The organism is Streptomyces sp. NPDC058864, assembly GCF_042742985.1.
Classification (GTDB): domain Bacteria; phylum Actinomycetota; class Actinomycetes; order Streptomycetales; family Streptomycetaceae; genus Actinacidiphila.
This window is the reverse complement of sequence record NZ_JBHYMQ010000001.1, coordinates 111,465-336,927: the sequence shown is the minus strand read 5'-3', so window position 1 is coordinate 336,927 and position 225,463 is coordinate 111,465. Positions and strand designations below refer to the sequence as shown.

Below are 225,463 nucleotides of genomic sequence, written 5' to 3'. Positions count from 1 at the left end.
CAGGTTCGGGGGCAGGCCCTTGATCGCGTAGAGCTCCTGGCCCTTCTGGTCCAGGCGCGGGATCGACTCCAGCAGGCCCTTGGTGTACGGGTGCGCCGGGCGCTTGTAGATCTCGTGCACGGGCGCGGTCTCGACGATCCGGCCCGCGTACATCACGGCGATCTTGTCCGCGACGTCGGCGACCACGCCGAGGTCGTGGGTGATCAGGATGAGGCCCATGTTGTACTCGCGCTGCAGGTCCGCGAGCAGGTCCATGACCTGCGCCTGCACCGTCACGTCGAGCGCGGTGGTCGGCTCGTCGGCGATGATCAGCTCCGGCTCCAGGGCGAGCGCCATCGCGATCATGATGCGCTGGCGCATACCGCCGGAGAACTGGTGCGGGTAGTCGTTGACCCGCTCCTTCGCCGCCGGGATGCGGACCCGGTCCATCATCTCGATGGCCTTGGCCTTGGCTTCCTTCTTGGACAGGCCCTGGTGGACCCGGAACATCTCGCCCAGCTGGTAGCCGACGGTGAGCACCGGGTTCAGCGAGGACAGCGCGTCCTGGAAGATCATCGCGATCTTGCGGCCGCGGATCTTCCGGCGCTCCTCGTTGGACATCTTGAGCATGTCCCGGCCCTGGAAGAGGATCTCGCCCTGCGGGATCTTTCCGGGCGGCATGTCGAGGATGCCCATGATCGCCTGCGCGGTGACGGACTTGCCGGAGCCGGACTCACCCAGCACCGCCAGGGTCTCACCGGCCGACACCGTGTAGTTCACGCCGTTGACGGCCTTGGCGACGCCGTCCCGGGTGTGGAACTCCACGTGCAGGTCGCGCACTTCCAGCAGCGGAGCGGCGGCGTCCCCGGTACGGGGCGCGGGCACGTCCGCGTTCTTGTCGATGATGGTCACGTACGCCTCCCTCAGCGCAGCTTGGGGTCGAGGGCGTTGCGGACCGCATCGCCGAGCATGATGAACGCCAGGACCGTGATGCTCAGCATGATCGACGGGTACAGCATGATGTGCTGAGCCGTACGGATCTGCGCGGCACCACCGGAGATGTCCTGGCCCCAGGAGACCACGGACGTGGGCAGGCCGAGGCCGAGGTAGGACAGGGTCGCCTCGGCCGAGATGTAGCCGCCGAGCGCGATGGTGGCGACCACGATCACCGGGGCGACGGCGTTCGGAAGGATGTGCTTCATCAGGATCCGGGTCGTGCTCGCGCCCAGCGCCTGGGCCGCGTGCACGTAGTCGGCCTGCTTGATCGTGATCACCGAACCGCGCATGACGCGGGCGATCTGCGTCCAGCCGAGGAAGGCCAGCGCACCCGACACCACCCAGACGGTGCGGTCCGTGAAGGAGTTCAGGACGACCAGCGTGCCGAGCAGGAAGGGGACCGCGAAGAAGATGTCGGTGAGCCGGGACAGGACCGTGTCGACCCAGCCGCCGAAGTAGCCGGCGATCATGCCGACAAGGCCGCCCAGCGCGGTGACCAGGACGGTCACGCTGATCCCGACCGTGATCGAGGCCCGGGTCCCGTAGATCACACGGGCGAAGACGCTGCGGCCCTGCCCGTCGTAACCGAGCCACCCCGCGGAGAAGACCTTCCCGTACTCGGGCTTGCCCAGGTAGTGGTTCCGCAGGTCGGCGTAGGTCGGCGAGGCGCTGGTGAACAGGCCCGGGAAGACCGCGATCACCAGGAGGAGCAGGATCAGGATGCCGGAGACCACGAAGTAGGGGTTGCGGCGCAGGTCCCGCCAGGCGTCGCCCCACAGGCTGCGCGCCTTCTCCGCCTGGGGCGCGGGCCCGGTGGCGGCAGCGGCGTCCGCGGCCGTGGCGGCCATCGGGTCCGCGTTCTCGACGGCGGTCTTGGTGACGTCAGGCATAACGGATCCTCGGGTCCAGGACCGCGTAGAGCAGGTCGACGAGCAGGCTGGTGAAGAGGAACACCAGCACGAGGACGGTGACGAGGCCGACCAGCGTCGTCCCCTCACGGCGCAGGATGGACTCGTAGATCGTGCCGCCGACACCGTGGATGTTGAACAGGCCCTCGGTGACGACCGCCCCGCCCATCAGGGCGCCGATGTCGGTGCCGAGGAAGGTGACGACGGGGATCATCGAGTTGCGCATCAGGTGCACACCGATCACGCGGCGCCGGGGCAGGCCCTTGGCGACGGCGGTCCGCATGTAGTCGGCGCGCAGGTTCTCGGCTATGGAGGTACGGGTCAGGCGCGCCACGTACGCCAGCGAGAGGGCGGCCAGCACGATGGCGGGCATCAGCAACTGGCTGTAATTGGTGTCGTCCTGGACGTTCGGCGTCATAAATGTGAAAGGCGCGCCGAAGGCGAAGACCAGCTTGAAGATGAAGCCGAGGACGAAGACCGGGACCGAGATCAGCAGCAGGGTGAAGATCAGCACCATCGAGTCGGCGAGCTTGCCCGCCCGCATGCCGGCCCAGACACCGAGGGCGATGCCCACGACCAGTTCGATCGCGAAGGCGAGCGAGGCGAGCCGGATCGTCACCGGGAAGGCCTCGCCGAGTACATCACGCACCGGCCGACCGCTGGCAATCTGGTTGCCGAAGTCGAAGTGCAGGATGATGCCCGTCATGTAATCCCAGTACTGCTTCAGGATCGGCTGGTCGAGCCCAAGGTCGTGACGGATCCGCGCCACGGTCGCCGGATCCGCGCCCTTGTCACCGAAGAGCGCCCTTACGGGGTCGCCGGGAAGGGCGTAGACCATGAGAAAGATGAGCAGAGTCGTCCCGATGAAAACCGGGATCATCTGGAGCAGTCGCCGCGCGACGTAACGCCCCATCGTGCCTCCATGTCAGTCGCTGTGGCAGCAGAGATGGGCCCTTCCCCCGTCCTCCTCTTCGGGAAGACGGGAGAAGGGCCCCCCAGCCGTTGCCTGCACCCTGCGCGTCCGACGTCTCCGTCAGTCCCGCGCCGGCGTGCTCACTACGCGATGGTTACTTCTTGACCTCGACGCCGGTGAGGATCGGGTCACCGTTCTGGGCGTACTGGACGTTCGAGACGTTCTCCGAGTAGCCGGCGTTGACCTTGTAGTACCAGAGCGGGATGGCGGGCATGAGCTCGACCATCTTCTTCTCGGCTTCCTGGTAGTCCTTCACCGAGTCGTCGAGCGTGGCCGCGGTGTCGGCCTTCTTGATCAGCGCGTCCAGCTCCTTGTTGGAGAAGCCGGACTGGTTGCCCGCCGAGGTGGTGCCGTACAGGTCACGGATGAAGTTGGCGTTCACGGGGTAGTCGAGCACCCAGCCACTGCGGTAGATCGACTTGACCTCGTGGGCCTCGCGGGCGTCCAGGTCGCTCTGGAAGTCGGCCTTGGAGTCGCCGGAGCACTTGATGCCGGTCGCGTTGGTGATGCTGTTGCAGACGGCCTCCACCCACTCCTTGTGGCCACCGTCGGCGTTGTACTGGATGGAGATCTTGTTGCCGGGGACGCCGCCGCCGGCCTTGATGAGCTCCTTGGCCTTCGCGGGGTCGTACTTGAAGACGTCGCCGCCCACGTTGTCCTGGTAGCCGAGCACGCCCTTGGCGACGAAGCCGGTGGCGGGCTCACGGGTGCCCTGGAGAACGGTCTTGGTGATGGTGTCGCGGTCGATCGCCATCGACAGACCCTGGATGACCTTGGGGTCGACGTTCTTCCACTGCTTGGAGTAGAAGGCCGGGACGATGGACTGGATGGCGGAGTACGCCTGGTCCACGGCGCGGTCGCCGAGGTCGTCGCGGTAGACCGGGAGGTCCTTCGGCGCGATCTGACGCAGGACGTCGACGTTGCCGGACTTCAGGTCCTCGTACGCAGCCTCGAGGCCGGTGTAGTTCTTGAAGATCACACCGCCGTTCTTCGCCTTGTCCGGGCCCTTGTAGCCGTCGAAGCGCTTGACCTCGATCTGCTTCTTGTGGTCCCACTTGACGAACTGGTACGGGCCGTTGCCGACCGGGTTCTCGCCCGCGGCCTTCGGGTCCTTGTAGAAGGACTCCGGCAGCGGCGAGAACACCTCGTAACCGAGCTTGTACACGAAGTACGGGATCGGGGTGGTGAGCTCGATGGTGAAGGTCTTGTCGTCGACGACCTTCAGGCCGGACATGGCGTCGGCCTTCGGCTTCGCACCCTCCTTCTCGGGGTGGACGTCCGCGAAGCCCTTGATGTCGGAGAACCACGACGCGTTGGTCTGGGCGTTGTTGATGTTGGCGGCCCAGTTCCACGCCTTGACGTAGGACTCGGCGGTCACCGGGGTGCCGTCGTGGAAGGTCCAGCCGTCCTTCAGGGTGACCGTGTAGGTCTTGTTGTCCTTGGTGTCCACCGACTTGGCGTTCACCATGACGATGTTGCCCTTGGGGTCGTAGTCCACGAGCTGCGCGAACAGCGAGCGGACGACGATGCTGCCGTTGGACTCCATGGTGTTGGCAGGCTGCAGGGGGTTCTGCGGCTCGCCGACCTCGACGGAGAACTTGCCGTTGGGGTTGACGCCGCCAGCGTCGTTCTTGCTGCCCTTGTCACCACCGCCGCCACCGCAAGCGGTAGCAGCCATAGCGACGATGATCGCACCTGCGACCCAAGTGGCGCTCTTGGCACCGCGCATGGGTTTGCCTCCTCAGGAGTCACTGTTCTTACGTGAAAGGGCCGGCCTCACTGACACCCCTGACAGCGATTCCGGTCACCTGTGCTCGTGAGTCGGCGCTCCCCATAAGCGCTTGGACCCATTGACCCGAGCTCAACGGCTCCAACTATCGGTCACGTTGGGCCTACGAACCACACACTTACGATCTCGTTTTGGTCACAACCGGTCCAAAACAATCCCGCAATTCGGACATTTAGATTGTAGACAGACACCGACGAAACGGACTTGTAACACAAGTACCGGTGAACGCCGTCCGGTATCCGGACGTCGCCGGACTGAAATCCGGTTGCCCGCAAAGCGCGTAGATTCCACGCGAATGTACGTGCCTGACGGCCCGCCAGGGAACGAGCTGTCGCGCCCGCGCCACTGGCGCAACCGCGACACATCGGCACCCTCGGAGCCCGGTCGCACGCAACGGGCACCACCGCGGTGAGTTCGGTCACAGCGCACCCCCGGAAGGGTCCTCGATGTGACCGGCCTCACGGAAAACAGCACCCGCGCACGCCGGGATCGACCCGGATGTCCCGCGATGTCGTGCCTGCGCCACGGCCGGCCGGAAGGCGGCCGCGAAACAGCGCGGCCGTCCCCGTGGGGCCGGGGACGGCCGGGCCGGTGTCTCCATCGCCGAGGACCCGGTCCGCGCCGTCGGCGCGGACCGGGCGGGCCTCAGCGCTTGGCGCGGGACGCGGTGCGGCCGCGCTCCTTCTGGTCCAGGACGACCTTGCGGATGCGGACGGTCTCCGGGGTCACCTCGACGCACTCGTCGTCGCGGCAGAACTCCAGCGACTGCTCCAGGGAGAGCTTGCGCGGCGGGACGATCGCCTCGAACGAGTCGGCCGACGAGGACCGCATGTTCGTGAGCTTCTTCTCCTTGGTGATGTTGACGTCCATGTCGTCGGAGCGGGAGTTCTCGCCGACGATCATGCCCTCGTACACCTCGGTGCCCGGGTCGGTGAACAGCACACCGCGCTCCTGGAGGTTCGTCATCGCGAAGGCGGTGACGGCACCGGCGCGGTCGGCGACCAGGGAGCCGTTGTTGCGGGTCACCAGCTGGCCGAACCACGGCTCGTGGCCCTCGTGGATCGAGTGGGCGATGCCCGTGCCGCGCGTTCCGGTCAGGAACTCGGTACGGAAGCCGATCAGACCGCGGGAGGGGACGACGAACTCCATGCGGACCCAGCCGGAGCCGTGGTTGGACATGTTGTCCATCCGGCCCTTGCGGGTGCCCATGAGCTGCGTCACGGCGCCCATGTGCTCCTCGGGCACGTCGATGGTGATGCGCTCGACCGGCTCGTGGACCTTGCCGTCGACCTCGCGGGTGACCACCTGCGGCTTGCCGACGGTCAGCTCGAAGCCCTCACGGCGCATCTGCTCGACCAGGATGGCGAGCGCGAGCTCACCGCGGCCCTGGACCTCCCAGGCGTCCGGACGCTCGGTGTCCAGCACCCGGAGGGAGACGTTGCCGATCAGCTCGCGGTCGAGACGGTCCTTGACCTGGCGTGCGGTGACCTTGCGGTCCTTGACCGCGGACTTGACGGCGCCCTTGCCGCCGGGGCCGCGACCGACCAGCGGGGAGGTGTTGGTGCCGATGGTCATGGAGATCGCGGGCTCGTCCACCGTGATCAGCGGCAGCGCGACCGGGTTCTCCGGGTCGGCCAAGGTCTCGCCGATGGTGATGTCCGGGATGCCCGCGACGGCGCAGATGTCACCGGGGCCGGCCTTCTCGGCGGGCTTGCGGGTGAGCGCCTCGGTCATCAGCAGCTCGGTGATGCGGACGTTCGCGATCGAGCCGTCGCGCTTGATCCACGCGACCGTCTGGCCCTTCTTGAGCTCGCCCTGCTCGACGCGGAGCAGCGCGATACGGCCCAGGAAGTTGTCGGCGTCCAGGTTGGTGACGTGCGCCTGCAGCGGGGCGGTCTCGTCGTACACCGGGGCCGGGACGTGCTCCAGCAGCGTGGAGAAGAAGGGCTCCAGGCTGTCGCTGTCCGCGGGGACGGTGCCGTTCTCCGGCTTGGTCAGCGAGGCCACGCCGTCACGCGCGCAGGCGTAGACGATCGGGAACTCGATCTGGTCCTCGTCGGCGTCCAGGTCCAGGAACAGGTCGTACGTCTCGTTGACGACCTCGTCGATCCGGGAGTCCGGGCGGTCGGTCTTGTTGATGCAGAGGATGACCGGCAGCTTCGCGGACAGCGCCTTGCGCAGCACGAAGCGGGTCTGCGGCAGCGGGCCCTCGGAGGCGTCCACCAGCAGCACGACCGCGTCGACCATCGACAGACCGCGCTCGACCTCACCGCCGAAGTCGGCGTGGCCGGGGGTGTCGATGATGTTGATCGTGATGGGGTCGCCGCCACCCTTGGGGTGGTACTTCACGGCCGTGTTCTTCGCGAGAATGGTGATGCCCTTCTCGCGCTCCAGGTCGTTGGAGTCCATCATCCGGTCGTCCAGATGCTGGTGCGCGGCGAAGGCTCCCGCCTGCTTGAGCATGGCGTCGACCAGCGTCGTCTTCCCGTGGTCGACGTGGGCGACGATGGCGACATTACGGATGTCGTTGCGGGTGGGCATACTGCGGCGCTTCTCCCGGGTTGGTGGGTGTGGCGGCATACCCTCGTCGGCACACCTGCCGCCGGGCGAGTCGAGCCACGGCCTCACCCCATGGTACGGGGCCCGGGCGGCAAGGACCGCCCGGGCATGATCGTCCGCTCATCGGTCAGGGCCGGACGGCCCGCGCCGCGGGCCCGCACGCCAGCCGGGCCGCCTCGCGCGCCAGGGACTGTGAAGCCCCCGCCCCGGCGCCGCTGTCCGGGCCGTCGACGGGCTCGTCGCAGTCCAGCAGGCCCTCCCCCTCCATCGTCCAGCCCCGCGCGTGGCCCGCCGTGGTCCGCCCGTCGTGACAGATGTGGCGGAAGTCGGCCTCGACGGCCCGCACCTCCGTCCACCGCACAAAACGTCCGGCGCCGAGCACGTCCGTCAGGTTCGCGTCCGCGTACCCGTCGCGGCGGCCGGTGTCCGCGAAGGCCAGGTCAGCGGGCTCGTCGCCGGGCTGCGCCTCCCCGATCCGCAGGGCGAGGGAGAACAGCACGTCCCGCGAGGAGAGCGCGGGCCCGTCGGCCGTGACGGAGGTCACAGGCGTGGCCAGCCGCCGTATCGGATTGCGCAGGGCGCCCCCGCCTCTTCGCTCCGCCTCCGGCGCGGCCAGCCCGGTCAGCCGCCGCGGCCGCTCGATGTTGAACCACTCGTAGGTGCCGTCCGCGCAGGCCCGCTCCACGGTGACGGCGTCCCTCGGCGCCCGCTCCTTCACGTCCTCCGTGTGCGCGGCGGTGCACGCGGCCGAGGCCGCGACGACCAGCGTCGCGACCCCGGCCTTGATCCAGCGCTCCATGGCGCTCCCCCGTTCCCCGTTGTCCCCTTGTGCGGTGCGGTCGGGGCAAGCGTTCCCGCGGTGCGAGGGGCGCGCACGGCGCTTGAGCGACTTCTGAGGCTGCCGCTCCCCTACTTCCTGAAGCCGATGTCCTGGAAGCGCGGCGTCGCGAAACCAAAGGCGCCCGCGTTGAGGACGTCCTTGCGCAGGGCGACCAGCTCGGGGCGCTGGTAGAGGGGGATGGAGCCGGCGGCCGCCCAGATGCGGGCGTCGGCGCGGGCGGCGAAGTCGCGGGCCTTGTCGGGGTCGAGCTCGCCGGCGGCCTGGTCGAAGAGCTGGTCGATGAGGTCGGTGCCGACCCGCGGGTAGTTCTGCGCGACGACCAGGGAGCCGTCCGGCGCGGGCTCGGGCTTGGCGAAGATCGGCCGGGTGTCGGTCGCCGGGAAGGGGGTGCCGGGCCAGCCGTAGAGGGCGAGGTCGAAGTCGCCGGCGGCGACGTGGTCGCGGAAGAAGCTGTCGTCGGCGACCCGCTGCAGCTCGGTGCGGACGCCGATGCCCGAGAGCATGGTGGCGATGCGGTCGCCGACCGCGTTCAGGGTCGTCGAGGACTTGGGGAGGACGAAGCGCAGTGTCAGCGCCTTGCCGTTCTTGCGGAGCACCGTCTTGGCCGGTTCGACGACGCTGACCTCGACCTTGCGCGCGGGCGCCGCCTGGTTGCGCTCCGCGGCCCCGGCACCGCTGCCGGCGGCCGCCCCGGGCCCGGGGTCGAGGGCGGTGCGCTGCCAGCCCGCGGCGGCGAGCAGGGCGCGGGCGGCCTTCGTGTCGGAGGTGCCCAGGGCGGAACTGTGGTCGGCGTACCCGGCCTGGGTGAGCAGCAGCAGGTGGTTGCCGAGCGGTTCGTCGGGCAGGCCGAGCGGCCCCAGCACCGCCTTGGCGATGGCCCGGCGGTCCACGGCGCGGGCCACTGCGTGCCGCACCTCGTCGTCGGCGAGCGGCCCGGTGGACCCGTTGAGCGCGAGCTGCGTGTAGGAGGCGGCGCGCGTCCGGTAGACGGCCACCTGCTTGCCGGTCACGTCGCGGTCGACCTCCGCCACGTCCAGCGCGCCGGAGGCCAGGTCGGCCGCCCGCTGGTGCGCGGGCGTGGCGGTGAGGACCAGCTGGGACAGCTTGGCGCGGTCGCCCCACCACTTGGTGTTGCGGACCAGCGTCACGGACTTGCCGCTCACGCTGCCGACCGCGAAGGGCCCGCCGGCCACCGGCAGCGCGCGGCGCGCCCCCTCGTTGAAGGCCTTGGCGGTGCCGGTGACGGCCTTGGGGTAGAGCGGGGTGAACAGCGACTGCCAGTCCGCGTACCGCTTCTTGAAGGTGACCTTCACCTCGTGCGCGTCCTTGCCGGCCGTGACGGAGGAGATCCGCTCGTACCCGGCGTTGCGCGCGGTCCAGTACGCGTCGTCGGTGCCGCGCAGCGCCTTCCACTGGGCGGCGAAGTCGGCGGCGCCGATCGGGCGGCCGTCGCTCCACACCGCCTTGGGGTCGAGCTTGTACGACACGACCTGCTGGGGCTCGCTGCGCACCACCTTCGCCGACCGCAGCAGATCGGTGTCCATCTGCGGGCGGCCCTTGCCGTCCAGCCGGAAGGCGGCCGGCAGCGTGGCCCCGGCGACCAGGGAGGTGGTCTCGTTCGCCCCGGCCTGGAACGCGTTGAGGGTGCCAGGGGCCGCGTCCACGGCCCAGCGCAGGGTGCCTCCGTCACGTACCCCGGCCCGGGGCGCGGAGGCGAGGTCGGTCCCGGCGAGGGGGTCGTCCTTGCCGGCGGAGCACCCGGCGGAGGCGGCGACAGCGGCGGCGAGTGCCACGGCGGTCGCGGAGCGGATCAAGGTGGCGCTGCGGGCCATGCGTGCGTACCTCCGCGAGGGAGCCGTGATCACGGGGCGGTCTATTTGCCGCTTATCGCACCTACTGAAAGCCATTCCGCGACCCGGACGCCCTCGACACGTCGCGCGCCCCCGACCTCCCACCCACCCGGCGCAACGCCTCCGCGCGCTCCTGCCGCCGTGGACCGGACACCGCCCCGCACGGGTGCGCGGCCTTCGGGGGAATCACGCGCCACGGCGCGTTCGCACCGGGCGCGCGCCACCCGTAGGTGGGAGAATCCCTGCAGATCCCTTCCCAAGCGCGACTGTGACGCGCGACACTCGCTTGGCGCCAGCGTCGTGCACCCACAACGTGGCGGAGGTGAGGACAGCCATGTCCCTGCAGGACGAACTTGCATCGGTACAACGCCGGCTGGATGAACTGGGCCGGGCCGTGTCCAAGCTGGAGCAGCACGTCGGCGACAGCCTGGACATGAGGCGCGTGCGTGCCGACACCAAGCACCTCAGCGACGACCTCGCGCTGCTGCGCGACAGCGTCGGCACCACCCCGGCCGGGCAGAAGCCGCGGCAGGAGATGGTGACGATCCCGGATACGCCGTACGACACCAGTCTCTGGTCCGGCGCGGAAGACGAAGGGCTGGGGGCGCCGGACCGCCGAGCGCCCTAGGGAGTAGTCCTTGGCCACCGACACACAACCCCCCGCTCCACCGACTCCACCCGCTCCACCCGCGCGCCACGGCGTACTTTCCGCCGGGCGCGCGGCCATTCCGGCACGACATCTGCGCACCGACCGCTGGTGGCTGCAGCCCCTGCTGACCGCGCTCGGCCTGGGCGCCTTCGTCGTCTACTCGACCTGGCGGGCCTTCGCGAACGCGCACTACTACGCCGAGCCGTACGTCTCGCCGTTCTACTCGCCCTGCCTGGGCTCGAACTGCGCGGACATGCCGCTCGGTGCCCGCTGGCCGCTGTTCGGCGACTGGTGGGGGCTGTCGCCCGCCCTGCTCGTGCTGATCTTCCCGCTGGGCTTCCGCCTGACCTGCTACTACTACCGCAAGGCGTACTACCGCGGCTTCTGGGCCTCGCCGCCCGCCTGCGCGGTGGCCGAGCCGCACGAGAAGTACACCGGTGAGACGCGGTTCCCGCTGATCCTGCAGAACATCCACCGCTACTTCTTCTACTTCGCCATCCCGGTCGCCGGGATCCTGACCTACGACGTCGTGCTCGCCTTCCGGGACGAGCACGGGGCGTGGGGCCACATGGGCCTGGGCACCCTGGTGCTGCTGGTGAACATCGCCCTGATCTGGGCGTACACCGCCTCGTGCCACTCCTGCCGGCACATCGTCGGCGGCCGTCTGCGGCACTTCTCCAAGCACCCGGTGCGGTACCGCATGTGGACCTGGGTGGGGAAGCTCAACTCCCGCCACATGCTGCTGGCCTGGCTTTCGCTGGTGAGCGTGGCGCTCGCCGATCTCTATGTCTACCTGGTCGCCAGTGGGGCGTTCGACGATCCGAGGTTCTTCTGATGGCACAAGTCGAACGGCACGCGTACGACGTCGTCGTGGTCGGCGCGGGCGGGGCGGGGCTGCGCGCCGCCATCGAGGCGCGCGAGCAGGGCATGCGTACCGCCGTGATCTGCAAGTCGCTCTTCGGCAAGGCGCACACCGTGATGGCCGAGGGCGGCATCGCCGCGAGCATGGCCAACGTCAACCCGCACGACAACTGGCAGGTCCACTTCCGCGACACCATGCGCGGCGGGAAGTTCCTCAACCAGTGGCGGATGGCGGAGCTGCACGCCAGGGAGGCGCCGGACCGGGTGTGGGAGCTGGAGACCTGGGGCGCGCTCTTCGACCGCACGAAGGACGGGAGGATCTCCCAGCGCAACTTCGGCGGCCACGAGTACCCGCGCCTGGCCCACGTCGGCGACCGTACGGGCCTGGAGCTGATCCGCACCCTGCAGCAGAAGATCGTCTCGCTGCAGCAGGAGGACCACCGCGAGCACGGGGACTACGAAGCCCGGCTGAAGGTCTTCCAGGAGTGCACGGTCACCCGGGTGCTCAAGGACGGCGACCGCGTCTCGGGCGTCTTCGGCTACGTCCGCGAGTCGGGGCGCTTCTTCGTCATCGAGGCGCCGGCCGTGGTGCTGGCGACCGGCGGCATCGGCAAGTCCTTCAAGGTGACGTCCAACTCCTGGGAGTACACCGGCGACGGGCACGCGCTGGCGCTGCTGGCCGGGGCGCCGCTGATCAACATGGAGTTCGTGCAGTTCCACCCGACGGGGATGGTCTGGCCGCCGTCGGTGAAGGGCATCCTCGTCACCGAGTCGGTCCGCGGCGACGGCGGGGTGCTGCGCAACTCCGAGGGCAAGCGGTTCATGTTCGACTACGTCCCGGACGTCTTCAAGGAGAAGTACGCGCAGAGCGAGGACGAGGGCGACCGCTGGTACGAGGACCCGGACAACAACCGCCGGCCGCCGGAGCTGCTCCCCCGCGACGAGGTGGCCCGGGCGATCAACTCCGAGGTCAAGGCGGGCCGCGGCTCCCCACACGGCGGGGTGTTCCTGGACGTGTCGACCCGGCTGCCCGCCGAGGTCATCCGGCGGAAACTGCCCTCGATGCACCACCAGTTCAAGGAGCTGGCGGACGTCGACATCACCGCCGAGGCCATGGAGGTCGGCCCCACCTGCCACTACGTGATGGGCGGCGTGGACGTCGACCCGGACACGGCGGCGGCGACCGGGGTGCCCGGGCTGTTCGCGGCGGGCGAGGTGGCCGGCGGCATGCACGGCTCCAACCGGCTGGGCGGCAACTCGCTCTCCGACCTGCTGGTCTTCGGCCGCCGGGCGGGCCTGCACGCGGCCGAGTACGCCTCCGGGCTCGGCGGTACGCCTCCGGCCGTCGCGGAGTGGCAGGTGGACGCCGCCGCCGCGGAGGCGCTGCGGCCGTTCAGCGCGGAGGCCGGGGAGGTACCGGACGGGACCCCGGAGAACCCGTACACGCTCCACCAGGAGCTGCAGCAGACGATGAACGACCTGGTCGGCATCATCCGCCGGCAGGGCGAGATGGAGGAGGCGCTGACCCGGCTGGAGGCCCTGCGGGTACGGGCCCGGCGGGCCGGCGTCGAGGGGCACCGGCAGTTCAACCCGGGCTGGCACCTCGCCATCGACCTGCGGAACATGCTGCTGGTGAGCGAGTGCGTGGCCCGGGCGGCGCTGGAGCGTACGGAGTCGCGGGGCGGTCACACCCGGGACGACCACCCGGAGATGGACCGCCGCTGGCGCAAGCTCAACCTGGTCTGCGCACTCTCCGATCCGGCGGACGCGTTCGGCGAGGTGTCGGTCGGCCGGCGCGAGATGGACCCGATCCGGCCCGACCTGCTCGCGCTGTTCGAAAAGGACGAGTTGCTGAAGTACCTGACGGACGAGGAGCTGGACCGGTGAGCACGTACACGGCGCACTTCAGGGTCTGGCGCGGCGACGCGGACGGCGGCGGGCTCCAGGACTACCAGGTGGAGGTCCACGACGGCGAGGTGGTCCTCGACATCGTGCACCGGCTGCAGGCCACCCAGGCGGGCGACCTGGCGGTGCGGTGGAACTGCAAGGCCGGCAAGTGCGGCTCGTGCAGCGCGGAGGTCAACGGCAGGCCGCGGCTGATGTGCATGACCCGCATGTCGGTGTTCGGCCGGGACGAGACCATCACGATCACGCCGATGCGGACCTTCCCCGTGGTGCGGGACCTCGTGACGGACGTGTCCTTCAACTACGAGAAGGCGCGGGAGGTGCCGTCCTTCGTCCCGCCCGAGGGCGTGGCGCCGGGCGAGTACCGGATGCTCCAGGAGGACGTGGAGCGCTCGCAGGAGTTCCGCAAGTGCATCGAGTGCTTCCTGTGCCAGGACACCTGCCATGTGGTCCGTGACCACGAGGAGAACAAGAAGGCGTTCGCCGGTCCGCGCTTCCTGATGCGGGTGGCGGAGCTGGACATGCATCCGCTGGACGCGGCGGAGGAGCAGGGCCTGGACCGCAAGCGGTCGGCCCAGGACGAGCACGGGCTCGGCTACTGCAACATCACCAAGTGCTGCACCGAGGTCTGCCCCGAGCACATCAAGATCACCGACAATGCGCTCATCCCGCTCAAGGAGCGCGCGGTGGACCGCAAGTACGACCCGCTGGTCTGGCTGGGCGACAAGATCCGGCGCAGGAGCTGATCCGGCCCGTCCCGCCCTGCGGTGGAGGCGCTGCTCAGAAGAGGCTGAGCAGCGCCTCTATCGTGTCCTCGCCCGTGCTGCCCCCGCCGTCCGAGGGCAGGTCCAGCTCGAACCAGACGGTCTTGCCGCGGTGGGTGCGGCGGGACCCCCAGCGGGTGCTGAGCAGGGAGACCAGCTGCAGTCCGCGGCCGCCCTCGTCGGTGGCGCGGGCACGCCGGCGGCGCGGCTGGACGAGGGCGTCGTCCCAGACCTCGCAGACCAGGGTGCGGTCGCGCAGCAGGCGCAGCCGGATGTCGCCCTGGCCGTGCCGCAGGGCGTTGGTGACCAGTTCGCTGACGAGCAGTTCGGTGGTGTCGACCAGCGCGGCCAGGTCCCAGGAGAGCAGGCAGTCGCGGGCGAGCTCGCGGGCACGCGCCACGGAGCGGGGGTTGGGCTCCAGCGTCCAGTCCCCGACGGAGTCGGCGGGCAGGCTGTGGACACGGGCCATCAGCAGGGCGATGTCGTCCTCGCCGTGGGCGGTGTCCAGCCGGGCGAGTATGTGGTCGCAGACGTCCTCCAGCGGCCGCTGGGGTTCGTCGAGCGCGGCACGGAAGGCGCGCAGGCCCTCGTCGAGCGGATGGTTGCGGGACTCCACGAGGCCGTCGGTGTAGAGGGCGAGCAGGGCGCCGTCCGGCAGGTCGACCTCGACCTCCTCGAAGGGCTCCCCGCCGACGCCCAGCGGCATGCCGGTGGGCACCTCCAGCATCATGGCCTGCTCACCGGGCTCGACGAGGACCGGCGGCAGGTGGCCGGCGTTGGCGATGGTCACCCGGCGGGTGATGGCGTCGTAGACGGCGTACACGCACGTGGCCAGGTACACCTCCGACAGGTCCGAGCCGTCGGCTTCCTTGCCGCGCCGGCTGCTGCGGCCGTCGCCGCTGCCGCCGAGGCCGCGGGCGACCTCGTCGAGGGCGGTGAGCACGTCGGCCGGTTCGATGTCCAGCAGCGCCAGGGTACGTACGGCGGTGCGCAGTTCCCCCATGGCGACGGCGGCGCGCAGACCGCGGCCCATGACGTCGCCGACGACGAGCGCGGTGCGGTGACCGGGGAGTTCGATGACGTCGAACCAGTCCCCGCCGACCTCGGTCTCCATGTTGCCGGGCAGGTAGCGGCAGGCGATGTCGAGTCCGGCGGCCTCGGGGTTGCCGGGCGGGAGCAGGCTGCGCTGCAGGATGAGGGCGCGTTCGTGCTCGCGCCGGTAGAGCCGGGCGTTGTCGATGAAGACGGCGGCGCGGGCGGCGAGTTCCTCGGCGAGCATCCGGTCGCGCTCGGAGAACGGCTCGCTCCCCTTGGCACGGGCGAACTGGACCAGGCCCAGCACGGTGTCGCGGGCGACGACGGGCACGGCGAGGGTGGACTGCACCAGGCCCCCGCCGAGTTCGCCGAGTTCCACCTCCGGATCGCCGCCGTCGGCGCCTATGACCTGGGTCTGGGCGGTGCGCAGGGCGCCCGCCCAGGGCGAGTTGAAGGGGTAGCGGTGGACGGCGCCCACCGAGACCGGGCCGCCCGCGTGACCGCCGTCCAGGGGGGCCACGGGCGCGTCGGAGACGGCGCTGGCGAAGGCGACCCGGCGGACCTCCCCGCTGCCGTCGGCGGTGCCGACCGGGCCCTCCTCGCCGACCAGGAGCGCCTGGTAGAGGTCGACCGAGGCCAGGTCGCAGAAGTGCGGGACGGCGACGTCGAGCAGTTCGCGGGCGGTGGTCTCCAGGTCCAGGGAGCTGCCGATGCGCCGGCTGGCCTCGTTGAGCAGGGCGAGGTTGCGGCGGGTGTGCGCGGCCTCCCGCTCGGCCCGCTGGCGTCCGGTGACGTCCTGGGCGACGCCGGCGACACCGATGGGCCGTCCGCTGCCGCTGTGCAGCCGGTACAGGGAGATCGCCCAGCGCCTGCGGTTGTTGGCGCCCGACCCGGAGGGCACGGTGCCGACGATCGTCATGTCCAGGACCGGGTCGCCGCTGTCCAGCACCTGCTTGAGCGCGGCGGTGAGCCGGTCGGCCTCGACGCGGGAGAGGAAGTCGTGCGGGGTGCGGCCGCGGTGGTCTCCGGGGGCGCGGCCGAAGACGGTGGCGAAGCGCTGGTTGACGCGGAGCAGCTTGAGGTTGGTGTCGAAGAGGATGAAGCCCATCGGCGACTGGCCGAAGACCGCCTGCGAGGAGGCGAGGTCGGTCTCGATCTGGCGCAGCACGCGGACGTCCACGGCGATGCAGAGCGCCCCGCGCCGGCCCGTCTCGCTGCGCGAGGGCATCACGTAGACCTCGGCCAGCCCCTCCTGGCCCGCCTTGTCGCGGTACGGCACGGTGCCGATCCACTCGCGGCCGTCGAGGATCTCCGCGACCCGCTCGTGCGCCCGGGTGCGCCGGTCCTCGGGGACGAAGGCGGTGATCGGGTCCTGGCCGAGCGCCTCGGACGCGGGAACACCGAAGAACTCCTCGGCGCGCTCGCTCCACTGCTCGATCCGCCCGTCGGGGCCGAGGGAGAACGAGGCCACCCGGATGTAGTCGTAGAGGGAACCGGGCGGACTGGACTGCCAGGCGCTCTGTGTCACGGCCTCAGGGTTCCGGGGCCCAACGACCCCCGACGGCTCATCGCTCACGCCCGACCCCTCCAGCTCACACATACGGACCGGCTGTGCCGAGTATCCAGCATTACCCCCGTTCCGCACATGCACTTGTCGATCACAGCATCATCTCGAGGCGTACGGATTCCGCCGACGCCCCACTTCAACTACCCTGCTCCGGCCCGCCGAACCGTGCGCGACCGGTCATCGGCGGGGGCCGCCCGCGGCGGTCGCCGGACCGGGGAGGGCGAGCTCGAACCAGACCGTCTTCCCCAGCGGTCCGTGCCGGGTTCCCCAGCGCCGGGAGGTGTGGGCGACCAGGTGCAGCCCGCGGCCGCCCTCGTCCTCCTCGGCCGGTGCGCGCCGGCGCGGCGGGTCGGGCAGCGGGTCGGAGACCTCCACCAGCAGCGAGGTGCCGCGCACCATGCGCACGCCGATCGGCCCGCGGGCGTACCGCAGGGAGTTGGTGACGAGTTCGCTGACGAGCAGCACGGTGACGTCGGTGAGCTCGCGCAGCCCCCACTCCGCCAGGGTCTCCCGTACGTTCCGCCGGGCCCGGCGGACGGCGCTCGGCTCGGCGGTGAACGTCCAGTGGGCGGTGCTGCCCTCCGGGAGGCCGCCGAGGCGCGCCATGAGCAGCGCCACGTCGTCGGGTTCGCGGCCCTGCTCGAGGGTGGCCAGCAGGTCGTCGCAGGCCTCCTCCAGGGACCGCAGCGGACGGCGGGCGAGCACCGACCGCAACCGGTCCATGCCGACACCGATGTCCTCGCCGCGCGACTCGACGAGGCCGTCGGTGTAGAGCACGAGGACGCAGGAGTCGGGCACCTCCAGCTCGACCGGCTCGAAGTCCACGCCGCCGACGCCCAGCGGCACCCCGGACGGGGAGTCGAGCAGCCGGGCCCGGCCGCCCCCGTAGGCCGCGGGCTCCACCAGGACGGGCGGCGGGTGCCCGGCGCGGGCCAGGGCGAGCCGCCGTGTGGAGGGGTCGTAGACGGCGTAGACGCAGGTCGCCGTCCAGCCTTCGGCGGTGTCCGCGGCGAGGTCGTCGCCGAGGTCGTCGACGCGGCGCAGCAACTCCTCCGGCGCCATCTCCATCGCCGCCAGGGTCCGCACGGCGGTGCGCAGCCGGCCCATCGTGGCGGCGGCGCGCAGTCCGTGGCCGATGACGTCCCCGACGACGAGGGCGACCCGGCCGCCGGCGAGCGGGATGACGTCGAACCAGTCGCCGCCCGCCGCCGCCCCGGTGCTGCCGGGGACGTAGCGGAAGGCGAGTTCCACGCCGGGCGGCTCGGGCACGCTCCGCGGCAGCAGGCTGCGCTGCAGCATCAGGGCGCCCTCGCGCTCGCGGATGTAGAGGCGGGCGTTGTCCAGGGCGGCGGCGGAGCGGTCGCACAGTTCCATGGCGAGTTCGACGTCGTCCCGGTCGAAGGGTTCGCGCCCGCCGGCGCGGCTGACGACCAGCAGCCCGAGGACGATGCCGCGGGCCCGCAGCGGGGCGACCAACAGCGAGTGGACGCCGAGGTCCAGCGCGGCCTGCACCTTGGGGTCGCCGGGGAAGGTGGCGACGGTGTCGCGCAGTTCGTCGGCGCTGCTCACCAGGGCGGGCCGCGCACTGTGCAGCACCGAGCCGAAGACGGACGCCCGGTCGACCCGGACGACCTTGCCGATGCCGATCATCCGGTCGACCAGCGGGCCCTCCTTGACCGCCCCGATGCCGAGCTGGCGCATCTCGGTGAGCTCCCCGTAGGGGGCGCCGGGCAGTTCGCCGCCGTCCGGGACGGCCGCGTGCAGGATCACCCCGCTGTAGTCGCTGAACCGCGGCACGACGGTCCTGGCCAGCTGCTCGGCGATCCGCCGTACGTCCAGCAGGTCCGCCAGGCGCGAGCCGACGTCGTTGAGCAGCGCCAGCCGGCGCCGGGTGCGCTCGATCTTCTCGGCGCTCTGCTGGCGCTCCGTCACGTCCATCACGCTGCAGCTGATGCCCAGCACCCGGCCCGCGCGGTCCTCCAGGCGGTGGTACGACACCGAGCGCCAGCCGCCGGACGGACCGGGCACCACGACGTCGATGACCGGGCGCCCGGTGGCCAGCACGTGCCGCTGGAGGGTGGTGAGTTCCTCGGCGGCCCCGGCGGTCACGATCTCCTCGACGCGGTGGCCGAGGGTCTGCTCGGCGGGGACCCCGTTCATGCGCGTCAGGGCCTCGTTGACACGGACGTAGCGCAGTTCGGTGTCGAAGATGGCAACGCCGAGGGGCGAGGAGTCGAAGAGCGAGTCCAGTGCCGCCAGGTCGTGCTCCATGCCGCGGATCCGGCTGGTCTCGGCGATCGACACCAGGACGAAGGGCCGGCCGTCGCCGTCCACGAGGAGCGAGGCCCGCGCCTCGACCTGCACCCGGTGGCCGTCGCGGTGCCGGACGGCGAGGATGCCCTCCCAGCGGCCGGTGCGCAGCAGCTCGGCCAGGATCCGCTCGGCGGGGCCGGGACGGGGCACGGCGGCCGCCCGGCGGACGGCGGGCGCGGTTTCCCGTTCCCGCTCCGCCCGGCGCGGGTCCTCGGCGGGGTCGATCAGGGCGGAGACCCGGCGGCCCACCACGTGCTCTCCCGCCCAGCCGAGCATCTCCTCCGCGAGCGGGCTCCAGAGCAGGACGCGGCCGGAGGTGTCGAGCATGACGACGGCAAGACGCAGCGTGTCCAGGGGCGTCCCGGAGGCGGTGGGCCCGGCCGGCGCCGGTCCCGCGGGTCCGGGCCGGAGCCCGGCGTGGGCGCGCTCGTGCGCGGCCGGGAACCCGGGGTGTCCCGGGTCCTCGCCCCTGGCAGTGCCGTCCTCGCTCCCGCTCACGTGTGGGGACCCCAGACCATTGCAGGGCCACCGGCTCGGGGCCGGCCGGCCTTCGGTGGATCAATCCCCCCATACCCGATATTCCGCGCCGCATATCCCGCCCGGGGGTGCCGCGGAGGTGCCGCGGGGTGGTCCGCCCTTCGGGCGCGAGACGAACCCGCACCCGACCACCCACCCCGCCCATCGACCCGATGCGCACCGCGTGGTCCGCGGTGCGGTGGTCAGCCCGGGCCCTGACCCTCGGCCGCCCGGGCCGCCGCCCAGGCCGCCGCGGGGCGGTCCTGGTCGAGCCAGTCGACCTCGTCGAGGCGGTCGGGGGTGAGCCAGCGCAGCTCGTCGTGGTCCTCCAGCGGCAGGGGCTCCCCGGAGAGGATGCGGGCGGTCCACACCTGCAGGACGTAACCGGGCTTCAGCGGCCATTCCCCGGGGACCCGCTCCAGCGCCTCGGCCTCCACGCCCAGTTCCTCGCGGAGCTCACGGGTCAGCGCCTGCGGCGCCGTCTCCCCCGGTTCGAGTTTGCCGCCGGGCAGTTCCCAGCGCCCCGCCAGCTCAGGCGGCGCGCTGCGCCGCGCCGCGAGCAGTCTGCCCCGGTCGAGCACGGCCGCACCGACCACCACCGTCACGTCGCGCGTCGTCATGGGCCGCACCCTATCCGTGGCGGCCGCCCGCGGCGGACGGCCGGGCCGCGCCGCCGCAGCAGCAGCTCCCCGGCCACCGCCGGGAGGTGCCCCCGGTGCGTTGCGTCGCGAAGCCCGTGGCGGGAGTGCCCCTAGGACGCGCGCCGGTCGATGCGCTCGATGAGGTAGAGCTGCTTGTGGCCGCGCGCGTCGAGGGCGTCGGCGACGCGTTCGGCCTCCTGGCGGGTGGCGTAGCGGCCGACCCGGTAGCGGTTGCCGTTGTCGTCCTGGCGTATGACGACCCAGACCAGCTCGCTCATCGGATCTCCTCCAAGTGCGCCACGTTGGCCCGGTCGTCTTCCTCGCCGCTCGGGGCGCCGGAGAACCATGCGTCGAGGATCTCCCTGAGCAGGGGTTCGCTGGTCAGACGCAGGCTCAGGGCGAGGGCGTTGGCGTCGTTCCACGTGCGGGCGCCGTCCGCGGAGTACGCGTCGACGCAGAGGGCGGCGCGGACGCCGGGCACCTTGTTGGCGGCGATGGAGGCCCCCGTGCCCGTCCAGCAGCACACGACGGCCTGGTCGGCGCGGCCCTCCGCGAGGTCCCGGGCGGCGCTCTCCGCGCTCCAGGCCCAGTCCTTGCGGTCGCCCGCGCGCAGGGCACCGTAGGCGATCACGGTGTGGCCGCGGCGGCGCAGTTCGTCGACGACCAGCCGCGCAACCGGCTCGTCCATGTCCGAGGAAACGGCGATGCGCATATGCCGGAGCCTACGCCCGAACGTGACGCGCCGGACACGTTCGGGCAGTATTCGACTCGATCGGGCCATGTTCGATTGGGAGTTGACTCAGAAGGGGCTCTTGTCCGCGCCCCTCGCACATCGGCGCGCGCCCCGGCGGCGCCCTCCGCGGGCCGCGCACCACACGCGCCGGGCGGACACCGCGCCCACCAGCGCACTTGCCCGCTCCGGCGGACACGCGGCGCGCCCCGCGGTACGGGCCCGGACTCAGCCGGCCCGTACCGCCGGCGCCGCCGGGCGCCCGGACGGGGTCACTTCACCGGCATCCGGTACGACACCCGGTAGCGGTCGGCCGGGATGACGATGTCCGCGGTCTCGACGGGCAGCCCCGACGCGTAGTACGTACGGCGGATCTCGATGACCACGTGCCCGGGGACGCCGCCCAGCACCGCGGTCTCCTCCGCGAGCCCGGGCCGGGCGCCGACGTCCTCGGCCACGTTGTCGACCACGACGTCGAGCGCAGCCATGCGCTCCACCACCCCCTGGCCGGCCAACGGGCCCTCCTCGGGCAGCAGGACGGGGGAACGGCCGGTCACCGACAGCGGCTCCCAGGAGGTGGCGAGCATCATCGGCTCGCCTTCCGTCCGGTAGAGGTAGCGCGTGCGCATCACGCGGTCGCCGGGCTTGATCCCCAGCCGCTCCGCGATGCGCGCGTTCGCCGTGTCCTGGAAGCTGTTCGCCTCCCAGGTGCCCTTGAAGCCCTCGTCGGCCTGCTCCTGGCGGAACGGCGTCGCCTGGCCGCTGCCCGGCCGGTAGCCCGTGCGCACGACCAGCCGAGGGTCGGGGCGCTCGCGCACGTATGTGCCGGAGCCGGACCGGCCCTCGACGAAGCCCTCGGCCATCAGCACCTTGCGGGCTTCGAGGGCGACGGTGTCCGACACCCCGTACTCGGCACGGATGCGCGCCTGCGAGGGCAGGCGGGTGTGCGGAGGGAGGCTGCCGTCGAGGATCTTCCGGCGGAGATCCTCGGCGACGCGCAGGTACGCGGGCTGCTCACCGAAAGGCACGTGCCCCTCCCTCGGGTTGACTGTGTGCAACAGCTTGACAACTCAGGGTTGCCACCCGCAAGCCTTCCGCAAGGCTTTACCCGTGTCGCGTCACCCGGGCAGCAGATCGAAAGCCGCCAGGACCACCCTGGCGTGCTGCTCCGCCTGGTGACGCACCGGGATCCAGCGGGCCCGGTGCGCCGACTCGTACGCCTCGCACCACTCCGCCACCAGACGCTCCAGCAGTTCCCGCACGGCCACCAGCGGGACGGGCGGGAGCTCCGCGCCACGGACCACCCGCAGCAGCATCGCGGCGGCGCGCAACGGCAGTCGCTGCGCGTAGATCTCGACGCTGCTGACCCGGGCCCGGGTCATCGCGGGCAGCGGCGGCGCGGCCGCCGTGCGCAGCGCCGGGTCCCAGTCCGCGGCGAGCGCCGGGCCGACCGCGACGATCTCCTGCGCGGCGCGCAGCAACGGCCCGCCGTCGTCGGGCAGGTGCGGCCGCACCTCACCGATGAGCCCGCCGACCAGCAGGCTGGCGCGGCGCAGCGCCTCCCCCGCCGTGCGCAGCGCGCCGTCGGCACCCGGGTGCGGCGAGGTGTCCGCGGCGCGGTCGCACGCCCACATGGGCACCTCGGCGATCGCGGTCACCCCGCCGTACCGGTGGGCGTACGTCCAGGTCGAGTTGGAGGCGTCCTCACGCGGGCCGCCGGGCGGCGGCAGCACGTACACCCCGGGGCCGGGGCTCGGCCAGTGGAAGGCGTCGGAGGAGCCGGCCTCCAGGGGGATGTCGAACTCGGCGGCGGACTTGGCGATCCGCTCCGCGAGCCGCGGGATGTCCCGGGTCACCTGGATGAAGGTGCCGCCCACGTCGATGCCGTGCAGCGAGCACTGCAGCACCGGCCGCAGCTCGTCGATGACCCCGATCAGCGCGCGGGTCTCGGGCAGGGCCCCGTCCAGCGTGCCGTCGTCCGGCAGCCACTCGGGCTGTTCCGCGGCGCGCGGGCGGAAGAAGTGCCGGTAGTGGCCGAGCATCGTGAACCGGGCGTCGGGGACGGCCTCGTTGAGCCGGGCGCCGTCCGGGTCCGCGCACAGCAGGAAGTGCCAGGCGGCGCCGGTGCCTTCGCGCAGCACGGGGTCGGCGGCGACCCGCCGGGCCAGCAGCAGCGCGGTGGCGCCGCCGACCATCTCGTTGGCGTGCGGGCCGGCCACCACCAGGACGTTGCGCGATCCGTGCCCCACCGAGAGCAGCAGCAGCGGCTCACCGGCCCGGGACAGGCCCACCGTCCGCAGCCGGCAGACGTCGGGCCGGCGGAGCGCCAGGGCCCTGGCCGCGGCGGCGACCTCGTCCACGGTCGGGTAGCGCTCGCCGACGGCGGTGTCCCCCGGAGATGTCATGCAGCCCCCCGCATCGGTCCCTACGGTCAGGTTCGGATTGTTCCAATCCGTACGGAGCGGGGGCTAGGCCCTGTCGTCAAAGTGGCTCCGGCCGACCGGCGGGCGGGCCCCGCGTTTCCCTTGCGCCGGGAGGTGCGCCCGGCGCGGTGCGTCGCAAGGCGGAGAACCGGCCTCAGGCGCGCCGGGCGGCTGCCGGACCCGGCACGACGGAGGGGTACGACCGCTGACGCAGTCGTACCCCTCCTCCGCTCGGCGGGTGTCAGTGCCGGCGGGCGGCCTGACGGCGACGGGTCGCGAGGACCACACCGCCACCGGCGGCCAGCAGCACGGCCGCGGCGGCCGAGAGCATGCCCACGTTGCCGCTGCCGGTCTCGGCGAGGTCGCCCGAGCCGCCGTTGGGGGACTCGGAGGCCTCGGCCTCGACGGACTCGGACGCCGAGGCGGAAGCCGACGCCGACGCCGACTCCGAGGCGGGGGCGGTGGCCGAGGGGGTCTCGGTCGCGGCGGGGGTGGTCTCCTCGCCGCCGGCCGGGGTGGTCTCGCCGCCGGCGGGGGTGGTCTCGTCGCCCGAGGGGGTGGTCGGGGTGGAGGTGGCGGGGGTGGACGGGACGGTCTGCGTGGTGCAGTCCTTCGTGCCGCCGTTCCACCAGGCGATCTTCTTGTCGCCGATGACCGCGTGGTTCGGGCCCTCGGGCAGGTCGCCGTGCTCGTAGCCGTCGTTGGCGTCCAGGACGCCGTCGTACTTCTTGTTGCCGTAGTACAGGTCGACCTGCGCGAAGCAGGTGACGTCCGGCACGGCCACGTCGAGGGTGTCGGTGCCGGTGGTGATCTTCACGGTGTCCCAGTCGTGGAACACCTGCTTGCCGGAGGTCTGGAAGGTGGCGCCGTGCGTGCGGTAGGAGGCGAGGGACACGGTGCAGGACGAGGAGCCGTCCGCGACCCGGACCTGGACGTGGACCTTGCCGTCCTCGCCGGGCTTGAGGTTGACGTCGTCGACCTTGACCGACGGGTACCAGGCCGTGCCGTCGAGCGAGAACTCGCAGCGGTCGGTGGTGGTCTTGGTGCCGCCGCCCTGGCCGGGCTTGTAGCCGTGGTGGCCACCGCGGTCCCAGCCCTTGCCGCCCGGGCAGTCGCCGGCCCAGGCGGAGGTGGCACCCACGGCGGTGAGGGCGACGGCCGCGGCGCTCACGCCCAGCAGCCGTCCGACGGTGACACGTCGCGATATGGACATGCAGAACCCAATCTTGGCGTTGCGTGGCCCGGCGGGCGCGGGTGACGGCAGCTCTCCCCGTACGTGAGCAGGCCGAGGCGTCACCGGGCGAGTGGTCGAAGTGCACACGGAGCTCATCGGTCCCAGTGGCACCACGCATCGTCGTGGCTCTGTCAATGGGCTGTCAACCTGGGGCGACGCAAAGGCTGGTGGAGCGAGGTCTCGATCCGGCTCACCGCGGTCATGGCGCCGAAGGCCAGCACCCGCACCAGATCCGCGTCGTAGGGGTCGGGATCGGCGATCCGCCAGGCCTCCGCGTCCGCCTCGGTGATCCGGTACGGGGCGAGGGCGGCGAGCAGCGCGAGCCGGGCGCCGGGGCGTTCGGCGGCGGGCACCCCGGCGAGCGCCGCGGCCGCCGGGTCGCCGGTCAGGGGTACCGGCGTGCCGTCCCAGGCGTCGACGGCGGCCACGACCGCCTCCCGGGCCGCGTCGCCGAGCCGTGGCCCGCCCGCTGCAGCCGCCCGCCGCAGTGCGGCGAAGGCGGTGCCCACCGGGGCGTCGGCGGCCCACTGCGGCGCGGGCCCGGCCGGACCGCGCAGCAGGGGCAGGCTGGCCCCGGGCGGCAGCGGCCTGCGGACGGTACGGGCCAGGGCCCGGCCGCCGAGGCTGCGCACCAGCCGCAGCCGCTGCAGCCCGGCGGGGAGCAGGTCGTCGGTCAGCAGCGCGGACACCATCCGGTTGACGAAGTGGAAGGCGAGGGCCGTGCCGATGAACTCGGGTGCGTCCGCCGGGCCGAAGGGGTGCGCCGCGGCGGCCGGCGCACCGGGGGTCGCGGTCGCCCTGCCCCAGGCGACCAGCGCTGCCCGGCGGGGGTCGTCGGGCGTGCCGCCGCGGGCGACGGTCTCGGCGAGGCGGTGGTCGCCGGCGGCGTGCAGCAGGACGGTGTGCGCGGCCACGCAGAAGGGGCAGCGGTTCGCCGCCGACACCCCCAGGGCCACGAGCTCCTTGTCGGTGCGCGGCACGCGGCCGGCGAGCAGCGACTCGCGCAGCACGGCCCAGGCCGCCGCGAGCAGGTCGGGAGCGGCCGACAGTGCCACGAAGGTGGGCGCGTGGCCGACGCCGAAGTCGGCGGCGAGCTGGGCGTACACCTCGGCGGTCCGGCCGGTGGCGTCGCCGGGCGGCGCGGGGGTGGTGAGACGGAAGGACGTGGCCATGCCGGGCCTCCTCGCAGACGGCTCGTGGACGGTGCTGTTCGCGACGGGTCGATCGTGGCCGCCCGGGGGCCGTCCGGTCGTCGTCCGGGGGAAGGGGGCTGCCACTGCTCCGGGCGCCGGGGCGGCGGGCGGGACTACTCCGCCGGGAGTAGCCGCGGAGCCGTCTGCGGGGAGGACGTGCGGCCCGGCGCGGCGGCGTAGGGTGCGGGCATGGGTGGCACGCTGATCGGGCGTCAGGGACGGGCCGGACTGCGGGGGTGGCGGGGCCTCGCCTTCGACGCGGTGATCGGCGTCGTCCTCGCCGTCGGCGTCCTGCTGCTGCCCGGCGGGCCGCACCCGTCGAACGCCCTCGACCTGGCACTGGGTCTGGTGGGCACGCTGGCGGTGTCGGGGAGCCGCCGCCGTCCGGCGGGCGCGCTGCTGCTGTGCACCGGCTGCATGCTGGCGTACGCGCTCCGGGTGCACCCGGGCCCCTCGGCGGCGTTCCCCGTGCTGGTCGCGGTCCACATGGCGGTCAGGGCGGGCGGGAAGCGGCTGCCGGTGCAGCTGTCGGCCATGGCGTTCCTCGCCGGCTACCTCGCCTCCGGGCAGCCCGCGCCCACGTCGGCGCAGTCGACGGCGCTGCTGCTCGGCTGGTTCCTGGCCTCGGTCGCCATGGCCGTGGTGGGCCGGCACCGCCGGGCCTACCTGGAGCAGCTGGAGCGGCGCGCCCTGGACGCCGAACGCACCCGTGAGGAGGCGGCGTTGCGCCGGGCCGGCGAGGAACGGCTGCGGATCGCCCGGGAGCTGCACGACTCGCTCACCCACAGCATCTCGATCATCAAGCTGCAGGCCGGGGTCGCCGTCCACCTGGCCCGCAAACGCGGCGAGGAGGTGCCCGACGCGCTGCTGGCGATCCAGGAGGCGAGCGGGGAGGCGATGCGGGAGCTGCGCGCGACCCTGGAGGTGCTGCGCGGCACCGGCGGCGGTCACGGCCTGGACCGGATCGAGGACCTGGTGGAGCGCTCGCGCACGGCCGGGCTGCCGACCAGTGTCACGGTCGGCGGACGCGAACGGCCGCTGGGCGAAGCGGTCGACCGGGCCGCCTACCGCATCGTGCAGGAGGCGCTCACCAACGTCACCCGGCACGCCGGGCCGGAGCCCCGGGCCACCGTCCGCATCGAGTACGGCGACCGGGAGCTGGTCGTGCAGGTCGACGACGACGGCACGGCGGCCCCCGGGGACGGCACGGTGCCCGGGGTCGGGCTGACCGGGATGCGGGAGCGGGTGACCGCGCTCGGCGGGCGGCTGCGGGCCGGGCCGCGGCCCGAGGGCGGTTTCTCCGTACGGGCCGAACTTCCCCTGGACGTCCTGCCGTCGGCCGACGGGAGGACGACGGCCACGGGGGCGGCCGGGGCCCCGCTGGAGGAGGTGTCGTGATCCGCGTGCTGATCGTCGACGACCAGGCGCTGATGCGGGCCGGTTTCCGCGCCCTCCTCGACGCCGAGGACGGCATCGAGGTAGTGGCCGAGGCGGGCGACGGGCAGCAGGCGGTGGAACTCGCCCGGCGGCACGTGCCCGACGTGGTGCTCCTCGACGTCCAGATGCCGGTGCTCGACGGCATCGGCGCCACCCGGCTGATCGCCGCCGATCCGCGGCTGGCCGGGGTGCACGTGGTCATCCTCACCAACTACGGCCTGGACGAGTACGTCTTCGACGCGCTGCGGGCCGGCGCCAGCGGCTTCCTGCTGAAGGACACCGAACCCGCCGACCTCGTCCAGGCCATCCACGTCGCCCGGCGCGGCGACGCCCTGCTCTCCCCCGCCATCACCCGCAGGCTGATCAGCGAGTTCGTCTCGCGGCCGCCCGACGCCACGCACGCGGCGGGCCTGGAGGCGCTGACCAACCGGGAGCGCGAGGTGCTCGCACTCGTCGCGCGCGGGCTCAGCAACGACGAGGTCGCCGGGCGGATGGTCATCAGCCCGCTCACCGCCAAGACCCACGTCAGCCGGGCGATGACCAAGCTGGGCGCCCGCGACCGCGCCCAACTGGTCGTCTACGCCTACGAGTCGGGACTGATCACACCGAAGGGTTCGCCGCCGCGACCGTCGTGGCCAGCCCCAGCGCCTCCCGTGCCCTGACCGCCTGCTCGCGGCCGCTGTGCGAGTCCGCGTCCTCGTAGTGCTCGTAGTAGGCGTCCGCGTCCTTCGCCGTGGCGGCCCTGGCCCAGTACGCGCGGGCCTTCCCGGCCTCCGCCACGAGCGCGGCGACCGGTTCCCCGGCGCCGGCCGGCCAGTCGTGGGCCTCGAGCGCCCGGGCCTCCGCGGCGAGGGCCACGGTGACCTCGCCGGCCCACTTCCGGTAGCCCTCGAGGTCGTCCTCGACCTGCTCCTCCTCCGGCCCCCCGGCCATGGCCTCGTTGAGGACGTTGGCGGCCTCCAGGTAGGCGACCTGGTGCGCGTCGAGCGTGCTCGCGTCCTGCCGCAACGAGCCCTCGAGCGTGCCCTTCGCCTTGCCGAACACGCAGGTCACCTCGCGGTCGCCGAGCCTCCAGGTCTCCCGGTCGGGTGCGTAGTAGTACACCTCGACGTCCGCCGGCACCGCCCAGCTGTCCATGGCGTAGCCGTCGGCCAGCCGCCGGCAGCGCTCCTCCACGCGGTCCCTGAGCGCCGCGTCGCCCGGGTAGCCCTGGGGCCCGGGCAGCCGGAACGACCCGACCACCTCGGCGGCGTGCCGCTGCGTGCAGGGCACGGTGTCCATGTCGGCGGCCGGGGCCTCCAGGCCGCCGCCGCCGGAAGTGTCGAAGCACTCGCCCCGGCGCAGCGAGTGGGCGCCGCCGTCCCGCGCCCCGTCCCTGACGCCCTCCTTGAAGCCCCTGACGAAGTCGCCGGCGCCACCGGCGAGCACCAGCGCGCACAGCAGCGTGCCGACGGCCGACAGCACCAGCCCGGTCACGGCCATGCCCCTGCCGCGCGCGCCCGTCCGTTTGATCTGCACCAGCGCGACCGTCCCCAGCACGACGCCGACCACCGGCATCATGCACAGCAGCCCGGTCACCAGCGCGGCCACGGCGGGCCCGTTCAGCGGCGCCCGCTGCGGCGCGGGCGGCAACGCGGGCGGCAGCGCGGGCTGGTGGGGGTACGAGGGATACGGCGGAGGCTGCACGGAGCGGCTCCTCACGGACGGGCGAACGCGGCGAACGGCCGCGCGAATATATCCCGGCCCCGGACCCCCGCCGTCGGCGGCCACCGCCAGGTGCTCCCGGCCGGGCGCCGGCACCCGAGGGGGGACCACGATGTCCGCAGAGGCGGCCGAACTGGCCCGGCCCCGCATCGACTCCTGGCTGGGCGCCCACGCTCCCGCGACGTTCGCCATGCTCCACCCGCCGGCGGCCGTCCCGTCCAGCTCACCGGCACCGGTCCGCTCGGGCTCCGGCTGCGCCAGGTGCGCCGCCAGTCGTCCGCCCTCCATGACGGCCTCCGCGGCCAGGCCGCGATGTGCCTCGTGCTGCTGCTCACCGACCTCCCGCACCGGGCGCTGGTGAGGACGGCCGACGTCCGCGCGCGGATCTCGCCCGGCTGGCGCGCCGAACTGCACGCCGACCTCGGTTCCCCCGCGCTGCCGCCGGAGCCGGACGACGCGTTCTGGGCGACGCTCGACAACCCCGCGATCGACGCGGGCCGTCAGGAGGCGGGCGCATGACGGCGCGCCGGCCCCAACCCGATGGCCGCTGCCCCATCCCGTGGGCGGGGCGGCTCAGGACGGGCAGAGCGTCCGCTCCAGCACCGCGTTGATCGCCTTGGCCTGTTCCTCGGTGACCTGGTGGCCGGCACTGCCGAAGCGCGACTGCGCGGCCGCCACCGTGTTGCCGCCGCCGGTGATGGTGGCGCACTGCTGGCGCGCGTTGGCCACGGCCTTGTCCGCGTCGGCGGCCAGCGCCGGGTCGACGGCCTTGAGCGCCGCCAGGAGCGCCGCGCGTTCGGCCCCGGTCGGCTCCCCGGGGATGCCCTCGCTGATGTCCGGCACCTTCGACCCGGGCGCACCGGCGGTCGGCGGGGCGCCGCCGCCCTCGGGCTTGCCTCCGGCGTCGTCGGTGCCGGAGCTGCAGGCGGTGACCGCGAGGAGCACGGCGGCGAGGAGCACTCCGGTGCTGAGGCGTGTACGCATGCCGCCATGGTGGCCCGCCGGGCCCGCGCCGTTCGCCGGTGCACCGGTTCCGTCACCGTGCTGTGACCGGACGGAGCCGGCACCGTGCGCGGCATCGGGTCCGGACGGCCGGACGTTGAATGCTCACGCCTCCCCACAGCTATTCCACTGTTCGCGCGGTCGGCCGCCGCGGGACTGCCGCCCCGTGAAATTGCCGAAATCGGAAAATCAGCACAGGCCCGGCAGGAAATTTCCGGGGACGCGGCCGGCGGCCCACCCGGCAGCGGACGTCGAACGTCATTCCCCGATGCACAGGTCCCGCATTTCCTCCGGCAATGAGGCCTTGCGGAGCGATTCGCGCACCATTGCACCGGGCCGCTCGGCGCCCGGTCGGCACACGGCTTTCACCCGAGGATCCCGAGTGAAGCACGACCTATGCCCCCACGCCCGACTCAGGTATGCTGATCAGTCCGCCGCAGCATCGAGCGCAATGTGGCCCGCAGGGGTTCGCGGCCCTCATCAGCCGCCCACAGCTCCCGACCCCCCATTGACGATGCCTCGTTCGTTGCACGGAGTCATCGGAAACCTGAAGCACGACACACAGGTCGAATGGAGGTATGAGGGGTTGGTCCGGCCCTGATCGGGTCGCGACACGCCCCTTGAACAGGATGCTGCTGCAACTCCACAAACTCGAGCGGTACAAGGACGAGCACGGAAACGAGATCGTCTACGACGGTGAGCCCCTCGAGAACAAGATCGACATTCGGTTCAAGGGTTCGAACAACACACTCGTCATCAGCCCGAATGCGGACATCAGGGACCTGCTCGTCACCTTCACCGGGGACAACGGCCGGATAGAAATCGGTCAGACCACGAAGAAGCGTGCCGGTCTCCGCTTCGAACTGCGCTGCGGGCACGAGTCCCGGATCTGGATCGGCGAGAACGTGGGTTGCGCCGGCCGCGCCTTCATCTCCGCCGTCGAAGGCGTGTCGGTGTCGATCGGTGCCGACGTGATGTTCGCGAAGAACATCGAGGTGCGTGGCGACGACACCCACCCGATCTTCGACGTGCGCACCGAGAAGCGCGTGAACCCGTCCCAGTCGATCGTCGTGGGCGAGCACGTCTGGATCGCGAAGCACGCGGTCGTGATGGGCGGCGTCACCATCGGCAACGGCTCGGTCATCGGATTCCGCAGCATCGTCACCTCGTCCGTTCCGAACAACTGCATAGCCGTCGGAGCACCGGCGCGCGTGGTGCGGCGGGACATCGCCTGGGAGCGCCCCGAGGTCGTGCCGCGCCGCCCGAATGAGCAGTATCCGCGCAAGGGCGAGAAGTCCCCGCAGTACTGGAACCTCACCGACGAGTCGGAGGTCCCGAAGAGTCCGGTGGTGCGGCCGTTGCCGACCAGGACGCCGCGGCGGCTCGCCCGGCGGATTCTGCGCCGCCTGAAGGGCTGACGACCGGCGCTGCTCACGCGGGCCACTTCGGCGCGGACCTCCGTCCGCGCCGAAGTGGCCCGCGGTCGTATCTGCGGCCGCGCCCGCGCCCGCACCCGTGAACGATCGAGACCGGAGCCGTTCGGCTCCGGTCTCGGATCACCGGTGAAGCGCGGCAGCGCGGGGTTCGCTACTGCGCCGGGGGGCTCGACTCCAGGTGGGTCACCATGCGGTCGAGCCCGTCCGGCAGGCCGACGACCGGGCGCCAGCCGAGGGCCGCGAGCCGCGCGCTGTCCAGGCCCTGCTTCTTGGTCAGGCTGTAGGAGCGCTCGTCCGACTCGTTGCTGAACCGCAGCCGCAGCCCACGCTCCGGGCGCACCTCGGTGAACAGCTCCGCAAGGCCCCGGATCGAGATCAGACCGGCCGGGTCCGCGACGTTGTAGGCCGTCTCGTCACCGCGGAGCAGCGCGTAGAACAGTCCGGCGATGGCGTCGGCCACGTAGGTGTACGTCCGCACGCCGGAACCGTCGCTGTTGAGCACGATGTCCTTGCCGCGCACCACGTTCGCCGCGAAGTCGGCCTGCACGCGCCCGTCGTCGAGCGCCATCCCGGGCCCGTAGACGTGACCGAACCGGACGACGCGGCCGGCGATGCCGTACTGCGCCTGGTAGGTCGCGCAGATGGTCTCCGCGGCGCGCTTGCCCTCGGCGTAACAGGCCCTCGGGTTGAGGATGTCGAAACCGCCGTAGCTCTGCTCGCCGATGAGCTCGGTCTCCGGGGGCTGGGCCCCGTAGACCTCCGCCGAGGACATCAGCAGGAACCCGCGGCTGGCCTTCGCCACGCACAGGTCGAGCAGGTGGAAGGTGCCCAGCAGGTTCGCCTTGATCGTCATGACCGGCTGGCTGCCGTGCAGGGCGGGCCGCGCGGCGCTCGCCCCGTGGATCACGTAGTCCACGGGGCCCGGCAGTTCGAGCGGCTCCGACACGTCCTGGACGACGAGGTTGAAGTCCGGGCGGTCGAGCAGGTCCGCGAGCAGCCGGGTGGCCTTCTCCCGGTTCCGCACCAGGCCGTGCACGGTGATGCCCAGCCCGTGCCGGTCGTTCAGCGCGAGCAGGGTGTGGACGACGTACGACGGCAACATGCCGCTGGCCCCGGTGACCAGCACGGTGCAGCCGGAGAGCTCGTTCCACGGCAGGTCACGGTCGAGGATCTCATCGAGGTCGTGCGCCACGACCGAACTGAAGATGGTGCTCACTGGATCACGTACCCACGATCTGCTGGTTCTCGATGATCTCGAAGAACGTCCGGCACAAGTAGAAGTCCTCCGACGTGGTGATCTTGATGTTCGAGCGGGGGCCGACCACGCGGTGGATCTTGTGACCGTACCGGTGCATGAGGGAGCACGAGTCGATGCTGTTGTGCTCACCCTCGGCGACCGCCCGGTCGTACAGCGACAGGATCTCGCCGATCCGGAAGCTCTGCGGGGCCTGCGCGGCGTATATGTGGTCGCGCGGGATCACATCGTCGATGTGGTCGTGCTCACTCGACACCACGGTCTCGTTGAACTTGGTGCACGTGATGGCGGAGCCGCGCTCCAGGACCATCTCGATGTTCGCGCTGATCAGCTTCGCGTCGATCAGCGGACGCACGCCGTCGTGGATCAGCACGACCGTGTCCTCGGGGCAGTCCGCGGCGACCGCCTTCAGGGCGTTGTGCCGCGATTCCTGCCCGGTGCCGCCACCGTCGACGATCCACCGGACCTTCTCGATCTCGTACCGCTTCAGCAGCTTCGTCATGAGCTCGCGGTACTCGGGGAGGATCGCGATGGCGATGGCGTCGATGTCCGGGTGCGCCTCGAAGTGCTCGAGGGTGTGGATGATCACCGGCTTGCCGTGGATCTCCAGGAACTGCTTCGGGAGGGCCCGGGTGTTCATCCTCGACCCGATGCCGCCGGCGAAAAGCAACGCCACGTTCATAAAGCTCATACCTCCGACTGGTCGCTGAGCGGCTGGTCGCCCACCGCTGTGTCATCTGTGACGGGCTCGAGCCACGCCTGCCTTTCGGTCCTGCCCGTGTCGCTGGGGTCGCCCAGAACCAGCCAGTCGATCACGCGGTCCGCCGAATTGGTGTCGACGTAGTCGACGTTCTCCTGCCGGAACTCCTCGAGCTTCGAGATGTCGTAGTCCTCGTTCTGCAGGGCAGAGAGCAGTTCGTCGAAGGTCACGCAGATCTTGCCGGGAGCGACGGTGTCGTAGTCGCGGTGGAATCCGCGGACGACCGAGTAGCGGTCCTTGTCGTACGCGTAGAACAGGATCGGCCGGTCGAGCAGCGAGTACTCGTATATCACCGACGAATAGTCGGTGATGAGCACGTCGGTAACCTGCAGCAGGTCGTTGGTGTCCGGGAACGACGCGAAGTCCAGCAGCCGGTCGGAGTATTCCGCGGGGATCGGCACGGGATCCGAGATGAAGTGGTGCATGCGGAAGAGTACGACGGACTTGTCCCCGCAGGCCTCGTAGAGCTTCGCGAAGTCGATGCGGTCGTAGTCGTAATGCGCGTCGCCGATGCTCTTCCCGCGGAAGGTCGGCGCGAAAAGGATGATCCTCTTGCCCTCGAGCTTCGGGTGGGCGGTGAAGAAGTCCTCGACGACCTTTTCGGTGCGCTCCTTGTCGAGGAACGTGTCTATTCGGGGCAGGCCGGTCGGTATGACGGCCGACTCCTCGATTCCGAACGCCTCGGCGTACGTCGGCACGAGGTGCTTGGAGCCGGTGATCACGTACGTGTACTTGCGGTGGGCGTTGGTCAGCTTCGGCGAACCGTAGCGCCCGAACCGGCTGTAGCCGACCGCCTTGAAACCGCTTCCGGCGTGCCAGAGCTGGATGATCTTGGTCTTCGGGGAGATGCCCAGTTGCCCGAGGAGCCCGAAGTAGTCGTCCATCAGCACGACGTCCGACGTCGCGAGCAGGTAGATGACGCGAAGCGTGTTCCACTTGTTCGCCGTGTCGGGGATCCGGAACGAGTAGCGGAGGGAGTACTTCTCGTCGAGACCCCGCTCGATCATCCGCTCATTGACGCGAGCCAGGTTGCCACCGATCTTGGGGCGCATCTCGGAGGCGAACAGGATCCTGTTGCCGCGCGGCGGGTTCAGGCGGCGCGCGAGCCGGTAGAACTGGTTGGCGAGCTTGCGGCGCCGCGGCCGCGGCAGCACCCGCAGCCCGATTCGCCTCCCCAGCGGCTTCTTCGGCCCCTGCCCGGGCACGACCGGCGCCTTGCGGAAGAGCTGGTAGGTCCGCATCAGGAACTCGGGATTCTCGTCGTTGTCCGAGATCCCGAACGCGATGACATATGCGACGCGGTTGCGGTCGTAAAGGAAGGTACGGGAGTCCGCGTCCAGCCGGTCCGTGTCGCTGAGGTCGAAGTCGGCGGCGGGCAATTGCTCGCCACGCACCACAGGAACGATTCGCCAGGTTCCGTTCGGCACCTGTCCCCGGCCGTGGAAGTTGGTGACGTTGATCTCCAGCGCGTACCGGCCCGAAGCTATTCGCCGAGACTTCACCGGGAGTTCACGGTCACCGTCTGCGATCAGGAACTGCGACGGACTAACATCCCCAGTGATGTCCACGGTGAGGGTAAGGTGCACCCGCTCCCAGGAGATCTCCGCTATCGAACAATGTGCCATCGCTATCCTTCCGTCCGCGAAATCGCCGTGCGGCTATCCGTAAAACGTCGTACAACTTTGAGTGCTCTTCGAACTTGATGGGGTGCTGCCGCCGCACGGTCACCTTTGTGCTGCCACCCGCGCCGGCCTCGTTGCCGTGCGCAGGGGGGAGACTTCGACCTGGACGGTCACGGCCGGTCGAACGGGCGTCGCGGGCCTGTGGGAAGCCCGTGGGCTGACGCCACCGTCGGGGCCGGTGTGACGACTACGGAGCCTACCGGGGCGGTTGCCCTTTCACGGATTCCGGCCGGGTCGGCGAGCGACGTGAGGTGCGGCGAATCAAGCGGAGGATTGCCCTCGTACTGGATGCGCTTGGGCAAGTCCGGCAGTGCGGCGATCCGCGGTGTCCGGCGGCGCGAGCCCGGTGGGGAACTCGGAGCTGGCCCTGGGCGGATGACTGCGGGAGCGTCGCGTCCCGAGGGTGACCGGCTCCCGCCGGTCGCGCCGGGGTGCCCACGCGAGGCGATCGCCCGGCCTGTCGGCCCTCGTGCCCGGAGGCGGGGACGCCGCGGACGCGGAGATGTCGACGGCCTGAGGCACTTCGATATGCGATGGTGCGCGCATGACGCTGTTTCCCCGTTTCCGATGAGGATATGGCGCATCCGCTCCAGCGGTCTCAGCGCACACACTCCACCGTTCCCAACATCCATTCAGGGTCCTGCGCCAGCGAGCGCCCACCCGACCGGCCGCGCAACCGGTCCGCATGAGGTATGCATACTAATCGTCTTGAGCGTCAGGTCCAGCCACCGATCCCTCGCTGCGGGCCCCGCGAGGGCGTCGGACGGGCGTCTGGTTCGACGGCTCCGGCCGGGTGGCGCTGCGGAACGCTCCTGGTCAGCAGGGTCGGCCGTGGCGAGGCCGACGATGCGGCGGCGTACGTGACGGCGCGCCGGGCCGTGGCGGAGAACACGATGGGAGCGCTCGGCGCCGAAGTACCGCACGGGGGCGGAAGGGCTCGGCTCCGGCGCGGGCCGACCCCTTCCGACCTGCGCGTCCAACCGCCGCGCAGCCCTCCGTTGCCGCACGGCTACACGTTGAAGCGGAACTCCACGACATCGCCGTCCTGCATGACGTACTCCTTGCCCTCCATGCGGGCCTTGCCCTTGGCCCGGGCCTCGGGGATGGAGCCCGCCTCCACCAGGTCGTCGAAGGAGACGATCTCCGCCTTGATGAAGCCCTTCTGGAAGTCGGTGTGGATCACACCGGCGGCCTCGGGGGCGGTGGCGCCCTTCTTGATCGTCCAGGCGCGGGCCTCCTTGGGGCCCGCGGTGAGGTACGTCTGCAGGCCCAGGGTGTCGAAGCCGACCCGCGCGAGGGTGGCCAGGCCCGGCTCCTCCTGGCCCATGGACTGCAGGAGTTCCAGCGCCTCGTCGTCCTCGAGCTCGATGAGCTCGGACTCGATCTTGGCGTTGAGGAAGATCGCCTCGGCCGGGGCGACCAGAGCGCGCTGCTCGGCCTTGAAGGCCTCGTCGCTCAGCTCGTCCTCGTCGACGTTGAAGACGTACAGGAAGGGCTTGGTGGTCAGCAGGTGCAGCTCGTGCAGCAGGCCGCCCTTCTCCGTCCCGGCGGTGATGCCGGCGGAGAACAGGGTGCGGCCGTCCTCGAGGATCTGCTGGGCCTCCTGGACGGCGGCGAGCACCGGGACCTTGTCCTTCTGGAGGCGGGCCTCCTTGGTCAGCCGCGGCACGACCTTCTCGATGGTCTGCAGGTCGGCGAGGATCAGCTCGGTGTTGATCGTCTCGATGTCGTCCTTGGGGGACACCTTGCCGTCGACGTGGACCACGTCCGGGTCGACGAAGGCCCGGATGACCTGGCAGATGGCGTCGGACTCGCGGATGTTCGCGAGGAACTTGTTGCCCAGGCCCGCGCCCTCGCTGGCGCCGCGCACGATACCGGCGATGTCGACGAAGTCCACGGTCGCCGGGAGCTTGCGCTGCGAGTCGAAGATCCCGGCGAGCTTGTCGAGGCGGGGGTCGGGGACGCCGACCACGCCGACGTTGGGCTCGATCGTGGCGAACGGGTAGTTGGCCGCCAGCACGTCGTTCTTGGTCAGGGCGTTGAACAGGGTCGACTTGCCGACGTTCGGCAGGCCGACGATTCCGATCGTGAGCGACACGTGACGACTTCCCGTAGCGAGGTGGGTGGAATCGGCCGCCACGCCCGGGCAGGACGACCGGCGGACCGATCCACCAGTCTACGGAACGCACCGGCCCCCGGGTGGCCCGCGCCCTCAGCAGCCCCCTGAGGCGGTGAAAAGTCGTGTCCTGCCCCCGTTTCCCCCCTCCCCGACGCCTACTTTGGGTGCGTGGAGCAACACAGTGCGCGCACACCCCACAAGAACAGCGGTGCCCCCACCGCCGCCTCCCCGCTGCCGCGGCCGGTTCGCCCGCAGCGCCGCCCGCAGGGCGCGACAGCCGTCCGGGGCGGTCTGCCCCGGGGGCCGCTGCTGCTGCGGGTGGCCCGGCTGCGCCGGACGGAGCCCCGGCTGACCGGACTGGGCACCGGCGTCTTCATCACGCTGGCCGCGCTGGCCGGAGGCGCCGCGGACTCGCTGATCACGGGCGAGCCCGGCACCCTCTTCGGGGTCGTCTTCCTGCTGGCCTGCCTCGCCGCCGGCCTCTTCGTACGGCCGTACGACCTGTCGGCGGCGCCGGTCAGCGCGCCCATCGCCTTCACCCTCGCGCTGGCCGTGACGGCCGACGGCGAGGGCGGGGGCTTCACGGGCCATGTGATGGGCCTGCTGACCGGGCTCGCCACCCTGACGGGCTGGCTGTACGGGGGCACGGTCGGTGCCGCGGTGATCGCGGCCGCGCGGAAGGTGGCCTATGTGATGCGCGAACGACGCCGCTGAGCGCATCCCCCGGCCCCGGACCGGGGGATGCGGTGCCCACCCGGTGCCCCCACGGGCACCGGGTCCCCGGCCACCTCCCGCCGGCCGCCCGTGGTCAGGAGCGGACCGCGGCCGCCGCCATGCCCGCGCCGACGATGCCCGCGTTGTTCTGCAGCGCGGCCGGCACGATCTCGGCCCTGATGCCGGTCAGCAGCGGCAGGAACTTGTCGGCCTTGCGGCTGACCCCGCCGCCGAGGATGAACAGCTCGGGCGAGAAGAGCATCTCGACGTGGGCGAGGTACTTGTGCAGGCGCTTGGCCCAGTGCTCCCAGGTGAGGCCTTCGTCGTCCTTGGCCTTGGTGGAGGCCTTCGTCTCGGCGTCGTGGCCGTGCAGTTCCAGGTGGCCCAGCTCCGTGTTGGGCAGCAGGTTGCCGTCGAGGAAGACGGCGCTGCCGATGCCCGTGCCGAGGGTGAGCACGATGACCGTGCCCTTGCGGCCACGGCCCGCCCCGTACTCCATCTCGGCCATGCCCGCGGCGTCCGCGTCGTTGAGCAGGGTCACCGCGCAGCCGACCTTCTGGGACAGGAGACCGGCGGCGTCCATGTCGATCCAGCCCTTGTCGACGTTCGCCGCCGTGCGCGTCATGCCGTGCGTGACCACTCCGGGGAACGTGGCCCCGACGGGACCCGTCCACCCGAAGTGGTCGACGACCTGCTTCACGCACTCCGCGACGGCGTCGGGGGTCGCGGGATGGGGAGTGAGCACTTTGAAGCGCTCCTCCGCCAGGTCACCACGCCCGAGGTCGACCGGGGCGCCCTTGATGCCCGATCCGCCGATGTCCACACCGAAAACGCTCATGCCCCAACGCTACGACGTGGCACGGTCGGTCACCCCTCGGAGGTGCCGCCCCGCATCAGTTCGGCGGCCTCGGCGCGCAGGTCCCGGCGGAGCTCCTTGGGCAGCGAGAAGGTGATCGACTCCTCGGCGGCCTTGACGATCTCCACGTCCTCGAAGCCGCGGGCGGCCAGCCACTCCAGCACCTGCTCGACGAGCACCTCGGGCACGGAGGCGCCGGAGGTGACACCGACCGTGGAGACGCCGTCCAGCCACGCCTCCTCGATCTCGTCGGCGAAGTCCACCAGGTACGAGGCGCGGGCCCCGGCCAGCTTGGCGACCTCGACCAGGCGCACGGAGTTGGAGGAGTTGCGCGAGCCGACGACGATGACCAGGTCGGCCTCGGCGCCCATCTGCTTCACGGCGAGCTGACGGTTCTGCGTGGCGTAGCAGATGTCGTCGCTCGGCGGCGAGATGAGCTGCGGGAACTTCTCCTTGAGGGCGTCGACGGTCTCCATGGTCTCGTCCACGGAGAGCGTGGTCTGGGAGAGCCAGACGACCTTGGACGGGTCGCGGACCTCGACCTTCTCCACGTCGCCGGGGCCGTCGACCAGGGTGATGTGGTCGGGGGCCTCGCCGGAGGTGCCGATGACCTCCTCGTGGCCCTCGTGGCCGATGAGGAGGATGTCGTAGTCCTCGTTGGCGAACCGCACGGCCTCCTTGTGGACCTTGGTGACCAGCGGGCAGGTCGCGTCGATCGTGGCGAGCCGGCCCTTGGCGGCCTCCTCGTGGACGACCGGGGCGACGCCGTGGGCGGAGAACATGACGATCGACCCCGGCGGCACCTCCTCCGTCTGCTCGACGAAGATCGCGCCCTTCCGCTCCAGGGTCTGCACGACGTACTTGTTGTGGACGATCTCGTGGCGGACGTACACGGGGGCCCCGTACTGCTCCAGGGCCTTCTCGACGGCGATCACGGCACGGTCCACACCCGCGCAGTAGCCTCGCGGGGCGGCGAGCAGGACGCGGCGGGAAGTCGTAGCGGTCATGTGCCCATCGTACGGGGCCCGGACGGGGCCCCACCGCTGCCCCGGGTGCTCCGGGCGGGGGTGCGGGGGCGGTGCCGGAGCGTCCCGGGGCGCACGCGACGGGCACGCCCGGGCCCGGCCCCGGCCCGGCGCACCGGGTTCAGCGGCAGCGCCGCGTACCCCGCGCGGCGCGGCGGGCGGCGAGCACCCACACGGCCGCGAGTGCCGCCCCCGCCAGGGGCAGGCAGCTGAAGCAGCCGCAGCCGGGACCGTAGCGGCCGACGCGGAGCCCGGCGTGGACGCGTGGCGGCCGTTCGGACGGGGTCCAGCCGTACCGGCCGGGTCGGCGCATGGGACCTCCCAGGACCTGTCGCTGGGTGCCGGCGTCACCGCCGGCAGCGGTTTACCGGGTCGCCCCCAGCCTGCGCGGCGGCGCGGCGGCGGGACAGCGGGGCGTGCCATTCGGGTCGGGCGGGAGGAGCGTCACTGTCCGTGGCGGGGGCTAGTCTCGGCGTATGGCTGTGAACACGTCCGCGGAGACGCCGATCCCGGTCGGCGAGGTGTCCCGGCTGATCGGCGGCTGGATCGACAAGCTCGGCCCGGTGTGGGTCGAGGGGCAGATCACCCAGTTGTCACGGCGCCCGGGGGCGGGCGTGGTGTTCCTGACGCTGCGCGACCCGTCGCACGACATCTCGCTCAGCTTGACGTGCCGCCGGGCGGTCTTCGACGCCTTCGACGGGGCGGTCGGCGAGGGCGCCCGGGTCGTGGTGCACGCCAAACCGGAGTGGTACGCGCCGCGCGGCCAGCTGTCGCTGCGCGCTGCGGAGATCCGCCCGATAGGCGTCGGCGACCTGCTGCTGCGGCTGGAGCAGCTGAAGAAGCGGCTGGCGGCCGAGGGCCTGTTCGCACTGGAGCGCAAGCGGCCGCTGCCGTTCCTGCCCCAGTTGATCGGGCTGGTCTGCGGCCGGGCCTCGGCCGCCGAGCGTGACGTGCTGGAGAACGCGCGGCTGCGCTGGCCCGCGGTCCGCTTCGAGGTGCGCAACGTGCCCGTCCAGGGGGCGTACGCGGTGCCGCAGGTGATCGAGGCGGTGCGCGGTCTGGACGCGCACCCCGAGGTCGACGTGATCATCGTGGCGCGGGGCGGCGGCAGCGTGGAGGACCTGCTGCCGTTCTCGGACGAGCGGCTGGTGCGTACGGTCGCCGAGTGCCGTACGCCCGTGGTGTCGGCGATCGGGCACGAGCCGGACACCCCGCTGCTGGACCTGGTGGCCGATCTGCGCGCCTCCACGCCGACCGACGCGGCCAAGCGCGTCGTGCCGGACGTGGGCGAGGAGCTGGCCCGGGTCGAGCAGTTGCGGCAGCGCTCGCTGCGCGTGATGCGCGGGCTGCTGGACCGGGAGGAGCGGGGGCTGGCCGCCGCGGTGAGCCGGCCGTGCATGGCGCGGCCACAGCTGATGGTGGACGAGCGCGAGGAGCAGGTCGCGGCGCTGCTGGAGCGGTCCCGCCGGCATCTGCGGCACCGGCTGGAGCGGGCGGACGACGAGCTGGCGCACACCCGGGCCCGGGTCCTGGCGCTCTCCCCCGCCGCGACGCTGCAGCGCGGGTACGCGGTGCTGCAGCGCGAGGACGGGCAGGTCGTGCGCGCCGCGGACGAGGTGGCCGAGGAGGAGAAGCTGCGCGCCCGGGTGGCCGAGGGCGAGTTCACCGTCCGCGTCACGCGCTGACCGCCGGGGCGCCGTTCCCGGGACGGGGCGCCGCGTGCCCGGCCGCCGTGTCGGAGGGCGGCCCTAGGCTGGTGCCATGGCAGATCAGGACACGCTGGGGTACGAGCAGGCCCGCGACGAGCTCGTCGACGTCGTTCGCCGTCTGGAGGCCGGCGGCTCCACGCTCGAGGAGTCCCTCGCCCTGTGGGAGCGGGGGGAGCAGCTGGCCAAGGTGTGCCGCGACTGGCTGGAGGGCGCCCGCGCCCGGCTGGACGCGGCCCTGGCGGAGGAGTCCGGCGGCACCGGGGAGGGTCCGGAGGCCGCGGAGGAGCAATGACCGGGTGAGCGGGGCGCGGGCGGCGTGACCCGCTTCACGGAGTAATGGTTGAAAGTTCAGTTGAATTTTCATCTATGGTGGACAGAGAGTTCCGACGCGCCTTCCCCAGGGCGCTGCTCCACATCCCCCACCGAGGTACCCCATGACGCTCCAGCTCGACCCCACGGCCCAGGACCTGCTCTTCCGCGAGGCGCGCACCGCCAACGCCTTCAGCGGGGAGCCGGTGACCGACGAGCAGGTCCAGGACGTGTACGACCTGGTCAAGTACGCCCCCACCGCCTACAACCAGCAGCCGCTGCGCATCGTGCTGGTGCGCTCCCCCGAGGCCCGCGAGCGCCTGGTGGGCCACATGAACGAGGGCAACCGGGCGAAGACCGCCGCGGCGCCGCTGGTCGCGGTCCTGGCCGCCGACAACGAGTTCCACGAGGAGCTGCCGGCCCAGTTCCCGGCCTTCCCGCAGGCCAAGGAGGTGCTCTTCGCCGAGCGCCCGGCACGCGAGGCGTCCGCGGCCTTCAACGCCGCGCTGCAGGTGGGCTACTTCATCCTCGGCGTGCGGGCCGCAGGCCTGGCCGCCGGCCCGATGACCGGCTTCGACGCCGACGCCATCGACAAGGCGTTCTTCCCCGACGGCGAGCACTCCGTGCTCGCCGTGGTCAACATCGGCAGGCCGGGCGAGAACGCCTGGCGCGAGCGCGGACCGCGCCTGGCCTACGACGAGGTCGTCACCACCGTCTGACGACACCCCTCGCCATCGACGGCAATTCACCGTCACCGCCGCGCGCCCTCGGCCCGCGGCGGTGACGTGCTTCAGCCCTGCGGGCCGCCGCCCCGCTCCTCGAGCGCGCCGGCCAGTTCCGCGAGCCGCGCCATCGGGGCCGTGCCGGTGACCATCGTGGTCACCCCGCCCTCCTCGCGCACCAGCGCGTCGTACTTGTGGCCCTCGTAGCGCTGCCAGGTCTCGCCGCCGACCGTGCGGGTGCCGACCCGCTTCGCCTGGTGGCTCTTGATCGCGACGAACTTCTCCGCGACCTCGTTGCTCTGCTCGACGGCCGCGTACTCGTTCTTCGGGTCGACGAAGCCCAGGTGCCACCGCACGGCCTTCGGGTCGGTGGACTCGTACGTCACCGAGGTCGCCCGCCAGCCCTCGCCGAGCCCCACGGGCGCCGCGACCTGGTACGGGGCGTCGCGCCGTGCCTGGTCGAGCTCGACCCGGTAGCCGACCGCCTTGACGGGGTCGTGGTTCTCGTCGTGCGGGATGAAGAGCCAGATGACCCCGGCGACGACGCCGATCGCCGCCATCGAGAGCACCATGTCCCGCAGTGTTTCCGTGCCGCGCTTCTTTGCCACGCCCCCTATGGTCCCCCATGCCCCGGACCGTCCGGCCGCCCGGGGTCGCCCCCGAGGGGAAATCCGCTCATGTGACGGGCGGCCTGCTCATCCTGGCGGGGTCCGGATAAGGTCGTAACACCCTCTTATCCCGGCCGTCCTCGTACAGAAAGGTGCGCTGTGATGACCGAGCAGCACGAAAACCACAACCTGCCGCCGCAACTCGAGGTCAATCCCGAGGCCCCCGACCGCAACCTCGCCCTGGAACTCGTCCGGGTCACCGAGGCCGCCGCCATGGCCGCCGGCCGCTGGGTCGGGCGCGGCGACAAGAACGGCGCGGACGGCGCGGCCGTCAAGGCCATGCGCACCCTCGTCTCCACCGTGTCGATGAACGGCGTCGTCGTCATCGGCGAGGGGGAGAAGGACGAGGCCCCGATGCTCTTCAACGGCGAGCGCATCGGCGACGGGAACGGCGCTGAGTGCGACATCGCCGTGGACCCGATCGACGGCACCACGCTGACCGCCAAGGGCATGCCCAACGCCATCGCGGTGCTCGCCGCCGCGGACCGCGGCGCGATGTACGACCCCTCGGCCGTCTTCTACATGGACAAGCTGGTCACCGGCCCCGAGGCCGCCGACTACGTCGACATCACCGCCCCGCCCTCGGTCAACATCCGCCGGGTCGCCAAGGCGAAGGGCAGCGCCCCCGAGGACGTCACGGTCGTCATCCTCGACCGTCCCCGCCACGAGGGCATCGTCAAGGAGGTCCGGGAGACCGGGGCGCGCATCAAGTTCATCTCCGACGGCGACGTGGCCGGCGCGATCATGGCCGTGCGCGAGGGCACCGGCGTCGACATGCTGATGGGCGTCGGCGGCACGCCCGAGGGCATCATCGCGGCCTGTGCGATCAAGTGCCTCGGCGGCACCATCCAGGGCAGGCTGTGGCCGAAGGACGAGGCGGAGAAGCAGCGCGCCCTGGACGCGGGCCACGACCTAGAGCGGATCCTGCACACGGACGACCTGGTCCGGGGCGACAACGTCTTCTTCGTCGCCACCGGCATCACCGACGGCGAACTGCTGCGCGGAGTGCGGTACCGCGCCGAGACGGCGATCACCCAGTCGCTGGTCATGCGCTCGAAGTCCGGCACGATCCGCCAGATCGACTCCACGCACCGCCTGTCGAAGCTGCGCGCCTACAGCACCATCGACTTCGACCGCGCGCGCTGAGCCGCAGCGGCCCGCGCAGCGCACCCGAGTACGAGGACCGGGACCCCGCCGTGGCGGCGGGGTCCCGGTCCTTCGCTCGTTTCAGCCCGCCGCGGCGATCCGCGTCCCGGGCCGCTGCAGCTCCGCCTCCCGGCGGCGGCGCCGGGCCAGGACGACCCTGCGCTCCGCGGCGGTCATCCCGCCCCACACGCCGTAGGGCTCCGGCTGGAGCAGCGCGTGCTCGCGGCACTCCAGCATCACCGGGCAGCGCGCGCACACCCGCTTGGCGGCCTCCTCACGGGACAGCCGCGCCGCGGTCGGCTCCTTGGAGGGCGCGAAGAACAGACCCGCCTCGTCACTGCGGCACGCCGCCTCCGAGTGCCATGGGCCGCCCAGGTCCCGGGGGTGACTCAGGGAGGACCTGGAGGCTGCCGGGGGCTCGATCGGTTGAAGCACGGGATACTCCTGACGACGGCTCGGCTTGGTGTCACCCTTGCCCGTCGCTGCGGTGCCGGTGCGTCTCCACGGGTCTGTCGGCGTGAGGAGGGCTGCGGCGAGCGACGTGTCTCCTTGCCCTACCCGTTGTACGCGCGTTCATGCGCACCGTGCCCGGTGCGCCGCCCGCCGGCCCGGTGGTGTGTGCGGCCGATCCCCTTGCGCGGCACGGGAGTTGACCCGGGCCGTGGTCGGCCGTGGTCAGCCGTCGAGCTCGGCGGGGCCGAGCCCCTTCTTCTTCACGCGCTTGCCACGGCGCGGCTTGGCCTCGACGCCGCCCCAGAAGGCGAAGCCCTGCACCTTGATGACCGGGGCGTGCGGGTCGGGCGACTCGTACGCCTTCACGTCGGAGCCCCCCATGATGCCCACGACGCCGCCGCCGTGCAGGGTGACGTTCTCGGGGACCTTGATCTCCACGCCGCCCATGATGGCGGTGCAGTTGATGACGAGCTCGGGGCTGGTGAAGGTGGCCTCGGTGAGGTCGATGACGACGCCGCCCATGATGGCGACGGCGTTGATCTTCGAGCCGACCCGCCAGCGGCCCTTGCGCTCGGCGCCGCCGAGGATGCCGATCAGGTTGGGGTTCTCCCCGGAGCCGTCGGGCACCCAGTGGTGCGCCGCGGGCGACGGCGCGGGCGCGCCCGCGGGGCGTCCCGCGGGGAGATCGCGGACGTACGGCTCCAGTTCGCCCACGGTCTTGGCCGCGTAGACCCCGTCGAGCCGCTCGGAGTGCTCCTCGGTGGTCAGACGGCCCTCCGCGAGGGCATCGCGAAGGATGTCGGCCACCCGGTCGCGGTCCGCGTCGGACGCACGGATGTCGGCTTCGGCCACGGGGCGCACGGGGTGCTGTTCACGCTTCTGGAGCGACGACTCATCCACCCGACTACCGTACACAAACGCGATAGATCGCGACTAGGGCCGGTGAGGGTCACCTCACACCTCCGGTACCCCGCGCACGTTCTACGCTTGTTGGGCTTCTATGACGCAGCGCCAGTGAGGATGTCCCTTATGCCCGAGTTCGCCTATACGGATCTGCTCCCTCTCGGTGAGGACACCACTCCGTACCGTCTGATCACCTCCGAGGGCGTCAGCACCTTCGAGGCAGACGACCGCACCTTCCTCAAGGTGGAGCCCGAGGCGCTGCGCAAGCTCGCCGCCGAGGCGATGCACGACATCTCGCACTACCTGCGTCCCGCGCACCTCGCCCAGCTGCGCCGGATCCTCGACGACCCCGAGGCGTCCGCCAACGACCGCTTCGTCGCCCTGGACCTGCTGAAGAACGCCAACATCGCCGCGGCCGGCGTCCTGCCGATGTGCCAGGACACGGGCACCGCGATCGTGATGGGCAAGCGCGGCCAGAACGTGCTGACGGCGGGCGGCGACGAGGAGGCCCTGTCGCACGGCATCTTCGACGCCTACACCAAGCTCAACCTGCGCTACTCCCAGATGGCCCCGCTGACGATGTGGGAGGAGAAGAACACCGGCTCCAACCTGCCGGCGCAGATCGAGCTGTACGCGACCGACGGCGGCGCCTACAAGTTCCTCTTCATGGCCAAGGGCGGCGGCTCGGCCAACAAGTCCTTCCTCTACCAGGAGACCAAGGCGGTCCTCAACGAGGCCTCCATGATGAAGTTCCTGGAGGAGAAGATCCGTTCGCTCGGCACGGCCGCCTGCCCGCCGTACCACCTGGCGATCGTGGTCGGCGGCACCTCCGCCGAGTACGCGCTCAAGACCGCCAAGTACGCCTCCGCGCACTACCTGGACGAGCTGCCGGGCGAGGGTTCGCCGACCGGGCACGGCTTCCGGGACAAGGAGCTGGAGGAGAAGGTCTTCGAGCTGACGCAGAAGATCGGCATCGGCGCGCAGTTCGGCGGCAAGTACTTCTGCCACGACGTGCGCGTGGTGCGGCTGCCCCGGCACGGCGCGTCCCTGCCGGTCGCCATCGCCGTGTCCTGCTCCGCCGACCGCCAGGCCGTCGCGAAGATCACCGCCGAGGGCGTCTTCCTGGAGCAGCTGGAGACCGACCCGGCCGGGTACCTGCCGGAGACCACCGACGAGCACCTGTCGGACGAGGACGTCGTGCGCGTCGACCTCGACCGGCCGATGGACGAGGTGCTGGCGGAGCTGTCGAAGTACCCGGTCAAGACCCGGCTGTCGCTGACCGGCTCGCTGGTCGTCGCCCGCGACATCGCGCACGCCAAGATCAAGGAGCGGCTGGACGCGGGCGAGGAGATGCCGCAGTACCTGCGCGACCACCCGGTCTACTACGCGGGTCCGGCCAAGACCCCCGAGGGTTACGCCTCCGGCTCCTTCGGCCCGACCACGGCCGGCCGCATGGACTCCTACGTCGAGCAGTTCCAGGCCGCGGGCGGCTCCAAGGTCATGCTCGCCAAGGGCAACCGCTCGAAGCAGGTCACCGACGCGTGCGCCGCGCACGGCGGCTTCTACCTCGGCTCGATCGGCGGACCGGCGGCGCGCCTGGCCCAGGACTGCATCAAGAAGGTCGAGGTCCTCGAGTACGCCGAGCTCGGCATGGAGGCGGTCTGGAAGATCGAGGTCGAGGACTTCCCGGCCTTCATCGTCGTCGACGACAAGGGCAACGACTTCTTCACCGATCCGGCGCCCGCGCCGACGTTCACCAGCATCCCGGTGCGCCCCGGGGCGTGACCCGTCCCGGAACGGCCCGGCACCGCGTGCGCGGTGCCGGGCCGCGGCGTTCCCCGGTGCGCTCCGGGGGAATGAAACGTGCGGTGCCGCTGTCGTGGTGAGGGGGTCTACTGGGAGGTACCAGGACGCCCGACGATGTCCGCGATGGAAGGAATTCCGGCCATGCCCGAGCAGGACGCAGGGGACGAGCGCGAGTACCGCACCGAGCACGACTCGATGGGCGAGGTGCGCGTCCCGGCCCACGCCAAGTGGCGTGCGCAGACCCAGCGGGCGGTGGAGAACTTCCCCATCAGCGGACGCGGGCTGGAGCGCGCCCACATCGAGGCGCTCGCCCGGATCAAGGCGGCCGCGGCCAAGGTGAACGCGGAGCTGGGCGTCCTGGACAAGGACGTCTCGGAGGCGATCCAGGAGGCCGCCGCCGAGGTGGCCGAGGGTCGCTGGGACGCGCACTTCCCGATCGACGTCTTCCAGACCGGGTCGGGCACCTCGTCCAACATGAACACCAACGAGGTCATCGCGACCCTGGCGAGCGAGCGGCTCGGCCGCCCCGTGCACCCCAACGACCACGTCAACGCCAGCCAGTCCTCCAACGACGTCTTCCCGTCCTCCCTGCACATCGCCGCGACCGCCGCGGTGACCGGCGACCTGATCCCTGCCCTGGAGCACCTGGCGGTGTCGCTGGAGCGCAAGGCCGCGGAGTTCGCGGACGTGGTGAAGTCCGGCCGTACGCATCTGATGGACGCCACGCCGGTGACGCTGGGCCAGGAGTTCGGCGGCTACGCGGCCCAGGTGCGGTACGGGGTGGAGCGGCTGCGGGCCTCGCTGCCCCGGCTGGCGGAGCTGCCGCTGGGCGGCACCGCGGTCGGCACGGGGATCAACACCCCGCCCGGATTCTCGGCGGCGGTCATCGCCGAGGTGGCGCGGACGACCGGGCTGCCGCTGACCGAGGCGCGGGACCACTTCGAGGCGCAGGGCGCCCGCGACGGGGTGGTGGAGACCTCGGGGCAGCTGCGGACGATCGCCGTGGGCCTGACCAAGATCGCCAACGACCTGCGCTGGATGGGCTCCGGCCCGCGCACCGGCCTCGCCGAGATCGCCCTGCCGGACCTCCAGCCCGGTTCGTCGATCATGCCGGGGAAGGTGAACCCGGTGATCCCCGAGGCGGTGCTGATGGTGGCCGCGCAGGTCATCGGCAACGACGTGACGATCACGACGGCCGGCGCCGCGGGCAACTTCGAGCTCAACGTGATGCTCCCGGTGATCGGCCGGAACGTGCTGGAGTCGGTCCGGCTGCTCGCCAACGTCTCCCGGCTGCTGGCGGACCGCACGGTCGACGGGATCACGGCGAACGTGGAGCGGGCCCGTGAGTACGCGGAGTCCTCGCCGTCGGTCGTGACCCCGCTCAACAAGTACATCGGCTACGAGGAGGCGGCCAAGGTCGCCAAGCGGTCGCTGGCCGAGCGCAGGACGATCCGCGAGGTGGTGCTGGAGTCCGGCTACGTCGAGCGCGGGCTGCTCACCCTGGAGCAGCTGGACGAGGCGCTGGACGTGCTGCGGATGACCCGGCCCTGACGGCGCGCCGCGCCGCCGTACCGGCCCGTCGCCGTGCCCGGCGTGACGAACGCTCGGCTCAAGGGTGACGCCTCCGTAACACGGGGTCCGTAAGATCCGTTCATGACAGCGGACATCCTTCTTTCCCAGGGAGCGGGCCGGGACGGCGGCACGGGCCACTGGGCCCCCGGCGAGCAGGTGCTGTGGCGCTACCGCGGCAACGGCAGCGACGCGGTGCACATCTGCCGTCCGGTGACCGTGGTCCGCGACGACCCGGAACTGCTGGCCGTGTGGATGGCGCCGGGCACCGAGTGCGTCAAGCCGGTCCTGACGGACGGCTCGCCGATCCACCACGAGCCGCTGGAGACCCGCTACCTCAGGCCGCGCACGACGTGCGTGGACCGCTGGTGGGGGGCGGGCGTGCTCAAGCTGGCCCGCCCGGACGAGCCCTGGTCGGTGTGGCTGTTCTGGGAGCAGGGCTGGCGCTTCAAGAACTGGTACGTGAACCTGGAGGAGCCGCGGCACCGCTGGTCGGGCGGGGTCGACTCGGAGGACCACTTCCTGGACATCCACGTCACCCCGGACCGCGGCTGGCAGTGGCGGGACGAGGACGAGTTCGCCCAGGCCCAGAGCGCGGGCCTGATGACGGCGGCCACGGCGGAGCGGGTGCGGGAGGCGGGCCGCCGGGCGGTCGGGGTGATCGGCGCCTGGGGGCGTCCCTTCAGGGACGGCTGGGAGCACTGGCGTCCGGATCCGGCGTGGCCGGTACCGGCCCTTCCGGTTGACTGGGATCGTCCGGCAAGGTGACCGCGTGAGCGGCTTGCCGGGGACCCCTGACCCAATCGTAAGATCGTGGCCCATAGTGCTGCACAAAACACAGGCTCACACTAGAGTTTGACGCTATGTCACCAAGGTCATACGGGAGGCCCGGGCTGTGGGAGTCGGCGGCTACGAGGACATACAGCTGGACCGCACCGGCCAGGCCGAGGGGTTCGACGCCATAGGTGACCGCTACGACGAGGCCTTCCCGTACAAGGAGGGCCAGGTCACCGCGGGCGAACGGCTCCTGGCCCGGCTCCCGGCGGGCGCCCGCGTCCTGGACCTCGGCTGCGGCACGGGGCTGCCGACCTGCCGTCAGCTGGTCGAGGCCGGGCACAAGGTGACGGGGGTGGACCTCTCCGCGGGGATGCTCGCGCTCGCCCGCCGCCACGTGCCCCTGGCGGCCTTCCACCAGGCCGACATCGCGGACCTGCGGACCGGCGGCCGCCACGGCCCGGGCGGCGCCCGGGACCTGGGCCGTTTCGACGCCGTCGTGGCCTTCTTCTCGCTGCTGATGCTGCCCCGGGCGGAGATCCCGCTGGCCCTGCGCAGCGTCCACGACCTCCTCCTGCCGGGCGGAATGTTCACCCTTTCGATGGTGGAAGCCGACGTGGACGACTTCGCGATTCCGTTCCTTGGTAACACCATCCGGGTATCGGGTTATCTACGGGATGAATTGCGCCAGGTGGTCGCCGAAGCGGGATTCATGGTCCTTGAGGAGGATTCGTACGCGTACGCGCCGCACACCACCGAAGTGCCGCCGGAGGAGCAGCTCTTCCTGCACTGCCGACGACCCGCCTGACGCGGCCGCCCCGCCACGTGCCCGGCACGTGACGCACCCGACCGGATGGAACGACCAGCGTGAGCACGGAGCGCATTTCTGAGCAGGCCGCTGTCCAGGGGACGGCGGCCGGCCCGGCACGTCCGGGCGACACCGAACCGGTACCGGATCCACGGGCCGGCTTCCGGCTGCCCGCCGACCCGCAGCCGGGCGACGAGACGGTCGCGTCCCCTCCCGGCGCACAGGCCCCCGGCCGGTCCCCGGCCCCGTCCGCGGCGGGCGACCGCCCGCGCCGGGGCCGCCGGGGCGGCGGCACCAAGCGCGGCACGACCGCCGGCGGGGCCGGCGATCCCGGCGGCGCCGCCACGCCGCCGGCACAGCGTCAGACCCCTTCCGACGCCCCTGCGTCGGCCCCCGTTCCCGCCAAGCCCGGCCGCGGCGGCCGGCGTGCCCGCCGCGGACGTTCCGCGCGGCAGGCATCCGAGGTACGGGACCGTCAGGCCGCCCGGGTGGTCGCCGGCGAGGGGAGCGCCGGGGTCCAGCACATGACCGTCGCGGCCACGGACGGCGGCCGCGGACGGCAGTCCGTACGGCTGCGCACCTCCGAGGCCCCTGGCGACGCCCCGGCGAACGACGGGTCCTGGAACCGCTCCGCGGGCCGGGACCGGCAGGCGGCCACCGCCATGGCCGCCCCCGTGGAGCCCGGCCGCCGGGCCACCGCGGGCGGCGGGAACCCGGGCGTCCCGGGCCTTCCCGGCCCCACCCAGCCCGAGGGCGGCGAGCCGCGCACCCGGCAGCGGACCCCCGACACGACGCTGCCCACCTCCCGGGCGGCGGGCCGGCAGGGCGGCCGCGGAGACCACGCCGGCGGGCACCCCGTCGACGAGGACTCCACCGGCGGCCAGCCGCTGAAGAAGATCGGCCCGCAGAACCGCGGCCGGGCGGGACAGGCCGAGACCGAGCGGCTGCGCTACGTCGGCGCGGCCACCCGCCGCATCGCCCGCGGCCTGGACCTGGACGAGATCGTGCTGGGCCTGTGCCGCTCCGCGGTGCCCGCCTTCGCCGACGCGATCCTGGTCTACCTGCGCGACCCGCTGCCGGTGGGCGACGAGCGTCCCTCCGGCCCGCTGGTGCTGCGGCTGCGGCGTACCGACCGGGTCCCGGACGAGGACGCCCCGGAGCCGGTCGAGGGCCTGCTCATGCCGGTCGTCCCCTCCACGGAGGGCGCCTACGGCTCGGCCGCCGAGGTCGTGAACGTCCCCACGGACGGCCCGCTGGCCGAGGTGCTGCGCGGGGTGCGGCCGGTGTTCTCCGACAGCGCGCAGTCCACGGCGGCCCTCCACGAGCTGGTCGGGGGCTGCCGGGAGGCGGAGTTCGGCGAGACGTTAGACCTTCCGAACGGACGCCGGGCGATCCTGGCACCGTTGCGCGGCCGCCGCCGGGTGATCGGCGCGACCGTGCTGCTGCGCCGTCCCGAGCGCGCCCCGTTCGACCCGGACGACCTGCTGATCGCGGCCCAGCTGGCCACCCACACCGCGCTCGGCGTGGACAAGGCCGTGCTCTACGACCGCGAGGCGTCCATCGCCGACTCCCTGCAGCGCGAGATGCTGCCGGACTCGCTGCCGGAGCCCACCGGGGTGCGGCTGGCCAGCCGCTACCTGCCGGCCGCCGAGTCGGCCCGGGTCGGCGGCGACTGGTACGACGCGATCCCGCTGCCGGGCAGCCGCGTGGCGCTGGTGGTCGGCGACGTCATGGGCCACTCCATGACCTCGGCGGCGATCATGGGCCAGCTGCGGACGACCGTGCAGACCCTGGCGGGCCTGGACCTGTCGCCGCAGGAGGTGCTCTACCACCTGGACGAGCAGGCCCAGCGGCTCGGCCAGGACCGCATGGCCACCTGCATCTACGCGGTCTACGACCCGATAGCGCACCGGGTGACCATCGCCAACGCGGGCCACCCGCCGCCGGTGCTGCTGCACGCCAGCGGCCTGGCGGAGGTGCTGCGCGTGCCGCCGGGCGCGCCGATCGGCGTGGGCGGCGTGCCCTTCGAGGCGGTGGAGCTGCCCGCCCCGGCCGGGGCGACGCTGCTGCTGTACACCGACGGCCTGGTGGAGTCCCGGGCCCGTGACGTGTGGGGCGGCATCGAGATGCTGCGCGAGCGGCTGCACACGGCGTCGGCGGTGGTGTGCCCGCCGCCGCTGGAGCCGCTGTGCGACGAGGTGCTGGAGATCGTCGGCCCGGGCGACCGGGACGACGACATCGCGCTGCTGGCCGCCCGCTTCGACGGCATCGCCCCGCGCGACGTCGCCTACTGGTTCCTGGAGCCGCGGGCGCAGACGGCCGGCCGGGCCCGGCGGCTGGTGCGCCAGGCGCTCAGCCGCTGGAACCTTGAGCCGTTGGCCGAGGCGACGGAGTTGCTGGTCAGCGAGGTGGTGACCAATGCGGTGCGGTACGCCGAGCGTCCCATCACGCTGCGGCTGCTCCGCACCGACGTGCTGCGCTGCGAGGTGGGCGACGACGCCCCGACGCTGCCGCGGATGCGCCACGCGCAGCCGCAGGACGAGGGCGGGCGCGGGCTCTACCTCGTCAACCGGATGGCCCAGCGCTGGGGAGCGACCCGGCTGAGCGCGGGGAAGGTGGTCTGGTTCGAGATGGGCATCCCGGAAGGTGGCGACCGGTAGACACTCCGTGTCCGTACAGGTTTTATTTCTGGACATCGTCCAGATCCATGGCGTGAAGTCGTTGTTCGGCGTGCCGAGCCGGTGATTCAGTGTTTGTGTGGTCGTTAGCGACCAGGAGCCCCCGACGGACTCTTCCGAAGATCGACGGGAGGACACATTCACATGAGCACCCCCTACACCACCAGCAACGCCGGGATCCCGGTGGAGAGCGACGCGCATTCGCTCACGGTGGGCTCGGACGGCCCGGTCCTCCTCCAGGACCACTACCTGATCGAGAAGATGGCGCAGTTCAACCGTGAACGGGTCCCGGAGCGTGTGGTGCACGCCAAGGGTTCGGGCGCGTACGGCGTCTTCGAGGTGACGAACGACGTCAGCCAGTTCACCAAGGCCGACGTCTTCCAGCCGGGACGGCGGACGGAGATGCTGGCCCGCTTCTCGACGGTCGCAGGCGAGATGGGCAGCCCCGACACCTGGCGCGATCCGCGCGGATTCGCCCTGAAGTTCTACACCGAGTACGGCAACTACGACCTGGTCGGCAACAACACGCCGATCTTCTTCGTGCGCGACGCGATGAAGTTCCAGGACTTCATCCGCAGCCAGAAGCGCCGTCCCGACTCCGGCCTGCGCGACAACAACATGCAGTGGGACTTCTGGACGCTCTCCCCCGAGTCCGCGCACATGGTCACCTGGCTGATGGGCGACCGCGGCGTGCCCAGGACCTACCGCCACATGAACGGCTACGGCTCCCACACCTACATGTGGGTCAACGGCGGCGGCGAACGGCACTGGATCAAGTACCACTTCAAGACCGACCAGGGCATCGACTTCCTCACCCAGGAGGAGGCCGACCACTACGCGGGCGCCGACGGCGATCTGCACCGCCGGGACCTGCACCAGGCGATCGAACGCGGCGACCACCCGTCGTGGACGCTGTACGTGCAGGTCATGCCGTTCGAGGACGCCGCGGACTACCGGTTCAACCCCTTCGACCTCACCAAGGTGTGGCCGCACGGCGACTACCCGCTGATCGAGGTCGGCCGGATGACCCTGAACAAGAACCCCGAGGACTACTTCATCCACATCGAGCAGGCCGCCTTCGAGCCCAACAACATGGTGCCCGGCATCGGCCCCTCACCGGACAAGATGCTCCTCGGCCGGCTCTTCTCGTACGCCGACACCCACCGCTACCGGATCGGCCCCAACTACGCGCAGCTGCCGCCGAACCGGCCGCACTCCCCGGTGCACTCGTACGCCAAGGACGGCCCGATGCGCTACGAGCCGGCGCGCACCGCCGCCCCGTACGCGCCGAACTCCGTCGGCGGGCCCGAGGCCGACATCCGGCGCTTCGGCGACCCGGCCGGCTGGGAGGTGGCGGGCAACATGGTGCACGAGCCGTACAAGCTGCACCGCGAGGACGACGACTTCGGCCAGGCCGGGACGATGGTCCGCAAGGTCCTGGACGACGCCGCCCGCGACCGGCTGGTCTCCAACGTGTCGGGCCACCTGAAGAACGGGGTCAGCGCCCCCGTCCTGGCCCGCGCGGTCGAGTACTGGCGCAACATCGACAAGGAGGTCGGCGACCGCATCGCCGCCAACGTCAACGGCCTGTAGGCCGCACCTCCCCACGGCCGCAGCCCCGGTGCACGTGATGTCCGTCCGTGCCCCGGGGCTGCATCGCGCCGGCAGGGCCGGAACCGGACGGAGCCCGGGCGCATCCCATCGGTATGCGGACGAGGCCGTGGGCAGGGGTGGGGGCCGTCATGGCCCTGGCGATGGCGGTGGGCTGCGGAGCCCTGGGGGCGGACGGCCCCGACTGCACGGACATAGGAGCGCACTCCGGGGTGCGGCTGCTGTTCGACACGGAGCCCGGCACGACGTACCGGCTGTGCGCCGGCGCGGTATGCACGCGGACCGGAACGGGCGACGGGCAGGAGATGCTGCTCGTCCTGGACCTGCCGGAGCCGGCCGGCCCGGAGCGGGTCGCGGTGCGCTTCACCGGCACCCCGCGGGACGCCGGGGGAACCGCCGGGAGGGCCGCGGTGGACGAGCGCACCGAGGTCACGCTCGAGAAGTGGCAGCCGAACGGTCCGGGCTGTGAACCCACCGCGTATCAGGCCCATCTCGGGTACGAACCGGGAAAGGGCCTGTTCAGGAAGGGTTAGGTCACCGGCACGTCACTATGCACAAGATCTATACAACGTAGGTATACGCATCGTGTAGAGTCCTCGGTCATGAGCATCGGCCACACCCTGCTCGGACTCCTGGAGTCCGGCCCGCGCCACGGATACGACCTGAAGCGGGCATTCGACGACAAGTTCGGCCACGACCGCCCGCTGCACTACGGCCAGGTCTACTCGACGATGGCGCGGCTGCTGAAGCACGGGCTGGTCGAGGTCGACGGCATCGAGCCCGGTGGCGGCCCGGAGCGCAAGCGGTACGCGATCACCGAGGCCGGGATCACCGATGTCGAGAAGTGGCTCGGGCAGCCGGAGAAGCCCGAGCCCTACCTGCAGAACACCCTCTACACCAAGGTCGTCCTCGCCCTGCTCACCGGGCGCAGCGCCGCCGGCCTGCTCGACACCCAGCGGTCCGAGCACCTGCGGCTGATGCGGGAACTGACCGAACGCAAACGGCACGGCGACCTCGCGGACCAGCTCATCTGCGACCACGCCCTGTTCCACCTGGAGGCGGATCTGCGGTGGCTGGAACTCACCGCCGCCCGCCTGGACCTACTCGCGGCGGAGGTAGCCGAGTGAGCACCACGGAGAACCTGATGGAGGCCGTCGACCTGCACAAGGCGTACGGCCCGACCCCCGCCCTGGACGGCGCGGAGTTCGCGATACGCGCCGGTGAGGTGGTCGCCGTCATGGGGCCGTCCGGCTCGGGCAAGTCGACGCTGCTGCACTGCCTGGCCGGCATCGTCCGGCCGGACTCCGGCAGCATCCTGTACCGGGGACGCGACCTGACCGCGATGAGCGACGCCGAGCGCAGCGCGCTGCGCCGCGGCGAGTTCGGCTTCGTCTTCCAGTTCGGCCAGCTAGTCCCTGAGCTGACCTGCGTGGAGAACGTGGCGCTGCCGCTGCGGCTGAACGGCACCAAGCGCAAGGAGGCCGAGGCGCGCGCCGGCGAGTGGCTGGCCCGGCTGGAGGTCGACGAACTGGCCGGCAAGCGTCCCGGCGAGATCTCCGGCGGCCAGGGCCAGCGGGTCGCCGTGGCCCGGGCCCTGGTCACCGGCCCGCGGGTGGTCTTCGCCGACGAGCCGACCGGCGCCCTGGACTCCCTCAACGGCGAGCGGGTGATGCGCATGCTCACCGACGCCGCCCGCGACACCAACGCCGCCGTCGTCCTCGTCACGCACGAGGCGCGGGTCGCCGCCTACTCCGACCGCGAGGTCGTCGTCCGGGACGGCAAGTCCCGCGACATGGAAAGGGTGGCATGAGCGCCGACCACCCGTCCCCGCACGGCGGCCTCGCCTGCTGGGTCCGCGACCTCGGCCTGGGCGTCCGCTTCGCGGCGACCGGCGGCCGCGAGGGCTGGACCCGCACGCTGCTCACCGCGGTCGGCGTCGGCCTCGGCGTCGCGCTGCTGCTGGTGGCGGCCGCCGTGCCGGCCATGCTCAGCGCCCGCAGCGACCGGGGGTACGACCGGGACTACTCCTGGTTCAACGACCAGCCCAAGCAGTCCGCCAGCACGGTGCTGCGCGAGCAGGCCGACACCACTTTCCGCGACGACACCATCCGGGGTCTGCTGCTCAAGGCCGACGGCGACCGGCCGGTGCTGCCGCCGGGCCTCGACGCGATGCCCGCGCCCGGTGAGATGGTGGTCTCCCCCGCGCTGAAGAAGCTGCTCGACCGGCCCGGCAGCAAGCTGCTGCGGGAACGGCTGGACTACCGCATCTCCGGTGTCATCGGCGACGAGGGCCTGCTCGGCCCGGCCGAACTGGCCTACTACGCGGGCGACGACGGCCTCGTCGCCCGCAACGAGGACGGTTCCGTCGGAAACGCCACCCGCATCCCGTACTTCGGGGGCGGCACCGTCAAGCCCGAGCCGCTGGGCGGGGTGCTGAGCCTGCTGGTCGTCATCATCGTCGTCGTCCTGCTGATGCCGGTGGCCGTCTTCATCGGCACCGCCGTCCGCTTCGGCGGCGAACGGCGGGACCGCCGGCTGGCCGCGCTGCGGCTGGTCGGCGCGGACAGCAGGATGACCCGGCGGATCGCGGCCGGCGAGGCGCTGTTCGGCTCCCTGCTCGGACTCGTCGTGGGCACCGGGATCTTCCTGTGGGTCCGGCAGTTCTCGACCGATGTGACGCTGTACGACATCAGCCTCTTCCCGTCCGACATCACGCCAGGTCCCGCTCTGGCCGCACTGGTGGCGGTGGCGGTTCCGGGGGCGGCGGTCGCGGTCACCTTGCTGGCGATGCGCGGCATCGCCATCGAGCCGCTCGGAGTGGTGCGCGACGCCACCCCGCGCAAGCGGCGGCTGTGGTGGCGGCTGCTGATCCCGCTGGCGGGCATCGCACTGCTGGCCCCGCTGTTCGGGAGCATCTCGCAGGACAGCGAGATCAACCCCTACCAGGTGACGGCCGGCGTGGTCCTGCTGCTGGTCGGTCTCACCGCCGTGCTGCCCTGGCTGGTCGAGTCGGTCGTCGGCCGCTTCCGCGGCGGCCCGCTGCCCTGGCAGCTGGCCACGCGCCGCATCCAGCTCAACAGCAGCGCCGCCGCCCGCATGGTCAGCGGCGTCACCGTCGCCGTGGCGGGGGCGATCGCCCTCCAGTCGCTCTTCACCGGGGTGCAGGGCGACTTCGTCAAGGAGACCGGCGAGGACCCGGAGCGCGCCCAGCTCAGCATCTCCATGAACGTCGGCAGCGGGACGGAGGCACAGCGCGTGGAGAAGGCCTTCGCCGACACCCCGGGCGTCCGCGCGGTGCTCGGCGTCGTCCAGGGCGACGCCGTCCAGGGGAACGCCTCGACGCTGAAGTCCGACGACATCCGGTACGCGACGCTGGTCGTCGGCGACTGCGCCACGCTGCGCGAACTCGCCGAGGTCGGGGCCGGCTGCGCCGACGGCGACGTGTTCCTGGTGTCCGACCCCGGTGGATACGGCGACATGAGCTTCGCCAAGCCCGGCAGCACGCTCGATCTGAACACGCCGGCCACGGACAAGTACACCGGCAAACCCCAGCCGTGGCGGATCCCCGCCGGCGCCCGCCCGGCGAAGTCCCGGGTGGCGCCGGACGGGAACCAGGAGTGGGGCGTGCTGGCCACCCCCGGTGCCCTGGACGTGGCCGCCCTGCGTACGCCCGCCGTTCGGCTCATGCTGAGGACCGACCCGGGCTCACCGGACGCCGTCGAGCACGCCCGCAACACCGCCGCGCGCCTCGATCCCGCGCTCTCCGTCTACGAGTTGCAGACGACCCGGGAGGCCCGCAAGTTCACGACCATCCGGCGCGGGCTGTTCATCGGCGCCACGGCCACCCTGGCCCTGATCGGCGCGAGCCTGCTGGTCTCCATGCTGGAGCAACTGCGCGAGCGCAGAAGGCTGCTGGCCGTCCTGGTCGCCTTCGGTACCCGGCGGTCCGTGCTCGGACTGTCGGTGCTCTGGCAGACCGCGCTGCCGGTCGCCCTGGGGCTCGCCCTCGCCGTCGTCGGCGGTGCGGGACTCGCCGCGGCCCTGCGGACGATGGTCGGCGAGCGCCCCCACGTCGACTGGGCGAGCGTAGGCGTCATGACGGGTGCCGGCGCGGGAGTGGTCGTCCTGGTCACCCTGCTGAGCCTGCCGCCGCTGTGGCGGATGATGCGTCCGAACGGGCTGCGGACGGAATGACCCCGGGCGGTTCGCCCGTCAGCGGGCGAACCGTACCGGCAGCGGTTCCAGGGCACCGCGCAGCGCGGAGGCGAAGGCCTCGAACTCCTCCGCGCGCGCGGTGCCCGCGCGCATCGCCAGCGCGATCCGCCGCGAGGGCGCCGGATCGGCGAAGAACCCCGTCGCGAGGTCCGCGCTGCGTCCGGTCTCCACCGGGAGCGCCGTCCGCGGCAGCAGCGTCACCCCCAGCCCGCCCGCCACCAGTTGCACCAGCGTGGACAGTCCCGCCGCCGTCGTGGTGGCGGTGGCCCCCTCGGTGCGGCCCGCCTCCCGGCAGACGTCCAGCGCCTGGTCGCGGAGGCAGTGGCCCTCCTCCAGCAGCAGCAGGTCCAGCTGCCGCAGGGCCTCGCGGGGGATGTCCATCCGCCCGGCCAGCCAGTGGTCGCGCGGGGTGACCAGGACGAAGTCCTCGTCGAAGAGCGGGAGTTCGGTGACGGAGGGGACCCCGAGCGGGACGGCGAGCAGCAGCAGGTCCAGCCGGCCCGCCGTGAGGCCGTCGAGCAGCGAGGACGTCTGCTCCTCGTGCACCTGGAGCTCGAGCTCGGGATACGTGCCGTGGACCAGCCGCAGCACGGTCGGCAGCAGATAGGGCGCGACCGTGGGGATCACCCCGAGCCGCAGCACCCCGGTGAAGGGGGCGCGCGCCGCCTCCGCCTCGTCCAGCAGGTCGCCGACCGCAGCCAGCACCGCCCGCGCCCGGACCGCGACGCGCTCCCCCGCCGAGGTCAGCAGCACCTTGCGGGTCGTGCGCTCCACGAGCACCACCCCGAGCGCGTCCTCCAGCGCGGCGACCGCCCCGGACAGCGCCGGCTGGCTCGTGCCGATCGCCGAGGCCGCGTCCCTGAAGTGCAGGTGTTCGGCGACGGCCGCGAAGGCCCGCAATTGGGACAGACTCGGCTGGCGCTGGCCCGCGCGCTGACTACTGATAACCGCCTCCGATCAACGGCGTCCAGTCTAGTCGCGCAGGCGATCAACGGCCGCCGGGCCCGCCAGTCGCCCCGGCCGCTGTGGCGTCGGTCACTCTGCGCAGCGAGTCGCCGTAACCTCACTCGTCGATAAGGTCCTCCGATCAATGCACCTCGCCGGGACGATTTCACTGATCAAAGGGCTCATGACAGGGTGACCGGGACCCATCGAGGGACCGCTGCGGCCACCCCGCGCCCGGGTCCCGACCCTCACTAGGAGTGTGCGTGCTCACCGTCGGTGACAAGTTCCCCACGTTCGAACTGACCGCCTGCGTGGACCTCGACCCCGAGAAGGCCTTCGCCCAGATCGACCACAAGTCGTACGAGGGCAAGTGGAAGGTCTACTTCGCGTGGCCGAAGGACTTCACCTTCGTCTGCCCGACGGAGATCGCGGCGTTCGGCAAGCTGAACGACGAGTTCGCCGACCGTGACGCGCAGGTCCTCGGTTTCTCCGTGGACTCCGAGTTCGTGCACCACGCCTGGCGCAAGGACCACGAGGACCTGCGCGACCTGCCCTTCCCGATGCTGTCGGACATCAAGCGCGAGCTCTGCACCGACCTCGGCATCCTCGGCGAGGACGGCGTCGCCCAGCGCGCCACCTTCATCGTGGACCCGAACAACGAGATCCAGTTCGTCATGGTGACCGCCGGCTCCGTCGGCCGTAACCCCAAGGAGGTCCTGCGGGTCCTCGACGCGCTGCAGACGGACGAGCTGTGCCCGTGCAACTGGAAGAAGGGCGACGAGACCCTCGACGTCGTCAAGCTGCTGGCCGGTGAGTGACCGTGGCGCTCGATGAGCTGAAGTCCGCGCTGCCGGACTACGCCAAGGACCTCAAGCTCAACCTGGGCTCCGTGATCGGCAACTCCGAGCTCCCGCAGCAGCAGCTGTGGGGCACGGTGCTGGCGACCGCGATCGCCTCGCGCTCGGCCGTCGTGCTGCGCGCGCTGGAGCCCGAGGCCCGCGAGAACCTCTCGCCGGAGGCGTACCAGGCCGCCAAGGCGGCCGCCGCCATCATGGCGATGAACAACGTCTACTACCGGACCCGGCACCTGCTGTCGGACCCGGAGTACGGCAACCTGCGGGCCGGTCTGCGGATGAACGTCATCGGCAACCCGGGCGTCGACAAGACCGACTTCGAGCTGTGGTCGCTGGCGGTGTCGGCGGTCAACGGCTGCGGGACGTGCCTCGACTCGCACGAGCAGGTGCTCCGCAAGGCGGGCGTCGAGCGCGAGACGATCCAGGAGGCCTTCAAGATCGCCGCCGTCGTGCAGGCGGTCGCGGCGACCCTGGACGCCGAGGCGGTCCTCGCCGGCGCGTGACACGTGCTCCTCTGGGCCCGGCCACCCTTCGGGGGCCGGGCCCTTCGGCCGTCCCGGGTCAGGCCAGCCGTGTGAACTCGACCGTGACCCGGGGCGGTCCGCTGGCGGCGCCCCGGTAGACGCCCTTGTGCGGCGTGACGTCCCCGTAGTCGCGGCCGCGGCCCACCACGACGTGGGACTCGTCGGCGCGGCAGCGGTTGGTGGGGTCGTAGCCGTACCACTCCCCCGCCCAGTACTCGACCCAGGCGTGGCTCTGCCCGGCGACGGCCCGGTGGAGACCGGCCTCGCGTTCCGGATGCAGGTACCCCGACACGTACCGCGTGGGCAGCCCGATGCCGCGCAGCAGACCGGCCGTCAGGTGGGCGATGTCCTGGCACACGCCGGCGCCCTGCTCCCATGCCTCCCGCGCGGAGGTGTGGACCCCGGTGGCGCCCGGCACGTACGCCACCCGGTCGGCGACGATCTCCGCCACCGCGACCGCCGCCTCGTGGGGGTCCAGTCCCGCCACCGCGTCCCGGACGGTGCCGGCGGACTCCGCGGCGACGCAGGTCCGCGGCGTGGGCGCGAGGTGCTCCAGCAGCCGCGTCGTGGCGGCCCGTCCGGCGATCTCCGCCCACCCGGCCGGGGTGCGGAGCGGTGCCGGCGGCGCCGTCTCGACCAGCGAGACCGCCGTGATGACCAGGTCCGCGTGCGGTTCCATCAGGTCGAAGCCGGTGACCTGGGTGCCCCAGTAGTCCCAGTACGACCAGGTGGCCGTCGCCGGGCTGACGGTGACCCGGGCGTCGAGGGTCGTCTGGTGGGGCAGGGTGAGCGGGGTCATGCGGACCTCGTTGTGGGAGGAGACCGCCGCCTCGGCGTAGCCGACCCGGGTCTCGTGCCGGATGCGCAGTCTGCGGGTCATCGCGCTCACGCTCCTTCCTGCGCCCACGCCATGGCGCCCTGGTAGGGGAAGAACCGTTCCGCCACGGCCTCGGCCGAGGCCATGCACGCCTGCTGGAGGTCGCGCAGCAGCAGCGGCAGCGACTCCTCCAGGCTGCCTGAGTCCAGGTACTCCAGCCGGGTGCGCAGACGCCCGATGGGCCGGCGGGCGGCGTCGTGCCGGGGTCTGCCCAGGTCCGCGAGGCAGTCCTCGGCGGTGGTGAGCGCGTGCAGCGCGCTGCGCGGGAAGTCCCGGTCCAGCAGCAGGAACTCCGCGACCCGCGCGGTGTCCCCGAACCCGCCGTAGACCCGGGCGAAGGCCTCGTCCGCGCCGCTGGCGCTGAGCAGCGTCGGCCAGTCCGGGGCGTGCGCGGCGTCCAGCACCCGCACCGCGAGCAGCCGTACGGTCATGTCGACGCGTTCGAGGCTCCGGCCGAGCACCACGAAGCGCCAGCTGTCGTCCCGGCTCATCGTGGAGTCGGTGAGCCCGGCGAAGAGCGCCGCCCTGCGGCGCACGAGGTCCAGGTAGGCGTACGGGCCGGTGCGGCGCGCGGCGCGGCGCTGCTCGCCGAGGGCGTGCCAGGTGGAGTTGAGGCACTCCCACATGTCGGAGGAGATCGCCTCGCGGGCGCTGCGCGCGTTGGCACGGGCGGCGCCGAGCGCCCCCTCGATGGAGCCGGGGCTGCGCGCGTCGAAGGCGAGGGCGTCCATCACCTGGTCCATGTCGCAGGGCTGGTCGCCCGGGGCGGACAGGCCGAGGATCGCGTACAGGGAGCGGCAGGCCGCGTCCTCGTCCCGCCAGGGATCCTCCAGCAGCCGGTGCAGGTAGGCGTCGAGGATGCGGGCCGTGGCGTCGGCGCGCTCGACGTAGCGGCCGGTCCAGGTCAGCGCCTCCGCGATGCGGGAGAGGATGATGTCGTTCATCGCCGTGGCTCCTGCCGGTCCGGTCGGTGCCGTCGGTACCGTCACTGCTGCTGCGCCCCTTCCTGCTCGGACGGACCGCGGCCGCCGCCGGGTCCGAGGTGGCGCGGGGCCACCGACGGCGGCACGGCCGCCGCGCCCTCCGCCTCCGCGGCGTCCTGCTCGGCCGGCCCGCCGAAGGCCTCGGCGGACCGGCGGGCCGGCGCCAGCACCCAGGTGTCCTTCGAGCCGCCGCCCTGGCTGGAGTTGACGATGAGGTTGCCCTCCCGCAGGGCGACCCGGGTGAGACCGCCCGGCAGCACCCAGATCTCGTCCCCGTCGTTGACGGCGAAGGGCCGCAGGTCGATGTGGCGCGGGGCGACCCGGCCGTCGGCGAAGGTCGGCGAGGTCGACAGGGCGACCGGGCGCTGGGCGATCCAGCCCCGGGGGTCGGCGGCCACCGCCTTGCGGGTGCGCTCCAGGGTGGCGGCGTCGGCGGCGGGCCCGATGACGATGCCGGAGCCCCCCGCCCCGTCCACCGGCTTGACGACGAGCTGGTCGATCTGGTCGAGGACGGCCTCCAGCCGGCCGGGCTCGTCGGGCCGGAAGGACTCCACGTTGGGCAGGACGGGTTCCTCGCCGAGGTAGTAGCGGATCAGGTCGGGGACGTAGGTGTAGAGCAGCTTGTCGTCGGCGATCCCGTTGCCCACGGCGTTGGCGAGCGTGACGTTCCCTGCCGTCGCGGCGCTCAGGATGCCCGGGCAGCCGATCACGGAGTCGGGCCGGAAGTGCAGCGGGTCGAGGAAGTCGTCGTCCAGCCGCCGGTATACGACGTGGACCGGCATCTCGCCCCGGGTCGTGCGCATCCACACCCGGTTGCCGGAGCACACCAGGTCGTCCCCCTGGACCAGCTGCACCCCCATCAGCCGGGCGAGCAGCGCGTGCTCGAAGTACGCGGCATTGCTCGGTCCCGGGGTCAGGACGACGACCTGCGGGTCGGTCACGCCCGCGGGCGCGGCGGCACGCAACGCCGCCAGCAGCCGCTGGCCGTAGGCGTCCACCGGACGCACCGGCTGCTCCGCGAAGAGCGAGGGGAACATCCGGGTCATCGCCCGCCGGTTCTCGATGACGTAGCTGACGCCGGAGGGGACGCGCACGTTGTCCTCCAGGACCCGGAACACGCCCCGCTCGTCCCGGACGAGGTCGATCCCGCTCACGTGCACGCGCACCCCGTTCGGGGGCTCGACGCCGTGCGCCGCCCGGTGGAAGTGCGGGGACTGCAGCAGCAGCCGCCAGGGGACCACGCCGTCCTCGAAGGCGCGGGCCGGGCCGTAGGCGTCGGCGAGGTAGGCCTCCAGCGCCCTGACCCGCTGGATCACCCCGCGCTGGACCAGGTCCCACTCCAGAGCGTCGAGGACGCGCGGGACGAGGTCGAGCGGCCAGGGCCGCTCCTCCCCCGCGAAGGCGTAGGTGACCCCGCGGTCCGTGAACGAGCGGGCCATCTGGTCCGCCCGGAACCTCAGCTCGGCCGCGTCCATGGGCTGCAGAGCGGCCAGTACCGGCTCGTAGGCGGTCCTGACCACACCCGGCCGCTCGAACATCTCGTCCCATGCGTCGGCCAGCGCATAAGCGTCAAATATGTCCGCCATGACGCGACGTTAGGCGGAACGTGTGACGGACCGGTCACGGTGCGATTTCCGGGAGCGCACACGCGCGCGGCCGCCCCGTGGGGCGGCCGCGGCACGACGTGCCGGGCTGTCAGACGGTCTCCCCCGACGTGGCGCCGGGGAGCCCCGGCGCGCCGACCGGCGCCACCTCGGCGGCCGTCGCTCCGTGCGGCGCGGGCTCGTCGGCGATCGCCGCCTCCCGGGAGTGGGCCCGCAGGTAGCCGACGACGGTGTTGGTCACCGCGACCAGCGGTACGGCGACGACCGCACCGCCGATGCCGGCGATGAGCGAACCGGCCGCCACCGACAGGATCACGCCGAGCGGATGCACCCGCACCGCGCGGCCCAGGATGAACGGCTGCAGGATGTGGCCCTCGATCTGCTGCACCAGCAGGACCACGACCAGCACCATCAGCGCCGTGAACGGACCCTCCGTCACCAGCGCGACCACCATCGCGATGGCACCCGAGGCGACCGCGCCGACCAGCGGCACGAACGCCGCCAGGAAGATGATGACGGCCAGCGGCACCGCCATCGGCACCCCGAGGAAGAAGATCCCGATGCCGATGAAGATGGCGTCGATCAGGGCCACTATCACCGTGCCCCGCACGTAGAGGGTGAGGGTGCGCCAGGCGCGCGGCCCCGCGCCGCCGAGCCCGTCACGGGCGGCCACGGGGAAGAGCTTGAGGCACCAGTTCCAGATGTTCCGGCCGTCGTAGAGCAGGAACAGCGTGCTGAACATCGCCAGCAGGATGCCGGTGAGCATCTCCACGACCACGGTGACGCCCTGCAGCCCGGCGTCGGTCAGCGCCTTGGAGTTGGTGCCGATCGCCTCCTGGAGGTTCTTGGCGATCTGGTTGATCTGGTCCTCTGTCACGTGGAACGGGCTGTTGAGCAGCCAGCGTTTCAGCTCGGTGATGCCGTCCTGGAGGCTGCTGGAGAGGTTGTCGACGTTCTCCAGGACCTGCCAGACGACGAACCAGCCGACCAGGCCCATCATCACGAAGCCGCCGATGAAGACGATGGCCGTGGCGAACCCGCGCGGCACCCCCATCCGCTTCAGCCGGCCCACGAAGGGCTGCAGCAGCGCCGTGATCAGGAGCGCGGCGACAAAGGCGAGGACGACCAGCTGTATGGTGCCGATCACCCGCATCAGCACCCAGACGGTGCCGGCCAGCACCAGCAGCCGCCAGCCGAGTTCGGCCGCGACCCGCATGCTCCACGGCACCTGGGCGACCGGGTCGCCGGGGCCGGAGGCGCGCGGCGCGGGCCGGCGCGCGGTCCGCTCCTCCTGGCGGCGGGCCTCCTCACGGGCGCCCTGGGCCGCGGCCCGGCGCTGTTCCTCCAGCCTCCCGGCGAGCTTGGCCAGCTCGGCCGCCAGCCCGGAGCCCCATTGGCGCTTCTCCGACATCGCTTCCCCTGTCCCCCGCCCCCCGGCCTGTCCGTCCGCTCCACCGTACGCGCAACGAGCCCCCGATCCCTCAAGGGGTCGGGGGCTCGTCGGCAAATTGTGGATGGGCGGCCTAGTACCAGTGGTTGGCCTGCCAGAACGACCAGGCACCGCAGGGGCTGCCGTACCGGCTGTTCATGTAGTTGAGGCCCCACTTGATCTGGGTGCCGGGGTTGGTGCGCCAGTCGGCGCCCGCGGAGGCCATCTTGGAGCCGGGCAGGGCCTGGACGAGGCCGTAGGCGCCGGAGGAGGCGTTCGTCGCGGTGTAGTTCCAGCCGCTCTCACGGGTCACGATGTTGGAGAAGCACTGGTACTGAGAGGCGTCGCCGACGATCCCCTGCGCCATGGCCTGGACCTCGGCGACCGTGTACGAGGCCTTGACGACCAGCGCGGCACGCTGCGCGGCGCGGGAGGCCTCCTTGGCCTTGCGCTCGGCCTCGGCCTTCTCCTCCGCCTTCTTGCGGGCAGAGGCGTCCTTGGCGGCCTGCTTGCGCGCCGACTCCTCCGCGGCCTTCTTGGCGCTGGCGTCGGCGGCGTCGGACTGCGCCTGCACCTGCTGCGTCAGGGAAGCCTGCTGAACCTGCTGTCCAGCGGGTATGTCCGCGAGGACGGTGGTCGCATCGGCGGCGGCGACGGGCTGTACGGCACCCTCGCTGCCGGAGGCGACACCGACGACGGCGCCCACAGTGGTGACCGCAGTGGCCGAAGCCACCGCGAATCCCCGGACCGAGATCCGGCTCACACGGTTTCCTTCCAGCGTCGCCCGCTTGGTGACCTCACGGACGCGATCGTGCCCCTTCGCACTGGCTCCTACCGCACCGGTCACGGAAGCACTGGCCCGGTGGGGCTCCCCCCGGTGGGGCGGGAGTCCGCAGATTCAGCTCGGGCGGCCCACGGCGAACGCTGTTCAGTTCTGAGGTTCCGTACGTTTGCGGGTACGGGTGTGCCGAGGGCGGGGGCCTGACAGAACCGACAGCCTGCCGCAGGCGGACGCGTCCACGCAATTCCCCGTTGCGTGTCAAAGCTCACACGCCACGCGGGCCACGGAAATTTCCGTTACGCATCCGTAGCCTCCGCGGACAGCGCTAGGCTGCTGCGCCCTTGCGGCGCAGCAGCCTGGCGGGGGGTCGAACTCGCCTGTTACGCCCGGCCGTCCTCCAGCATCTCCGTCACGAGCGCGGCGATCGGCGAGCGCTCGGAGCGGGTCAGGGTGATGTGGGCGAACAGCGGGTGGCCCTTGAGCTTCTCGACGACGGCGACCACTCCGTCGTACCGACCCACCCTCAGGTTGTCGCGCTGGGCGACGTCATGGGTCAGGACGACCCGGGAATTCTGCCCGATACGGGACAACACGGTCAGCAGGACGTTGCGCTCCAGGGACTGCGCCTCGTCGACGATCACGAAGGCGTCGTGCAGGGAGCGGCCCCGGATGTGCGTGAGGGGCAGGACCTCCAGCATGCCGCGCGCCACGACCTCCTCGATGACCTCCTTCGACGTCACCGCGCCCAGGGTGTCGAAGACCGCCTGGGCCCAGGGGCTCATCTTCTCGGCCTCCGAGCCCGGCAGGTAGCCGAGCTCCTGGCCGCCCACGGCGTACAGCGGCCGGAAGACCATGACCTTCTGGTGCTGCTGACGCTCCAGCACCGCCTCCAGCCCCGCGCACAGCGCCAGCGCCGACTTGCCGGTGCCGGCCCGGCCGCCCATCGACACGATGCCGACGTCCGGGTCGAGCAGCAGGTCCAGCGCGATCCGCTGCTCGGCACTGCGGCCGTGGATGCCGAAGGCCTCCCGGTCGCCGCGCACCAGCCGGACCCGGCCGTCGGCCGTCACCCGGCCGAGCGCCTTGCCGCGCTCGGACTGCAGGACCAGGCCGGTGTGCACCGGCAGTCCGGCCACGTCGGGCAGGTCGACGGTCTCCGACTGGAAGAGCTCGTCCACCTCCTGGGCCGCGACCTGCAGCTCGTGCATGCCGGTCCACCCGGAGGTGATCGCCAGCTCGGCCCGGTACTCCTCGGCCAGCAGGCCGACGGAGGAGGCCTTGACGCGCAGCGGCAGGTCCTTGGACACGACGGTGACGTCGTACCCCTCGGCCTGGAGGTTCCGGGCCACCGCGAGGATCCGCGAGTCGTTGTCGCCCAGGCGGAACCCCGCCGGCAGCACGCCCGGGTCCGAGTGGTTCAGTTCGACGCGCAGGGTGCCGCCCAGCTCGCCGATCGGGATGGGTGCGTCCAGCCGCCCGTACCGGATCCGGTACTCGTCGAGCAGCCGCAACGCCTGGCGGGCGAAGTAGCCGAGCTCGGGGTGGTGGCGCTTGGCTTCCAACTCGGTCACCACCACGACCGGCAGGACCACCTCGTGCTCGTCGAAGCGGAGGAGGGCATGCGGGTCGGCAAGCAGCACGCTGGTGTCGAGTACGTAAGTGCGCCGGTCGTGCTCACGGCGATTCTTGCTGGTCACCACGTGTGGACGAACCCCCTCGGAAGAGGTGCGGGTGCGACGGCGTCGCGCGGGACAGGGCCGGGACCGACCAGAGGGGCCGGACCACGACCCTTCGAGTCGACGCGGTCAATGCCGTCTGAGTCAAGGGTTGACAACGGCACGTCCGTGAGCAAAGGGCCTCCCGGGCGGACGGGCCAGGTGCCGTCCGCTTCTGTCCGACATCCATGGGCCGGATGTCGGTCTGACGGGTCTATTCCCTCGAAAGTGGAGGCCTATGCGACTGCATATGACAGGTGTTGGCCCGGGCCCTACCCTTGCCGCCCCGTCGCCGGGCGTTCCCGCCCCCTTCGCCGGGACGTAATCCGGCCACCGCGCCCTCCGCCGTTCGCCGCGGTCCGGGTGTGGCGCATCTCTCCCCGGTACCGCCGTCCGGGTGACCCCGGGAGCCGGGGTCCGGGCTCAGGCCCCGTACCGCCGGTGCCGCGCCGCGTAGTCACGCAACGCCCGCAGGAAGTCCACCCGACGGAACGCCGGCCAGAACACCTCGCAGAAGTAGTACTCCGAATGCGCGCTCTGCCACAGCATGAAGCCCGACAGGCGCTGTTCGCCGGAGGTGCGGATGACGAGGTCGGGGTCGGGCTGGCCGCGGGTGTAGAGGTGCTCCGCGATGTGGTCGATGTCGAGGATCTCCGCGAGGTCCTCGATGGAGGTGCCGCGGCCGGCGTGCTCGTGGAGCAGGGAGCGGACCGCGTCGGCGATCTCCTGGCGGCCGCCGTAGCCCACGGCGACGTTGACGAGTATGCCCTCGACGCCCTCCGTGGCCTGTTCGGCCTCCTTCAGGACGGACTGGGTGCGGGCCGGCAGCAGATCCCGCGCGCCGACGTGGTGGACGCGCCAGCGGCCGGTCGCGGCGAGGCCGCGGACCGCGTCCTCGATGATGCCGAGCAGCGGGACGAGTTCCTCCGCCGGGCGGTCCAGGTTGTCCGTGGAGAGCAGCCACAGCGTGACGACCTCGACACCGGTCTCCTCGGACCAGCCGAGCACCTCGGTGATCTTGTCCGCGCCGGCCCGGTGGCCCTGCTCGGTCGTCCGGGCGGCGGCCTTGGCCCAGCGCCGGTTGCCGTCCAGGATGACGCCGATGTGCTTGGGGCCCTGCGACAGGTCGAGCCGGCGCTCCACACGGTGGGCGTACAGGTCGGTCAACCTGAGACGTACCAGGTCGCGCAGATTCATTGGCGGGCCCCTCCTGCGGTCGTCACCCCCTCGCCACCCTACTGCGCCTCTCCACGGGCCGCCGAACCGGGTGCGAGGCTGTGGACCACCGTCGTGATAGGACCGCTTCTGTGGATATTCGTTCTCTCTACCGCGCCGCCGACGAGCGCTACGACGCGATGGCGTACCGCCGTACCGGCCGCAGCGGACTGAAGCTCCCCGAGATCTCCCTCGGGCTCTGGCACAACTTCGGCGACGACCGCACCCTCGACTCGCAACGCGCCATCCTGCGCCGCGCCTTCGACCTCGGCGTCACCCACTTCGACCTGGCCAACAACTACGGCCCGCCCTACGGTTCCGCCGAGAGCAACTTCGGGACCGTCCTCGCCCAGGACTTCCGTCCCTACCGCGACGAGCTGGTCATCTCGACCAAGGCGGGCTACGACATGTGGCCCGGCCCGTACGGCGAGTGGGGCAGCCGGAAGTACCTGCTCTCCTCCCTCGACCAGTCCCTGGGCCGCATGGGCCTGGACTACGTCGACATCTTCTACTCGCACCGCTTCGACCCCGACACCCCGCTGGAGGAGACGATGGGCGCCCTCGCGTCCGCCGTCCACCAGGGCAAGGCGCTCTACGTCGGCATCTCCTCGTACAGCGCGCAGCGCACCCGCGAGGCCGCCGGTCTGCTGCGCCAGATGGGCGTGCCGGCGCTGATCCACCAGCCCTCGTACTCGATGATCAACCGCTGGGTCGAGGACGACGGGCTGCTGGACGTCCTGGACGAGGAGGGCATGGGCTGCATCCCCTTCGTCCCCCTGGCCCAGGGCCTCCTGACGGACAAGTACCTGAACGGCATCCCGGAGGGCTCCCGGGCCGCCCAGGGCAAGTCCCTCGACCCCACCCTGATCACCGACGAGGTCGTGCGGAGGCTGCGCGGCCTCAACGACATCGCCGCCCGGCGCGGCCAGTCGCTGGCGCAGCTCGCGCTGAGCTGGGTGCTGCGCGACAGGCGGATCACCTCCGCGCTCATCGGGGCGTCGAGCGTCGCCCAGCTGGAGGCCAACGTCGCGGCGGTGGGCGCCGCCCCGCTGACGGCCGAGGAGCTCGCCGAGATCGACGAGTACGCCCTCGAGTCGGGCGTCAACCTCTGGTCCCGCAGCAGCGACGCGTGACATCGGCGGGCGCCCTGGTCAGGACGGCAGCAGCGGTCCGGCCAGGGCGCCGGCCAGGATGAACGGCCCGAAGGGCAGCGGCGTTCGGCGCCCGGCACGGCGGGCCGCCAGCAGCACCAGGCCCGTGACCGCGCCCAGCGCGAAGGCCGCGAAGGTCCCGGCGGCGAGCGTCCCCCACCCGTACCAGGCGAGGACCATGCCCGCGGTGGGAGCGAGTTTGACGTCGCCGAAGCCCATGCCGTCCGGGTTGACCAGGTGCAGGACGAGGTAGAACAGCCCCAGCGCGACCGCGCCCAGCAGCGCCCGGGGCCAGGAACCCCCGTGGCCCGGGAGCAGCGCGGCCGCCCCCAGCAGCACCGCCGTCCCCGCGGCGGCGGGCAGCGTCAGCACGTCCGGCAGCCGCAGCACCGTCAGGTCGACCCGGGCGAGCAGCACTCCGAGCGGGACGAGCAGCAGCCACACCGTCAGCTCGGGCCGCGGTCCGGTGCCCGCCGCCACCGCCGCGCAGATCCCGGCGGTGAGCAGCGCGGAGCGCCAACCGGACGCCGGCCTCCCGGCGTTGCGCACCGGCCCGGCCCAGCCCCGCCACCCGGCCGGGTAGGGCAGCTCCGCCGGACACCGGGTCCGCCGGGGCTGCTCCGGCGGGACGGAGAGCCGGTACGCCGGCCGCGGCAGGGCGAGGCCCACGACGGTTCCCCACACGACGGCAGCGGCGATCGGATAGACATGCATCGGGCCCGACCGTACACGGGCGCACCACGCGAAGGGACGTGAGCCGCATGGGTGACCTCCGCCGCGACGGGACCGGCCTGCTGCGCCTCGCCGGGGGCGGGACCGCCGACAGCGCGGGGATGCCGCTGGAGATCGCGGCCTCCTACCGGGCCCGCACCCGGGGGCTGCTGGGCCGCACCGGGATCACCGGGGCACTCTTGCTCACCCCCGCCGCGAGCGTGCACACCCTGGGCATGCGCTTCGCGATCGACGTCGCCTACCTCGACCGCCGGCTGCGGGTGCTCGCCATCCGCACCATGCCGCCCGGCCGGCTGGGCCGCCCGCGGCTGCGTGCGCGCCACGTCCTGGAGGCGGAGGCGGGTGCGATGGCGTCCTGGGGCCTGGTGCCGGGTACGACGCTGACCGTGCAGACGCGGGCGTGAGACACCCCATGTCCTGCCCGCGCGCCGTCCGGCGCGGCAGGCACCGAGGGCTTCGGCGGTGTCCGGGGCCTAGAAGCCCTCGCTGCCGAAGGCGTCGGCGAACTGCACGCCCCCGACGGCCAGCAGGATGCCCACGGCGACGAAGACCCCCAGGAAGGCGAACGTCAGGGCGAGTTGGCCGTACGGCACCCGGTAGCCGGCCGGAACGACCAGCGCGCGCTCCAGCGCTCCGGGGACGTAGGCGACCGTCAGCCGGTCGCCCTCGATCGTCGTGCCCGGCGCTCCCGGGTCCTCGAAGCGCACGTCGCGCCCGTCGGCGGTGCGGAACTCGAAGACGAAGTGCTGCCGCGAGCGGGTCGGGCCCTCGCCCGTCGACCCCACGGTCGTGTACACCCGTACGCAGCGTCCCTCGGCGCGCAGCCCGCCGTGCACGGCCCGTCGTATCCACAGCAGGCGGCGGCCGGCGCGCACCGCGACCGCCAGCGGTACGAGCGTGATCAGCACGGCCACCGAGGTGAAGACCACCGGTATCGCAGCGTCCATCGACATCCCCCGTCACTGCGAGGGGGCGCACGCCCCCGTTGTCGTACGGAGACACCCGGCGCGCCCGGGCGGTTCCCGCCGGGAAGGGTTGCCGAAGCCCGCCCGGCCGGCTTCCCCGGAGGGCGGGTCGGCGGGGCCGCGCCGGCACTACGCTCCCGCCATGGGCCACACCGTCCTCGCCACCGCGCTGGGCGACGTCGCCCTGCACCGCCTCGGCACCCCGGCCACCGGCACCCCGCGCACACCCGTGCTGCTGCTGCACGCCAATCCCGGCGACAGCCGGGACTACGGCGCCGTCGCGGCCGGGCTCGCCGCGGAACGCGAGGTCTTCGCCCTCGACTGGCCCGGCTACGGCCGCTCCACCGCCACCGCCCCGCACTCGGTCACCCCCGAGGGCCTGGTGGACGTGGCGGAGCGCGCCCTCGACGCCATCGCGCGGGGCGGCGCGCCGCGCGTCCACGTCGTCGGAAGCAGCGTGGGCGGCTGGGTCGCCGTACGGCTGGCGGAGCGCCGGCCTGCGCAGGTGGCCGGGATCGTCCTGGTCGACCCGGCCGGTTTCACCCGGCTCACCGCCGTGACCCGATGGTTCTGCCGTGCCGTGATGGGACGCCCTTCCCGCGCCGGGCGCCTGGTCGCCCCGCTGGCCCGCGGCTACCTGGGCCGGCTCCGCACGAACAGCGCCCGTGCCACGTACGAACGCGCGCGCGGGGTCCGTGCCGACGCGAGGCGGCTCGCGGTGCACTGCGCGCTGTGGCGCGCCTTCGCCGCGCCCGGGTTCGGGCTGACCGCCGTCCTGCCGGGGCTCGTCCCGCCCGTCCTGTTGCTCTGGGGCCGCCGCGATCCGCTGCTCCCCGTGCTCACCGACGGCCGCCGGGCCCGCCGTTCGCTGCCGCCCGGCGCGACGTACGCGGCCCTGCCCGCGGCGCACGAGGCGTACAACGAGCGGCCGGACCTGTTCCTGGCGTGCGTGCGGCCCTTCCTGGCGGAATGAGAGCCGGAGAAAGAAGACGGGCCGGTCCGCAGGGGGGGAGAGCGGACCGGCCCGAGGGGGGGGATTCCAAGGTACCGCGCCGGAACCGCTCTCCCGGTCCAAGGTCATGAGGGAGATGTGAAGGTTCCCCCGGAGAAGTTGCGCGAAAGGTGGGCGATTAGACCGAATGGCCGGGAATAGTGCCACTCGTCCGCCCGCGCCACATCCGCACCGCATACGCTCCGTCACGGAGCGCACCGGCCCCTCGGCGTGGAATTCGGGGGCCCTGCCGCCACGCCCTACCCGTGCAGGTGAGGTGTTCGGTTGACCGCGACCCGGCGTGTCATTGACGCGTCGGAATTTTCCGACGTATCGTGCCGGGCGTGGCCACCGACGTCTTCAGCGCACTCGCCAACCCCGTACGGCGCCGGCTGCTCGAATCCCTGCGGGACGGTCCGCGCGCGGTCAACGACCTCGCCGGCCGCTTCGAGCTGAGCCGGCCCGCGGTCTCCGAGCACCTCCAGGTGCTCCGCCAGGCCGGCCTCGTCCGCGAGGAACCCCGCGGTCGGCAGCGGTTCTACCACCTGGAACCGGAGCCGCTCTCCGAGGTCGGCGAGTGGCTGCACCCCTTCGAGCACTACTGGCGCGCACGGCTCCGCTCGCTGCGCGAGCTCCTCGACGAACGACCGACCAAGGAAGACCCGACATGACGACCCCCGGACCCGGCGTGATCCACCTCGACCAGTTCCTGCCGCACTCCCCCGCCACCGTCTGGCAGGCGCTCACCGACCCCGCACTGCACGCACGGTGGTGGGCGGCCGGCGACGTGCGCCCGGTGGTCGGCCACCGCTTCACCCTCGACATGGGCCACTGGGGCCTGCAGCCCTGCGAGGTCCTCGCCGTCGAACCCGAACGCCTGCTGCGCTACAGCTTCGCCGAGGGCACCCTCGACACCACCGTCACCTGGCGCCTGGAGCCGGAGGGCACCGGCACGCGCCTCCTCCTCACGCACGAGGGCTTCGACCTCGGCTCCCCGCTCGGCAGGACCGCCCTCGAGGGCATGGGCGAGGGCTGGCCCCACGTCGTCGGCGCCCTGGTGAAGCTGCTGGCCGGCGGCGCTACGACGGCCGGAACGTGATCTCCACGCGGCGGTTCTGCTTGCGGCCCGCCTCGGTGGAGTTGTCGGCGATCGGGTAGTCCTCGCTGTACCCCCGCACCTGGAACGAGTGCCCGGAGCCGCCGAGCGAACCGAGCTCCTCCGCGAGGATCTTGTAGACGGCGTCCGCCCGCTTCTTGGACAGCACCTTGCCGTGCTCGTACGAGCCCAGGTCGTCCGTGAAGCCGAAGACGCGGATGGGCTGCGTGACGCCCTTGGCATCGATGTCGGCCGCGATGGCCTTGAGCCGGGTGGTGGCCGCGGCGTTCAGCTTGGCACTGTCCTTGCCGAACAGGACGTCCGACTGGAGGGCGTAGGTGACCGAGGAGTTCGACTCCTCGTGCCGCTCCTCACCGTCGTCGGCGGAAGCGTTCTCGGAGGACGACGCGTCCGTCACGGAGACGACGTCCAGCACCTTGGGCGGCGCCAGCGTGGCCCCTTCGGGCAGCTGCAGGTCCGGGTCGTCCGCGTCCACCTTCACGGGCGCGGACGGGGTGGGCTGCGCCGTCGGGTCGTCGTCCGCCCGCGCGGTCGCGGCGGTCAGCGGCGTGAGCACGAGCGCGAGGCCGAGCACGGCCGCGACACCGGGGCGGGGGTGCGGGCGGGGACGCGGCACGGCTCACCCCTCCGCGATCGTGATCTTGGCCGGGGGCATCGTCGGCAGCTGGAACTCCACCTCGGTGGTGCCTTCCGGCGGTGCCGGGAATTGCGCGAAGAACGGCCTTGTCTCCTCGGGCCGGATACCGATCAGCTTGGTCGTGCAGAGGCAGATGCCGTCGGTGTCACGGAGCACGTAGTAGCGCTTCTTGCCGACCGAGTCGACCAGGACGGCACCGGCCACGGACGCTCCGGACTTGGCGACCGCGAGCTCGTCGCCGCGCCAAGTCGCGGCGTTGAACGTCTCGTCACCGTTGTTGGTGATGGCGCCCTTGACCGTGACGAAGCCGCCCGGGTCCCGGGTCGCCTCGTTGATCGTGACGGTTATGTCCTTCGCGCCCTTCATCTGGGCGAGTACCTGCGTCGGCGCGTCGGACGCCGCCGGACTCGATTTCCCAGGGCTCCCCGGCGTGCCCGTCCTCACGGACGGCGAGGCCCCGGCTTTCCCGTCGTCGCCTCCGCCACTGCAGCCCACCAGGACCGCGGCAAGAGCCACGGCGACCACGGCCGGGCCCTGCATCTGGATACGCATCGGTCCCCCGTTCCTCACTCGCTGAGATGGACGAAGTAGAACTCCGCCAGGTTCAGGTCGAAGTCGTCGGCCGTCGGGTCCACGGTCAGCGGGTCGCCGTCGCAGATGAACATGATCTTGTCGCCGTCCTTCCCATCGACACGGCAACGGCTGTCGACAACGGCCGTCGCAGTCGCGTGCGCCCGCATCGTCTCGGTTCCCCGGACGACGGACTTACCCACGGTGCCGGAGGTTCGGAGGGCGATCGTGGCGCCGGACGGGCCGTTCACATCGCACTCGTTGACCTCCGCGCCGTTCTGGACGGCGTAATCCTGCGCCGCCCCGCAGGCGTTGCCGCCCGTCATCCCGTTCAGGGCCAGGAGTTCCTCGATGCGGTCGAGATCTCCCGCCTCCAACGCGTCGCGGAACGGCTCACGGACGCTGTCACGAACCTCTCTCGCTGCCGCGAGGGCCGATGCATCGGCCGCCGTCTGCGCCGTGTTGCGCGCGGAGACGGCCTGACCGACGGCGAAGTAGGCGAAAGCGAGGAAGAACAGAGCGCCGACGGCCACGATGTAGATGCCGAGGGTCTGGCCGCCGTCACCTCGCCCCCGCCCGGTCAGCCGGCGTCGACGATGTCCGAGATCTTGTCGAGGATTCCCTCGAGCACGGCGTCGCCGATGTCCGTCGTCCCCGCCAGCACACCGATGATGACCGCGATCACCACCGCGATGCCCAGGTACTCGAACGACGTCTGCCCCGAGTCGCCGCGGACGCGCATGCGCGTGCGCAGCGCGGTCAGTCGCTTCACAACCCACCTGCTCATCTTCCGTGCCCCAAACCGTAGTCACGAGACGTGCGCCGGCCGCGCCCCTTGCGTCGGCCGGGATCTGGCTATCGCCGCGGGCGATCGCGGTGCCGGTGAGGTCCACGGCGCACCGCCTCCCATCGGGTCAACCCGCTGCGATCCGTGCCTGATTGCAGGTGCAAATGTGGTTGCGATTGCAAATGTACACCGCAACCCCGGGCTCCGCACCCAATATGGCGGCTCCCGTCACTACCCATCACCCGCACCGAACATGCGTTCACGGCCCCGTCACCCCCATCACCCCAACAGGTCGCCGAAGTTGATGCGCGACCCGAGGATCGTGCCCGTCATCAGCAGGATCATCGTGGCGGGGACGAGGAGCGTGGTGACCACACCGGTCGCGCGCGGCACCGTGCGGGCCGCGCGGCGGCGGGCGTTCTGGGCCTCGGTGCGCCGCATGTCCGTGGCGATCTGGAGCAGCGTGCGGGCGATGGGCGCGCCCAGTTCCTCGCCCTGCTGCAGGGCCGTGACGAACTGCCCCACCTGCTCGCTGCCGTTGCGCCTGCGCAGCTGGTCGAAGGCGTCACGGCGGCTGACGCCGACGTCCATCTGGCGCAGGGCGATGCGGATCTCGTCGCTCCAGGGGCCCTTGTAGACGGAGGCGACGCGTTCGAGGGCCTGGCGGAAGCCGAGGCCGGCGCTCACCACCACGGCGAGGACGTCGAGGAAGTCCGGGAGCGTGCGCTCGATCTCGTCGCGCCGCCTGCGGACGGCGAGCCGGATGCCGAGGTCCGTCCAGCCCAGGCCGTAGGCGACCATCAGGAGGGCGACGAACCAGTGGCCCGCCCGGAGGAGCACCAGCGCCGCCAGGGCGCCGAGGGCGCCGTAGACGGCGCGGCGGGCTGCGTAGCGGTCGACGGTGAGGCCGTAGGGGTGGCCCGCGTGGTCGATGCGGGTGCGGATCCGGTTGACCCGGGCGGGGCCCATGAGGCGCAGCACCAGGGGCGCCCAGCGCATCCCGAGGCGGTCGACGGCGTTGCCGACCTTGGTGGTGCGGGTCCGCCCGACCTCCAGGGCCAGTTGGAGGTCGCTGGGCAGCTTGACCTCGGAGCGGTAGATGCCGATGCCGTAGCAGACTCCCACCACTCCGAGGGCGCCGACGGCGGCCAGCGCGAAGGTGATCAACGCTCTCCCACCCCCCTCACACGTCGATCCGCGACATGCGGCGGATGAGCGCGAAGCCGACGGCGTAAAGGCCCAGGGCGACGAGGACGGCGATCCGTCCGGCCCCGGACCCGGTCATCGCGCCCAGTGAGCCCGGCATGATCCGGTCGAGCAGCAGCAGCGAGCCGACGCCGATGACCGGGACGGCGTACGCGGTGACCGTGACCTGGGACATCTGGGTGCGGATCTCGCGCCGGGTCTCCTTGCGCTCCTCCAGGGTCACCGTGAGGTTGCGCAGCGACTCCACCACCGAGCCGCCGGCCCTGGACGACAGGACGAGCGTGGTGACCAGCACCACCAGTTCCCGGCTGGGCAGCCGCTCCTGCAGTTCGGCCATGGCGTCCTCGATGGAGTGGCCGAGCGTCATGGCGTCGGCGACCTTCCGCAGTTCCTCGCCGGCCGGGGCCTCCAGTTCCTCCGCGGCCATGCCGATCGCGGTGCGCAGGGCGAGCCCGGCCTGGGTGGCGTTGGCCAGGACGCGGGCGAGTTCGGGCAGCTGGGCGATGAAGCGCTCGGTGCGCACTCGCCGCCGCCAGCCGAGGAAGGAGCTGACCGCCCAGGCCGCCAGGAGCGCGGCGATCGGTCCGAAGAACGGCGCCAGCACGACGTCGGCGACCAGCCAGGCGCCTGCGACCACCCCGAGGGCGGCCGCGGTGAACTGCCCCGGCGTCAGGTTGGTGCCGGTGGCGGCGAGCCGCGCGGCCAGCCGGCGGCCCCAAGCGGTGCCCCGGACCCGCCGGTCCAGGCCGGCGAAGGGAACGGCGCGCCGCTCCGCGGCCGGGACGTCGGCCAGCCGGTCGACGAGCGCGGCGCGGTCGGCGCGGCCGCCGCTCCAGGCGTGCAGGCCCCAGACGCCCAGTACCAGCGCGAGGCCGGTCACGCCGAGCACGACCAGGGCCATCGTTGGCGTGTTCACTTCGCCTCCCTGCTCGACAGCTCCAGCTCGGTCTCGCCGATCCCGAACGCCGCCGGCACGGACTCGCCGGCCAGGTGGAAGCGTTCGGCCAGTTCCCGCGGTACGGGCTGGTGGTGGAACCAGCCCCGCACGATCCGGTCGGGCCCCATCGGCTCGGCGCGGAAGCGGGTCGCGGTGGTCAGCCGGAAGGTGTCGCGGCCGCGTGAGGACAGCACGGCGATCTCGGAGATCCGGCGGGTGCCGTCGACGTCGCGGCGCAGCTGGACGATGACGTCGACGGCGCTGTTGATCTGGTCGCGCAGCGCCTCGAAGGGGATCTTCACCTCCGACATCGAGGCCAGCGTCTGCAGCCTGAGCACCGCGTCCTCGGCCGAGTTGGCGTGCACGGTGGCCAGCGAGCCGTCGTGGCCGGTCGACATGGCCTGCAGCATGTCGAGGGTCTCGCCGCCGCGGACCTCACCGACGATGATCCGGTCGGGGCGCATGCGCAGCGAGTTCCGTACGAGGTCGCGGATGGTGATCCGGCCCTGCCCCTCGACGTTGGGAGGCCGGCTCTCCAGGCGTACGACGTGCTCCTGCTGGAGCTGGAGTTCGGCCGCGTCCTCGACGGTGATGATGCGCTCGCCGTCCGGGATGAGCCCGGACAGCGCGTTGAGCAGCGTGGTCTTGCCCGAGCCGGTGCCGCCGCTGACGATGATGTTGAACTTGGCCCGCACGAGCGCGGAAAGCAGCATCAGCATGTGCTCGTCGAGGGTGCCGAGGCCGATCAGCTCGTGCAGGGCGTACGCGCGGGGGAAGCGGCGGATGGTGAGGACGGGGCCGGTCAGCGACAGCGGCGGGATGATGACGTTGACGCGCTCGCCGGAGGGCAGGCGGGCGTCCACCATCGGATTGGATTCGTCCACCCGGCGGTTGACGGTCGACACGATCCGCTCGATGGTCTGCAGCAGCTGCTCGGGGCTGCTGAACCGGGCGGCGACGGGCTCCACCCGGCCGGCGCGCTCGATGTAGATGCGGTCCGGGCCGTTGACCATGATCTCGGTGATGGAGGCGTCCTCCAGCAGCGGTTCGAGGATGCCGAGGCCCAGGGCCTCGTCCACGACCCGCCGGATGATGCCGGTGCGCTCCTTGGTGGAGAGCACCGGGCCCTCGCGGCTGATGATGTGGCCGAGGACGCGTTCCAGGCGCACCCGGCGCTCGGCGGCGGCGAGGGCGGACATCTCGGCGAGGTCGATCTCCTGGAGGAGCTTGGCCCGGTAGACGGCGACGAGGTGACCCTCCTGCGTCTGCGGGGCGGTGTCCTCGTTGGCGGCGATGCGGTCGCGCAGGCTCATTCGTCGGCCCCTTCGTCGTCCTCCCTGGGCATCGTGGCGGTCCGGGTGACGGAGCCGGGGCTGAGGCCCGGGAGCACCGACGGGATCTCCACGGTGGCGGTCGCCCGTACCGAGTCGCCCGTGCCGCCGGTGGTGCCGACCCGCGTACCGTCCCGCAGCCAGGAGCTCACCGCCTCCGTGCCCGCGGCGGAGCCGCTCACCGGGGGGTCGTGCAGCGCCGCCATGCGCGCCGCGGCGCGGGCGGCCGTACCGGCCTGGGCGGCGGTGTAGGCGGCGAGGCCCAGTTGCACCCCCGCAAGGGCGATCAGCAGCAGGATCGGCAGCATTCCCAGGAACTCCAGGGAGGCGCTGCCGCGGTCGCGGGAGCGCAGGCGGCGGTGGGTCCGGGCCGTCACGGTGCGACCGCCTCTTCGTCGACGGCCGAGGCGTGGCCGTGGACGGTCAGCGGGAAGTCGATGGCGCCGGGGAAGAGGACGGGGACCCTCAGCCCCACGGTGACCCCGACCATGCCGTCGCCGTCACTGGTGCCGAAGTCCGCGATCCGCCAGGCACCCGGCAGGTCGTCGGCGGCCGCCGCCCGGGCGTCCTCGCCGACCGCCGCGGCGCGGGCGGCCCGGTCGGCGGCGTGGCCGGCGAGGGTGAAGGTGTACCCGGTCAGCACCGCCTGCCACACCAGGACGAGCACCAGCAGGATCAGCGGCGTCATGCCGAGTGTCTCCAGGGTGACCTGGCCCTGTTCGCCGCGGCCGCGGCGGCCCCTGCGGGGTGTCACGGCGTGCCCGGGCCCCGTGAGACCGATCTCCGCGGCGAGCGTCCACACGCCCTGCTTGACGGTGGAACGGTTGTCGAGGTCCTGGAGCCGTCCGGCGTCGACCACCGCCTGGAGTTCCCGGAAGGCGGCGGGGACCACGGCGCCGGCGATCCGGGTGCCGGTGATGCGGGCGATCAGCGAGGGCTGGATCTCGCTGCCGCGGGTGTGCCGGTTGACGGCGACGACGACGTCCTCGGGCTTGCGGATCTGCAGCCGGTCCCACATGCGCACCATGCGCTTGGCCGCGCGCACGGCGACCACGTCGGGCGTGGTGACCAGCAGCGCGGTGTCCGCGGTCTCGACGGCGACCGCGTTGGCGCCGGTCATCTGGGTGCCGCAGTCGACGACCACGACCTCGTACCGCTGCCGGAGGGCGTGCAGCACGTGCCGGGCGGCGCGGTCGGTGACCTCCTCGCCGCGTTCGCCCTCGCCGGGCGCGAGCAGCAGCGCGGGCCCGGACTCGTGGACGTACATGGCGTCCTGCAGCACACGCGTGGTCACGTCGGCGATGTCCGCGAGGTCGGCGACGGAGCGGCGGAACTGGACGTCGAGGTAGGAGGCGACGTCGCCGCCCTGGAGGTCGAGGTCGACCAGGGCGGTGGACTTGCCGGCGGCCTGCGCGGCGAGGGCGAGCTGGACGGCGACGACGGTGGTGCCGACCCCGCCCTTCGCCCCGGCCACGGCGACCAGCCGGCCCCCGGGCACGGCGGGCAGGGCCGGCTGCCGGGGGCTGAGGTGGCGCCGTACGCCGGCCGCCCAGGCGGCGGCCGCCTCGACGCGGGCGCCGAGTTCGTCGTACGACAGCGGCACCCCGGCGACGCCGCGCGCGCCGGCGTCCATGGCTCCGGACAGGACGGCCGGGCTCGGATCGGCGGTGAGCAGGATGACGCCGACCGCGGGGAAGCGCAGCGCGATCTCGCGGATCACCTCGAGCGCGGGCATCGGGGTGATGCGGTCGTGGACGACGACGACCTCGGGCAGTTCGTCGACCCCGGTCTCGGCGGCCCGCGCGAGGACGTCCAGCAGCGTGGTGGAGTCCGGGAGCGCCGGCCCCGGTTCGGCGCCCGGCAGCTGGTGGAGGACCCCGGTCAGGGCCCGTGCGGTGTCGGGGTCGGGGGTGCCCGACAGGATGCGTACGCCGGTCACGAGGCGGCTCCGTCGCGGGCGAGGGTGTAGGTGCGGTCGCGTTCGGAGGGGGCGGTGGCGTCCCCCGGGGCGACGAGGGCGAGGCGTACGTGCCGGGCGAAGGACTCGGCGAAGGCGACCCGCTGGGCGTCGGCGGCGTCGAGGGCGAAGGTGATGGGGACGCCCTGGCTGCTGACGCGGCGGTTGTCGCTCCCGGTGTCGAAGGCCTTGAGCTCGCCGACGTCGATGACCCGGGCGCCGGCGACGATGATCTTCGAGACCTCGGGGTCGGTGTCCCTGCGGGGTGCGAAGGTGGCGAAGATGTTGACCCTCGCCCCCGGGGTGATCTTCCCGGCGACGCCGGTCTCCGCGTCGATCATGATCGCGATCTCCATCTGGCCGGCCCGCAGCGCGGGCCGCTCGGCGACCATGTCCGTCTGCAGCAGGGAGCCGCGGTGCAGCGGGACGGCGGCTATCTTGCCGTCGAGTTGGCCGACGTCACGGACCGCGGTGGCGGGCAGCCAGCGCTCGGGCATCCGGACCACCTGCAGCTGGGCGCGGCCGACGGCCTCGTACGCGGGCACGTCCGCGGCCAGCCGGTACGCGGTCACCTTCGGCCCTATCTGGGAGCGGGCGTCCCCGATGACGGTGACGACCCCGGCGAAGGCGGCGAGCGCGCAGAGCGCGGAGACCACGAGGAGGACGACGCCGCGACGCTGACGTGAGTTCATAGAGGTGGGGCCCTATCGCTCAAGTGCCGAGTGCTGGTGGGGGGGATACCTGCGGGGCGGGGGACGCCCTGGGTGCCAGCGAGGGCGCGCGGGGGCCCGAGTGCACGACCTGGCGCGGCCGTTCGGGGGGACGGACGCGCTGCTGCCCGTCCACCGTGGCCGAGCAGAACAGGCAGCGGTCGCCTATGACGGCCAGGCCGCACCAGCCGCAGGTGTCCCGGCGGACCGAGGTGACCAGTTGGTACAGCACGCCGACGTCGGCGATGTAGGCGGTGAACTCGACGAGCCTGCCGGTGCCCCACCAGCGCGCGGAGTCCGCCGGCAGCGGCACCTCCCGCACGTGCTGGCTCCGCCAGGTCCGCGCCAGCGGCCCGGTGACCCAGCCGGCGTCCACGCCGTGGCCCTGCGCCAGGGCGAGCTGGGTGAGGAACGCCGGGCCGGCCGGCACGGCGTCGGCCCGCGCCTCGGACAGATGCGGTTCGGGGTGCGCGAGGACGGCGAAGTGGCGCCCGGGCACGAGGGACTTCAGATGGGCGCCGACGGGCACGTCCACCCGGTCGAGCCGGGAGACCGAGCCGAGCAGGGCGCCGGAGTGCAGGTAGTGCGACAGCAGCCGGGCGGCGCCGGCGAGCACTCCGGGCCCGAGGTCGGTGGCGGCGAGCTGGCGCAGCTGCTCGGCCAGAAGCAGGGTGGCCAGCGGCGGCAGGTCGACCGGGACGATCGCCACCCGGTCCGCCTCCAGGGCCGCCCGCACGGTGTGGACGCGGCGGCGCAGCGGATCGGTGGGCTCCGGCGGGACGAGCACGACGAGGTGGCCGTGGGCCTCCAGGGCCGCGGCGGTGCGCATCACGTGCTGCTCCAGCGGGAGCGCGAGATCGTCCGCCGTGACCGCTATGACGCTCGACACCCGCGACCTCCCGGAACTCCCGCCCAGTCCCTGCCCGGAGAGCTTATCCCTGCGTAGCCGGAGCAGTGCGGAAAGTCGCCGAACAGTTGATGAAGTCGGTGGTACCCGCGGGACGCCGGACTACGCACGCCGACCGGGGTATTGACCCGGGGATTGGTCTGGACCAAACTGCGTCCACACAGAGTGGCCACTCGCGTAACCGCCCAACTCCTCGCCCCCAGGAGGCAGTAGTGGAACACGCACGCCCACGGCGCACCGCCCTCAGAGCCGCGGCGGCCGTCGGCGCCGCGGCCCTCGCGGTGGCGGGACTCGTCGCCACGTCCGGCAGCGCCAGTGCCGCGGACCCCGAGCTCGTGACCAACGGCGGCTTCGAGAGCGGCCTGACCGGCTGGACCTGCACCGCCTCCAGTGGCACCGCCGTGAACGGCCCGGTGCACGGCGGCGGCAAGGCCCTGCAGGCCACCCCGTCCTCCTCGGACAACGCGCGCTGCTCGCAGACGATCAGCGTCCGGCCCAACTCCACCTACCGGCTGAGCGCCTTCGTCCAGGGCAGTTACGTCTACCTCGGCGCGACCGGCAGCGGGATGACCGAGGTCTCCACCTGGACCCCGTCCGCGTCCTCGTACCAGCAGCTGTCCACCGGCTTCACCACCGGCGCGAGCACCACCTCGGTCACGGTCTACGTGCACGGCTGGTACGCCCAGCCCGCCTTCCTCGCCGACGACGTGAGCCTGCTGGGCGCGCCCGGAACCGCGACGCCCACCCCGACACCGACGCCGACGGACCCCACCCCGACTCCCACCCCGACGCCCACGCCCACGCCCACGCCAACGCCCACGCCCACGGGTGGTGGCTCGCTGCCCAAGCACGTGCTGACCGGCTACTGGCAGAACTTCAACAACGGCGCGACCGTCCAGACCATCGCGCAGGTCCCGGCCCAGTACGACATCATCGCCGTCAGCTTCGCCGACGCCACGACCACGCCGGGCGCGGTCTCCTTCACGCTCGACCCGGCCCTCAACTACCCGGTGAACCAGTTCAAGGCCGACGTCGCGGCCAAGAAGGCGGCCGGCAAGAAGGTCGTCGTCTCCGTCGGCGGGCAGAACGGCACGATCAGCGTCAGCGACTCCGCCTCGGCGAACAACTTCGCCAACAGCGTCTTCTCACTGATGCAGACCTACGGCTTCGACGGCGTCGACATCGACCTCGAGAACGGGATCAACGCGACCTACATGACGCAGGCGCTGCGCTCGCTGTCGGCCAAGGCCGGCTCCGGGCTGGTCATCACGATGGCCCCGCAGACCATCGACATGCAGTCGACGTCCTTCGGCTACTTCCAGACCGCGCTGAACATCAAGGACATCCTGACCGTCGTCAACACCCAGTACTACAACAGCGGCACCATGAACGGCTGCGACGGCAAGGTGTACGCGCAGGGCACGGTCGACTTCATCACCGCGCTGGCCTGCATCCAGTTGCAGAGCGGTCTCGCCCCCTCCCAGGTCGGCATCGGCCTGCCGGCCTCGACCCGGGCGGCCGGCGGCGGCTACGTGTCGCCGGCCGTGGTCAACAACGCGCTGGACTGCCTGACCAAGGGCACCAACTGCGGCTCCTTCAAGCCCCCGACGACCTGGCCGGGGCTGCGCGGCGCGATGACCTGGTCCACCAACTGGGACGCCACGAACGGCAACGCCTTCTCGAACACCGTCGGCCCCCACCTGCACGGGCTGCCGTAACCGGCGGGACCGGTCACCGACGCACCGCGCCCCCGGGAGAGGTCCCGTCCCCCGGGGGCGCGGTGTCCCGCCGGCCCTGGGCCGCGCCGGGCTAGACGACCACGCTCAGCGCGCCGGCCACCGCGAACCCCGCCACCGACAGGACGGACTCCAGCACCGTCCATGTGCGCAGGGTGTCGCGCTCGCTGATGCCGAAGTACTTGGCGACCATCCAGAAGCCGCCGTCGTTGACGTGCGAGGCGAAGATCGAGCCGGCCGAGATCGCGACGATGACCAGCGCCAGGTGCGCCTGGGAGGCGTGGCCCGAGGCCAGCACGGGCTGGACGATGCCCGCCGTGGTCACGATCGCGACCGTCGCCGAACCCTGCGCCACCCGCAGCGCCACGCTCAGCAGCCAGGCCAGCAGGATCACCGGCAGCCCCGCCTCGCCGAAGGCCCGTGCCAGCGCGTCGGCGATGCCGCTCGCCTTGAGCACCGCGCCGAAGACCCCGCCCGCCCCGACCACCAGCAGGATGTTGCCGATCGGCTTGAGCGAGGCGGTGGACACCGTCTCCAGGCTGCGCCGGCTCCAGCCGCGCCGGATGCCCAGCAGCCAGTACGCCAGGAACAGGGCGATGGTCAGCGCCACGAAGGGGTGGCCGAAGAAGGTGAGCAGCGAACGGGCCGTGCCCTCCCCCATCGTGACGGAGGAGAAGGTGGCCAGCAGGATCAGCACCAGGGGCGTACCGATGATGGTCAGCACGATCCGCACCGACACCGGCTCCTGCGACGGCGCGCCCTCGGCGCGCACCGCCTCGCGGGCCTCCTCCACCGCGTCGGCCATGTCCTGCGGCACGGGGACGAAGATGCGCCGCCCGATCCACGCCGAGTACGCCCACGCGGCCAGCACCGCCGGGACGCCGCAGACCACACCCATGAGCACCACCCAGCCGAGGTCCACCTCGAACACGGCGGCCGCGGCGACCGGCCCGGGGTGCGGGGGCAGGAAGGCGTGCGTCATGGAGAGCCCGGCCAGCAGCGGCAGGCAGTAGAGCAGGATCGACCGGCCGCCGCGCTTGGCGGCCGCGTAGACCAGTGGCGCCAGCACGAAGATGCCGACGTCGAAGAAGACCGGGATGCCGAAGACCAGACCGGTCAGGCCCATCGCGAGCGGCGCGCGCCGCTCGCCGAAGGCGCCCAGCAGCCGGGTGGCGAGGGCCTCGGCGCCTCCGGAGATCTCCAGGATCGCGCCGAGCATCGTGCCGAGACCGATGATGATCGCGACATGGCCGAGGATGCCGCCCATGCCCGTCTCGATGAGGCTGGTGGCGGTGGACCGCTGGACGGTGCCGAAGAGTTCGGTGACGCTCAGCCCCGCGGCGAGCGCCACCGCGATGGAGACGGCGAGCAGGGCGACGAACGGCTGCAGCCGCGCCTTGATGATGAGGAGGAGCAGAAGGACGATGCCGAGGACGGCCACGGTCAGCAACCCGGCGGTGCCGGGGATCAGGGCTATGAGGCCGCCGGTGTGGGGGACGGTTTCCGGATTCACTCAGGGCTCCCGGGGGGTTTCGGGCATGGGGGGACCACGGGACGGCGTGCGGGTGAAGCGGTGGGACGACGGACGCGGTGGGTCCGGGGGTCAGTCCAGGACGGCGAGCGCGTCGATCTCGACGAGCAGCCCGGCCGGCAGGCCCACGTAGACCGTCGTACGGGCGGCGGGGGCGCCCTCCAGACCGGCGAAGAACTCGTCGAAGAGGGCGTTGAACTCGGGGAAGTGCGCGGTGTCGGTGAGATAGACCCGGATCATGACGACGTCCTCCCAGGAGGAACCGCCGGCCTCCAGCACCGCCTGCACGTTGGCCAGGGTCTGCAGGGACTGCTCCCGCAGTCCCGGACCGACGGGCGCGGGTGCCTGTCCCGGCACGGCGGGGCCGAAGCCGACCTGACCGGCGACCTGCAGGATGCCGCCCTTGCGGACGCCGTGGGAGAACCTGGCCGGCGGGGCGGTGTGGCCGGCCGGGGTGATCGCGGTCTTCTCGCTCATCTGGTTCCTTCGCTCGGTCTTCCGGAGTACTCGCGGCTGATCGCCTCCGCGGTGCGCTGGACCTGCGGACGCAGCTTCAGCAACTCCTCCGCGCTGACGACCACATTGGGGGCGGAGAGGGAACAGGCGGCCGCCACGCGCCCGTCGGCGCCGCGGATCGGCGCGGCGACGCAGTTGATGGACTCCTCGTGGCCGCCGAGGTCGCTCGCCCAGCCCTGCTCGCGGACCCGGGCGAGCTCGGCGAGATGGGCGGCGGCGTCGGTGGTGGAACGGGGGGTGTAGCGCGGGTAGTCCAGGGTCTGCACGACCGCGCGCCGCTCCGCCTCGGGGAGGTCGGCCAGGAGCAGTTTCGCCACGGCCGCCACGGTGATGGCGACGGGCCTGCCGATCCGCGAGTACATGCGCACCGGGTAGCGGCTCTCCACCTTGTCGATGTAGACGACCTCGCCCTCCTCGTACACCGCGAGGTGGACGGTGTGCCCGGTCAGCTCGTTCAGGGCGGCCAGATGGGGGTGGGCGATACCGCGGACGTCCAGGTTCTCCATCGCCTCCTGGGCGAGGGCGAACAGCCGGGCGCCGAGGCGGTAGCGCTGGTCGTCCTGGCGGTAGACCATGCCGTGCTCGTGCAGGGTGCGCAGCAGGCGCAGCGCGGTGGACTTGTGCACGTCCAGGCGGGTGGCGACCTGTTCGAGGTTGGCGGGCCCCTCCGCGAGCAGGGGCAGGATGCGCAGCGCGCGGTCCACGGTCTGGCTCATGCGCGCAGTCTCCCCCATGCCTCGTCGCCGAGGGCGGCGAGCGAGTCGCCCCGCACCCCGATCACCGCGGCGGCCAGGGCGTGGCCCCGGGCGAGCCGGTCCCGCAGCGGGAGCGCGCGCAGCGTCGCCGACAGGAAGCCCGCGGCGAAGGCGTCACCGGCCCCGACGAGGTCGACGACGGGCACGTCCGGCGCGGGCGCGAACACCCCGTCGGCGCCGCCCTCGTACGCGGTGGCCCCGCGTCCGCCCTGCTTGACGACGAGGACGGCGGGACCCGGCAGGGCCTCGCGCACGGCGTCGGCGTCCGGCAGGCCCCAGGCGGCCCCGGCCTCGTCCTCGCCGACCAGGACGAGGTCGCAGCGGGCGGCGAGCCGGGCGATTCGCGCCGGGTCGGCCGAACGCCACAGAGCGGGGCGGTGGTTGACGTCGAAGGAGACCAGCGGGCGGGCCGGTCCGGGGGCGGTGAGCGCGTGGACGAGCTCCGCGCACCCCGCGGAGAGGGCGGGCGTGATGCCGGACAGGTGCAGGACCCGGCCGGCCCAGGCGTCGCGGCGGGCGACGTTCCCCGGGCCCATGGCCGTGGCGGCCGAACCGGCCCGGTAGTAGGCGATCTCGCCGTCGCCGGTGCGGAAGTAGACCCCGGTCGGGCGGTCAGGGTCGCGGCGCACCCCTGAGACGTCGACGCCGGCCGCCGCGATCGTCGTCACCAGGTGGTCCCCGAACGGGTCGGCCCCCACCCGGCTGATCCAGCGCACGGCATGGCCCAGCCGGGCCAGCGCGCAGGCCACGTTGGACTCCGCGCCGCCCGTCCCGCGGTCGAAGGCGGCCGCGTCGGCGAGGCGTTGCCCCGGCAGGGAGGGGACGAAGGTGACCATGGACTCGCCCACGCACACGACGTCCACGGCCACGGTCCCGGTCACGTCCGCTCCTCTCCGCGCACCGTTGACCCGGTGCTGGCCGGGATGTTAGACAGCGGGAAACACAGCACGCAACGGGCGTTGCACATATTGCAACGGCGCCGGACGGAGGCGGGATGGACCAGGTCACGGGCATCGACGAGCTGCACCGGGAGCGGGTGGACCACCGTTTCAAGGGACTCCCGCCGGACGCCGAGGGGCTGACGGTCGGCGAACTCGCCGCCCAGCGCCGCACCGTCTTCGACGGCGGCTTCACCACCCCGCTGCTGACGCTCTCCGAGCCCGCCCTGGAGCACAACCTCGCCCAGCTCGCCGACTGGACCGGCAGGCACGGCCTCGCCTTCGCACCGCACGGCAAGACCTCCATGGCCCCGCAGCTCTTCGCCCGCCAGCTCGCCCACGGCGCGTGGGGCATCACCGCCGCGACCCCGCACCAGGTGCGGGTCTACCGGGCGTTCGGCGTGCGGCGCGTCTTCCTCGCCAACGAGCTGGTCGACGCGGCCGCGCTGCGCTGGGTCGCCCGCGAGCTGGCCGGCGACCCGGAGTTCCGCTTCATCTGCTACGTGGACTCCGTGCGCGGGGTCGAGCTGATGGACGCGGCCCTCACGGAGGTCGTGGACGTCGTCGTGGAACTCGGCGCGGAGGCGGGCCGCACGGGCGTGCGGGGAGCCGCGGAGGCTGCGCGCGTCGCCGACGCGGTCGCCGCGGCCCGGCACCTGCGGCTGGTCGGCGTCGCGGGCTACGAGGCGGCGGCGCCGGACCCGCGCGGGTGGCTCGGCGAACTGGTCACGCTGGCCCGTGACTTCGACGCGGCCGGACGGTTCACCGGGGCCGGGGAGATCGTGGTGAGTGCGGGCGGCAGCGAGTGGTTCGACGCGGTGGCGGACGCGTTCGGCACGCTCGGGGAACTGTCCCTGCCGGTGCTCGGGCTCCTGCGGTCCGGGGCGTACGTCACCCACGACGACGTCCACTACCGCGATCTGACGCCGTTCCACGACCGCATCCCCGCGGAGGGTTCGCTCGAGCCCGCGTTCCGGCTGTGGACCCAGGTGCTCTCCCGGCCCGAGCCGGGGCTCGCCCTCCTCAACGCGGGCAAGCGCGACGCGCCGTACGACCTCGACCTCCCGGTGCCGCAGGTCGTGCGCCGCGCCGACGGGTCCACCGTCCCGGCGGCCGGGCTCACGGTCACGAAGCTCGCCGACCAGCACGCGTTCGTGGACGTCGCCCCCGGGGCGGGGGACCTGGCGGTCGGCGACTGGGTGGGGCTGGGGGTTTCGCATCCGTGCACGGCGTTCGACAAGTGGCAGCTTGTTCCTGTCGTGGACGCGGGTGGGGTCGTCACGGACTTCGTCCGCACGTTCTTCTGACGGCCGTTGTCTTGTGTGCGGGTCGTTTGTCGTTGGGGTTGGGTCTTTTCCCGCCCGCCCGCCCGTGGCCCCGGTTGGTTGGTGCGGGTCTCGCCGGGTTCGTTGGGTGGGCCGGGGGCGGGGCCTCCGGGGTGGGCATTCTGTACCGCATATTTATGTGCATGGCGGGCGGTCCGGATAGGTGCCGCTCTGCCGCACAACAAATACACGTCAGCGTCCAGAACGCCCACCCCTACGACCCCACCCCCTCCGTATGGCGAGCGACCAACGCCCGGTGGGGGGGATGAAGCAGTCAGGGGTTGCCGCAAGTGCCCTCCTCACCCGCACTGGCCGACCCGGCCCAAGGACGGGGGAGGGCAGGCGGGCGGGAGACGGCCGGAGGGCGGGCGAGGAGGCGGTCCGGGGGTGCCGCAGGTGCCTTACTCACCCCCCACCGGCGTCAGTCGCCCATACGACAGGAGGGGGTGTGCAGGGGTGCGCCCGGAAGCGACGAGCGGTGATGCCGGTGACGCAACAGCCCGGCAAATCCGCGAGCGCTGAGGACGTGCGCCGGCGCGCCACCGACCCACAGACGAACAGAGCGCAGACCCGCACTGACCGCACCGGGGCAACGGGAGGGCGGCGGGAAACCGCCCGCCGCAGGCGCAAACGACCCGCACACGAACAACCGGCCCGCACACAGGAGAGAGGCCCGCATGGACTTGGCGATTCGCGGCGCGCGCATCGTGGACGGGACCGGGGAAACCCCGGCGTACCAGGCGGACGTCCGCATCGAGGGCGGCCGGATCACGGAGATCGGAACGGTCCGCGGCGCACGCCACACCCTCGACGCCCGCGGGCTCGTGCTCGCCCCCGGGTTCATCGACATGCACGCGCACAGCGACCTGGCCCTGCTCACGGACCCCGCGCACGAGGCGAAGGCGGCGCAGGGCGTGACCCTGGAGGTGTTGGGCCAGGACGGGCTGTCGTACGCCCCCGTGGACGACGGCACCCTGGCCGGACTGCGACAGCAGCTCGCGGGGTGGAACGGCGACCCCGAGGGCCTGGAGTACGACTGGCGCAGCGTCGGCGAGTACCTGGACCGCCTGGACCGGGGCATCGCCGTGAACGCCGCCTACCTGGTCCCGCAGGGCACCGTGCGGATGCTGGCGGTCGGGTGGGAGGACCGCCCGGCGACCCCGGCGGAGCTGGACCGGATGAGGGAACTGGTCGCCGAGGGGCTGGCGCAGGGCGCCGTGGGGATGTCGTCCGGACTGACGTACACCCCGGGGATGTACGCCTCGGGTGCCGAACTGACCGAGCTGTGCCGGATCGTGGCCGCCCACGGCGGCTACTACTGCCCGCACCACCGCAGTTACGGGGCCGGTGCGCTGGACGCCTACGCGGAGATGGTCGCCGTGACCCGGGAGGCGGGCTGCGCCCTGCACCTGGCGCACGCCACGATGAACTTCGGGGTGAACGCGGGCCGCGCGCCCGAACTGCTCGCGCTGCTGGACGAGGCGCTCGCGGCCGGGTCGGACATCACCCTCGACACGTATCCCTACCTGCCGGGCTGCACGACGCTCGCGGCGACCCTGCCGAGCTGGGCGACGGAGGGCGGCCCGGAGGCGACCCTCGCCCGGCTCCGGGACGACGCGCAGGCGGAGCGCATCCGGCTCGCGATGGAGGTGGAGGGCTCGGACGGCTGCCACGGCGTGCCCGTGGAGTGGCGGACGCTGGAGGTCTCCGGGGTGCGCGAGCCCGCCCTGGCGGGCCATGTGGGGCAACGGCTCACGGACTTCGCGACGGCACGCCGGCTGCTGCTGGCGGACCGCCTGGGCACGACGGTCCTCCAGCACGTCGGCCACGAGGAGAACGTCCGGGCGATCATGCGCCACCGCGTGCACACCGGCGGCAGCGACGGTCTGCTCGTCGGCGACAAGCCGCATCCCCGGGCGTACGGCACGTTCCCGCACTACCTCGGCCACTACGTGCGCGAGCTCGGCGTGCTCGGCCTGGAGGAGTGCGTCGCGCACCTCACCGGCCGTCCGGCGGCGCGGCTGGGCCTGTCCGACCGCGGCCTGGTCCGCGAGGGGTACCGCGCGGACCTGGTGCTCTTCGACGCGGGGACGGTCGCCGCGGGCGCGACGTTCGAGGCGCCGCGCACGCTGCCCACCGGCATCCCGCACGTGCTCGTCGACGGGCGGTTCGTCGTCGAGAACGGCCGCCGGACGGACGTCCTGGCCGGGCGCTCGGTGCGCAACGAGAAAGGGCGGGGAAGGTAGCGCCACTTCACCATTCGGCGCATACGTGGCCAAGAACACGGGGCGGTCCCCGGTACGTGGCCGTAAGCTCACGGACATGCAGGTGATCCAGTCCACGAAGCTCTCCAACGTCTGCTACGACATCCGCGGCCCGGTGCTGGAGGAGGCCATGCGGCTGGAGGCGGCAGGTCACCGCATCCTGAAGCTGAACACCGGCAATCCCGCCGCCTTCGGTTTCGAGTGCCCCCCGGAGATCCTGGAGGACATGCTCCGCTCCCTCGGCGGCGCGCACGGCTACGGCGACTCCAAGGGCATCCTCCCGGCGCGGCGGGCGGTCATGCAGCACTACCAGACCAAGGGCATCGAGCTGGACGTCGAGGACGTCTACCTCGGCAACGGCGTCTCCGAGCTGATCCAGATGTCGATGCAGGCGCTGCTGGACGACGGCGACGAGGTGCTGATCCCGGCGCCCGACTACCCGCTGTGGACGGCCGCGGTCTCGCTGTCGGGCGGCACCCCGGTGCACTACCGCTGCGACGAGCAGGCGGACTGGTTCCCCGACCTCGCCGACATCGAGCGCAAGATCACCGACCGGACCAAGGCACTGGTGATCATCAACCCGAACAACCCGACGGGCGCGGTCTACGACGACGAGCTGCTGCGGCAGCTGACCGACATCGCCCGCCGGCACAACCTGATCGTCTGCTCGGACGAGATCTACGACAAGATCCTCTACGACGGCGTGACCCACACCCCGACCGCGGCGATCGCGCCCGACCTGCTGACGCTCACCTTCAACGGGCTGTCGAAGGCGTACCGGGTGGCCGGCTACCGCAGCGGCTGGCTCGCGGTGTGCGGCCCGAAGGAGCACGCGACCAGCTACCTCGAGGGCCTGACGATCCTGGCGAACATGCGCCTGTGCGCGAACGTCCCGGCACAGCACGCGGTGGCCACCGCCCTCGGCGGCCGGCAGTCGATCAAGGACCTGGTGCTGCCGGGCGGGCGGCTGGCCGAGCAGCGGGACGTGGCGTACGAGCTGCTGACGCAGATCCCCGGGGTCAGCTGCGTGCGGCCGAAGGGCGCGCTGTACGCGTTCCCGCGGCTGGACCCGAAGGTCTACAAGGTCAAGGACGACCAGCAGATGGTGCTGGACCTGCTGCGGGCCGAGCGGATCCTGGTGGTGCAGGGCACCGGCTTCAACTGGCCGGAGCCGGACCACTTCCGCCTGGTCACGCTGCCGGCGAAGGAGGACCTGGCGGACGCGGTGGGCCGGATCGCACGCTTCCTGGACGGCTACGGACAGCCGTAGCCGGGCGCGGGTCGGCAACGGATACCTCGAAACGCTCCCTCCTTAGACTGAGTCCAAGGTAGGATGTACTCCTGTTTGCAGGAGGAGTGCACCCATGTACGAGCCGATCCGCACCAAATCGGTCCATACGACGGCGGCGCCCACCCTTCCGCGTCGGAGTCGTGACGAGGAGCTGGACCTCCAGCTCGCCGGACACCTCGCCGCGCTGCTGACCGTCACCGACGAGCTGCGGGCGCTGGAGCCCTGCCCTGAGCTCGACCGTGCCGCGGAGCAGCTCGCCGAGGCCGTGGCGGGTCTGCACCACGGGCATCCCCCGCTGCGGCTCTCGCCGGCTCCGGCCGGACGGGGGCGGGCGGAGGCGGCCCTGGTGGCGGCCCTGCACCGGAGGGCGCGCGCGCTCGCCGGCCGGGCGCTGGTCGTCGCCGAGTCACGCCAGAACGCGGAGGCCGCGGCGCTCGCCGAGCGCCACCTCGCGGTCCACGCCGCAGCCGCCTAGGAACGCCCGAGGGCCGGGACCGGAGTTCGTGACCTCCGGTCCCGGCCCTCGGTGTGAGGGTCGGCTCGGTCCGCCCGCGGGGCGACGGTCAGGGTCGGGGACCCCCGCGGCCGGGCCGTGCGGACCACCGGGCCGCCCGCCCGCGCCGCACGCACGGGGAGGGCCGGGCCGCCCGGAATCCGGTGGGGCACAGGCCGGGGCCCAGCTAGCCCAGGCGCTCGACCAGGGCCCGGTACTCGTCCCACAGCTCCTTCGGCGTGTGGTCGCCGAAGGTCTCCAGGTGGGACGGGATGAGCGAGGCCTCGTGCCGCCAGGTCTCGACGTCGACGGAGAGCAGCAGGTCGAGGTCCTCCTGGGAGATGTCCAGACCGGCGGTGTCCAGGGAGCCCTCGGCCGGCAGCACGCCGATCGGGGTCTCGACGCCCTCGGCCTGGCCGTTGAGGCGCTCGACGATCCACTTCAGCACCCGGCTGTTCTCACCGAAGCCCGGCCACACGAACCGGCCGTCCGCGTCCTTGCGGAACCAGTTCACGTAGTAGATCTTCGGCAGCTTGGCCGGGTCGTGCCGCCGGCCGAGCTCGACCCAGTGGCCGAAGTAGTCGCCCATGTTGTACCCGCAGAACGGCAGCATCGCGAAGGGGTCGCGGCGCAGCTCGCCGACCTTGCCCTCGGCGGCGGCGGTCTTCTCGGAGGCGACGTTGGCGCCGAGGAAGACTCCGTGCTGCCAGTCGAAGGACTCGGTCACCAGCGGCACGGCCGAGGCGCGGCGGCCGCCGAAGAGGATGGCCGAGATCGGCACCCCCTTGGGGTCCTCCCACTCCGGCGCGATCGTCGGGCACTGCGCGGCGGGGACGGTGAAGCGGGCGTTGGGGTGGGCGGCCGGGGTCCCGGACTCCGGGGTCCAGGGGTTGCCCTTCCAGTCCGTGAGGTGGGCCGGAAGCTCCTCGGTCATGCCCTCCCACCAGACGTCGTTGTCGTCGGTGAGGGCGACGTTGGTGAAGACCGAGTTGCCCCACAGGGTCTTCATGGCGTTGGCGTTGGTGTGCTCGCCGGTGCCCGGGGCGACGCCGAAGAAGCCCGCCTCGGGGTTGATCGCGTAGAGGCGGCCGTCCTCGCCGAAGCGCATCCAGGCGATGTCGTCGCCGATGGTCTCCACGGTCCAGCCGGGGACGGTCGGCTCCAGCATGGCGAGGTTGGTCTTGCCGCAGGCGCTCGGGAAGGCCGCGGCGACGTACTTGGCCTCTCCGCGCGGCGGCGTGAGCTTGAGGACCAGCATGTGCTCGGCCAGCCAGCCCTCGTCGCGGGCCATGACCGAGGCTATGCGCAGGGCGTAGCACTTCTTGCCCAGCAGGGCGTTGCCGCCGTAGCCGGAGCCGTAGGACCAGATCTCACGGCTCTCGGGGAAGTGCGAGATGTACTTGGTGGAGTTGCACGGCCACGGGACGTCCTCCTGGCCGGGCTCCAGCGGGGCGCCGACGGAGTGCACGGCCTTGACGAAGAAGCCGTCCTCGCCGAGCTCGTCCAGCACGTCCCGGCCCATGCGCGTCATGGTCCGCATGGCGGTGGCGACGTACGCGGAGTCGGTGATCTCCACGCCGATCGCGGACAGCTCGGAGCCGAGCGGGCCCATGCAGAACGGGACGACGTACATGGTGCGGCCGCGCATGGCACCGCGGAAGAGTCCGTTCTCGCCGCTGAAGATCTCCCGCATCTCGGCGGGGGCCTTCCAGTGGTTGGTCGGGCCGGCGTCCTGCTCCTCCTCGGAGCAGATGAAGGTGCGGTCCTCGACACGAGCGACGTCGGTCGGGTCGGAGGCGGCGTAGTACGAGTTGGGGCGCTTGATCGGGTCGAGCTTCTTGAAGGTGCCCTTCGAGACGAGCTCGTCCGCGAGGCGCTGGTACTCCTCCTCGGAGCCGTCGCACCACACGATCTCGTCCGGCTGGGTCAGCTCGGCGACCTCGCCGACCCATGCGATCAGTTCCTGGTGATTGGTGGGAGCCGCTTTGACGCGCGCCACGATCGCTCCGTTCCGCCCGGTGTGCACTCACCTGGCGTCAGATTCCGAGGGTGTTGTTGTCGGCCCCTTGGGGGCTGCGACCCGGATGCTGCTGTCGTGGGATGCTCATCCGGTGCCGTCCGCACTCATATGAGTATCAGGACAGGAAACGCGATCTGTCCAGGGCGCGTGGGGTGAGCATCGCCACTCCCAACGCCGGGCGACACCGCCTACTACGGATCGGTAACCTACGCAACCGTAGGTAGCATTGATTTCATGAGCTCCGTGGACGAGACTCCCGTTGTGCCCGCCGCCCTTGAAGAACTCGCATCCGCCGCCGCCCCCTTGAAGCCCAAGCTGAGGGGGTGGCTCCATGCCGGGATGTTCCCCGCCGTCCTCGTCGCGGGGGTCGTCCTGACCGCCTTCGCCGAGAGCACCCGCGGGCGGATCGCCTGCGCGGTGTTCACGCTCACCGCCTGCGCGCTCTTCGGTGTGAGCGCGCTCTACCACCGCGGCGACTGGGGCCCCCGGGCCTCGTCGGTGCTGCGCAGACTGGACCACGCGAACATCTTCCTGATCATCGCGGGGACCTACACGCCCTTCACGCTCCTGCTGCTGCCGGACGGCAAGCAGGAGGTCCTGCTCTGGCTGGTCTGGGCCGGCGCCCTGGCAGGAATCGCCTTCCGGGTCTTCTGGGTGGGCGCGCCGCGCTGGCTCTACACCCCGTGCTACATCGCGCTCGGCTGGGCGGCGGTGTTCTTCCTGCCCGACTTCATGCGGAAGGGCGGCATCGCGGTGCTCGTCCTGATCGTCGTGGGCGGCCTGCTGTACAGCGTCGGAGCGGTGATCTACGGGACCAAGCGCCCCAACCCCTCACCGCGCTTCTTCGGCTTCCACGAGGTCTTCCACTCGTTCACGCTGGCCGCGTTCATCGTCCACTACGTGGGGATCTCGCTGGTGGCCTACAACCACGCGTAGCCCTCCGCGAAGGCCCGGGGCCCCGAGGACCGCGACGGCGGTCCGCGGGGCCCTTCGCGTGCCCGGGGTGAACGACCACTCCTCTTTGAGAGCCACTGCCATTTGACGGTGACTGCCGCATTCCGCTCCGGCACCGCGCGGATGGCCCCGCCCCAGCCGATGCACGACAATGACCGGCGTGACCGTACCGACCAGACCGGGCCTGCGCGAGCGCAAGAAGATCCGGACCCGGTGGGCCATCCGCCGGGCGGCCCACCGGCTCTTCGAGGCGCAGGGGTACGACGGCACCACCGTCGACCAGATCGCGGACGCGGCCGAGGTCTCGGCCAGCACGGTCTTCCGGTACTTCCCCACCAAGGAGGACATCGTCCTCGCCGACGGGTGCAACCCCGTCATCGTGGCCGCACTGCGCGCCCGCCCGGCCCACGAGCCCATCGTCGCCTCGCTGCGGCACGCCCTGCTCGGCCCGCTGCGCGCGATGCCCGCCGACGAGGACGAGTTCGAGGAGATGCGGCAACGGCTGCGCCTGGTGCGCTCGGTGCCCGCAGTCCGCGCCCGCATGGGCGAGAACATCCAGGAGTCCAGCCGGCTGCTGGCCTCCGTCACCGCCGAGCGCCTCGGGCGCCCGGCCGACGACCTCGAGATCCGGGTCGTCGTCGGGGCGCTGACCGGAGCCTGGTCCGAGGCCGTCTTCCACTGGCTCGACTCGGACGGCACCGCCGACCTCGCCGCCGTCCTCGACCGCTCACTGGAACTGCTCGCGGCCAACCTCTGCCGTTAGCCCGTGGCGCGAACGGTGTCCGCGACGGACCGCCCGCAGGGGGACGGCGCGCCGCGAGGCCTCAGCGGGTGCCCAGTTGCTCCGCCAGGGCCTCCGGGTCCGCGGTCGGCGCGGCGCACACGAAGTGGCGGCAGACGTAGGCCGCGGGGCGGCCGTCGAGCAGCGGGCGGCCGTCGAGCAGGGCGTACTCGTCGGTGCCGGGTTCCCCCACCGCGACCACCGCGCCCGGGGCGGTGCCCAGCAGCGCGGTGCGGTGCAGCGCGACCGTCGCCGCGTCGCCGGCCGGGCCCACCACGGCGACCTCGCGGGGCCCGTCGAGCGCCGCCTCGGCGACCGCCAGGCCCCAGCCGATGAACCGCGGCACCCGGCCGGCCAGGGCGCCCACGACGCCCAGCGCCTGCTCGGCGGCCTCGCGGTGGCGCGAGGAGCCGGTGTACGCGGCGTACGACAGCAGCGCGCCGGCCGCCGCCGTCCACCCCGAGGGGGCGGCGTTGTCGGTCGGGTCCTGCGGCCGGCGGATCAGCGTCTCGGCGTCGTCGGCGGTGTCGAAGAGCGTGCCCTCCTCTCCGGTGAAGTGCCGCAGCACGGAGTCGAGCAGGAGCCCCGAGAGGTCCAGCCACACGCCCTCGCCGGTCACCGCGGTCAGCGTGAGGAAGCCCTCCGCGACGTCGCCGTAGTCCTCCAGGACGCCCGCGTTGCCGCCCACCGTGCCGTCCCGCGAGGTCCGGGCGAGCCGGCCGTGCTCGTCCATGTGGACCCGTACCAGCAGGTCCGCGGCCTCGACGGCGGCCGCGACGAGGTCCGGGCGCTCGAAGTACGCGCCGGTCTCGGCCAGCGCGGCGATCGCCAGCCCGTTCCAGGCGGCGACGACCTTGTCGTCCCGGCCGGGGCGGGGCCGCCCCTCCCGGGCGGCGAACAGCCGCTCGCGCACCGAGGCGATCCGCTCCGCGTCCACCAGCCCTCCGTCGGCGGGGAGTTGGAGCACGGAGGCGCCCTCCTCGAAGGTGCCGTCCTCGGTCACCCCGAAGTACTCCGCGGCCAGGGCCGCGTCCGCCTTGCCGAGCACCTCCTCCAGCTCCGCCGGGGTCCAGACGTAGAAGGCTCCCTCGCCGTGGCCGCCGCCCGGCTTGTCGCTGTCGGCGTCGAGCGCGGAGGCGAAGCCGCCCTCGTGGGTGCGCAGCTCGCGGACGAGGAAGTCGGCGGTCTCCAGGGCGACCCTGCGGGCCAGGTCGGAGCCGGTGGCGCGCCACAGGTGGGCGTAGAGCCGGCAGAGCAGGGCGTTGTCGTAGAGCATCTTCTCGAAGTGCGGCACCACCCACTTCCGGTCCACGGAGTAACGCGCGAAGCCCCCGCCGAGCTGGTCGTAGATGCCGCCGCGGGCCATCGCCTCGCAGGTGTCGGCGGCCATCTGGAGCGCGCCCTCGGAGCCGGTGCGGGCGTGGTGCCGCAGCAGGAACTCCAGCGCCATGGACGGCGGGAACTTGGGCGCCCCGCCGAACCCCCCGTAGGTGGCGTCGTAGTCCCGGGTGAGCCCCAGCAGCGCCGCCGCGAGCTGCTCCTCCCCCGGGGCGGCCGTCCCGCCGAGGGCGAGCGAGCGTCCGCCCAGGTCCTTCACGATGCTCGCCGCGACGGCCCCGACCTCGTCGCGCCGTTCGCGCCAGGCCGCCTCGACGCCCTCCAGCACCTGCCGGAAGGAGGGCATGCCGTGGCGCGGGGCGGGCGGGAAGTAGGTGCCGAAGTAGAACGGCTCGCCCTGCGGCGTCAGGAAGACCGTCATCGGCCAGCCGCCCTGCCCGGTCGCTGCCTGCACGGCCTCCATGTAGACGGCGTCGACGTCGGGGCGTTCCTCGCGGTCCACCTTCACCGACACGAAGTGCTCGTTGAGGTAGGCCGCGGTCGCCTCGTCCTCGAAGGACTCGCCGGCCATGACGTGGCACCAGTGGCACGAGCTGTACCCGACGCTCAGCAGCACCGGGACCCCGCGCTCGCGTGCCTCCGCGAAGGCTTCCGGCGACCAGGGCCACCAGTCGACCGGGTTGTCGGCGTGCTGGAGGAGATACGGCGACGTCGCGTCGGCGAGGCGGTTCGGCATGACCCCATCCTTGCCCATCCCGGCGGCGCTGACCCACTGCGTCCTCGCCGCGCCCCGCCTGTCACCCGGGGGCCGCACCACTGGGCCTGCCGTGAGCGCGAACACCCGCCCCCCGTTCGACGGATTCCACAGCCACGGAGCCCTACGACATACGGGGTGTGACCCGGGTGGGGCCGCCGCCCGGAACTGTAATAGCCCTTGTCGTAGGTCGAGCCGGTCGGCCGAGCAGACTCGGTGACCGCCGTACGCCTGCTGCTGGACGCGGGCGGCCTCCACGGGCACAAGTACGCGATCGACGCTCTCGTCGCCGCGATGGCCCTGCGCGCCCCGGCCCCCGTTCCGGTCCTCACCTCGCACCGGGACGACCGGTCGAAACTCTGCGGCGACCGCGTAGGCACCATCGATGTCTGAGGGGCCCTGACTACTGCCTTTACGTAGTCACCGGCACCAGTGGCACGAGCTGCACCCGACGCTGAACAGCACCGGGACCCCCCGCTCCTCCCGATCCGCCGGCCCGTGCAACCCTTCGGCGACGACGCGAGTCTCCTCTGCGCAATCGCGCGTTCGCCCGTTCTTCATCCGTCCGCAGCATCCGCTTCACGCAGAGGATCAGATGCCTTCCACTTCTCCCCGCCGTCGCGCCCTCCGCCGGACCGCCGCCGCCGCCACCGCGGCCCTGCTGGCGCTGGGTGCCGCACCCGCCGGCGCCGCGGACCCGGAAAACACCTTGGTGCTGGACGAGATCGCCGCGATCGACGGGGTGAAGCCCGGCAGCGAGTTCGGCGTGCCGGTCTCCTTCACGAACGCAGGCACCGAGACGCTCGACAAGGTCTGGATGGGGTACTCCGTCACCCGGGGTCTCAGCCACACCGAACTGCCCTCCAACTGCGTGTCCTACGAGGCCCGCGGCGGCGACGAGGTGCCGGGCCGCTCGGTCGTCGACTGCGAGTTCGACCAGACCGTGAGACCCGGTGTCGTCTACGCGCCCGAGAAGATGCCGACCCTGAAGGCACTCGACCACGCCCTGTACGACCAGGTGATCGTGTCCGTCCGCAGCGACATGCCCTGGCCGGGCGACAACACCTCCCAGCCGGTACCGGGCACCGGGCCCGCGGTGAAGCTGGTCGAGCGGCCCGACGTGCCCGCCGGGCACGACGAGGCCTATGCGACCGTGCAGGTCACCACCGAGAACACGGCCGACTTCCAGGTGACGGGTGCCCATCTGGCGGGCAAGGTCGGCGACACGGTCCCGCTGGCGGTGAAGTTCACCAACGCCGGGCCCGGCTGGGCGTTCCGGGGCATCGGCGTCCCGGTGGTCCGCGTCCGCATCAAGATGCCGGCCGGTACGTCGGTCACCAAGGCCGACGGGTTCTGCAGGAGCCTGGGGTCGGGGACGTACGAATGCGGCTCGGGCAACGCCTGGGTCAACGAGGACGGCGGGGAGACCTACGACTTCACGTTGAGGATCGACAAGGCGGTGCCGGGGGCCAAGGGCTCGGTGGCATTCGCGGGGCAGCCCTCCCGGCCCTTCGACACCGTCACATCGAACGACACCGCGGAGATCCTGCTCGACGTCGCCGGGGCGCCCACCACGGGCGGCGGCGACTCGGCGGGCGGCAGCGACTCCACCGGCGGCAGCGGCTCGACGTCCTCCACCGGCGGCTCGGGTTCCGCCGGCGGTTCCGGCTCGGCGTCCGGCTCCGGGGGCACCGCCACGGGCGGCAGCGGCTCGACGGACACCTCGGGCTCCTCCTCCACCGGCGGTGACCTGGCGAACACCGGCTCCGGTCCGGCCCTGCCCCTCGGCGCCGCCGCTGCCGCGGCCGTGGTCCTCGGCGCGGGCGCCGTCCTGGCGGTGCGCCGCCGCGCCGACCGGCGGCCTTGACGGCTCCCGCCCGTCCGCTCCCCACCCGGCGTGCCCGGTTGCCCGCGGCAACGGACGTTGTCCGCGGCCGGTCGTGCTGATGGAATCGAGCGCCGGACGGTGAGCGGAGAGGGGCAACATGCTGGAGACGATGGGTCTCACGGCCGCCGAGGCCGAGGTGTACCGGCTGCTGCTCGTCGCCGAGTCGGCGTCCGCCGAGGCGATCTCCGGACGTACCGACCTCGGCCCCCCGGCGGTCGGACGACTGCTGCTCGCGCTGGAGGCCAAGGGGCTGGTGTACGCGGTGGAGGAGAGTCCCGGCGCGTACGCGGTGATCCCGCCGGAGGTCGCCCTCGTACCCCGGCTCCAGCGCCGCGCGGAAGCCCTGGAGCAGGACCGGGCCGTGGTGCTCGGGCTGGTGGAGACCTACCGTCGCAGCGCGCGGTCCTGGGGTGCGGGGGAGGCGATCGAGGTCATCAGCGGCGCGGCCGCGCTGCGGCAGCGCCTGCGGCAGCTCCAGGACGGCGCCCGCCACGAGATGCTGTGGTTCTGCAAGGCCCGGTACGTGGCCATGCCCGCGGGCAGCAACCGCGAGGAGTACGACGCGCTGGGCCGGGGCGTGCTCTACCGCGTCCTGTACGAGCAGGCCTACTTCGACGATCCCGGCGCGGTCGACAACGTCGTCAAGGGGGTGCGGGCCGGCGAGGCCGCCCGCGCGGTGCCCCGGCTGCCGCTGCGGATGGCGGTTGCCGACCGGTCGCTGGCCGTGCTTCCGCTCTCCTCCGCCGGCACGCCCGCCGGACCCCGGGAGCTCAAGACGGCGGTGGTGCGGGAGAGCAGCCTGCTGGAGGCGCTCATCGACCTGTTCCAGCACTACTGGGAGGTCGGCGCTCCGCTGCGGGTGACCGAGGAGGGGCAGATCGGCGGTGCGGGCCCGGAGGATCCCGCGGCGCCGGTCGCGGACGACCGGCACCTGCTCTCCCTGATGGTGGCCGGCATGACCGACGAGGCGATCGCCGGGCAGCTGCGGGTGAGCAAGCGCACGGTCCAGCGGCGCATCCAGGGGCTGATGAACCTCGCGGGCGTCGCCACCCGCATGCAGCTGGGCTGGCACGCGGCCCGCCGCAACTGGCTCTGAGAGGAGGGCGGTGCCGGGCCCGCCGGACGGATCCGGGGGGCCCGGCACGCAGGCCCCGGTCACTTCAGCAGGTAGGCCTTGATCACGGTCTGCTTGAAGGAGTTGCCCGCCGCGTCCTTGACGTGGGTGCGGAGGCTGACCGAACCGGCCGAGGAGCGGCGCGGGTGATCCACGGTCACGGTGCGCTTCGTCCCGGAGCCCTTGACCTTGGCCGGGTGCCAGGTCCGGCCCTCGTCGTACGAGACCTCGGCGGTGAAGGTGCTGACGGGCGACTCGGCCGCGCCGACCGGACGCTGGATCAGCGTCGGGATGTCGAAGCGGCGTCCGGCCTCGGCCCGGTTCCACTCGTCCAGGCGGGGCGACATGAGCACGGCCAGCAGCGGCAGTGCCTGCCGGGTCGCCGTCGTCTGCGACCGGAACCGCCACTCGGACCGCAGCCTCGTGGAGATGGTGCTGGGCACGAGGTCGCGCTCCTGCTCGAACGTCGCGACGTACTCGGCCGGGGTGGCGTCGGCCGGCACCGTGGCGAAGCCCCGGTTCGTCGACACGACCTCACCGTTGCGCCGCAGCTCCCACTTCGGCCGGCTGCTGGACGTCGTTCCGGCCACCACGTCGAGGTTCCCGTTGGCGGCGTCCTGGATCGCGAACGTCATGGCGTCGCCCTCGCGGGAGGTGATCATCGCCTCGGGCGAGAAGCCCGAGCCCTGGACACCCTGGTTCCAGCGCTCCTCGAAGGTGCCGGCCTTGTAGCTGTGCAGGCGGCTGAGGAAGCTCTGCCCGTGGGCGTCCGGATCGGTGAAGAAGTTCTGCTCGAAGACGCTCTGCCAGCGCAGGTCCCCGGACGGCGAGAACCAGTCGACCCGCCGGTTCGGGAGCGGGAGTCCGTCCATCCCGTGGACCCAGCGGGCCTTGCCGAGGCTCAGCCACACACTGCGGTACGCGGTGGTGTCCGGCGCGGTGGCGGCCAGGGTCGAGTTCACCTTGGCCAGCTGCGAGGTGCGGGGGCGGTAGCCGGGGTCCGCCGGGATCGCCCCGCGCACCGGGCGGGTGAGGTAGTAGACCGAGGAGGGGTTGCCGTCGGTGCCCGCGGGATCGACCCAGATGGTGCTGACCAGGTAGGTGAACGCCGAGTCCTTGGACGTCGCCGTCGGGACGGCGTACACGTTCTCGATGCGGTCGCCGCCGACCGCGTCGTTCACGGGGGCGGAGAACAGGTTCCCGTCCAGGCCGACGGTGCCGATCTCGGCGTACCTGATGCGGGCCGAGCGGCTGGGGGCCGAGACCTCGACGGGCCTCGCCCTCCGGGCGTCCATGACGACGTCCCGGTCGGCGCTCATCACGACCTCCGGCGCGCCCACCACGGTGGCCTCGGTGTACTCGGCGTCGAAGAGGAAGCCGTTCACGGAGTAGGTCCTGCCGTCGCGCGGCACCCTCAGCTCGGTGCCGGACGTGCCGTGCAGCTCCACCTCGCGGGAGTCGCCGCCGGCCGAGCTGACGATCAGGTAGGCGTGGGCGGGGGCCTTGCCCGAGCGGTCCTTCACGGTGATGCGGAGGCTGCGCGAGGGCTGCTCGACGTCCATGCCGACCGGGACGCGCACCGAGACGGCCCGGTCGGCGGTGGCCGCGACGACCACGCCGCTGTACGCCGCGTAGGTCGTGGCGGTCTCCGGGGTCGCGGTGACGGTCACGTCCGCGGTGCCGTGGGCGGGCACGGTGACCTCGTCGGCGCCGAGCCGGAACAGGCCCTCCGGAGCGGGCTCGCCCGCGTCGCGTGAGACGTTGAGGGACAGGCCGAGGGTGACCGGCGCGCTGCCCGGGTTGCGGTAGGTGATCGTCTTCCGCACCGGCGGCCGCGGGCCGTCGGACCAGCGGATCTGCCCGAAGTCCGCCGCGGTGGTCCCGGCGGTGACCTCCTGCTCGACGGCGCGGGCGATGTCGACCCGGCCGGCGCCCTGGAAGTAGGCGCCGCGCTCCTTGCCCGCCGCCGCCGACTGCATCAGCTGGCGCTTGACCTGCTCCGGCGTCCAGTCGGGGTGCTGCTGGAAGAGGATGGCCGCGGCACCGGCGACGTGCGGGGTCGCCATCGAGGTGCCGTCCATCGCGGTGTAGCCGTCGTCGATGGTGGTGCCGCCGGCCCGCGCGGCGACGACGCCGACACCCGGGGCGACGAGGTCGGGCTTGAGGCCGAAGTCGCCCACCCGCGGGCCGACCGAGCTGAAGTGGGCGAGCTCGTCGTCGATGTCGGTGGCGCCGACGGCCAGCGCGCGGTCGGCGGAGGCGGGGGAACCGACCTTGCCGGGACCGCTGTTGCCGGCCGCGGCCACGACCAGGACGCCGTGGTCGCGGGTGACGGTCTCGACCATGGCCTCGAGGGCGTCGGTCTCCGGGGTGTCGGTGTCGCCCAGGCTGAGGCTGATCACCTTGGCGCCGCGCTCCGCGGCCCAGGCCATTCCTTCGAGGACGTCGGAGTCGTCGCAGGAGCCGCCCGCGTTGCAGACCTTGCCCGACAGGATCCGCGCACCGGGCGCGACACCCTTGAACCGGCCGTCGGAGGCCGCGCCGGAACCGGCGACGGTCGAGGTGACGTGGGTGCCGTGGCCGTGCAGGTCGTCGGTGTCCGCCTCGGTGGTGAAGTTCGCGGACTCCTCGATGAGGCCCTTGAGGTCCGGGTGGTCCGGGTCGTAGCCGGTGTCGAGCACCGCGACCTTGACGCCGTCGCCCTTGTAGCCCTTCGCCCAGGCCTGCGGCGCCCCGATGTGCGGCACCGTCCGGTCGAGCCGGACCTCGGACCGGCCGTCGAGCCAGACCCGGCGGACGCCCGCGTCGAAGGACGTGGCGCCCGCCCCGGCGGGGGCGATGCCCTTCCAGAACTCCGCGGCGTCCTCGCGGTCCTGGCCGAGGGTCGCGAAGGGGGTCCCGGGGATGGCACGCACCCCGTCGGCGCCCGCGGCGGTGAGCCGGCGTTCGGCGGTGGCCGCGTCTCCCGCGTACTGGACGATGAGCGGCAGCCCCGACCGCTCGGCGTACTTCCCCCTGGCCAGGGCCGAGACGTCGAACAGCGCCTTGTCGAGGCGGTCCGCCGCGATCAGGGGCAGCGCGTCGACGGGTATGACCGTCCAGTCGCGGCCGTGCTGACGCTTGACGAAGGTGATGTGCTCGCGGCCCGCGGCCGGTTGGACCGAGACGCTCTGCCCGCCCGACGGGGCCGTCTCCAGCGTGACGCGGTCACCGGTGATCAGGGTGACCTGCTGCCGTGCGGAGCCGGTGGCGCCGGCCGCCTCGCCCCGCACGGCCCGATCGGTCCGCTCGGTGCCCTGGGCCGCGCCGGGGGTGGCGGTCAGACCCGCCAGCACCGCGGCGAGGGCGGCGGCCGCCACGTACTGCGGCCGGGGGTGTCCGGCCCCCGGCCGCCACCTGTAGTTCATCTGTCTCATGCGGCGAGCGTGGCGCCGTCACCGGCCGCGGTCAGCACTTTCGCCTGTCGGTCAGAGGACAAGTCACCTTTGCGCCAGGTCACATGAGCCGCAAAGGCACCCAAAAGGCGATCGAGCCGCACCCCGCGCCGGGCCGTCCGGGCACGTCCGGGCGTGTCCACCTGGGCACGCGGTGTCGCGATGTGGCGCGTTCGGCAGGACACTTGGGGGCGGGCGGCTACCGAGGGGGCCAGTGGTGACGAAGCAGACGTCGCAACGGCGTACGCAACTGAGCACGTCCGACCGGGCCGAGGTGTTACGGCTGCTGGAACGCGCCGTCGCCGGTGAGCCGCAGGGCGGCCGCTCGGGCGGGACGGAGGACGCGCTGCGGCAGGCACGGGCGGCGGTCGACGAGATCGCGGCCGAGGCGGCCGCCGAGTACGCCGCGTACACCTCCGCGCTGGCGGCGGAACGCGCGGGACGCCGGTCGTCGCTGGTCACCCCGGCACTGGTGACCGCGGTCGCCGCCGTAGCCGCGTGCGTGGCGGACCTCGGCTGGGGCACCCCGACGTCCACGGCGCTCGGCGTCGGCGGCGTGGTGGCGCTCGCCGGGGCGGCCGTGACGGCCGCGCTGACGACGGGCGGCGGCGGAACCCGGCCGCAGGACCTGCGGCGGGCCTGGCTGGAGGCCGTGGAGCAGCGCGGTGTACGGCCGTTCCTGGAACGCCGGCGCGGCGCACCGGCCCCCGCCAAGGTGCCGGCGCAGCGCCGCACCGACCGCAGCGCCGCCGCGCGGGGGCGCAGCGTCCTGGAGCAGTCCTTCGGCCAGTTGCCCGCCACCGAGGGGCCGTTCGCGGGGCGCCGGGACCCGCTGCGGCAGATCGCCCAGTGGGTGCACCAGGCGCGGGTCTCCCCCGCCTCGGAGCCCGTCGTGGTCGTCCTGCACGGCGAGGCGGGTTCGGGGCGCACCACGCTCGCGGTGCGCGCCGCGCAGCAGCTCAAGGACCAGTTCCGCGGCGCTTGCGTCGTCGACCTGCGCGGCGCCGCGCCCGGGGAGCGCCCGCTGCCCGTACGGGACGCGCTGCTGCACCTGCTCAACCGGCTCGGCGCGCCCCGCGAACAGCTCCTGTTCCGCGAGCGCACCTCCCAGGAGCAGCATCTGCGGCGCCTGGCCGACCAGTACCAGAAGCACCTCACCGACGTGCCCGTCGTGATCGTCCTCGACGACGCCGCCGGGCCCGAGCAGATCCGCGCCCTGGTCCCGGAGCGCTCCGACAGCCTTGTCCTCGTCACGTCGGCCCAACCGATCGACCTCGACGTACCGGCGGCCCGCGTGTACGCGCTGCCGGTCGACCCGCTCGGGGCGGAGGCGTCGCGGGAGCTGCTGGCCGGGCTCGCGCCCGGAGCCGTCGCGGCGGCGGGCGGGGACGCCGCGACCGACGCCGTACGGCGGCTGTGCGGCGGGCTGCCGCTCGCGCTGCGCATCGCGGGCAGTTCGCTGCCCGACCGGGGCACGGAGCGGCTGGCGGCCGATCTGGCGGCGTACGGCCCGGTGGGCCCCGTCGACCGGGCGCTGGCCCTGCGCTACCACGACCAGCCCGAGCCGGCCCGCCGGCTGCTGCGCCGGCTGGCGCTCGCCGGGCGGACCAGCCTCGGTGCGGCGGCCGCCGCGGCGCTGCTGGGGGCGGAGGAGCAGGAGGCGGCCCGGCGGCTGGGCGAGCTGGCCGCGGCCGGCCTCATCGAGCACGTACGGGGCAGCCGCTACCGGCTGCACGACCTCGTACGGCGCTTCGCGCACGCGCGCCTGCTGGACGAGGAGGACCCGGCCGAGCGGGCGTCCGCCCAGGAGCGGTTGATCCGCAGCTACGCGGAGCTGGCGGACGCGGTCATCCGGCTCGTCGACGGCCGCACCTCGACCCGGGCCGACCGCTTCGGGCCGCAGGGCTTCCCCTCGCTGGACCAGGCACTGCGCTGGCTGGACGAGGAGTCCAGCTTCATCACCGCGGCTCTGCGGCACTCCGACGGAGTCGACCAGCGGGTGGTGCAGCACCTGCTGGGCGCGCTGTGCGACTACTGCCTGCTGCGCGGCGACCTGTACCGGCTCGGCGAGATCAGCGAGCTGGCCCAGGGGCACCAGCGGGAGGCCGACCAGTCGGTGCTGGTCCGCTCGGTGCAGTGGCGCACCGGCATCGCCGCCCGGCAGCTCGGCGAGCTGGACAAGGCCCGCTCCACGCTGTCGTCGGTGGTCGACCTCTACTTCGAGGCGCAGCACCCGGCGGGCGCCGCCCGTGCCCTGTGCAGCCTGGGCATCACGCTGCACCAGCAGGGCAGCCTGCGGGAGGCGGAGGGCAAACTGCGGGAGGCCCTGGAGCTGCAGGCCGGCGACGAGCTGCGGGCCGACCGGGCCTGGACGCAGCACGCGCTGGCGGCGGTGCTGCGCGACGCCGGCCGGCTGGCGGAGGCGCACGGGCTGCTGACCGAGTCGCTGGCCCTGCACCGGGAGAGCGAGAGCGTGCACGGCGAGGCCTGGGCCCACCTGCAGCTGGGCCAGCTGCTGCTGCGGCTCGGCGACGCCGAGCGCGGCGAGAGCGAGCTGCGTACCGCGGGCGAGTGCTACGCCGCGACCCGCGACCCCCGCGGCGAGGCCTGGACCGCCACCCAGCTCGGCCGTGCCCGCCTGCTGCGCGGGGACGCCGGCGCCGCCCAGCACCTGCTGCGCGACGCCCTGTCCCGCCACCGGGCGAACGAGGACGCCCGCGGCGAGGCGTGGTCGCTGTACTACCTCGGCCAGGCGCTGGAGGAGGGCGGCGAGCTGGAAGCGGCCCTGCGGGCCCTGGAGCGCTCGCGCACCATGTTCAGCCGGATGCGGGACGTCTACGGGCTGGCCTGCGCCCGCCACCACTCCGCGCGGGTCACCCGTGACCAGCGGGCGGCGCTCACCGGCAACCTGCGCAACAGCGGCTTCGCCCGCCAGCTCCTGCAGGACGCCCGCGCCGACTTCCACCGCGTCGGGGTGCCGCACGGCGAGGGCTGGTCCTGTGTGGAGCTCGCCGTCATCGACGCAGGCAACGGCCGGGTCCCGGCCGCCCTGGAACTGGCCCGGGAGGCGGAGCGGCTCTTCGCCGGGATGGACGACCGGCGCGGCCTGGCGTGGGCGCGGTTCCTGCAGTGCACGCTGCTGCCGCTGCTCTCGCGGGAGGGCGCCGAGGAGGCACGGCAGGGGCTCGCCCGGCTGACGGACGACGCGTACGAGGGCCGCGACCTGGACCTGCAGGAGTACGCGGAGGCCTACGCCCTGCTGCTGGAGCGCGGTGTGCAGCCGGGCACGCCGTGGGAGGCGTGGCGGCTGGGCATGGTGCCGTCGCGGGGTGCCCGCATGGTGATGGCCGTGCCGGTGGACCGGGCGGTGGAGGGCTGAGGGCCCGGCCCGGCATGTCGCCCGCCGGGCGCCGCGGCGCCCGCCGGGCGACAATCACGACGGGGACCGACCGCGAGAGGACGAACCATGGACCGGCTGCCCGCTGCGCTCCAGCCCATCCGCGACCGGGAGCAGGCGCTGCCGCGTGAGGCCAGCATCTACAACGAGAGCCTGGTGCGCCACACGATCACCTTCGTGTGGGAAGCGGCGGAGGACGCCGGCGACCCCCTGGCCGTGATCGTCTCCAGCGGCGCGCTCCCCGTCCCGGCCGTCGGCGGGCACGTCGCCGTGCACGACCACGACGTGCGGGTGGTCGCGGTGCGGACCTCGTACACCCGCTCCGACGACGAGGGTGTCCCGCTGCTCTTCACACGGGTCACGGTCGCCGCGCCGGAGTGAGCGCGCCGCCGGCACCCCCTCCCGGGCGGGAGGGGGTGCCGGTGTGCCTCAGCCCGTGCGGCCGGGGCCCGGGGAGCCGGCGGTGGAGGCCTTGGCCTGCTCCGACGGCTGCTCCTCGAAGTCGATCTTCCTGAACTGCTTGTTCATGTTCTTCATCAGCCACCACAGGGAGAGGCCGATGAGGGCGAAGATGACGAAGCCGAGGAGGCCGGGCGTCACCTTGTTCTCGTCCAGGTCCTTGACGGCCAGGGGGACGAGCTGGGCTGCGGCCGTGCCGAGTGTCGCGTTCACGCGCTCAATTCTCCCGGATGCCCGCGAAGAGGTCGTCCTCGGGGAGGGAGGTGTCCACCCGGGACTTCGCGAGCTCGTAGTCCTCGGTGGGCCAGACCTCCTTCTGGAGCTCCATCGGCACGTGGAACCAGGCGCCGTCGGGGTCGATCTGGGTGGCGTGGGCGAGCAGCGCCTTGTCCCGGATCTCGAAGAAGTCCGCGCACGGCACGTGCGTGGTGATGTTGCGCTCCGGCCGGTCGGCGGTCTGCCAGCGCTCCAGCCACTCGCCGTACGGGGACTCCAGCCCGCGGGCGAGCAGCGCCTCGTGCAGGGCGACGGTGCGCTGCCGGTTGAAGCCCTGGTTGTAGTAGAGCTTCAGCGGCGTCCACGGCTCGCCGGCCTCGGGGTAGCGCTCGGGGTCGCCCGCGGCGTCGAAGGCGACCATCGAGATCTTGTGGGTCATGATGTGGTCGGGGTGCGGGTAGCCGCCGTTCTCGTCGTACGTGGTGATCACGTGCGGGCGGAACTCGCGGATGAGCTTCACCAGGGTGCCCGCGGCCTCGTCCACGTCCTGGAGGGCGAAGCAGCCCCCGGGCAGCGGGGGCAGCGGGTCGCCCTCGGGGAGCCCGGAGTCGACGTAACCGAGCCAGGACTGCTGGACGCCGAGGATCTCGCGCGCCTCGTCCATCTCCTTGGCGCGGACCTCGTGGATGTGCTCCTCGATGTACGTGTCGCCCTGCAGTTTGGGATTGAGCACGGAACCGCGCTCGCCACCGGTGCAGGTGGCGACCAGGACGTCGACGCCCTCGGAGACGTACCGGGCCATGGTGGCCGCGCCCTTGCTGGACTCGTCGTCGGGGTGTGCGTGCACGGCCATCAGTCGCAGCTGCTCGGTCAAGGTCGGATCCTCAGTCATGGGTCGTAAGTAGCGGCTTCTATAGTGACCGAAGCGAGGGGCTGTTTGATTCCAAGGCGGGATTCCCCGGGCCCCGGGAGGACTGGATGATGAGCGCGGTGCGCGACGGACTGCCCGAGGGACGGTACGGGCGGGGTGCCGACGCCGACGCGCGCGCGGACCGCAGGCTGCGGCTGGTCGGCTCGGTGCTCGGCGTCGTCCTGCTGCTGTTCGTCGGCTGGATCGGCTGGGACAAGCTCACCGGGACCGAGGTCAGCGCCGAGGTGATCAAGTTCCAGGTCGTCTCCGACCAGGAGGTCCAGGTCCACATCGAGGTGCGCAAGGACGACGGGGTCACGGCGGTGTGCACCCTGCGCTCGCTCGCCGAGGACCACGGCGAGGTGGGCCGCAAGGACGTTCGCCTCAATCAGCACACCAGTCGCATCGACACCGTCGTCACCATTCGCACCACGAGTCGCGGGACTTCCGCGGAACTGGTCGGCTGCCAACCCGCCGCCTGATCCGACCTGCCCGGCCATTCACCTCTTGACCTGGGCCGATGACTTCCTGATGATTTTCCTCTCGCCGATTGTCGGGGGGAATTGTTACGCTCGTGGTTTCGCCCTCCCGCGAAGACGCATCTTTTTGGGTAGGGCGTTCATTTGTAAGCAAGCGAGTTCGAGTTCGACGAGGAGCACCTGTGACCCAGACCAGCGAGAACGTCACCTGGCTGACCCAGGAGGCGTACGACCAGCTCAAGGCCGAGCTGGAGCACCTGTCTGGTCCTGCACGCGCCGAGATCGTCGCCAAGATCGAGGAAGCCCGCCAGGAAGGCGATCTCAAGGAGAACGCCGGCTACCACGCGGCGCGCGAGGACCAGGGCAAGCTGGAACTCCGGATCCGCCAGCTGACGCAGCTCCTGCAGCACGCCAAGGTGGGCGAGGCCCCGGCGGACAACGGTGTGGTCGCGCCCGGCATGGTCGTGACGATCGCCTTCGACGGCGACCCGGACGACACCCTGACGTTCCTGCTCGGCTCCCGTGAATACGTCTCCTCCGAGCTGGAGACCTACTCGCCGCAGTCCCCGCTCGGCTCGGGCGTGAACGGCAAGAAGGTCGGCGAGGACGCCACGTACGAGCTCCCGAACGGCAGGAAGGCCTCGGTGAAGATCCTCGACGCCAAGCCGCACAGCGGCTGACGCGCCCCGAGAACACGGACGAGCCCCCGGCCGGAAGGCCGGGGGCTCGTCGCGTGCCGCGGGCGGGCGCCCGCGGGCCGCCGTCAGGCCGTCGCCGAACGGTACTTGCGCACCGCGAGGGTGCGGAAGACCAGGATGATGACGACCGACCACAGCACCGAGGCGAGCGCCGGGTGCTGCATCGGCCAGACGTCCGGGGTCTGGTAGCCGGGCGGGAGGTTGCCGAACAGCTCCCGGCAGGCCAGCACGGTGGCGCTGAACGGGTTCCATTCGGCGATGTGCCGCAGCCAGGGGGTCATCTGGTTGGAGTCCACGAAGGCGTTCGAGATGAACGTCAGCGGGAACAGCCAGATCAGGCCGCCGGAGGTGGCCGCCTCCGGGGTACGGACGGACAGGCCGATCAGGGCGCCGATCCAGGAGAAGGCGTAGCCGAGCAGGAGCAGCAGGCCGAAGGCGGCCAGCGCCTTGGGCAGACCCTCGTGGATGCGCCAGCCGACGAGCACCGCGACGATCGCGAGCACGACGACGGTGAGGGCCGTCTGCACCAGGTCCGCCAGGGTGCGGCCGGTGAGCACCGCGCCGCGGGCCATGGGCAGCGACCGGAAGCGGTCGATGAGGCCCTTGTGCATGTCGTCCGCGATGCCCGCGCCGGCGCCCGCGGTGGCGAAGGTCACGGTCTGGGCGAAGATGCCCGCCATCAGGAACTCGCGGTAGAGCGCGGGGCTGGTGGAGCCGCCGACGTTCATGGAACCGCCGAAGACGTAGCTGAACAGCACCACAAACATGATCGGCTGCACGAGGCCGAAGATCACGACCTCGGGGATGCGCAGCATGCGGATCAGGTTGCGCCGGGCGACCACCAGCGAGTCGCGGACGGACTGCACGAGCGGGTTGGAGGTGCGCGGCGCGCTGGTGGGGACCGCGTCGGTCACCGTGGTCACTGGGACTCCTCTTCCTTCTCCTCGGCGGCGTGGCCGGTGAGGGACATGAACACGTCGTCGAGCGTGGGCCGGCGCAGACCGATGTCGTCGATCTCGATGCCGCGGGTGTCGAGCTCGCGGATGACCTCGGCGAGCAGCTTGGCGCCGCCCGCGACCGGAACGGTGATCCGCCGGGTGTGGTTGTCCACGGCGGCCTCGCCCTTGCCGAAGCCGCCCAGCACCTCGGTGGCGGTCACCAGGTGGTCGCGGTCGTGGACGACGACCTCGACCCGCTCGCCGCCGGTCCGGGCCTTGAGCTCGTCCGAGGTGCCGCGGGCGATGACCTTGCCGTGGTCGATCACACAGATGTCGTGGGCGAGGTGGTCGGCCTCCTCCAGGTACTGCGTGGTGAGCAGCAGCGTCGTGCCGCCGGCGACCAGGTCCTGGATGACCTCCCACAGCGCGAGGCGGTTGCGGGGGTCGAGGCCGGTGGTCGGCTCGTCCATGAACATCACCGGCGGCCTGACGACCAGCGCGGCCGCCAGGTCGAGCCGGCGCCGCATGCCTCCGGAGTACGTCTTGGCCGTGCGGTCGGCGGCCTCGGCGAGGTTGAAGCGCTCGAGCAGCTCCGTCGCGCGGGCCTTCGCGTCCCGGGCGCTCATCTGGTAGAGCTGGCCGACCATCTGCAGGTTCTCGCGGCCGGTGAGGTACTCGTCGACCGCGGCGAACTGGCCGGACAGGCCGATCTGCCGGCGCACCTCGTTGGGGTGCTTCAGCACGTCTATGCCGGCCACGACCGCCTTGCCGCTGTCGGGCTGCAGCAGGGTGGTCAGGACGCGCACGGCGGTCGTCTTCCCGGCCCCGTTGGGGCCGAGGAGGCCCAGGACGGTCCCCTCAGGGACGTCCAGGTCCACTCCGTCCAGTGCCCGTACGTCGCCGAAGGTCTTCACCAGACCTTCGGCATGGATGGCGCCTGGCATGCGATGTCTCCGATTCGGGGCTTGGGTGCATGGGGACTGTTGGGCGCACGGCAGCGCACCACGATGTGTCGCGAGCATCCCAGACGCGATATATCGCGTCAAGCGGATTATCCGCTCTCCGCCCTCACGCGCCGTCCCGCGTCCACGACACCCGACTCCACCATGCCGCACGCCACTGACAATCCGGCCCGAACGGCCTCAGAGCAGCACGTACCCCGCCGTCCGCAGCGCCTCCGCCACGGCGGACCGGTGCTCGGGGCCGCGGGTCTCCAGGTGCAGCTCGACCTCGGCCTCCGTCAGCCCCAACCGAGGATCCGTGCGGACGTGCGCGATGTCCAGCACGTTTGCGTCACTCGCGGAAAGGATCTCCAGCAGCGCCGCCAGCGCCCCCGGCCGGTCCGTGAGCCGCAGCCGGAAGGACATGTAGCGCCCGGCGGCCGCCATGCCGTGCCGCAGGGTGCGCTCCATCAGCAGCGGGTCGACGTTGCCGCCGGACAGCACGGCGACCACCGGCCCGTCGAAGGACTCCGGCCGCGACAGCAGCGCCGCCACCGGGCTCGCCCCGGCCGGCTCGACCACCAGCTTCGCCCGCTCCAGGCACAGCAGCAGCGCGCTCGACAGCTCGTCCTCGGTGACGGTGCGCACCTCGTCCACCAGGTCACGGACGATCGCGAACGGCACTTCCCCCGGGCAGCCCACCTTGATCCCGTCCGCCATGGTCGCCACCGAGTCCAGCGCCACCGGCCGCCCCGCCGCCAGCGACGGGGGGTACGCGGCCGCGCCCGCCGCCTGCACCCCGACGACCCGCACCTCCGGACGCACCGACTTCACCGCCACCGCCACACCGGCCGCGAGCCCGCCGCCGCCCATCCCCACGACGACCGTGCGCACCTCCGGGCACTGGTCCAGGATCTCCAAACCCACCGTGCCCTGCCCGGCGACGATGTCCGGGTGGTCGAAGGGGTGGATGAAGACCGCACCCGTCTCCTGCGCGTACTCCTGGGCGGCGCGCAGCGTCTCGTCGAAGACGTGCCCGTGCAACCTCACCTCGGCCCCGTACTCACGGGTCGCCGCGACCTTCGGCAGCGGGGCGCCGGACGGCATGAACACGGTGGAGCGCACCCCGAGCAGCGACGCGGCAAGCGCCACGCCCTGCGCGTGGTTGCCGGCGCTCGCCGCGACCACGCCCGCCGCACGCTCCTCCTGCCGCAGACCGGCGATCCGCACATAGGCGCCGCGCACCTTGAACGAGCCCGTGCGCTGCAGGTTCTCGCACTTCAGATGCACCGGCGAGGCCACCAGACGGGACAGGTACCGGCTGCCCTCCATGGGCGTCACGCGCGCCACACCCGACAGCATCTTGTGCGCGCCGCGCACATCGTCGATGGTGACCGGACACGGCCGTGCGACCACCGTCGCGCGGGCCGTACGACGTGCCTGACTTGCGGGGCTTTCCATGGTCCCCAGTCTTGCAGCAGCGGCCGGCGCCCGGACGGACCGAGGAGTTTTCCGCGGCGGGGTCCCGGGGTGACGCTCTCCGCGTACTCTTCTCCCAACCTTCGCAGGACCGACAGAACGCGAGCTTCCGGCCATGCCCATTCCCCCCTCGGAGATCACGACCGACCTCCTGGAGCGCCTGCAGCACGAGGTGGCACTCTTCGCCCGCCGCGCGGAACAGACGCGCCTCGGTGGCGTCGGCAAGGCCCGCAACTCCATGGACCGGGCCGCGTACCTGCTGCTCCACCGCCTGGACAACGAGGGCCCGATGGGAGTGAAGGCGCTCGCGGAGGGCATGGGCATCGACTCCTCCACCGTGACGCGGCAGGTCGCCCCGCTCGTCGACAGCGGACTGGTCAAGCGCACCTCCCACCCCGAGGACGGGCGGGCGGTCGTGCTCGCGCTCTCCCCGCGCGGACGTTCGCGCCTGGAGGAGGTCCGCAGCTCGCGGCAGCGGCTCATGGAGGTCGTCACCGAGGACTGGACGCCCGAGGAGCGCGAGTCCTTCACCGACCTCCTCGGCCGGTTCAACTCCGCGCTGGCGCAGTACCACTCGTCCGTCACGCAGGGAGACGAGCAGAACTCTTGACCTGAGGTCGCCGTCTGCCGTCCCATGTCGCTGTGGGAGAGCGCCGGGAGGCAGCGGAGCGCGTGCGCGAGGCCGAGTTCGAGGCCTTCGCGGCGGGCGCGGCAGGGCGGTTGCTGCATGTCGCCGTCCTGCTCACGGGGGACCGGACGGAGGGGGCCGAACTGCTGTGCGCCGCACTGTCGCGCACCCACGCGGACTGGTTCCGGATGCGCGGCGAGGACCCGTACGCCTACACCCGTGCCGAGATGGTCCGCCGCTTCGCCCACCGGCCCCGCTGGCGGCGCCCCCGCGGCGGGGTGCTCGGGCCGCTCAACGTGCGGGAGCGCCTGGTGATCGTGCTGCGGCTGTACGAGGGCGTCGCCGAGGAGCAGGCCGCCGCGCAGCTCGGCATGCCGTCGGAACGCGTACGGACGATCACCCTGCGGGCCACCGCGGTCCTGCGCAGCCGGCCCGCCCGCGGCGGTGCGGCCCCCCGGGTGCGGGAGGCCGCCTCGTGAGCCCGTACGACCGCAAGGAGGACGAGGTCCGCCGGCTGCTCGACGGGCCGCACCCCGGCGTCCCCGTGGACCTCGCCCCGCGCGCGGCGGAGCGCGGCCGCCGCGTCCTGGCCCGGCGCCGCGTGGTGCACGCCGTGCTCTGGGCGCTGCTCGTCGTGGGGGTCGTCGTCGCGATCGTCCTCGCGGTGCGGTGGTGGCCGGCGGCGCAGCCGCTCGACACGACCCCGGGTGACTGGTGACCCGGCCCGGGGTCGTTTCTGCGGGCCGGTTGTCGTGTGCGGGTCGTTTGCGCCTGCGGCGGGCGGTTTCCCGCCGCCCGCCCGTGGCCCCGGTCGGTCAGTGCGGGTCTCGCATCGTGTGCCTGGGTCGGGGCCGCGCCGGCGCACGTCCTCAGCGCTCGCGGATTCGCCGGGCCATTGCATCACGGCATCACCGCTCGTCGCTTCCGGGCGCACCCCGCCACACCCCCTCCCGTTGAGTGGGCGCATGACGGCCGGAGGAGGGTGAGGAGGGCACCTGCGGCAACCCGGTTCGTCTTCCCACCCCCACCGGGCGTTGGTCGCCCACACAGCGGGAGGGGGTGTGCAGGGGTGCGCCCGGAAGCGACGAGCGGCGGACCCGGGACGGATCATTCCGGCGGATCCGCGAGCGCTGAGGACGTGCGCCGGCGCGGCCCCGACCCCATAGACGAACAGAGCGCAGACCCGCACCAACCGTCCCGGGGCCACGGGCGGGCGGCGGGGAAAAACCCCAACCGCAACCACAAACGACCCGCACCCCGGGGACGCGGCGCTACGCGCCGAGCGCTTGGCGGAGGTCCTCCAGGAGGTCGTCGACGGACTCGATGCCCACGGACAGCCGCACCAGATCCGCCGGCACCTCCAGCGCGGAGCCCGCGACCGACGCGTGCGTCATGCGGCCCGGGTGCTCGATGAGGGACTCCACGCCGCCGAGGGACTCGCCCAGCGTGAAGAGCCGTGCCCGGTTGCAGACCTCGACCGCCGCCTCCTCGCCGCCCGCGACGCGGAAGGAGACCATGCCGCCGAACCGCTTCATCTGCTTGGCCGCGACGTCGTGCCCCGCGTGCTCGGGCAGCCCGGGGTAGAAGACCTGGGTGACCTTCGGGTGCAGCGACAGCAGCTCCGCGACGCGGGCCGCGTTCTCGCTGTGCCGGTCCATGCGGACCGCGAGCGTCTTGATGCCCCGCATCACCAGCCACGCGTCGAAGGGGCCGGCGACCGCGCCCATCGCGTTCTGGTGGTAGGCCAGTTCCTCGCCGAGCGCCGCGTCGGCGGCGACCAGCGCGCCGCCGACCACGTCCGAGTGCCCGCCCATGTACTTGGTGGTGGAGTGCACGACGACGTCGGCGCCGAGCGCCAGCGGCTGCTGCAGGTAGGGGCTGGCGAAGGTGTTGTCGACGACGAGCCGGGCGTCCGCGCCGCGCGCGATGTCCGCGAGGGCGGCGATGTCGGTGATCCCGAGCAGCGGGTTGCTGGGCGTCTCGACCCAGATCAGCCTGGTCTCCGGCCGCAGCGCGGCCCGGACCGACGCCGGGTCGGAGGTGTCGGCGACCGACCACTGCACGCCCCAGCGCTCGACGACCTTCGCGAAGAGCCGGAAGGTGCCGCCGTACGCGTCGTTGGGGATGACGACGTGGTCGCCGGGCTTCAGGACCGTGCGCAGCAGGCAGTCCTCGGCGGCAAGGCCGGACGCGAACGCCAGGCCGCGGCGGCCGCCCTCGAGCGCCGCGAGGTTCTCCTCCAGCGCGGTGCGGGTGGGGTTGGCGGAGCGGCTGTACTCGTAGCCGCCGCGCAGGCCGCCGACCCCGTCCTGCTTGTACGTGGAGACCTGGTAGATCGGCGTGACCACGGCCCCGGTCTGGGCGTCGGCCGGCTGACCCGCGTGGATCGCGAGGGTCTCGAAGTTCTGGTGCTGCTGCTCGCTCATACCGCCGAGCGTAGTGCGCGCCGCGGGGCGGGACGTGCCGGCCGGGCCCGCGTAGGCTTGCTCATCATGGAATTCCTGTGGGTGCTGTACGGCGTTCTGCTGATCTCCGCGATCGTGCTGGTGCCCCGCATGCTGCGCAACCGCGGCGTGCGGGCGGTCGCCGCGGTCGATCCCGCCCGGTACGGCTTCGTGCCGCGGGAGGACATCGACATCCGGCTGCCGGGGCCGGACGACGAGCTGACGCAGGCGCTGGGCGTGACCCAGCGCACCCAGGACTGGCGTGCGGTCGCCGCCCTCCTCAAGGGCACCCCGGCGGAGGGCGAGCTCCGCTGGCAGCGGGTGCAGACCCTGGCGGGCGCCGCGGCGGTCGAGCTGGCGCAGTCCCCCGGCACGGGCGCGGCCTGGCTGCGCACCTGGCGGGTCGAGGAGCCGAAGGACGCCGGCGGGGCGGCCGTCCACGCGGCGTTCCTGGTGCAGCGGGCCCGGCGCGAGCCGGCCGGCTCCCCGGACGTGCCGATGATCCTGGAGGAGGCCCGCACGGTCGCCGACGAGGCCGCGCTGCTCGCGCCGGGCGACCCCGTGCCGTACGTCGTCGCGCTCGCCGCGGACGGGGACTTCGCCACCGCCTGGGAGAAGATCGCCGCCCGCGCCCCCCACCACATGGGCGCGCACCTGGCCGCCCTCGCCCGCCTCCCGGAGGACGCCGCGCGCGACTTCGCCGAGCGGGCCGCCTCCTCCGCGCCCGAGGGCAGCCTGCTGCCGGCGCTGCCGCTCTTCGAGGTCTTCGCGCATCTGCCGGACGTCATCCTCGTGAGCAGCTTCTACGAGAGCGAGGTCGTCTCGCGCGCCATCGGCGGCGCCCTCTACGCCACCGAGCACGCCTCCCCCTCCGACCCGGTGCTGCCCGTGGTGCGGCACCTGCTGGCCGCCTTCCTGCTGCGCGCGGAGCGCTTCCCGGAGGCGGTCGAGCAGTTCCGCGCCGTCGACGGCTACGCGGGCGCGGTTCCCTGGGCCCACGACGCGGACCCGGCCGCCGCGTACGCCGCCCACCGGGCGCAGGCGCTCGCGGGCCTGGAGTGGAGCTCCGTACGCGGGCGGACCCGTTGACGCCGCGGCTGCCCACCCGCGAGGAGGCGATACCGGGCCGTGCCGCACCCCTGTACACGGTGCCCGTCCGGCACACGGTGCTCGGCCGGCCCCTCACCGGCCCCTACCCGGCCGACCTGGAGGTCGCCGACTTCGCACTGGGCTGCTTCTGGGGCGCCGAGCGGGTGTTCTGGCGGACGCCCGGCGTGTGGACGACGCTCGTCGGCTACGCGGGCGGGTACACGGAGAACCCGACGTACGAGGAGGTCTGCAGCGGCCTCACCGGCCACGCCGAGGTCGTGCGCGTCGTCTTCGACCCGGCGCTGATCACGTACGCGGAACTGCTGAAGGTGTTCTGGGAGGCCCACGACCCCACCCAGGGCCACCGCCAGGGCAACGACATCGGCACCCAGTACCGCTCCGCGGTCTACACCCACTCCCCCGAGCAGTCCGCCACCGCCCTCGCCTCCCGCGACGCCTACCAGTCCGCCCTGCGCGCCACCGGCCACGGCACCATCACCACGGCGGTCGTCCCCGCGGGCCCCTTCCACCCTGCCGAGGCGTACCACCAGCAGTACCTGGACAAGAACCCCGGCGGCTACTGCGGCATCGAGGGCACGGGCGTCTCCTGCCCGGTCGGCATCGCGAAGGCCGATGGCTGAGCCCCTTCCGCCGGTCCCGGTCCGCGCCGGGAAATTCAATTGCCCCGCAGGGGCGGATACGCGCTAATACGGCCCATGGCCGATATCCGGGGCACGTACGACGACCTGTTCACCGCGGTGCCGAACGCGCTGGCGGGACTGCTGGACGAGGGGGACGCGGGCGGCTCGGTCGCGGTCTTCGTGGACGGCGAGCCGGTGGTGGACGTGTGGGGCGGGTTCGCCGACGCGGGCCGGACGGTCCCGTGGCAGCGCGACACCATCACCGGCGTCTGGTCCGTCACCAAGACGATGACGGCACTGTGCGCGCTGGTCCTGGCGGACCGGGGCGACCTCGATCCGGACGCGCCGGTCGCCCGCTACTGGCCGGAGTTCGCCGCGTCGGGCAAGGAGAAGGTGCTGGTGCGGCACGTGCTCGCGCACACCGCGGGACTGCCCGACTGGGACGGGCCGGTCGACGAGCTCTACGACTGGCCGGCCGCCACGGCGCGTCTGGCCGCGCTGGCCCCGCAATGGGAGCCGGGGAGCGCGGCGGGGTACCACTCGGTCACCCAGGGGTATCTCGTGGGCGAGGTCGTGCGGCGCATCACCGGCCGGAGCGTGGGCGAGTTCTTCGCGCAGGAGGTGGCCGGGCCGCTGGGCGCCGACTTCCGCATCGGACTGCCCGCCGAGCACGACCACCGGGTGGCGCTCGCCGTCCCGCCGCCGTCCCGGGACGAGGACTACACCGCGAGCGCGCGCGGCGGCGCGTCCCCCGCCGGCGCCACCGCCCTGCGGCTGCGTGACGGCAACAGCGTGGCCTGGCGTCGTGCGCAGATCCCCGCGGCGAGCGGCTTCGGCAACGCCCGGTCGGTCGCCCTCGTGCAGTCGGTGCTTGCCTGCGGCGGTGCGGTGCGCGGGGTGCGGCTGCTCTCGCCGGCGGGCTGCGACCGTGCGCGGGAGGAGCAGTTCAGCGGCGAGGACCGCGTCCTGGGCATGCCGGTCCGCTGGGGGCTGGGCTACGGGCTGTTCGGCGACTCCTTCGGGTGGGGCGGTTGGGGCGGCTCGATCGTCATGATCGACCCCGACGCCCGCATGACGGTGGCGTACGTGACCCACCAGATGCGCGAGCCCGCGGAGGACAACCGCGGCCTGGAACTCGTGATGGCCGCCTACGACGGACTCACGGGGCTGCGGACCGGCAAGGGCTGACGTGGGGTTCGCAACCCACGCACGCCGAGTGCCTGACGAACGGTCTCCGCTCGTCCGACGGCACACGGAGCCGAGGTCCGCCGTCGGGACGTACTGCCCGCTCGGCTTCAACGCCACTGGGCCTGCATCTCCGCGACCGCGCACCCCCTTGCCGACGTGCGCGGCGACCCGGCGGCGCTGCTGCGCGCGCTGGAGACACCGGAGGAGAGCGGATCGGTCCACCTCACCGCGGTGCGGGCCTTCGCCGCCCGCCGGCGCGTGGAGAAGGCGGCCGGCCGGCGGCAGCCCCGGGCATCCGACGTGGCGGGCCTCCGCGGACCTCACTGGCCGAGCGCGGCGCCGCCCTCCCGGCCGGGACTGATCGCCGCCGTCGCCGACCGCCACTCGGCGTTCCGGCAGTTGGCCTTTCCCGACCCGGCGCTCGCTTCCGGGACCCGGCTGCGGGCGCTCGCCGGCCTGCCCACCCGGCTCGGCTCCTGGGCCTCGTCCTACCTCGCGGCCCTCGGCCGCGCCGACGGGCGGGCGGCGGAGGAACTGGCGGGCATCGTCCGGGACATCCGCGGCTTCGCCCTTCCCGGCCGCACGCCGCTGAACGCGTACCTGTCCGCGTGGCTGCGCTTCGGGCACCTTCTCGCTTACGCAGCGCGGGCTCCCACGGCGGCCGATCGCCAGGTGTGACGGGGCCGCCCGGGCCCGGTGCACCGGGGCCCGCCGTCGTCAGGCGATCGGCGCCGGGCCGCTGCTCGCACGGACCGTGAGTTCGGGGCCGAGGAGGCGGACCTCCTCCGTCGGGCTGCCGGCCAGCTTGGCGATGACGAGCTCGACCGCGTGCCGGCCCATCTGCTGCGCGGGTATGGCGACCGAGGTGAGCTGGGGGGCGGCCTGGGTGGCCACCTGCTCGGGGCAGACGGCGACGACGGAGACGTCCTCGGGCACGGCGCGGCCCTGCTGGCGCAGGAGCGCGAGGAGGGGGGCGATGGCGGACTCGTTCTGGACGACGAGCGCGGTGGTGTCCGGCCGTTCCTCGAAGATGCGGGAGAGGGTGCCCGCGGTGGACTCGTAACTGCCCTCGCAGGGGCGGTGGATGAGTCGCAGCCCGCGCGCGGCGGCGCGGGAGCGCAGGCCCTGGAGGGTGCGCTCGGCGAAACCGGTGTGGCGCCGGTAGACCGCGGCGGCCTCGCCGACGACGGCTACCGAGCGGTGGCCCAGGTCGGCGAGGTGGTCGGCGCAGAGCGCGCCGGTGGCGGCGAAGTCGAGGTCGACGCAGGTGAGTCCGGCGGTGTCGGCGGGCAGTCCGACGAGCACGGCGGGCCTGTCCCCGGCACGCAGCAGCGGGATGCGCTCGTCCTCCAGCTCGACGTCCATGAGGATCATCGCGTCGGCGAGTCCGCTGGCCGCGACCCGGCGGACGGCCGTGGGGCCCTCCTCGCCGGTGAGCAGGAGCACGTCGTGGCCGTGCTGACGGGCCGTCGTGGCGACGGCCATCGCGATCTCCATCATGACGGGGACGTACATGTCTGTACGGAGCGGCACCATGAGGGCGATGATGTTCGAGCGGCTGCTGGCCAGCGCCCGCGCACCGGCGTGCGGGTGGTAGCCGAGTTCCTGGATGCTCTGCTCGACCCGTCGGCGCGTGCCCTCGGAGATCGACCGCTTGCCGCTCAGGACGTACGAGACGGTGCTGGCGGAGACCCCGGCGTGGCGGGCCACCTCGGCGAGTGTGACCATCCCGATCTCCGTCCCCCCACGACTGTCGAAGCGCTTCGACACAGAAGCTACCGGGGATCCGATATCCCTGTCCAGACATGTGTCGAAGCGCTTCGACAATCATCTCGCAGAACCCCTGCGCGCTCCGCGCTCGGGACCAGCGGTCCCTTGCGCCGCACCCCCGGGCGGGATAGGAAGCGGACCATGAATGCCACGCTCGGCGCGATGATCACCGCCGTCGTCGGTGTGCTCGGCACCCTGTTCGCGCCCGTGCTCGCCCAGCGCGGCGACCACCGGCGCCGCCTGACGGAGGCCGCCGAGGCGGAGCAGCTGCGCCGCTTCCAGGAACGGCGGACGGCGTACACGGCGATGAACCGGGCCTCGCGGCAGTTCCACACGCTGCTCAAGGACGCCCTGCACCGGATCAGGGACGGGGTCTACACCACCGAGGAGCGGGACCAGGTCGAGGAGTCCCGCCGCGACTACCGGGACCGGTACGCCGAGGCGCAGATGATCGTCCCGGAACGCGTGCTGGCGGCCTCGCGGGACGTCAACCGCGTCCTGGCGGCGGCGGACGCCGCGGCCAAGCGCCTCGACCGCGGCCTCGCCGCGAACGGCGAGAGCGCGCGGACCGCGCTGGAGGCCCTGAGGGACGCCGAACCGCTGCTGCGGACGATGCAGCGCCTGATGCGCGAGGACCTGGGCGTCACGGACTGAACGCGGCGCGGGCCCCGGCGACGCGCGCCGGGGGCCGCGCCGGGGGCCGTGCCGGGGCGCGGCGGTCTCAGGCCGCGGGCGTCCGCTCGGTGACGGTGACCCGGCCCTTCTTGATGGTGGCGACCCGGGTCGCACGCCGGGCGATGGCGGAGTCGTGGGTGACCATGACGAAGGTCAGTCCGTACTCCTTCCACAGCCCCTCCAGCAGGGCGAGGATCTCGTCGCGGGTGCCCTCGTCGAGGGCTCCGGTGGGCTCGTCCGCGAGCAGCACCTTGGGGCGCTTGACCAGTGCCCGGGCGATCGCCACGCGCTGCTGCTGACCGCCCGACAACTCGCCGGGCAGGTGGTGCAGCCGGTCGCCGAGGCCGACGGACGCGAGGGCCTCGGCGGCGCGGGTACGGCGTTCGGACGCCTTGACGCCCAGCGGGACGAGGGCGGTCTCGACGTTCTCCTGCGCGGTCAGGGTCGGGATCAGGTTGAAGCTCTGGAAGATGATGCCGATGTTCTGCGACCTGACCTTGGTGAGCCGGGCCTCGCTCAGCCGGGCCAGGTCGGTGCCGTCCAGCTCCACCGATCCCTCGGTCGGGCGGTCGAGGCCCCCGAGCATCTGCAGCAGCGTCGACTTGCCGCCGCCGGTCGGGCCCTGGATGACGAGCTGGTCGCCGTCCTCGATCACGAGGTCGACGCCGCGCAGCGCGTGCACGGTGTCCTTGCCGCGCGAGTAGCGCTTGGTCACGCCGCTCAGCTTGTACATGAGGTGACTCCTGAAGTCCTGAGGGGGAAGGGCGGGGGCCGCGCCACGCCAGGGGGAAGGTACGGAACGCGGCCCCCGGTCTCGAGGGGCGGTTGGCGGCTACTCGACGCGGCGCAGGGCGTCCGCGGGGCGCAGCCGCGAGGCCCGCCAGCCGCCGAAGGTCCCGGCGACCAGACCGCCCGCGACCGCCAGGACCACCGCGAGGACGATGGTGTTGACGCTGACCGGTGCCTGCAGGGCGATCTCGACGGCGTCGGAGGCCGCGCGCCGGGCGGGGCCGCCGAAGCCGCCGGGCCCGCCGAAGCCGCCACCGCCGGCACCGCCGCCACCGCCACCACCGCCACCACCGCCACCACCGCCGACGGTGGCGTCCAGGGTGGGGCTGATCGTGGTGATGAGGTAGGCGCAGCCCAGGCCCAGGGCGATGCCGAGGGCGCCGCCGATGAGGCCGTTGACGATCGCCTCGCCCATGACCTGGCGGGTCACCCGGCCGCTCTTCCAGCCCAGGGCCTTGAGCGTGCCGAACTCGCGCACCCGGCGGGAGACCGCGGAGGAGGTCAGCAGCCCCGCGACGAGGAAGGCGGCGATCAGGACGGCGATGGAGAGCCACTTGCCGACGTTGGTCGCCAGGTTCGAGGCGGTGGACAGCGAACCGGAGACGGTCGAGGCCAGGTCGGAGGAGGTGGTGACCGTCGTGCCGGAGATGTTCTTCTGGATCGCGGACTTGACGGAGCCGATCTTCTGGGAGTCGCTGGCCTGGACGTAGATCGTGGTGACCTTGTCCTTGGCGTCCGCCAGCGTCTGCGCCTGCTGGAGCGGGATGTAGACGTTGGCGGAGGAGGAGCCGCTGTCGGCGGTCGCGATGCCGATGATCTCGAACTTGGTGCCGGAGATCGTGAGCGTCTTGCCGACGCTCAGCTTCTTCTGCTTCGCGTAAGCGCTGTCGAGCACGGCCACCTTGGCGTTGCCCTGCGCGCTGGTGAAGGTCTTCCCCGAGGTGATCTTCGACGAGGTCAGCGGGCCGAGGGCGGGGTGCGCGACGTCCGTGCCGAATACCGTGAAGTTGTTGATGTCGAAGTTGGCGCCGCCGCCCCGCACGGAGCCCTGCGGCTGACCGCCGCCGCCTCGCTGCCGGTTGCCGCCGCCGGGGGCCTGCTGGAACTCACCGCGCTGGAACTGGCCGTTGACCTTGATCACGACCAGGCTGAGCCCGCCGACCGCGTCCTTGACCCCGCTCTGCTCGGAGACCTGGTCGACGACCGAGGACTTCAGCGACTGGAAGCCCTGCACCATGACCCGGTCACTGCTCTGCTCCTTGTCGTCGCCGCGTGCGTCGAACTGGAAGCGCGGCCGTTCCGCGGAGGACGAGTCGGGGTCGGCGGCCTTGGTGACGGTCATGTCGGTGCCCAGTCCGTACAGCGACTCCAGCACCTTGCCCTGGGCCTGCGTCATGCCGGCCGACACCGAGTTGACGGTGATCACCAGGGCGATGCCCAGTGCGAGGCCCATCGCGATGACGAGCGCCGCCTTTCTGCGGCGTCGGAGTTCGCGCCGGAGATACGTGAAGAACATGCGATTCCTCGCCGAGTCAGGAAAACGGGAAACGGGGGGAGGGCAGTGCCTCACGCTCCGCTGCCGCGACCGTAGGAACCAGCCGTGATGGGAGCCTGAGCGGCGGATGAGAGCCGCATGAGAAACCCCTCCGCCGGGGCCGCGCGGCCACTGCAGTACCTTGCCCTGGACCCGCCGCACACCCGCCGGGCCGGGCCCGCGGCGGATTCACGGAAGGCCGGGGCGGGGACGCGGCCCGGATGAGAAGGTCGGCGCCCGGCGAGGAACGTCCCGACGGGGACATCGGCGGAAGCACGAGCGGCCGCACGAGGTGGGGAGACGCGCAGATGACGGACGGAACGCCGTGGGGCGGTGGCGGTTGGGGCCCCGGTCACGGGACCGGCGGCGGCACGGGAGGCGGCGCCTTCGGACCGCCGCCCCCGCCGGCGCCGCCGTACCCGCCGCGGGCCCACCAGGGCGCGCCCTGGTACCCGCCGCACCCCGGCCATTCGGCGCCGCCGCCCCGCCGGCGCGGTCCGCTGCTGGCCGTGGCCGGGCTCGCCACCGCGGCCCTGGTGGCCGGCCTCCTCATATGGGCGCCCTGGAGCGGTGACGGCTCCGGCGACGGCAACGCCCCTTCGGCGGGCACGCGCAAGGACCCGGCCGCGGAGGCCGGACGGATGCTGCAGGAGGCCGCGGAGACACTGGGCAACGCCCAAGTCGTGTCCTACCGGGGCGACTTCGCCCTCGACAGCGGGGCGAGCACCCCGTTCGACCTGCAGACCACCCCCGGCGGCTGGGGTCGTGGCTCACTGCAGGACGAGGGCGCCACCGTACGGTTGCTCACCACCGACGACCACCGGCTGACCAAGGCCGACAAGTCGTACTGGAAGGACCGCGGCTACGGGGGCCAGATCCTCGACCGGATCGACGACCGCTGGCTGGACTCCTCCGCCGACCTGCCCGAGATCGACGACCTCACGTCCCCCCTGGACCCGGCCAACGTCGCCGAACTGCTCCGTGACGCCGCCGACCGCGGCCGACCGGACGACATCACCTCCTCCGCGCTCGCCGGACGGCCCGTCAAAGTGCTGACCACGGCGAACGGCCGCTTCTGGATCAGCGAGTCCGCCCCCCGCACCCTCCTGCGGCTCGCCGCCGGAGACTCCCCCGCCGCTTCGGGGCCGCTGCCCCTGCCCGACGGCCTGGACACCACGGTGAGCGCGCTCACCGGCGCCGACCGCGAGACCTTCACGACCGCCTACGACCGCGACCTCGCCGCCCTGAAGTCCGCCGTCGACCCGGCGGTCAGCTTCAGCACCACGGGGAAGGCCCGCTTCACCCCCTGCGGCAACAGCAGTTGCACGGCCCGCTTCACCCTGCAGAACTCCGTGTACGACGACCTGGGCGACGAGGAGGCCTCCGACGACCCCGTCTACGCGGAGATCACCATCGCCATCACCCTCGACGGCCGCAAGGTGAAGACCTGCACCTTCCACAAGAAGATGAAGCCCTCTGGCACCGTGTCGCTCACCTGCACGGCCACCTACAGCGCGGCGACGACCAAGGACCACACCGTCCGAGGGCTCCCCGACGCCTGGGCGCGTGCGGTGCCGGACGACGAACTCGCCCGGCTCCGCAAGGACTTCGCCAAGGGCGTCGTGGACGGTCAGGCGGCCTGAGCCACCCGGCGGGGCAGCGTCGCGCGGCCGCCGTCGAGGGTGACGCGCAGGCCCTCGGCCGTGACATCGACCGAGGTCGCCCGCAGGGCGAGGGGGTAGCGCGCCCCCGGGGCCCGGCCGGCCAGCCGCCGCTCGATCCGGTCGACGACCGCCGGCGCGGCGGCCCGGCCCAGGATCTCCGCGCCGGTCACGCCGACCGCCACCCGGCCGTCACGCAGGACCGGACGTACCGTCACCCGGCCGATCCCGCCGCCGAGTTCCAGCGTCAGCGTGCCGGCGGCCGGGTCCGGCAGGACGGCCGTGACGGGCGGGCCGCCGTCGGTGCCGCCGCTCCCGGGGCCCGCGCGCAGCGACCCGGCGGGAACGCGGACCTGGGCATGGGTCGCAGCGACGGTCGGCGTCCCGCCGAAACGCACGTCGTCCATGCGCACCCGCACGGAGGCGCCCGGCAGCCGCCCCACGGTGACGTCGTCGCCGACGGCCTCGACGCGGTCCAGGCGGCGGTGCGCCAGCGCGGACAGTGCGGGCCCGCCGGTGTCCACCGTCACCCGGTCCGGGGCGACGCCGAGGGCACGGCCCGCCGCGGCGGCGACACGGTGGTGAACGACGCCCCGGGCGATCAGCTCACCCGCCCCGCCGATCAGCGCCGTCAGGGCGACGGCCGCCACCGGCACGGTCCCGGCCCGGCGCCACCGGCGGGCCGTCACCGGGTCTCCCCTGTTGCCCCGGCACGGGGCCGGGCGGCCGCGGGCGCGGCCTCCGCCGCGCCGCCGCGACCCTCCGGGTCCAGGCGCGGCAGCAACCGGTCCAGCCGGCGCGGAATCCACCAATTGGCCCGGCCGAACAGGTACATCGTCGCGGGGACGAGGAGCAGCCGGACGATCGTGGCGTCGATGACGACGCTCACCCCCAGCCCCAGCGCCAGCATCTTGACGACCACGTTCGGCGACAGGAGGAAGGCGAGGAAGACGCTGGTCATGACGATCGCGGCGCAGGAGATGACCCGGGCGGTGGCGGCCAGGCCGTGGGCGACGCTCCCGCGGTCGTCGCCGGTGGCCAGCCAGGACTCGCGGATCCGGGAGAGCAGGAAGACCTCGTAGTCCATGGACAGGCCGAAGACGATGGCGAACATCATCATCGGGACGTAGGACTCCACCGGGACGCTCTCGCCGACGCCGAGCCACGGACCGCCCCAGCCCCACTGGAAGACGGCCACGACCACGCCGTAAGCGGCGCCGATCGACAGCAGGTTGAGGACCGCGGCCTTGACGGCGACCAGCGGGCTGCGGAAGACGGCGAGCAGCAGCAGGAAGGCCGCACCGACGACCACCGCGACGATCACCGGCAGCCGGTCCACCACGACGTCCCGGAAGGCGAGTTGGGCCGCCGTGGCCCCGGTGACGTGACCCTGGGCGCCGGTGCCCCGCAGGACGGCGGGGAGCACGTCGTCCTCCAGGCGGTGCACGAGGCCGGCCGTGGAGCCTTCCTGGGGGCCGCCGCGGGGGGTGACGGTCGCGACGAGCAGGGCGCCGTCGGGGGTGGCGGAGGGGGTGGTGACGGCGGCGACGTCCCCGTCGCCGGTGAGGGCGTCGTGCAGCGAGTCCGCGAGCCTTTCCCGGTCGGCCGCGGTCGGGTTGCGGTCCGGGGCGAGGGCGACGACCACGGTGAGCGGGCCGTTGGTGCCCGGGCCGAAGCCCTCGGACAACAGGTCGTACGCGCGGCGGTCGGTGTTGCCCGCCGGGCCCGCCCCGGGATCGACGTGCCCCAGCCGCAGGGAGGCCAGCGGCACGGTGAGCACCCCGAGCAGCAGCACGCCCGCGGTCAGGAAGAGCCAGGGGCGCCGCCCGACGGCACCGGCCCAGCGGTGCCAGACGTCGGCGTCGCCCGGGGCGGGCTCGTCGACCGGTGTGCGGACGTGCCAGCGGTCGATCCGGCGGCCGAGCAGCCCCAGCAGCGCGGGGGTGAGGGTCAGCGAGGCCGCCGCGGCGACCACGACGGTGACGCCCGCGGCGGCGCCGAGCGTGCCGATGAAGAGGACCCCCGAGGCGTAGAGGCCCGCCAGTGCCATCGTGACCGTCACGGCCGCCACGATCACGGCCCGGCCGCTGGTGGCGAGGGTGCGCCCGGCGGCCTCCGCGGGGTCGTCGACGGTGCGCAGCAGCGCGCGGTGGCGCGTGGTCAGGAAGAGCGCGTAGTCCAGGCCCACCCCGAGGCCCATCATCGTGGCCAGCGTGGGGGCGGCGGCGCCGAAGGACCAGACCGCCGCGAGCAGCCCGAGCACGGCCGTCCCGGCGCCCAGTCCGAGGACCGCGGTCAGCAGCGGCAGCCCCGCCGCCGCGAGGCTGCCGAAACCCAGCAGCAGCACGGCCACGGCGGTGCCGAGGCCGATCGCCTCCGAGGCGCGGTCCGCCCCCTTGGGGCGCGCCAACTGGCCCAGCGAACCGCCGTACTCCACGGTGACGTCGTCGGCGCGCAGCGCCGAGACCGCCGCGTCGACCCCGGCGACGTACGAGCCGCCCAGGCTCACGGGGTTCTTGTCGAAGCGGACGGTGACGTACCCGGTGGTGCCGTCCGCGGACACCGCGCCCGGGATGGTCAGCGGATCCGCCGCGGACAGGACGTGCGGCAGGTCCGCCACCCGGGAGACCGCCGCGGACACGGAGTCCCGGTGGTCCGCCAGCCCGCCCCGCCCTGCCCGGAGCACGATCTGCGAGGCGGTGCCCCGGCCGCCGGGCCCGCCGTGGGCGTCGAGGAGGTCCGCGCCGGTCTGCGCGGAGGTGCCGGGCAGCGCGAAGTCGTCCTCGTACGTGCCGCCCCAGGCCCGGTCGGCGGCGACCGCGGCCAGCAGCACCAGCAGCCAGGCGGCGATCACCCGCCACGGGTGCCGGGCGCAGCCGCGCCCGGCACGGTGCAGCAGGCCGGGCCCGGCGGGACGGGGCGGACGGGTCCGCCGCAGCAGCAGGGCGACGGCGACCAGCGCGACCACGCCCGCCGCCAGGGTGGCGTACGGGAATGCCATGAGCGGTTCCTCCCTCCGCCCGGCCGGTCGCCGGGCACCTCCCGCATCGTGGCGGACGGACGCAAGGGCGGCGTTGGCGGAATGTTCGGGGAGTGTCAGGATCCCCGCCGCCGGCGGGGCCGCGGCAAGGGGGGTGGTTAGCATCGGGGCCATGGCGGAAGAACGAGGCCTCGTCCTGGTCGTCGAGGACGAACCCCACATCGCCGACCTGCAGCGGCTGTACCTGACCCGGGAGGGCTTCGGCGTCCACGTGGAGGCCGACGGAACCGCCGGACTCGCCGCGGCGCGCCGGCTGCGGCCCGTCGCGATCGTGCTCGACATCGGTCTGCCCGGGCTCGACGGCACGGCGTTCTGCCGCGCGCTGCGGGACGAGGGCGACTGGACGCCGGTCCTCCTGGTCACGGCACGCGACGAGGAGGCCGACCGGATCCTGGGCCTGGAACTCGGCGCGGACGACTACGTCACCAAGCCCTTCTCGCCCCGCGAACTGGCCGCCCGCGTCAAGACCGTCCTGCGCCGGGTGGACGGCCCGCCCCGCGGCGGACGACCGCACACCCTGGGGCCGGTGTCCCTGGACCCGCTGCGCCGGACCGTCCACAAGGACGGCGAGCCGCTCACCCTGACCACGACGGAGTTCAACCTCCTGGCGTGCCTGATGAGCCGCCCCGGCCAGGTCTTCACCCGCGACCAGCTGCTCGCCCACGTCTGGGGCGCCCCGGACTACCGCGAGGGCCGGGTCGTGGACGTCTACGTCTCCCAACTGCGCTCCAAGCTCGGCGATCCCGCCCTGATCCGCACGATCCGCGGCGTCGGCTACAGCGCCGCCCCGGCATGACCGGTCGCGGCTCGCTCGCCGGGAACCTCGTCCTGCTCACCACCGCCGTGGCGGCCGTCGCCGTGCTGCTGGCGGGACTGGCGTCGTGGCACACCGTCCGCACGACCGCCGAGGCGCAGGAGCGCGACCGGCTCGCCCGGCAGGCCGACGTGCTCAGCCGCACCCCGGCGCTGTCGTCGCTGCTGCTGGAACGCGAGCAGCGGCTGGCCGGTTCGAACGGCGTCGAGCTCGCGGTGGTCGCGCCGGACGGCACGACGGCCGGGCCGGCGGCTCCCGCCGTCACCCCGGCCGTCCTCACGGCGCTGCGCGCCGGAGACGCGGCCTCGGCCACGACCACCCTCTCCGGGCACGCCGTGCTGGTGGAGGGTCACCCGTCCCACGGCGGCGGCGCGGTGGTGCTCACCAAGCCCTTCACCGCCGTCGACGACGCCGCCGCCCGCATCCGCGGCGGTCTCGCGCTGCCCCTGGTCGCCGGCCTCGCCGGCGCGGCGCTGGCCGGCGCCCTGCTGGCCCGGCGCCTGGCCCGTCCCCTGACCACCGCGGCCCGCACCGCCCACCGCCTCGCCGCCGGCGAACGCGGCCTCCCCCTGCCGGACGACGGACCGGCCGAGGTCGCCGAACTGTCCGCCGCGCTGACCGCCCTCGACGCGGCCCTCGCCCGCAGCGAGGACCGGCAGCGCGAGTTCCTGCTCTCCGTCTCCCACGAGATCCGCACCCCCTTGACCACCGTTCGCGGTTACGCCGAGGCGCTGGCCGACGGTGTGATCGGCCCCGACGGACTCCCGGCCACCGCCCGCACCCTGCTCGCCGAGACGACCCGTCTCGACGGCTTCGTCCGCGACCTGCTGGCCCTCGCCCGCCTGGAGGCCGACGACTTCCGGCTCGACTCCGCCCCGACCGACCTCGACGCCCTCGTCGGGGACGCCGGGGCCGTCTGGGCCGCCCGCTGCGCCCGCCACGACGTGCCCTTCCGCCTGGAACGCCCGGGCCGCCCGCTGCTCGCCGACACCGACCCCTTCCGGGTCCGCCAGCTCCTCGACGGGCTGGCCGAGAACGCGCTGCGGGTCACCCCGGCGGGCCGGCCACTCGTGCTGGCGCTGCGCGCCGAGGGCGCCGAGGCCGTCCTCGAGGTCCGCGACGGCGGCCCCGGCCTCACCGAGGACGACCTCACCGTCGTCTTCCGGCGCGCCGCCCTCGCCACGCGCTATCGCGGTGTCCGCCCCGTCGGCACGGGCCTCGGCCTCGCCATCGCCCACCGCCTCACGACGGTGCTCGGCGGCACGATCACCGCCGCCTCCTCCTCGCCCGAGGGCGGCGCCTGCTTCACGCTTCGCCTCCCGAAGGGTCCGGGGTCCTCCGCGTGACCCTGTGCGGCGCGGTTCGTGGTTGCGGTCGGGGTCTTTTTCCCGCCCGCCCACCCGATTGCCCCGGTCGGTCAGTGACCGCCTCGCTGTGTGCGCTGGGGGTCGGTGGCGCGCCGGCGCACGTCCTCAGCGCTCGCGGATTCGCCGGAACATTCCATCCCGGGTCCGCCGCTCGTCGCTTCCGGGCGCACCCCGCCACACCCCCTCCCGTCGTATGGGCGACTGACGCCGGTGGGGGGTGAGTAAGGCACCTGCGGCAACCCCGGACCGCCTCCTCGCCCGCCCTCCGGCCGTCTACCGCCCGCCCGCCCGATTGCCCCGGTGCGGTCAGTGCGGGTCTGCGCTCTGTCCGGCTGTGGGTCGGTGCCGCGCCGGCGCACTCCCCCAGCCTTCGGCCGGGGGGACCCCCATGGGCGCACCCCGCCACACCCCCTCCTGTTGAGTAGGCGCATGACGGCCCGAGGGGGGTGAGGAGGCAATCCGCGGTCACCCCGGTTCGCCTTCTCACCCCCCACCGGGCGTTGGTCGCCGGTGATACGGAGGGGGTGGGGGAGTTGGGGGCACCCCCGGCCGAAGGCTGGGGGAGGGTGGGCGTTCTGGACGCTGACGTGTATTTGTTGTGCGGCAGAGCGGTGCCGAACCCGGACCGCCCGCCATGCACATAAATATGCGGTACAGAATGCCCACCCCGGAGGCCCCGCCCCCGGCCCACCCATGAAACCGGGCGCGACCCGCACCAACCGCACCGGGATGGGGGTCCCCCCGGCCGAAGGCTGGGGGAGGGCGGGCGGCGGGGAAAAAACCCAACCGCAACCACAAACACACCCGCACACGAACAACCGGCCCCGGACAACTCCCTTGCCGTGAGTTCACTCGAAGGCGTTCGCTGGTACCCCATGAGGTACACACAACTCGGCCGCACCGGCCTCAAGGTCAGCCGCATCGTCCTGGGCACAATGAACTTCGGCGGGCAGACGGACGAGGCCACCAGCCGCACGATCATGGACGCCGCACTGGACGCGGGGGTCAACTTCTTCGACACGGCGGACATCTACGGCGTCGCCGAGGAGAAGGGCCTGACGGAGAAGGTCATCGGGCGGTGGTTCGCGCAGGGCGGGGGCCGCCGGGACAAGGTGGTCCTGGCCACGAAGGTGTACGGGAACATGTCGGCGGACGGAAAGCCGTGGAACGAGGAGTCGTGGCCGAACCACGACCGCCTCAGCGCCGTCAACATCCGCCGGGCGGTCGAGGCGAGCCTGCGGCGGCTCGGCACCGACCACATCGACGTCTACCAGTTCCACCACGTCGACCGGCGCACCCCGTTCGAGGAGATCTGGCAGGCGGTCGACGTGCTGGTCCGCCAGGGCAAGATCCTCCACGCCGCGTCGTCGAACTTCCCCGGCTACAAGATCGCACAGGCCAACGAGGCGGCCGCGAACCGCGGTTCGATGGGTCTGGTCAGCGAGCAGTGCCTGTACAACCTGGCGGAGCGCAGCGCCGAGATGGACGTGATCCCGGCGGCCCGCGAGTACGGGCTCGGCGTGATCCCGTGGTCTCCGCTGCACCAGGGGCTGCTGGGCGGCGCCCTGCGCAAGGAGCGTGGGGCCGACGGGGCCCGCACGAAGGTGGGGCGGTCGGCGGCGGGGCTGGCCGACCCGGTCGTCCGGGCGCGGGTGCAGGCGTACGAGGACCTGCTCGACAAGCACGGGCTGGAGCCCGGGGAGGTCGCGCTGGCCTGGCTGCTGACCCGGCCCGGGGTCACCGGGCCGATCGTGGGGCCGCGCACGGTGGAGCAGTTCGCCTCGGCGCTGCGGGCTGTGGAACTGGAGCTGGACGAGGAGCTGCTGGCGGGCCTCGACGAGATCTTCCCCGGACCGGGCCCCGCCCCCGAGGCCTTCGCCTGGTGACCCCCGTGCGACGTGGGCCTACGCCGCCGCGACCCGCTTCGTCATCACGCGCTCCGGCCGCCCGTCCGGCATGATCCCGCCGGGCCCCCCGTCGTCGGCGAAACCGTGCCGCGCGTAGAGGGCGGTCGCGGGCGCGTTGCCCTCCGCGACGGCGAGGTGGAGCAGGGCGGCGCCCGCCGTGCCCGCGGCCCACTCCTCGACGGCCCGGATCAGCCGGTCGGCGACGCCGCGGCCGCGGGCCTCGCCGGCCACCCACATGGAGATCAGCTCGGCGCTGTCCGGGAGTTCGCCGGGGACGCCGCTCGCCATGCCGCAGGGCCTGCCGTCGACGAGGGCGACCAGGTTGTACGAGCCGGGCAGGGCGAGCCGGTCGCGCCAGCGTTCCTCGCGGTCGCCGTCGCCCTGCCAGTCGGCGAGCCGGGCGCCGAAGGCGTGCGGCGCGTCGGCGAGGGCGGCGAGCCGCAGCTCCCGCCAGAGCGGCCAGTCGTCGGGGGTGAGCACACGCAGTTCGATCACCCCCGCAGGGTGCCGCCGGGCCGGGCCCGGCGGCAACCCCGTTTCCGGCGGTGTCAGCGGGTGCCGAGCAGGTGGTCCATGGCGAGCTGGTCCAGCTGCTCGAAGGCCGACCCGCGGGTCGCGACGGCGTCGGCGTCGAACTCCTCGTAGGCGCCGCGGTCGGCGAGGAGGTCGGCCAGGCTCTCGCCCTCGCCGAGGGTCGGCTGGGCCAGCTGGTCCAGGCGGGAGGCCTTGAGGGCCTCCTGCACGGCCGGGTCGGCACGGAACGCGGCGGCGCGCTCCTTGAGGATGAGGTAGTTGCGCATGCCGCCGGCGGCGGAGGCCCACACGCCGTCCATGTCCTCGGTGCGCGGGGGCTTGAAGTCGAAGTGGCGCGGGCCCTCGTAGCCGGCCGACTCCAGCAGGTCCACCAGCCAGAAGGCGGAGCGCAGGTCGCCGGCGCCGAAGCGCAGGTCCTGGTCGTACTTGATGCCGGTCTGGCCGTTGAGGTCGATGTGGAAGAGCTTGCCGTGCCACAGCGCCTGGGCGATGCCGTGCGGGAAGTTCAGCCCGGCCATCTGCTCGTGGCCGACCTCGGGGTTGAGGCCGACGAGCTCGGGGTGGGCCAGCTCGTTGATGAACGCCAGCGCGTGGCCGATGGTCGGCAGCAGGATGTCGCCGCGCGGCTCGTTCGGCTTGGGCTCGATGGCGAAGCGGATGTCGTAGCCCTGCTCGATGACGTACTCGCCGAGGAGGTCGAAGGCCTCCTTGAAGCGGTCGAGGGCGACCCGCACGTCCTTGGCGGCACCGGACTCGGCACCCTCGCGGCCGCCCCAGGCGACGTAGACCTTGGCGCCCAGCTCGGCGGCGAGGTCGATGTTGCGGATGGTCTTGCGGAGCGCGAAGCGCCGCACCTCACGGTCGTTGGCGGTGAAGCCGCCGTCCTTGAAGACCGGGTGCGTGAAGAGGTTGGTGGTGGCCATCGGCACCTTCAGGCCGGTGGCGTCCAGGGCCTGGCGGAACCGCTTGATGTGGCCCTCGCGCGCGGTGTCGTCCGAGCCGAACGGGATCAGGTCGTCGTCGTGGAAGGTGACGCCGTACGCACCGAGCTCGGCCAGCCGGTTGACGCTCTCGACGGGGTCGAGGGCGGGGCGGGTCGCGTCACCGAAGGGGTCGCGGCCCTGCCAGCCGACGGTCCAGAGACCGAAGGTGAACTTGTCCTCGGGGGTGGGGGTGAAACTCATCGCGGCGGCTCCTATTCGTAAGACCACTGAACAAATTAATATGCCATCGCCGCTTTGTGAAGGGAGCCGCAGGATGGGTAACGGACCGATCGCGCTGGGTGTGGACAGCTCCACCCAGTCGACCAAGGTGCTCGCCGTCGACGTGGAGACGGGCGAGGTGCTGGCCAGGGGACAGGCCCGGCACACGGTGAGCGAGGGAGCGGGCCGCGAGACCGACCCCGAGGTGTGGTGGCGTGCGCTCGGCGCCGCCCTCGCCCAGATCGGGCCGTACGCGGAGCGCGCCGATGCCATCTCGGTCGGCGGCCAGCAGCACGGCCTGGTCGTCCTCGACCCGGTCGGCCGGCCCCTGCGGCCCGCCATGCTGTGGAACGACGTGCGGTCCGCCCCGCAGGCCGCCGCCCTGGTGGAGCGGCACGGCGCCGCGCACTGGGCGCAGCGCTTCGGCAGCGTGCCCGGCACGAGTTTCACGGTGACCAAGTGGGCCTGGCTCACCGAGCACGAGCCCGAGACGGCCAAGGCCGCCGCGGCCGTCCGCCTCCCGCACGACTTCCTCACCGAGCGGCTCGGCGGCGCCGGCGTCACCGACCGGGGCGACGCCTCCGGCACCGGCTGGTGGGCCACGGACACCGAGACGTACGACGAGGCGCTGCTCGCCGAGATCGGCCTGGACCCGGCGCTGCTGCCCCGGGTCCTGGGCCCCGGCGAGGCCGCCGGCGTCACCCTGCCCGGGCTGCCGCTGCGCGAGGGCGTCCTGGTCGGCGCGGGCACCGGCGACAACGCCGCCGCGGCCCTGGGCCTCGGGCTCGTGCCCGGTCAGCCCGCGCTCAGCCTCGGCACCTCCGGCACCGTCTACACCCCGGCCACCACCCGGCCCACCGACCCCACCGGCATCGTCGCCGGCTTCGCGGGCGGGCACGGCGACTGGCTGCCGCTGGCCTGCACCCTCAACTGCACCCTCGCCGTCGACAAGATCGCGGGGTTGCTCTCCCTGGACCGCGAGGCGGTCGAGGCGGGCGGCAGCACGGTCCTGCTCCCGTTCCTCGACGGCGAGCGCACCCCGAACCTGCCGTACGCCTCCGGGCTGCTCACCGGGCTGCGGCACGACACCACTCCCGGCCAGATCCTCCAGGCCGCCTACGACGGCGCCGCGTACGCCCTGCTCACCGCGCTCGACCAGGTGCTCGCGGTCGACGGCACCGGCTCGGACGAGCCGCTGCTGCTGATCGGCGGCGGCGCCCGCGGCACGGCGTGGCGGGAGACCGTGCGGCGCCTGTCCGGGCGGGCCGTCCGGATCCCCGTCGCGGAGGAGCTGGTCGCCCTCGGCGCGGCCGCGCAGGCCGCCGGGCTGCTCACCGGGGAGAGCCCGCAGGCCGTCGCCCGCCGCTGGGACACCACGGCCGGTCCCTCGTACGACCCGGTCCCGCGCGACGAGGCCGCGCTCGAGCGCCTCGCGACGGCCCTGGCCGACGCGTTCGACGTGCGGTGAGCCGCCCGCCCCGCCCGGGGCCCGTGGCCCGTCCTGCGGGCGGGGCGTGCGAGGGTGGGGGCAGGACGTTGACCAGGACGGATGACGGACGAGAACGGAAGGGGACCGGGGCGTGGCGGAACGGCCGGGGTCGCAGGCGGGGTTGCGACGGCGGAATCTGGCGCTGGTGATGCGAGCCGTGGCGGACCACGGCGAGGTCTCCCGCGCGGCCGTCGCCGCCGAGGTCGGCCTGACCCGGGCCACCGTGTCGACACTCGTCGACGAGCTGCTGGCGACCGGCCTGCTCGTGGAGCTGGGCACCCAGCGCCCCGGCACGGTCGGCCGCCCCGGCACCGCCCTGGCGCTGAACGACACCGGTCCGGCAGGCCTCGGCGCGGAGGTCGGGGTGGACCACCTCGCCGCCGTCGCGGTCGACCTGCGCGGCACCGTGCGTGCCCGGGCCCGCGTCGAGGCGGACAACCGCGGCCGCCCGGCGCCGGAGGTGCTGCGCGAACTCGCGGCGCTCGTCGCCGAGGTGCGGCGGGAGGCCCGGGCCGCCGGTCTCGGCCCGGCCGGGCTGACCCTCGCCGTGCCGGGACTGGTCGGCCGGGACCGGCAGGTCGTGATGCGGGCGCCGAACCTCGGCTGGGAGGACGTCGACGCCGCGGGCTGGTTCGAGCGGTCCGGAGGAGGCGGCCTCGCCGCCTCCCCCGTCCCGGTCACCGTCGAGAACGAGGCCAACCTCGGTGCCCTGGCCGAACTCTGGCTCGGCGGCCACGAGGGCGTCACGGACTTCGTGCACGTCTCGGCGGAGATCGGCATCGGCGCGGCGCTGGTCGTCGACGGCCGGCTCTTCCGCGGGGCGCGCGGCTTCGCCGGGGAGCTCGGCCACGTACCCGTGCACCCGACGGGCCCGCGCTGCTCCTGCGGGGCGCGCGGCTGCCTGGAGCAGTACGCGGGCGAGGAGGCCGTGCTGCGTGCCGCGGGCATCGCCCCGGAGCGACCGGACGCTCTGAAGGCCCTTCAGGCCGCCGCCACGGACCAGGACCCCGCGGCGCTGAAGGCGCTCGCGGCCGCCGGACAGGCCTTCGGCATCGCGCTGAGCGGCGCGGTGAACCTGCTGGACCCGCAGGCCGTCGTGCTGGGCGGCACACTGGCCTCGCTGGCGCCGTGGCTGCGCTCGGCCGTCGAGCGCGAGCTGGGCCGCCGCGTGACGGACCGTCAATGGCGGGCGGACGCCGTGCGGGTGTCCCGGCTGGGCCGCGAGGGCGTGCTGCTCGGGGCGGCGTACAGCGTGGTGCGCGCCGTCCTGGACGATCCCCAGGCGCTGCGTTCGCGGTAGCGCCCCGGGGCTCCCCGCCACGGCCCTGTACGGGCCGCGCAACAGCCTCGCCACAGCTCCTCACGGCCCGTCACACGGAGCACGGAATCGTCACCTCGGGCCGTTAGCATGCGCTGCGCGGCGCGGCCGGGGGGCGGCGCCGGTCCGTGTGTTCCGGAGGGGGATCCCTGTGTTCGTGCTGTCCATCCTGCTGCTCGTGGCGGCGGTCGTGCTGTTCTTCGTCGCCCGGGGCCAGAGTTCCGGCGGCTGGAGGCTGGGGGCCGCGCTCAGCGCCCTGGCGGGCGTGCTGGCCGGTGTCTTCGCCTGCGTCCACGTCGTGAGCGCCTACGAGGTCGGCGTCCCGGTCACCTTCGGCAAGGTCGGCTCGCCGCTGACCTCCGGTGTCCACTTCAGGTCGCCGTTCACCGACGTCACGTCGTTCTCCACCCGTCCGGTCGACCTCGACCTGCACGACAAGGACGTGGTCGAGGTCCGCTCCTCGCAGGGCGGGGTGCTCTACGCCGACGTCACCATCAAGTGGGCCGTGGTGCCCGCCAAGGCCGTCGAGCTCTACCGGCTGGCGGGCAACGAGGAGGCCATCCAGTCACGGCTGGTGATGCCGGACAGCCGCGAGATCATCCGCAACGTCTTCGCCAAGCACACCAGCGAGGAGGGGTACGCCTCCGCCCGGGAGCGGATCGGCTCGGAGATCGACGCCCTGATCAAGCAGCGCCTCGCCCCGCGCGGCATCGACGTCGCGGCCGTGAACCTGCGCAACGTGCGGCCCTCCGAGCAGCTGCAGGAGCAGATCGACAAGAAGATCCAGCAGCAGCAGGCCACCGAGCGGGCCGTCGAGGCGGCCAGGACGGCCAAGGCGGAGGCGGAGCGCAAGCGGATCGAGGCGGAGGGCATCGCGAACGCCAACCGGATCATCGCCCGGTCGCTGAACGACAAGGTGCTCTACAACCAGTGCCTGGACGCCTTCCGCGAGGCCGCGAAGTCCCACCCGGTGTACGCCGTGCCCTGCGGTACGAACGCGAACGGCTCCCCGGTCATCGTGGACGGCACGAAGGACTGAGGCCGCCGGCCACGGCCGGGAAGGGCGCCGAGGACGCCACAGGGGCCCGGAACCTCACGGTTCCGGGCCCCTGTCGCCGTCCGGGGCGGGAGCGGTCTCAGACCGCGCTGCCCGCCTTCCAGGCGCTCCAGCTCATGTTCCAGCCGTTGAGGCCGTTCGCCGGGTCGACGGTCTTGTCCTTGGAGTTCTTCACGGTCACGACATCGCCGACGATCGAGTTCGTGTAGAACCAGTAGGCGTCGGTGGAGGTGTCCTTGGCGCCCTTGGTGTCGTTCAGGCCCACGCAGCCGTGGCTGGTGTTGACGTTGCCGAACACCGAGTCGGCACCCCAGTAGTTGCCGTGGATGAAGGTGCCGGACGTGGTCAGGCGCATGGCGTGCGGCACGTCCTTGATGTCGTACTCGCCCTTGCCGTCGTCGTCGGTGAAGCCGACGGTGGCGCCGTTCATCCGGGTCTCGGTGAACTTCTCGGAGATCACCATCTGGCCGTTGTAGGTGGTGTTCTCGTCCGAGCCGGCGGAGATCGGGATGTTGCGGACGACCTTGCCGTCGCGGACGACCTTCATCCGGTGGGTGGAGGCGTCGACCGTGGAGACCTGGCTGCGGCCGATCTTGAAGGTGACGGTCTTCTTCTGGACGCCGTAGACGCCGCTGGCGCCCTCGACGCCGTCGAGGTCCAGCTTGAGGGTGACGGTGGAACCGGCCTGCCAGTAGGCCTCGGGGCGGAAGTCGAGCCGGGTGGAGTTGAACCAGTGGCCGACGACCTCCTGACCGCTGCTGGAGGCCACCGATATCGCCGACTGGACGGCCTTCTTGTCCTCGATCGCCTTGGTGAAGTTGATCGAGACCGGCATGCCCACGCCGACGGTCTGGCCGTTCTCGGGCGTGTAGTAGCCGATGAAGCTGTGCTGGGGGCTGACCGTGGTGAAGGTGGAGTTCTCGGCGGCCTTGCGGCCCTTGCCGTCCTCCGCCTTGGCGGCGATCTTGTACTGGGTGGCCCGCTCCAGCGGGGCGTTGGGGGCCCAGCTCGTACCGTCCGCGGAGATCGTGCCCTCGACGTCGGAACCGTCGGCGACCGAGGTCATCACGACGCTGGTCAGCTCGCCGTCGGCCACCTGCACCTTGGCGCCGGTGTTGATGCTGACGTTGTCGGCGCCGGTCTTCGGGGTGATCGATATTCGGGCGTCGGACGCGTCCTTGGCCGCCTGCTCGTCGACCGAGGCCTGCGACTTGACGTTGTTGTCGGAACCGGCCGTGCCCGCCTTGTCGCCCCCGCAGGCGGTCAGGGTGATCGCACCGACGGCGAGCAGCGCCAGGGCTGCCAGCCCGGCTCGCCGCTTGCGAGAGGGACTCGTGTCGGTGACTGTGCCGGTCTCGGCGCGCTTCACACAGATCTCCAATGTCTTCCGGTACGCGTTTCCCCCGGCCCGCTTGCGTCGCGGGCCACGGCCCTCGATCGAGCCTCACTCGTACGTCCAGGAACTGCCAGGGTCTTTGGTCCGTTCCCCAACGCCGGGAAGTGTGGGGAAGAACACGTGCGTGACGCACGTGACATGGGCGCGGTCATGCGGCCCGTGCGAAACCCCGGACCCGTGAGGGGCCCGGGGCAGGTGGGTCACGCACTGGCGAAGACGCGATCAGCGTCCGCGCGGTTCCTCCTCGTCGATGTCGGCTCCGTCGTCCGCCTCGTCGTCGGCCTCGTCGTCGGCCTCGTCGTCGTAGAGGTCCCACTCGTCGGAGTCGGGGTCGTACTCGGTGTGGGCGCAGGACCAGGACGCCTGCACGAGTTCGATCCCCGGCACGCTGGTGACCAGGTCGAAGGGATCGACGAGGTAGGCCAGCGCCTCCGACTCGTCCTGCCGCACCGACGCCTCGGCGTGCTGCCGCTCGTCGTCCGGCATGTACTCGTCGCCGCCGATCTGGTCCAGCGCGGCGTCGGTCAGCTCGCCGGACCCGGTGATCTCCAGGACCAGCTCCACCTGGAGCCGCACGTAGCGCGGCCCGCTCTCCCCGGTGGGGATGTCAGTAGTGCTCATGTGACGGAGGGTATGCGGGGGAACGGCCCGTGTTGCGCAGGCAGTCCGCTTCCGGCGCCGAAGGATACCCGCGGCGGCCCCCCGGGAACCCTCGGAAGCTCCGGTTCCGGGGTCGAACTTCCCTCCACGGCGGTTGTCTCACTACCATCGGGCTCCACGGTCAAGTCGCCGCAACCGCTGGGGGATCCGTTGACCTCGCACCGTCCGCCCGCCTTCGTCGCCATCACGGCGGCCGCCGTCCTCGGCGCCCTGTACTTCGTGCCCAACGCGTCCGCCAGTGCCGAGCACACGGCGAACACGAGCGCGCAGTCGTCCGCTTCCACCGCCACCACGACCGGGTCGGGCACCGGTCAGGGGCAGCACCTGGCGGACACCGGAAGCGTGGACACCACGCCGTACCTGGTCGGCGGTACCGCCTTCCTCGGCCTCGGAGCGGCACTGGTGATCAACGCGAGCCGTCGCGCCCGCGAGATGTACTAGGCCCCGCCCGTTCCGCCCCGGTCTTCGGACCGGGGCGGAACGGGGCCGGGATCAGGCGAGCGGGCCGGTCACCGATTCGGCCGCCGCCACCAGACCGCCGCCGCGCACGAAGTCGTAGGCCGCCGCCAGGTCCGGGGACAGGAAGCGGTCCGGACCGGGGCCGCCCACTCCCGCCTCGCGCGCGGCCTTCAGCACCGCCCGGGTCGCCGGGGCGGCCACCAGCACCTCGCTGCCCTGCACGCGCAGCTCGACGGCGCGGGAGGCGGCCATCAGCTCGACCGCGATGATCCGGGCCAGGTTGTCCACCGCCTGCCGCAGCTTGCGCGCGGCCGACCAGCCCATCGAGACGTGGTCCTCCTGCATCGCCGAGGACGGGATGGAGTCCACCGACGCGGGCACCGCGAGCCGCTTGTTCTCGCTGACCAGCGCGGCCTGCGTGTACTGGGCGATCATCAGGCCCGAGTCCACGCCCGGGTCGTCGGCCAGGAAGGCCGGCAGGCCGTGCGAACGGCTCTTGTCCAGCAGCCGGTCGGTGCGCCGCTCCGCTATCGAGCCGAGGTCGGCCGCGGCGATGGCCAGGAAGTCCAGCACGTAGGCGACGGGCGCGCCGTGGAAGTTGCCGTTGGACTCCACGCGGCCATCGGGAAAGACGACCGGGTTGTCGACGGCGGAGACCAGCTCGCGGTCGGCCACCGTCATCGCGTGCGTAACGGTGTCCCGGCCGGCGCCGGCCACCTGCGGGGCGCAGCGGATCGAGTACGCGTCCTGCACCCGCGGGGCGTCGTCCTGGTGGTGCCCGGTGAGCCCGGAGCCGGCGAGCACTCGGCGCATGTTCTCCGCGCTGGCCGCCTGGCCGGGGTGCGGGCGGATCGCGTGCAGCTCGGGGGCGAGCACCTTGTCGGTGCCCAGCAGCGCCTCCAGCGACAGCGCGGCGGCGACGTCGGCGGCGGTGAACAGCCGGCGCAGGTCGTCGATTGCCATGACGAGCATGCCGAGCATGCCGTCGGTGCCGTTGATGAGGGCCAGGCCCTCCTTCTCGCGCAGCTCGACGGGCTCGATGCCGTGCTCGGCCAGCAGTTCCGGCACGGGGCGCACGACGCCGTCGGGGCCCTCCGCCTCGCCCTCGCCCATCAGGACCAGGGCGCAGTGCGAGAGCGGTGCCAGGTCGCCGGAGCAGCCCAGGGAGCCGTACTCGTGGACGACGGGGGTGATGCCCGCGTTGAGCAGCGCGGCCATCGTCTCGGCGACGACGGGACGGACACCGGTACGGCCCGAGGCCAGGGTCTTCAGCCGCAGGAACATCAGCGCGCGCACCACCTCGCGCTCCACCCGCGGGCCCATGCCGGCGGCGTGCGAGCGCACCAGGCTGCGCTGCAGCTGCGCGCGCAGCTCGGGGCTGATGTGCCGCACCGCGAGCGCGCCGAAGCCCGTCGACACGCCGTACACCGGCTCCGGCTTCGCCGCCAGGGCCTCCACGACCTCGCGCGCCGCGGCGATCCCGGCCAGCGCCTCCGCAGACAGCTCGACCCGCGCACCGCCGCGGGCGACCGCCAGCACGTCCTCCGCCGCGACCCCGTGGGCCCCGATCACCACGTTATGCATACTCATATTCACGAACCCTACGGACTGAATCGCTACCTGTCACGTGCCCGGTGGAGCTCTTCCGCGCGGTCCCGCCGCGCCCGCCGGGCCCGGTGCCGCGGCCCGCTCCCCGGCCGCCGCTCAGTCCCTCCCCCGGAAGCGGCGCCGCTCCACGTCGTGGCCCGCGGGCTGGTCGGCGAGCCGGACCACCGGGTCCTCGGGCGCCCCGCGCCCGGCGACCACCGGCTCCACCGAGTGCAGGGCCTTCGCCCGGTACTGGGCCGCGTCCGCCAGCCGGAACAGCCTGCGCCCCGAGGTCACCACCCCGATCTCGGCGTCCGTGGACGCCACCCCGACCGCCACCCCGTCGCCCAGCCCCAGCCACTTGGTGCGCACGCACAATTCCTCGGCGACCGCCACGACGTCCTCCGCCCGGTGCCCGACGGAGAGCAGGCAGAACTCGTCGCCGCCCAGCCGCGCCACCAGGCTGCCCTCCAGGGCGGCCCCGCACAGCGACAGCACGGAGCCGAAGCCGACCAGCAGCCGGTCGCCGACCGCGTGTCCGAGCTGGTCGTTGACCCGCTTGAGCCCGTTGAGGTCGCAGACCACCAGGCTCACCGGGGTCCCGTCGGCCCGGTGCCGTTCCACCGCCTCCTCCAGCCGCTGGTCGACGGCCCGCCGGTTGGCCAGCCCGGTCAGCGGGTCGCTGAACGCCAGCCGGCGCACCTCGGCCAGCCGCTCGGTCTGGGCGATCCCGGCCGCGGTGAGCGTGGCGAGCACGGTCGCGAACTCGGCGTCGTCCCGGTCGAAGACCGGCCGGCCGGTTCCCCGGGCCACGTACAGCTCGCCCCAGGCGAGCCCGTGCAGCATGATCGGCGCGACGACGCAGGAGGTGCGGCCGCGCCGCCGCAGGGTGGCCACCCGCTGGTGGCAGTAGGCGCCGCCGCGGCCCTCCGCGGGGCCCTCGGCGGTCTCGATCCAGGCGTGCGGCTCGCCGCCCTCGGTCCACTTGGCGTGCAGGAACTCCACGATCTCCGGGAAGTCCGCGACCGAGTACACCTCCTCGGCGGGCTGCGGCTCCTCGCCGGGTGCCAGGTCCCCGTCGTTGACCAGGACCCGCAGCCGTCCCCGGTCGCGCTCCCAGCGGGAGATCGCCGACATGGAACCGCCGAGCGCGGCCCGTGCCGAGGACGCGGCGGCGACGGCCGCCTCCATGGGCGACTTCGCCGCCGCCACCGCCCTCGCGAGTTCGGCGACGGCACGCAGCCGAGCGTCCCCGCCGGTGCCGTTCATGCGCCCGTCTCCTGTCGCAGCAGAACTTTTTACCAGTCTGCGACGTTCGCACGGCCCCGCACGTTACGCGTCGGCGGCACGGTCGTTTTCCCCCTCAATCACTCACCCGGCCACACCGGGTCGCGCTTGTCGTTGAACGCCGCGACGCCCTCGGCGCGGTCCCCGGAGAAGGCGACCGTGCGCCAGGCGGCGTCCTCGACGTCCAGCCCGGTCCGCAGGTCCGTGCCCTGGCCCAGCCGAAGCGCCCGCTTGGCGGCCCGCAGGCCCACCGGCGAGTTCGCGGCGATCCGCGCGGCCAGCGCGAGCGCCTCCATGCGGTCCTGGCCCTCCTCCGCGAGCACGTCCACCAGCCCCAGCGCCAGCGCCTCCGCGGCGGGCACCCGGCGCCCGGTGAAGATCAGCTGCGCCGCCCGTGCCGCGCCCACCCGGCGCGGCAGCAGCTGCGTGCCGCCACCGCCGGGGATCACGCCCACCGTGACCTCCGGCAGCCCCACGACCGCCGTCGGGTCCGCGACGATCACGTCGCACGCCAGCGCCAGTTCGTAGCCGCCGCCGAGGGCGAAGCCGTGCACCGAGGCCACCGACGGCATCGCCAGCTCCAGCACGGCCGTGTAGGCGGCCCGCGTGTACGGGCGCTGCCGCCCGAGGTCGGCGTCGGTGAAGGAGTTGCGCTCCTTGAGGTCGGCGCCCACGCAGAACGCCCGCTCGTGGGTCGAGGTGAGCACGACGCAGCTCACCGACCGGTCGCCGGACAGCGCCTCGCACGCCTCGGTGACCGCCCGGGCCATGTCCGTCGAGATGGCGTTCATCGCCTTGGGCCGGTCCAGCACCAGTTCCGCCACCCGCCCGGCGTCACCGTGCCTGCGTACCGCCACCCACTCGCCAAACCGCTGCTCGGCCATCGCGCCGCCACCTCCGGGTCGCCGTTAACGATCGTGAACCGTCGACGGCCAGCGTAGTGGGCGCGCCCGCTCAGCCGCCCCGGCGGCTCAGCAGCCAGGGCTCGACCACGCCGAGACCGCGCACCGGCCGCCGCCACATGGGCTGCAGCCCGAAGCGGTACTTCTCCTCCGACCCGGGCGCGATCTCCGCCTCCGACTCGGGTGCCTCGCCCGCCGCGACGAGCGCCTGCGCCAGCTCGCCGTCGACGAGCACCGCGTCCCGGGGCGCTATCGAGGTCAGCCGGCTCGCCAGGTTCACCGTGGTGCCGAAGACGTCGCCCATGCGGGTCGTGACGGTGCCGAAGGCCATGCCGACGCGCAGCGCCGGCATCGTCTCGTCGCCGTTCATCGTCTCGATGAGCCGCATGCCGATCTCGGCGGCCGTCCCCGCGTCGTCCGCGATGAACAGCACTTCGTCGCCGAGGGTCTTGACGAGCCGTCCGCCGTGCGCGGCCACCTGGTCGGCGGCCGTGGTCTCGAACGCCTCGACCAGCTCGCCGAGTTCCTCCTCCTCCAGCCGGCGGGTGAGCCGGGTGAAGCCGACGAGGTCCGCGAAGCCGACCGCGAGCCGGCGGTCCACGGCCTCCTCGTCGTCGGAGCGGACGACCCGGCTCGTGGCCGCGGCGAGCTGCCGGCGCCACACGTACGTCAGGAACTCCTCCAGCTCCGGCAGCAGCAGCTCGACCAGCGGATAGGCCACCTCGCCCCGGGTCATGCCGGGTTCGGGCGGTTCGGTGAGCTCCTCCAGGAAGGAGTCGGTCTGCCACTCGGCCAGCCGGGCCGTGGTCTGGCCGGTGGACCGGGCGACCTGGATCGCCGTGCTCTCGCTGATCAGCCCGGCCTCGACCATGCCGGCCAGCCGCCGCAGCGCCAGGACGTCGGCCTCGGTCAGCGCCCGGGCCTGGCCGATGTCGGCGAAGCCCATCGCGCGCCAGAACCGGGCGGCGAGGTCCATGGAGACGCCGGCGCTGCGGGCCGCCTGGAAGGGTGTGTAGTGCCGGCCCGAGCCGAGGATCAGCTGCTCCAGGCGGAGCGCGATCGGGTCCTCCTCGAGGGCCTGCGCACGGGCCGATCCGCCCCGTTCCTCGGGCTCTTCACGCTCCTCGCGTTCCGGCTGCCCGCCTTCCGGCCCGCCCGGCTCCTCGTGCGGCGGGAGGTCGCTCGCGTCGTCCACGGTCACCGCCCGCCCCCTCCTGGGTCCCTGCGCACCGGCCTTCCGATCACCGTGCCGGAGGCTGCCGCCTCAACAATACGGCAGGTGTGGTCTGGCTCACTCTCCCGCCGGGCGCACATGGACGACGTCGCCCGCGCCGACCGCCCGCTCGCCCTCGTCGGTCGCGACGACCAGCCGCCCGTCGTCGTCGACGGCCACCGCGCGCCCGCTGACCTCGGCCCCGCCCGGGAGTTCGGCGCGCACGGTGCGGCCGAGCGTCACGCAGCCGGCGGCGTACGCCTGCTGCAGCCGCGAGGCCGCCGGGTCGCCGTCGGCGCGCAGCCACTCGCCGTACCAGTCGGCGAGGGAACGCAGCACCGCCCGCAGCAGCGGATCGCGGTCGGTGCCCTTGGCCCCGGCGAGCGCGAGCGAGCCCGCGGCGGGCACCGGCAGCTCCTCCTCGCGGAGCGTGACGTTGAGGCCGATGCCGATCACCACGGCGTCGTCGCCGACCCGCTCGGCGAGGATGCCGCCAGCCTTGCGCTCCTCGCCGCCGACGGTGACGAGCACGTCGTTGGGCCACTTCAGCCCGGTGTCCACGCCCGCCGTCCGCGCCACGGCGGTGGCCGTCGCGACGCCCGCCAGCAGCGGCAGCCAGCCCCAGCGCGCGGGCGGAACGGCGGTCGGCCGCAGCAGCACGGAGAAGAAGAGCCCGGAGCGGGCGGGGGCCCGCCACTGGCGGTCCAGGCGGCCGCGCCCCGCGGACTGCTCCTCGGCGACCAGGACCGCGCCCTCGGCGGCGCCCTCCCGGGCCCGGGCGCCCAGGTCGCTGTTGGTGGAGCCGGTGGACTCGACCACGTCCAGGTCGGTCCAGAGGCTGTCGGGGGTGACGATCGCGCGGCGCAGGGCGGCCGCGTTGAGCGGCGGCCGCTCGAGGTCGGACCAGCGGTTCGAGGTCATGGTTCCAGCCTAGGGTCTGCCCTGCTGATCGCCGTGGACGCGGCCCGACGAGGTCCGGGACGACGCGGCGGCCGGGAAGGCGGACCCTGGGAGTGGAGTGTGGCCAACGCCGCACTGACCGGGCAGCATCCGCGCGGTTACGCTACGAAAACAGCATTACTCGCCAGTCACGTCACACCCTCAGAACGACCCGACGAGAGCAGGAGAGCCGCCTCCCATGGCCGAGCCGGAGATCGACATCCACACCACTGCGGGCAAGCTGGCGGACCTGCGCCACCGCATCGACGAGGCGACGCATGCCGGCTCGTCGCGCGCGGTGGAGAAGCAGCACGCCAAGGGCAAACTGACCGCGCGTGAGCGCATCGAACTGCTGCTGGACGAGGGCTCCTTCGTCGAGCTGGACGAGCTGGCCCGGCACCGCTCGACCAACTTCGGGCTGGAGAAGAACCGTCCCTACGGCGACGGCGTCGTCACCGGCTACGGCACCGTGGACGGCCGTCCGGTGGCGGTCTTCTCGCAGGACTTCACCGTGTTCGGCGGCGCGCTCGGCGAGGTCTTCGGCGAGAAGATCGTCAAGGTCATGGACTGGGCGCTGAAGACCGGCTGCCCGGTCATCGGCATCAACGACTCCGGGGGCGCGCGGATCCAGGAGGGCGTCACCTCGCTCGGCCTGTACGGCGAGATCTTCCGCCGCAACACCCACGCCTCCGGCGTCATCCCGCAGATCTCGCTCATCCTGGGCCCCTGCGCGGGCGGCGCGGTCTACTCCCCCGCCATCACCGACTTCGTGGTGATGGTCGACCAGACCTCGCACATGTTCATCACCGGCCCGGACGTCATCAAGACCGTCACCGGTGAGGACGTCGGCTTCGAGGAGCTGGGCGGCGCCCGTTCGCACAACACCGTCTCCGGCAACGCGCACCACATGGCCGGCGACGAGAAGGACGCCATCGAGTACGTCAAGGCGCTGCTGTCCTACCTGCCGTCCAACAACCTCCAGGAGGCCCCGGCCTTCCCACAGGAGGCGGAGCCGGAGGTGTCGGCGGAGGACCTCGAGCTCGACACCCTGATCCCGGACTCGGCGAACCAGCCGTACGACATGCACCAGGTCATCGAGCACGTCCTGGACGACGGCGAGTTCCTGGAGACCCAGGCGCTGTTCGCGCCCAACATCGTCACCGGCTTCGGCCGGATCGAGGGCCACCCGGTCGGCGTCGTCGCCAACCAGCCGATGCAGTTCGCCGGCTGCCTGGACATCAACGCCAGCGAGAAGGCGGCACGCTTCGTCCGCACCTGCGACAGCTTCAACGTCCCGGTCGTCACCTTCGTCGACGTCCCCGGCTTCCTGCCCGGCACCGACCAGGAGTGGAACGGCATCATCCGGCGCGGCGCCAAGCTGATCTACGCGTACGCCGAGGCCACGGTCCCGCTGATCACCGTCATCACGCGCAAGGCCTTCGGCGGCGCCTACGACGTCATGGGCTCCAAGCACCTGGGCGCCGACCTCAACCTGGCCTGGCCGACCGCCCAGATCGCCGTCATGGGCGCCCAGGGCGCCGTCAATATCCTGCACCGCCGCACCCTGGCCGAGGCCGGCTCCCCGGAGGAGGCGGAGGCGCTGCGCGCCCAGCTGATGCAGGAGTACGAGGACACCCTGCTCAACCCCTACGTCGCCGCGGAACGCGGTTACGTCGACGGGGTCATCCTGCCGTCGGAGACCCGCATGCACCTGGTGAAGGCGCTGCGGACGCTGCGCAACAAGCGCGAGAGCCTGCCCCCCAAGAAGCACGGCAACATCCCCCTGTAAGGAGCGCGCCCAGCCATGGTGATCAAGGTCGAACGGGGCAACCCGACCCCCGAGGAGCTCGCGGCCGTCGTGGCCCTCGTCCAGGCCCGGGCCGCGGCGGCCGCGGGGCCCGCCGACGGCCCGCGCGCGGCCGACGAGTGGGCCTCCCCCGCGCGCAACGTCCCCGGCCGGATGCTGCGCCCGGCGCCGGTGTCCTGGCGCTCCAGCTACTGGCCGCACTGACCCGGCCGGATGCAAATGGTCCGCTTGCCCGCCCGCGCCTGAGTACCCGTACTCAGGCGCGGTCGTCCTCCACGGCGCAACCTGGACGGCATGCTGTGGTCAGACCCGTCCGACGAACCCCCCGAGGAGATGCGGCAGGCGCAGGCGATGCTGCGCCGCGCGATGATCGTGATCGCCGTCGCCGTCCCCCTGATCACCGCCCTGGTGGCCTGGCGCTGCTGACTACGATGACCGGCATGACCGACAGCAGCCGCAGCCCCCGCCCGCTCGTCCTCGCCTCCGCCTCCCCCGCGCGCCTGGGGCTGCTGAAGCAGGCCGGACTCGACCCGCGGGTCATCGTCAGCGGCGTCGACGAGGACGCGATCAGCGCCGACAGCCCCGCCGAACTGGCCCGGGTACTGGCCGAGGCCAAGGCCTCCGCGGTCGCCGCGGGGCTCTCCGACGGCGAGGTCGTCGTCGGCTGCGACTCCGTCCTCGACCTGGACGGGCAGGCGCTGGGCAAGCCGGCCGACACCGAGGACGCCACGGCCCGCTGGAAGTCCATGCGCGGCCGCTCCGGTGTGCTGCGGACCGGGCACTGCGTCATCGACCTCGCCACGGGCCGCCGGGTCTCGGCGACCGCCTCCACCACGGTGCGGTTCGGCACCCCGGACGACGCCGAGATCGCGGCCTACGTCGCCTCGGGCGAGCCGCTGCACGTGGCCGGCGCCTTCACCCTCGACGGCCGCTCGGCGCCGTTCGTCGAGGGCATCGAGGGCGACCACGGCAACGTCATCGGCATCTCCCTGCCGCTGCTGCGCCGCCTCCTCGCCGAGCTGGACCTGCGCATCACCGACTTCTGGGTCTGAGCCGGCCGCCCGGGGCGGCCGGTCAGACGCCCGCCCCGGCCGCCCCGGTCAGACGGCAGCGGGGGCGACGGGCGGCGGGGGCGTGCTCCCACCGGGCTCGCCGCCCTGACCCGAGGCCGGGGTCTCCCCCGTGTAGAGCACGAGGGCGAGCACCACGAACCCCAGGATCACCATCATCCCCACGAACGCGGCCCAGCCCACCGGCGCGGCCAGCCCGGCGCCCAGGACCCCGTGGGTCACCGCGCACACGATGAGCACGATCCGGCCGAAACGGCCCGGGGCCCGGTCGTGCTGCGCCATGCGGACGAGGACGACCGCGCAGCCGATGAGGAAGAGCGCCATCACCACACCGGCCCCCCACGCGCCCGCCGCCATCGCGCCCGGATCGAGCCCGGCCAGGGACATCTGCTGGTGGCGCACGACGAGACCCATGATCCAGTTGACGAAGGCGAAGCCGAACGCCTCCAGGATCAGCAATACGGCCGCCGCCACGGCGACACTTCTGCGCACTGCGCGCCCCCTGTCCCAGACCCCTATTACCGGCGGTATTTCGTGGGCCGAACGCTACTAACGGGTAGGAGTTGCGGCAAGAGTCCGCGCGGCACCACCCGTATGGGGCGCCGGTCCGGCAAAGATTTACCCGGGCCTTCGTGGAGTTCCCACAAAAAAAGCGCCACGTCGGTCACGGTGGAAGGCGGTGACCCGGCCCACACCCCAGGGCCACAAGCACCGGGATAAATGGGGCTTTACCGTAGGAAGCCAAGGCATCCGGGTCTCGATCGGGGGCCCGTATCACCCTCCGTGTGGGCAAGCTCACCCCCAGGGGTGCCTCGGCACGAAGTGTCGCCAGTACCTAAACTCTGCTTGTTTCAAGGAGGGAGCCATCGTGCGCAAGGTGCTCATCGCCAACCGCGGTGAAATCGCAGTCCGCGTCGCCCGTGCCTGCCGGGATGCCGGGATCGCCAGCGTGGCCGTCTACGCGGAGCCGGACCGGGACGCGCTGCATGTGCGCGTGGCCGACGAGGCGTACGCGCTGGGCGGTGACACCCCGGCCACCAGTTACCTGGACATCTCCAAGGTGCTGGCGGCCGCGGCCGAGTCCGGGGCCGACGCCGTCCACCCCGGCTACGGCTTCCTGTCGGAGAACGCCGACTTCGCCCAGGCCGTCCTGGACGCCGGGCTCACCTGGATCGGCCCTCCGCCGCAGGCCATCCGCGACCTCGGCGACAAGGTCGCCGCGCGGCACATCGCCCAGCGCGCCGGGGCCCCCCTCGTCGCGGGCACCCCGGACCCCGTCTCGGGCGCCGACGAGGTCGTCGCCTTCGCGCGCGAGAACGGCCTGCCGATCGCGATCAAGGCCGCCTTCGGCGGCGGCGGCCGCGGTCTGAAGGTCGCCCGCACCCTGGACGAGGTCCCCGAGCTCTACGAGTCGGCCGTCCGCGAGGCCGTCGCCGCCTTCGGCCGCGGCGAGTGCTTCGTCGAGCGCTACCTCGACAAGCCGCGGCACGTGGAGACCCAGTGCCTGGCGGACACCCACGGCAACGTCGTGGTCGTCTCCACCCGTGACTGCTCCCTGCAGCGCCGCCACCAGAAGCTGGTGGAGGAGGCCCCCGCGCCCTTCCTCACCCCGGAGCAGAACGCCCAGCTCTACGCGGCGTCCAAGGCCATCCTCAAGGAGGCCGGCTACGTCGGCGCCGGCACCTGCGAGTTCCTGGTCGGCACGGACGGCACCATCTCCTTCCTGGAGGTGAACACCCGTCTGCAGGTCGAACACCCGGTCACCGAGGAGGTCACCGGCATCGACCTGGTCCGCGAGATGTTCCGCATCGCCGACGGCGAGGAACTGGGCTACGACGACCCGCCGCTGCGCGGCCACTCCTTCGAGTTCCGCATCAACGGCGAGGACCCGGGCCGCAACTTCCTGCCCGCCCCGGGCACCGTCACCCGCTTTGAGCCGCCGACCGGCCCCGGCGTCCGCCTGGACGCGGGCGTCGAGTCCGGCAGCGTCATCGGCCCGGCCTGGGACTCGCTGCTCGCCAAGCTCGTCGTCACCGGCGCCACCCGGCAGCAGGCCCTGCAGCGCGCCGCGCGCGCCCTGGCCGAGTTCCAGGTCGAGGGCATGGCCACCGCCATCCCGTTCCACCGCGCGGTGGTCACCGACCCGGCGTTCGCCCCCGAGGTCAACGGCGGGACCGGTCCGTTCACCGTCCACACCCGGTGGATCGAGACCGGGTTCGTCAACGACATCAAGCCCTTCGCCGCCCCGGCCGACGCCGAGGAGGACGCCGAGCCCGGCCGCGAGACCGTGGTGGTCGAGGTCGGCGGCAAGCGCCTGGAGGTCTCCCTGCCCGCCTCGCTGGGCATGACCCTGGCCCGCACCGCCGCCGCCGGCGGTGCGCGTCCCAAGCGCCGCGCCACCAAGAAGGCGGGTTCCGCGGCCTCCGGCGACTCCCTGACGTCCCCGATGCAGGGCACCATCGTCAAGATCGCCGTCGAGGAGGGCCAGCACGTCAACGAGGGCGACCTCGTGGTGGTGCTGGAGGCGATGAAGATGGAGCAGCCGATCAACGCCCACCGCGCCGGCACCATCAAGGGCCTGACCGCGGACGTCGGCTCCTCCGTCTCCTCGGGCGCCCTGCTCTGCGAGATCAAGGACTGACGTCCCGTCCGCGAACCGCAGCACCGATGCGGCGGGCCCCGGCCGATCACTCGGCCGGGGCCCGCCGCATGTCACCGGCAGGGCTAGCGTCTGCGCGGCGCCAGGTCGGCGATCCGGGCGGCCTGCTGATCCCCGGCCAGTTGGGCGGTGCGCAGCGGTGACATCCCCGACACGCCGCCGACCGACTGGCCGGCGGCCCTGGCGCGCGGCTCGCCGGGAGCCGCACCTCCCGGGTAGTTGCCGGAGGGGTGCTGGTGGCGCCGGGGTCCCGGCACGGGCGGCATCTCCCGTCGCTGCCGCCCGTGGGTCATCCCGCTGTCCGCTCCGTCCGTCGAGGCGACGGCCACCTGGACACCTCGGTCGGCCAGCGCCTGGAGCTCCGTGGCGGCGCGGTCGTCGCCCGCCGGGGGCTCGTCCGTGACCAGATGGGTGATCAGGTCCGTGGGCACGGTCTGGAACATGGTGTCCGTGCCCAGCTTGGTGTGGTCGGCCAGGACCACGACCTCCGCCGCCGCCTGGACCAGGGCCCGGTCGACGCTGGCGGAGAGCATGTTGGACGTGGACAGTCCGCGTTCCGCGGACAGTCCCGCCCCGGACAGGAAGGCCCGCGACACCCGCAGCCCCTGCAGGGACTGTTCGGCGCCGCTGCCGACCAGCGCGTAGTTGGAGCCGCGGAGCGTGCCACCGGTCATGACGACCTCGACCCGGTTCGCATGCGCCAGTGCCTGCGCCACCAGCAGGGAGTTGGTGACGACGGTCAGCCCCGGCACCCGGGCGAGCCGGCGTGCCAGCTCCTGGGTGGTCGTGCCGGCGCCGACGACGATTGCCTCGCCCTCCTCGACGAGACCTGCCGCGAGATCGGCGATCGCCGTCTTCTCCGCGGTCGATAGATGGGATTTCTGCGGGAAGCCGGACTCCCTGGTGAAGCCCCCCGGCAGCACCGCACCGCCGTGCCGGCGGTCGAGCAGTCCTTCTGCCTCCAGCGCCCGCACGTCACGCCGTACGGTCACTTCCGAGGTCTGGACGACACGGGCGAGCTCACGGAGCGAGACCGCTCCGTTGGCACGCACCATTTCGAGGATCAGTTGACGACGTTCTGCTGCGAACACGAAACTGACAGTAACGCCAATGACCGTCTGCTATCAGCAGTTTGCACCGATTAACAGAAGTTGTTCTCAGGGTCGGACGTCCCGTGCTATATAGGCGACGGCATCCGTTCCGGTGACGAACGGATGCCGGTACCGCGGTACCGCGAGCCGGAGGCTAGAGCTCCCCGGCCGCCTTGCGGGTCGCCAACTGCCGTGCCGCTTCGGCGATCGAACCCGACAGCGAGGGGTAGACCGTGTAGGTGTTCGCCATCTGTTCGACGGTCAGGTTGTTGTCGACCGCGATCGAGATGGGGTGGATGAGTTCGCTGGCGCGCGGCGAGACGACCACGCCACCGACCACGATGCCGGTGCCCGGACGGCAGAACAGCTTCACGAAGCCGTCCCTGATGCCCTGCATCTTGGCACGCGGGTTGCGCAGCAGCGGGAGCTTGACGACCCGTGCGTCGATGACGCCCGCGTCGACGTCGGCCTGGGTGTAGCCGACGGTCGCGATCTCGGGGTCGGTGAAGACGTTCGAGGAGACCGTCTTGAGGTTGAGCGGACCGACCGTCTCGCCCAGGAAGTGGTACATCGCGATCCGGCCCTGCATGGCCGCGACCGAGGCGAGCGCGAAGACGCCCGTGACGTCACCGGCCGCGTACACGCCCGGGGCCGAGGTGCGGGAGACCTTGTCGGTCCAGATGTGGCCGGACTCCTTGAGCTTGACGCCCGCGCCCTCCAGGCCCATGGCGGAGGTGTTCGGTATCGCGCCGACCGCCATCAGGCAGTGGCTGCCGGTGATGACCCGGCCGTCGGAGAGGGTGACCTCGACGCGGTCGCCGACCCGCTTGACGGCCTCGGCGCGGGAACGGGCCATGACGTTCATGCCGCGGCGGCGGAAGACGTCCTCCAGGACGGCGGCGGCGTCCGGGTCCTCACCGGGCAGGACGCGGTCGCGGGAGGAGACCAGCGTCACCTTGGAGCCGAGCGCCTGGTACGCGCCGGCGAACTCGGCGCCGGTGACGCCGGAGCCGACCACGATGAGCTCCTCGGGGAGCTCCTCCAGGTCGTACACCTGCGTCCAGTTGAGGATCCGCTCGCCGTCCGGCTTGGCGTCGGGCAGCTCGCGGGGGCGGCCGCCGGTCGCGATCAGGACGGCGTCGGCGGTGAGGGTCTCGGAGGTGCCGTCGGCCGCCTCGACGATGACGGTGCGGGAGCCGTCGATCGCCTGCATGCCCTCCAGCCGGCCGCGGCCGCGCATCACCCGTGCGCCCGCACGGGTGACGGACGCGGTGATGTCGTGGGACTGGGCGAGCGCGAGGCGCTTGACCCGTCGGTTGACCTTGCCGAGGTCGACGCCGACGACCCGGGCGGCCTGTTCGATGTGCGGTGTGTCGTCCGCCACGATGATGCCCAGTTCCTCGTACGACGAGTCGAAGGTGGTCATCACCTCGGCCGTCGCGATCAGGGTCTTCGACGGCACGCAGTCGGTGAGCACCGAAGCCCCGCCCAGGCCGTCGCAGTCGACGACGGTCACCTCCGCTCCCAGCTGGCTGGCCACCAGGGCCGCTTCGTATCCGCCGGGTCCGCCACCAATGATCACGATCCGAGTCACGTACCCCATTGTCCCGCACGCGCCAAGTGATCACTTACGGGGGCGGTGCCCCGCTGTCGTACTCTCATGACCATGTCGCTCTACGCCGCCTACGCCGGCAACCTCGACGCCCGGCTGATGACGCGCCGCGCCCCGCACTCGCCCCTGCGCGGCACCGGCTGGCTCAGCGGCTGGCGACTGACCTTCGGCGGCGAGCAGATGGGCTGGGAGGGCGCGCTCGCCACCCTGGTGGAGGACCCGCTGCACCAGGTCTTCGTCGGCCTGTACGACATCGCGCCGGTCGACGAGGAGGCGGTGGACCGCTGGGAGGGCGTCCCCCTGGGCATCTACCGGCGCCACATGGTGCGCGTGCACACCCTCGACGGCGACCTGCCCGCGTGGATCTACGTCCTCAACGACTACGAGGGCGGCCTGCCGTCCGCGCGCTACCTCGGCGAGATCGCGGACGCGGCCGAGTCCGCCGGCGCCCCGCACGACTACGTCATGGAACTGCGCAAGCGTCCCTGCTGACCGGGCCGGCGGCACGGCCGCAGGCACCCCGGACGGCACGGCGGACGGCACGGCGGAACGGACCGTCGACGCCGCCGCCGGGAACCTCGCGGAAAGCACCGCGGACGGCACCGCGGAAAGCCCCCGCGTACGCTGCGGCACAGCGGCCCCCAAGCCCCCGCGCGCGCCGTCAATCGGCGGATCCTCCGAAATTTCGCAGACCGTGACCTGGGACGTCTACGCGCGTAGGAGATAACCGGCTACTCTCATCGGCGTGAACTCTTCCGCAACTCCCCACGCTGCCCGCACCCCGCTGGGCGACCCGTACGCCGCCGCCACGGCTGCCGCCGCTCGCCTGCGCGAGCTGACCGGCGGCGAGACCCACGACGTCGCCCTGGTGATGGGCTCCGGCTGGGTGCCTGCCGCCGACGCCCTCGGCGAGGCCGAGTTCGAGTTCGCGGTGACCGAGCTGCCGGGCTTCCCGCCGCCCGCCGTGGCCGGGCACTCCGGCAAGGTGCGCTCCGTGCGGATCGGCGACAAGAGGGCGCTGGTCTTCCTGGGCCGCAACCACTTCTACGAGGGCCACGGCGTCGCCACCGTCGCGCACGGCGTGCGCACCGCCGTCGCCGCCGGCTGCAAGACCGTCGTCCTCACCAACGGCTGCGGCGGGCTGCGCCCCACGTACCGCCCCGGCCAGGCCGTGCTCATCGGCGACCACATCAACATGACGGCCGCGTCGCCGATCGTCGGTGCCAACTTCGTCGACCTCACCGACCTGTACTCGCCGCGGCTGCGCGCGCTGTGCAAGGAGGTCGACCCCTCCCTGGAGGAGGGCGTCTACGTCCAGCTCCCCGGCCCGCACTACGAGACCCCGGCCGAGATCAACATGGTCCGGGTCATCGGCGGCGACCTCGTCGGCATGTCCACCGCGCTGGAGGCCATCGCGGCCCGCGAGGCGGGCGCCGAGGTGCTCGGCATCTCCCTGGTGACCAACCTCGCCGCCGGCATGACGGGCGAGCCGCTGAACCACGAGGAGGTCCTGGAGGCCGGCCGCGACTCCGCCGCGCGCATGGGCAGTCTGCTCGCCCAGGTGCTCGAGCGGATCTGACCGCCCCACGCCCCCGGTGGAGCGGGCCGGCGCACCCGTGCCGGCACACCGCGCGCGATCCCAGGGGTGCCCGCACCCTGGTTAGGGAAGGCGCCCTACGGGGAGGTAACCGGGCGGCGCTCGTCGCGGCTGCCCGCTCCGCCGCCGCCCGGCCGGACGGGATCCCGCCGCTCGGCCTCCCGCTGTGACGCCGGTCGCGGGCATGACGGGCCGAGGGCCCCAGGCCGACCCGCGGCGCGGCGCGGACGGCACCGAAGACCGAGACATCGCAGGAGCATCACGTGGCAAGCGCAAGCGAGAACGCGGAGCTGATCCCCCAGGCGCGCACCTGGCTGGCCGAGGACCCGGACCCGGACACCCGGGCCGAACTCGAGGCCCTGCTCGCGGCCGTCGAGTCGGGTGACACGGCGGCGACCGGCGACCTCGCGGCCCGGTTCGCGGGCACCCTGCAGTTCGGCACGGCGGGGCTGCGCGGGGAGGTCGGCGCGGGGCCGATGCGCATGAACCGCTCCGTGGTCATCCGGGCCGCGGCCGGGCTCGCCGCGTACCTCAAGGCGCAGGGCCGGGGCGACGGGCTGGTCGTCGTGGGTCACGACGCCCGCCACAAGTCGGTGGACTTCGCCCGCGACACCGCCGCCGTCATGGTCGGCGCGGGTCTGCGGGCGGCCGTGCTGCCCGGGCCGCTGCCGACGCCGGTACTGGCCTTCGCGATCCGTCATCTGGGCGCCGTCGCGGGCGTGGCGGTGACCGCGAGCCACAACCCCCCGCGCGACAACGGCTACAAGGTCTACCTGGGCGACGGCTCGCAGATCGTCCCGCCCGCCGACGCCGGGATCGCCGACGAGATCGCCGCGATCGGCCCGCTGGCCGGCGTTCCGCTGGCGGACGAGGGCTGGCAGGTGCTCGGCGAGGAGGTCGTCGAGGCCTACCTGGACCGCGCCGCCTCGGTCGTGGACCGGCACACCCCGCGTGACCTCTCGGTCGTCTACACCCCTCTGCACGGGGTCGGCCGCGACGTGCTGACCGCCGCCTTCGAGCGGGCCGGGTTCACCGCTCCGCACGTCGTCGCCGAACAGGGCGAGCCGGACCCGGACTTCCCGACCGTCGCCTTCCCCAACCCGGAGGAGCCGGGGGCGATGGATCTGGCCTTCGCCGCGGCCCGGGCGCTCGGACCCGATGTCGACGTCATCATCGCCAACGACCCCGACGCCGACCGCTGCGCCGTCGCCGTACCGGACCGCGCCGCCGCGGACGGCTGGCGGATGCTGCGCGGCGACGAGGTCGGCGCGCTGCTCGCCACCCACCTGGTGCACCGGCGGGCCGGCGGCACCTTCGCGGCGAGCATCGTCTCCTCCTCCCTGCTCTCCCGCATCGCGGCCCGCGCGGGACTGCCCTACGCCGACACCCTGACCGGCTTCAAGTGGATCGCCCGGGTGGACGGTCTGCGCTTCGGCTACGAGGAGGCGCTGGGCTACTGCGTCGACCCCGCGGGCGTGCGCGACAAGGACGGTGTCACCGCCGCGCTGGCCGTGGCGGAACTGACCGCCGAGCTCAAGGCCAAGGGCCGTACGCTCTCGGACCTGCTGGACGACATCGCCCTGGAGTACGGGCTGCACGCCACCGACCAGCTCTCGGTGCGGGTCGCCGACCTGTCGGTCATCGACGACGCGATGAGCCGGCTGCGCGAGCGGCCGCCCAGCTCGCTGGCGGGTCTCGCCGTCGTCAGCGCCGAAGACCTCTCCAAGGGCAGCGCGCAGCTGCCGCCCACCGACGGCCTGCGCTACCGGCTGGCCGGCTCCCCGGCCGCCGGTGTGGAGTCGGCCCGGGTGATCGTGCGGCCGAGCGGCACCGAGCCCAAGCTCAAGTGCTACCTGGAGGTCGTGCTGCCCGTGCCGGGTGCCGACCGGCTGGCCGCCGTCCGCGACCAGGCCGCCGAGGTCCTGGCGGCCGTCAAGGCCGATCTCGCGACCGCCGCCGGGCTTCCCCGGGACGAGGCCCGGGCCTGACGCCCCGCGAACGACGCCGCCCCGGTCGCGCCCCCACGGGCACGGCCGGGGCGGCGTCGTCGCCCGGTCCGCCCGGTTCAGCCGATGGCGAGCAGCACGATCAGCACGACCGCCCCCGCCACCGCCGGGGCGATCACCTCGTACGCCCAGCGGACCGTGACCTCGCTCCGCGCGCCCTCCCGGCCGCCGTGCCGCTCCGCGAGCTCGCGCAGCTCGTCCACCACACGGTCGGACCAGGCCCGGGTCGTGTCCTGGGTACCGGGACGGGACCCGAGCGTCGCGCCCGGGTCGCCCGCGGCCGCGGCGCGCGTCTTGGCCCGCGCGGCCCGCTTGCGGGCGCGCATCGACACGGGGACGGCCCACACCTGGTACTTCTTGCCCTCCACGAACAGCTCGGTCGAGTACCCCGAACGCAGGCCCTCCACGGCGGCCCAGGACGCGGTGACGGTGCGGAAGGGGTTGCGGACCAGAAGCCGGTCGTCGCCGGCCCGGACGACCGGACGCAGGGTGAACGCGACGACCAGCGGCACGATCAGCAGCATCAGCGCGAGGGCCAGCCAGGGCGTGTTACCCGTGCCGCGGACCACCGCGTCGATACCGAGCCACAGCGTGATGGCGAGCATGAGCACGCCACCGGCGACGCCTGCCGTCGAGCGGTACGAACGCTCGGCGTACTTCGGCTGCCCGGGGTCGGGCTGCGGTTCGGGGGCGGGGTTCTCGGAGCTCGTCATGAGATCAGATTGTGCCTGACCCCGGGCCTGCGCCCGGCGGGGCGGAGGTTGCGTTAGTGCATCGGCGTCAGCGGCCGCCTATTGGTACCCCTTGTCCTTCGTGGAGTCGTACACGAGCTTGCCCGCCGCGTCGTAGCCCTTGATGCGCGGCAGCGAACCGACCGGGCCGGACAGGACCCCCGTCGCGGCGAAGTACCCGTGGTCGAGCGCGGCCTCCTGCGTGGCGTCGCCCCAGGAGACGGTGACCTTGGCGACCCCGGGCTCGACCGTGCCGATGCTGCCCCAGCGGAAGGGGAACCGGTACGGCAGTCCCGGGCCGGAGGTGCCGTCCTGCTTGTAGAGCCGGTAGGCGTCGTCGTCCGGCACGACGGGCCCGCGGCCCGGGCCTGCGCCGTCACCGACGCTGGTGTTGATGCCGCCCGCCTTCCCGTCCTTGTCCGTGCAGATCAGCCGGACCGGGGAGCCCCCGGTCGTGCCGACCGCCACCACCCGGATGCCGTCGCCGGGGGAATTCATGTCCCCGGTGGCGTTCTGCGCCAGGATCACCCGGTAGTCCCCGGGCTTGCCGAGGTCGTTGCGTACGGGGGAATCGGCCCGCTGGTGCTTCGCGTTGAAGGTCAGGCATGCCTCCAGCGCCTGCCCCGCCCGCTCCAGGGTGATCCCGTCCGCCAGCTGCCCCGGCGTCGCGGGACCTTCCGGCCCGCTCGCCCGCACCGGCGCGGAGGTGCGCGGCTGGGCGGCGCTCGCCGTCACGGACGGCCGGGCGTCGTGGGCCGGCAGCGCGGTCGTGCCGGCACCGCCGGGCTGGTAGTGCCACGCGACGGCCGTACCGGGCACCGCGAGCAGCGCCGCCAGCCCGGCCCCCGCGGCGAACACCCGGCGTCTGCGGCTCAGCCTGCCCCGCCGCACGATCGTGGCGTAGGGCGCCTCGCCCGTGCGCAGTCCGTCCGTCTGGTCCTCCAGGAGCTCGCGCAGCTGCGCCTCGAACTCCGAGTCACCGACCTCCGGGCCGTGACCCGCCGTGTCTCCCGCGTCCCTCATCGGGCCCCTCCTCCGACCTTCGTGTGCTTCGCCGTGCCCCACGGCCCTGTCCTCGTGCCCGCGCCGGCTCCGGCTCCGACGGGCTCCGCCGCCACGGCCGTGCCCAGCCGGGCCCGCAGCTTTGCCAGGCCGCGGGCCGCCTGGCTCTTGACCGTCCCTGCCGAGCAGCCCAGCGCATGGGCCACCTCGGTCTCCGACAGGTCGTCCCAGTACCGCAGCACGACCACGGCACGCTGCCGTGCGGGCAGCTCGCCGAGCGCCGCCAGCAGCACCTCGCGCTGCGCCACCCGCGCCGTGGGATCGGCCCCGGCGCCGTCGGGCGGTACGTCCGTGAGCCGTTCGGCCACGCGTTTCTTGCGGAACCGGTCCTTGTTGCAGCTGATCAGGATCCGCCGCACGTACGCGTCCGGGTTGTCGCTGCGCTGCACCCGCCGCCAGGAGCGGTAGGCCTTGGCCAGTGCCGTCTGCGCCAGGTCCTCCGCGTGATGCCCGTCACCCGTGAGCAGATAGGCGGTCCTGACCAGATGGGCCCATCTGGCCCGGACGTAGCCTTGGAACTCCGCCTCGTCGTCTGGATTCATCGATGACCCCCTTCACCCACCAGACCACCGGTTCCGCCGATTCGGTTGCCGGGCCGCCCGTAAGAGAACGGAAGGATCCCTCCGGACCGGTGACATTCGCTACGCGCGTAGATATGCTGGTCTGGTGACCATGCCCACCACTGTTCCCGCTCACGGCCCCGACGCCGCGGCCCGGCTGGCGTCCATGGCCGACGTCACGGCCTCCGACGCCGCGCTGCGCCGTTTCCTGCACGGGCTGCCCGGCGTCGACGCGGTCGGCCTCGAAGCCCGCGCCGCAAGCCTCGGCACCCGTTCGATCAAGACCACGGCGAAGGCGTACGCCATCGACCTGGCGATCTCGATGATCGACCTCACCACGCTCGAAGGCGCGGACACCCCGGGCAAGGTCCGGGCGCTGTCCGCCAAGGGCGTCAACCCGGACCCGACCGACCGCACGACCCCCCGGGTCGCCGCGATCTGCGTCTACCCGGACATGGTCGCGACCGCCAAGGAGGCGCTCGGCGACTCCGGCGTGCACGTGGCGTCCGTCGCCACCGCCTTCCCGGCCGGCCGCGCCGCGCTGCCGGTGAAGCTCGCCGACACCGCCGACGCGGTGGCCGCGGGCGCCGACGAAGTGGACATGGTCATCGACCGCGGCGCCTTCCTCGCCGGCCACTACCTGAAGGTCTTCGAGGAGATCAAGGCGGTCAAGGAGGCCTGCCGCCGTCCCGACGGCAGCTCCGCCCACCTCAAGGTCATCTTCGAGACCGGCGAGCTGGCCACGTACGACAACATCCGCCGCGCCTCCTGGCTCGGCATGCTCGCCGGCGCCGACTTCATCAAGACCTCCACCGGCAAGGTGGCGGTCAACGCCACCCCCGCCAACACCCTGCTGATGCTCGAGGCCGTGCGCGACTTCCGCGCCGCCACGGGCGTCCAGGTCGGCGTGAAGCCGGCCGGCGGCATCCGCACCTCCAAGGACGCCATCAAGTTCCTGGTCCTCGTCAACGAGACCGTGGGCGACGAGTGGCTGAGCAACGAGTGGTTCCGGTTCGGCGCGTCCAGCCTGCTGAACGATCTGCTCATGCAGCGTCAGAAGCTGAGCACCGGCCGCTACTCCGGTCCCGACTACGTGACGGTGGACTGAGAACTCCGATGACACAGACCAAGAAGAACCAGCAGCCCCAGCCGGCCGGGCAGCCGAAGCCCGGGTCCGCCTTCGCGTACGCGCCGGCTCCGGAGTCCCGCTCCGTCGTCGACATCGCCCCCTCCTACGGACTGTTCATCGACGGCGAGTTCACCGACGCCGCCGACGGCCGGGTCTTCAAGACCGTGAGCCCCTCCACCGAGGAGGTCCTCTCCGAGGTCGCCCAGGCCGGCGAGGCGGACGTGGACCGGGCCGTCGGGGCCGCCCGCAAGGCCTTCGCGTCGTGGTCGGCGCTGCCCGGCTCCGAGCGGGCCAAGTACCTGTTCCGCATCGCCCGGATCGTCCAGGAGCGCTCGCGCGAGCTGGCCGTCCTGGAGTCGCTGGACAACGGCAAGCCGATCAAGGAGACCCGCGACGCCGACCTCCCGCTGGTCGCCGCGCACTTCTTCTACTACGCCGGCTGGGCCGACAAGCTCGCGCACGCCGGCTTCGGCCCGGCCCCCCGCCCGCTGGGCGTGGCCGGCCAGGTCATCCCGTGGAACTTCCCGCTGCTGATGCTGGCCTGGAAGATCGCCCCGGCGCTGGCCACCGGCAACACGGTCGTCCTCAAGCCGGCCGAGACCACCCCGCTGTCGGCGCTGTTCTTCGCCGACATCTGCCGCCAGGCGGGCCTGCCCAAGGGCGTCGTCAACATCCTGCCCGGCTACGGGGACGCCGGCGCCGCGCTGGTCGCGCACGAGGGCGTCGACAAGGTCGCCTTCACCGGCTCCACCGCCGTCGGCAAGCAGATCGCCCGTGGCGTCGCCGGTACGAAGAAGAAGGTCACCCTGGAGCTGGGCGGCAAGGGCGCCAACATCGTCTTCGACGACGCCCCCGTCGACCAGGCCGTCGAGGGCATCGTCAACGGCATCTTCTTCAACCAGGGCCAGGTCTGCTGCGCGGGCTCCCGGCTGCTGGTCCAGGAGTCCGTCGCGGACGAGGTGCTGGACGCGCTCAAGCGCCGGCTGTCGACGCTGCGCGTCGGCGACCCGCTGGACAAGAACACCGACATCGGCGCCATCAACTCCGCCGAGCAGCTGGCCCGGATCACCGCGCTCGCCGAGGCCGGCGAGGCCGAGGGCGCCGAGCGCTGGTCGCCGGCGTGCGAACTGCCCTCCTCGGGCTACTGGTTCGCTCCGACGCTCTTCACCGGGGTCACCCAGGCGCACCGCGTCGCCCGCGAGGAGATCTTCGGCCCGGTCCTGTCGGTGCTGACCTTCCGCACCCCGGCCGAGGCCGTGGAGAAGGCCAACAACACCCCCTACGGCCTGTCCGCCGGGATCTGGACGGAGAAGGGCTCGCGCATCCTGTCGGTCGCGAACCAGCTCCGGGCCGGCGTGGTGTGGGCCAACACGTTCAACAAGTTCGACCCGACCTCGCCCTTCGGCGGGTACAAGGAGTCGGGCTTCGGTCGCGAGGGCGGCCGCCACGGTCTGGAGGGGTACCTCGATGTCTGACAAGCACGAGAAGACCGAGGCCGTGCGGCTGTCCGTCTTCAAGACCTACAAGCTGTTCGTCGGGGGCAAGTTCCCCCGCAGCGAGAGCGGGCGGGTGTACGAGGTGACCGACGCCAAGGGCAAGTGGCTCGCCAACGCCCCGCAGTCCTCCCGCAAGGACGCCCGTGACGCGGTGTCCGCCGCCCGCAAGGCCTTCGCCGGCTGGTCGGGCGCGACCGCGTACAACCGGGGCCAGATCCTCTACCGCGTCGCGGAGATGCTGGAGGGCCGCCGGGAGCAGTTCGTCCGCGAGGTCGGCGAGGCCGAGGGGCTGTCGAAGTCCAAGGCGGCGGCCGTGGTGGACGCCGCGATCGACCGCTGGGTCTGGTACGCGGGCTGGACCGACAAGATCGCCCAGGTCGTGGGCGGCGCCAACCCGGTGGCGGGCCCGTACTTCAATCTGTCGAGCCCCGAGCCGACCGGTGTCGTCGCGGTCGTCGCACCCCAGGAGTCGTCCTTCCTGGGTCTGGTCTCGGTGATCGCCCCGGTGATCGCCACCGGCAACACCGCGGTCGTGGTGGCCGGCGAGCGGGCCCCGCTGCCCGCGCTGTCGCTGGGCGAGGTGCTGGCCACCTCCGACCTGCCCGGCGGGGTGGTCAACATCCTGTCCGGCCGCACTTCCGAGATCGCGCCGACGCTCGCGGCGCACATGGACGTCAACGCGCTGGACCTGGCGGGGACGGTGGACGACGCCGCGCTCGCGAAGGAGCTGGAGGTCGCCGCCGCGGACAACCTCAAGCGCGTGCTCCGTCCACAGGCTGTGGACTGGGCCGCCGAGCCCGGCACCGACCGCATGACGGCCTTCCTGGAGACCAAGACCGTCTGGCACCCCGCGGGTGCCGGCGCGGCCTCGGGCTCCGCGTACTGACCCGTTCCCCCGGCGGCCCGTCCCGTCGCCGGGGGACGGCGAACGCCCGCACGGCCCGGCGGCGGGCCCCCGCGACCGATGTGTCCCCGCGGGGGCCCGCCGCCGTACGCGTTCCGGCGCCGTGTCAGCCGCCCTGCAGGGTCCTGACGGTGTCGCCGATCAGCGGCAGGTCGGAGACCGTGCGGCTGTCGGCGACCGGCTTGGTGACGTCCGCGGTGGAGACCGGCTTGAAGTCGGCGACCTGCGAACCGACGGCGTTGTCCAGCGGGTTGACGCTGGTCTGCGCGAACGGGTTCACCGGCAGGTGGTTCACCGTGCCGATCAGGGCCGACGTCGCCGCCCGGCCGGCCTTGGCGGCCGTGGCCGCTCCTTCGCTCTGGGCGTCCGCGTGCGCCGCCCCCGCCGAGGCGACGGCCGCGACGGACGACACCGCGAGGACGGTGGCGCGGAGGAGGGTGCGGGAGAACTGCGGCATGAGGATCCACCTGCCTGGTCGCCGGCCCGCTCACGGACCGGTCCCGGAACGGCGTTGACGACCGTCCCCGTACGCGACAATGACGTCACTCACCGTAGTTGGTTGAACATCACGCATCCAAAGCATGTCCCGGCGGGTCACTCCAAAGGCGGAATGCGTCACACTGGTGTCCCGTGAGCTCTCGCCCTCCCGCCGCCCGCGTGATCCTGCTGACCGGCCCCTCCGGGTCCGGCAAGTCCTCCCTCGCCGCCCGCACCGGCCTGCCGGTCCTGCGGCTGGACGACTTCTACAAGGAGGGTGACGACCCGTCCCTCCCGATGCTGCCGAGCGGCATCGGCGCCGACTGGGACTCCCCGCTGTCCTGGAACGCCGACGCGGCCGTCGCCGCCGTCGCCGAGCTGTGCGCCACGGGCCGGACCGCCGTCCCGGTGTACGAGCTCTCCACCAGTTCCGTCACCGGACGTTCGGAGGTCGGCCTCGACGGGGCGCCGCTCTTCATAGCCGAGGGCATCTTCGCCGCCGACATCGTCGCGCGCTGCACCGAACTCGGTCTGCTCGCCGACGCGCTGTGCCTGAGCCGCGGCGCGGTCACCACCGCCCGCCGCCGCTTCGTCCGGGACCTGCGCGAGGGGCGGAAGTCGCTGAACTTCCTGCTGCGCCGCGGCTGGAACCTGATGCGCGCCGAGCGGGGCATCGTCGCCCGGCACGCGGCGCTCGGGGCGCACGTGTGCGATCGGGACGAGGCGCTGGAACGGATCGGTCGCGCAACTTTCCCACCGGTCTCCGTCCGGGTTTGAACGAAACGGCGCGCGGGTCCGTAAGGACATGCGTGAGGGAGCGGTGCGCACAGACCCCCCGCTGTGCGCGACCGCTCCCTCTTGCTTCCCCCGGTTCCCCCGTTCCCCCCGTGGGTCCCCCCGTTCCCCGTTTCCCCGTACCCCCCGGCGTCAGGCCACCAGCTCGCCGAACGCCGCCTCCTCGTCGACGCCCGCGCTGAGCGTCTCGTCCTCGCGCAGCCGGCGCAGGGAGCGCCAGATGCTGCTCTTCACCGTGCCGACGCTGATGCCGAGGATCTCGGCGATCTCCGGGTCGGTGCGGCCCTCGTAGTAGCGGAGCACCAGCATCGTGCGCTGCGGCTCCGGGAGCTTGGCCAGCGCCTGCCAGAGCACGGCCCGCAGTTCGGTGCCGCGCATCGCGTCCGTCTCGCCCGCCGTCTCCGGCAGCTCCTCGGTCGGGTACTCGTTGAGCTTGCGGCGCCGCCAGGCACTGATGTGCAGGTTGGTCATGGTCCGGCGCAGGTAACCGCCGACCGCGGCCTTGTCGCTGATCCTGTCCCAGGCCCGGTAGGTGGAGAACAACGCGCTCTGCAGCAGGTCCTCCGCCTCGTAGCGGTCGCCGGTCAGGTGGTAGGCGGTCGCGTACAGGGAGGCCCGGCGCTCCTGGACGTACGCGGTGAAGTCCGCGTCCGCCGTGAAGCACCGCTCCCCCGGGATCTCCCGGGCCCCCGTGGCCTCCCCGCAGGCGACACCCCCGTGCCCCCCGTCTCCCCCGTGACCACCCTCGATCGCCGTGATGTACGGCGGCCGGTTGCGGACCACCTGACGCCCGGTGCCACGAGCGCACCCCCGCCCGCCCGTGGCACCGGACTTCTCGACGCCCCTGCCCGCGGTGTGCAGGCGCGGCTGAAGGACTGCGGTGGTCGTCGTGCTGTGCAGTGCGTTCATTTCGCGCCCCCCGTGGGTGGAGCCGGTCTGGTCTTCGTACCTGTCCGGCGAGGGCCGCCCGGTGGCGTCCCCGTCGATGGGCAATAGCCTGCCGCGTCAGTTTCATGGCGCTGTCCGCCGAGTGTCACAGCCCCGTCACAGACCACGGCGGTACCTTCCACGGGCACTCGTGGGAGAGAATGCGAGCGTGCCTTTCCTGTTGCTGATCGAGGACGACGACGCCATCCGAGCGAGCCTCGAACTCGCCCTGTCGCGCCAGGGCCACCGTGTGGTGGCCGCGGCCACGGGCGAGGACGGGCTGAAGCTGCTGCGCGAGCAGCGACCGGACCTGATCGTGCTGGACGTGATGCTCCCGGGCATCGACGGTTTCGAGGTGTGCCGGCGCATCCGGCGCACCGACCAGCTGCCGATCATCCTGCTGACCGCGCGCAGCGACGACATCGACGTCGTGGTGGGTCTGGAGTCCGGCGCCGACGACTACGTCGTCAAGCCCATCCAGCCGCGCGTGCTGGACGCCCGCATCCGCGCCGTGCTGCGGAGGGGCGAGCGGGACAGCACCGACTCGGCCGCCTTCGGCAGCATCGTCATCGACCGTTCGGCGATGACCGTCACGAAGAACGGCGAGGACCTGCAGCTCACGCCGACGGAGCTGCGGTTGCTGCTGGAGCTGAGCCGCCGTCCGGGACAGGCCCTGTCCCGGCAGCAGTTGCTGCGCCTGGTGTGGGAGCACGACTACCTCGGTGACTCGCGTCTGGTGGACGCCTGTGTGCAGCGGCTGCGCGCCAAGATCGAGGACGTGCCCTCGTCGCCGACCCTGATCCGTACGGTGCGGGGTGTCGGGTACCGGCTGGACGCGCCGGCGTGAGTGAACCGCACCACGAGGACACGGCCGTCGACGACGGGACGGACCGGCGGCTGAGCGGCTGGAGGTCACGGCTGCTGCGGCTCACGAGCCTGAGGCTGCGCCTGGTCGCCGTCTTCGCCGCCGTGGCGCTGGCGGCCGCCGTCTCCGCCTCGGGCATCGCGTACTGGCTCAACCGGGACGCCGTGCTGACCCGCGCCCAGAACGCCGCGCTCAACGACTTCCGCGCCTCGATGACCCGCAACGCGGGCTCGCTGCCGCGGCATCCGTCCTGCGACAAGCTGACCGACGCCGCGCGCAGCATCGGATCGAGCACGCAGAACTACCAGGTGCTGCTGATCGGCACCGACCCGGACGGCGAGGACTGCGCGCCCAAGTCGCAGAGCGACGGCTTCTCGCTGGACGACGTCCCCTCGACGCTGCGCAAGGCCGTGAGCAAGCGCAACCCCAAGGAGGGGGACCCCGCCGAGTACCACCTGTACTGGCAGCGGGTCACCCGCGACGGCCAGCCGTACCTGGTGGGCGGGGCCAAGGTGATCGGCGGCGGGCCGACCGGCTACATGTTCAAGTCGCTGGAGGCCGAGCGGAAGGACCTCAACTCGCTGGCCTGGTCGCTCGGCATCGCCACCGCCCTCGCCCTGATCGGCGCGGCACTGCTGGCCCAGGCGGCGGCCTCCACCGTGCTGCGGCCCGTGGCGCGCCTCGGCGACGCCGCCAGGAGGCTCGGCGAGGGCAAGCTGGACACCCGCCTGCGCGTCACCGGCACCGACGAACTCGCGGAGCTGTCGAGGACGTTCAACCGCACCGCGGAACGGCTGGAGCGACGGGTCGACGAGCTCAGCCAGCGCGAGGCGGCCAGCAGGCGCTTCGTCGCCGACATGTCGCACGAGCTGCGCACCCCGCTGACCGCGATCACGGCCGTGACCGAGGTTCTGGAGGACGAGGCGGACTCCCTCGACCCCATGATCGCCCCGGCGGTGCGGCTGGTGGTCAGCGAGACCAAGCGGCTGGGCGAGCTGGTGGAGAACCTGATGGAGGTCACCCGCTTCGACGCGGGCACGGCGCGCCTGGTCCGGGACGACGTCGACGTCTCCGACCTGGTCACCGCCTGCATCGACGCCCGTGCGTGGCTCGACGCGGTGGAACTGGACGCGCCGCGCGGCATCATCGCGCTGCTCGACCCGCGCCGCATCGACGTGATCCTGGCCAACCTGATCGGCAACGCCCTCAAGCACGGCGGCTCGCCGGTCCGGGTCAAGGTCAGGCAGGACGGGGACGAGCTCGTCGTCGAGGTCGCCGACAACGGCCCCGGCATCCCGGAGGACGTGCTGCCGCACGTCTTCGACCGGTTCTTCAAGGCGGACGCCTCCCGGGCCCGTTCCGAGGGGAGCGGTCTGGGCCTGTCCATCGCCCTGGAGAACGCGCACATCCACGGCGGAGAGATCGCCGCGGCCAACAACCCCGGGGGCGGCGCGGTGTTCACGCTGCGGCTGCCGATGCGCACCGGGGCGGGCCAGGTGGCGGAGACCGAGGAAGGGAACGAGAGCAAGTGACGCAGCCGTCCCGGGGCACCGCCCCGGACGCCCCGGGTCCGCCGTCCGCGGGTGCCGCCCGTCGTCGGCGCGTCCCGCTCCTCGCCCTGCTCGGCGTCGTCCTGCTGGCCGGCTGCGGCATCCGCACCACCTCGGTGCCGGTGGACGCCGGGCCGGCGCCCTCCCGCGTCTCCTGCGCGGTGCCGGACGAGGAGGCGACAGCCACGGCGACGGCCGCCGCGTCGCCCCGGGGGCTGACCGCCCGGGTGTACCTCGTGTGCAGCGCCCAGGTCGCCGGGGTGAACCGCTCGGTGCGGACCGAGGGACTGGACCGGCTGGGCACGGCCGTGCTGCTCCTGCACGAGCTGCAGAACAGGCCGCGCCCCGGCGAGTCGTCGGCCGGCTTCGCCACGGCCGTACAGGGCGACCTGGCGGTGGAGGGGCCGCGCCGCGGCGACCCGCGCGGATCGCTGCGGCTCAGCGCCCCGCTGGGCGACCTGCCGCCGTTCGCGCTCGCCCAGCTGGTGTGCACCTACGCCGGTACGGCCGCGGGTTCCGGCGACGGCGGGGTGCTCCTGGGCGGCTCCGACGACACCCCGGTGCACCGCTTCACCTGCACCGGCGACCTGCGCACCGACCCGGAGGCGACGGAGACCGCTGGAACCGCCGTGAAGTGACAGACGTCCTTCCAGGCGTGCGGCGCGACGGCTCTCTCCCGAAAGTGCGCGCGGTGGGACTGGTACTCGCCGCGGTCCATCTGGCTCTGGTCGGGTGGCTGATGCTGCGTCCGCAGTACGTGCCCTGGGTGGACGCCCCCAACCTCCGCCCGTTCGCCACCATCCGCTCCGACCTCGCCATGGGGCCCGCCGAGGCGGCCCGCCGGATCGGCGCGGGGCTGGCGCTGCTGGCCCCGCTGGGTGTGCTGCTGCCGATGGCCGGCGGGCGGGTGCGGGTGTCGGCGCCGGGCTCGTTCGCACGCACGGTCTTCGCGGGGCTGATGATCTCGCTGGCGCTGGAATTCGTGCAGACCGGGGTGCCGGGCCAGATCTTCGACGTGGACGCCCTGCTGCTCAACACGGCCGGGGTCGCGCTGGCCCACCTCGCCGTGGTGCCCGCGGCGCGCGCCTGGGTGCACCGGCGCAGCGTCCGCCGGCAGGCCCGGCTGACCGGCACTCAGGGGCGGACCCCGAGGATTCCCAGGGTCGGGATCGCACCGTAGAGCGATGATTCGCGGCGGTATGCGTTCGTACGGTGATGTCATCGGCCGGAGAGACCGGCCTTGACTCCCGAAGGAGCACCCGCCATGTCCGCACTGGTCCGCCCGCGTCACGGCCGGATGATCGCCGGGGTCTGCGCCGGGCTCGCAGACCGGTTCGGCACCTCCGCCACCACGATGCGCGTGATCTTCCTGCTGTCGTGCCTGCTGCCCGGGCCGCAGTTCCTGCTCTACCTCGCGCTGTGGCTGCTGCTGCCGAACGAGGGGGGCACGAAGGCCGTCGTGTGACGCCACCGGCCCCGGAGCACCGGCGGGCCGCACCCCCGAGGGGGCGCGGCCCGTCCGCCGTCCGTCCGGCCGGTGCTCAGCCGCCGATCGGCAGGCCCTGCAGCGGGAGCTGGCCCAGCGGCAGCTGGCCGCCCACCGGGAGGCCGCCGAGCAGCGTGCTCAGGCCCTGGGGGGCGTTCTGCACACCGGGGACGAGATTGGTCGACTTCGGCAGGCCGCTGGTGACGGCGCCGACCGGGACCGCCTTCGCGACGCCCGCCACCGGCACGGAGGCCGGCAGGGCCGAGGCGTCCGGCAGGCCCAGGTTGGCTTCCGTCGGAGCGGCGGAGGCGACGCCCGCGGCGGCCCCGACGAAGGCCACGCCCAGCGCGGCGGCACCGAGAGTCTTGACGGTTCCGGTCTTCATGGTTGCGATCCTCGTGATGGGGGATGGTGCGTCCGCCGCGGCACACACGGATGGTGTTCGCGGGATTTCGGAACGTAGCGACGGAACACGGGGCGGTGCAAGCACCCGCGCGCGGCCGCCCGGAGCCCGGGCCGTCCCGCCGCCGCACGGCGGGACGGCCCGGGACTCATCCCTCTTCCGGCAAGGAATCGCTGGCCACGGTGGTGGCGGCGGCCGTCTGGCGGAACAGCCACTCGGCCTTCAGCTCCGAGTATCCGGGCTTGATCACGTCGTTGATCATCGCGAGACGTTCATCGAAAGGGATGAAGGCGGACTTCATTGCGTTGACCGTGAACCACTGCATGTCGTCGAGGGTGTAGCCGAACGCGGCCACCAGTTCGGTGAACTCGCGGCTCATGCTCGTACCGCTCATCAGGCGGTTGTCGGTGTTCACCGTGACCCGGAAGTGCAGCCGGCGCAGCAGCCCGATGGGGTGCTCCGCGTACGAGGCGGCCGCGCCGGTCTGCAGGTTGGAGGTGGGGCACATCTCCAGGGGGATGCGCTTGTCGCGCACGTAGTTGGCGAGCCGCCCGAGGGAGACCGTGCCGTCCTCCGCGACCTCGATGTCGTCGATGATGCGCACGCCGTGGCCGAGCCGGTCGGCACCGCACCACTGCAGGGCCTGCCAGATGGAGGGCAGGCCGAAGGCCTCGCCGGCGTGGATGGTGAAGTGGAAGTTCTCCCGCTGGAGGTACTCGAAGGCGTCCAGGTGGCGGGTGGGCGGGAAGCCCGCCTCGGCGCCCGCGATGTCGAAGCCGACGACGCCCCGGTCGCGGTACCGGATGGCGAGTTCGGCGATCTCCTGCGACCGGGCGGCGTGCCGCATCGCGGTGAGCAGGGCGCCCACCCGGATCCGGCCGCCCGCCTCACGGGCCCGCCGTTCGCCCTCCCGGAAGCCCTCGTTGACGGCCTCCACGACCTCGTCGAGGGAGAGCCCGCGTTCGACGTGGAGTTCGGGGGCGTAGCGCACCTCGGCGTAGACGACGCCGTCCGCGGCGAGGTCCTCGGCGCACTCGGCGGCGACCCGGGTGAGCGCCTCGCGGGTCTGCATGACGCCGACCGTGTGCGAGAAGGTCTCCAGGTAGCGCTCCAGCGAGCCGGAGTCGGCGGCCTCGCGGAACCAGGTGCCCAGCTTGTCCGGGTCGGTCTCCGGCAGGCCGTCGTAACCCGACGTGCGGGCCAGGTCGACGACGGTCCCGGGCCGGACGCCGCCGTCGAGGTGGTCGTGGAGCAGCACCTTGGGCGCGCGCCGGATCTGCTCGGGCGTGGGGGTGGCCCCCGCAGCGCCCGCGGGGAAGGGGAGCGTGCTTGAGCTCGTCATTTCCGAAACATACCCCCTACGCGCGTAGAACTCTTGGACGATGCCGAATATTGACCTCCCGGCCAGGTCGTGCACACCTTCCCGTCTGCCATGGTTACGCCATGGCTTCGCAAGCTTTACCGGTGCGTGGTGCGCGGTTGGGGAAGAGAGTGACACCGGGTCTGAACCCGGCGGTACGGCGGGAGACGGACGACGAGGCGGTCCGTGCCGCCGTGCTGCTGCTGCCCGGCGGCAGTGCGCTGAGCACCCGTCGGCGCTCCCCCGTGGCCGCCGCGGCGATGATGCCGCTGGCGCGTCGGCTGGTGCGGGCGGCGGGTCGCGGTGAGGGCCTGGCCGTGCACGTCGTGCACTACCGCTTCCGCGGCTGGAACGGCGGTCACGCCCACCCGGCCGAGGACGCGCGGTGGGCGGTCGACGAGGTCGTCCGGCGTTACGGCGACGTACCGGTGTCGCTGGTCGGCATGGACATGGGCGGACGCGCCGCGCTGCGGGCTGCGGGCCACCCCGCCGTCGGCTCCGCGGTGGCCATAGCCCCGTGGCTGCCGGACGCGCCCGAGCCGGATCCGGTGAAGCAGCTGATAGGCCGCCACGTCCTGATCGTGCACGGCACGAACGACGGCTCCACCCACCCGGACCTCTCCTACCGGCTGGCCGAGCGGGTGAAGAAGGTCAACCGCGACGTGTGCCGGTTCGAGGTGCACACCGACGGTCATCTGCTCCACGACCACCGGGCCGAAGTGGCCTCGCTGACGGCCGACTTCGTCCTCGGCACCCTGCTGGGGCGGTCCTTCGCCCGCCCCGTCGCCGACGCGCTGGCCGCCCCTCCCCCGCTCGGCCTGCGCATGCCCCTGGCCTCGGGTTTCGGCCGGTCACCCCAGATGCGCTGAACGCGGCCGGGGTTCACCGGGCTCGCTGCCGCGAGGACGTTCGGTAGCGGCCGACGGCGCAGTCGCGGCGCGAGTCCGCCGGGTGGAGCTGGCATACGGCCACCGCGGCCGCAGGTGAGGCACGGGCGAACTCAGCGGGGAGCGGTCGCCAGCAGCGCCGGAAGGTCGCGCATGTCGTCGAAGACGACGGTTCCCGGACCCTCTAGCCGCGAGGCCGGCGTGAGGCCGCCGCAGTAACCGAAGGCACGCATGCCGGCGGCCCGGGCGGCCTGCACGCCGTAGGCGCTGTCCTCGACCACCGCGCACCGCCCGGGCTGCACGCCCATGGAGCGGGCGGCGTGCAGGAAGAGATCAGGTGCGGGTTTTCCCCGACGGACGTCGGCCGCGCTGAAGATGCGCTCCTCGAAGTGGGCCCGCAGAGCGGTGATCTCCAGGCTCCGTCTGATCCCCGCGTGGTCACCGTTCGACGCGACGCAGTAGGCCGTGGTCAAACTGTTCAGAACGTCCGCGATGCCGTCGACAGCCGTCAGTTCGGCCTCGAGAGCCGCCTCGTACAGGTGCTCGTACGGCTGCTGCCAGTCCTTCTCCAGGCTCCGTCCGAGCCGTTCCTCGACGGCGGCGGTGTAGACCTCGGTGGACGAACCCACGAACCGCTCGATGATCTCGGCTTCGGTGAACCCGCACCCCAGGTCAGCCATGATCATCGCGTCGACTCTGACGCATATCCTCTCGCTGTCCACCAGCACGCCGTCGCAGTCGAAGATCACCAGCTCCACAGGACTCCACGTCATGACCGGCATCGTAGAGGCGCTGCGAGGCACGTCCCGAGCCGCACGGGTCGCCGGTTGCGGGCACCCACCGGCCGCCCGGCGCCGTCGGCGCCGTCAGTCGGGGAGGAGCTGCCCGCGCCTGCCGAGCAGGAACTTCTTGAACGCGGCGACCGGGGCCGTGTCGGCGTGGCCGCCGAGCCAGGCCACCCCGATCTCCCGCACCGCGCGCGGCGCGGTCACGGTCAGTTCCACGACGCCCGGGCGCGGGACGAGCGGGGGCGGCAGCAGGGGCACCCCCAGACCGGCGGCGACCAGCCCGCGCAGGGTCTCGGCCTCCTCGCCCTCGAAGGCCACCCGCGGGGTGAAACCCGCCTCCGCGCACAGGGCGTCGGTGATGCGCCGCAGCCCGTATCCGGCTTCCAGGCTCACGAACAGCTCCCCGGACGCCTCGGCCAGACGGACCCTGCGGCGGGAGGCGAGCCGGTGGTCGGCGGGGACGACCAGCCGCAGCCGCTGCTCGTCCAGGCGCCGGACGACCAGGTCGGGCGCGTCCGGCACCGGTGAGGTCAGGCAGAGGTCCAGCTCGCCCGCGCGCAGGCCGGCGAGCATCGCCTCGCCGTAGTTCTGCACGAGCTGGAAGCGGATCCGCGGGTGGTCCGCGCGGAAGGCCCGCAGCAGGGCCGGCACGGTTTCCGGGCCGAGCGTGTGGAGGAAGCCGAAGGCGACCCGTCCCGACTGCGGGTCGGCGTCGGCGCGCACGGACTCGGCCGAGCGCTCCACCTCGCCCAGCGCCCGCTCCACGGAGGCGAGGAAGCCGTGGCCCGCCGGGGTGAGTGAGACCGTACGGCCCTGACGGGCGAAGAGCGTGACGCCCAGGTCGAGTTCGAGCCGGACCATGGCCCGGCTGAGCGTGGACTGGGGCACCCCCAGCTCACGCGCCGCGCGGGTGACGTGCTCGTGCCGCGCCACGGCGGCGAACTGGGCGAGCCGCGGTGCCAGCACCGCCGCCCAGGACGCGCTGTCCAGCTCCGCCCGCATGTCTGCTGCGTCACGGGACGGCGACGGTGATCGCGCTGACCTCGCTTCATGCACCATGGGAACGATTATGGCCACTCCGTGCATTGGACGCATGAAACGGGCCCGGCCTAGCGTGAAGGCATGTCTCCCGCCGATACAGGGGCGTCCACCGTGACACGGCCGGGCGCCGCCGCCTCCGCCTCCTCAGCCGCCACGCTCCGGCCGGGTGAACCCGGCTACCGCCGCGCCATCCTGGCCCTGTTCGCCGCGGGTCTCGCCACCTTCGCCCTCCTCTACTCGACGCAGGCCCTGCTGCCGGTGCTCTCCACGGGGCTGTCCCTCAGCCCGGCCCAGGCCAGTCTCACCGTCTCGGCCACCACCGCCGCGCTGGCGCTTTCCCTGCTGCCGGTAAGCGCGCTCAGCGAGAAGTACGGGCGCACGGCCGTCATGACGGCGTCGGTCTTCAGCGCCTCGGCGCTGGCCCTGGTCATCCCCTTCGCGCCGGACCTGACCACCCTGGTCGTGCTGCGCGCCGTGCAGGGCGTGGCCCTGGCCGGGCTCCCGGCGACCGCGATGGCGTACCTGGGCGAGGAGATCCACCCCAAGGCCGTCGCCTCCGCGATCGGCCTCTACGTCGCGGGCAACAGCATCGGCGGCATGAGCTCCCGGGTCCTGACCGGCGCCGTGGCGCAGGCCTTCGGCTGGCGCGCCGCGCTGTTCGCCGCCGGCGCCATGGCGGTACTGTGCGCCGTCGCCTTCCGCCTGCTGATCCCCACCGCGCGCAACTTCCGTCCCGGCCCGGTCAGTCCCGTCGCCCTGTGGCGCACGGTCACCGGTCACCTGGGCACCCCGCTGCTGCGCCGGCTCTATCTGATCGGGCTGCTGTTCATGGCGGTCTTCGGCGCCGTGTACAACGTGCTGGGCTACCGGCTCGCCGCCGAGCCCTTCGGCCTGTCGCAGACCGCCATCGGCCTCATCTTCCTGGTCTACCTGGTCGGCACCGGCGCCTCCGCGGCCTCCGGCGTCCTGCACGGCCGGCTCGGCCGGCGCGGCGCCCTCTACGTCGCCGTGGTCCTGGTCGCCGGCGGCCTGCTGCTCACCCTGGTGAGCTCCCTCGCCGCCGTGCTGACCGGCCTGGTCCTCATCACGGCCGGCTTCTTCACCGGCCACTCCATCGCCTCCGGCGCGGTCAGCCGCACCGCCACCACCGGCCGCGCCCAGGCCTCCGCGCTCTACCTGACCGCGTACTACGTCGGCAACAGCCTCGGCGGCACGCTCGGCGCCTCCGCCTTCCACTCCGCCGGATGGAACGGCACCGTCGCCCTGTGCCTGGCCGCCGTCCTGGGCGTCGCCGGGATCACGCTGCACGCGACCCGGCGCGCGGTCGCGCACCGGCGGCTCACCGTCCCGGCGGGACGGACGGCCTGACGGACGGTCCGGCGGACGGCCCGGCGGACGGCCTGACGCACGATCCGGCGGACGGCCCGGCGGAGCGGAACGCGAACGGGACCGGTGGAAGTCCACCGGTCCCGTTCCGTGTCGCGGGGGCCGCGTCGCTCAGGCGATGCGGTCCAGCACGATCGGGTCCGGCGTGAACGCCGTGCCCGCCGGGGAGATCTCGACGCCGCCGGAAAGGGCCTCCAGCGCGTAGCCGAACTTCTCCGGGGTGTCGGTGTGCAGGGTGAGCAGCGGCTGGCCCTCGGTGACCGTGGCACCCGGCTTGGCGTGCAGCTCGATGCCCGCGCCCGCCTGCACCGGGTCCTCCTTGCGCGCCCGGCCGGCACCGAGGCGCCAGGCGGCGACACCGACGGCGTAGGCGTCCATGCCGGTGAGGACACCGGAGCGCTCGGCCGTGACGACGTGCTGCTCGCGCGCGACGGGAAGCTCCGCGTCCGGGTCACCGCCCTGGGCGGCGATCATGCGGCGCCACACGTCCATCGCGGAGCCGTCGGCGAGCGCCTTGGCCGGGTCGGCGTCCTTCAGGCCCGCCGCGTCGAGCATCTCGCGCGCCAGCGCGAGGGTCAGCTCGACCACGTCGGCCGGGCCGCCGCCCGCCAGCACCTCGACGGACTCGCGGACCTCCAGCGCGTTGCCGGCGGTCAGGCCCAGCGGGGTGGACATGCCGGTGAGCAGCGCCACCGTCCGCACCCCGTGGTCGTTGCCCAGCCCCACCATCGTGGAGGCCAGTTCCCGGGCCTGCTCCAGGTTCTTCATGAAGGCGCCGGAGCCGACCTTGACGTCCAGGACGAGCGAGCCGGTGCCCTCGGCGATCTTCTTGGACATGATCGAGGAGGCGATCAGCGGGATCGCCTCGACGGTGCCGGTGACGTCGCGCAGCGCGTACAGCTTCTTGTCGGCCGGGGCGAGGCCGTCACCCGCGGCGCAGATGACGGCGCCGGTGCCGCCGAGGACCCGCAGCATCTCCTCGTTCGACAGCAGCGCCCGCCAGCCGGGGATGGACTCCAGCTTGTCCAGGGTGCCGCCGGTGTGGCCGAGGCCGCGGCCGGACAGCTGGGGGACGGCCGCGCCGCACGCCGCGACCAGGGGCGCGAGCGGCAGCGTGATCTTGTCGCCGACACCACCGGTGGAGTGCTTGTCGGCCGTCGGGCGGGGCAGCGAGGAGAAGTCCATGCGCTCACCGCTGGCGATCATCGCGGCCGTCCAGCGCGCGATCTCGGCCCGGTCCATGCCGTTGAGCAGGATCGCCATCGCGAGCGCGGACATCTGCTCGTCGGCGACCTCACCCTTGGTGTAGGCGTCGATGACCCAGTCGATCTGGTCGTCGCCGAGTCGGCCGCCGTCGCGCTTGGTGCGGATGACGGAAATGGCGTCCATGGTTCACGTACCTTCTTAGCGGTTGATCAGGTCGTCCGGACCGAACGCGTCGGGGAGGACTTCGCGCATCGTGCGGATGCCGTCGGACATCTCCACCAGCAGTTCGGGGCCGCCGTGCTCCCACAGCAGCTGACGGCAGCGGCCGCACGGCATCAGCTGGTCGCCCTTGCGGTCGACGCAGGTGAAGGCGACGAGCCGGCCGCCCCCGGTGGCGTGCAGGACCGACACCAGGCCGCACTCGGCGCACAGGCCGAGGCCGTAGCTGGCGTTCTCCACGTTGCACGCCGAGATGACCCGCCCGTCGTCGACCAGCGCGGCCGCGCCGACGGGGAAGTGGGAGTAGGGGACGTAGGCCCGGGACATGGCGTCCCGGGCCTGCGTCCGCAGGCCCTCCCAGTCGACGTCGTCGACGCCGACCGGGCCCGCGGTGTCGCTCACTTGCCCTGACCCTTCCGGTACCTCATACCGTCAGCCTTGGGCATCCGCAGACGTTGTGCCGACAGGGAGAGCACCAGCAGGGTGACGACGTACGGGGTCGCGCCCACGAACTCGCCGGGCACCTCGTCGGTGAGCAGGTACCAGACCAGCACCAGCGCGCCGACGACGATGCTGACGCCGCCCTGCCAGAAGCTCCGCTTCCACAGCTTCCAGGCCGCCAGCAGCACCAGCAGGACCACCAGGAGCAGCAGCAGCGCGTGCACCGTCGGACCGCCGTTGCGCAGCTGGAGCGCGTCGGAGTAACCGAAGAGGCCGGCGCCGGTGGCGAGGCCGCCGACGCGCCAGTTTCCGAAGATCATCGCGGCGAGGCCGATGTAGCCGCGGCCGCCGGTCTGGCCCTCGAGGTAGATGTGCGCGGGCACCATCGCCAGGAAGGCGCCGCCGAGGCCGGCGAGACCGCCGGAGGCGATCACGGCGATGTACTTGTACAGGTACACGTTGACGCCGAGCGACTCTGCCGCGACCGGGTTCTCGCCGCAGGAGCGCAGCCGCAGGCCGAACGGGCTGCGCCACAGCAGGAAGAAGCTGCCGACGAAGAGCAGCACCGCGACGAGCGTCAGCGCGGACACGTTGGTGACCAGGCCGCCCAGGATGCCGGCGAGGTCGGAGACGAAGAACCAGCCGTGCTTCTCGATGCTCGCCAGCCCGTCGGAAAGCCCCGGGACGTCGAACGACGGCAGGGAGTCGACCGGCGGGGACTGCTTGGGGTTGCCGCCCTTGGTGGCCGCGTCGCCGGTGGAGAACCACAGCTTGGCGAGGTACTGGGTGGCACCGAGCGCCAGGATGTTGATGGCCACGCCGGAGATGATGTGGTCGACGCCGAAGGTGACGGTGGCGACCGCGTGGATCAGGCCGCCGAGCGCACCGCCGACGACACCGGCGAGGACGCCGATCCAGGGGTTGGTCTGCCAGCCGGCCCAGGCACCGAAGAAGGTGCCGAGGATCATCATGCCCTCGAGGCCGATGTTGACCACGCCGGAGCGCTCGGACCACAGACCGGCCAGACCGGCCAGACCGATCGGCACGGCGAGACCGAGCGCGGCGGTGATCTGGCCCTGGGCGGTGAGCTGGTCCTGGCCGGTGATGAGCCGCACCACCGACACCAGCGCGATCGCGGCGGCAATGATCAGCAGGACCATCGGGAAGGAGAGGCGGCCCTTGCGGCCCTTGGCCCCTGCGGCCTTGGGAGCCGCGGGCGGCGGGGTCTGGGTCATCGTGGCGGTCACGCCGTCACCTCCTTCTTGGTGCGGGCCTGGGCGGCGAGCTCCTCGCCGACCTTCTGCTGCTGGCGCTTGAGGCCGTAGCGGCGGACGACCTCGTAGGCGATGACGACGCTCAGGACGATGACGCCCTGCATCACGCCGACGATCTCCTTGTCGTAGCCCTCGAACTCCAGGCGGCCCGAGCCGCGCTCCAGGAAGCCCCACAGCAGCGCGGCCAGCGCGACGCCGACCGGGTTGTTGCGGCCCAGCAGCGCCACCGAGATGCCGGTGAAGCCGATGCCGGCCGGGAAGAGGTCCGAGCCGTAGGCGTGCGCGTCGTTCAGCAGCAGCGGCAGGCCGGTGAGTCCGGCCAGACCGCCGGAGATCAGCATGCTGGTGACCACCATGCGCTTGACGCTGACGCCGCTCGCGGTGGCGGCGCTCTCCGACAGGCCGACGCTGCGCAGGTCGAAGCCGAAGCGGGTGCGGCCCAGCACGAACCAGTAGCCGACGCCGATGACCACGGCGAGCACGACGAAGCCGTAGATCTGGCCGACGTCCTCGCCCATGTCGAAGTTGAACAGGTGGCCGGAGGAGGGCAGCGGTGTGGTCGACACCGAGGTCTGCGCCTTGTCGAGGTGGCCGAGCCGGCCGTCCTTGAGCAGGTAGCCGACGATGTAGGTGGCGATCGAGTTCAGCATGATGGTCGCGATGACCTCGCTGACACCGCGCGAGGTCTTCAGCAGACCCGCGATGCCCGCCCACATCGCGCCGACGATCATCGCGACCACGATGATCAGCGGGATCTGCAGGAAGCCCGGCAGCGTCACCGCGCCGCCGACGGCCGCGGCGAAGAAGGCGCCCAGGCGGTACTGGCCCTCGACACCGATGTTGAACAGGTTCATGCGGAAGCCGACGGCGACCGCGATGCCCGCGATGTAGTACGTGGTCGCCTTGTTGATGATCTCGACCTGGCTGTCGCTCTTGAAGCCGTAGTCGAACATCGTCCCGAAGGCGCCGAACGGCTCCTTGCCCGTGGCGAGCAGCACCAGCGCCGTGATCACGAACGCGGCCACGAGCGCCAGCACGGGGGCGGCGACGGCGAGGAGCACCCGCTCCTTGTCGATCTTCTTCATCGGTCCTCTCCCCCGTGGGCGGTGTCGCCGTCCTCGTGCTCGAGATGGCCGGTGGCAGCGCCGGTCATCGCGGAGCCCAGCTCCTCCGGGGTGATGGTGGCGGGGTCGGCGTCGGCGACCAGGCGGCCGCGGTACATGACGCGCAGGGTGTCGGACAGGCCGATCAGCTCGTCCAGGTCGGCGGAGATCAGCAGCACGGCCAGGCCCTCGCGCCGGGCCTCGCGGATCTGGTCCCAGATCTGCGCCTGGGCGCCGACGTCCACGCCGCGGGTGGGGTGCGCGGCGATCAGCAGCTTGGGCCGGTGGCTCATCTCCCGGCCGACGATCAGCTTCTGCTGGTTGCCGCCGGACAGGGACGCGGCGGTCACCTCGATGCCGGGGGTGCGGACGTCGTACTCGCGCACGATCCGCTCGGTGTCGCGGCGGGCCGCGGCCGGGTCGAGGAAGCCGCCCTTGCTGTTGGGGCGCTCGGTGACGTGGCCGAGGATGCGGTTCTCCCAGAGCGGGGCCTCCAGGAGCAGGCCGTGCCGGTGCCGGTCCTCGGGGATGTAGCCGATGCCGTCCTCGCGGCGCTTGCGCGTCGGGCGGTGGGTGATCTCGTCGCCGTCGAGGCCGATCCGGCCCGCGTCGGGCGGCAGGATGCCCATGATCGCCTCGACGAGCTCCGCCTGGCCGTTGCCCTCGACACCCGCGATGCCGAGGACCTCGCCCTTGTGGATGGTGAGGGAGATCTGGTCCAGGACGACGCGTTCGATGCCCTCCAGGTCGGTCTCCGACAGGTGCAGACCGTCGACGGTCAGCATCGGGACGTCGGTGACCGTGGACTCCCGGGTCTCGGGGGACGGCAGCTCGCTGCCGACCATCAGCTCCGCGAGCTGCTTGGGGGTCGTGGTCCGCGGGTCGGCGGAGCCGACCGTGGTGCCCCGGCGGATGACGGTGATGTCGTCGGCGACGGACAGCACCTCGCCCAGCTTGTGGGAGATGAAGATGACGGTCAGGCCCTCGGCCTTGAGCTCGCGCAGGTTGTCGAAGAGCGCGTCAACCTCCTGCGGGACGAGGACCGCGGTCGGCTCGTCGAGGATCAGCGTACGGGCGCCGCGGAAGAGGACCTTCAGGATCTCGACGCGCTGACGGTCGGCGACACCGAGGTCCTCCACCAGGACGTCCGGGCGCACCCCGAGGCCGTAGGCGTCCGAGATCTCCTTGATCTTCGTCCGGGCCCTGCCGCCGATGCCGTACAGCTTCTCGCTGCCGAGGACGACGTTCTCGAGGACGGTGAGGTTGTCGGCGAGCATGAAGTGCTGGTGCACCATGCCGATGCCGCGGGCGATGGCGTCGCCCGGGTCGTGGAAGGTGACCCGCTCGCCGTCGATCGTGATGGTGCCCTCGTCCGGCTTCTGCATGCCGTAGAGGATCTTCATCAGCGTCGACTTGCCGGCGCCGTTCTCGCCCACGAGGGCGTGCACCGTGCCACGGCGAACCGTGATGTCGATGTCGTGGTTGGCCACGACGCCTGGGAATCGCTTGGTGATGCCGCGGAGTTCCACGGCATTCTGGCTGGGGGGGCTGGACGCGTCGATGGCGCACTCTCCTCGCGGAAAAGAGCGGGGCGGGCGGGGTGTGGCGAACGTACCGCGAGGAGGGGCCTCTACGCGCGTAGCGTTGCCAGATCCATAAGGGGGTGAGTCACAACGGATACCGCGGGGGCGACACCCGGCTGAACGCAGGCGCGAGGCCCGGGAAGGGGGGAGCCTGGGCTGTCCCCTCCCGAGCCTCGCAACCGGCGCTCACGAGAGACCGGACGTCACTTGACGGTCGTCTTGACCTTGATGTCGCCGCTCACGATCTTCGTCTTGGCCTCGTCCAGCTTGGACTTGATGTCGTCGATGAAGCCACCGCTGGTGGACAGGCCGACACCGTCCTTGGCCAGGTCGTAGGCGTGGGTGCCGGTCAGCGGGGAACCGTCCTTGACGGACTTGACCACGTCGTAGACCGCGACGTTCACGTTCTTCAGCGCGGAGGTCAGGATGGCGTCCTTGTACTTCGCCAGACCCGGCTGCTCGTGCTGGTCGGAGTCGACACCGATCGCCCAGGCACCGGACTTGCCGGCGACGGCCTCGATGGCGCCGTTGCCGGAGGAGCCGGCGGCGGCGTAGATCACGTCGATGCCGTTGTCCAGCATGCCCTGCGCGGCGGCCTTGCCCTTGGCGGGGTCGGAGAAGCCGGAGAGGTCCGAGCCGCTGGTCAGGTACTGGGTGGTGACCTTGACCTTCGGGTTGGTCTCCTCGACACCCTGGCGGAAGCCGGCCTCGAACTTGTTGATCAGCGGGATGTCCACGCCACCGATGAAGCCGACCTTGTTGTCCTTGGTCTTCAGGGCGGCGGCGACACCGGCGAGGTAGGAGCTCTGCTCCTCGGTGAAGACGATGCTGTCGACGTTCTTGGCGTCGACGACCGAGTCGACGATCGCGAAGGTCGTCTTGGGGTACTTCTTGGCCGCGGCGGTGATGGACTCGGCGTACGCGAAGCCGACACCGATGACCGGGTTGTAACCCGCGTCGGCCAGGTCCTCCAGGCGCTGCTCGCGGTCGGCCTCGGTGTCCGAGGTCTTGGCGGTCAGCTCCTTGACGTCGATGCCGAGGTCGGCCTTCGCCTTGTCCAGGCCCTGGGCGGCGGAGTCGTTGAACGAGTGGTCACCACGGCCACCCACGTCGTAGGCGACGCCGACCTTCAGCTTGCCGCTGCCGCTGCTGCTGCTGTCACTGCCGCTGTCCTTGGAGCTGCTGCCGCAAGCGGTCGCGGTGAGCGCGAGAGCCGCGGAGGCTATACCCGCGGCGGCGATCTTGGTTACCCGGCGCAAGAGGGTACCCCTTCAACTCTGAGCGCCCCGTCCGGCGCTGGCTTAACCGGAGCTTAACGCGCGTAGATGTCAGGTAAAGGGGGGTTGGCCGCCCGTTATCGGATCGTCGCATTTCGGCCAGGTGACCCGGCCGTGTCGGCCGGGTCACCTACCGTCATGCCAGCAGCGCAGCGGAGGTGAAGAGTTCCACGCCGACCTTGATCGCGCCCTCGTCGACGTCGAAGTCACCTTGATGCAGATCACGCTTTGACGTGTCCCCAACGGGCCTTACGCCCAACCTCGCCAGCGCGCCCGGAACCTGCTCCAGGTACCAGGAGAAGTCCTCGCCGCCGAGGCTCTGCTCCGTGTCCTCGACCGTGTGCGCGCCGTAACGGGCCGTCATGGCGTCGCGCAGCAGCTCGGTCGAGTCCGCCTCGTTCACCACCGGCGGCACCCCGCGGTGGTAGGTCAGCTCCCACTTGGCCCGGTACATGGCGGCCACCTGGTCGATCACCTCGTGGACCAGGTCGGGGGCCTCGTGCCAGGCGTTCAGGTCCAGGCAGCGGACCGTGCCCTCCAGCTCGGCGTGCTGCGGGATGACGTTGGCGGCGTGGCCGGCCTCGATGCGGCCCCACACGATGCTCATCCCGGCACGGGGGTCGATCCGGCGGGCGAGCACCGCCGGCAGCTCGGTGGCCATCTTGGCGGCGGCCGTCACCAGGTCGGTGGTGAGGTGGGGGCGTGCCGTGTGGCCGCCCGCGCCGTCCAGGGAGAGCTCCAGCCGGTCCACGGCGGAGGTGATCGGCCCCTGGCGCAGGCCGATCCGCCCGACCTCGACCTTCGGGTCGCAGTGCAGGGCCAGGATCCGGCCCACGCCGTCCAGCGCGTTCGCCTTGATGGCGTCCAGCGCGCCACCCGGCATGACCTCCTCGGCCGGCTGGAACACCAGCCGTACCGGACGCCTCAGCTTGCCCTCGCGCTCCAGCTCCGCCAGTACCAGGCCGGCACCGAGCACCACGGTGGAGTGCACGTCGTGGCCGCAGGCGTGCGCCCGCCCGGGCACGGTCGAGCGGTACTCCACCCGCTTGGTGTCCGGAATCGGGAGCGCGTCGAGATCCGCGCGCAGCGCCAGCCGGGGACGCTCCGGGTCGGTGGCGCCGATGTCGCACAGCAGACCGGTGCCGCCGGGCATCACGCGCGGCTTGAGGCCGGCCTGCTCCAGGCGGGCCTTGATCGCGGCGGTGGTACGGAACTCCTGCCGGCCCAGCTCGGGGTTCATGTGCAGGTCCCGCCGGAACGCCACGAGCTCGGCCCGGAGCCGTTCGGGCAGTACGCCCAGCAGCGCACCTTCGGGTGTGGCGGGGACTGTGGGCGCCACTGGCACGGGATTTTCGGAGGGTTCGGAGGCTGAGTCGTTCACCTCCGACAGGCTAGACCGCATCTGTGCTCCCGATCGCTACATCACCGTAAATTCATGCCGCGCGAGGAAGAAAAACTCGCCCGTTCGGCGCGTACCCCGCCCCGTACAGGGGTATCAACCAGGTTTATCCCTCGCCACTCCATAGTGGCCCAACGATCGCCCGGCCGCGAGGCAACGCCCTGTGAGCGGCCCGGAACGGCCCAGGGGGCCACCCTGCGGAGCGGCCCGGGGCCCGCGGGGACGCGGGTGGGGCGGCCTGCCGGCGGCGACGCGCCACGCGGGTCAGGCCAGGGCGACCGGGGCGTCGGGGGCGGACGGTTCCGGGGCGGGGCGGCGGGGACCCAGGAGGCGGGCGTAGAGGTCGAGGAGGGGCTCGGACTGCTTCTGCCAGGACCACTCGCGCAGGACGTCCCCGCGCTCGTACGCCTTGCGGTAGCGGCGCGGATTGGTCAGCACGGCGCCGACGGCACGGACGAAGTCGGCGGTGTCCCCGGAGCGGAAGACCTCGCCGTTGCCGATCTCCAGGGTCGGGCGGGCCAGCACGCGGACGTCGCTGACCACCACGGGCAGCCGGGCGTGCGCGTACTCGAAGTAGCGGGCGGGGAGCGCGACCTGCCGGTCGGGGAGCCGGTGCACCGGGAGCACGCCGATGTCGGCCGAGGACAGGAAGCGCGGGATCTCCGCGGGCGGCACGTAGGACAGCACGTGCAGCCGGCGGGCCACGCCGAGCTCGGCGGCGCGGCCGGTGAGGGTGCGGATCCAGGGGTCGTCCGGGTCGGGCACGATCAGCGCGGCGTGCAGGTCGTACAGCTTGGGCAGCGCGTCGACGACCGTGAGGAGGCCGCGGGCGGGACCGGCGGAACCGCTGTGGACCAGCAGCGGGACCTCCGGGGCGAGGTGGCAGCGGTCGCGGACGCCGGGCGGCGGCGGGGAGGGCAGCGGCTCGTGCGGCGGGGTGTTGCGGGCCACCGCGGGACGCGCGGGCAGCCGGTGGCGCTCGCGGAGGCGGTCCGCGTAGGTGTCGGCGACGGTCACGACGCCGTCGGTGAGCGGTACGTAGCTGCGCTCGTGGGCGTCGCGGGCGACGGCGGCACGGCGGGTGGGCTCGGGCTTGGCGGTGGTGTCCCAGACCACCTCGATCCGGTGGCCGGTGCCCTCGGCGCGCATCGCGGCCCGCACGGCCGTGCCCAGGGAGCGGTGGCCCAGGGCGTGCACGAGGTGCGGGCGCAGCTCGTCGAGGACGGGGCCGTAGGCGATCTCCAGGTCGAGCAGGAGCGGGTCGAGCCGGCGCCAGCAGCGTTTGCCGAGCAGCAGCTTGGTCGCGGTGGCGGCGGCGCTCTCCAGGGGACCGCCGGGGGCGGCGCGACGGCGGACCGCGGCGCGGTACTGCGCCGAGCGCAGCGCCGTCCAGGCCCGGCGGAGCACGTGCCGGAACCGGCCGCCCGCGTGGACCAGGCGGGCGGCGGCCTTCAGCGGTAAAGGGCGGTGGATCACGTCCAGTTCGGCCCCGCGGGAGGCCAGCAGGGACGCGTGGGCGGCGAGCAGCGCGGCGCGGTAGGCGTGCGAATCGGCGCTGCGGTAGGCGAGGACGTGCCGCGGGCCCGGACGGGGGCGCTGCAGCCGCCTGCGGTGGAGCGTCTCGGCGACGGTGACGCGGATCAGCCGCACGCCCGGCGGCGCGGCGCCGAGCGCGGCGGCCGGCCCGTCGGCGGCGCGGCCGACGAGCGTGACGTCGTACCCGGCGGCGGCCGCGGCCGCCGCCACACGGTGCGCCCGGGAGTCACCGTCGAGCGCGCTGTCCGCGAGGACCGCGATGCGCGGCGCGGACCTCGGTCCCGTTGCCATGGATCAAGACAACCGGGTTCGGGTGACCGCTCGGTGAAGTGGATCTTGCGGAGAGTGGAACGACACCGGCCGCCGGTCCGCGCGCTCCTGCGCGCCCCCGCACTTCAACGCGCCCCGGCGCGGCCGGTTTTCCCCCTTGCCGCGCCTTTCGGGAGCTTGTCACCGGCCTCCAGACTGGTGTGACGAGGGGAAATGGGGTGGGGCGTGTGACATCGCGATACCCGGGCGCCGGGAGCACGGGGGCCACCGGGGACACGGAGGCGTACGGCGCGCAGGACGGGGGTGCGGCCGACGGGGGTGCGGCCGACGGGGGTGCGGCCGCGGTGCCGCCGCCCCGCCCCGCGCACGCGCCGCGGACACCGCGGGGGGTGTCCGCGACGCCGTACGGGGCCGAGGAGGACTGGAGCGCGTCGACCCGCTACATGTGCGCGGGAGCACGCCTGGACGAGGGATTCGCGCGCCGGGTGGTGCACGAGCTGCGGCACGAGCGCTACCGGGCCTGCGCCCCGTCGTACGGCGTCGACCTCGACCGGGTCGGCGCCCACGCCGAGCAGACCTTGCGCGACCTGCGCAAGCGGGATCTCGCCGTCGGCGCGGCCTTCGTCCTGTCGCTGCTGGTCGCCCCGGTGACGACGCTCGCCTACTGGTTCGCCACCGCGTTCCTGCCCGGGGGCGGCGCGCAGACGGGCTCGGTGGTGCCCAGGCGGCGCCGGATGCGGGAAGGGCAGCGCGACCCGGCCGTCATGGCGGTGCTGCGGGCCCTGGCGGTGCAGCTCGCCGTCCTGTCGGCGGCCTCCTGGCTGGCCGAGCTGGTGCCGTTCTGGCCGAGCGCCGGGCCGGTGGTGACCTTCCTGCTGACGCTGCTCCTGCTGGTCGGCTGCCCGTGGCTGTTCACCTGGGAGCAGCGCAACGCGGCGTGGAAGGCGATCCGGGAGCAGCTGACCCGTGAGGCCTTCCGCTCCCCCGCGCAGGAGCCGCCCCGCGACCCGGAGGCGGCGGGGCTGCCGCAGTCCTCCGTGGGCGGCGACGCGAACCTGGTCGTCTACAGCGGCTACCGGCCCTTCGTGGGGGCGGGCGACGAGGTCACCTCGTGGTCCTTCGCGATGCGGCTCGTCCCCGAGGGCCACGAACCGGGCACCGGGCAGGAGCCGCCCCCGGTGCCCTTCGACACGGCCGGGCTGATCCGGCGGACGGCCGACGACCTGGACGGCCTGCGTGCGGCCGCGGCCTCCCCGGTGGACCGGATCCCCGGCCTGGAGGTCACGGAGAAGGTGTTCGTCCACGGCACGGAGCTGCGGCAGAACGCCCTCTTCGGGGAGGCGGTGTTCTGGCCCGGCGCCGCGGGCCGGTGGCCGCCCGAGGGCAGACCGGCCGACCAGCTCTCCTCTGAGCGCATCGCCGCGGCCCGGGGCGTGGTCGACGGCCCCGTGCGGCACTGCCTGGCCGCGCAGGTCCGCAGCTGGGGCACTGACCTGGTGCTGTCGGTCTTCGTCCAGACCGCGGTGAGCGGGGCGACGCTGTATCTGCAGGCCAACACCATGGTGCTGACCCCGGTCCGGGAGGCCTACCGGGTCGCCGACTCCGTCTCCCGTCCCGAGGAGGCCGAGGAGGCCGCGCCCGGCCTCGCCGACGCGCTGCTGCTCAGCCGCTCGGTGCTGATGTCCGCGCTGCCCAACGCCTATGCGGAGCTGCGCGCCCCGGCCCGGCGGGAACGGGCCCTGGCGGCGCAGCGGACGGCCATCACCGACGACCGGCGCCACGACTTCGGGGCCCGGATCAGCCTGCGCGAGCTGGCCTCCTCGCACGCCTACCGCGACTTCTTCCAGAAGGTGGACGTCACGCGCATCGGCAAGCAGATCGAGCTGCAGATCCTCGGCACGCTCGCCGAGTTCCTCGCCGAACACGGCCTGGACCGGGGGGATCTGACGCAGCACCGGAACGTCATCCTGAACCAGGGGATCATGATGACCGGCGGTTCCATGAGCGGCAGCATCGCGGCGGGCTCCGGCGCCTCGGCGATCTCCACCGGCGGCCGGTCGCCGCTGGCCGGGGCGGGCACCGAGGGGGGCGCCAAGTGACGCCGCGGGATCCGGCTCCGCAGATCAACCACGGCATCGTGATCGGGGGCGACGCCCGGGTGAGCGACTCGGCCCTGGCCGCCGGGCGCGGGGCGTACGCGCGCAGGGACGGCACGGAGGCCGAGGCGCTGCGTGCGGCGCTCACCGCGATCGGCGAACTGCGCCGCCGTCTCGACTCGTTGGAGGGCACCGAGGCCGCCCGGGAGGAGGCCGACGCCCTGGCGGACGACCTCAGGGCGGGCGGGCCGGGAGGTGTGGACGGGCGCCGGGCAGGGGAACGGCTGACCCGGCTGCGGGCCCTCGTGGGCGATGCCACCGCGCTGACCGGGCTGGTCACGGCGGTCCATGAGAGCGTACGGGCGATCACCGGTGGGTGAGCGGCCACGCCTTGGGCGGTCGAGGGCGGCGCTGGCGCTGTGCTGTGCGACGCTGGCGGCGGCCTGCTCGCTGCCGGGGGAGGATGAGGGGTCGGGCAAGTCCGCCGAAGGGCCCCGTACGACGGCGGTGTTCACCCCGCGAGAGCCCGTGGACGCGGCGCGGCTGCGCCAGATCGCCGACCTCATGGGCCGGCGCGCCGAGGGCTTCGGCTACGAGGACGTCACCGTGAAGGCCGGCGCGGGCCGGGTCACGGTCTCCCTTCGCGGAGGGAGCGCGCGGGAGATCGCCTCCCTGGGGAAGCCCGCGGTCCTGGTCTTCCGGCCGGTGGTGCTGCTGGAGCCCTCCGCCGGCGGCTCGGCCGCCCTGCCGTCCGGCTCCGGAAGCGGCTCCGGCGGCGGCTCGGTGCCCGGCGGCGCGGAGTACGCCGCCCTGGACTGCTCGGTGCCCGCCCAGCGGGTCGACCATCAGCGGGGCGGTGCGCGCTGGGCCCTGGCCTGCGCCGAGCGGGCCGAGAGCGGCGCCTGGACGAAGTACCTGCTCGGGCCGGTGGCCCTGAGCGGCACCGAGATCCGTGACGCGGCGGCCGTGCTCGACACGCAGAACGCCACCGGATGGCAGATCCGGCTGACCTTCGGGAGAAGCGGTGCACGGAAGTTCGCCGAGCTCACCGGGCGCCTGGCCGGGGAGCTGAGCCCGGCCAACCAGTGCGCCATGGTGCTGGACGGCGCGGTGCTGTCGGCGCCGCTGGTCAACTCGGCCATCACCGGCGGCACAGCGGTGATCACCGGCAACTACACCCGCAGCTCCGCCGGCCGGCTGGCCGCCCAGCTGGGCAGCGGCAGCCTGCCGACGGAGATGGAGGTCGCCTCCGTGACGCGCTGACCCGCCGGCCGGTCCGGCCGGCGGGCCGGGTGGTTCAGCCGACCGCGGCCGCGCCCGAGGCCACCGAGGCCAGGCCGTGCAGGTCGCGGGCGCTGCCGGTGATCCCGGACAGGAAGCTCTGGGCCCGCGGCGAGGCCCGGTCGGTCAGCCACTCCGGGTCGACGTCGCAGACCGTGATCCTCACTCCGGTGCCCTCCAGTGCGAGCGGCAGGGTGTGCACGACCGTGGAGGGGAAACTCAGGATCGTGTGGCCGATCGGGCCGCGGCGGGCGACCAGTTCCAGCGGCAGGTCGGGCCGCACGATCTGCAGCCCGGTCTCCGCGGACAGCAGGTGCAGCTTGTCGGCGCTCTCCCGCCGGTGCGCGAAGTAGCGGGTGGCACCGTGCGCTCGGGTCAGGGCCGCGACGGCGGTCAGGTAGCGCTCGGGGTCGACCACCCCGGTCTCCACCAGAGAGGTGCCGACGATGTCGGTGCCTGCACTGACGGTGGGCGGGCCGAACCGTGCCCGGGTCCAGGCGAAGCGGTTGGTCCGCAGCGCCATCCCGGAAGGAGGCGCGGCGGGCATCGAGCTGAACAGCTCGACCCGCCGCCCGGCGCCTGGGGTGAGTCGGCGCCGGGCGGCCGAGGCGAAGACGCCGAAGGCCGCGTCCGCCGGCGAGAGCCGGCGTCCGCTGCGGTGCCAGCGGACGAGCCGGGCACCTCTGGTGAGGAGTTCGGTGAACTCCATGGTCGCCGTGCCGTCGTCGACGACGGTGATCTCCTTCGCCCGGCTGAGCGGCAGGAGCACCTGCACCAGGCGGGAGAAGGGGTCACCGAGGACGACCCGACCCGCGGCCCGCAGGGCCGGGGTCAGTTCGGCGGCGGTGCGCAGCAACGAGCCCCGGGAGGAACGGGCCTCGCACCAGCGCACGCTGATGCCCTCGTCCATCGCCAGCTCCGCCATGCGGCGGAGCTGACCACGCGTCATGGGGTCACGCGGGGCGAGGGCGACGATGGTGAGCGGCCGTCCGGGCGCCGCCGGGCCCGGGACGGCCGAGGCCGTCCCGGGCCGCGGCATGGGCACCGCGGGCGGATGAACGTGCGCCCACTCCAGCACGTTGAGCAGCTGAACGGGGCTCTCCACGAGTGCCAGAGTGCCGCTGTCGCTCATGGATCAGGCCGACACCGTCTCGGCCTCGGCGGCGGCCTGGGCCGCCTCCTGCTCGGCGATGACGCCGGGCACGCGGCGCAGCTTCTTCATCGGGCCGAGCTCGCCCTCGTAGACCTTCTTGACACCGTCGCCGAGCGCCTGCTCGATGATGCGGATGTCGCGGACCAGGCGGTCCAGGCCCTGCGGCTCGACGGAAGCGGCCTGGTCCGAGCCCCAGTTGGCGCGGTCGAGGGTGATGTGACGCTCGACGAAGACGGCGCCCAGGGCGACGGCCGCGAGGGTGGTCTGCAGGCCGATCTCGTGACCGGAGTAGCCGACCGGCACGTTCGGGAACTCGCTCTGCAGGGTGTTGATCATCCGCAGGTTGAGCTCCTCGTGCTTCGCCGGGTAGGTCGACGTGGCGTGGCACAGGATGATGTTCTCGCTGCCGAGCACCTCCACCGCGTGGCGGATCTGCTTCGGGGTCGACATGCCGGTCGAGAGGATGACCGTCTTGCCGGTGGCGCGCAGGGCGCGCAGCAGCTCGTCGTCGGTCAGCGAGGCCGAGGCGACCTTGTGGACCCGGACGTTCTCGAACTTCTCCAGGAACTCGACCGAGGGGACGTCCCACGGGGAGGCGAACCAGTCGATGCCCTTCTTGGTGCAGTACGCGTCGATCGCGCGGTACTCGTCCTCACCGAACTCCACCTTGTGGCGGTACTCGATGTAGGTCATGCGGCCCCAGGGGGTGTCGCGCTCGATGTCCCACTGGTCGCGCGGGGTGCAGATCTCCGGGGTGCGCTTCTGGAACTTCACACCGTCGGCGCCGGCCTCCACGGCCGAGTCGATCAGGGCGAAGGCGTCCTCGAGGGAGCCGTTGTGGTTGATGCCGATCTCGCCGGTGACGTAGACGGGCTGGCCGGGGCCGACCAGGCGGTCGCCGATCGGACGAAGGCGGGCGTTGGTGGTGGTCACTGGGAGAGTTCCCTTCGGGACAGTGAGGGGCCGAGGATCCACGAGGCGATCTCGCGGATCGCTCCGCGTCCTCCGGGCGTTGCGGTGACGGAGCGGGCGGCGTCCTTGACGATGTCGTGCGCGTTGGCGACGGCCGTGGGCCAGCCGACGAGCGCGAAGCAGCCGAGGTCGTTGACGTCGTTGCCGACGTACAGGACCCGCTCGGGGGCGATTCCTTGCTCCTCGCACCACTGCTTCAGTGCGAGGTCCTTGCGGTCGATGCCGTGGAGCACGGGGACCTTGAGCTTGCGGGCCCGCGCGGCGACGACCGGGTTGGTCTCCGTGGACAGGATCAGGACGGGCAGGCCGTTGTCGCGCAGGGCGGCGATCCCGAGCCCGTCACCGCGGTGCACGGTGACGGCCTCGCGTCCTTCGGAGTCGACCAGCACCGTGTCGTCGGTCTGGGTGCCGTCGAAGTCGAGTACGACCGCGTCGACGTCGTCGCGGGTCGGGTGCGCCGGCACCTCGGGGGAGGTCTCCGTCGCGGGGTCGAGCAGTGGGGCCAGGGCGCGGGCGCGGGCCAGGTCGTCCGGCTCGTCGACCTCCAGGACCTTGGCGGGGTCGGTGCGCACCAGCGCGGTGTGGCCGAAGAAGCGGTGCTTCGCCTCGCGGAAGCCCGGAACGCGCATCGCGTAGGCGGCGCCGGTCTCCAGCAGGTCCTGCGGCCGGTCCTGGCGGCGGGGGCGGTGGGCCTTGTCGTGGTTGACGCCGTAGCCTCCGGTCGCGGCGGCCACGGTCGTACGGGCCCGGCCGCCCTCGGCCGCCTCGTCGGCGGCAGCGGCGGCGGCGCCGATCTGGTCGGCGGCGTCGCGCCAGATGAAGCCGTGGAAGGGGGCCACGGTCACGGCGGTGTCCGCGCCGTCCTCGACGACCGCGGCGGCCACGCCGTTGACGTCCTCGGTGGTGATGAACGGGCTGGTGCACTGGACGAGCAGCACCACGTCGGCGCCGCGCCCGGTCATCGCCTCGTGCGCGTCCATCGCGTGCAGGACCGCGGCCTCGCTGGTCGCGGTGTCCCCGGCGATGGCGGCCGGACGCAGGACGACCTCGGCGCCGGCGGTGCGGGCCGCGTCGGCGATGGCGGGGTCGTCGGTGGAGACGACGACGTCGGTGACGTGGCCGGCCGCGCGGCAGGCCCGCACGGCGCGCTCGACCAGCGGCACGCCGCCGACCGTGGCGAGGTTCTTGCCGGGTACGCCCTTCGAGCCGCCGCGGGCGGGAATGACGGCCAACACCGTTGGCATGGTGGCTCCTTGCGACTTGGAGGGCGGGTTCACAGCTGTCCCCACCTGCGGATCACGGGCGCGACGCGCTGCACGCCCTGGCGGTACGCGGCGCGCGCGGAGTTGCGCGCGATGTCCCGCACGGCCCGGCGCAGCGGACTGGCTTCGGCGGGCTCGGTCGCGGAGCCGGGCAGCGGCTCGCCCTTCGGGTCGAGGCCGTGGCGGGCGAGCACGCCGGGCAGGTAACCGGGCGCGGTGGTGGTCGTGTAGTACGGCGCCAGCGGCGGGAGCGCGGGGGCGGCGGCCAGGTCGGTGACCCGCTCGCGCACGGCCCGGAAGGGGTCGCCGCCGGAGGCGATGCCCTGGGCGCGGGCCCACTCGGGGTGCACCCTCGGCACCTCGCCGGAGTCGATCTGGTCCCAGGAGGCGTAGGCGCCGGAACCGAGGAAGTGGTGGTTGCCCAGCGCCTCGCGGATCCCGAGGTCGGTGAGGACGGCCGTGGGGATGCCGCGGTGCATGGACTCCAGAGCCGCCGTCGAACTCACCGTGACCAGCAGGTCGGTGCGGTCCAGGACCTCGCCCATGTGCCCGTAGACGAGCTTGAGGTTCTTCGGCGGGTCCAGCTTGGACACCAGCTTCTGGTACGGCTGTTCCTCGATGTGCGTGGTGTGCTCACCGGGCTTGCTGCGCAGCTTGACCAGGACCTCGCGCTCCGGGTGGAAGCGCGCGTGGTCCACCGCGCGGCGCAGCAGGTACGTGCGGTCCCTGCGGCTGTCCGGCACGGAGGGCTGGACGGCGAAGACCACGGTGAACGGCCGGTCCCCGGAGGGCTCGTAGGGCTTGCCCTCCAGGAAGGGCAGGGCGGTCTCGACGACCGTCCCGGCGTCGGCGCCGACGCCCTCGTAGACCTCGCGGAAGCGCTGCGCGTCGTGGGCGCTGTTGGCGAGCACGGCGTCGGCGCCGGCCCGCAGCAGGAGTCCGTCGGCGAGCTTCTCGTAGACGACCCCGACGTAGCCGGTGACGACGACCGGGCGGCGGGGGGTGCCCTGCCAGGCACGGGCGAGTCCGTGCAGCATGGCCTGGACGGTGCCGCCGACGCAGGAGAGCACCACGACGTCCGCGGTGTCACGGGAGGTCGCGGCCAGGAACTGTGCCGCAGTGACCTCGCGCATCGACTCCGCGGGGATGCCGACCTCAGCGAGCTGGCGCTCGGTCGGGGTCGCCCGGCCGCGGAGCAGGCGGGCGTCGAGCCGCGCCTCCGGGGCAATGCGGCGCGCCGTCAGCGCACCCCATTTCCATCGGGTGTCCGAGTCGGCGAGGACGGTGACCCTGATCGGGTCGGCGGTACTTGCTGGCACGCCGGAGACGCTAGGAATGCATTCCGAGCGGGCCTCCAACGCAACACCAACGGACGGTTAACAACATGCCGCCGAATGGAGAATCGACCTCCCCGGGCACCGGATTAACCGTTCCGCCATTTTCCGTTCACCTCGGGGTTGGGGAGGCGTCAGGGCCGGGGACGGGCCACCGCATAGGGTGCGGGACGTGGTTAAGCTCTCCGTCATCGTCCCGTTCTACAACGTGCAGGCATTCGCTCCTGACATGTTGCGGAGCCTTCGCGCGAATGCCCGCGCGGATTTCGAGTTCATTCTCGTGAACGACTGCGCAACGGATGACACCCCGGGAATCCTCGAGCGCGCGCTGCCAGACCTGCCCGGGGCGATACTCGTCTCCCACGAGAGGAACGGGGGGCTCGCAACCGCCCGCAACACGGGCATCGACGCCGCCCGGGGCGAGTACCTGACCTTCCTCGACGGCGACGACTGGCTGGCCGAGGGCTACCTGCCCCGCCTGCTGGACGCCATAGAGACGATCGGCACCGACTTCGTGCGCACCGACCACGTCGTCTCCCACGGACGCAAGCGCACCATCGCCCGGGTGCCGCACGGCCGTCGCGGGGTCGCCCTGGACCCGCGCGGGGCGATCCTGCCCACCGACCGCACGACCTCGGTGGACTACCCGTACGCCTGGGCCGGCATCTACCACCGCAGGCTGGTCGACGCCGGGCTGCTGCACTTCCCCGACGGATTGCGCACCGCCGAGGACCGGCCATGGATCTGGCGGCTGCACCGCGAGGCGAAGTCCTTCGCGGTCGTCGGCCTGCTGGGCGTCTTCTACCGGCGGGGGGTGGCCACCTCGCTCACGCAGATCGGCGACGTCCGGCAGCTGGACTTCATCCGCTCCTTCGACCAGGTCCTCGCGGAGACCGCGGCGGACCCCGACGCGGACCGCTTCCTGCCCAAGGCGGTGCGCACCTACTGCGCGGTGATCGCGCACCACCTGGGCGCCATGAGCCGCTACGAGCCCCAGGTCGCACGGAAGCTGAAGGCGATGAGCGCGACCGCCCTGAAGAAGATGCCGCAGGACGTCCTGAACGAGGCGCTGGACTCGATGGACATGAAACGCGCCCTGCTGCTGCGCCGGACACGCCGGCGCCTCGGTGCCGGAACGGTGGCCGCGTGATGGCCCGTACCCAGGTGTTCCTGGCGTCGACGCTGTTCGGCGCCGCCACGGTGGCCGCCGCGCTGGACGCCGGCCTGTTCGCCCCCGCCGACCGCAGGCTGCTGCTGGTCAGCAACAACGCCCCCGCACCCGAGATCTCGCCGGCCCTGGACACGGCGCCGGGCTTCGGGGCGCTGCGCGACCGCTTCGACCGGGTGCTCTCGTGGAACGACGCGATCTCCCCGCTCCACCCCTCCGGCTGGTCGCCGCGCGCCGACGACGTGCCGATGTGGGAGCGCCACCTGCGGAGGCTCTGGGACCTCGGCGAGGACGAGGTCGAGCTGATCGTCGAGTCCCTCCACGTCGACCCGGCGCTGGCGCTGGTGAACACCTTCCCCGGCGCGCCCGTCGAGGTGTACGCCGACGGCCTCATGGCCTACGGCCCGACCCGGGACAAGCTGGACACCCTGGTCACGACCCGGGTCGGCCGGCTGCTGCACCTGGACCTGGTCCCCGGGCTGCGGCCGCTGCTGCTGTCGGAGCACGGCGTCACCTCCGGACTCGTCCCCGCGGACGCCTTCACCGCCGTTCTCGCGGCGATCGCGGAGCACGACGTGGCCCCGGCCCCGGTGCCCGAGGGCGGCGCTCTGCTGCTCGGTCAGTACCTGTCGGCGCTGGACATCCTCTCCGGCGCCCAGGAGGAGGAGCTGCACGTCCGCATGCTGCGCGCGGCGGTCGCGGCGGGGCACCGGACGGTGGTCTTCAAGCCGCACCCGACGGCGCCCGCCCACTGGTCGCGGCGACTGGAGCGGGAGGCGGAGACCCTGGGTGCGGAGCTGACCGTGGCCGGGGCGTCCGAGCCGGCCGAGGTGCTCTTCGTACGGGCCCGTCCGCAACTGGTCGTGGGCTGCTTCTCCACCGCGCTGTTCACCGCGTCGGCGCTGTACGGGCTGCCCGTCGCCCGCGTGGGGACGGATCTGGTGCTGGAGCGGCTGTCGCCGTACCAGAACAGCAACCGCGTCCCTGTCACGATCGCCGACCGCCTCCTGCCGGACCTGGAGGACCGGCAGGCGACGCGGGCCTGGCGGCCGCCGACGGCGGAGCAGGTCCGACGTGAGCTGACCCCCCTGCTGCGCGCCGTGTGTTACTGCATGCAGCACCAGGCGTACCCGCATCTGCGGGACGACGCGGTCCGCTACCTGACGGACAGCCTGGACTCCGGCACCTGGCGTTACTTCAAGCGGCGCCGCCTGGCGTCGCTGGCCCTCCCGGGGGCGGTGCCGTCCCAGCTGGCGTTCCTGCCGGACAACCCGGCCGTGCGCAGGGTCGCGCGGCGGATCAAGCACGTCGCGTCCCGCGGCTGACCGACGTCGTCCGGTTTGCAGCGGCCGTACGGGCCGGCGCGGAGGACCGCGCCGGCCCCTCGTGCCGGAACCGGGCCCTCGCCCCGGACGGCGCCGCCGGCGGGCGGCTCTTCGACGTGCTGCGCGGTCCCCACTTCACGGTGCCGGCCGTCGGCGCCGAACCGCCCGCGGTGCTGCCGCCGCCACGTACGAGCCTGCGCAGGTCACCGCCCGGCTCGCCCGCTTCGCCGGGTGACTCAGAAGACGTCGGAAGGGACGTACGTCCCCCAGACCTCGCGGAGCGCGTCGCAGACCTCGCCCACTGTGGCGCGGGCCCGGAGCGCGTCCCTCATCGGGTACAGGACGTCATCCGTGCCCTCGGCGGCCTTGCGCAGCGCGGACAACGCCGAGTCCACGGCCCGCCGGTCCCGCCCGGCCCGCAGCGCGGCCAGCCGCGCCACCTGCGCCGTCTCGATCGCGGGGTCGACGCGCAGCGGCTCGTAGCGCTCCTCCGCCTCCAGCTGGAAGCGGTTGACGCCGACGACCACCCGCTCCCCGGAGTCGGTCTCCCGGGCGATCCGGTACGCGTTGCGCTCGATCTCGCCCTTCTGGAAGCCGCTCTCGATCGCGCTCACCGCCCCGCCGAGCTCCTCCACCCTCGCCATCAGCTCCAGGGCGGCCGTCTCGAGTCCGTCGGTCATCGACTCCACGACGTAGGACCCGGCGAAGGGGTCCACGGTCGCCGTCACGTCGGTCTCGTACGCCAGGACCTGCTGGGTGCGCAGCGCGAGCCGGGCGGACTTCTCGGTGGGGAGCGCGATCGCCTCGTCGAAGGAGTTGGTGTGCAGCGACTGCGTGCCGCCCAGCACCGCCGCCAGCCCCTGGACGGCGACCCGCACCAGGTTCACCTCGGGCTGCTGGGCGGTGAGCTGGACGCCCGCGGTCTGGGTGTGGAAGCGCAGCATCTGCGACCTGGGGTTCCTCGCCCCGAACTCCTCGCGCATGACCCGGGCCCAGATGCGGCGGGCGGCGCGGAACTTGGCGACCTCCTCCAGGAGCGTCGTGCGCGAGACGAAGAAGAAGGACAGCCGCGGTGCGAAGTCGTCGACGTCCATGCCCGCGGCGAGGGCGGTGCGGACGTACTCGACGCCGCCGGCGAGGGTGAAGGCGATCTCCTGCGCGGGCGAGGCACCGGCCTCGGCCATGTGGTAGCCGGAGATGGAGATGGTGTTCCAGCGCGGGATCTCGGCACGGCAGTAGCGGAAGAGGTCCGCGACCAGCCGCAGCGAGGGCTTGGGCGGGAAGATGTACGTCCCGCGGGCGATGTACTCCTTGAGCACGTCGTTCTGGATCGTGCCGGTGAGCCGGTCCGCGGGCACCCCCTGCTCCTCACCGACCAGCTGGTACATCAGGAGCAGCAGGGCGGCGGGCGCGTTGATCGTCATCGAGGTGGAGACCCGGTCCAGCGGGATGCCGTCGAACAGCACCCGCATGTCCTCGACCGAGTCGACGGCCACGCCGACCTTGCCGACCTCGCCGTGGGCGAGGGGGGCGTCGCTGTCGTGGCCCATCTGGGTCGGCAGGTCGAAGGCCACGGACAGGCCGGTGGTGCCGTGGGCGATCAGCTGCCGGTAGCGCGCGTTGGACTCGGCGGCGGTGCCGAAGCCCGCGTACTGGCGCATCGTCCAGGGCCGGGTGGTGTACATGGTCGGGTGGACGCCGCGGGTGTAGGGGTAGCCGCCCGGCTCACCGAGCCGTTCGGCCGGGTCCCAGCCGTCCAGGGCGTCGGGGCCGTATACGGGCTCGATGGGCAGACCGGACTCGGACTCGCGTGCCATGGCTCATGCCTCCAGCGACTCGGTCCCCCTTTCCCCAGTGTGCGGCGAACCGTTACCGGGCCGGCGCAACTACATGCCGGGGAAATCAGTCAAAGGCTGTACCGACTCACCTCCAGGGGGACGAAGTGGCACTCATATCCGTCACAAGATCACGCGCGGCGGCCGCTGCCGCCGCGCTTCTCACCGCGGCCCTCCTCGCCGGCTGCACCGCCCAGGCGAGCGAGCCCATCGCCAAGGCCTCCGTGGCACCGGACACCCCGGCCGCCACGGCGAGCCCCTCCGCGAGCCCCGGCCCGAGCCAGAGCACCGCGCCGGCCGGCGGCTCCCCCTCGCCGACGGCCTCGCCGTCCGCCACGAAGAAGCCGAAGGCCGACCGCACCCCCCGGCCGGTCGTCGTCATCGCCCGCGGCAGCAGCAGCGCGAAGGTGCGCGAGCTGCAGGCACGGCTCAAGCAGCTCGGCCTCTTCGGCCGCAACCCGACCGGCTACTACGGCGACGTCACCGTCTCCGCGGTGCGCGCCTTCCAGTCCCGGTACAAGCTGCCCGCGTCGGGCAACGTCACCGACAGGACCTGGGCGAAGCTGCGCTCGGTCACCCGGCAGCCCAAGCACGACGCCATGTACCCGCCGACGAGCAACCCCGTGGCGAAGCTCGACGCGCGTTGCATGACGGGCCGCGTGCTGTGCGTCAGCAAGACCAGCCGCACCCTTGCCTGGGTCGTGAACGGCAAGGTCGTCTCGGCGATGGACGTCCGCTTCGGCTCCCAGTACACGCCGACCCGCGAGGGCACCTTCAGCGTCTTCGCCAAGAGCCGCAACCACGTGTCGACGATCTACCACACGCCCATGCCGTACGCGATGTTCTTCAGTGGCGGCCAAGCGGTGCACTACTCCGCCGACTTCGCGGCCCGCGGCTACGCGGGGGCCTCGCACGGCTGCGTCAATGTGCGCGACCGTGCCAAGATCTCGGCGCTCTTCGACCAGGTGCGGATCGGCGACAAGGTCGTCGTCTACTGGTGAGCCCGGGCCAGCAGCCCGTCCAGCGCCCGCCCGAACAGCAGCCGGCCGGCCCACGCCGTGGGCCGGTCGAACACCCCCGGGAGCGGGCGCACCCGCAGTTCCTCGCGCCACACCACGCGTGAACCCCCGTCCTCCCGCGGCCACACCTCGATCTCGGCCCAGCCGAGCACGGTCCGGCCGCGCTTCTCCAGCCGGCACCACCCGGGGCGGCCGGCGTCCGGCGGCTCCCAGCGCACGATCTCCATGGGGTCGTCGACGGCCGCCCGCCCGAGGCCGGTACGCGCCGTGAACGACCGCTCCCCGGTGACGACGGCGGTGGTGAACGGCACCAGCTCGGCGTGGCGTTCCCAGTCGGTGACCCGGCGCCAGGCCTCGGCGGCGGGAAGCGGGCAGTGCCGCTCGATCCGGAAGATCACATCGCCGACCCTATGCCGCCGCCCCGCGGCGTACGTGAGGACGCGGGCGGAGCGGGGGGAAAGCGCTCCGCCCGCGTCCCTCGTTGGGGGCCCGATACGGGGGGACCGGGCGACCCCTCGACCGATGACCAGTCGGTCTACTGGTTAAAGCGCCCGGCAGGCGGAAAGTGTCACACCCCGGACCCGCCGCGCCCGGGAGCGCGGCCGGGAGAGGGGAGCTGCCCGGCCGCGCTCGGGTGCGGACCCGTGGGCAGAGCCCGGATCCGCGCGGCCGATGACCAGTCGGCCCATCGACAAAGGCGCACGGCGGCCGGAAAGTGTCACTCGCCGGCGCTGCCGCCCGACGGACGGCCGGGACGCGGTCCCGGCCGTCCGTCGGGCGGGGCGGCCTGAGGGGTCGGGGCGGACGGGCCGGGCCGGAAGGCCGGAGCGCCCCCGGCGGTGCCGCGCGGGCCGCGGTCTGCGTGGCGGTGGTGTCCGCCGGAACGATTCTCCCAACGGCCGCGGCCGTCCTGGGAGTCGTCGTCGCCCGGCTCGTCCCCCTTGCCGGCCTTGCCGCCGTTCCCCCCGGGCCCGGGGTTCCAGCCGAGCAGCCCGGCACAGTAGCGGCGGACCTGGTGCTCGCCGCCGCCCGCGGCCTTGCGCAGCTGCTTGTAGGACTGCTCGTCCATGTTCTTGCGGTGCCGGCCGGCCGCGGCGTAGGCGCGGCACAGCGCCTTGTGGTCCAGCGCCCGCGTGGAGGACGGCGTACCGGCGGGCCGGCCCGGGAGGAAGGTGCCGTGGGTGCCGCCTGCGCCGCCCGCCGGGCGGTCCCGGCCGGGACCGGGGCGGGAGGAGGCCGACGGGGCGGTACGGCCGGGGGACGGCGAACCGCTGTCCGCGGCGGCCGTGGCCGCGCCCTGGGTGTGGACCGGGGCGGGGTCCGGAACACCGTGGCCGAGCAGGGCGGGCAGCGCGCCCGCGGCGGCCGCCACGCTCACCCCGGCCACCGCGGCGGTCGCGATCAACGCCCCAGCCCGCGATCCGGAGTGACGGGCCGTACGGCTCCGCCCGCTCCGGGACACCGAGCCCGCCCCCGTACCCGCACGGGGCGACCAGTCGTCGGCCGCGCCCATCCGGACACCCGCCGGCTCCGCGCTGAGCGCCGCGTCGTCACGCGCGGCGCGGAAGGCGGCGACGGCCGCCTCCTCGCGCTCCGGGTCGAGGGCCCCGGGAGCGGAGGCGGCGGCCAGCAGCCCGGCCAGCCCGGCGGCGCGCTCGTCGCGCCAGGTCCGCTCGGCGGGGTCGTCACCGTGGGCACCACGCAGCAGCCGCTCGGCGGTGGCGTCGTCCAGCCAGTCGTGTCCTCGGTTATCGCTCATCTCATGTCCTCAAGCGTTCGGGACGCCGAAAACGTCACACTCGACGACCCGCCGTCGGAATCCAGCAGCTCAGCGAGACGACGCAGGCCGCGACTGGTGGCCATGCGCATCGCACCGGGCCTCTTGCCCACGACCTCGGCCGCCGACCGGGAGTCCAGACCCATCACCACGCGCAGCAGCACGGCCTCGGCCTGGTCCTGGGGAAGGGCGGCGATGGCCGCCAGCGCGGCCCCGGTGCCCACCGCGGCGACCGCCTCCTCGGCGGTGTCCGACACGGCCGGCCGGTCGAGCAGTTCCTCCACGCCGGCGGCGGCCAGCGGCCGGCGGCCCACCGCCCGCAGGTGGTCCAGCGCCCGGTTGCGGGCGACCCGGGCCGCCCAGCCGCGCACCGCGTCCCCGTCCCCGCTGAAGCCCGGCAGGTCGCGCGCTATCTGCAGCCACGCCTCCGACGCCACGTCCTCGGCGTCCCCCACGCCGACCAGTGAGCGTACGTACTGCAGCAGTTGCGGCTGCACCGCTCGGTACACGAACCGGAAGCCGTCCTCGTCCCCCTCTTGCGCCGCGCGTACCGCGGTCGCCAAATCCACGTTCGGGCCTCCCCCTCGGAGTCGCGCACCATACTGCCCCATGGTGGGCGCCCGCAGGGCCCCCGGGGGCGGCTACCCGCCGGTCACCAGGGGTCAGGACAGCAGCCGGGCGAGCCGTTTGAGTCCGCGGTGCGCCGCCGTGCGGACCGCTCCCGCCCGCTTGCCCAGCACCCGGGCCGCCGAGACCCCGTCGAGCCCGACGACAACGCGCAGCAGGACCGCCTCCGCCTGGTCGGGCGGCAGCGAGGAGATCAGGGAGAGCGCGCGTTCGGTGGCGAGCGCCTCCAGCGCGCGGTCGGCGGTGTCCTCGGCCGCGGGGAGGTCCAGCAGTTCGGCGTCCAGCGGGCGGGCGCGGGGCCTGGAGTCCTGGCGCCGCAGGTGGTCCAGGGCGCGGTGCCGGGCTATGGTCGCCGCCCAGCCGCGGAAGCCCGCCCCGTCGCCGCGGAACCGGCCGAGGTCGCGGGCGATTTCGAGCCAGGCCTCGGAGGTGACGTCCTCCGCGTCGTCACCGACGAGGCCGCGCACGTAGCCGAGCAGCAGCGGCTGGACGAGCCGGTAGACGGCCGCGAAGGCCTGCTCGTCCCCGCCCTGGGCACGCCCGACCGCGGCCCCGAGCTCCATGTCGCGGTCGGTCCGCGGGTCGTGGCGCCCCCCGTTGCTGGCCACACTGTCCTCTCGAATCGCCGACATCCTGTACAGCGTGGATTCGCACTGAATCGTCACACCTGTCGGGCCGCCTGGCGATGGGTGTGACATTTTCGGCCGCGTGAACGCTTTAACAATCAGAAGCGGCCGGAGACGCTCCTGTGGGGGGAGGCGGACTTCGGCCGCTTCACCTATGCGCCCGCGGTACGGCCGCTCAGCCGGTCCTGTCCGCGAGGTCGGTGAAGTCCTGCCAGCTCAGGGCGGGCGGGCCGGGGTCCCACAGCTTCTGGGTGAGCGCGCGCAGCGGCATCCGGATGCCGGCCGCGACCTCCTCCTCGGTCTGGGCGTCCGCCCGGTCGCACCAGACGGCCAGCCGCGCGCCGAGGATGCGGTCCGGTCCTGCGAGCGCCGCGGGCACGGCGTCGTCCCGGTAGACGACGGCCGGGGTCCACTCCTCGTAGATGCGCCGCCCGCTGGGGTAGGGGAAGTTCTGCGGCGCGCCGAGGACGTAGTAGAGGTACCAGGAGTTGAGGTTGAGCAGCTGCCTGCCCTCGCGCAGGTAGTCCTCGGGCAGCGGTCCGCGCAGTTTGTTGCTGGACCAGTAGGCCACCACCCGGTCCGGGTCCGCGGCGACCCGGGCGCCGTCGGAGAAGCCGTCGTTCCACGCCTCGACCCGTTTGCCGAGCGACCGCAGCGTGGCGGCGCGGTCGTTGAGCCAGCCCGCCGCCGCGTCGGCGACATTGGCGTCCGGGCCGTAGCGCTCACGCGCGTACGCGGCGATCCGCGGGAAGGACGCCTCCGGGTCGTCCGCCACGAGCGGCGCGTACTCGTCGCCGCCGACGTGCCAGTAGGTGCCGGGGAAGAGCGGTGCGTACTCCTTGATCAGGTCGTCGACGACGGCCGCCGCGCCGGGCCGCGAGACGTCGAGCGCCCCGCGCACGGGAGTGCCGTCCGCGGAGCGCAGCTGAAGGTCCGGGTGCGCGTCGAGCACGGCGCCCATGTGGCCGGGGCTGTCGATCTCGGGGACGACGGTGATGTGCCGTTGCGCGGCGAGCTCGACCACGGCGCGGACGTCCTCCTTGGACAGGTGCCGGGCCGAGACGACCTCGGGGTGGCTGTCGCTCTCCACGCGGAAGCCCTGGTCGTCGCTGAGGTGGAGGTGGAGCTGGTTGTACTTCAGGTCGCCCAGCTCCCGGACCCTGGCCTCCAGCCACTCACGGCTGAAGTACTTGCGGCCGATGTCGACCATCAGCCCGCGCTCCGGGCGGTCCGGACGGTCCTCGACGGTGCCGGCCGGCACCCGTCCGGTGGAACGGACCGCCTGCAGGAGGGTGCGGGTGCCGTAGAAAACCCCGGCGTCGGTGCCGGCGCGCACTGTCACCCCGTCGGCCGAACTTGTCATCTCGTACGACTCGGGTCCTGCATTACTCCGTTCGAGTGAAAGCGAGATGTCCCCCGGCCTGGCGGGCCCACTGGCGTACGGCCGCCGGAGCTCCCCCGCGAGCAGCCGCGCCTCGTCCTCCACGGCGCTCCCGGCGGGCGCCACCACCCGCGAACCGGGCCCCGGGACGAAGGCGGCGTCACCGGCGGCGGGGGCGAAGGAACGGACGGCGGGGATCGACGGGAACCCGGCGGACGTGCCCGCCTCCGCCCTCCGCGGGGTCCCGGGAGCGGTGGTCCCCACGGGCGCGGCGAGCGCCGGACCGGCCCCGAGCACAGCGGCCAGTACGGCCGTCGCCGCGTACGCCGACGCACGTTTCGCCCGCATCTGCCACATGATCCGAATTTATGCCCGTTGTGTGGATCTCGCCGCGCGGACCAGGGGAAGTCGTGCACTTTCGTTCCCGTACGAGTGAAATTCGGGCATCCGTCGTACAGGGCCGAACATAGGCCGATACGGTGGTCGTCACTCGCCGTCCCACTCTGGTTCACGCCGCGCAGCCGCCCAGCGGTTCCCCCCACCGCCGCCACGTTCCCTCCCAGGAGCCCTCCGCTGTCCAGCGACACCCCCGCCGTCCCGCCGCGGGCGCCGGCGCACCTGCCCGCGCAGTCGCGCGGCCGGGTGCCCAGGCCCGCCCCGGCGACCCGCCCCGGCCTCCCCCACGGCCTGCGGCGGCTCAACGAGGCCTCGCCCGGGGCGGCCGAGGCCGTCCTGCTGACCTGCTGCGGCAGTCTGCGCTGGGCCCGCCGGGTCGCCGCGCACCGCCCCTACCCCGACCTGGACGCACTGCTGGCCGCCGCCGACGAGGCCGCCTACGACCTCACGCCCGCCGACCTCGCCGAGGCCCTCGCCGCCGAGGCCTCCGGCGCCCCGCCGGACGCCGCACCCACCCGCGGCAGCCTCGCCGCGCACACGGCGCTGCGGGCCGCGCAGGCCGCGTACGAGGCGCGCTTCGGCCACGTCTTCGTGCTGTCCCACGACGGGGTGCACCCCGGTGAGTCCCTCGACCGGATGCTGGCGTCACTCCGTCAGCGTCTCGGCAACGACCCGGACGAGGAGCGGGTGACGGCCGCCGAGGAACTGCGCCGCGTCACCCGCTCGCGCCTGACCCGGCTGGGCTTCGGCGACGCACCGGGCGGGCCCGGGGTTCCCGCCCGATACACCCACCCGTGCGGGATCGATCACACCTGAAGGACCCGGCAGGACGTACCCGACAAGCCGTCGCTACGATGGCCAGGGCCGGAGGACCGTACCCGGCCGGGCCCGACCGACCAACGAAGCCGGCAGGCCCCACATCCGCTCCCGGAGGGTTTTTTCCGTGCCGGCTGGAACGTTGTACCGCGGCCGGGAAGGCATGTGGTCATGGGTGGCTCACCGAGTCACCGGTGTCCTCATCTTCTTCTTCCTGTTCGTCCACGTCCTCGACACCGCACTGGTGCGTGTCTCCCCCGAGGACTACGACAAGGTCGTCAACACCTACAAGCAGCCCATCGTCAGCCTGCTCGAGTACGGGCTGGTCGCGGCTGTCCTCTTCCACGCTCTGAACGGCCTGCGCGTCATCGCCGTCGACTTCTGGTCCAAGGGCCCGAAGTACCAGAAGCAGATGCTGTGGACGGTCGTCGGAATCTGGGTCGTGCTGATGATCGGGGCCATCTACCCCGTCCTCGGCCACGCCGCACGAGTGCTGTTCGGGAGCTGAGCGAAGTCATGTCCGCAACCGACCACGTGGAGCTCAGCTCCTCCAGCGCCGCCTACGGCCCCGACAACCCGGCCCCGGTCATCGAGCCGCCGCGCGCCCGGACCAAGCGCACCCCGCGCAGCACCCGGACCAACTTCGAGATGTACGGCTGGCTCTTCATGCGCCTGTCCGGCATCGTCCTGGTCGTCCTGGTCATCGGTCACCTGCTGATCCAGCTCGTCCTCGACGGCGGCGTGACCAAGGTCGGCTTCGCCTTCGTCGCCGGCCGCTGGGCCTCGCCGTTCTGGCAGACCTGGGACCTGATCATGCTGTGGCTGGCCATGCTGCACGGCGGCAACGGCCTGCGCACCGTGATCAACGACTACGCGGAGCGGGACAACACCCGGTTCTGGCTGAAGATGCTGGTCTACACCGCGACCGCGTTCACCATCATCCTCGGCACGCTGGTGATCTTCACCTTCGACCCGAACATCCGCTAGCCAGGGCTGGACAGGGAAGCGACCCCTCATGCAGATCCACAAGTACGACACCGTCATCGTCGGCGCCGGCGGCGCCGGCATGCGCGCCGCCATCGAGGCGACGAAGCGCAGCCGCACCGCCGTGCTGACGAAGCTCTACCCCACCCGCTCCCACACCGGCGCCGCCCAGGGCGGCATGGCCGCGGCCCTCGCGAACGTCGAGGAGGACAACTGGGAGTGGCACACCTTCGACACGATCAAGGGCGGTGACTACCTGGTCGACCAGGACGCCGCCGAGATCCTGGCGAAGGAGGCCATCGACGCGGTCCTCGACCTCGAGAAGATGGGCCTGCCCTTCAACCGCACCCCCGAGGGCCGGATCGACCAGCGCCGCTTCGGCGGCCACTCCCGCAACCACGGCGAGGCCCCGGTCCGCCGTGCCTGCTACGCGGCCGACCGCACCGGCCACATGATCCTCCAGACGCTGTACCAGAACTGCGTCAAGGAGGGTGTGGAGTTCTTCAACGAGTTCTACGTCCTCGACCAGCTCCTCGTCGAGGAGGACGGCGTCAAGAAGTCCGCCGGCGTGGTCGCGTACGAGCTGGCCACCGGCGAGATCCACGTCTTCCAGGCGAAGGCCGTGGTGTACGCCTCCGGCGGCACCGGCAAGTTCTTCAAGGTCACCTCCAACGCGCACACCCTCACCGGTGACGGCCAGGCCGCCGTCTACCGCCGCGGTCTGCCGCTGGAGGACATGGAGTTCTTCCAGTTCCACCCGACCGGCATCTGGCGCATGGGCATCCTGCTGACGGAGGGCGCCCGCGGTGAGGGCGGCATCCTCCGCAACAAGGACGGCGAGCGCTTCATGGAGAAGTACGCGCCGGTCATGAAGGACCTCGCCTCCCGCGACGTCGTCTCCCGCGCGATCTACACCGAGATCCGCGAGGGCCGCGGCTGCGGTCCCGAGGGCGACCACGTCTACCTCGACCTGACCCACCTGCCGCCGGAGCAGCTCGACGCCAAGCTCCCGGACATCACCGAGTTCGCGCGGACCTACCTCGGCATCGAGCCCTACACGGACCCGATCCCGATCCAGCCGACCGCGCACTACGCCATGGGCGGCATCCCCACCAACGTCCAGGGTGAGGTCCTGTCGGACAACACCACCGTCGTCCCGGGCCTGTACGCCGCCGGCGAGGTCGCCTGCGTCTCGGTGCACGGCGCCAACCGCCTCGGCACCAACTCGCTCCTGGACATCAACGTCTTCGGCCGCCGGGCCGGCATCGCCGCCGCCGAGTACTCCGCGGACCACGACTACGTCGAGCTCCCCGAGGCCCCGGCGCAGTCGGTGGTCGACCAGGTCGAGCGGCTCCGCGCCTCCACCGGCAACGAGCGGGTCGCGCAGCTGCGCAAGGAGCTGCAGGAGACCATGGACGCCAACGTGATGGTGTTCCGCACCGAGCAGACCATCAAGACGGCCGTCGAGAAGATCGGCGAGCTGCGCGCGCGGTACAGGAACGTGTCGGTCCAGGACAAGGGCAAGCGGTTCAACACCGACCTGCTCGAGGCCATCGAGCTCGGCAACCTGCTCGACCTCGCCGAGGTCATGGCGGTCTCGGCCCTGGCCCGCAAGGAGTCCCGCGGCGGTCACTACCGCGAGGACTACCCGAACCGCGACGACGTCAACTTCATGCGGCACACGATGGCGTACCGCGAAGTGGGTGCCGACGGCACCGAGTCGATCCGGCTCGACTACAAGCCGGTCGTGCAGACCCGCTACCAGCCGATGGAGCGTAAGTACTGATGAGCACCGCGACCCTCGACAAGGTCGAGGCCGAGGCCCAGGCCTCGCCCTACATCACGGTCACCTTCCGGATCCGCCGGTTCAACCCGGAGATCTCGGACGAGGCCACCTGGCAGGACTTCGAGCTGGAGATCGACCCCAAGGAGCGGGTGCTCGACGGTCTCCACAAGATCAAGTGGGACATGGACGGCACGCTGACGTTCCGTCGCTCCTGCGCCCACGGCATCTGCGGCTCCGACGCCATGCGCATCAACGGCCGCAACCGGCTGGCCTGCAAGACCCTGATCAAGGACATCAACCCGGACAAGCCCATCACCGTCGAGCCCATCAAGGGCCTGACGGTGCTGAAGGACCTGGTCGTCGACATGGACCCGTTCTTCCAGGCCTACCGGGACGTGATGCCCTTCCTCATCACCAAGGGCAACGAGCCGACCCGCGAGCGCCTGCAGTCCGCCGAGGACCGCGCGCGCTTCGACGACACCACCAAGTGCATCCTGTGCGCCGCGTGCACCTCGTCCTGCCCGGTCTTCTGGAACGACGGCCAGTACTTCGGTCCGGCGGCCATCGTCAACGCCCACCGCTTCATCTTCGACTCGCGTGACGAGGCCGGCGAGCAGCGGCTCGAGGTGCTCAACGACAAGGACGGCGTGTGGCGCTGCCGCACCACGTTCAACTGCACCGACGCCTGCCCGCGTGGCATCGAGGTCACCAAGGCCATCCAGGAGGTGAAGCGCGCGCTCATCACGCGTCGCTTCTGATCGATCCCCCTCCACCGAGGCTCTCCCGAGGGCCCCGCACCCGGTCCGCGCCGGGTGCGGGGCCCTCGGGCGTTCACCGGGTCAGCGCCCGCTGGATCTGCTTGCGGGTGACCGTGTGACCGATGCACCCCGCGAGCCTGCGCAGCTCGTCCCGGCCGGCGCCGTCCTCCAGCCGGGCCAGGGCGCGTACGCCGGCACCGGCGACGACGCTCTTGACCGGGGGCCGTTCGACGAGCGCGCCCAGGACGCGGACGGTCTCCGGGTGGACGGGCACGGACGGGGACGACAGCAGCCAGGCCAGGCCCCGGACGGCGGGGAGGTTCCAGGGGTCGTGGCCGCCCGCCTCGGCACTGCCGCCGTGGGTGGCGAGGGCCGGCCAGGGCGTCGCGGTGCGGCGAACGGTCCCGGGTTCGATTCCGTCCAGGACCGCGGCGGCCGCCCGGTCCCAGCGCGCGCCGGGATCCGGCCCCGCGGCACGCAGATGCGGGATCAGCCGCCGCCAGGCGGCTCCGAGTTCCGGCAGCTCGGCCAGGACGCGGTCGGACCAGGGCTCACCGGGGTTGAGGGGCGGCTCGGGGAGGCGGTCCAGCAGGAGTTCCGCCCAGCCGAGGCCGTGGTGCGCGCACCGGCGGATCATCCCCACGACCTCGGCCGACAGCGGACGTCCCGCGTCGAGCAGGGCCTCGGCGACGACGGGCATCTCGTCGTCGCAGGTGAACCAGTACGACCGACGGGCCATGCCCTCCAGCATGTCGTGCCAGACGCCGCACCACGCGTCGTGCGCGAAGCCCCGGGACACCGCGGCCGGCAGCACCATGACCCGTTCGTACCGGTCGGGGGTGGAACCGGGCTCGTCGGCACGCCCGACGAGCAGCCTCGCGAGGGCGACGCGTCGTTCGCGGGGCATCGCCCGCAGCCGGGACACCGCTGCGTAGCCCTCGCAGTCGGCCGCCGACAGCAGATGCCCGGCCGGCTCGGCCGGGTCCCCCTCGATGGCGAGCCGGGCGATGAAGTCGATCCGGCCCTCGTCCTCCCACGGCGAACACAGCGGGGTCCGTGCACGTTTCACAGCCGGCTCACGATCGTCGGGTCGGTGATCTCCGTGTCGCGGGCGAGGAGCAGCGCCTTGGCGAGGATCACCGGCAGCATGGTGTCGCCCTCGAAGGGCAGGGGCCCCGGGACCACGCCGGCGGTCGCGGGCGGGACGACGCACAGATGGCGGTCGTCCGGGGACATCAGGACGTTGCCGGAGCCCAGGTGGATCCGGTACGTGTGCCGGTCGCCGCGGACGTGCAGGAAGCGGCCCTCGACGGCGCAGCGTCCGGCGATGGCCAGGCGCGGCACGAGGCGGGACAGCACATCGCGCCGGGTCTCGGCGCAGGGGGTCAGCTCGCCGGTGCCGTAGGACGCCCAGTAGGCGCGGAAACGGCCGTCGGGTCCGCCGTCCTGCCAGGTGGGGTCGTTGCCGATGCCGGCGGCTCCGACGAAGAGGTCGACGTCGCGCAGGACTTCGCTGAGGACGAGCGGCGGGACGTCGGCGAGCGGCAGCGGGTCGGCCCGGCTTCCGGAGGCGTCCAGCGGGAGGAAGCGCACCTGGTCCGTGCCGATGTGCGCAGGACCCCCGCAGTGGCCGGGGCCGGGGCCGTCGCCGTCGCCGTCCCCGTCGACGCCATGGATCGGCAGCTCCGCGCGCAGCCCCCACTGCGGGAGTTCGCGCGTGGCGGGCGGGAACGCGTCTCCGGCCGGCGGGCCGGGACGGTGGTGCCAGCCGCGGGCGGTGGCCAGGGCGGCGAACGGGCGCTGCCTCAGGACGTGCGGGGTGGCGAAGAGGCGTGCGGCATCGGCGGGGCCGTACACCTCGCGGTGGGCCTGCCGGAAGGGCTGCGTGACGCCGTGCCGCCCCAGCCACTCCCGCCAGGCCGTGATCTCCGCCCGCTCGCGCCCCAGCGGGTGCCACAGTGCGACGGCGCCCTCCCCGCCGACCGGGACCGGCGCGCCGTCGAGGGTGCGCAGGCCGCCCCCGGTCCAGCCGCAGGCGACCCCGTCGACCGTCCACAGCAGCCGCCGGGCGAGGGTGCCGAGCAGCGGGTGGTCCGCAAGCGCCTCCCGCCACACGGCGCACGGCCAGTCGGGCCGCTCCGGGAACCGCCGGTCCAGCAGGCGGGCCTGGGCCGCCAGCGTCCGGTCGATGTCCGTGACGGTCGCCCTGAGCCGCGTCAACTCCCCCGCGTGGTCGCGCCGTACGACGGCCGGGGCGCCCTTCAGGGCTTTGCCCGCCGCGTTCCGCCACCCCAGTACGGCCCGTCCGTCCCGGATCCCGAGCTCCGCCGTGACCCCGCCGAGCCGCTGCGCCTCCCCGAGCCCGTACCCGGGCACGGCCGGCCCCCCGACGTCCCCCCACACGACCATGCTCACCGTCCACCCCCATGCGGCGACCCCCACGTTCCCCGTCCCCGCCGAGCGTAGGACCGCCCTCTGACAACGCCCCGTGCTTCCCCCGTTCGGCCCAAGCACCCCCGTGGCGCTGGGCCGACCGGCGTCCACGGCGGTGGCCCCGGTTCGGTCGCGGGGGGTCGCAGCTTGTACCGTCCCCCCATGGCCGCGACACCCCCCACACCGCCGCGACGTGCCGTCCTCGGGCTCGGCGTGGCCGCCGCGCTGCTTCCCGCCGGGAAGGCGGTCGCGGCCGGCAGATCCGTGGTCGGGGGCGCGCGGCTGGGACGGCACGGCGTGCAGGTGGCCGTGGGGGCGCCGAGGCTGCCGGAGACGAACTCCCTGTCGTGGATCGTGGCGGACGCCGACTCCGGTGAGGTGCTGGCGTCGTACAACGCGCACCGGCGGCTGCCGCCGGCGAGCACGCTGAAGATGCTGTTCGCGGACACGCTGCTGCCTCGCTTCGAGCGGCGGGCGCGGCATCAGGTGACGCACGCGGACCTGGCGGACATGGGAGCCGGGAGCAGTCTGGTCGGGATCGAGGCGGGGATCACCTACACGGTCGAGCAGTTGTGGCTGGGGGTGTTCCTGCGGTCGGGGAACGACGCGGTGCACGTGCTGTGCTCGATGAACGGCGGCGTGGAGAAGACGGTCCGGGACATGCGGGCACGGGCCCGGGAGCTCCAGGCGAACGACACGTACGTGGTGAGCCCGGACGGCTACGACACACCAGGTCAGCTGTCCTCGGCGTACGACCTGACGCTCTTCGCACGGGCGGGGCTGCGGAATCCGGACTTCCGGCACTACTGCCGGACGCAGATCGCGCGCTTCCCCGCGGAGAAGGGCGAGACCTTCGAGATCCAGAACACCAACCGGCTGCTCGGCGACTACGACGGCATGATCGGGGTGAAGAACGGCTACACCACCAACGCCGGGAACACCTTCACCGGCGCGGCGGAGCGCGACGGGCGGACGCTGCTGGTGACCGTGATGCACCCGGAGTCGGGGTACGACGAGGTGTACCGGGAGGCGGCCGACCTGCTGGACTGGGGCTTCGACGCGGTGGGCCGCGTGGAGCCGGTCGGGGAACTGGTGCCGACGCTCAGCCAGGCGCGCGCGATGGCCGGCGGGCCGCCCGGCGACGGACCCGGCCCGCGGCCCGCGGCGGCGGCCGACGGGTCGAAGGGGTCGTCGTGGGTCGGCCCGGCCGCGGAGACCGTCCTGGTGGCGGCCGTCGCGGCGTTCATCCTGGCGATCAGGCGCCGCCCGCTGCCGCAGCGGGCGGCGGCCCGCGCGGACGCGCGGCGGCGCGGGCGCGGGAGCGGCTCGAGCCGCGCCCGCTGACGAGATGCGCCGCGCGCCTGCCGGGTGCCTTCCCGGTGCGTGGTCGCCCGTGATGGGATCGCCGTCATGAGCCCGTCCCATTGGTACGTCCTCGTCGAAGAGGACGTCACCGTGTACCAGTCCTTCAGCTCCCAGGACGGCGACTACTTCCGGCGCTGGAGGCTCGCCTCCGTCGAGAACTGCGAACCGGGCAAGGAGAAGGCCCGGGAGCGGGCTCTGGACGTCGCCCGCTCGCATGTACCGGAGCAACGCCCCCTCCGAGGCAACGGCACCCCGGGCCGCACGGTGTTCCGCCTCGACGAGGACGCGTGGCTGGTCGAACTGCGCCTCGGGGACTGGCGTGCCCACTTCCGGGTGTCCGTCGCGGAAGCGGTCCACGTGTCCGAGGAAGTGCCCGAGGAGCCGTGGACACGGTCCTCGTCTTCGTCCGGAGAACCAGGCCCGATCGCCGGGCTGTTCCGGCGCGGACGATGACCCGCGCCCGGCCGGAGGGGGCCGGGCCGTCAGTTCCGGGCGACCCAGACCTGGTTGAGCTGCTCCTGGTAGTAGAAGGAGGTCAGCCCGAACGCGGGCGCCAGCAGCAGTCCCTTGAGGCCGGAGACCGTGTCGTGGAGGCCCGCGCGGCGCTGGGCGCGGGCGATGCGGCAGCCGGTGTTGTAGAGGGAGACGACGGCGGGCACGAGCAGCAGCGCGCCGAGGCTGACGGCGAGCACCGCGAGGGCGGGGCGGACCTTGATGCCGGGGTCGAACTCCCGCAGTTCCTTGTTGGCCCGGTAGTACCAGACGAGCCAGTACATGCCGAAGGTCAGCGGCCCCAGCAGCCAGACGGCCTCGGGGCGGCGCATGTCGCCGGACGGCGTGGCGAGCCCCACGCCCCCGGAGACGGGGAAGCCCGGGAAGGGCCCCCGCGGGTGAGGCAGGGTCCGGTAGCGGTCCTCGTTGAACATGCTGCCCCCAGGTCGTGCCTTCGGCAGTGACGGAGCGGTTGCGTGCCGAAGAGAAGGTAAAGCTACTCGGCGGTTCGGCGGCCTGTCAGCGGGGAACGCTCACAAATTTCGCACAGGATGTCGGATCTTCCCGGATCCTGTGTTCAACCGCCCTCGGCCACCACCATGACGCGTCGCAGCAGGTCGGAGAGGTACCGGCGTTCGTCGGCGTCGAGGGTTCCCAGCAGCCGGTACTCCTCGTGGCCGAGGACGTCCATGGCGCCGAGCCAGATGGCGCGGCCGGCGCCGGTCAGTTCGACGTCGATGCGGCGGCGGTCGGCGGTGGAGTGGGTGCGCCGGACGTGGCCGCGGGCCTCCAGCGCGTCGAGGCGGCCGGTGACGGAGGCGGGGGCCAGGTCGAGGTCCGCGGCGAGTTCGGACGGGGCGGCGCGGCCGCCGCGCCCGGCGAGGGCGTGCAGGGTGTCGAACTCGTGCCGCTGCAGGCCGAAGTCGACCAGTGACTGCTCGCGGACCTTGCGCAGGTGGCTGGTCACGAGCTTCATGCGGGTGACGGCACCCTCGATGTCCGGGTCGAGGTCCGGCAGCAGGGGCAGCCAGCGCTCCACGTGCCCGTCGGTCCAGTCCCGTTCCACCGCGGCGTCCCCGGTGTCGGCGTCGGCATCGGCTTCCATGGCCGAATACTACGGCTCGATATATTTCGCTGGCGAATGATTCGGTACCGAAATACATTGCGGTGCCATGACGCCCACACATCCCCTCCGGCTCCGCGGCTTCCGGCTGCTGTTCGCCGGGCGCACGCTCTCCCTGCTCGGCGACGGGGTCGTACCCGCCGCACTGGTCATCGCCGTCACCCGGGCGACCGGCGACGTCTCGGCCCTCGCCCTCGTCCTGGCCTGCGCGATGGTGCCGAAGCTGCTGCTGCTCCCGCTCGGCGGGGTGGTCGCGGACCGCTTCGACGCCCGGCGCGTGGCGCTCGCCACCGACCTCGTACGCTGCGCCGCCCAGCTCTTCGTCGGACTCGAACTGCTGGGCGGCGACCCGTCGCTGGCCCCCATCGCGCTCGCCGAGGCGGTGGGCGGTGCCGCCTCCGCCTTCTCGATGCCGACCCAGTCGCCGCTGGTCGCCGGTACCGTGACCGACGGGGCGGCGCGGCAGCGGGCCAACTCCCTGCTGGGGGTCGCGAACAGCGTGACCCGGCTGTCCGGCCCGGCGCTCGCTGCGGGACTGATCTGGGCCGCCGGTCCCGGTACGGCCTTCGTGCTGGACGGCGCCTCCTTCGCGGTGAGCGCCGCACTGCTGGCGCTGCTGCGGTTCGAACGGACACCGCTGCCGCGTGCGTCGATGCTCGCCGACCTCAAGGAGGGCTGGAGCGAGGTCCGTTCGCGCGACTGGTACTGGTCGAGCCTGGTCGCGCACGCCGCGTGGAACGGCGCGGCCGCGGTCCTGACCACCCTCGGCCCGGCCGTCGCGATCCACCGGCTCGGCGGCGAGGGCGTCTGGTTCTGGGTGCTGGAGGCCGGGGCGATCGGCCTCGTGCTCGGTTCGCTGCTGGCCGCACGGGCCCGGCCGCGCCGCCCGGTGCTGGTCGCCAACCTGGGCCTGGCGACGTACGCGCTGCCGCTGGTCCTGCTGGCGCTCGCCGCCCCGGCCCCGCTGCTCATCGTGGCGTACGGGTTGGCGCTGACCGCGCTCGGGTACCTCACCCCGGTCTGGGAGACGGTGGTCCAGCAGCAGGTGCCCGCGCAGGCGCTGGCCCGGGTGACCTCGTACGACTGGCTGCTGTCGCTCGCCGCGGTGCCGGCGGGCTACGCACTGGCACCGCTCGCCCAGGGCCTGTGGGGTCCGGCGGTCCCGCTGGCCGTGTCGGCGGCGCTGGTGGCGGCCGCCTGCCTGGCGACGGCGGCGGTGCCGGGGGTGCGGGCGGTCGGCGCGGTCCGTGCGGAGCCCACCGGACCCGCCCCGGCCACCGACCCGATCACCGATCCGGCCACGAAGGGCTGACGCCGCGCGGCGGCGTGCGGCGCACCGCTCCCACGGCCCTTGCAAGCCACCGCACTTCACGCTTGAACATGTTCAAAAACAGGTCTAGAGTCATCGGCAACGGGTTTTGAACACGTTCGAAAAGGGTGGGACCCATGGACCTCACGGTCGTCGCATACGTCATCTACCTGCTCATCAGCGTCGCGCTGACGGTGTGGGTGGCCCGGACCCTCAGCCGGGCCGGCAAGGTCTTCCTCGAAGACGTGCTCCACGGCAACGAGAAGCTGGCCGACGCCGTCAACCACCTCCTGGTGGTCGGCTTCTACCTCGTGAACCTGGGCTTCGTCGCGCTGTACCTGAAGAACGCCGACCCGGTCCGCAACGCCCGCGAGCTCTTCGAGGCGCTGTCGGTCAAGCTCGGTGTCGTCCTGCTCGTGCTCGGGGTGCTGCACCTGGGCAACGTCTACGTCCTCAACAAGATCCGCCGCCGGGGCGTCATGGACCGCGAGACGGTCCCGCCCGTCCGCCCGCAGGGCTGGACCACCCCCGCGCGGCCCGGGGCGTGACGACGATGGACCGCACCCCTGCGATCGGGGCCGCTCCGGCGGCCCCGGTGCCGGTCCGCCTGCTGACCGTGCTGTACGACCCGGACTGCTCGCTCTGCTCGTTCGTCCGCCGCTGGCTGGAGCGCCAGCGGCAGATCGTGCCGCTGGACCTCGTCCCGGTCGGCTCCGACGAGGCACGGCGCCGCTTCCCGGAGCTCGACCACACCGCGACCCTGCGCGAGATCACCGTCGTCGGGGACTCGGGGCAGGTCTACCGGGACGACGCCGCCTGGCTGGTCTGCCTGTGGGCCCTGGCCGAGTACCGGCCGCTGGCGCACCGTCTCGGCACCCGAGCCGGAGCGCCCGTCGCCCGGGCCGCCGTGCTCGCCGCCGCCCGCTACCGCGAGGCGCAGTGGGGCCGCGGGGCCGCCGCGACGGGCTGGGGCGGCCGGATGTACACGAGCGGCGAGGGCTGGTCGTACCACCCCGAGGGCGGCTGGACGTACACCGCCCCGGACGTCGTGCCGGACGCCCCGGGCGCCGCCCCGGACGCCTGCGCGGACGGCTGCGCCCCGCCCGGTTAGGCTCACGGACGTGGAAGAAGCACCCGCCGGCACGGCCCCCGGCACGACCTCCGGGACACCCCGGCCCCCGAAGAGCGAGCAGACGCGCGCCCTGATCCTCGAGACCGCCATGCGGCTGTTCGAGGAACGGGGCTACGACAAGACGACGATGCGCGCCATCGCCAAGGAGGCCGGGGTCTCGGTCGGCAACGCCTATTACTACTTCGAGGGGAAGGAACACCTCGTCCAGGGCTTCTACGACCGCCTCGCCGCCGAGCACGAGGCGGCGGTCCAGGGCGTCCTGGACGGCAACGGGGACCGGGACCTGGCGGCACGGCTGCTCACCGTGATGACCGCCTGGATCGACGTGGCCCGCCCCTACCACCAGTTCGCCGCGCAGTTCTTCAAGAACGCCGCCGACCCGGCGAGCCCGCTCAGCCCCTTCTCCCCCGAGTCGCACCCGGCCCGCGACGCCGCCATCTCCATCCACGAACGAGTGCTCGCCGGCTCCGACATCAAGGTCGACGCGGAACTCGCCGAGGTGCTGCCCGAGCTGATGTGGATGTACCAGATGGGCATCGTCGTCTACTGGGTCTTCGACCACTCCCCCGACACCGAGCGCACCCGCCGGCTGGTCGCGCGCACCGCGCCGCTCGGCGCCCGGATCCTGCGGCTCTCCCGCTACCGGCTGCTGCGGCCGATCGTGCGCGAGATCCGCGAGCTGTTCACGGAGTTCCTCTTCCGGCGCTGAACCGGCCCGCCCCCGCGCGAACCGCGGGGGCGCGTGCCCCGTCAGCCCAGGGCGGGCTCGGCGAGCACCGCCCAGACCGTCTTGCCGTACCGGCCTCGCTCCCGGACCCCCCAGGTGTCCGAGAGCGCCTGCACCAGCCGCAGACCGCGCCCCGACTCGTCGCCGTCCCCCGCGTCGCGCGGCACGGGGCGGGACCGGTCGCCGCCGTCGGAGACCTCCACGATGCACGAGCCGTCCGAGTGGACGGTCACCGCCACCTCGAACTCCCGCTCCAGGAGCGGACTGTGCCGCACGGCGTTGGTCGCCAGCTCCGACACGACCAGGACGACCGACTCGACGGTCTCGCCCTCCTGCTCCCAGCCTTCGAGGTGGTCCCGCACCCGGTGCCGGGCCAGCCCCACCGAGGTCGGGTGCCGGGGCAGCCGGAACGCACTGCGCCTCACCAGGTCACTCTCCCCATGAGCGAACGCCCCCCTTCCGTTGCGCCATCCCTTACCAGTTTCGACGCGGGGAATGCGCTCCGTGTCAGATTGTTCGCAATCGGTGAGCGGTTTCCGGCCAAATTCAGGCGCGTGGCATTCCGGCGCGTGGCATTCAGGCGTCAGGTGAGGCGAGGGTCACGATCGTGATGTCCGAGGGCGCGCCCACCCGGACCGGCGGACCCCAGGCCCCCGCGCCACGGGTCACGTACAACTGGGTGTCGCCGTACGTTTCCAGACCGGCCACCGTAGGGTTGGCCAGTTCCGCGATGTAGTTGCCGGGCCACAGCTGCCCGCCGTGGGTGTGCCCGGACAACTGCAGGTCGACGTGGTGCCGGACGGCTTCGTGGATCATCACCGGCTGGTGGGCGAGGAGCACGACCGCCCGCGAGGCGTCCCGGTCGCCGAGCGCCTTCGTGTAGTCGGGGGCGTGGTCGTGGTCCGCGCCGCTGATGTCGTTGACCCCGGCCAGGTCGAAGCCGGCGAGTTCGGTGCGGGCGTTCTCCAGCGGGTGGACGCCCAGGTCGCGCACGAAGTCGATCCAGGGCGCCGCCCCGGAGAAGTACTCGTGGTTGCCGGTGACGAAGTAGCTTCCGTCCCGCGCCCGGAGCCGTGCCAGCGGCTCGGCGGCGGCGCCCAGTTCCGGCACCGAGCCGTCCACCAGGTCGCCGACGATGGTGACGAGGTCCGGGCGGGCCCCGTTGATCGTGTCCACGATCCGCTGGGTGTGCGCCCTGCCGAGGATCGGGCCGAGGTGGATGTCGCTCACCACGGCGATCCGGTAGCCGTCCGCGCTCGCGGGAAGCTTGGCGAGCGGCACGGTGACGTGCTTCAGGCGCGGGCCGCGCAGCACGCCGTACGTGCCCTGACCGACCGTCACCCCGGCGGCGACGGCCGCCGCGGCACCGACCGTACGGGCCACGAACAGCCGCCTCGGCACGCCGTCGGACGTGGGCTCCGGCCGCGGCCCCGACGACGCCCCAGGCTCCGCGGACTCGGCGGTCTCGACGGTCTCCGCGGCCTCCTCGGTCCTTGCCGACTCCGCGGCCGACCCGGCGGCGCGCACGCCCCGGGAACGCTCCCTGCGCTCCAACGCGCCCCGCAGCAGCGGCCGTACGACCTCGCCGGCCAGCACCGCCAGCGTCAGGTAGAGCAGCACCGCCAGCCACAGGTACCCCGGCCAGGCCAGCCACCGCTCGGTCGCCAGCGGCAGCGCCCGGCCGCCGGTCAGTGCGCCCAGGCTCAGCAGCGGCAGGACGACCGCCAGGACCGTCCCCGTCCGCCGCCACCAGCCGCCCGGGACGGACACGTCGCGGACCAGCCGGCGCCACAGGTAGTAGTGCACCCCGGCGAAGAGGGCCAGGACGGCCGCGACGACGGCGACCACGACGATGATCACCGGGCCGCCCGCAGCGCTCTCAGACCGCGGACGCCGATGACGCCGATCGCGGTGCCGAGCACGAGCGAGGTGACGGCCAGCGTCAGGTGCACCCAGAAGTACGCGGTGGGCGAGCCGTGGTCACCGCCCTCGAAGGCGAGCCCGCTGGCGTCCTTCCACAGGTTCTTGACGAACGTCGTCCATACGATCCAGCTCCACACCCCGAAGGCGGTCAGGAACCAGGACACGGGGCGGCTGAGCTTCATGCGACCAGTATGGGGGCGGCCGCGCGGACCCCTCCGTCGGGGTCGCCCCGCCGCCCTCGGCGCGGGCCGCCGCCCAAGACGCCGCTGGGCACCGGCCGGTTGCACATCCGGCACGTGGGATCGGTCACGGCCCGATCGGCCCCCCGTGCCTGCCGCAGGTCCCGGACGGCCTGTAACTTCGCATCGTGCCGAACTCCTCCCCCCGCGCCGCGCGCCGTTCCGCCATGGTGCTGTCCGCCCTCGCACTCGTCGGCGGCACGGCCCTGACCACCGCGCCCGTCGCGCACGCGAAGACCCCCTCCCCGTCCGCGACACCGACGCCGCCCGCGCAGATGTCGAAGGTCGGCGGGGATCGGCTGGGACAGCCCGGCACCCAGGTCAGCCCGCTGACCGGCGCTCCCGCCCTGCCCGAGAAGCTCACCTCACGGTCGTGGATCGTCTCCGACGCCGAGACCGGGCAGGTGCTGGCCGCCCACAACGCGCACTGGAAGCTGCCCCCCGCCAGCACGCTCAAGATGCTGTTCGCGGACACGGTGCTGCCCAAGCTGGACAAGACGCAGACCCACAAGGTGCTCCCCTCCGACCTCGACGGGGTCGGCGCGGGCAGCAGCCTCGTGGGCATCAAGGAGAACCTCACCTACACCGTCCACGACCTGTGGCTCGGGGTCTTCCTCCAATCCGGGAACGACGCCGTGCACGTCCTGTCGTCCATGAACGGCGGCGTGGACGCGACCGTGCTGGAGATGCAGCGCAAGGCCGCGGACCTGCAGGCGGACGACACCACCGTGATCTCCCCGGACGGCTACGACATGCCCGGCCAGGTCTCCTCGGCGTACGACCTGACGCTCTTCGCCCGCTCCGGCCTGCAGAACGCGGACTTCCGCGAGTACTGCTCCACCGTGCGCGCCAAGTTCCCCGGCGAGTGGAAGACGACCAAGGCGAAGAAGGGCAAGAAGGCCACGAAGACCCGCAAGACCTTCGAGATACGGAACACCAACCGGCTGCTCTCCGGTGACTACGACCTCCCGACCTACCAGGGCATCGCGGGCGTGAAGAACGGTTACACCAGCAAGGCGGGCAACACCTTCACCGGTGTCGCGCAGCGCGGCGACCGCACGCTGCTGGTGACCGTGATGCACCCCGGCGCGGGCCACAACATGGCCTACAAGGAGGCGGCGAAGCTGCTCGACTGGGGGTTCAAGGCGGACGGCATGGTCACCCCCGTCGGCACCCTGGTACCGCCGAAGTCCGCCGTCCCGTCGGCTTCTCCCTCATCCTCCGCCTCCCCCCGCAAGGAGACCCCGCGTCAGGCCGCCGCGCCCGCCGCCTCCGGTGGCGGCGGCGGGGCCTGGACGGCCCTCGCGCTCGCCGGCGGCTCCGTCCTGGTCGTCGCCGCCCTGGCCTACCTCGTACGGCGCCGCTGGCCGCTTCCGCAGCGGACGGCGAAGGCCGCCATCCCCGCCCCGGCCGGACCCGGCGACGACGCGGCCGCGAAGCCCGTGGAGGCGGACGCGGTGAAGGCCGAAGGGGGGAAGGCCGAAGGGGGGAAGCCGGACGACGAGAAGGCCGGCGCCGCGAAGCCGGAGGGCGAAGCCGGGGTGAAGGAGACCACGGCGAAGGACGCGGCTGAGGATACGGCGGAGAAGAAGTCCGAGGCGGAGGAAGGCACCGGGCAGAAGGCCGAAGCCACGGCGGACCGTCCGGTCTGACCACCGCGGGGCGTGGCCTGATCCGGCTCGCCCCGTTCCGCCGGCGGCGGCGGGTCCCACGGGGCCGGCCCCAGCCTCAAGATCGTTCCCGTCGGTCCTGCGGCCCGGCCGCGGCCGTGTCGTGCCAAGCGCACATGCCCCCGGCCAGGGGGGCGCTCGACGGCGCACGTGCGGCTCGTGCGCCCACCCCGCTGCGACCGCCCCCTGCCGCGCGGGCACCCCGA

General features: G+C 72.8%; 209 protein-coding genes and 1 pseudogene (1 of these 210 running past the window's edge). 97 read left to right on the top strand and 113 right to left on the bottom strand.

Translation table 11 applies throughout. From position 1 onward, the window contains the following. From ACFW3D_RS01560 to ACFW3D_RS01530, 7 genes are all read right to left on the bottom strand, one after another. Positions 1–891, bottom strand: the 5' portion of a protein-coding gene (locus ACFW3D_RS01560; RefSeq protein ID WP_500500099.1) for an ABC transporter ATP-binding protein. The gene continues 165 nt to the left of window position 1, outside the view; the window shows 891 of its 1,056 coding nt (coding positions 1–891); the start codon lies at positions 889–891; the stop codon falls past the left edge of the window. 11 nt (positions 892–902) lie between these two features. Further along, positions 903–1,865: an ABC transporter permease gene (locus ACFW3D_RS01555; protein WP_500500096.1), complete on the bottom strand. Its 963-nt coding sequence runs from the start codon at positions 1,863–1,865 to the stop codon at positions 903–905. Next, entirely contained in the window at positions 1,858–2,796 is a 939-nt protein-coding gene (locus ACFW3D_RS01550) for an ABC transporter permease (protein WP_500500093.1), read from the bottom strand. The genes ACFW3D_RS01555 and ACFW3D_RS01550 overlap by 8 nt, the downstream gene beginning before the upstream one ends. Before the next feature lie 154 nt (positions 2,797–2,950). Continuing rightward, positions 2,951–4,585 carry a peptide ABC transporter substrate-binding protein gene (locus ACFW3D_RS01545; RefSeq protein WP_500500091.1) on the bottom strand — a complete coding sequence of 545 codons (1,635 nt, stop codon included), beginning with the start codon at positions 4,583–4,585 and terminating at the stop codon, positions 2,951–2,953. A gap of 705 nt (positions 4,586–5,290) precedes the next feature. Next, positions 5,291–7,186: a translational GTPase TypA gene (typA, locus tag ACFW3D_RS01540; RefSeq protein WP_500500089.1), complete on the bottom strand. Its 1,896-nt coding sequence runs from the start codon at positions 7,184–7,186 to the stop codon at positions 5,291–5,293. A gap of 145 nt (positions 7,187–7,331) precedes the next feature. Continuing rightward, positions 7,332–8,003 (bottom strand): hypothetical protein, encoded by a 672-nt coding sequence (locus ACFW3D_RS01535; RefSeq protein WP_500500087.1) that lies wholly within the window; start codon positions 8,001–8,003, stop codon positions 7,332–7,334. 110 nt (positions 8,004–8,113) lie between these two features. Next, positions 8,114–9,877, bottom strand: coding sequence for an ABC transporter family substrate-binding protein (locus ACFW3D_RS01530; protein WP_500500084.1), 1,764 nt, complete (start codon positions 9,875–9,877; stop codon positions 8,114–8,116). A gap of 352 nt (positions 9,878–10,229) precedes the next feature. Between ACFW3D_RS01530 and ACFW3D_RS01525 the strand changes: the two genes are divergently transcribed. The 4 genes from ACFW3D_RS01525 to ACFW3D_RS01510 are packed head-to-tail and all read left to right on the top strand — an operon-like array spanning position 10,230 to position 14,056. After that, entirely contained in the window at positions 10,230–10,523 is a 294-nt protein-coding gene (locus tag ACFW3D_RS01525; protein ID WP_500500083.1) for an Rv0250c family protein, read from the top strand. A 10-nt stretch (positions 10,524–10,533) separates the two neighbouring features. Next, positions 10,534–11,379 carry a succinate dehydrogenase subunit SdhC gene (gene sdhC, locus ACFW3D_RS01520; protein WP_500500081.1) on the top strand — a complete coding sequence of 282 codons (846 nt, stop codon included), beginning with the start codon at positions 10,534–10,536 and terminating at the stop codon, positions 11,377–11,379. Further along, a complete protein-coding gene (locus ACFW3D_RS01515; protein ID WP_500500079.1) occupies positions 11,379–13,292 on the top strand; it encodes a fumarate reductase/succinate dehydrogenase flavoprotein subunit in 1,914 nt (637 codons plus the stop codon). The genes sdhC (ACFW3D_RS01520) and ACFW3D_RS01515 overlap by 1 nt, the downstream gene beginning before the upstream one ends. After that, positions 13,289–14,056: a succinate dehydrogenase/fumarate reductase iron-sulfur subunit gene (locus ACFW3D_RS01510; protein ID WP_500500077.1), complete on the top strand. Its 768-nt coding sequence runs from the start codon at positions 13,289–13,291 to the stop codon at positions 14,054–14,056. Before ACFW3D_RS01515 ends, ACFW3D_RS01510 begins: the two co-directional genes overlap by 4 nt. 34 nt (positions 14,057–14,090) lie before the next feature. On the opposite strand, the gene ACFW3D_RS01505 is transcribed toward ACFW3D_RS01510, so the two are convergent. The 9 genes from ACFW3D_RS01505 to ACFW3D_RS01465 form a co-directional block, all read right to left on the bottom strand. Beyond that, the gene (locus ACFW3D_RS01505; RefSeq protein WP_500500074.1) at positions 14,091–16,709 is read right to left on the bottom strand and encodes a SpoIIE family protein phosphatase; all 2,619 of its coding nucleotides are present in this window, start codon (positions 16,707–16,709) and stop codon (positions 14,091–14,093) included. A gap of 144 nt (positions 16,710–16,853) precedes the next feature. Beyond that, the gene (locus ACFW3D_RS01500) at positions 16,854–19,487 is read right to left on the bottom strand and encodes a SpoIIE family protein phosphatase (RefSeq protein WP_500500072.1); all 2,634 of its coding nucleotides are present in this window, start codon (positions 19,485–19,487) and stop codon (positions 16,854–16,856) included. 221 nt (positions 19,488–19,708) lie between these two features. After that, positions 19,709–20,125, bottom strand: a complete 417-nt coding sequence (locus ACFW3D_RS01495) for a (deoxy)nucleoside triphosphate pyrophosphohydrolase (RefSeq protein WP_500500070.1) — start codon at positions 20,123–20,125, stop codon at positions 19,709–19,711. A gap of 131 nt (positions 20,126–20,256) precedes the next feature. Then, a complete protein-coding gene (locus ACFW3D_RS01490; RefSeq protein WP_500366673.1) occupies positions 20,257–20,424 on the bottom strand; it encodes an SPOR domain-containing protein in 168 nt (55 codons plus the stop codon). Beyond that, the gene (locus tag ACFW3D_RS01485) at positions 20,421–20,858 is read right to left on the bottom strand and encodes an RpiB/LacA/LacB family sugar-phosphate isomerase (protein WP_500500069.1); all 438 of its coding nucleotides are present in this window, start codon (positions 20,856–20,858) and stop codon (positions 20,421–20,423) included. Before ACFW3D_RS01485 ends, ACFW3D_RS01490 begins: the two co-directional genes overlap by 4 nt. Positions 20,859–21,148: 290 nt before the next feature. Next, on the bottom strand, positions 21,149–21,904 hold the full coding sequence (locus ACFW3D_RS01480; RefSeq protein WP_500500066.1) for a GntR family transcriptional regulator: 756 nt from the start codon (positions 21,902–21,904) through the stop codon (positions 21,149–21,151). Between the two features lie 90 nt (positions 21,905–21,994). Further along, positions 21,995–23,281 carry a M14 family zinc carboxypeptidase gene (locus ACFW3D_RS01475; RefSeq protein WP_500500064.1) on the bottom strand — a complete coding sequence of 429 codons (1,287 nt, stop codon included), beginning with the start codon at positions 23,279–23,281 and terminating at the stop codon, positions 21,995–21,997. A 259-nt stretch (positions 23,282–23,540) separates the two neighbouring features. Next, positions 23,541–24,512, bottom strand: coding sequence for a hypothetical protein (locus ACFW3D_RS01470; protein WP_500500062.1), 972 nt, complete (start codon positions 24,510–24,512; stop codon positions 23,541–23,543). Between the two features lie 152 nt (positions 24,513–24,664). After that, positions 24,665–25,705: a carboxymuconolactone decarboxylase family protein gene (locus tag ACFW3D_RS01465; RefSeq protein WP_500500060.1), complete on the bottom strand. Its 1,041-nt coding sequence runs from the start codon at positions 25,703–25,705 to the stop codon at positions 24,665–24,667. A gap of 210 nt (positions 25,706–25,915) precedes the next feature. On the opposite strand from ACFW3D_RS01465, the gene ACFW3D_RS01460 reads away from it, so the two are divergent. Both ACFW3D_RS01460 and ACFW3D_RS01455 read left to right on the top strand, forming a co-directional pair. After that, a complete protein-coding gene (locus ACFW3D_RS01460; protein ID WP_500500057.1) occupies positions 25,916–27,124 on the top strand; it encodes a sensor histidine kinase in 1,209 nt (402 codons plus the stop codon). Next, entirely contained in the window at positions 27,121–27,825 is a 705-nt protein-coding gene (locus tag ACFW3D_RS01455) for a response regulator (protein ID WP_500500056.1), read from the top strand. The genes ACFW3D_RS01460 and ACFW3D_RS01455 overlap by 4 nt, the downstream gene beginning before the upstream one ends. Here the strand turns inward: ACFW3D_RS01455 and ACFW3D_RS01450 are convergent. Continuing rightward, positions 27,764–28,849, bottom strand: coding sequence for a DUF4190 domain-containing protein (locus ACFW3D_RS01450; protein WP_500500054.1), 1,086 nt, complete (start codon positions 28,847–28,849; stop codon positions 27,764–27,766). The two genes, ACFW3D_RS01455 and ACFW3D_RS01450, sit on opposite strands and share 62 nt — an antisense overlap. Before the next feature lie 279 nt (positions 28,850–29,128). Between ACFW3D_RS01450 and ACFW3D_RS01445 the strand changes: the two genes are divergently transcribed. Continuing rightward, on the top strand, positions 29,129–29,386 hold the full coding sequence (locus ACFW3D_RS01445) for a hypothetical protein (protein ID WP_500500052.1): 258 nt from the start codon (positions 29,129–29,131) through the stop codon (positions 29,384–29,386). Positions 29,387–29,440: 54 nt separating this feature from the next. Here the strand turns inward: ACFW3D_RS01445 and ACFW3D_RS01440 are convergent, their stop codons facing one another. Beyond that, positions 29,441–29,851, bottom strand: coding sequence for a hypothetical protein (locus ACFW3D_RS01440; RefSeq protein ID WP_500500051.1), 411 nt, complete (start codon positions 29,849–29,851; stop codon positions 29,441–29,443). Between the two features lie 647 nt (positions 29,852–30,498). Here ACFW3D_RS01440 and ACFW3D_RS01435 point away from each other — a divergent pair. Further along, entirely contained in the window at positions 30,499–31,287 is a 789-nt protein-coding gene (locus tag ACFW3D_RS01435; RefSeq protein ID WP_500500048.1) for an acyltransferase, read from the top strand. Positions 31,288–31,456: 169 nt separating this feature from the next. Here the strand turns inward: ACFW3D_RS01435 and ACFW3D_RS01430 are convergent, their stop codons facing one another. The 4 genes from ACFW3D_RS01430 to ychF all read right to left on the bottom strand — a co-directional run bounded on the left by ACFW3D_RS01430 (position 31,457) and on the right by ychF (position 37,100). Further along, positions 31,457–32,521 carry an NAD-dependent epimerase/dehydratase family protein gene (locus tag ACFW3D_RS01430; RefSeq protein WP_500500047.1) on the bottom strand — a complete coding sequence of 355 codons (1,065 nt, stop codon included), beginning with the start codon at positions 32,519–32,521 and terminating at the stop codon, positions 31,457–31,459. A 4-nt stretch (positions 32,522–32,525) separates the two neighbouring features. After that, complete coding sequence (locus tag ACFW3D_RS01425; protein WP_361007415.1) at positions 32,526–33,242, bottom strand: IspD/TarI family cytidylyltransferase; 717 nt, start codon at positions 33,240–33,242, stop codon at positions 32,526–32,528. Positions 33,243–33,247: 5 nt separating this feature from the next. Then, positions 33,248–34,945, bottom strand: coding sequence for a CDP-glycerol glycerophosphotransferase family protein (locus ACFW3D_RS01420; protein WP_500500045.1), 1,698 nt, complete (start codon positions 34,943–34,945; stop codon positions 33,248–33,250). Positions 34,946–36,011: 1,066 nt separating this feature from the next. After that, on the bottom strand, positions 36,012–37,100 hold the full coding sequence (gene ychF / locus ACFW3D_RS01415) for a redox-regulated ATPase YchF (protein WP_500500043.1): 1,089 nt from the start codon (positions 37,098–37,100) through the stop codon (positions 36,012–36,014). A gap of 189 nt (positions 37,101–37,289) precedes the next feature. Between ychF and ACFW3D_RS01410 the strand changes: the two genes are divergently transcribed. Further along, the gene (locus ACFW3D_RS01410; RefSeq protein WP_500500041.1) at positions 37,290–37,835 is read left to right on the top strand and encodes a DUF6542 domain-containing protein; all 546 of its coding nucleotides are present in this window, start codon (positions 37,290–37,292) and stop codon (positions 37,833–37,835) included. Between the two features lie 94 nt (positions 37,836–37,929). Here ACFW3D_RS01410 and ppgK read toward each other — a convergent pair whose 3' ends face one another. The 3 genes from ppgK to ACFW3D_RS01395 form a co-directional block, all read right to left on the bottom strand. Next, complete coding sequence (gene ppgK / locus ACFW3D_RS01405) at positions 37,930–38,673, bottom strand: polyphosphate--glucose phosphotransferase (RefSeq protein WP_500500039.1); 744 nt, start codon at positions 38,671–38,673, stop codon at positions 37,930–37,932. Positions 38,674–38,702: 29 nt separating this feature from the next. Beyond that, complete coding sequence (locus ACFW3D_RS01400; RefSeq protein WP_500500037.1) at positions 38,703–39,698, bottom strand: 4-hydroxy-3-methylbut-2-enyl diphosphate reductase; 996 nt, start codon at positions 39,696–39,698, stop codon at positions 38,703–38,705. Between the two features lie 139 nt (positions 39,699–39,837). Beyond that, complete coding sequence (locus tag ACFW3D_RS01395) at positions 39,838–40,029, bottom strand: hypothetical protein (protein ID WP_500500035.1); 192 nt, start codon at positions 40,027–40,029, stop codon at positions 39,838–39,840. Positions 40,030–40,192: 163 nt separating this feature from the next. On the opposite strand from ACFW3D_RS01395, the gene xseA reads away from it, so the two are divergent. The 3 genes from xseA (at position 40,193) to ACFW3D_RS01380 (ending at position 42,453) form a co-directional block, all read left to right on the top strand. Next, complete coding sequence (gene xseA / locus ACFW3D_RS01390) at positions 40,193–41,401, top strand: exodeoxyribonuclease VII large subunit (RefSeq protein ID WP_500500033.1); 1,209 nt, start codon at positions 40,193–40,195, stop codon at positions 41,399–41,401. Between the two features lie 76 nt (positions 41,402–41,477). Beyond that, positions 41,478–41,717 (top strand): exodeoxyribonuclease VII small subunit, encoded by a 240-nt coding sequence (locus tag ACFW3D_RS01385; protein ID WP_500500031.1) that lies wholly within the window; start codon positions 41,478–41,480, stop codon positions 41,715–41,717. A gap of 142 nt (positions 41,718–41,859) precedes the next feature. Next, positions 41,860–42,453, top strand: coding sequence for a malonic semialdehyde reductase (locus tag ACFW3D_RS01380; RefSeq protein ID WP_500500029.1), 594 nt, complete (start codon positions 41,860–41,862; stop codon positions 42,451–42,453). Positions 42,454–42,524: 71 nt separating this feature from the next. Here ACFW3D_RS01380 and ACFW3D_RS01375 read toward each other — a convergent pair whose 3' ends face one another. After that, on the bottom strand, positions 42,525–43,064 hold the full coding sequence (locus tag ACFW3D_RS01375; RefSeq protein WP_500500028.1) for a DUF4245 domain-containing protein: 540 nt from the start codon (positions 43,062–43,064) through the stop codon (positions 42,525–42,527). A gap of 162 nt (positions 43,065–43,226) precedes the next feature. Between ACFW3D_RS01375 and glpX the strand changes: the two genes are divergently transcribed. Next, positions 43,227–44,270 carry a class II fructose-bisphosphatase gene (glpX, locus tag ACFW3D_RS01370; protein WP_500500026.1) on the top strand — a complete coding sequence of 348 codons (1,044 nt, stop codon included), beginning with the start codon at positions 43,227–43,229 and terminating at the stop codon, positions 44,268–44,270. Positions 44,271–44,351: 81 nt separating this feature from the next. Here glpX and ACFW3D_RS01365 read toward each other — a convergent pair whose 3' ends face one another. Then, complete coding sequence (locus ACFW3D_RS01365) at positions 44,352–44,705, bottom strand: WhiB family transcriptional regulator (RefSeq protein ID WP_018561404.1); 354 nt, start codon at positions 44,703–44,705, stop codon at positions 44,352–44,354. A gap of 240 nt (positions 44,706–44,945) precedes the next feature. Continuing rightward, entirely contained in the window at positions 44,946–45,623 is a 678-nt protein-coding gene (locus ACFW3D_RS01360; protein ID WP_500500023.1) for a DUF1707 SHOCT-like domain-containing protein, read from the bottom strand. Between the two features lie 129 nt (positions 45,624–45,752). Here ACFW3D_RS01360 and ACFW3D_RS01355 point away from each other — a divergent pair, with 129 nt between their 5' ends. The 10 genes from ACFW3D_RS01355 (at position 45,753) to ACFW3D_RS01310 (ending at position 59,066) form a co-directional block, all read left to right on the top strand. Continuing rightward, positions 45,753–47,411 (top strand): fumarate hydratase, encoded by a 1,659-nt coding sequence (locus ACFW3D_RS01355; protein ID WP_500500020.1) that lies wholly within the window; start codon positions 45,753–45,755, stop codon positions 47,409–47,411. Positions 47,412–47,573: 162 nt separating this feature from the next. Next, positions 47,574–48,983, top strand: coding sequence for a class II fumarate hydratase (locus tag ACFW3D_RS01350; protein WP_500500018.1), 1,410 nt, complete (start codon positions 47,574–47,576; stop codon positions 48,981–48,983). Between the two features lie 102 nt (positions 48,984–49,085). Next, positions 49,086–49,769: a cytidylyl-2-hydroxypropylphosphonate hydrolase gene (gene fomD, locus ACFW3D_RS01345; protein WP_500500015.1), complete on the top strand. Its 684-nt coding sequence runs from the start codon at positions 49,086–49,088 to the stop codon at positions 49,767–49,769. Positions 49,770–49,896: 127 nt separating this feature from the next. Continuing rightward, positions 49,897–50,583, top strand: coding sequence for a class I SAM-dependent DNA methyltransferase (locus ACFW3D_RS01340; protein ID WP_500500013.1), 687 nt, complete (start codon positions 49,897–49,899; stop codon positions 50,581–50,583). A 524-nt stretch (positions 50,584–51,107) separates the two neighbouring features. Beyond that, positions 51,108–53,243, top strand: coding sequence for a SpoIIE family protein phosphatase (locus ACFW3D_RS01335; RefSeq protein ID WP_500500176.1), 2,136 nt, complete (start codon positions 51,108–51,110; stop codon positions 53,241–53,243). 162 nt (positions 53,244–53,405) lie between these two features. Next, positions 53,406–54,854, top strand: a complete 1,449-nt coding sequence (locus ACFW3D_RS01330) for a catalase (RefSeq protein ID WP_500500010.1) — start codon at positions 53,406–53,408, stop codon at positions 54,852–54,854. Between the two features lie 149 nt (positions 54,855–55,003). Further along, positions 55,004–55,405, top strand: a complete 402-nt coding sequence (locus ACFW3D_RS01325) for a hypothetical protein (RefSeq protein WP_500500008.1) — start codon at positions 55,004–55,006, stop codon at positions 55,403–55,405. Between the two features lie 69 nt (positions 55,406–55,474). Continuing rightward, positions 55,475–55,999: a PadR family transcriptional regulator gene (locus tag ACFW3D_RS01320; RefSeq protein WP_500500005.1), complete on the top strand. Its 525-nt coding sequence runs from the start codon at positions 55,475–55,477 to the stop codon at positions 55,997–55,999. Positions 56,000–56,016: 17 nt separating this feature from the next. Further along, positions 56,017–56,682, top strand: coding sequence for an ABC transporter ATP-binding protein (locus ACFW3D_RS01315; protein WP_500500174.1), 666 nt, complete (start codon positions 56,017–56,019; stop codon positions 56,680–56,682). Then, the gene (locus tag ACFW3D_RS01310; protein WP_500500002.1) at positions 56,679–59,066 is read left to right on the top strand and encodes an FtsX-like permease family protein; all 2,388 of its coding nucleotides are present in this window, start codon (positions 56,679–56,681) and stop codon (positions 59,064–59,066) included. Before ACFW3D_RS01315 ends, ACFW3D_RS01310 begins: the two co-directional genes overlap by 4 nt. A gap of 18 nt (positions 59,067–59,084) precedes the next feature. On the opposite strand, the gene ACFW3D_RS01305 is transcribed toward ACFW3D_RS01310, so the two are convergent. Beyond that, the gene (locus ACFW3D_RS01305) at positions 59,085–59,987 is read right to left on the bottom strand and encodes a hydrogen peroxide-inducible genes activator (protein ID WP_500499999.1); all 903 of its coding nucleotides are present in this window, start codon (positions 59,985–59,987) and stop codon (positions 59,085–59,087) included. A gap of 308 nt (positions 59,988–60,295) precedes the next feature. Between ACFW3D_RS01305 and ACFW3D_RS01300 the strand changes: the two genes are divergently transcribed. Both ACFW3D_RS01300 and ACFW3D_RS01295 read left to right on the top strand, forming a co-directional pair. Beyond that, positions 60,296–60,850, top strand: coding sequence for a peroxiredoxin (locus ACFW3D_RS01300; RefSeq protein WP_500499997.1), 555 nt, complete (start codon positions 60,296–60,298; stop codon positions 60,848–60,850). 2 nt (positions 60,851–60,852) lie between these two features. Beyond that, positions 60,853–61,389: an alkyl hydroperoxide reductase gene (locus ACFW3D_RS01295; protein WP_500499994.1), complete on the top strand. Its 537-nt coding sequence runs from the start codon at positions 60,853–60,855 to the stop codon at positions 61,387–61,389. A gap of 58 nt (positions 61,390–61,447) precedes the next feature. Here the strand turns inward: ACFW3D_RS01295 and ACFW3D_RS01290 are convergent, their stop codons facing one another. The 7 genes from ACFW3D_RS01290 to ACFW3D_RS01260 form a co-directional block, all read right to left on the bottom strand. Then, positions 61,448–62,290 carry a transglutaminase family protein gene (locus ACFW3D_RS01290; RefSeq protein ID WP_500499993.1) on the bottom strand — a complete coding sequence of 281 codons (843 nt, stop codon included), beginning with the start codon at positions 62,288–62,290 and terminating at the stop codon, positions 61,448–61,450. A gap of 5 nt (positions 62,291–62,295) precedes the next feature. Continuing rightward, on the bottom strand, positions 62,296–63,231 hold the full coding sequence (locus tag ACFW3D_RS01285) for an alpha-E domain-containing protein (protein ID WP_500499989.1): 936 nt from the start codon (positions 63,229–63,231) through the stop codon (positions 62,296–62,298). A 41-nt stretch (positions 63,232–63,272) separates the two neighbouring features. After that, positions 63,273–64,856, bottom strand: a complete 1,584-nt coding sequence (locus tag ACFW3D_RS01280) for a circularly permuted type 2 ATP-grasp protein (protein ID WP_500499987.1) — start codon at positions 64,854–64,856, stop codon at positions 63,273–63,275. Positions 64,857–64,965: 109 nt separating this feature from the next. Next, positions 64,966–66,285 carry an AI-2E family transporter gene (locus ACFW3D_RS01275; protein WP_500499983.1) on the bottom strand — a complete coding sequence of 440 codons (1,320 nt, stop codon included), beginning with the start codon at positions 66,283–66,285 and terminating at the stop codon, positions 64,966–64,968. A 112-nt stretch (positions 66,286–66,397) separates the two neighbouring features. Further along, a complete protein-coding gene (locus ACFW3D_RS01270) occupies positions 66,398–67,066 on the bottom strand; it encodes an aggregation-promoting factor C-terminal-like domain-containing protein (RefSeq protein ID WP_500499980.1) in 669 nt (222 codons plus the stop codon). A gap of 398 nt (positions 67,067–67,464) precedes the next feature. Continuing rightward, a complete protein-coding gene (gene phoH2, locus ACFW3D_RS01265) occupies positions 67,465–68,784 on the bottom strand; it encodes an RNA 5'-3' helicase PhoH2 (protein WP_361809483.1) in 1,320 nt (439 codons plus the stop codon). 438 nt (positions 68,785–69,222) lie between these two features. Then, a complete protein-coding gene (locus ACFW3D_RS01260; protein ID WP_361809481.1) occupies positions 69,223–69,996 on the bottom strand; it encodes an isoprenyl transferase in 774 nt (257 codons plus the stop codon). A gap of 110 nt (positions 69,997–70,106) precedes the next feature. Here ACFW3D_RS01260 and mgrA point away from each other — a divergent pair, with 110 nt between their 5' ends. Next, complete coding sequence (mgrA, locus tag ACFW3D_RS01255) at positions 70,107–71,147, top strand: L-glyceraldehyde 3-phosphate reductase (protein WP_500499975.1); 1,041 nt, start codon at positions 70,107–70,109, stop codon at positions 71,145–71,147. An 18-nt stretch (positions 71,148–71,165) separates the two neighbouring features. Here the strand turns inward: mgrA and ACFW3D_RS01250 are convergent, their stop codons facing one another. Beyond that, entirely contained in the window at positions 71,166–71,879 is a 714-nt protein-coding gene (locus tag ACFW3D_RS01250) for a prepilin peptidase (RefSeq protein WP_500499972.1), read from the bottom strand. A gap of 47 nt (positions 71,880–71,926) precedes the next feature. On the opposite strand from ACFW3D_RS01250, the gene ACFW3D_RS01245 reads away from it, so the two are divergent. Beyond that, a complete protein-coding gene (locus ACFW3D_RS01245; RefSeq protein ID WP_500499970.1) occupies positions 71,927–72,301 on the top strand; it encodes a DUF192 domain-containing protein in 375 nt (124 codons plus the stop codon). A gap of 69 nt (positions 72,302–72,370) precedes the next feature. Here ACFW3D_RS01245 and ACFW3D_RS01240 read toward each other — a convergent pair whose 3' ends face one another. Then, positions 72,371–72,844 carry a DUF3592 domain-containing protein gene (locus tag ACFW3D_RS01240; RefSeq protein ID WP_500499967.1) on the bottom strand — a complete coding sequence of 158 codons (474 nt, stop codon included), beginning with the start codon at positions 72,842–72,844 and terminating at the stop codon, positions 72,371–72,373. Positions 72,845–73,004: 160 nt separating this feature from the next. Here ACFW3D_RS01240 and ACFW3D_RS01235 point away from each other — a divergent pair, with 160 nt between their 5' ends. From ACFW3D_RS01235 to ACFW3D_RS01225, 3 genes are all read left to right on the top strand, one after another. Then, on the top strand, positions 73,005–73,835 hold the full coding sequence (locus ACFW3D_RS01235) for an alpha/beta fold hydrolase (protein WP_500499964.1): 831 nt from the start codon (positions 73,005–73,007) through the stop codon (positions 73,833–73,835). Between the two features lie 362 nt (positions 73,836–74,197). Continuing rightward, positions 74,198–74,524 (top strand): ArsR/SmtB family transcription factor, encoded by a 327-nt coding sequence (locus ACFW3D_RS01230; RefSeq protein ID WP_500499962.1) that lies wholly within the window; start codon positions 74,198–74,200, stop codon positions 74,522–74,524. Beyond that, the gene (locus tag ACFW3D_RS01225) at positions 74,521–74,952 is read left to right on the top strand and encodes an SRPBCC family protein (RefSeq protein ID WP_500499959.1); all 432 of its coding nucleotides are present in this window, start codon (positions 74,521–74,523) and stop codon (positions 74,950–74,952) included. The genes ACFW3D_RS01230 and ACFW3D_RS01225 overlap by 4 nt, the downstream gene beginning before the upstream one ends. Here ACFW3D_RS01225 and ACFW3D_RS01220 read toward each other — a convergent pair. The 11 genes from ACFW3D_RS01220 to ACFW3D_RS01170 form a co-directional block, all read right to left on the bottom strand. Continuing rightward, positions 74,933–75,586 (bottom strand): OmpA family protein, encoded by a 654-nt coding sequence (locus ACFW3D_RS01220; protein ID WP_500499958.1) that lies wholly within the window; start codon positions 75,584–75,586, stop codon positions 74,933–74,935. The two genes, ACFW3D_RS01225 and ACFW3D_RS01220, sit on opposite strands and share 20 nt — an antisense overlap. A gap of 3 nt (positions 75,587–75,589) precedes the next feature. Further along, on the bottom strand, positions 75,590–76,159 hold the full coding sequence (locus tag ACFW3D_RS01215; protein ID WP_500499956.1) for a hypothetical protein: 570 nt from the start codon (positions 76,157–76,159) through the stop codon (positions 75,590–75,592). Between the two features lie 14 nt (positions 76,160–76,173). Beyond that, positions 76,174–76,761 carry a pilus assembly protein TadG-related protein gene (locus ACFW3D_RS01210; RefSeq protein WP_500500172.1) on the bottom strand — a complete coding sequence of 196 codons (588 nt, stop codon included), beginning with the start codon at positions 76,759–76,761 and terminating at the stop codon, positions 76,174–76,176. Next, positions 76,758–76,949: a hypothetical protein gene (locus tag ACFW3D_RS01205; protein WP_405772263.1), complete on the bottom strand. Its 192-nt coding sequence runs from the start codon at positions 76,947–76,949 to the stop codon at positions 76,758–76,760. The genes ACFW3D_RS01210 and ACFW3D_RS01205 overlap by 4 nt, the downstream gene beginning before the upstream one ends. Before the next feature lie 294 nt (positions 76,950–77,243). Further along, a complete protein-coding gene (locus ACFW3D_RS01200; protein ID WP_500500169.1) occupies positions 77,244–78,128 on the bottom strand; it encodes a DUF5936 domain-containing protein in 885 nt (294 codons plus the stop codon). A 19-nt stretch (positions 78,129–78,147) separates the two neighbouring features. Next, positions 78,148–79,086 (bottom strand): type II secretion system F family protein, encoded by a 939-nt coding sequence (locus tag ACFW3D_RS01195; protein WP_500499955.1) that lies wholly within the window; start codon positions 79,084–79,086, stop codon positions 78,148–78,150. Continuing rightward, positions 79,083–80,420, bottom strand: a complete 1,338-nt coding sequence (locus ACFW3D_RS01190; RefSeq protein WP_500499953.1) for a TadA family conjugal transfer-associated ATPase — start codon at positions 80,418–80,420, stop codon at positions 79,083–79,085. Before ACFW3D_RS01190 ends, ACFW3D_RS01195 begins: the two co-directional genes overlap by 4 nt. Continuing rightward, positions 80,417–80,815, bottom strand: coding sequence for a TadE/TadG family type IV pilus assembly protein (locus tag ACFW3D_RS01185; protein ID WP_500499951.1), 399 nt, complete (start codon positions 80,813–80,815; stop codon positions 80,417–80,419). The genes ACFW3D_RS01190 and ACFW3D_RS01185 overlap by 4 nt, the downstream gene beginning before the upstream one ends. Continuing rightward, positions 80,812–82,377, bottom strand: coding sequence for a CpaE/TadZ family protein (locus ACFW3D_RS01180; RefSeq protein WP_500499948.1), 1,566 nt, complete (start codon positions 82,375–82,377; stop codon positions 80,812–80,814). The genes ACFW3D_RS01185 and ACFW3D_RS01180 overlap by 4 nt, the downstream gene beginning before the upstream one ends. After that, a complete protein-coding gene (gene cpaB, locus ACFW3D_RS01175; protein WP_500499947.1) occupies positions 82,374–83,087 on the bottom strand; it encodes a Flp pilus assembly protein CpaB in 714 nt (237 codons plus the stop codon). Before cpaB ends, ACFW3D_RS01180 begins: the two co-directional genes overlap by 4 nt. Positions 83,088–83,106: 19 nt before the next feature. Beyond that, positions 83,107–83,994, bottom strand: a complete 888-nt coding sequence (locus tag ACFW3D_RS01170; RefSeq protein ID WP_500499945.1) for a hypothetical protein — start codon at positions 83,992–83,994, stop codon at positions 83,107–83,109. 230 nt (positions 83,995–84,224) lie between these two features. Between ACFW3D_RS01170 and ACFW3D_RS01165 the strand changes: the two genes are divergently transcribed. Continuing rightward, entirely contained in the window at positions 84,225–85,730 is a 1,506-nt protein-coding gene (locus ACFW3D_RS01165) for a chitinase (RefSeq protein WP_500499942.1), read from the top strand. A 91-nt stretch (positions 85,731–85,821) separates the two neighbouring features. On the opposite strand, the gene ACFW3D_RS01160 is transcribed toward ACFW3D_RS01165, so the two are convergent. The 4 genes from ACFW3D_RS01160 to ACFW3D_RS01145 all read right to left on the bottom strand — a co-directional run bounded on the left by ACFW3D_RS01160 (position 85,822) and on the right by ACFW3D_RS01145 (position 89,431). Further along, on the bottom strand, positions 85,822–87,261 hold the full coding sequence (locus ACFW3D_RS01160; protein ID WP_500499939.1) for a GntP family permease: 1,440 nt from the start codon (positions 87,259–87,261) through the stop codon (positions 85,822–85,824). 90 nt (positions 87,262–87,351) lie between these two features. After that, positions 87,352–87,756: a RidA family protein gene (locus ACFW3D_RS01155; RefSeq protein WP_500499937.1), complete on the bottom strand. Its 405-nt coding sequence runs from the start codon at positions 87,754–87,756 to the stop codon at positions 87,352–87,354. Beyond that, complete coding sequence (locus ACFW3D_RS01150; protein WP_500499934.1) at positions 87,753–88,511, bottom strand: IclR family transcriptional regulator; 759 nt, start codon at positions 88,509–88,511, stop codon at positions 87,753–87,755. The genes ACFW3D_RS01155 and ACFW3D_RS01150 overlap by 4 nt, the downstream gene beginning before the upstream one ends. Continuing rightward, positions 88,508–89,431 (bottom strand): sugar kinase, encoded by a 924-nt coding sequence (locus ACFW3D_RS01145; RefSeq protein WP_500499932.1) that lies wholly within the window; start codon positions 89,429–89,431, stop codon positions 88,508–88,510. Before ACFW3D_RS01145 ends, ACFW3D_RS01150 begins: the two co-directional genes overlap by 4 nt. Positions 89,432–89,544: 113 nt before the next feature. Between ACFW3D_RS01145 and ACFW3D_RS01140 the strand changes: the two genes are divergently transcribed. The 4 genes from ACFW3D_RS01140 to ACFW3D_RS01125 all read left to right on the top strand — a co-directional run bounded on the left by ACFW3D_RS01140 (position 89,545) and on the right by ACFW3D_RS01125 (position 94,843). Beyond that, complete coding sequence (locus tag ACFW3D_RS01140; protein WP_500499930.1) at positions 89,545–90,795, top strand: alanine racemase; 1,251 nt, start codon at positions 89,545–89,547, stop codon at positions 90,793–90,795. A 695-nt stretch (positions 90,796–91,490) separates the two neighbouring features. Continuing rightward, positions 91,491–93,059, top strand: coding sequence for an N-acyl-D-amino-acid deacylase family protein (locus ACFW3D_RS01135; RefSeq protein WP_500499927.1), 1,569 nt, complete (start codon positions 91,491–91,493; stop codon positions 93,057–93,059). 76 nt (positions 93,060–93,135) lie between these two features. After that, entirely contained in the window at positions 93,136–94,347 is a 1,212-nt protein-coding gene (locus tag ACFW3D_RS01130; RefSeq protein ID WP_500499925.1) for a pyridoxal phosphate-dependent aminotransferase, read from the top strand. A gap of 94 nt (positions 94,348–94,441) precedes the next feature. Continuing rightward, the gene (locus ACFW3D_RS01125) at positions 94,442–94,843 is read left to right on the top strand and encodes an SCO4983 family protein (RefSeq protein WP_500499922.1); all 402 of its coding nucleotides are present in this window, start codon (positions 94,442–94,444) and stop codon (positions 94,841–94,843) included. A gap of 205 nt (positions 94,844–95,048) precedes the next feature. Here ACFW3D_RS01125 and ACFW3D_RS01120 read toward each other — a convergent pair whose 3' ends face one another. Then, on the bottom strand, positions 95,049–96,860 hold the full coding sequence (locus ACFW3D_RS01120) for a phosphoenolpyruvate carboxykinase (GTP) (protein ID WP_500499920.1): 1,812 nt from the start codon (positions 96,858–96,860) through the stop codon (positions 95,049–95,051). 255 nt (positions 96,861–97,115) lie between these two features. Between ACFW3D_RS01120 and trhA the strand changes: the two genes are divergently transcribed. Continuing rightward, complete coding sequence (gene trhA / locus ACFW3D_RS01115) at positions 97,116–97,817, top strand: PAQR family membrane homeostasis protein TrhA (RefSeq protein ID WP_500499916.1); 702 nt, start codon at positions 97,116–97,118, stop codon at positions 97,815–97,817. 169 nt (positions 97,818–97,986) lie between these two features. Further along, positions 97,987–98,598 (top strand): acyl-CoA-like ligand-binding transcription factor, encoded by a 612-nt coding sequence (locus ACFW3D_RS01110; protein ID WP_500499914.1) that lies wholly within the window; start codon positions 97,987–97,989, stop codon positions 98,596–98,598. Positions 98,599–98,659: 61 nt separating this feature from the next. Here the strand turns inward: ACFW3D_RS01110 and ACFW3D_RS01105 are convergent, their stop codons facing one another. Next, positions 98,660–100,690 carry a thioredoxin domain-containing protein gene (locus ACFW3D_RS01105; RefSeq protein ID WP_500499912.1) on the bottom strand — a complete coding sequence of 677 codons (2,031 nt, stop codon included), beginning with the start codon at positions 100,688–100,690 and terminating at the stop codon, positions 98,660–98,662. Between the two features lie 207 nt (positions 100,691–100,897). Here ACFW3D_RS01105 and ACFW3D_RS01100 point away from each other — a divergent pair. From ACFW3D_RS01100 to ACFW3D_RS01090, 3 genes and pseudogenes are all read left to right on the top strand, one after another. Next, positions 100,898–101,101: pseudogene (locus ACFW3D_RS01100) on the top strand (DNA-binding protein); the annotation flags it as partial. A 202-nt stretch (positions 101,102–101,303) separates the two neighbouring features. Further along, positions 101,304–102,575, top strand: a complete 1,272-nt coding sequence (locus tag ACFW3D_RS01095; RefSeq protein WP_500499911.1) for a hypothetical protein — start codon at positions 101,304–101,306, stop codon at positions 102,573–102,575. 118 nt (positions 102,576–102,693) lie between these two features. Continuing rightward, positions 102,694–103,692: a helix-turn-helix domain-containing protein gene (locus tag ACFW3D_RS01090; protein WP_500499909.1), complete on the top strand. Its 999-nt coding sequence runs from the start codon at positions 102,694–102,696 to the stop codon at positions 103,690–103,692. A 59-nt stretch (positions 103,693–103,751) separates the two neighbouring features. Here ACFW3D_RS01090 and ACFW3D_RS01085 read toward each other — a convergent pair whose 3' ends face one another. Beyond that, positions 103,752–107,126, bottom strand: a complete 3,375-nt coding sequence (locus ACFW3D_RS01085) for a S8 family peptidase (RefSeq protein ID WP_500499907.1) — start codon at positions 107,124–107,126, stop codon at positions 103,752–103,754. Positions 107,127–107,358: 232 nt separating this feature from the next. Here ACFW3D_RS01085 and ACFW3D_RS01080 point away from each other — a divergent pair, with 232 nt between their 5' ends. Both ACFW3D_RS01080 and ACFW3D_RS01075 read left to right on the top strand, forming a co-directional pair. Next, positions 107,359–110,523 carry a tetratricopeptide repeat protein gene (locus ACFW3D_RS01080; RefSeq protein WP_500499905.1) on the top strand — a complete coding sequence of 1,055 codons (3,165 nt, stop codon included), beginning with the start codon at positions 107,359–107,361 and terminating at the stop codon, positions 110,521–110,523. 87 nt (positions 110,524–110,610) lie between these two features. Beyond that, a complete protein-coding gene (locus ACFW3D_RS01075) occupies positions 110,611–110,922 on the top strand; it encodes a hypothetical protein (RefSeq protein ID WP_500499902.1) in 312 nt (103 codons plus the stop codon). 48 nt (positions 110,923–110,970) lie between these two features. On the opposite strand, the gene ACFW3D_RS01070 is transcribed toward ACFW3D_RS01075, so the two are convergent. Together ACFW3D_RS01070 and mca are read right to left on the bottom strand one after the other, a co-directional pair. Further along, complete coding sequence (locus tag ACFW3D_RS01070; RefSeq protein WP_500499899.1) at positions 110,971–111,213, bottom strand: hypothetical protein; 243 nt, start codon at positions 111,211–111,213, stop codon at positions 110,971–110,973. Positions 111,214–111,217: 4 nt separating this feature from the next. Beyond that, the gene (gene mca, locus ACFW3D_RS01065) at positions 111,218–112,090 is read right to left on the bottom strand and encodes a mycothiol conjugate amidase Mca (protein WP_500500166.1); all 873 of its coding nucleotides are present in this window, start codon (positions 112,088–112,090) and stop codon (positions 111,218–111,220) included. Between the two features lie 107 nt (positions 112,091–112,197). On the opposite strand from mca, the gene ACFW3D_RS01060 reads away from it, so the two are divergent. Further along, positions 112,198–112,608, top strand: coding sequence for a DUF4307 domain-containing protein (locus ACFW3D_RS01060; RefSeq protein ID WP_500500164.1), 411 nt, complete (start codon positions 112,198–112,200; stop codon positions 112,606–112,608). A gap of 179 nt (positions 112,609–112,787) precedes the next feature. Beyond that, positions 112,788–113,285, top strand: coding sequence for a transcription elongation factor GreA (gene greA, locus ACFW3D_RS01055; RefSeq protein ID WP_500499897.1), 498 nt, complete (start codon positions 112,788–112,790; stop codon positions 113,283–113,285). Between the two features lie 83 nt (positions 113,286–113,368). Here greA and ACFW3D_RS01050 read toward each other — a convergent pair whose 3' ends face one another. From ACFW3D_RS01050 to ilvA, 3 genes are all read right to left on the bottom strand, one after another. Next, positions 113,369–114,226 carry an ABC transporter permease gene (locus ACFW3D_RS01050; RefSeq protein WP_500499894.1) on the bottom strand — a complete coding sequence of 286 codons (858 nt, stop codon included), beginning with the start codon at positions 114,224–114,226 and terminating at the stop codon, positions 113,369–113,371. Further along, the gene (locus tag ACFW3D_RS01045) at positions 114,223–115,185 is read right to left on the bottom strand and encodes an ATP-binding cassette domain-containing protein (protein WP_500499892.1); all 963 of its coding nucleotides are present in this window, start codon (positions 115,183–115,185) and stop codon (positions 114,223–114,225) included. Before ACFW3D_RS01045 ends, ACFW3D_RS01050 begins: the two co-directional genes overlap by 4 nt. 198 nt (positions 115,186–115,383) lie before the next feature. After that, a complete protein-coding gene (gene ilvA, locus ACFW3D_RS01040) occupies positions 115,384–116,544 on the bottom strand; it encodes a threonine ammonia-lyase (RefSeq protein WP_500500161.1) in 1,161 nt (386 codons plus the stop codon). A 232-nt stretch (positions 116,545–116,776) separates the two neighbouring features. Between ilvA and ACFW3D_RS01035 the strand changes: the two genes are divergently transcribed. Genes ACFW3D_RS01035 through ACFW3D_RS01025 form a run of 3 tightly spaced genes read left to right on the top strand, consistent with a single transcriptional unit; the run spans position 116,777 to position 118,007 of the window. Continuing rightward, a complete protein-coding gene (locus ACFW3D_RS01035; RefSeq protein WP_089224297.1) occupies positions 116,777–117,271 on the top strand; it encodes a MarR family winged helix-turn-helix transcriptional regulator in 495 nt (164 codons plus the stop codon). A 32-nt stretch (positions 117,272–117,303) separates the two neighbouring features. After that, entirely contained in the window at positions 117,304–117,768 is a 465-nt protein-coding gene (locus tag ACFW3D_RS01030) for a sigma factor-like helix-turn-helix DNA-binding protein (protein ID WP_500499890.1), read from the top strand. After that, positions 117,765–118,007 carry a hypothetical protein gene (locus ACFW3D_RS01025; RefSeq protein ID WP_500499888.1) on the top strand — a complete coding sequence of 81 codons (243 nt, stop codon included), beginning with the start codon at positions 117,765–117,767 and terminating at the stop codon, positions 118,005–118,007. Before ACFW3D_RS01030 ends, ACFW3D_RS01025 begins: the two co-directional genes overlap by 4 nt. A 553-nt stretch (positions 118,008–118,560) precedes the next feature. On the opposite strand, the gene ACFW3D_RS01020 is transcribed toward ACFW3D_RS01025, so the two are convergent. Beyond that, on the bottom strand, positions 118,561–119,715 hold the full coding sequence (locus ACFW3D_RS01020; RefSeq protein WP_500499885.1) for a cystathionine gamma-synthase: 1,155 nt from the start codon (positions 119,713–119,715) through the stop codon (positions 118,561–118,563). Positions 119,716–119,781: 66 nt separating this feature from the next. Here ACFW3D_RS01020 and ACFW3D_RS01015 point away from each other — a divergent pair, with 66 nt between their 5' ends. The 4 genes from ACFW3D_RS01015 to ACFW3D_RS01000 all read left to right on the top strand — a co-directional run bounded on the left by ACFW3D_RS01015 (position 119,782) and on the right by ACFW3D_RS01000 (position 123,329). Further along, positions 119,782–120,822, top strand: coding sequence for a hypothetical protein (locus tag ACFW3D_RS01015; RefSeq protein ID WP_500499883.1), 1,041 nt, complete (start codon positions 119,782–119,784; stop codon positions 120,820–120,822). Continuing rightward, positions 120,819–121,463, top strand: a complete 645-nt coding sequence (gene msrA, locus ACFW3D_RS01010; RefSeq protein ID WP_500499880.1) for a peptide-methionine (S)-S-oxide reductase MsrA — start codon at positions 120,819–120,821, stop codon at positions 121,461–121,463. Before ACFW3D_RS01015 ends, msrA begins: the two co-directional genes overlap by 4 nt. A 75-nt stretch (positions 121,464–121,538) precedes the next feature. Next, the gene (locus ACFW3D_RS01005; protein ID WP_500499878.1) at positions 121,539–122,651 is read left to right on the top strand and encodes a serine hydrolase domain-containing protein; all 1,113 of its coding nucleotides are present in this window, start codon (positions 121,539–121,541) and stop codon (positions 122,649–122,651) included. Between the two features lie 156 nt (positions 122,652–122,807). Then, positions 122,808–123,329 (top strand): hypothetical protein, encoded by a 522-nt coding sequence (locus ACFW3D_RS01000; protein WP_500499875.1) that lies wholly within the window; start codon positions 122,808–122,810, stop codon positions 123,327–123,329. Positions 123,330–123,368: 39 nt separating this feature from the next. Here ACFW3D_RS01000 and ACFW3D_RS00995 read toward each other — a convergent pair whose 3' ends face one another. After that, entirely contained in the window at positions 123,369–124,379 is a 1,011-nt protein-coding gene (locus tag ACFW3D_RS00995; RefSeq protein WP_500499872.1) for a LacI family DNA-binding transcriptional regulator, read from the bottom strand. A 183-nt stretch (positions 124,380–124,562) separates the two neighbouring features. On the opposite strand from ACFW3D_RS00995, the gene ACFW3D_RS00990 reads away from it, so the two are divergent. Further along, entirely contained in the window at positions 124,563–125,075 is a 513-nt protein-coding gene (locus tag ACFW3D_RS00990) for a hypothetical protein (RefSeq protein WP_500499869.1), read from the top strand. Between the two features lie 67 nt (positions 125,076–125,142). On the opposite strand, the gene ACFW3D_RS00985 is transcribed toward ACFW3D_RS00990, so the two are convergent. Then, positions 125,143–125,829 carry an ABC transporter ATP-binding protein gene (locus tag ACFW3D_RS00985; protein ID WP_500499867.1) on the bottom strand — a complete coding sequence of 229 codons (687 nt, stop codon included), beginning with the start codon at positions 125,827–125,829 and terminating at the stop codon, positions 125,143–125,145. A 99-nt stretch (positions 125,830–125,928) separates the two neighbouring features. Beyond that, the gene (locus ACFW3D_RS00980; protein WP_500499864.1) at positions 125,929–127,401 is read right to left on the bottom strand and encodes an ABC transporter permease; all 1,473 of its coding nucleotides are present in this window, start codon (positions 127,399–127,401) and stop codon (positions 125,929–125,931) included. 326 nt (positions 127,402–127,727) lie between these two features. On the opposite strand from ACFW3D_RS00980, the gene ACFW3D_RS00975 reads away from it, so the two are divergent. Continuing rightward, positions 127,728–129,062, top strand: a complete 1,335-nt coding sequence (locus tag ACFW3D_RS00975; RefSeq protein ID WP_500499861.1) for a hypothetical protein — start codon at positions 127,728–127,730, stop codon at positions 129,060–129,062. Here ACFW3D_RS00975 and ACFW3D_RS00970 read toward each other — a convergent pair. Next, positions 129,050–129,769 (bottom strand): LmeA family phospholipid-binding protein, encoded by a 720-nt coding sequence (locus tag ACFW3D_RS00970; RefSeq protein ID WP_500499858.1) that lies wholly within the window; start codon positions 129,767–129,769, stop codon positions 129,050–129,052. The genes ACFW3D_RS00975 and ACFW3D_RS00970 overlap by 13 nt on opposite strands. Beyond that, positions 129,766–132,081 (bottom strand): MMPL family transporter, encoded by a 2,316-nt coding sequence (locus ACFW3D_RS00965; RefSeq protein ID WP_500499856.1) that lies wholly within the window; start codon positions 132,079–132,081, stop codon positions 129,766–129,768. Before ACFW3D_RS00965 ends, ACFW3D_RS00970 begins: the two co-directional genes overlap by 4 nt. Positions 132,082–132,232: 151 nt before the next feature. Between ACFW3D_RS00965 and ACFW3D_RS00960 the strand changes: the two genes are divergently transcribed. The 3 genes from ACFW3D_RS00960 (at position 132,233) to ACFW3D_RS00950 (ending at position 136,187) form a co-directional block, all read left to right on the top strand. Continuing rightward, positions 132,233–132,916: a response regulator transcription factor gene (locus ACFW3D_RS00960; protein WP_500499852.1), complete on the top strand. Its 684-nt coding sequence runs from the start codon at positions 132,233–132,235 to the stop codon at positions 132,914–132,916. Continuing rightward, complete coding sequence (locus ACFW3D_RS00955; RefSeq protein ID WP_500499850.1) at positions 132,913–134,280, top strand: sensor histidine kinase; 1,368 nt, start codon at positions 132,913–132,915, stop codon at positions 134,278–134,280. Before ACFW3D_RS00960 ends, ACFW3D_RS00955 begins: the two co-directional genes overlap by 4 nt. 896 nt (positions 134,281–135,176) lie before the next feature. Further along, positions 135,177–136,187 (top strand): aldo/keto reductase, encoded by a 1,011-nt coding sequence (locus ACFW3D_RS00950; RefSeq protein WP_500499847.1) that lies wholly within the window; start codon positions 135,177–135,179, stop codon positions 136,185–136,187. 18 nt (positions 136,188–136,205) lie between these two features. Here the strand turns inward: ACFW3D_RS00950 and ACFW3D_RS00945 are convergent, their stop codons facing one another. Together ACFW3D_RS00945 and xylA are read right to left on the bottom strand one after the other, a co-directional pair. Then, positions 136,206–136,703 (bottom strand): GNAT family N-acetyltransferase, encoded by a 498-nt coding sequence (locus ACFW3D_RS00945; protein ID WP_500499846.1) that lies wholly within the window; start codon positions 136,701–136,703, stop codon positions 136,206–136,208. Between the two features lie 53 nt (positions 136,704–136,756). Then, positions 136,757–137,926 carry a xylose isomerase gene (gene xylA, locus ACFW3D_RS00940; RefSeq protein ID WP_361794650.1) on the bottom strand — a complete coding sequence of 390 codons (1,170 nt, stop codon included), beginning with the start codon at positions 137,924–137,926 and terminating at the stop codon, positions 136,757–136,759. Positions 137,927–137,999: 73 nt separating this feature from the next. On the opposite strand from xylA, the gene xylB reads away from it, so the two are divergent. From xylB to ACFW3D_RS00925, 3 genes are all read left to right on the top strand, one after another. Then, a complete protein-coding gene (gene xylB / locus ACFW3D_RS00935; protein WP_500499842.1) occupies positions 138,000–139,412 on the top strand; it encodes a xylulokinase in 1,413 nt (470 codons plus the stop codon). Between the two features lie 169 nt (positions 139,413–139,581). Continuing rightward, entirely contained in the window at positions 139,582–140,733 is a 1,152-nt protein-coding gene (locus ACFW3D_RS00930) for an ROK family protein (RefSeq protein ID WP_500500158.1), read from the top strand. A 175-nt stretch (positions 140,734–140,908) separates the two neighbouring features. After that, a complete protein-coding gene (locus ACFW3D_RS00925; RefSeq protein ID WP_500499840.1) occupies positions 140,909–141,790 on the top strand; it encodes a prohibitin family protein in 882 nt (293 codons plus the stop codon). A 97-nt stretch (positions 141,791–141,887) separates the two neighbouring features. Here the strand turns inward: ACFW3D_RS00925 and ACFW3D_RS00920 are convergent, their stop codons facing one another. Both ACFW3D_RS00920 and ACFW3D_RS00915 read right to left on the bottom strand, forming a co-directional pair. Beyond that, positions 141,888–143,177, bottom strand: coding sequence for a L,D-transpeptidase (locus tag ACFW3D_RS00920; protein WP_500499838.1), 1,290 nt, complete (start codon positions 143,175–143,177; stop codon positions 141,888–141,890). 249 nt (positions 143,178–143,426) lie between these two features. Beyond that, positions 143,427–143,825 (bottom strand): hypothetical protein, encoded by a 399-nt coding sequence (locus tag ACFW3D_RS00915; RefSeq protein ID WP_500499836.1) that lies wholly within the window; start codon positions 143,823–143,825, stop codon positions 143,427–143,429. Positions 143,826–144,014: 189 nt separating this feature from the next. On the opposite strand from ACFW3D_RS00915, the gene ACFW3D_RS00910 reads away from it, so the two are divergent. Then, complete coding sequence (locus tag ACFW3D_RS00910; RefSeq protein WP_500499834.1) at positions 144,015–144,305, top strand: hypothetical protein; 291 nt, start codon at positions 144,015–144,017, stop codon at positions 144,303–144,305. A gap of 51 nt (positions 144,306–144,356) precedes the next feature. Here ACFW3D_RS00910 and hutH read toward each other — a convergent pair whose 3' ends face one another. The 5 genes from hutH to ACFW3D_RS00885 form a co-directional block, all read right to left on the bottom strand. Next, positions 144,357–145,907, bottom strand: coding sequence for a histidine ammonia-lyase (gene hutH, locus ACFW3D_RS00905; RefSeq protein ID WP_500500155.1), 1,551 nt, complete (start codon positions 145,905–145,907; stop codon positions 144,357–144,359). A gap of 120 nt (positions 145,908–146,027) precedes the next feature. After that, positions 146,028–147,179, bottom strand: a complete 1,152-nt coding sequence (locus ACFW3D_RS00900) for a diguanylate cyclase domain-containing protein (protein ID WP_500499833.1) — start codon at positions 147,177–147,179, stop codon at positions 146,028–146,030. Between the two features lie 98 nt (positions 147,180–147,277). Continuing rightward, on the bottom strand, positions 147,278–148,081 hold the full coding sequence (locus tag ACFW3D_RS00895) for an enoyl-CoA hydratase/isomerase family protein (protein WP_500499831.1): 804 nt from the start codon (positions 148,079–148,081) through the stop codon (positions 147,278–147,280). Positions 148,082–148,151: 70 nt separating this feature from the next. Beyond that, on the bottom strand, positions 148,152–149,300 hold the full coding sequence (locus tag ACFW3D_RS00890) for an adenylate/guanylate cyclase domain-containing protein (protein WP_500499829.1): 1,149 nt from the start codon (positions 149,298–149,300) through the stop codon (positions 148,152–148,154). A gap of 90 nt (positions 149,301–149,390) precedes the next feature. Beyond that, complete coding sequence (locus ACFW3D_RS00885; protein WP_500499827.1) at positions 149,391–150,233, bottom strand: biotin--[acetyl-CoA-carboxylase] ligase; 843 nt, start codon at positions 150,231–150,233, stop codon at positions 149,391–149,393. A gap of 217 nt (positions 150,234–150,450) precedes the next feature. Between ACFW3D_RS00885 and ACFW3D_RS00880 the strand changes: the two genes are divergently transcribed. The 4 genes from ACFW3D_RS00880 to ACFW3D_RS00865 all read left to right on the top strand — a co-directional run bounded on the left by ACFW3D_RS00880 (position 150,451) and on the right by ACFW3D_RS00865 (position 153,110). Continuing rightward, complete coding sequence (locus ACFW3D_RS00880) at positions 150,451–152,040, top strand: acyl-CoA carboxylase subunit beta (protein WP_500499825.1); 1,590 nt, start codon at positions 150,451–150,453, stop codon at positions 152,038–152,040. A 15-nt stretch (positions 152,041–152,055) separates the two neighbouring features. Continuing rightward, positions 152,056–152,262, top strand: coding sequence for an acyl-CoA carboxylase subunit epsilon (locus ACFW3D_RS00875; protein WP_500499824.1), 207 nt, complete (start codon positions 152,056–152,058; stop codon positions 152,260–152,262). 90 nt (positions 152,263–152,352) lie between these two features. Continuing rightward, complete coding sequence (gene mmpB / locus ACFW3D_RS00870; protein WP_500499822.1) at positions 152,353–152,484, top strand: morphogenic membrane protein MmpB; 132 nt, start codon at positions 152,353–152,355, stop codon at positions 152,482–152,484. A 14-nt stretch (positions 152,485–152,498) separates the two neighbouring features. Beyond that, a complete protein-coding gene (locus ACFW3D_RS00865; protein WP_500499821.1) occupies positions 152,499–153,110 on the top strand; it encodes a nucleoside triphosphate pyrophosphatase in 612 nt (203 codons plus the stop codon). Between the two features lie 48 nt (positions 153,111–153,158). Here the strand turns inward: ACFW3D_RS00865 and ACFW3D_RS00860 are convergent, their stop codons facing one another. Further along, positions 153,159–153,620: a hypothetical protein gene (locus ACFW3D_RS00860; protein WP_500499819.1), complete on the bottom strand. Its 462-nt coding sequence runs from the start codon at positions 153,618–153,620 to the stop codon at positions 153,159–153,161. A 376-nt stretch (positions 153,621–153,996) separates the two neighbouring features. Between ACFW3D_RS00860 and ACFW3D_RS00855 the strand changes: the two genes are divergently transcribed. Further along, positions 153,997–155,769, top strand: a complete 1,773-nt coding sequence (locus ACFW3D_RS00855) for an acetyl/propionyl/methylcrotonyl-CoA carboxylase subunit alpha (RefSeq protein ID WP_500499817.1) — start codon at positions 153,997–153,999, stop codon at positions 155,767–155,769. Positions 155,770–155,852: 83 nt separating this feature from the next. On the opposite strand, the gene ACFW3D_RS00850 is transcribed toward ACFW3D_RS00855, so the two are convergent. After that, complete coding sequence (locus tag ACFW3D_RS00850) at positions 155,853–156,842, bottom strand: DeoR/GlpR family DNA-binding transcription regulator (protein ID WP_500500153.1); 990 nt, start codon at positions 156,840–156,842, stop codon at positions 155,853–155,855. Positions 156,843–157,032: 190 nt separating this feature from the next. Then, positions 157,033–158,481, bottom strand: coding sequence for an NAD(P)H-quinone dehydrogenase (locus ACFW3D_RS00845; protein ID WP_500499814.1), 1,449 nt, complete (start codon positions 158,479–158,481; stop codon positions 157,033–157,035). A gap of 63 nt (positions 158,482–158,544) precedes the next feature. Between ACFW3D_RS00845 and ACFW3D_RS00840 the strand changes: the two genes are divergently transcribed. The 3 genes from ACFW3D_RS00840 to ACFW3D_RS00830 all read left to right on the top strand — a co-directional run bounded on the left by ACFW3D_RS00840 (position 158,545) and on the right by ACFW3D_RS00830 (position 162,075). Beyond that, the gene (locus tag ACFW3D_RS00840) at positions 158,545–158,982 is read left to right on the top strand and encodes a gamma-glutamylcyclotransferase family protein (RefSeq protein WP_431948878.1); all 438 of its coding nucleotides are present in this window, start codon (positions 158,545–158,547) and stop codon (positions 158,980–158,982) included. Between the two features lie 253 nt (positions 158,983–159,235). Beyond that, complete coding sequence (locus ACFW3D_RS00835) at positions 159,236–160,069, top strand: purine-nucleoside phosphorylase (RefSeq protein WP_500499812.1); 834 nt, start codon at positions 159,236–159,238, stop codon at positions 160,067–160,069. A 281-nt stretch (positions 160,070–160,350) separates the two neighbouring features. Beyond that, positions 160,351–162,075: a phospho-sugar mutase gene (locus ACFW3D_RS00830; RefSeq protein WP_500499810.1), complete on the top strand. Its 1,725-nt coding sequence runs from the start codon at positions 160,351–160,353 to the stop codon at positions 162,073–162,075. Positions 162,076–162,152: 77 nt separating this feature from the next. Here the strand turns inward: ACFW3D_RS00830 and ACFW3D_RS00825 are convergent, their stop codons facing one another. From ACFW3D_RS00825 to ACFW3D_RS00815, 3 genes are all read right to left on the bottom strand, one after another. Continuing rightward, positions 162,153–162,806, bottom strand: coding sequence for a PH domain-containing protein (locus ACFW3D_RS00825; protein WP_500499808.1), 654 nt, complete (start codon positions 162,804–162,806; stop codon positions 162,153–162,155). Positions 162,807–162,884: 78 nt separating this feature from the next. Beyond that, positions 162,885–163,847 (bottom strand): hypothetical protein, encoded by a 963-nt coding sequence (locus tag ACFW3D_RS00820; RefSeq protein WP_500499805.1) that lies wholly within the window; start codon positions 163,845–163,847, stop codon positions 162,885–162,887. After that, entirely contained in the window at positions 163,844–164,428 is a 585-nt protein-coding gene (locus ACFW3D_RS00815) for a SigE family RNA polymerase sigma factor (RefSeq protein ID WP_500499802.1), read from the bottom strand. The genes ACFW3D_RS00820 and ACFW3D_RS00815 overlap by 4 nt, the downstream gene beginning before the upstream one ends. Positions 164,429–164,558: 130 nt before the next feature. Between ACFW3D_RS00815 and deoC the strand changes: the two genes are divergently transcribed. From deoC to ACFW3D_RS00800, 3 genes are read left to right on the top strand one after another with little or no spacing between them, the layout of a single operon-like run. Further along, complete coding sequence (deoC, locus tag ACFW3D_RS00810) at positions 164,559–165,554, top strand: deoxyribose-phosphate aldolase (protein WP_500500150.1); 996 nt, start codon at positions 164,559–164,561, stop codon at positions 165,552–165,554. A gap of 8 nt (positions 165,555–165,562) precedes the next feature. Beyond that, the gene (locus tag ACFW3D_RS00805; RefSeq protein WP_500499800.1) at positions 165,563–167,050 is read left to right on the top strand and encodes an aldehyde dehydrogenase family protein; all 1,488 of its coding nucleotides are present in this window, start codon (positions 165,563–165,565) and stop codon (positions 167,048–167,050) included. Further along, positions 167,043–167,957, top strand: a complete 915-nt coding sequence (locus ACFW3D_RS00800) for an aldehyde dehydrogenase family protein (protein WP_500499798.1) — start codon at positions 167,043–167,045, stop codon at positions 167,955–167,957. Before ACFW3D_RS00805 ends, ACFW3D_RS00800 begins: the two co-directional genes overlap by 8 nt. A gap of 124 nt (positions 167,958–168,081) precedes the next feature. Here the strand turns inward: ACFW3D_RS00800 and ACFW3D_RS00795 are convergent, their stop codons facing one another. Further along, positions 168,082–168,432, bottom strand: a complete 351-nt coding sequence (locus tag ACFW3D_RS00795) for a hypothetical protein (protein WP_500499796.1) — start codon at positions 168,430–168,432, stop codon at positions 168,082–168,084. A 173-nt stretch (positions 168,433–168,605) separates the two neighbouring features. Between ACFW3D_RS00795 and ACFW3D_RS00790 the strand changes: the two genes are divergently transcribed. Beyond that, the gene (locus ACFW3D_RS00790) at positions 168,606–169,229 is read left to right on the top strand and encodes an ATP-binding protein (protein WP_500499794.1); all 624 of its coding nucleotides are present in this window, start codon (positions 168,606–168,608) and stop codon (positions 169,227–169,229) included. A gap of 150 nt (positions 169,230–169,379) precedes the next feature. Here ACFW3D_RS00790 and ACFW3D_RS00785 read toward each other — a convergent pair whose 3' ends face one another. Then, a complete protein-coding gene (locus tag ACFW3D_RS00785) occupies positions 169,380–170,156 on the bottom strand; it encodes a SigE family RNA polymerase sigma factor (RefSeq protein ID WP_500499793.1) in 777 nt (258 codons plus the stop codon). 187 nt (positions 170,157–170,343) lie between these two features. Between ACFW3D_RS00785 and ACFW3D_RS00780 the strand changes: the two genes are divergently transcribed. The 5 genes from ACFW3D_RS00780 to ACFW3D_RS00760 all read left to right on the top strand — a co-directional run bounded on the left by ACFW3D_RS00780 (position 170,344) and on the right by ACFW3D_RS00760 (position 174,054). Further along, positions 170,344–171,021 carry a response regulator gene (locus ACFW3D_RS00780; RefSeq protein ID WP_431960160.1) on the top strand — a complete coding sequence of 226 codons (678 nt, stop codon included), beginning with the start codon at positions 170,344–170,346 and terminating at the stop codon, positions 171,019–171,021. After that, positions 171,018–172,571 carry an ATP-binding protein gene (locus tag ACFW3D_RS00775; protein WP_500499790.1) on the top strand — a complete coding sequence of 518 codons (1,554 nt, stop codon included), beginning with the start codon at positions 171,018–171,020 and terminating at the stop codon, positions 172,569–172,571. Before ACFW3D_RS00780 ends, ACFW3D_RS00775 begins: the two co-directional genes overlap by 4 nt. Continuing rightward, positions 172,568–173,227, top strand: coding sequence for a hypothetical protein (locus ACFW3D_RS00770; RefSeq protein ID WP_500499788.1), 660 nt, complete (start codon positions 172,568–172,570; stop codon positions 173,225–173,227). The genes ACFW3D_RS00775 and ACFW3D_RS00770 overlap by 4 nt, the downstream gene beginning before the upstream one ends. A 53-nt stretch (positions 173,228–173,280) precedes the next feature. Next, positions 173,281–173,769 carry a VanZ family protein gene (locus ACFW3D_RS00765; protein WP_500499786.1) on the top strand — a complete coding sequence of 163 codons (489 nt, stop codon included), beginning with the start codon at positions 173,281–173,283 and terminating at the stop codon, positions 173,767–173,769. A gap of 84 nt (positions 173,770–173,853) precedes the next feature. Beyond that, on the top strand, positions 173,854–174,054 hold the full coding sequence (locus ACFW3D_RS00760) for a PspC domain-containing protein (protein WP_500499784.1): 201 nt from the start codon (positions 173,854–173,856) through the stop codon (positions 174,052–174,054). Between the two features lie 76 nt (positions 174,055–174,130). Here the strand turns inward: ACFW3D_RS00760 and ACFW3D_RS00755 are convergent, their stop codons facing one another. Together ACFW3D_RS00755 and ACFW3D_RS00750 are read right to left on the bottom strand one after the other, a co-directional pair. Beyond that, the gene (locus ACFW3D_RS00755; RefSeq protein ID WP_500499782.1) at positions 174,131–174,460 is read right to left on the bottom strand and encodes a hypothetical protein; all 330 of its coding nucleotides are present in this window, start codon (positions 174,458–174,460) and stop codon (positions 174,131–174,133) included. Between the two features lie 166 nt (positions 174,461–174,626). Beyond that, a complete protein-coding gene (locus ACFW3D_RS00750) occupies positions 174,627–175,820 on the bottom strand; it encodes an adenosine deaminase (protein ID WP_500499780.1) in 1,194 nt (397 codons plus the stop codon). Between the two features lie 101 nt (positions 175,821–175,921). On the opposite strand from ACFW3D_RS00750, the gene ACFW3D_RS00745 reads away from it, so the two are divergent. Next, positions 175,922–176,707: an alpha/beta hydrolase gene (locus ACFW3D_RS00745; RefSeq protein WP_500499777.1), complete on the top strand. Its 786-nt coding sequence runs from the start codon at positions 175,922–175,924 to the stop codon at positions 176,705–176,707. Positions 176,708–176,838: 131 nt separating this feature from the next. Here the strand turns inward: ACFW3D_RS00745 and ACFW3D_RS00740 are convergent, their stop codons facing one another. Then, positions 176,839–177,498: an HAD family hydrolase gene (locus ACFW3D_RS00740; RefSeq protein WP_500499775.1), complete on the bottom strand. Its 660-nt coding sequence runs from the start codon at positions 177,496–177,498 to the stop codon at positions 176,839–176,841. A gap of 93 nt (positions 177,499–177,591) precedes the next feature. Next, on the bottom strand, positions 177,592–178,572 hold the full coding sequence (locus ACFW3D_RS00735) for a LysR family transcriptional regulator (RefSeq protein WP_500499773.1): 981 nt from the start codon (positions 178,570–178,572) through the stop codon (positions 177,592–177,594). Between the two features lie 63 nt (positions 178,573–178,635). Here ACFW3D_RS00735 and ACFW3D_RS00730 point away from each other — a divergent pair, with 63 nt between their 5' ends. Beyond that, positions 178,636–179,922 (top strand): MFS transporter, encoded by a 1,287-nt coding sequence (locus ACFW3D_RS00730; RefSeq protein WP_500499770.1) that lies wholly within the window; start codon positions 178,636–178,638, stop codon positions 179,920–179,922. A gap of 129 nt (positions 179,923–180,051) precedes the next feature. Here the strand turns inward: ACFW3D_RS00730 and ACFW3D_RS00725 are convergent, their stop codons facing one another. The 8 genes from ACFW3D_RS00725 to ACFW3D_RS00690 all read right to left on the bottom strand — a co-directional run bounded on the left by ACFW3D_RS00725 (position 180,052) and on the right by ACFW3D_RS00690 (position 190,269). Next, on the bottom strand, positions 180,052–181,329 hold the full coding sequence (locus ACFW3D_RS00725; RefSeq protein ID WP_500499768.1) for a thymidine phosphorylase: 1,278 nt from the start codon (positions 181,327–181,329) through the stop codon (positions 180,052–180,054). Positions 181,330–181,344: 15 nt separating this feature from the next. Then, complete coding sequence (locus tag ACFW3D_RS00720) at positions 181,345–181,767, bottom strand: cytidine deaminase (RefSeq protein ID WP_500499766.1); 423 nt, start codon at positions 181,765–181,767, stop codon at positions 181,345–181,347. Next, positions 181,764–183,053, bottom strand: coding sequence for an ABC transporter permease (locus ACFW3D_RS00715; RefSeq protein ID WP_500499764.1), 1,290 nt, complete (start codon positions 183,051–183,053; stop codon positions 181,764–181,766). The genes ACFW3D_RS00720 and ACFW3D_RS00715 overlap by 4 nt, the downstream gene beginning before the upstream one ends. Continuing rightward, a complete protein-coding gene (locus tag ACFW3D_RS00710; RefSeq protein ID WP_500499762.1) occupies positions 183,050–184,165 on the bottom strand; it encodes an ABC transporter permease in 1,116 nt (371 codons plus the stop codon). The genes ACFW3D_RS00715 and ACFW3D_RS00710 overlap by 4 nt, the downstream gene beginning before the upstream one ends. Continuing rightward, complete coding sequence (locus tag ACFW3D_RS00705) at positions 184,162–185,712, bottom strand: ABC transporter ATP-binding protein (protein WP_500499759.1); 1,551 nt, start codon at positions 185,710–185,712, stop codon at positions 184,162–184,164. The genes ACFW3D_RS00710 and ACFW3D_RS00705 overlap by 4 nt, the downstream gene beginning before the upstream one ends. Positions 185,713–185,969: 257 nt before the next feature. Beyond that, on the bottom strand, positions 185,970–187,025 hold the full coding sequence (locus ACFW3D_RS00700; protein ID WP_500499757.1) for a BMP family lipoprotein: 1,056 nt from the start codon (positions 187,023–187,025) through the stop codon (positions 185,970–185,972). A gap of 154 nt (positions 187,026–187,179) precedes the next feature. Next, positions 187,180–188,382 carry a M20 family metallopeptidase gene (locus ACFW3D_RS00695; RefSeq protein WP_500499756.1) on the bottom strand — a complete coding sequence of 401 codons (1,203 nt, stop codon included), beginning with the start codon at positions 188,380–188,382 and terminating at the stop codon, positions 187,180–187,182. A 324-nt stretch (positions 188,383–188,706) separates the two neighbouring features. After that, a complete protein-coding gene (locus ACFW3D_RS00690) occupies positions 188,707–190,269 on the bottom strand; it encodes a glycosyltransferase (protein ID WP_500499754.1) in 1,563 nt (520 codons plus the stop codon). 206 nt (positions 190,270–190,475) lie between these two features. Here ACFW3D_RS00690 and ACFW3D_RS00685 point away from each other — a divergent pair, with 206 nt between their 5' ends. Genes ACFW3D_RS00685 through ACFW3D_RS00675 form a run of 3 tightly spaced genes read left to right on the top strand, consistent with a single transcriptional unit; the run spans position 190,476 to position 193,607 of the window. After that, a complete protein-coding gene (locus ACFW3D_RS00685) occupies positions 190,476–192,347 on the top strand; it encodes an AbeC-like domain-containing protein (RefSeq protein ID WP_500499752.1) in 1,872 nt (623 codons plus the stop codon). Continuing rightward, positions 192,344–192,724 (top strand): hypothetical protein, encoded by a 381-nt coding sequence (locus tag ACFW3D_RS00680; RefSeq protein WP_500499750.1) that lies wholly within the window; start codon positions 192,344–192,346, stop codon positions 192,722–192,724. The genes ACFW3D_RS00685 and ACFW3D_RS00680 overlap by 4 nt, the downstream gene beginning before the upstream one ends. Next, positions 192,717–193,607: a SecDF P1 head subdomain-containing protein gene (locus ACFW3D_RS00675; RefSeq protein WP_500499748.1), complete on the top strand. Its 891-nt coding sequence runs from the start codon at positions 192,717–192,719 to the stop codon at positions 193,605–193,607. The genes ACFW3D_RS00680 and ACFW3D_RS00675 overlap by 8 nt, the downstream gene beginning before the upstream one ends. A gap of 34 nt (positions 193,608–193,641) precedes the next feature. On the opposite strand, the gene ACFW3D_RS00670 is transcribed toward ACFW3D_RS00675, so the two are convergent. From ACFW3D_RS00670 to ACFW3D_RS00655, 4 genes are read right to left on the bottom strand one after another with little or no spacing between them, the layout of a single operon-like run. Continuing rightward, positions 193,642–194,757: a hypothetical protein gene (locus ACFW3D_RS00670; protein WP_500499746.1), complete on the bottom strand. Its 1,116-nt coding sequence runs from the start codon at positions 194,755–194,757 to the stop codon at positions 193,642–193,644. 3 nt (positions 194,758–194,760) lie between these two features. Then, positions 194,761–195,711, bottom strand: coding sequence for an N-acetylneuraminate synthase family protein (locus ACFW3D_RS00665; RefSeq protein ID WP_500499745.1), 951 nt, complete (start codon positions 195,709–195,711; stop codon positions 194,761–194,763). Next, positions 195,708–196,994, bottom strand: a complete 1,287-nt coding sequence (locus tag ACFW3D_RS00660) for a cytidylyltransferase domain-containing protein (RefSeq protein ID WP_500499743.1) — start codon at positions 196,992–196,994, stop codon at positions 195,708–195,710. Before ACFW3D_RS00660 ends, ACFW3D_RS00665 begins: the two co-directional genes overlap by 4 nt. Before the next feature lie 29 nt (positions 196,995–197,023). Continuing rightward, on the bottom strand, positions 197,024–198,331 hold the full coding sequence (locus ACFW3D_RS00655; protein ID WP_500499741.1) for a DUF6716 putative glycosyltransferase: 1,308 nt from the start codon (positions 198,329–198,331) through the stop codon (positions 197,024–197,026). A 187-nt stretch (positions 198,332–198,518) separates the two neighbouring features. On the opposite strand from ACFW3D_RS00655, the gene ACFW3D_RS00650 reads away from it, so the two are divergent. Both ACFW3D_RS00650 and ACFW3D_RS00645 read left to right on the top strand, forming a co-directional pair. Continuing rightward, positions 198,519–199,496: a glycosyltransferase family 2 protein gene (locus ACFW3D_RS00650; RefSeq protein WP_500499739.1), complete on the top strand. Its 978-nt coding sequence runs from the start codon at positions 198,519–198,521 to the stop codon at positions 199,494–199,496. Beyond that, the gene (locus ACFW3D_RS00645) at positions 199,496–200,839 is read left to right on the top strand and encodes a polysialyltransferase family glycosyltransferase (protein ID WP_500499736.1); all 1,344 of its coding nucleotides are present in this window, start codon (positions 199,496–199,498) and stop codon (positions 200,837–200,839) included. Before ACFW3D_RS00650 ends, ACFW3D_RS00645 begins: the two co-directional genes overlap by 1 nt. Before the next feature lie 236 nt (positions 200,840–201,075). On the opposite strand, the gene ACFW3D_RS00640 is transcribed toward ACFW3D_RS00645, so the two are convergent. Beyond that, on the bottom strand, positions 201,076–202,656 hold the full coding sequence (locus ACFW3D_RS00640; protein ID WP_500499734.1) for an acyl-CoA mutase large subunit family protein: 1,581 nt from the start codon (positions 202,654–202,656) through the stop codon (positions 201,076–201,078). A 125-nt stretch (positions 202,657–202,781) separates the two neighbouring features. Here ACFW3D_RS00640 and ACFW3D_RS00635 point away from each other — a divergent pair, with 125 nt between their 5' ends. Next, on the top strand, positions 202,782–203,675 hold the full coding sequence (locus ACFW3D_RS00635) for a L,D-transpeptidase family protein (RefSeq protein WP_500499731.1): 894 nt from the start codon (positions 202,782–202,784) through the stop codon (positions 203,673–203,675). Here the strand turns inward: ACFW3D_RS00635 and ACFW3D_RS00630 are convergent. From ACFW3D_RS00630 to ACFW3D_RS00610, 5 genes are all read right to left on the bottom strand, one after another. After that, positions 203,666–204,091, bottom strand: a complete 426-nt coding sequence (locus tag ACFW3D_RS00630) for an SRPBCC family protein (RefSeq protein WP_500499729.1) — start codon at positions 204,089–204,091, stop codon at positions 203,666–203,668. The two genes, ACFW3D_RS00635 and ACFW3D_RS00630, sit on opposite strands and share 10 nt — an antisense overlap. Positions 204,092–204,411: 320 nt before the next feature. Continuing rightward, positions 204,412–205,452, bottom strand: a complete 1,041-nt coding sequence (locus ACFW3D_RS00625; protein ID WP_500499725.1) for a hypothetical protein — start codon at positions 205,450–205,452, stop codon at positions 204,412–204,414. Next, positions 205,449–206,081 (bottom strand): RNA polymerase sigma factor, encoded by a 633-nt coding sequence (locus tag ACFW3D_RS00620; protein ID WP_500499722.1) that lies wholly within the window; start codon positions 206,079–206,081, stop codon positions 205,449–205,451. Before ACFW3D_RS00620 ends, ACFW3D_RS00625 begins: the two co-directional genes overlap by 4 nt. Positions 206,082–206,132: 51 nt before the next feature. Continuing rightward, positions 206,133–206,660, bottom strand: a complete 528-nt coding sequence (locus ACFW3D_RS00615) for an RNA polymerase sigma factor (RefSeq protein WP_500500148.1) — start codon at positions 206,658–206,660, stop codon at positions 206,133–206,135. Positions 206,661–206,898: 238 nt separating this feature from the next. Then, positions 206,899–208,452: a beta-N-acetylhexosaminidase gene (locus ACFW3D_RS00610; RefSeq protein WP_500499720.1), complete on the bottom strand. Its 1,554-nt coding sequence runs from the start codon at positions 208,450–208,452 to the stop codon at positions 206,899–206,901. A gap of 294 nt (positions 208,453–208,746) precedes the next feature. Between ACFW3D_RS00610 and ACFW3D_RS00605 the strand changes: the two genes are divergently transcribed. From ACFW3D_RS00605 to ACFW3D_RS00585, 5 genes are all read left to right on the top strand, one after another. Next, on the top strand, positions 208,747–209,316 hold the full coding sequence (locus tag ACFW3D_RS00605) for a 2-oxo-4-hydroxy-4-carboxy-5-ureidoimidazoline decarboxylase (RefSeq protein ID WP_500499718.1): 570 nt from the start codon (positions 208,747–208,749) through the stop codon (positions 209,314–209,316). Positions 209,317–209,443: 127 nt separating this feature from the next. After that, positions 209,444–209,824: a succinate dehydrogenase, cytochrome b556 subunit gene (sdhC, locus tag ACFW3D_RS00600; RefSeq protein WP_078620037.1), complete on the top strand. Its 381-nt coding sequence runs from the start codon at positions 209,444–209,446 to the stop codon at positions 209,822–209,824. Between the two features lie 8 nt (positions 209,825–209,832). Beyond that, positions 209,833–210,303, top strand: a complete 471-nt coding sequence (locus ACFW3D_RS00595) for a succinate dehydrogenase hydrophobic membrane anchor subunit (protein WP_018561263.1) — start codon at positions 209,833–209,835, stop codon at positions 210,301–210,303. Between the two features lie 28 nt (positions 210,304–210,331). Further along, positions 210,332–212,086, top strand: a complete 1,755-nt coding sequence (gene sdhA / locus ACFW3D_RS00590) for a succinate dehydrogenase flavoprotein subunit (protein ID WP_500499716.1) — start codon at positions 210,332–210,334, stop codon at positions 212,084–212,086. After that, positions 212,086–212,844 (top strand): succinate dehydrogenase iron-sulfur subunit, encoded by a 759-nt coding sequence (locus tag ACFW3D_RS00585; RefSeq protein ID WP_500499713.1) that lies wholly within the window; start codon positions 212,086–212,088, stop codon positions 212,842–212,844. Before sdhA ends, ACFW3D_RS00585 begins: the two co-directional genes overlap by 1 nt. A gap of 73 nt (positions 212,845–212,917) precedes the next feature. On the opposite strand, the gene ACFW3D_RS00580 is transcribed toward ACFW3D_RS00585, so the two are convergent. Then, positions 212,918–213,913, bottom strand: a complete 996-nt coding sequence (locus ACFW3D_RS00580) for a hypothetical protein (RefSeq protein WP_500499712.1) — start codon at positions 213,911–213,913, stop codon at positions 212,918–212,920. Continuing rightward, entirely contained in the window at positions 213,910–215,253 is a 1,344-nt protein-coding gene (locus ACFW3D_RS00575) for a DUF4132 domain-containing protein (protein WP_500500146.1), read from the bottom strand. Before ACFW3D_RS00575 ends, ACFW3D_RS00580 begins: the two co-directional genes overlap by 4 nt. A gap of 186 nt (positions 215,254–215,439) precedes the next feature. On the opposite strand from ACFW3D_RS00575, the gene ACFW3D_RS00570 reads away from it, so the two are divergent. Next, positions 215,440–216,621 (top strand): D-alanyl-D-alanine carboxypeptidase family protein, encoded by a 1,182-nt coding sequence (locus ACFW3D_RS00570; RefSeq protein ID WP_500499711.1) that lies wholly within the window; start codon positions 215,440–215,442, stop codon positions 216,619–216,621. A gap of 66 nt (positions 216,622–216,687) precedes the next feature. Next, a complete protein-coding gene (locus tag ACFW3D_RS00565; protein ID WP_500499710.1) occupies positions 216,688–217,095 on the top strand; it encodes a hypothetical protein in 408 nt (135 codons plus the stop codon). 29 nt (positions 217,096–217,124) lie between these two features. Here the strand turns inward: ACFW3D_RS00565 and ACFW3D_RS00560 are convergent, their stop codons facing one another. Continuing rightward, a complete protein-coding gene (locus ACFW3D_RS00560; protein ID WP_500499709.1) occupies positions 217,125–217,568 on the bottom strand; it encodes a DUF4234 domain-containing protein in 444 nt (147 codons plus the stop codon). Positions 217,569–217,711: 143 nt separating this feature from the next. Next, positions 217,712–218,239, bottom strand: coding sequence for a MarR family winged helix-turn-helix transcriptional regulator (locus ACFW3D_RS00555; RefSeq protein ID WP_500499707.1), 528 nt, complete (start codon positions 218,237–218,239; stop codon positions 217,712–217,714). A gap of 67 nt (positions 218,240–218,306) precedes the next feature. On the opposite strand from ACFW3D_RS00555, the gene ACFW3D_RS00550 reads away from it, so the two are divergent. The 4 genes from ACFW3D_RS00550 to ACFW3D_RS00535 all read left to right on the top strand — a co-directional run bounded on the left by ACFW3D_RS00550 (position 218,307) and on the right by ACFW3D_RS00535 (position 221,407). After that, positions 218,307–219,569 (top strand): MFS transporter, encoded by a 1,263-nt coding sequence (locus ACFW3D_RS00550; RefSeq protein ID WP_500499705.1) that lies wholly within the window; start codon positions 218,307–218,309, stop codon positions 219,567–219,569. Between the two features lie 134 nt (positions 219,570–219,703). Continuing rightward, the gene (locus ACFW3D_RS00545) at positions 219,704–220,114 is read left to right on the top strand and encodes a hypothetical protein (protein ID WP_500499703.1); all 411 of its coding nucleotides are present in this window, start codon (positions 219,704–219,706) and stop codon (positions 220,112–220,114) included. A gap of 5 nt (positions 220,115–220,119) precedes the next feature. After that, positions 220,120–220,677 (top strand): thiol-disulfide oxidoreductase DCC family protein, encoded by a 558-nt coding sequence (locus ACFW3D_RS00540; protein ID WP_500499700.1) that lies wholly within the window; start codon positions 220,120–220,122, stop codon positions 220,675–220,677. Between the two features lie 10 nt (positions 220,678–220,687). Then, a complete protein-coding gene (locus tag ACFW3D_RS00535; RefSeq protein ID WP_500499698.1) occupies positions 220,688–221,407 on the top strand; it encodes a TetR/AcrR family transcriptional regulator in 720 nt (239 codons plus the stop codon). Positions 221,408–221,448: 41 nt separating this feature from the next. Here the strand turns inward: ACFW3D_RS00535 and ACFW3D_RS00530 are convergent, their stop codons facing one another. From ACFW3D_RS00530 to ACFW3D_RS00520, 3 genes are all read right to left on the bottom strand, one after another. Continuing rightward, positions 221,449–221,853 carry an ATP-binding protein gene (locus ACFW3D_RS00530; RefSeq protein WP_500500144.1) on the bottom strand — a complete coding sequence of 135 codons (405 nt, stop codon included), beginning with the start codon at positions 221,851–221,853 and terminating at the stop codon, positions 221,449–221,451. A 148-nt stretch (positions 221,854–222,001) separates the two neighbouring features. After that, complete coding sequence (locus ACFW3D_RS00525; RefSeq protein ID WP_500499696.1) at positions 222,002–223,285, bottom strand: metallophosphoesterase; 1,284 nt, start codon at positions 223,283–223,285, stop codon at positions 222,002–222,004. After that, positions 223,282–223,530, bottom strand: coding sequence for an SCO4848 family membrane protein (locus tag ACFW3D_RS00520; RefSeq protein WP_500499694.1), 249 nt, complete (start codon positions 223,528–223,530; stop codon positions 223,282–223,284). Before ACFW3D_RS00520 ends, ACFW3D_RS00525 begins: the two co-directional genes overlap by 4 nt. Before the next feature lie 224 nt (positions 223,531–223,754). Between ACFW3D_RS00520 and ACFW3D_RS00515 the strand changes: the two genes are divergently transcribed. Further along, a complete protein-coding gene (locus tag ACFW3D_RS00515) occupies positions 223,755–225,239 on the top strand; it encodes a D-alanyl-D-alanine carboxypeptidase family protein (protein ID WP_500500142.1) in 1,485 nt (494 codons plus the stop codon). Positions 225,240–225,463 lie beyond the last annotated feature (224 nt).

What these genes read in the sequence shown, in the direction of transcription:
- ACFW3D_RS01130 (WP_500499925.1), top strand. Translation starts at nt 93,136, where the DNA reads ATGCAGGTGATCCAGTCCACGAAGCTCTCCAACGTCTGCTACGACATC.
- xseA (WP_500500033.1), top strand. Translation starts at nt 40,193, where the DNA reads ATGGCTGTGAACACGTCCGCGGAGACGCCGATCCCGGTCGGCGAGGTG.
- ACFW3D_RS00915 (WP_500499836.1), bottom strand. Translation starts at nt 143,825, where the DNA reads ATGAGCACTACTGACATCCCCACCGGGGAGAGCGGGCCGCGCTACGTG.
- ACFW3D_RS01420 (WP_500500045.1), bottom strand. Translation starts at nt 34,945, where the DNA reads ATGGCACATTGTTCGATAGCGGAGATCTCCTGGGAGCGGGTGCACCTT.
- sdhA (WP_500499716.1), top strand. Translation starts at nt 210,332, where the DNA reads ATGCAGATCCACAAGTACGACACCGTCATCGTCGGCGCCGGCGGCGCC.
- ACFW3D_RS00660 (WP_500499743.1), bottom strand. Translation starts at nt 196,994, where the DNA reads ATGCCAACGGTGTTGGCCGTCATTCCCGCCCGCGGCGGCTCGAAGGGC.
- ACFW3D_RS01140 (WP_500499930.1), top strand. Translation starts at nt 89,545, where the DNA reads ATGGACCAGGTCACGGGCATCGACGAGCTGCACCGGGAGCGGGTGGAC.
- ACFW3D_RS01525 (WP_500500083.1), top strand. Translation starts at nt 10,230, where the DNA reads ATGTCCCTGCAGGACGAACTTGCATCGGTACAACGCCGGCTGGATGAA.
- ACFW3D_RS00610 (WP_500499720.1), bottom strand. Translation starts at nt 208,452, where the DNA reads ATGCGGGCGAAACGTGCGTCGGCGTACGCGGCGACGGCCGTACTGGCC.
- ACFW3D_RS01315 (WP_500500174.1), top strand. Translation starts at nt 56,017, where the DNA reads ATGGAGGCCGTCGACCTGCACAAGGCGTACGGCCCGACCCCCGCCCTG.
- ACFW3D_RS01310 (WP_500500002.1), top strand. Translation starts at nt 56,679, where the DNA reads ATGAGCGCCGACCACCCGTCCCCGCACGGCGGCCTCGCCTGCTGGGTC.
- ACFW3D_RS00540 (WP_500499700.1), top strand. Translation starts at nt 220,120, where the DNA reads ATGGACCGCACCCCTGCGATCGGGGCCGCTCCGGCGGCCCCGGTGCCG.
- ACFW3D_RS01095 (WP_500499911.1), top strand. Translation starts at nt 101,304, where the DNA reads ATGCCTTCCACTTCTCCCCGCCGTCGCGCCCTCCGCCGGACCGCCGCC.
- ACFW3D_RS01090 (WP_500499909.1), top strand. Translation starts at nt 102,694, where the DNA reads ATGCTGGAGACGATGGGTCTCACGGCCGCCGAGGCCGAGGTGTACCGG.
- ACFW3D_RS00560 (WP_500499709.1), bottom strand. Translation starts at nt 217,568, where the DNA reads ATGTTCAACGAGGACCGCTACCGGACCCTGCCTCACCCGCGGGGGCCC.
- ACFW3D_RS00585 (WP_500499713.1), top strand. Translation starts at nt 212,086, where the DNA reads ATGAGCACCGCGACCCTCGACAAGGTCGAGGCCGAGGCCCAGGCCTCG.
- ACFW3D_RS01425 (WP_361007415.1), bottom strand. Translation starts at nt 33,242, where the DNA reads ATGAACGTGGCGTTGCTTTTCGCCGGCGGCATCGGGTCGAGGATGAAC.
- ACFW3D_RS01385 (WP_500500031.1), top strand. Translation starts at nt 41,478, where the DNA reads ATGGCAGATCAGGACACGCTGGGGTACGAGCAGGCCCGCGACGAGCTC.
- ACFW3D_RS00595 (WP_018561263.1), top strand. Translation starts at nt 209,833, where the DNA reads ATGTCCGCAACCGACCACGTGGAGCTCAGCTCCTCCAGCGCCGCCTAC.
- glpX (WP_500500026.1), top strand. Translation starts at nt 43,227, where the DNA reads ATGACCGAGCAGCACGAAAACCACAACCTGCCGCCGCAACTCGAGGTC.
- ACFW3D_RS00690 (WP_500499754.1), bottom strand. Translation starts at nt 190,269, where the DNA reads ATGGCAACGGGACCGAGGTCCGCGCCGCGCATCGCGGTCCTCGCGGAC.
- ACFW3D_RS01545 (WP_500500091.1), bottom strand. Translation starts at nt 4,585, where the DNA reads ATGCGCGGTGCCAAGAGCGCCACTTGGGTCGCAGGTGCGATCATCGTC.
- ACFW3D_RS00740 (WP_500499775.1), bottom strand. Translation starts at nt 177,498, where the DNA reads ATGACGTGGAGTCCTGTGGAGCTGGTGATCTTCGACTGCGACGGCGTG.
- ACFW3D_RS00625 (WP_500499725.1), bottom strand. Translation starts at nt 205,452, where the DNA reads ATGAGCGATAACCGAGGACACGACTGGCTGGACGACGCCACCGCCGAG.
- ACFW3D_RS00865 (WP_500499821.1), top strand. Translation starts at nt 152,499, where the DNA reads ATGACCGACAGCAGCCGCAGCCCCCGCCCGCTCGTCCTCGCCTCCGCC.
- ACFW3D_RS01245 (WP_500499970.1), top strand. Translation starts at nt 71,927, where the DNA reads ATGGGTGACCTCCGCCGCGACGGGACCGGCCTGCTGCGCCTCGCCGGG.
- ACFW3D_RS01320 (WP_500500005.1), top strand. Translation starts at nt 55,475, where the DNA reads ATGAGCATCGGCCACACCCTGCTCGGACTCCTGGAGTCCGGCCCGCGC.
- ACFW3D_RS00730 (WP_500499770.1), top strand. Translation starts at nt 178,636, where the DNA reads ATGTCTCCCGCCGATACAGGGGCGTCCACCGTGACACGGCCGGGCGCC.
- ACFW3D_RS01550 (WP_500500093.1), bottom strand. Translation starts at nt 2,796, where the DNA reads ATGGGGCGTTACGTCGCGCGGCGACTGCTCCAGATGATCCCGGTTTTC.
- ACFW3D_RS01280 (WP_500499987.1), bottom strand. Translation starts at nt 64,856, where the DNA reads ATGGCGGACATATTTGACGCTTATGCGCTGGCCGACGCATGGGACGAG.
- ACFW3D_RS00965 (WP_500499856.1), bottom strand. Translation starts at nt 132,081, where the DNA reads ATGGCATTCCCGTACGCCACCCTGGCGGCGGGCGTGGTCGCGCTGGTC.
- ACFW3D_RS00555 (WP_500499707.1), bottom strand. Translation starts at nt 218,239, where the DNA reads ATGGAAGCCGATGCCGACGCCGACACCGGGGACGCCGCGGTGGAACGG.
- ACFW3D_RS01380 (WP_500500029.1), top strand. Translation starts at nt 41,860, where the DNA reads ATGACGCTCCAGCTCGACCCCACGGCCCAGGACCTGCTCTTCCGCGAG.
- ACFW3D_RS01125 (WP_500499922.1), top strand. Translation starts at nt 94,442, where the DNA reads ATGTACGAGCCGATCCGCACCAAATCGGTCCATACGACGGCGGCGCCC.
- ACFW3D_RS00565 (WP_500499710.1), top strand. Translation starts at nt 216,688, where the DNA reads ATGAGCCCGTCCCATTGGTACGTCCTCGTCGAAGAGGACGTCACCGTG.
- ACFW3D_RS00950 (WP_500499847.1), top strand. Translation starts at nt 135,177, where the DNA reads ATGAGGTACACACAACTCGGCCGCACCGGCCTCAAGGTCAGCCGCATC.
- ACFW3D_RS01355 (WP_500500020.1), top strand. Translation starts at nt 45,753, where the DNA reads ATGCCCGAGTTCGCCTATACGGATCTGCTCCCTCTCGGTGAGGACACC.
- ACFW3D_RS00570 (WP_500499711.1), top strand. Translation starts at nt 215,440, where the DNA reads ATGGCCGCGACACCCCCCACACCGCCGCGACGTGCCGTCCTCGGGCTC.
- ACFW3D_RS01505 (WP_500500074.1), bottom strand. Translation starts at nt 16,709, where the DNA reads ATGTGTGAGCTGGAGGGGTCGGGCGTGAGCGATGAGCCGTCGGGGGTC.
- ACFW3D_RS00750 (WP_500499780.1), bottom strand. Translation starts at nt 175,820, where the DNA reads ATGACGAGCTCAAGCACGCTCCCCTTCCCCGCGGGCGCTGCGGGGGCC.
- ACFW3D_RS01085 (WP_500499907.1), bottom strand. Translation starts at nt 107,126, where the DNA reads ATGAGACAGATGAACTACAGGTGGCGGCCGGGGGCCGGACACCCCCGG.
- ACFW3D_RS01440 (WP_500500051.1), bottom strand. Translation starts at nt 29,851, where the DNA reads ATGCGTACACGCCTCAGCACCGGAGTGCTCCTCGCCGCCGTGCTCCTC.
- ACFW3D_RS01465 (WP_500500060.1), bottom strand. Translation starts at nt 25,705, where the DNA reads ATGGCCACGTCCTTCCGTCTCACCACCCCCGCGCCGCCCGGCGACGCC.
- ACFW3D_RS00875 (WP_500499824.1), top strand. Translation starts at nt 152,056, where the DNA reads ATGGTGATCAAGGTCGAACGGGGCAACCCGACCCCCGAGGAGCTCGCG.
- ACFW3D_RS00895 (WP_500499831.1), bottom strand. Translation starts at nt 148,081, where the DNA reads ATGGCCGAGCAGCGGTTTGGCGAGTGGGTGGCGGTACGCAGGCACGGT.
- ACFW3D_RS01435 (WP_500500048.1), top strand. Translation starts at nt 30,499, where the DNA reads ATGCTGCTGCAACTCCACAAACTCGAGCGGTACAAGGACGAGCACGGA.
- ACFW3D_RS01260 (WP_361809481.1), bottom strand. Translation starts at nt 69,996, where the DNA reads ATGAATCTGCGCGACCTGGTACGTCTCAGGTTGACCGACCTGTACGCC.
- ACFW3D_RS00840 (WP_431948878.1), top strand. Translation starts at nt 158,545, where the DNA reads ATGTCGCTCTACGCCGCCTACGCCGGCAACCTCGACGCCCGGCTGATG.
- ACFW3D_RS01330 (WP_500500010.1), top strand. Translation starts at nt 53,406, where the DNA reads ATGAGCACCCCCTACACCACCAGCAACGCCGGGATCCCGGTGGAGAGC.
- ACFW3D_RS01535 (WP_500500087.1), bottom strand. Translation starts at nt 8,003, where the DNA reads ATGGAGCGCTGGATCAAGGCCGGGGTCGCGACGCTGGTCGTCGCGGCC.
- ACFW3D_RS00615 (WP_500500148.1), bottom strand. Translation starts at nt 206,660, where the DNA reads ATGGAGCTCGGGGCCGCGGTCGGGCGTGCCCAGGGCGGGGACGAGCAG.
- ACFW3D_RS00725 (WP_500499768.1), bottom strand. Translation starts at nt 181,329, where the DNA reads ATGGACGCCATTTCCGTCATCCGCACCAAGCGCGACGGCGGCCGACTC.
- ACFW3D_RS01060 (WP_500500164.1), top strand. Translation starts at nt 112,198, where the DNA reads ATGAGCGCGGTGCGCGACGGACTGCCCGAGGGACGGTACGGGCGGGGT.
- ACFW3D_RS01005 (WP_500499878.1), top strand. Translation starts at nt 121,539, where the DNA reads ATGGCCGATATCCGGGGCACGTACGACGACCTGTTCACCGCGGTGCCG.
- ACFW3D_RS01485 (WP_500500069.1), bottom strand. Translation starts at nt 20,858, where the DNA reads ATGCGCATCGCCGTTTCCTCGGACATGGACGAGCCGGTTGCGCGGCTG.
- ACFW3D_RS01325 (WP_500500008.1), top strand. Translation starts at nt 55,004, where the DNA reads ATGGCCCTGGCGATGGCGGTGGGCTGCGGAGCCCTGGGGGCGGACGGC.
- ACFW3D_RS00985 (WP_500499867.1), bottom strand. Translation starts at nt 125,829, where the DNA reads ATGTACAAGCTGAGCGGCGTGACCAAGCGCTACTCGCGCGGCAAGGAC.
- ACFW3D_RS00645 (WP_500499736.1), top strand. Translation starts at nt 199,496, where the DNA reads ATGGCCCGTACCCAGGTGTTCCTGGCGTCGACGCTGTTCGGCGCCGCC.
- ACFW3D_RS00820 (WP_500499805.1), bottom strand. Translation starts at nt 163,847, where the DNA reads ATGAGGGACGCGGGAGACACGGCGGGTCACGGCCCGGAGGTCGGTGAC.
- ACFW3D_RS00825 (WP_500499808.1), bottom strand. Translation starts at nt 162,806, where the DNA reads ATGACGAGCTCCGAGAACCCCGCCCCCGAACCGCAGCCCGACCCCGGG.
- ACFW3D_RS00575 (WP_500500146.1), bottom strand. Translation starts at nt 215,253, where the DNA reads ATGGTCGTGTGGGGGGACGTCGGGGGGCCGGCCGTGCCCGGGTACGGG.
- ACFW3D_RS01530 (WP_500500084.1), bottom strand. Translation starts at nt 9,877, where the DNA reads ATGGCCCGCAGCGCCACCTTGATCCGCTCCGCGACCGCCGTGGCACTC.
- ACFW3D_RS01075 (WP_500499902.1), top strand. Translation starts at nt 110,611, where the DNA reads ATGGACCGGCTGCCCGCTGCGCTCCAGCCCATCCGCGACCGGGAGCAG.
- ACFW3D_RS00815 (WP_500499802.1), bottom strand. Translation starts at nt 164,428, where the DNA reads ATGAATCCAGACGACGAGGCGGAGTTCCAAGGCTACGTCCGGGCCAGA.
- ACFW3D_RS01015 (WP_500499883.1), top strand. Translation starts at nt 119,782, where the DNA reads ATGGAATTCCTGTGGGTGCTGTACGGCGTTCTGCTGATCTCCGCGATC.
- ACFW3D_RS01045 (WP_500499892.1), bottom strand. Translation starts at nt 115,185, where the DNA reads ATGCCAGGCGCCATCCATGCCGAAGGTCTGGTGAAGACCTTCGGCGAC.
- ACFW3D_RS00785 (WP_500499793.1), bottom strand. Translation starts at nt 170,156, where the DNA reads ATGAACGCACTGCACAGCACGACGACCACCGCAGTCCTTCAGCCGCGC.
- ACFW3D_RS00550 (WP_500499705.1), top strand. Translation starts at nt 218,307, where the DNA reads ATGACGCCCACACATCCCCTCCGGCTCCGCGGCTTCCGGCTGCTGTTC.
- ACFW3D_RS01150 (WP_500499934.1), bottom strand. Translation starts at nt 88,511, where the DNA reads ATGAGCCAGACCGTGGACCGCGCGCTGCGCATCCTGCCCCTGCTCGCG.
- ACFW3D_RS01035 (WP_089224297.1), top strand. Translation starts at nt 116,777, where the DNA reads ATGCCCATTCCCCCCTCGGAGATCACGACCGACCTCCTGGAGCGCCTG.
- deoC (WP_500500150.1), top strand. Translation starts at nt 164,559, where the DNA reads ATGCCCACCACTGTTCCCGCTCACGGCCCCGACGCCGCGGCCCGGCTG.
- ACFW3D_RS00620 (WP_500499722.1), bottom strand. Translation starts at nt 206,081, where the DNA reads ATGGGGCAGTATGGTGCGCGACTCCGAGGGGGAGGCCCGAACGTGGAT.
- ACFW3D_RS00930 (WP_500500158.1), top strand. Translation starts at nt 139,582, where the DNA reads ATGCGAGCCGTGGCGGACCACGGCGAGGTCTCCCGCGCGGCCGTCGCC.
- ACFW3D_RS00735 (WP_500499773.1), bottom strand. Translation starts at nt 178,572, where the DNA reads ATGGTGCATGAAGCGAGGTCAGCGCGATCACCGTCGCCGTCCCGTGAC.
- ACFW3D_RS01335 (WP_500500176.1), top strand. Translation starts at nt 51,108, where the DNA reads ATGACCGTCGCGGCCACGGACGGCGGCCGCGGACGGCAGTCCGTACGG.
- ACFW3D_RS00850 (WP_500500153.1), bottom strand. Translation starts at nt 156,842, where the DNA reads ATGGTGCGTGCCAACGGAGCGGTCTCGCTCCGTGAGCTCGCCCGTGTC.
- ACFW3D_RS00800 (WP_500499798.1), top strand. Translation starts at nt 167,043, where the DNA reads ATGTCTGACAAGCACGAGAAGACCGAGGCCGTGCGGCTGTCCGTCTTC.
- ACFW3D_RS01225 (WP_500499959.1), top strand. Translation starts at nt 74,521, where the DNA reads ATGACGACCCCCGGACCCGGCGTGATCCACCTCGACCAGTTCCTGCCG.
- ACFW3D_RS01515 (WP_500500079.1), top strand. Translation starts at nt 11,379, where the DNA reads ATGGCACAAGTCGAACGGCACGCGTACGACGTCGTCGTGGTCGGCGCG.
- ACFW3D_RS01215 (WP_500499956.1), bottom strand. Translation starts at nt 76,159, where the DNA reads ATGCGTATCCAGATGCAGGGCCCGGCCGTGGTCGCCGTGGCTCTTGCC.
- ACFW3D_RS01240 (WP_500499967.1), bottom strand. Translation starts at nt 72,844, where the DNA reads ATGGACGCTGCGATACCGGTGGTCTTCACCTCGGTGGCCGTGCTGATC.
- ACFW3D_RS00710 (WP_500499762.1), bottom strand. Translation starts at nt 184,165, where the DNA reads ATGAAGAAGATCGACAAGGAGCGGGTGCTCCTCGCCGTCGCCGCCCCC.
- ACFW3D_RS01020 (WP_500499885.1), bottom strand. Translation starts at nt 119,715, where the DNA reads ATGAGCGAGCAGCAGCACCAGAACTTCGAGACCCTCGCGATCCACGCG.
- ACFW3D_RS01110 (WP_500499914.1), top strand. Translation starts at nt 97,987, where the DNA reads ATGACCGGCGTGACCGTACCGACCAGACCGGGCCTGCGCGAGCGCAAG.
- ACFW3D_RS01475 (WP_500500064.1), bottom strand. Translation starts at nt 23,281, where the DNA reads ATGACATCTCCGGGGGACACCGCCGTCGGCGAGCGCTACCCGACCGTG.
- ACFW3D_RS00670 (WP_500499746.1), bottom strand. Translation starts at nt 194,757, where the DNA reads ATGAGCGACAGCGGCACTCTGGCACTCGTGGAGAGCCCCGTTCAGCTG.
- xylA (WP_361794650.1), bottom strand. Translation starts at nt 137,926, where the DNA reads ATGAGTTTCACCCCCACCCCCGAGGACAAGTTCACCTTCGGTCTCTGG.
- ACFW3D_RS00995 (WP_500499872.1), bottom strand. Translation starts at nt 124,379, where the DNA reads ATGGTCACACTCGCCGAGGTGGCCCGCCACGCCGGGGTCTCCGCCAGC.
- ACFW3D_RS00745 (WP_500499777.1), top strand. Translation starts at nt 175,922, where the DNA reads ATGGCTTCGCAAGCTTTACCGGTGCGTGGTGCGCGGTTGGGGAAGAGA.
- ACFW3D_RS01135 (WP_500499927.1), top strand. Translation starts at nt 91,491, where the DNA reads ATGGACTTGGCGATTCGCGGCGCGCGCATCGTGGACGGGACCGGGGAA.
- ACFW3D_RS00880 (WP_500499825.1), top strand. Translation starts at nt 150,451, where the DNA reads ATGGCCGAGCCGGAGATCGACATCCACACCACTGCGGGCAAGCTGGCG.
- ACFW3D_RS00885 (WP_500499827.1), bottom strand. Translation starts at nt 150,233, where the DNA reads ATGACCTCGAACCGCTGGTCCGACCTCGAGCGGCCGCCGCTCAACGCG.
- ACFW3D_RS01155 (WP_500499937.1), bottom strand. Translation starts at nt 87,756, where the DNA reads ATGAGCGAGAAGACCGCGATCACCCCGGCCGGCCACACCGCCCCGCCG.
- ACFW3D_RS00795 (WP_500499796.1), bottom strand. Translation starts at nt 168,432, where the DNA reads ATGCCGCAGTTCTCCCGCACCCTCCTCCGCGCCACCGTCCTCGCGGTG.
- ppgK (WP_500500039.1), bottom strand. Translation starts at nt 38,673, where the DNA reads ATGAGCGTTTTCGGTGTGGACATCGGCGGATCGGGCATCAAGGGCGCC.
- ACFW3D_RS01235 (WP_500499964.1), top strand. Translation starts at nt 73,005, where the DNA reads ATGGGCCACACCGTCCTCGCCACCGCGCTGGGCGACGTCGCCCTGCAC.
- ACFW3D_RS01275 (WP_500499983.1), bottom strand. Translation starts at nt 66,285, where the DNA reads ATGTCGGAGAAGCGCCAATGGGGCTCCGGGCTGGCGGCCGAGCTGGCC.
- ACFW3D_RS00755 (WP_500499782.1), bottom strand. Translation starts at nt 174,460, where the DNA reads ATGAAGACCGGAACCGTCAAGACTCTCGGTGCCGCCGCGCTGGGCGTG.
- trhA (WP_500499916.1), top strand. Translation starts at nt 97,116, where the DNA reads ATGAGCTCCGTGGACGAGACTCCCGTTGTGCCCGCCGCCCTTGAAGAA.
- ACFW3D_RS00980 (WP_500499864.1), bottom strand. Translation starts at nt 127,401, where the DNA reads ATGTTCTTCACGTATCTCCGGCGCGAACTCCGACGCCGCAGAAAGGCG.
- ACFW3D_RS00845 (WP_500499814.1), bottom strand. Translation starts at nt 158,481, where the DNA reads ATGGGGTACGTGACTCGGATCGTGATCATTGGTGGCGGACCCGGCGGA.
- ACFW3D_RS01250 (WP_500499972.1), bottom strand. Translation starts at nt 71,879, where the DNA reads ATGCATGTCTATCCGATCGCCGCTGCCGTCGTGTGGGGAACCGTCGTG.
- ACFW3D_RS01495 (WP_500500070.1), bottom strand. Translation starts at nt 20,125, where the DNA reads ATGACGACGCGCGACGTGACGGTGGTGGTCGGTGCGGCCGTGCTCGAC.
- xylB (WP_500499842.1), top strand. Translation starts at nt 138,000, where the DNA reads ATGGGTAACGGACCGATCGCGCTGGGTGTGGACAGCTCCACCCAGTCG.
- ACFW3D_RS00900 (WP_500499833.1), bottom strand. Translation starts at nt 147,179, where the DNA reads ATGAACGGCACCGGCGGGGACGCTCGGCTGCGTGCCGTCGCCGAACTC.
- ACFW3D_RS00960 (WP_500499852.1), top strand. Translation starts at nt 132,233, where the DNA reads ATGGCGGAAGAACGAGGCCTCGTCCTGGTCGTCGAGGACGAACCCCAC.
- hutH (WP_500500155.1), bottom strand. Translation starts at nt 145,907, where the DNA reads ATGCATAACGTGGTGATCGGGGCCCACGGGGTCGCGGCGGAGGACGTG.
- ACFW3D_RS00975 (WP_500499861.1), top strand. Translation starts at nt 127,728, where the DNA reads ATGACGGACGGAACGCCGTGGGGCGGTGGCGGTTGGGGCCCCGGTCAC.
- ACFW3D_RS01400 (WP_500500037.1), bottom strand. Translation starts at nt 39,698, where the DNA reads ATGACCGCTACGACTTCCCGCCGCGTCCTGCTCGCCGCCCCGCGAGGC.
- ACFW3D_RS00515 (WP_500500142.1), top strand. Translation starts at nt 223,755, where the DNA reads ATGGTGCTGTCCGCCCTCGCACTCGTCGGCGGCACGGCCCTGACCACC.
- ACFW3D_RS01290 (WP_500499993.1), bottom strand. Translation starts at nt 62,290, where the DNA reads ATGACCCGCAGACTGCGCATCCGGCACGAGACCCGGGTCGGCTACGCC.
- ACFW3D_RS00520 (WP_500499694.1), bottom strand. Translation starts at nt 223,530, where the DNA reads ATGAAGCTCAGCCGCCCCGTGTCCTGGTTCCTGACCGCCTTCGGGGTG.
- ACFW3D_RS00640 (WP_500499734.1), bottom strand. Translation starts at nt 202,656, where the DNA reads ATGGCACGCGAGTCCGAGTCCGGTCTGCCCATCGAGCCCGTATACGGC.
- ACFW3D_RS01470 (WP_500500062.1), bottom strand. Translation starts at nt 24,512, where the DNA reads ATGTCCATATCGCGACGTGTCACCGTCGGACGGCTGCTGGGCGTGAGC.
- ACFW3D_RS01190 (WP_500499953.1), bottom strand. Translation starts at nt 80,420, where the DNA reads ATGAGCCTGCGCGACCGCATCGCCGCCAACGAGGACACCGCCCCGCAG.
- ACFW3D_RS00955 (WP_500499850.1), top strand. Translation starts at nt 132,913, where the DNA reads ATGACCGGTCGCGGCTCGCTCGCCGGGAACCTCGTCCTGCTCACCACC.
- cpaB (WP_500499947.1), bottom strand. Translation starts at nt 83,087, where the DNA reads ATGAACTCACGTCAGCGTCGCGGCGTCGTCCTCCTCGTGGTCTCCGCG.
- ACFW3D_RS00990 (WP_500499869.1), top strand. Translation starts at nt 124,563, where the DNA reads ATGAATGCCACGCTCGGCGCGATGATCACCGCCGTCGTCGGTGTGCTC.
- ACFW3D_RS01105 (WP_500499912.1), bottom strand. Translation starts at nt 100,690, where the DNA reads ATGCCGAACCGCCTCGCCGACGCGACGTCGCCGTATCTCCTCCAGCAC.
- typA (WP_500500089.1), bottom strand. Translation starts at nt 7,186, where the DNA reads ATGCCCACCCGCAACGACATCCGTAATGTCGCCATCGTCGCCCACGTC.
- mmpB (WP_500499822.1), top strand. Translation starts at nt 152,353, where the DNA reads ATGCTGTGGTCAGACCCGTCCGACGAACCCCCCGAGGAGATGCGGCAG.
- ACFW3D_RS00760 (WP_500499784.1), top strand. Translation starts at nt 173,854, where the DNA reads ATGTCCGCACTGGTCCGCCCGCGTCACGGCCGGATGATCGCCGGGGTC.
- ACFW3D_RS01460 (WP_500500057.1), top strand. Translation starts at nt 25,916, where the DNA reads ATGGGTGGCACGCTGATCGGGCGTCAGGGACGGGCCGGACTGCGGGGG.
- ACFW3D_RS01490 (WP_500366673.1), bottom strand. Translation starts at nt 20,424, where the DNA reads ATGAGCGAGCTGGTCTGGGTCGTCATACGCCAGGACGACAACGGCAAC.
- ACFW3D_RS00805 (WP_500499800.1), top strand. Translation starts at nt 165,563, where the DNA reads ATGACACAGACCAAGAAGAACCAGCAGCCCCAGCCGGCCGGGCAGCCG.
- ACFW3D_RS01555 (WP_500500096.1), bottom strand. Translation starts at nt 1,865, where the DNA reads ATGCCTGACGTCACCAAGACCGCCGTCGAGAACGCGGACCCGATGGCC.
- ilvA (WP_500500161.1), bottom strand. Translation starts at nt 116,544, where the DNA reads ATGCTGTCGGGTGTGGCGCGCGTGACGCCCATGGAGGGCAGCCGGTAC.
- ACFW3D_RS01285 (WP_500499989.1), bottom strand. Translation starts at nt 63,231, where the DNA reads ATGAACGACATCATCCTCTCCCGCATCGCGGAGGCGCTGACCTGGACC.
- ACFW3D_RS01395 (WP_500500035.1), bottom strand. Translation starts at nt 40,029, where the DNA reads ATGCGCCGACCCGGCCGGTACGGCTGGACCCCGTCCGAACGGCCGCCA.
- ACFW3D_RS00545 (WP_500499703.1), top strand. Translation starts at nt 219,704, where the DNA reads ATGGACCTCACGGTCGTCGCATACGTCATCTACCTGCTCATCAGCGTC.
- fomD (WP_500500015.1), top strand. Translation starts at nt 49,086, where the DNA reads ATGACAGCGGACATCCTTCTTTCCCAGGGAGCGGGCCGGGACGGCGGC.
- ACFW3D_RS01350 (WP_500500018.1), top strand. Translation starts at nt 47,574, where the DNA reads ATGCCCGAGCAGGACGCAGGGGACGAGCGCGAGTACCGCACCGAGCAC.